The 230686-nt window shown below is 53.1% G+C and carries 195 protein-coding genes, 11 tRNA genes, 2 rRNA genes, 1 pseudogene and 1 other annotated feature (2 of these 210 cut by a window edge); of the genes and pseudogenes, 39 read left to right on the top strand and 170 right to left on the bottom strand.

Annotation, left to right across the window (positions count from 1 at the left end; all coding sequences use genetic code 11):
* The 4 genes from GYMC10_RS08790 to GYMC10_RS08775 all read right to left on the bottom strand — a co-directional run.
* Positions 1-787: the 5' portion of an exonuclease SbcCD subunit D gene (locus GYMC10_RS08790; protein WP_015734192.1), read on the bottom strand. It extends 398 nt beyond the left edge of the window; 787 of the gene's 1185 nt are visible here — the first part of the coding sequence; it begins with the start codon at positions 785-787; its stop codon lies off the left edge, out of view.
* A gap of 54 nt (positions 788-841) precedes the next feature.
* Entirely contained in the window at positions 842-4954 is a 4113-nt protein-coding gene (addA, locus tag GYMC10_RS08785; RefSeq protein WP_041622128.1) for a helicase-exonuclease AddAB subunit AddA, read from the bottom strand.
* Positions 4955-4959: 5 nt separating this feature from the next.
* Positions 4960-8490 carry a helicase-exonuclease AddAB subunit AddB gene (addB, locus tag GYMC10_RS08780; protein ID WP_015734190.1) on the bottom strand — a complete coding sequence of 1177 codons (3531 nt, stop codon included), beginning with the start codon at positions 8488-8490 and terminating at the stop codon, positions 4960-4962.
* Positions 8491-8795: 305 nt separating this feature from the next.
* A complete protein-coding gene (locus GYMC10_RS08775; protein WP_015734189.1) occupies positions 8796-10169 on the bottom strand; it encodes a class I SAM-dependent rRNA methyltransferase in 1374 nt (457 codons plus the stop codon).
* Positions 10170-10377: 208 nt separating this feature from the next.
* Here GYMC10_RS08775 and GYMC10_RS08770 point away from each other — a divergent pair, with 208 nt between their 5' ends.
* Positions 10378-11349, top strand: coding sequence for a Na/Pi cotransporter family protein (locus GYMC10_RS08770; RefSeq protein ID WP_015734188.1), 972 nt, complete (start codon positions 10378-10380; stop codon positions 11347-11349).
* Here the strand turns inward: GYMC10_RS08770 and GYMC10_RS08765 are convergent.
* From GYMC10_RS08765 to gpr, 18 genes are all read right to left on the bottom strand, one after another.
* Positions 11346-11801 carry an NUDIX hydrolase gene (locus tag GYMC10_RS08765; protein WP_015734187.1) on the bottom strand — a complete coding sequence of 152 codons (456 nt, stop codon included), beginning with the start codon at positions 11799-11801 and terminating at the stop codon, positions 11346-11348. The two genes, GYMC10_RS08770 and GYMC10_RS08765, sit on opposite strands and share 4 nt — an antisense overlap.
* An 87-nt stretch (positions 11802-11888) precedes the next feature.
* Positions 11889-13232: a tRNA (N(6)-L-threonylcarbamoyladenosine(37)-C(2))-methylthiotransferase MtaB gene (mtaB, locus tag GYMC10_RS08760; protein WP_015734186.1), complete on the bottom strand. Its 1344-nt coding sequence runs from the start codon at positions 13230-13232 to the stop codon at positions 11889-11891.
* A 2-nt stretch (positions 13233-13234) separates the two neighbouring features.
* A complete protein-coding gene (locus tag GYMC10_RS08755; RefSeq protein ID WP_015734185.1) occupies positions 13235-14005 on the bottom strand; it encodes an RsmE family RNA methyltransferase in 771 nt (256 codons plus the stop codon).
* Between the two features lie 72 nt (positions 14006-14077).
* Positions 14078-14770 carry a site-2 protease family protein gene (locus GYMC10_RS08750; RefSeq protein ID WP_015734184.1) on the bottom strand — a complete coding sequence of 231 codons (693 nt, stop codon included), beginning with the start codon at positions 14768-14770 and terminating at the stop codon, positions 14078-14080.
* Positions 14771-14772: 2 nt separating this feature from the next.
* Entirely contained in the window at positions 14773-15750 is a 978-nt protein-coding gene (prmA, locus tag GYMC10_RS08745; protein ID WP_015734183.1) for a 50S ribosomal protein L11 methyltransferase, read from the bottom strand.
* Positions 15751-15934: 184 nt separating this feature from the next.
* Complete coding sequence (locus tag GYMC10_RS08740; RefSeq protein WP_009590798.1) at positions 15935-16135, bottom strand: YfhD family protein; 201 nt, start codon at positions 16133-16135, stop codon at positions 15935-15937.
* 50 nt (positions 16136-16185) lie between these two features.
* Positions 16186-16557, bottom strand: a complete 372-nt coding sequence (locus tag GYMC10_RS08735; protein WP_036666185.1) for a hypothetical protein — start codon at positions 16555-16557, stop codon at positions 16186-16188.
* A gap of 235 nt (positions 16558-16792) precedes the next feature.
* Positions 16793-17911: a molecular chaperone DnaJ gene (gene dnaJ / locus GYMC10_RS08730; protein ID WP_009590783.1), complete on the bottom strand. Its 1119-nt coding sequence runs from the start codon at positions 17909-17911 to the stop codon at positions 16793-16795.
* Between the two features lie 92 nt (positions 17912-18003).
* Complete coding sequence (dnaK, locus tag GYMC10_RS08725; protein WP_009590812.1) at positions 18004-19842, bottom strand: molecular chaperone DnaK; 1839 nt, start codon at positions 19840-19842, stop codon at positions 18004-18006.
* Between the two features lie 84 nt (positions 19843-19926).
* Positions 19927-20541: a nucleotide exchange factor GrpE gene (grpE, locus tag GYMC10_RS08720; protein WP_015734182.1), complete on the bottom strand. Its 615-nt coding sequence runs from the start codon at positions 20539-20541 to the stop codon at positions 19927-19929.
* Between the two features lie 59 nt (positions 20542-20600).
* On the bottom strand, positions 20601-22136 hold the full coding sequence (locus GYMC10_RS08715; protein WP_015734181.1) for a TCP-1/cpn60 chaperonin family protein: 1536 nt from the start codon (positions 22134-22136) through the stop codon (positions 20601-20603).
* 13 nt (positions 22137-22149) lie between these two features.
* Entirely contained in the window at positions 22150-23184 is a 1035-nt protein-coding gene (gene hrcA / locus GYMC10_RS08710; protein WP_015734180.1) for a heat-inducible transcriptional repressor HrcA, read from the bottom strand.
* Positions 23185-23292: 108 nt separating this feature from the next.
* Positions 23293-23754 (bottom strand): N-acetyltransferase, encoded by a 462-nt coding sequence (locus tag GYMC10_RS08705; protein WP_015734179.1) that lies wholly within the window; start codon positions 23752-23754, stop codon positions 23293-23295.
* Positions 23755-23829: 75 nt separating this feature from the next.
* Entirely contained in the window at positions 23830-24996 is a 1167-nt protein-coding gene (hemW, locus tag GYMC10_RS08700; protein ID WP_015734178.1) for a radical SAM family heme chaperone HemW, read from the bottom strand.
* A 206-nt stretch (positions 24997-25202) separates the two neighbouring features.
* Positions 25203-27020: a translation elongation factor 4 gene (lepA, locus tag GYMC10_RS08695; protein WP_015734177.1), complete on the bottom strand. Its 1818-nt coding sequence runs from the start codon at positions 27018-27020 to the stop codon at positions 25203-25205.
* 89 nt (positions 27021-27109) lie between these two features.
* Positions 27110-27523, bottom strand: coding sequence for a hypothetical protein (locus GYMC10_RS08690; protein WP_015734176.1), 414 nt, complete (start codon positions 27521-27523; stop codon positions 27110-27112).
* Between the two features lie 60 nt (positions 27524-27583).
* A complete protein-coding gene (locus tag GYMC10_RS08685) occupies positions 27584-28957 on the bottom strand; it encodes a stage II sporulation protein P (RefSeq protein WP_015734175.1) in 1374 nt (457 codons plus the stop codon).
* Positions 28958-29119: 162 nt separating this feature from the next.
* Positions 29120-30121: a GPR endopeptidase gene (gpr, locus tag GYMC10_RS08680; RefSeq protein WP_015734174.1), complete on the bottom strand. Its 1002-nt coding sequence runs from the start codon at positions 30119-30121 to the stop codon at positions 29120-29122.
* Between the two features lie 162 nt (positions 30122-30283).
* Between gpr and rpsT the strand changes: the two genes are divergently transcribed.
* The gene (gene rpsT / locus GYMC10_RS08675; protein ID WP_009590780.1) at positions 30284-30556 is read left to right on the top strand and encodes a 30S ribosomal protein S20; all 273 of its coding nucleotides are present in this window, start codon (positions 30284-30286) and stop codon (positions 30554-30556) included.
* A gap of 242 nt (positions 30557-30798) precedes the next feature.
* Here rpsT and holA read toward each other — a convergent pair whose 3' ends face one another.
* The 6 genes from holA to GYMC10_RS08645 all read right to left on the bottom strand — a co-directional run bounded on the left by holA (position 30799) and on the right by GYMC10_RS08645 (position 38163).
* Positions 30799-31818: a DNA polymerase III subunit delta gene (gene holA / locus GYMC10_RS08670; protein WP_015734173.1), complete on the bottom strand. Its 1020-nt coding sequence runs from the start codon at positions 31816-31818 to the stop codon at positions 30799-30801.
* 287 nt (positions 31819-32105) lie between these two features.
* Positions 32106-33374: a zf-HC2 domain-containing protein gene (locus GYMC10_RS08665; RefSeq protein WP_015734172.1), complete on the bottom strand. Its 1269-nt coding sequence runs from the start codon at positions 33372-33374 to the stop codon at positions 32106-32108.
* On the bottom strand, positions 33371-33919 hold the full coding sequence (locus GYMC10_RS08660) for an RNA polymerase sigma factor (protein WP_009590814.1): 549 nt from the start codon (positions 33917-33919) through the stop codon (positions 33371-33373). The genes GYMC10_RS08665 and GYMC10_RS08660 overlap by 4 nt, the downstream gene beginning before the upstream one ends.
* 184 nt (positions 33920-34103) lie before the next feature.
* Positions 34104-36818 (bottom strand): ComEC/Rec2 family competence protein, encoded by a 2715-nt coding sequence (locus GYMC10_RS08655; RefSeq protein WP_049788792.1) that lies wholly within the window; start codon positions 36816-36818, stop codon positions 34104-34106.
* Positions 36819-36933: 115 nt separating this feature from the next.
* On the bottom strand, positions 36934-37452 hold the full coding sequence (locus tag GYMC10_RS08650) for a deoxycytidylate deaminase (protein WP_009590851.1): 519 nt from the start codon (positions 37450-37452) through the stop codon (positions 36934-36936).
* Positions 37453-37500: 48 nt separating this feature from the next.
* A complete protein-coding gene (locus GYMC10_RS08645) occupies positions 37501-38163 on the bottom strand; it encodes a ComEA family DNA-binding protein (protein ID WP_015734169.1) in 663 nt (220 codons plus the stop codon).
* 171 nt (positions 38164-38334) lie between these two features.
* Here GYMC10_RS08645 and comER point away from each other — a divergent pair, with 171 nt between their 5' ends.
* A complete protein-coding gene (gene comER / locus GYMC10_RS08640) occupies positions 38335-39177 on the top strand; it encodes a late competence protein ComER (RefSeq protein WP_015734168.1) in 843 nt (280 codons plus the stop codon).
* On the opposite strand, the gene leuS is transcribed toward comER, so the two are convergent.
* The 20 genes from leuS to spoVAC form a co-directional block, all read right to left on the bottom strand.
* Positions 39158-41599: a leucine--tRNA ligase gene (gene leuS, locus GYMC10_RS08635; RefSeq protein ID WP_015734167.1), complete on the bottom strand. Its 2442-nt coding sequence runs from the start codon at positions 41597-41599 to the stop codon at positions 39158-39160. The genes comER and leuS overlap by 20 nt on opposite strands.
* A gap of 89 nt (positions 41600-41688) precedes the next feature.
* Positions 41689-41949: a binding site (T-box leader), on the bottom strand.
* 40 nt (positions 41950-41989) lie between these two features.
* Positions 41990-42871: an AraC family transcriptional regulator gene (locus GYMC10_RS08630; protein WP_049788678.1), complete on the bottom strand. Its 882-nt coding sequence runs from the start codon at positions 42869-42871 to the stop codon at positions 41990-41992.
* Between the two features lie 84 nt (positions 42872-42955).
* Complete coding sequence (locus GYMC10_RS08625; protein ID WP_015734165.1) at positions 42956-44029, bottom strand: Gfo/Idh/MocA family protein; 1074 nt, start codon at positions 44027-44029, stop codon at positions 42956-42958.
* A gap of 24 nt (positions 44030-44053) precedes the next feature.
* A complete protein-coding gene (locus GYMC10_RS08620) occupies positions 44054-45223 on the bottom strand; it encodes a Gfo/Idh/MocA family protein (protein ID WP_015734164.1) in 1170 nt (389 codons plus the stop codon).
* A 25-nt stretch (positions 45224-45248) separates the two neighbouring features.
* Positions 45249-46115, bottom strand: a complete 867-nt coding sequence (locus GYMC10_RS08615) for a sugar phosphate isomerase/epimerase family protein (protein ID WP_015734163.1) — start codon at positions 46113-46115, stop codon at positions 45249-45251.
* Between the two features lie 436 nt (positions 46116-46551).
* Positions 46552-47322 carry a class I SAM-dependent DNA methyltransferase gene (locus tag GYMC10_RS08605; protein ID WP_015734162.1) on the bottom strand — a complete coding sequence of 257 codons (771 nt, stop codon included), beginning with the start codon at positions 47320-47322 and terminating at the stop codon, positions 46552-46554.
* A gap of 42 nt (positions 47323-47364) precedes the next feature.
* Positions 47365-48267, bottom strand: coding sequence for a S1 RNA-binding domain-containing protein (locus GYMC10_RS08600; protein WP_015734161.1), 903 nt, complete (start codon positions 48265-48267; stop codon positions 47365-47367).
* Positions 48264-48611, bottom strand: a complete 348-nt coding sequence (gene rsfS, locus GYMC10_RS08595) for a ribosome silencing factor (RefSeq protein WP_009592160.1) — start codon at positions 48609-48611, stop codon at positions 48264-48266. Before rsfS ends, GYMC10_RS08600 begins: the two co-directional genes overlap by 4 nt.
* Entirely contained in the window at positions 48608-49186 is a 579-nt protein-coding gene (gene yqeK / locus GYMC10_RS08590; protein ID WP_015734160.1) for a bis(5'-nucleosyl)-tetraphosphatase (symmetrical) YqeK, read from the bottom strand. Before yqeK ends, rsfS begins: the two co-directional genes overlap by 4 nt.
* A complete protein-coding gene (nadD, locus tag GYMC10_RS08585; protein ID WP_015734159.1) occupies positions 49170-49760 on the bottom strand; it encodes a nicotinate-nucleotide adenylyltransferase in 591 nt (196 codons plus the stop codon). The genes yqeK and nadD overlap by 17 nt, the downstream gene beginning before the upstream one ends.
* Before the next feature lie 64 nt (positions 49761-49824).
* Positions 49825-50115 carry a ribosome assembly RNA-binding protein YhbY gene (gene yhbY, locus GYMC10_RS08580; protein WP_009592173.1) on the bottom strand — a complete coding sequence of 97 codons (291 nt, stop codon included), beginning with the start codon at positions 50113-50115 and terminating at the stop codon, positions 49825-49827.
* A 100-nt stretch (positions 50116-50215) separates the two neighbouring features.
* On the bottom strand, positions 50216-51082 hold the full coding sequence (locus GYMC10_RS08575) for a shikimate dehydrogenase (RefSeq protein WP_015734158.1): 867 nt from the start codon (positions 51080-51082) through the stop codon (positions 50216-50218).
* 53 nt (positions 51083-51135) lie between these two features.
* A complete protein-coding gene (gene yqeH, locus GYMC10_RS08570; protein WP_015734157.1) occupies positions 51136-52263 on the bottom strand; it encodes a ribosome biogenesis GTPase YqeH in 1128 nt (375 codons plus the stop codon).
* Positions 52260-52790, bottom strand: a complete 531-nt coding sequence (locus GYMC10_RS08565) for a YqeG family HAD IIIA-type phosphatase (protein ID WP_015734156.1) — start codon at positions 52788-52790, stop codon at positions 52260-52262. The genes yqeH and GYMC10_RS08565 overlap by 4 nt, the downstream gene beginning before the upstream one ends.
* Before the next feature lie 235 nt (positions 52791-53025).
* Positions 53026-55266, bottom strand: coding sequence for a DUF4129 domain-containing transglutaminase family protein (locus GYMC10_RS08560; RefSeq protein WP_015734155.1), 2241 nt, complete (start codon positions 55264-55266; stop codon positions 53026-53028).
* Positions 55263-56510 carry a DUF58 domain-containing protein gene (locus GYMC10_RS08555; RefSeq protein WP_015734154.1) on the bottom strand — a complete coding sequence of 416 codons (1248 nt, stop codon included), beginning with the start codon at positions 56508-56510 and terminating at the stop codon, positions 55263-55265. Before GYMC10_RS08555 ends, GYMC10_RS08560 begins: the two co-directional genes overlap by 4 nt.
* 2 nt (positions 56511-56512) lie before the next feature.
* Positions 56513-57469, bottom strand: a complete 957-nt coding sequence (locus tag GYMC10_RS08550; protein ID WP_009592163.1) for an AAA family ATPase — start codon at positions 57467-57469, stop codon at positions 56513-56515.
* Between the two features lie 179 nt (positions 57470-57648).
* Positions 57649-57999 (bottom strand): stage V sporulation protein AE, encoded by a 351-nt coding sequence (spoVAE, locus tag GYMC10_RS08545; RefSeq protein ID WP_015734153.1) that lies wholly within the window; start codon positions 57997-57999, stop codon positions 57649-57651.
* 4 nt (positions 58000-58003) lie between these two features.
* Complete coding sequence (gene spoVAD, locus GYMC10_RS08540; protein ID WP_015734152.1) at positions 58004-59017, bottom strand: stage V sporulation protein AD; 1014 nt, start codon at positions 59015-59017, stop codon at positions 58004-58006.
* A 7-nt stretch (positions 59018-59024) separates the two neighbouring features.
* On the bottom strand, positions 59025-59513 hold the full coding sequence (spoVAC, locus tag GYMC10_RS08535; protein ID WP_015734151.1) for a stage V sporulation protein AC: 489 nt from the start codon (positions 59511-59513) through the stop codon (positions 59025-59027).
* A gap of 558 nt (positions 59514-60071) precedes the next feature.
* On the opposite strand from spoVAC, the gene GYMC10_RS08530 reads away from it, so the two are divergent.
* Positions 60072-61145 (top strand): M42 family metallopeptidase, encoded by a 1074-nt coding sequence (locus tag GYMC10_RS08530; protein ID WP_015734150.1) that lies wholly within the window; start codon positions 60072-60074, stop codon positions 61143-61145.
* Positions 61146-61219: 74 nt separating this feature from the next.
* On the opposite strand, the gene GYMC10_RS08525 is transcribed toward GYMC10_RS08530, so the two are convergent.
* From GYMC10_RS08525 to GYMC10_RS08495, 7 genes are all read right to left on the bottom strand, one after another.
* Complete coding sequence (locus GYMC10_RS08525) at positions 61220-62623, bottom strand: MFS transporter (RefSeq protein WP_015734149.1); 1404 nt, start codon at positions 62621-62623, stop codon at positions 61220-61222.
* Positions 62624-62724: 101 nt separating this feature from the next.
* Positions 62725-63387 (bottom strand): cysteine hydrolase family protein, encoded by a 663-nt coding sequence (locus GYMC10_RS08520; protein ID WP_015734148.1) that lies wholly within the window; start codon positions 63385-63387, stop codon positions 62725-62727.
* 48 nt (positions 63388-63435) lie between these two features.
* Positions 63436-64479: an ABC transporter substrate-binding protein gene (locus tag GYMC10_RS08515; RefSeq protein ID WP_015734147.1), complete on the bottom strand. Its 1044-nt coding sequence runs from the start codon at positions 64477-64479 to the stop codon at positions 63436-63438.
* A 52-nt stretch (positions 64480-64531) separates the two neighbouring features.
* A complete protein-coding gene (locus tag GYMC10_RS08510) occupies positions 64532-65413 on the bottom strand; it encodes an ABC transporter permease (RefSeq protein ID WP_015734146.1) in 882 nt (293 codons plus the stop codon).
* A 30-nt stretch (positions 65414-65443) separates the two neighbouring features.
* Complete coding sequence (locus tag GYMC10_RS08505; protein ID WP_009592193.1) at positions 65444-66223, bottom strand: ABC transporter ATP-binding protein; 780 nt, start codon at positions 66221-66223, stop codon at positions 65444-65446.
* A gap of 149 nt (positions 66224-66372) precedes the next feature.
* Positions 66373-66747, bottom strand: coding sequence for a DUF2294 domain-containing protein (locus GYMC10_RS08500; protein WP_009592183.1), 375 nt, complete (start codon positions 66745-66747; stop codon positions 66373-66375).
* 280 nt (positions 66748-67027) lie between these two features.
* Complete coding sequence (locus GYMC10_RS08495) at positions 67028-67993, bottom strand: acetylxylan esterase (protein ID WP_015734145.1); 966 nt, start codon at positions 67991-67993, stop codon at positions 67028-67030.
* Positions 67994-68295: 302 nt separating this feature from the next.
* Here GYMC10_RS08495 and GYMC10_RS08490 point away from each other — a divergent pair, with 302 nt between their 5' ends.
* The 3 genes from GYMC10_RS08490 to GYMC10_RS08480 all read left to right on the top strand — a co-directional run bounded on the left by GYMC10_RS08490 (position 68296) and on the right by GYMC10_RS08480 (position 69991).
* Positions 68296-69132, top strand: coding sequence for a sugar phosphate isomerase/epimerase family protein (locus tag GYMC10_RS08490; protein WP_015734144.1), 837 nt, complete (start codon positions 68296-68298; stop codon positions 69130-69132).
* A gap of 103 nt (positions 69133-69235) precedes the next feature.
* Positions 69236-69514 carry a hypothetical protein gene (locus tag GYMC10_RS08485; protein ID WP_015734143.1) on the top strand — a complete coding sequence of 93 codons (279 nt, stop codon included), beginning with the start codon at positions 69236-69238 and terminating at the stop codon, positions 69512-69514.
* Between the two features lie 204 nt (positions 69515-69718).
* Positions 69719-69991: a hypothetical protein gene (locus GYMC10_RS08480; RefSeq protein WP_015734142.1), complete on the top strand. Its 273-nt coding sequence runs from the start codon at positions 69719-69721 to the stop codon at positions 69989-69991.
* Between the two features lie 178 nt (positions 69992-70169).
* Here GYMC10_RS08480 and sigK read toward each other — a convergent pair whose 3' ends face one another.
* Positions 70170-70871, bottom strand: a complete 702-nt coding sequence (gene sigK, locus GYMC10_RS08475) for an RNA polymerase sporulation sigma factor SigK (protein WP_006208952.1) — start codon at positions 70869-70871, stop codon at positions 70170-70172.
* Between the two features lie 526 nt (positions 70872-71397).
* Here sigK and GYMC10_RS08470 point away from each other — a divergent pair.
* The 5 genes from GYMC10_RS08470 to GYMC10_RS08450 all read left to right on the top strand — a co-directional run bounded on the left by GYMC10_RS08470 (position 71398) and on the right by GYMC10_RS08450 (position 79300).
* Positions 71398-72729, top strand: coding sequence for a glycoside hydrolase family 125 protein (locus tag GYMC10_RS08470; RefSeq protein ID WP_015734141.1), 1332 nt, complete (start codon positions 71398-71400; stop codon positions 72727-72729).
* Positions 72716-73606 carry a carbohydrate ABC transporter permease gene (locus GYMC10_RS08465; protein WP_009592178.1) on the top strand — a complete coding sequence of 297 codons (891 nt, stop codon included), beginning with the start codon at positions 72716-72718 and terminating at the stop codon, positions 73604-73606. Before GYMC10_RS08470 ends, GYMC10_RS08465 begins: the two co-directional genes overlap by 14 nt.
* Positions 73607-73620: 14 nt before the next feature.
* Positions 73621-74520, top strand: coding sequence for a carbohydrate ABC transporter permease (locus tag GYMC10_RS08460; protein WP_015734140.1), 900 nt, complete (start codon positions 73621-73623; stop codon positions 74518-74520).
* A 98-nt stretch (positions 74521-74618) separates the two neighbouring features.
* A complete protein-coding gene (locus GYMC10_RS08455; protein WP_015734139.1) occupies positions 74619-75968 on the top strand; it encodes an ABC transporter substrate-binding protein in 1350 nt (449 codons plus the stop codon).
* An 80-nt stretch (positions 75969-76048) separates the two neighbouring features.
* Positions 76049-79300, top strand: coding sequence for a carbohydrate-binding protein (locus GYMC10_RS08450; RefSeq protein ID WP_015734138.1), 3252 nt, complete (start codon positions 76049-76051; stop codon positions 79298-79300).
* Between the two features lie 176 nt (positions 79301-79476).
* On the opposite strand, the gene GYMC10_RS08445 is transcribed toward GYMC10_RS08450, so the two are convergent.
* The 3 genes from GYMC10_RS08445 to GYMC10_RS08435 form a co-directional block, all read right to left on the bottom strand.
* Complete coding sequence (locus GYMC10_RS08445; protein WP_015734137.1) at positions 79477-80508, bottom strand: dienelactone hydrolase family protein; 1032 nt, start codon at positions 80506-80508, stop codon at positions 79477-79479.
* Positions 80509-80593: 85 nt separating this feature from the next.
* Complete coding sequence (locus GYMC10_RS08440; RefSeq protein ID WP_015734136.1) at positions 80594-81490, bottom strand: anti-sigma factor; 897 nt, start codon at positions 81488-81490, stop codon at positions 80594-80596.
* The gene (locus GYMC10_RS08435) at positions 81471-82070 is read right to left on the bottom strand and encodes a sigma-70 family RNA polymerase sigma factor (protein ID WP_015734135.1); all 600 of its coding nucleotides are present in this window, start codon (positions 82068-82070) and stop codon (positions 81471-81473) included. Before GYMC10_RS08435 ends, GYMC10_RS08440 begins: the two co-directional genes overlap by 20 nt.
* Before the next feature lie 234 nt (positions 82071-82304).
* On the opposite strand from GYMC10_RS08435, the gene GYMC10_RS08430 reads away from it, so the two are divergent.
* From GYMC10_RS08430 to GYMC10_RS08420, 3 genes are read left to right on the top strand one after another with little or no spacing between them, the layout of a single operon-like run.
* Positions 82305-83468, top strand: coding sequence for an NEW3 domain-containing protein (locus tag GYMC10_RS08430; protein ID WP_015734134.1), 1164 nt, complete (start codon positions 82305-82307; stop codon positions 83466-83468).
* A 5-nt stretch (positions 83469-83473) separates the two neighbouring features.
* On the top strand, positions 83474-84496 hold the full coding sequence (locus GYMC10_RS08425; RefSeq protein ID WP_015734133.1) for an ABC transporter ATP-binding protein: 1023 nt from the start codon (positions 83474-83476) through the stop codon (positions 84494-84496).
* A complete protein-coding gene (locus tag GYMC10_RS08420) occupies positions 84462-85565 on the top strand; it encodes an ABC transporter permease (RefSeq protein ID WP_085982509.1) in 1104 nt (367 codons plus the stop codon). Before GYMC10_RS08425 ends, GYMC10_RS08420 begins: the two co-directional genes overlap by 35 nt.
* 96 nt (positions 85566-85661) lie before the next feature.
* On the opposite strand, the gene GYMC10_RS08415 is transcribed toward GYMC10_RS08420, so the two are convergent.
* The 8 genes from GYMC10_RS08415 to GYMC10_RS08380 all read right to left on the bottom strand — a co-directional run bounded on the left by GYMC10_RS08415 (position 85662) and on the right by GYMC10_RS08380 (position 94860).
* A complete protein-coding gene (locus tag GYMC10_RS08415) occupies positions 85662-86471 on the bottom strand; it encodes an alpha/beta hydrolase (RefSeq protein ID WP_015734131.1) in 810 nt (269 codons plus the stop codon).
* A 56-nt stretch (positions 86472-86527) separates the two neighbouring features.
* Positions 86528-86860 carry a cupin domain-containing protein gene (locus GYMC10_RS08410; protein WP_015734130.1) on the bottom strand — a complete coding sequence of 111 codons (333 nt, stop codon included), beginning with the start codon at positions 86858-86860 and terminating at the stop codon, positions 86528-86530.
* 181 nt (positions 86861-87041) lie between these two features.
* Positions 87042-88160, bottom strand: coding sequence for a hypothetical protein (locus tag GYMC10_RS08405; RefSeq protein ID WP_015734129.1), 1119 nt, complete (start codon positions 88158-88160; stop codon positions 87042-87044).
* 14 nt (positions 88161-88174) lie between these two features.
* A complete protein-coding gene (locus tag GYMC10_RS08400; RefSeq protein ID WP_410002340.1) occupies positions 88175-89584 on the bottom strand; it encodes a family 43 glycosylhydrolase in 1410 nt (469 codons plus the stop codon).
* A gap of 46 nt (positions 89585-89630) precedes the next feature.
* On the bottom strand, positions 89631-90509 hold the full coding sequence (locus tag GYMC10_RS08395) for a carbohydrate ABC transporter permease (protein ID WP_015734127.1): 879 nt from the start codon (positions 90507-90509) through the stop codon (positions 89631-89633).
* A 21-nt stretch (positions 90510-90530) separates the two neighbouring features.
* Entirely contained in the window at positions 90531-91424 is an 894-nt protein-coding gene (locus GYMC10_RS08390) for an ABC transporter permease (RefSeq protein WP_397358998.1), read from the bottom strand.
* A 150-nt stretch (positions 91425-91574) separates the two neighbouring features.
* Positions 91575-93110: an extracellular solute-binding protein gene (locus tag GYMC10_RS08385; RefSeq protein WP_015734126.1), complete on the bottom strand. Its 1536-nt coding sequence runs from the start codon at positions 93108-93110 to the stop codon at positions 91575-91577.
* Positions 93111-93321: 211 nt separating this feature from the next.
* Complete coding sequence (locus GYMC10_RS08380; protein WP_015734125.1) at positions 93322-94860, bottom strand: extracellular solute-binding protein; 1539 nt, start codon at positions 94858-94860, stop codon at positions 93322-93324.
* A gap of 198 nt (positions 94861-95058) precedes the next feature.
* Between GYMC10_RS08380 and GYMC10_RS08375 the strand changes: the two genes are divergently transcribed.
* Both GYMC10_RS08375 and GYMC10_RS08370 read left to right on the top strand, forming a co-directional pair.
* Positions 95059-97371: an AraC family transcriptional regulator gene (locus GYMC10_RS08375; RefSeq protein WP_015734124.1), complete on the top strand. Its 2313-nt coding sequence runs from the start codon at positions 95059-95061 to the stop codon at positions 97369-97371.
* 145 nt (positions 97372-97516) lie between these two features.
* Positions 97517-99091 (top strand): FAD-dependent oxidoreductase, encoded by a 1575-nt coding sequence (locus GYMC10_RS08370; RefSeq protein WP_015734123.1) that lies wholly within the window; start codon positions 97517-97519, stop codon positions 99089-99091.
* A gap of 74 nt (positions 99092-99165) precedes the next feature.
* Here GYMC10_RS08370 and GYMC10_RS08365 read toward each other — a convergent pair whose 3' ends face one another.
* Entirely contained in the window at positions 99166-99873 is a 708-nt protein-coding gene (locus GYMC10_RS08365) for a 4'-phosphopantetheinyl transferase family protein (RefSeq protein ID WP_049788677.1), read from the bottom strand.
* A gap of 184 nt (positions 99874-100057) precedes the next feature.
* Here GYMC10_RS08365 and GYMC10_RS08360 point away from each other — a divergent pair, with 184 nt between their 5' ends.
* On the top strand, positions 100058-100819 hold the full coding sequence (locus GYMC10_RS08360; RefSeq protein WP_015734121.1) for an aminoglycoside adenylyltransferase domain-containing protein: 762 nt from the start codon (positions 100058-100060) through the stop codon (positions 100817-100819).
* Positions 100820-100842: 23 nt separating this feature from the next.
* On the opposite strand, the gene GYMC10_RS32725 is transcribed toward GYMC10_RS08360, so the two are convergent.
* From GYMC10_RS32725 to GYMC10_RS08335, 5 genes are all read right to left on the bottom strand, one after another.
* Positions 100843-100950 carry a hypothetical protein gene (locus tag GYMC10_RS32725; RefSeq protein WP_015734120.1) on the bottom strand — a complete coding sequence of 36 codons (108 nt, stop codon included), beginning with the start codon at positions 100948-100950 and terminating at the stop codon, positions 100843-100845.
* A gap of 889 nt (positions 100951-101839) precedes the next feature.
* Complete coding sequence (locus GYMC10_RS08350; protein WP_015734117.1) at positions 101840-106489, bottom strand: S-layer homology domain-containing protein; 4650 nt, start codon at positions 106487-106489, stop codon at positions 101840-101842.
* A 124-nt stretch (positions 106490-106613) separates the two neighbouring features.
* Positions 106614-108152: an extracellular solute-binding protein gene (locus tag GYMC10_RS08345; protein WP_015734116.1), complete on the bottom strand. Its 1539-nt coding sequence runs from the start codon at positions 108150-108152 to the stop codon at positions 106614-106616.
* 285 nt (positions 108153-108437) lie between these two features.
* Positions 108438-109355 carry a carbohydrate ABC transporter permease gene (locus tag GYMC10_RS08340; protein ID WP_015734115.1) on the bottom strand — a complete coding sequence of 306 codons (918 nt, stop codon included), beginning with the start codon at positions 109353-109355 and terminating at the stop codon, positions 108438-108440.
* A 16-nt stretch (positions 109356-109371) separates the two neighbouring features.
* A complete protein-coding gene (locus tag GYMC10_RS08335; protein ID WP_015734114.1) occupies positions 109372-110340 on the bottom strand; it encodes an ABC transporter permease in 969 nt (322 codons plus the stop codon).
* Between the two features lie 907 nt (positions 110341-111247).
* Between GYMC10_RS08335 and GYMC10_RS32195 the strand changes: the two genes are divergently transcribed.
* Positions 111248-111547, top strand: coding sequence for a hypothetical protein (locus GYMC10_RS32195; protein ID WP_144374213.1), 300 nt, complete (start codon positions 111248-111250; stop codon positions 111545-111547).
* 92 nt (positions 111548-111639) lie between these two features.
* Here the strand turns inward: GYMC10_RS32195 and GYMC10_RS08325 are convergent, their stop codons facing one another.
* From GYMC10_RS08325 to GYMC10_RS08305, 5 genes are all read right to left on the bottom strand, one after another.
* Positions 111640-113250 carry a response regulator gene (locus GYMC10_RS08325; RefSeq protein ID WP_015734112.1) on the bottom strand — a complete coding sequence of 537 codons (1611 nt, stop codon included), beginning with the start codon at positions 113248-113250 and terminating at the stop codon, positions 111640-111642.
* A gap of 38 nt (positions 113251-113288) precedes the next feature.
* Complete coding sequence (locus GYMC10_RS08320; protein WP_015734111.1) at positions 113289-115127, bottom strand: sensor histidine kinase; 1839 nt, start codon at positions 115125-115127, stop codon at positions 113289-113291.
* Positions 115109-116668: an extracellular solute-binding protein gene (locus GYMC10_RS08315; protein WP_015734110.1), complete on the bottom strand. Its 1560-nt coding sequence runs from the start codon at positions 116666-116668 to the stop codon at positions 115109-115111. The genes GYMC10_RS08320 and GYMC10_RS08315 overlap by 19 nt, the downstream gene beginning before the upstream one ends.
* A gap of 181 nt (positions 116669-116849) precedes the next feature.
* Positions 116850-117281 carry a hypothetical protein gene (locus GYMC10_RS08310; protein ID WP_015734109.1) on the bottom strand — a complete coding sequence of 144 codons (432 nt, stop codon included), beginning with the start codon at positions 117279-117281 and terminating at the stop codon, positions 116850-116852.
* A 47-nt stretch (positions 117282-117328) separates the two neighbouring features.
* Positions 117329-117958, bottom strand: coding sequence for a stalk domain-containing protein (locus tag GYMC10_RS08305; protein WP_015734108.1), 630 nt, complete (start codon positions 117956-117958; stop codon positions 117329-117331).
* A 217-nt stretch (positions 117959-118175) separates the two neighbouring features.
* On the opposite strand from GYMC10_RS08305, the gene GYMC10_RS08300 reads away from it, so the two are divergent.
* The 5 genes from GYMC10_RS08300 (at position 118176) to GYMC10_RS08280 (ending at position 121715) form a co-directional block, all read left to right on the top strand.
* Positions 118176-118367 (top strand): hypothetical protein, encoded by a 192-nt coding sequence (locus GYMC10_RS08300; RefSeq protein ID WP_009591956.1) that lies wholly within the window; start codon positions 118176-118178, stop codon positions 118365-118367.
* Positions 118368-118508: 141 nt separating this feature from the next.
* Positions 118509-118853: a hypothetical protein gene (locus GYMC10_RS08295; protein ID WP_015734106.1), complete on the top strand. Its 345-nt coding sequence runs from the start codon at positions 118509-118511 to the stop codon at positions 118851-118853.
* Between the two features lie 235 nt (positions 118854-119088).
* The gene (locus GYMC10_RS08290; protein ID WP_009591954.1) at positions 119089-119580 is read left to right on the top strand and encodes a cation:proton antiporter regulatory subunit; all 492 of its coding nucleotides are present in this window, start codon (positions 119089-119091) and stop codon (positions 119578-119580) included.
* Positions 119581-119583: 3 nt separating this feature from the next.
* Complete coding sequence (locus GYMC10_RS08285; RefSeq protein WP_015734105.1) at positions 119584-120828, top strand: cation:proton antiporter; 1245 nt, start codon at positions 119584-119586, stop codon at positions 120826-120828.
* A 17-nt stretch (positions 120829-120845) separates the two neighbouring features.
* Positions 120846-121715 (top strand): YitT family protein, encoded by an 870-nt coding sequence (locus GYMC10_RS08280; RefSeq protein ID WP_015734104.1) that lies wholly within the window; start codon positions 120846-120848, stop codon positions 121713-121715.
* Positions 121716-121899: 184 nt separating this feature from the next.
* Here the strand turns inward: GYMC10_RS08280 and GYMC10_RS08275 are convergent, their stop codons facing one another.
* The 5 genes from GYMC10_RS08275 to GYMC10_RS08255 form a co-directional block, all read right to left on the bottom strand.
* The gene (locus GYMC10_RS08275) at positions 121900-122115 is read right to left on the bottom strand and encodes a DUF2905 domain-containing protein (protein ID WP_009591958.1); all 216 of its coding nucleotides are present in this window, start codon (positions 122113-122115) and stop codon (positions 121900-121902) included.
* Positions 122116-122215: 100 nt separating this feature from the next.
* Positions 122216-123049, bottom strand: coding sequence for a carbohydrate ABC transporter permease (locus tag GYMC10_RS08270; protein WP_015734103.1), 834 nt, complete (start codon positions 123047-123049; stop codon positions 122216-122218).
* 2 nt (positions 123050-123051) lie between these two features.
* Entirely contained in the window at positions 123052-123945 is an 894-nt protein-coding gene (locus GYMC10_RS08265) for a carbohydrate ABC transporter permease (protein WP_015734102.1), read from the bottom strand.
* Positions 123946-124023: 78 nt separating this feature from the next.
* Positions 124024-125352, bottom strand: coding sequence for an ABC transporter substrate-binding protein (locus GYMC10_RS08260; protein WP_015734101.1), 1329 nt, complete (start codon positions 125350-125352; stop codon positions 124024-124026).
* 161 nt (positions 125353-125513) lie between these two features.
* Positions 125514-127013, bottom strand: a complete 1500-nt coding sequence (locus tag GYMC10_RS08255) for an alpha-N-arabinofuranosidase (protein WP_187293023.1) — start codon at positions 127011-127013, stop codon at positions 125514-125516.
* Positions 127014-127423: 410 nt separating this feature from the next.
* Between GYMC10_RS08255 and GYMC10_RS08250 the strand changes: the two genes are divergently transcribed.
* On the top strand, positions 127424-128341 hold the full coding sequence (locus tag GYMC10_RS08250) for an ArsR/SmtB family transcription factor (protein ID WP_009590874.1): 918 nt from the start codon (positions 127424-127426) through the stop codon (positions 128339-128341).
* A gap of 140 nt (positions 128342-128481) precedes the next feature.
* On the opposite strand, the gene GYMC10_RS08245 is transcribed toward GYMC10_RS08250, so the two are convergent.
* The 11 genes from GYMC10_RS08245 to GYMC10_RS08195 all read right to left on the bottom strand — a co-directional run bounded on the left by GYMC10_RS08245 (position 128482) and on the right by GYMC10_RS08195 (position 141274).
* Positions 128482-129687 (bottom strand): sn-glycerol-1-phosphate dehydrogenase, encoded by a 1206-nt coding sequence (locus GYMC10_RS08245; RefSeq protein WP_015734099.1) that lies wholly within the window; start codon positions 129685-129687, stop codon positions 128482-128484.
* A 133-nt stretch (positions 129688-129820) separates the two neighbouring features.
* The gene (locus tag GYMC10_RS08240; RefSeq protein WP_015734098.1) at positions 129821-131491 is read right to left on the bottom strand and encodes a ribulokinase; all 1671 of its coding nucleotides are present in this window, start codon (positions 131489-131491) and stop codon (positions 129821-129823) included.
* 45 nt (positions 131492-131536) lie between these two features.
* Positions 131537-132226 (bottom strand): L-ribulose-5-phosphate 4-epimerase, encoded by a 690-nt coding sequence (gene araD, locus GYMC10_RS08235; protein ID WP_015734097.1) that lies wholly within the window; start codon positions 132224-132226, stop codon positions 131537-131539.
* Between the two features lie 94 nt (positions 132227-132320).
* Positions 132321-133409, bottom strand: coding sequence for a GntR family transcriptional regulator (locus GYMC10_RS08230; RefSeq protein WP_041621950.1), 1089 nt, complete (start codon positions 133407-133409; stop codon positions 132321-132323).
* A gap of 101 nt (positions 133410-133510) precedes the next feature.
* Positions 133511-134998, bottom strand: coding sequence for an L-arabinose isomerase (gene araA / locus GYMC10_RS08225; RefSeq protein WP_015734095.1), 1488 nt, complete (start codon positions 134996-134998; stop codon positions 133511-133513).
* A 264-nt stretch (positions 134999-135262) separates the two neighbouring features.
* Positions 135263-135958 carry an urea ABC transporter ATP-binding subunit UrtE gene (gene urtE / locus GYMC10_RS08220; protein ID WP_015734094.1) on the bottom strand — a complete coding sequence of 232 codons (696 nt, stop codon included), beginning with the start codon at positions 135956-135958 and terminating at the stop codon, positions 135263-135265.
* Positions 135936-136775, bottom strand: coding sequence for an urea ABC transporter ATP-binding protein UrtD (gene urtD, locus GYMC10_RS08215; protein WP_041621949.1), 840 nt, complete (start codon positions 136773-136775; stop codon positions 135936-135938). Before urtD ends, urtE begins: the two co-directional genes overlap by 23 nt.
* Positions 136750-137838 (bottom strand): urea ABC transporter permease subunit UrtC, encoded by a 1089-nt coding sequence (gene urtC, locus GYMC10_RS08210; protein ID WP_015734092.1) that lies wholly within the window; start codon positions 137836-137838, stop codon positions 136750-136752. The genes urtD and urtC overlap by 26 nt, the downstream gene beginning before the upstream one ends.
* Positions 137839-137853: 15 nt before the next feature.
* Positions 137854-138759: an urea ABC transporter permease subunit UrtB gene (urtB, locus tag GYMC10_RS08205; RefSeq protein ID WP_015734091.1), complete on the bottom strand. Its 906-nt coding sequence runs from the start codon at positions 138757-138759 to the stop codon at positions 137854-137856.
* Positions 138760-138817: 58 nt separating this feature from the next.
* Positions 138818-140077, bottom strand: a complete 1260-nt coding sequence (gene urtA, locus GYMC10_RS08200; RefSeq protein WP_015734090.1) for an urea ABC transporter substrate-binding protein — start codon at positions 140075-140077, stop codon at positions 138818-138820.
* A 300-nt stretch (positions 140078-140377) separates the two neighbouring features.
* On the bottom strand, positions 140378-141274 hold the full coding sequence (locus GYMC10_RS08195) for a glycerophosphodiester phosphodiesterase (RefSeq protein WP_041621948.1): 897 nt from the start codon (positions 141272-141274) through the stop codon (positions 140378-140380).
* A 271-nt stretch (positions 141275-141545) separates the two neighbouring features.
* Between GYMC10_RS08195 and kduI the strand changes: the two genes are divergently transcribed.
* The 4 genes from kduI to GYMC10_RS08175 all read left to right on the top strand — a co-directional run bounded on the left by kduI (position 141546) and on the right by GYMC10_RS08175 (position 145159).
* Complete coding sequence (gene kduI, locus GYMC10_RS08190) at positions 141546-142379, top strand: 5-dehydro-4-deoxy-D-glucuronate isomerase (protein WP_009591835.1); 834 nt, start codon at positions 141546-141548, stop codon at positions 142377-142379.
* Positions 142380-142419: 40 nt separating this feature from the next.
* On the top strand, positions 142420-143169 hold the full coding sequence (locus GYMC10_RS08185) for a DeoR/GlpR family DNA-binding transcription regulator (protein WP_015734088.1): 750 nt from the start codon (positions 142420-142422) through the stop codon (positions 143167-143169).
* Positions 143170-143258: 89 nt separating this feature from the next.
* Entirely contained in the window at positions 143259-144011 is a 753-nt protein-coding gene (gene kduD, locus GYMC10_RS08180) for a 2-dehydro-3-deoxy-D-gluconate 5-dehydrogenase KduD (RefSeq protein WP_009591832.1), read from the top strand.
* A gap of 263 nt (positions 144012-144274) precedes the next feature.
* A complete protein-coding gene (locus tag GYMC10_RS08175; RefSeq protein WP_015734087.1) occupies positions 144275-145159 on the top strand; it encodes a transporter substrate-binding domain-containing protein in 885 nt (294 codons plus the stop codon).
* A 79-nt stretch (positions 145160-145238) separates the two neighbouring features.
* Here GYMC10_RS08175 and GYMC10_RS08170 read toward each other — a convergent pair whose 3' ends face one another.
* From GYMC10_RS08170 to GYMC10_RS08115, 12 genes are all read right to left on the bottom strand, one after another.
* On the bottom strand, positions 145239-145871 hold the full coding sequence (locus GYMC10_RS08170; RefSeq protein ID WP_015734086.1) for a 50S ribosomal protein L25: 633 nt from the start codon (positions 145869-145871) through the stop codon (positions 145239-145241).
* A gap of 186 nt (positions 145872-146057) precedes the next feature.
* Positions 146058-148418 carry a type I pullulanase gene (gene pulA, locus GYMC10_RS08165; RefSeq protein ID WP_041621947.1) on the bottom strand — a complete coding sequence of 787 codons (2361 nt, stop codon included), beginning with the start codon at positions 148416-148418 and terminating at the stop codon, positions 146058-146060.
* A gap of 332 nt (positions 148419-148750) precedes the next feature.
* Positions 148751-150472, bottom strand: a complete 1722-nt coding sequence (ptsP, locus tag GYMC10_RS08160; protein ID WP_015734084.1) for a phosphoenolpyruvate--protein phosphotransferase — start codon at positions 150470-150472, stop codon at positions 148751-148753.
* Positions 150465-150740: an HPr family phosphocarrier protein gene (locus GYMC10_RS08155; protein ID WP_009591829.1), complete on the bottom strand. Its 276-nt coding sequence runs from the start codon at positions 150738-150740 to the stop codon at positions 150465-150467. Before GYMC10_RS08155 ends, ptsP begins: the two co-directional genes overlap by 8 nt.
* Positions 150741-150798: 58 nt before the next feature.
* Entirely contained in the window at positions 150799-152880 is a 2082-nt protein-coding gene (gene ptsG, locus GYMC10_RS08150) for a glucose-specific PTS transporter subunit IIBC (protein ID WP_015734083.1), read from the bottom strand.
* Positions 152881-153163: 283 nt separating this feature from the next.
* Positions 153164-154021, bottom strand: a complete 858-nt coding sequence (glcT, locus tag GYMC10_RS08145; protein WP_015734082.1) for a glucose PTS transporter transcription antiterminator GlcT — start codon at positions 154019-154021, stop codon at positions 153164-153166.
* 149 nt (positions 154022-154170) lie between these two features.
* On the bottom strand, positions 154171-155700 hold the full coding sequence (locus GYMC10_RS08140) for a flotillin family protein (RefSeq protein WP_009591831.1): 1530 nt from the start codon (positions 155698-155700) through the stop codon (positions 154171-154173).
* Between the two features lie 4 nt (positions 155701-155704).
* A complete protein-coding gene (locus GYMC10_RS08135) occupies positions 155705-156238 on the bottom strand; it encodes a hypothetical protein (RefSeq protein ID WP_015734081.1) in 534 nt (177 codons plus the stop codon).
* A 202-nt stretch (positions 156239-156440) separates the two neighbouring features.
* Positions 156441-157604, bottom strand: a complete 1164-nt coding sequence (locus GYMC10_RS08130) for an iron-containing alcohol dehydrogenase (protein WP_015734080.1) — start codon at positions 157602-157604, stop codon at positions 156441-156443.
* 177 nt (positions 157605-157781) lie between these two features.
* A complete protein-coding gene (locus tag GYMC10_RS08125) occupies positions 157782-159371 on the bottom strand; it encodes a UDP-glucose--hexose-1-phosphate uridylyltransferase (RefSeq protein WP_015734079.1) in 1590 nt (529 codons plus the stop codon).
* A gap of 19 nt (positions 159372-159390) precedes the next feature.
* Complete coding sequence (gene galE / locus GYMC10_RS08120) at positions 159391-160380, bottom strand: UDP-glucose 4-epimerase GalE (protein ID WP_015734078.1); 990 nt, start codon at positions 160378-160380, stop codon at positions 159391-159393.
* 1 nt (position 160381) lies between these two features.
* A complete protein-coding gene (locus GYMC10_RS08115) occupies positions 160382-161560 on the bottom strand; it encodes a galactokinase (RefSeq protein WP_015734077.1) in 1179 nt (392 codons plus the stop codon).
* Positions 161561-161747: 187 nt separating this feature from the next.
* Between GYMC10_RS08115 and GYMC10_RS08110 the strand changes: the two genes are divergently transcribed.
* The gene (locus GYMC10_RS08110) at positions 161748-162611 is read left to right on the top strand and encodes an AraC family transcriptional regulator (protein WP_015734076.1); all 864 of its coding nucleotides are present in this window, start codon (positions 161748-161750) and stop codon (positions 162609-162611) included.
* Between the two features lie 115 nt (positions 162612-162726).
* On the opposite strand, the gene mgrA is transcribed toward GYMC10_RS08110, so the two are convergent.
* The 3 genes from mgrA to GYMC10_RS08095 form a co-directional block, all read right to left on the bottom strand.
* Positions 162727-163743, bottom strand: a complete 1017-nt coding sequence (gene mgrA / locus GYMC10_RS08105) for an L-glyceraldehyde 3-phosphate reductase (RefSeq protein ID WP_041622123.1) — start codon at positions 163741-163743, stop codon at positions 162727-162729.
* A 124-nt stretch (positions 163744-163867) separates the two neighbouring features.
* Positions 163868-164620, bottom strand: a complete 753-nt coding sequence (locus GYMC10_RS08100; protein ID WP_015734074.1) for an NAD-dependent protein deacylase — start codon at positions 164618-164620, stop codon at positions 163868-163870.
* Between the two features lie 37 nt (positions 164621-164657).
* Positions 164658-165425, bottom strand: coding sequence for an HAD family hydrolase (locus tag GYMC10_RS08095; protein WP_015734073.1), 768 nt, complete (start codon positions 165423-165425; stop codon positions 164658-164660).
* Positions 165426-165637: 212 nt separating this feature from the next.
* Between GYMC10_RS08095 and GYMC10_RS08090 the strand changes: the two are divergent.
* Both GYMC10_RS08090 and ilvD read left to right on the top strand, forming a co-directional pair.
* Positions 165638-165877: pseudogene (locus tag GYMC10_RS08090) on the top strand (KGG domain-containing protein); the annotation flags it as partial.
* A gap of 237 nt (positions 165878-166114) precedes the next feature.
* Positions 166115-167803, top strand: a complete 1689-nt coding sequence (gene ilvD / locus GYMC10_RS08085) for a dihydroxy-acid dehydratase (RefSeq protein ID WP_015734072.1) — start codon at positions 166115-166117, stop codon at positions 167801-167803.
* A 130-nt stretch (positions 167804-167933) separates the two neighbouring features.
* Here the strand turns inward: ilvD and GYMC10_RS08080 are convergent, their stop codons facing one another.
* Positions 167934-169316 carry a polysaccharide deacetylase family protein gene (locus tag GYMC10_RS08080; RefSeq protein WP_015734071.1) on the bottom strand — a complete coding sequence of 461 codons (1383 nt, stop codon included), beginning with the start codon at positions 169314-169316 and terminating at the stop codon, positions 167934-167936.
* A gap of 143 nt (positions 169317-169459) precedes the next feature.
* On the opposite strand from GYMC10_RS08080, the gene GYMC10_RS08075 reads away from it, so the two are divergent.
* Entirely contained in the window at positions 169460-170623 is a 1164-nt protein-coding gene (locus GYMC10_RS08075) for an AI-2E family transporter (protein WP_015734070.1), read from the top strand.
* Here GYMC10_RS08075 and GYMC10_RS08070 read toward each other — a convergent pair.
* The 19 genes from GYMC10_RS08070 to cymR all read right to left on the bottom strand — a co-directional run bounded on the left by GYMC10_RS08070 (position 170572) and on the right by cymR (position 190700).
* A complete protein-coding gene (locus tag GYMC10_RS08070; RefSeq protein ID WP_015734069.1) occupies positions 170572-172362 on the bottom strand; it encodes a peptidoglycan D,D-transpeptidase FtsI family protein in 1791 nt (596 codons plus the stop codon). The genes GYMC10_RS08075 and GYMC10_RS08070 overlap by 52 nt on opposite strands.
* Before the next feature lie 57 nt (positions 172363-172419).
* On the bottom strand, positions 172420-172605 hold the full coding sequence (locus GYMC10_RS08065) for a hypothetical protein (RefSeq protein WP_015734068.1): 186 nt from the start codon (positions 172603-172605) through the stop codon (positions 172420-172422).
* Positions 172606-172618: 13 nt separating this feature from the next.
* A complete protein-coding gene (locus GYMC10_RS08060; RefSeq protein WP_015734067.1) occupies positions 172619-173770 on the bottom strand; it encodes a Ger(x)C family spore germination protein in 1152 nt (383 codons plus the stop codon).
* Entirely contained in the window at positions 173763-174869 is a 1107-nt protein-coding gene (locus GYMC10_RS08055; RefSeq protein WP_015734066.1) for an endospore germination permease, read from the bottom strand. The genes GYMC10_RS08060 and GYMC10_RS08055 overlap by 8 nt, the downstream gene beginning before the upstream one ends.
* A 6-nt stretch (positions 174870-174875) precedes the next feature.
* Complete coding sequence (locus tag GYMC10_RS08050) at positions 174876-176384, bottom strand: spore germination protein (RefSeq protein WP_015734065.1); 1509 nt, start codon at positions 176382-176384, stop codon at positions 174876-174878.
* A 123-nt stretch (positions 176385-176507) separates the two neighbouring features.
* Positions 176508-178682, bottom strand: a complete 2175-nt coding sequence (locus tag GYMC10_RS08045; RefSeq protein ID WP_009592774.1) for a methyl-accepting chemotaxis protein — start codon at positions 178680-178682, stop codon at positions 176508-176510.
* 215 nt (positions 178683-178897) lie between these two features.
* Complete coding sequence (locus GYMC10_RS08040; RefSeq protein WP_015734064.1) at positions 178898-180241, bottom strand: peptidase U32 family protein; 1344 nt, start codon at positions 180239-180241, stop codon at positions 178898-178900.
* A 12-nt stretch (positions 180242-180253) separates the two neighbouring features.
* Entirely contained in the window at positions 180254-181186 is a 933-nt protein-coding gene (locus GYMC10_RS08035; RefSeq protein ID WP_015734063.1) for a peptidase U32 family protein, read from the bottom strand.
* A 102-nt stretch (positions 181187-181288) separates the two neighbouring features.
* Positions 181289-182332 carry an endolytic transglycosylase MltG gene (mltG, locus tag GYMC10_RS08030; protein ID WP_015734062.1) on the bottom strand — a complete coding sequence of 348 codons (1044 nt, stop codon included), beginning with the start codon at positions 182330-182332 and terminating at the stop codon, positions 181289-181291.
* Between the two features lie 94 nt (positions 182333-182426).
* Complete coding sequence (locus GYMC10_RS08025) at positions 182427-182738, bottom strand: DUF1292 domain-containing protein (protein ID WP_175320776.1); 312 nt, start codon at positions 182736-182738, stop codon at positions 182427-182429.
* Positions 182738-183040: a DUF1292 domain-containing protein gene (locus tag GYMC10_RS08020; protein ID WP_015734061.1), complete on the bottom strand. Its 303-nt coding sequence runs from the start codon at positions 183038-183040 to the stop codon at positions 182738-182740. Before GYMC10_RS08020 ends, GYMC10_RS08025 begins: the two co-directional genes overlap by 1 nt.
* A gap of 17 nt (positions 183041-183057) precedes the next feature.
* Positions 183058-183471, bottom strand: a complete 414-nt coding sequence (gene ruvX / locus GYMC10_RS08015) for a Holliday junction resolvase RuvX (protein WP_015734060.1) — start codon at positions 183469-183471, stop codon at positions 183058-183060.
* A 12-nt stretch (positions 183472-183483) separates the two neighbouring features.
* Positions 183484-183744, bottom strand: a complete 261-nt coding sequence (locus tag GYMC10_RS08010) for an IreB family regulatory phosphoprotein (RefSeq protein ID WP_006208869.1) — start codon at positions 183742-183744, stop codon at positions 183484-183486.
* 218 nt (positions 183745-183962) lie between these two features.
* Positions 183963-186590: an alanine--tRNA ligase gene (alaS, locus tag GYMC10_RS08005; protein WP_015734059.1), complete on the bottom strand. Its 2628-nt coding sequence runs from the start codon at positions 186588-186590 to the stop codon at positions 183963-183965.
* Between the two features lie 422 nt (positions 186591-187012).
* Positions 187013-188080 (bottom strand): AI-2E family transporter, encoded by a 1068-nt coding sequence (locus tag GYMC10_RS08000; protein ID WP_009592785.1) that lies wholly within the window; start codon positions 188078-188080, stop codon positions 187013-187015.
* A 159-nt stretch (positions 188081-188239) separates the two neighbouring features.
* Entirely contained in the window at positions 188240-188449 is a 210-nt protein-coding gene (locus tag GYMC10_RS07995; RefSeq protein WP_015734058.1) for a hypothetical protein, read from the bottom strand.
* Between the two features lie 11 nt (positions 188450-188460).
* The gene (locus tag GYMC10_RS07990; protein ID WP_009592754.1) at positions 188461-188982 is read right to left on the bottom strand and encodes a PRC-barrel domain-containing protein; all 522 of its coding nucleotides are present in this window, start codon (positions 188980-188982) and stop codon (positions 188461-188463) included.
* A 138-nt stretch (positions 188983-189120) separates the two neighbouring features.
* Positions 189121-190266 (bottom strand): cysteine desulfurase family protein, encoded by a 1146-nt coding sequence (locus GYMC10_RS07985; RefSeq protein WP_015734057.1) that lies wholly within the window; start codon positions 190264-190266, stop codon positions 189121-189123.
* A gap of 14 nt (positions 190267-190280) precedes the next feature.
* Positions 190281-190700, bottom strand: a complete 420-nt coding sequence (cymR, locus tag GYMC10_RS07980) for a cysteine metabolism transcriptional regulator CymR (RefSeq protein ID WP_015734056.1) — start codon at positions 190698-190700, stop codon at positions 190281-190283.
* Positions 190701-190999: 299 nt separating this feature from the next.
* On the opposite strand from cymR, the gene mnmA reads away from it, so the two are divergent.
* Complete coding sequence (gene mnmA, locus GYMC10_RS07975; RefSeq protein ID WP_186326400.1) at positions 191000-192109, top strand: tRNA 2-thiouridine(34) synthase MnmA; 1110 nt, start codon at positions 191000-191002, stop codon at positions 192107-192109.
* A 75-nt stretch (positions 192110-192184) separates the two neighbouring features.
* On the opposite strand, the gene nrdG is transcribed toward mnmA, so the two are convergent.
* From nrdG to GYMC10_RS07955, 4 genes are all read right to left on the bottom strand, one after another.
* Positions 192185-192688, bottom strand: a complete 504-nt coding sequence (gene nrdG / locus GYMC10_RS07970) for an anaerobic ribonucleoside-triphosphate reductase activating protein (RefSeq protein WP_015734054.1) — start codon at positions 192686-192688, stop codon at positions 192185-192187.
* A complete protein-coding gene (locus GYMC10_RS07965; RefSeq protein WP_015734053.1) occupies positions 192685-194919 on the bottom strand; it encodes an anaerobic ribonucleoside triphosphate reductase in 2235 nt (744 codons plus the stop codon). Before GYMC10_RS07965 ends, nrdG begins: the two co-directional genes overlap by 4 nt.
* A 234-nt stretch (positions 194920-195153) precedes the next feature.
* Positions 195154-195693 (bottom strand): PCYCGC domain-containing protein, encoded by a 540-nt coding sequence (locus GYMC10_RS07960; RefSeq protein WP_015734052.1) that lies wholly within the window; start codon positions 195691-195693, stop codon positions 195154-195156.
* Between the two features lie 57 nt (positions 195694-195750).
* Entirely contained in the window at positions 195751-197058 is a 1308-nt protein-coding gene (locus GYMC10_RS07955; RefSeq protein WP_015734051.1) for a replication-associated recombination protein A, read from the bottom strand.
* A gap of 240 nt (positions 197059-197298) precedes the next feature.
* On the opposite strand from GYMC10_RS07955, the gene GYMC10_RS07950 reads away from it, so the two are divergent.
* Both GYMC10_RS07950 and GYMC10_RS32905 read left to right on the top strand, forming a co-directional pair.
* Complete coding sequence (locus GYMC10_RS07950) at positions 197299-197580, top strand: hypothetical protein (RefSeq protein WP_015734050.1); 282 nt, start codon at positions 197299-197301, stop codon at positions 197578-197580.
* Positions 197581-197622: 42 nt separating this feature from the next.
* Entirely contained in the window at positions 197623-197751 is a 129-nt protein-coding gene (locus GYMC10_RS32905) for a hypothetical protein (protein ID WP_260871268.1), read from the top strand.
* Positions 197752-197882: 131 nt separating this feature from the next.
* Here GYMC10_RS32905 and GYMC10_RS07945 read toward each other — a convergent pair whose 3' ends face one another.
* The 9 genes from GYMC10_RS07945 to GYMC10_RS07910 all read right to left on the bottom strand — a co-directional run bounded on the left by GYMC10_RS07945 (position 197883) and on the right by GYMC10_RS07910 (position 209283).
* Complete coding sequence (locus GYMC10_RS07945; RefSeq protein WP_015734049.1) at positions 197883-200060, bottom strand: HelD family protein; 2178 nt, start codon at positions 200058-200060, stop codon at positions 197883-197885.
* A gap of 305 nt (positions 200061-200365) precedes the next feature.
* Entirely contained in the window at positions 200366-201121 is a 756-nt protein-coding gene (locus GYMC10_RS07940) for a ThiF family adenylyltransferase (RefSeq protein WP_009592791.1), read from the bottom strand.
* A 35-nt stretch (positions 201122-201156) separates the two neighbouring features.
* On the bottom strand, positions 201157-202935 hold the full coding sequence (gene aspS, locus GYMC10_RS07935) for an aspartate--tRNA ligase (protein ID WP_015734048.1): 1779 nt from the start codon (positions 202933-202935) through the stop codon (positions 201157-201159).
* A 44-nt stretch (positions 202936-202979) separates the two neighbouring features.
* Positions 202980-204233, bottom strand: coding sequence for a histidine--tRNA ligase (gene hisS, locus GYMC10_RS07930; RefSeq protein WP_015734047.1), 1254 nt, complete (start codon positions 204231-204233; stop codon positions 202980-202982).
* Between the two features lie 769 nt (positions 204234-205002).
* A complete protein-coding gene (locus GYMC10_RS07925; protein WP_009592790.1) occupies positions 205003-205452 on the bottom strand; it encodes a hypothetical protein in 450 nt (149 codons plus the stop codon).
* Between the two features lie 77 nt (positions 205453-205529).
* Positions 205530-206036: a type 1 glutamine amidotransferase domain-containing protein gene (locus tag GYMC10_RS07920; RefSeq protein WP_009592768.1), complete on the bottom strand. Its 507-nt coding sequence runs from the start codon at positions 206034-206036 to the stop codon at positions 205530-205532.
* A 233-nt stretch (positions 206037-206269) separates the two neighbouring features.
* Positions 206270-206437: a hypothetical protein gene (locus GYMC10_RS32490; RefSeq protein ID WP_009592793.1), complete on the bottom strand. Its 168-nt coding sequence runs from the start codon at positions 206435-206437 to the stop codon at positions 206270-206272.
* 100 nt (positions 206438-206537) lie between these two features.
* Positions 206538-206981: a D-aminoacyl-tRNA deacylase gene (gene dtd / locus GYMC10_RS07915; protein WP_015734045.1), complete on the bottom strand. Its 444-nt coding sequence runs from the start codon at positions 206979-206981 to the stop codon at positions 206538-206540.
* 124 nt (positions 206982-207105) lie between these two features.
* Entirely contained in the window at positions 207106-209283 is a 2178-nt protein-coding gene (locus GYMC10_RS07910; RefSeq protein ID WP_009592739.1) for a RelA/SpoT family protein, read from the bottom strand.
* 302 nt (positions 209284-209585) lie between these two features.
* Between GYMC10_RS07910 and uraA the strand changes: the two genes are divergently transcribed.
* The gene (uraA, locus tag GYMC10_RS07905; RefSeq protein WP_015734044.1) at positions 209586-210884 is read left to right on the top strand and encodes a uracil permease; all 1299 of its coding nucleotides are present in this window, start codon (positions 209586-209588) and stop codon (positions 210882-210884) included.
* A 94-nt stretch (positions 210885-210978) separates the two neighbouring features.
* Here the strand turns inward: uraA and GYMC10_RS07900 are convergent, their stop codons facing one another.
* The 6 genes from GYMC10_RS07900 to GYMC10_RS07875 all read right to left on the bottom strand — a co-directional run bounded on the left by GYMC10_RS07900 (position 210979) and on the right by GYMC10_RS07875 (position 217636).
* Positions 210979-211494, bottom strand: coding sequence for an adenine phosphoribosyltransferase (locus GYMC10_RS07900; protein WP_009592753.1), 516 nt, complete (start codon positions 211492-211494; stop codon positions 210979-210981).
* A 26-nt stretch (positions 211495-211520) separates the two neighbouring features.
* Positions 211521-213923, bottom strand: a complete 2403-nt coding sequence (gene recJ / locus GYMC10_RS07895) for a single-stranded-DNA-specific exonuclease RecJ (RefSeq protein ID WP_015734043.1) — start codon at positions 213921-213923, stop codon at positions 211521-211523.
* Positions 213924-213977: 54 nt separating this feature from the next.
* Positions 213978-214943 (bottom strand): cation diffusion facilitator family transporter, encoded by a 966-nt coding sequence (locus GYMC10_RS07890; RefSeq protein WP_015734042.1) that lies wholly within the window; start codon positions 214941-214943, stop codon positions 213978-213980.
* Positions 214944-215089: 146 nt separating this feature from the next.
* A complete protein-coding gene (gene secF, locus GYMC10_RS07885; RefSeq protein WP_049788676.1) occupies positions 215090-216007 on the bottom strand; it encodes a protein translocase subunit SecF in 918 nt (305 codons plus the stop codon).
* The gene (gene secD / locus GYMC10_RS07880) at positions 215997-217247 is read right to left on the bottom strand and encodes a protein translocase subunit SecD (RefSeq protein WP_009592810.1); all 1251 of its coding nucleotides are present in this window, start codon (positions 217245-217247) and stop codon (positions 215997-215999) included. Before secD ends, secF begins: the two co-directional genes overlap by 11 nt.
* A gap of 131 nt (positions 217248-217378) precedes the next feature.
* Positions 217379-217636 (bottom strand): post-transcriptional regulator, encoded by a 258-nt coding sequence (locus GYMC10_RS07875; RefSeq protein ID WP_015734041.1) that lies wholly within the window; start codon positions 217634-217636, stop codon positions 217379-217381.
* A gap of 188 nt (positions 217637-217824) precedes the next feature.
* Here GYMC10_RS07875 and spoVB point away from each other — a divergent pair, with 188 nt between their 5' ends.
* Positions 217825-219423: a stage V sporulation protein B gene (gene spoVB / locus GYMC10_RS07870; RefSeq protein WP_015734040.1), complete on the top strand. Its 1599-nt coding sequence runs from the start codon at positions 217825-217827 to the stop codon at positions 219421-219423.
* On the opposite strand, the gene GYMC10_RS07865 is transcribed toward spoVB, so the two are convergent.
* Positions 219420-220205 carry a DUF421 domain-containing protein gene (locus GYMC10_RS07865; RefSeq protein ID WP_015734039.1) on the bottom strand — a complete coding sequence of 262 codons (786 nt, stop codon included), beginning with the start codon at positions 220203-220205 and terminating at the stop codon, positions 219420-219422. The genes spoVB and GYMC10_RS07865 overlap by 4 nt on opposite strands.
* 193 nt (positions 220206-220398) lie before the next feature.
* Here GYMC10_RS07865 and GYMC10_RS07860 point away from each other — a divergent pair, with 193 nt between their 5' ends.
* On the top strand, positions 220399-220788 hold the full coding sequence (locus GYMC10_RS07860; RefSeq protein ID WP_015734038.1) for a TIGR04086 family membrane protein: 390 nt from the start codon (positions 220399-220401) through the stop codon (positions 220786-220788).
* 117 nt (positions 220789-220905) lie between these two features.
* Here the strand turns inward: GYMC10_RS07860 and yajC are convergent, their stop codons facing one another.
* From yajC to GYMC10_RS07755, 21 genes are all read right to left on the bottom strand, one after another.
* Positions 220906-221214, bottom strand: coding sequence for a preprotein translocase subunit YajC (gene yajC, locus GYMC10_RS07855; RefSeq protein ID WP_015734037.1), 309 nt, complete (start codon positions 221212-221214; stop codon positions 220906-220908).
* Positions 221215-221261: 47 nt separating this feature from the next.
* Complete coding sequence (gene tgt, locus GYMC10_RS07850; RefSeq protein ID WP_015734036.1) at positions 221262-222401, bottom strand: tRNA guanosine(34) transglycosylase Tgt; 1140 nt, start codon at positions 222399-222401, stop codon at positions 221262-221264.
* Positions 222402-222421: 20 nt separating this feature from the next.
* Positions 222422-223453 carry a tRNA preQ1(34) S-adenosylmethionine ribosyltransferase-isomerase QueA gene (queA, locus tag GYMC10_RS07845; protein WP_015734035.1) on the bottom strand — a complete coding sequence of 344 codons (1032 nt, stop codon included), beginning with the start codon at positions 223451-223453 and terminating at the stop codon, positions 222422-222424.
* A gap of 5 nt (positions 223454-223458) precedes the next feature.
* Positions 223459-225549 (bottom strand): SpoIID/LytB domain-containing protein, encoded by a 2091-nt coding sequence (locus tag GYMC10_RS07840; RefSeq protein WP_015734034.1) that lies wholly within the window; start codon positions 225547-225549, stop codon positions 223459-223461.
* 64 nt (positions 225550-225613) lie between these two features.
* A complete protein-coding gene (ruvB, locus tag GYMC10_RS07835; protein ID WP_009592741.1) occupies positions 225614-226621 on the bottom strand; it encodes a Holliday junction branch migration DNA helicase RuvB in 1008 nt (335 codons plus the stop codon).
* A 33-nt stretch (positions 226622-226654) separates the two neighbouring features.
* Positions 226655-227272: a Holliday junction branch migration protein RuvA gene (ruvA, locus tag GYMC10_RS07830; protein ID WP_015734033.1), complete on the bottom strand. Its 618-nt coding sequence runs from the start codon at positions 227270-227272 to the stop codon at positions 226655-226657.
* A complete protein-coding gene (gene ruvC / locus GYMC10_RS07825; RefSeq protein ID WP_009592782.1) occupies positions 227269-227772 on the bottom strand; it encodes a crossover junction endodeoxyribonuclease RuvC in 504 nt (167 codons plus the stop codon). Before ruvC ends, ruvA begins: the two co-directional genes overlap by 4 nt.
* Before the next feature lie 212 nt (positions 227773-227984).
* Positions 227985-228698, bottom strand: a complete 714-nt coding sequence (locus tag GYMC10_RS07820) for a BofC C-terminal domain-containing protein (protein ID WP_015734032.1) — start codon at positions 228696-228698, stop codon at positions 227985-227987.
* A gap of 146 nt (positions 228699-228844) precedes the next feature.
* Positions 228845-228918 (bottom strand) — tRNA-Pro (locus tag GYMC10_RS07815).
* An 8-nt stretch (positions 228919-228926) separates the two neighbouring features.
* Positions 228927-229006: transfer RNA gene (locus tag GYMC10_RS07810), tRNA-Leu, on the bottom strand.
* A gap of 39 nt (positions 229007-229045) precedes the next feature.
* Positions 229046-229122: transfer RNA gene (locus tag GYMC10_RS07805), tRNA-Arg, on the bottom strand.
* Between the two features lie 4 nt (positions 229123-229126).
* Positions 229127-229201, bottom strand: a tRNA-Gly gene (locus GYMC10_RS07800).
* Positions 229202-229242: 41 nt separating this feature from the next.
* Positions 229243-229318 (bottom strand) — tRNA-Lys (locus GYMC10_RS07795).
* A 132-nt stretch (positions 229319-229450) separates the two neighbouring features.
* Positions 229451-229527: transfer RNA gene (locus GYMC10_RS07790), tRNA-Asp, on the bottom strand.
* 30 nt (positions 229528-229557) lie between these two features.
* Positions 229558-229634, bottom strand: a tRNA-Met gene (locus GYMC10_RS07785).
* A gap of 87 nt (positions 229635-229721) precedes the next feature.
* A tRNA-Val gene (locus tag GYMC10_RS07780) sits at positions 229722-229797 on the bottom strand.
* Between the two features lie 29 nt (positions 229798-229826).
* A tRNA-Glu gene (locus GYMC10_RS07775) sits at positions 229827-229901 on the bottom strand.
* Positions 229902-229918: 17 nt separating this feature from the next.
* Positions 229919-230010 (bottom strand) — tRNA-Ser (locus tag GYMC10_RS07770).
* Positions 230011-230013: 3 nt separating this feature from the next.
* Positions 230014-230089 (bottom strand) — tRNA-Asn (locus tag GYMC10_RS07765).
* 9 nt (positions 230090-230098) lie between these two features.
* Positions 230099-230215 (bottom strand): 5S ribosomal RNA (gene rrf, locus GYMC10_RS07760).
* A gap of 209 nt (positions 230216-230424) precedes the next feature.
* Positions 230425-230686: ribosomal RNA gene (locus GYMC10_RS07755) — 23S ribosomal RNA — on the bottom strand; it runs 2665 nt beyond the window's last position.

Here is a 230686-nt window from a genome sequence, read left to right as displayed (position 1 = left end):
GACTTCCTCCCGGCGATACGTCAACCATGGTCACCGATTTCGCCTGTCCCGCTTCCGAGAAGCTGTAGGCCAGCGGGGATCCGCTGTAGCGGATCATCCCATCCCCTTTCACAGCCTGGGAACGATGCAGGTGACCCAGCGCCGTATAGGCAGCGCCGACAGCGAGTGCCGACGGATCGACCGTGTACGCTCCCCCGACTTGAATCGGACGCTCGGAATCGCTCTCGACGCCGCCAAGGACATAGATATGGCTCATCGCCAGATTGACCGTCTGCGGAGAAAATTCCCTTGCCATCATCCTCATCAGTTTTCCGACTCTCTCGCTGTAGGCGCGGCGAAGCTGATCCTCATCCCCGTCGACCGATAACAGCTCGTTGAGCCTGGCCTCTGACGGGTAGGGCAGAGCTGCGATCTTGGCCGTTTCTCCGGTACGGGCTGTGGCAACCGTTACCGCATCGGCGATAGGTGTCCCTATCAGCGTGATGCCTCTGGCTGCAACAAGCGGCGTAACGGATGCAACCCGTTCCGGCTGATCATGGTTGCCTGCAATGACCACCATGGGGCGGCCTCCCTCCGTAAGTCTGGCGGCCGCTTCGTAAAACAGCTGCTCGGCTGACGCAGGCGGATTCACGGAATCATAAACATCCCCCGCCATAAGGATCAGGTCCGCCTGCTGATCGTCCGCCAGCTTAACCAGTTCATCCAGAAAGCGCTCCTGCTCGGCAAGCCGGCTTCGGCCTTCGAGCGTGCGCCCCAGATGCCAGTCCCCGGTATGCAAAATACGCATCGATAATCTCCTCTCCCGCTTCAAACGTCTAACAAAACATAACTTACCGAAAGGTTATACCTGTACGGCATGTCCCCCATCAAAAAAGTACAGCCATTTCTCATGCACAGGTTCGCCTAAAATATCCTCCAAAGCCTTTGCATACAGGTCCAGCTGAAAACGATACTGGTCAGCCAAGGCCGTCAGGCCGCCGCGATGCTCCAGCACCCGGTCGGTCTTATAATCAAGCAGCACAAGGCGGCCGTTATGCCTGAACATGCAGTCCACAACCCCTTGAATCAGCACCGTTTCGTCCCGCAGCAGCTCCATCTCAGGCAATCCTTGGGCCGAATGTTCCGAAATCGGGTCCAGAAAAGCCAGCCCCTGATAAGCTTCTGCCGCTGGGAGCGCATAGGAAAACGGCATCTCGCGCCAGACATCCTCTGCTGACAGCACCCGCTTTCCAAGGTCGCAATCAAAAAGGCTGCTAATCTCGGCTGCTTCCACCGCGGAAGCCTGCTCACCGGTGATGATCTCCTTTTCCACCAGGTAACGGATGGTTTCTTCGATCTCCGCTGTCGGTTCTGCAGCGTCTTCCAGCCGTTGAAGCGGCAGATGCTGCATGATGGTATGATAGACGGTTCCCCGCTCGGCGGGCGTCAGCTTCGTGGACTCCATAAATTTCGGCCGCCGCAGGCTCAGCGTGAAGGAGGTGCTTGCGTCGATACTTTCCCTGCTCTGGCGTTTCACGGCCCGTTCCTCCAATAAATCCAAGGAGGGGCTGTCCTGCAGGGCAAGCAGCTTTTTCATCTCCGTTACGGACGTTTTGGCCGATATTTGACTGACCGCTTCATAACGATAACTCCACGACAACCGCTGATCGATGGAAGCCCGCTGAACATCCGTCCCCTCCTCTTCCGCTTCGGCAATCGCAGATTCCGGAACAGGCTCGAGGCTGCGCAGGGCATTCAGCTTCATCATTCGATTTTCGCTGTCCGCCTGAACGTCATCGCTCATGCCGGTCATGCCCTGTGCCAGGGATTCCGGCGTTTCAATCGAGAATATCCATTGCGATCGGTCTGCCGCTAACGCGCGCGAGCTCGTCTCTTCCGGCAATCCCGCCTGTCCGCGGAGCGGACTCGCAGACGGATGCCGTATCACGGCCGGACCGATCCAATCCAGGTAGCTCCGTCCCCGGGCAAGGACGTAATCCGGCAGAAGCAACTCCGGGTTAAAATCGGCCTGTGCCCAAGCGGACACCTTTTTCGGCAAATCCTTCACCGTGCCGACCAGGATCATCTTCTCTTTCGGCCGTGTAAGCGCAACGTAGAGCACCCGCATCTCCTCGGCCAGCAGCTCCAGCTGCGATCTGCGCCGAATCGCCAGGTTTGGCAGCGTCGGGTAGCTTACGCGCATGCCTTCATCCACGAACTTCGGTCCGAAGCCAAGCTCCTTATGCATCAGGAAGGGGGCGTTCAAATCCTGTTGGTTGAAATTTTTGGACAATCCCGCCACGAACACGACCGGAAACTCCAGGCCCTTGCTCTTGTGAATGGTCATCAGGCGCACCGCGTTGCCCTGGCTTTCCGTGCCTCCGGCCGTGCCAAGATCCCCGCCGCGCTCGCGGAGACGCGAGATAAAGGTCAGAAAACGGAAGAGCCCTCTGGAGGCTGTGTCCTGTTCATACTGCACGGCCCGGTCATATAGGGCGGTCAGATTGCCCTGACGCTGCCTGCCGCCGGGCAAGCCGCCAACCCAATCCAAATATCCGGTTTCGCTGTAAATCCCCCAGATCAGATCGCTCAGGCTTCCCTGACGCGCTTCCTGCCGCCAGCGCTGCAGCCGATCCATAAACAATCCAAGTTTGGCGCCAAGCTCCGCCGATATTTCGATAGCATGGCCCTCCGCCGTTAGCGGGGCATCCGAAAGATGGCTGCCTGCTACGAGCTCATGACCGGCGGCGGCTTCGGCCAGGCCTTCCAGTCCTGCGCCCGGCGTCCATTTTCCGTCGACGAAGCCCATAGGGCGTGCCGGATCCATGACCGGCGGCGCGACGCTTAACGAGACCGCTGCCTTCAGCGCATCGTAATAAGTCCCTTTCGCGCACAGGCGAACCTGTGCCATCTCTTCCTCGGATAATCCAAGAATGGGCGAGCGCAATACCGAAGCCAAAGGAATGTCCTGCCGCGGATTATCGATCACCTGCAGCAGCGATAAGATGATTTCCACTTCCGTAGCCTGAAAGTATCCCTTGTTCTGCTCGCCGAATGCCGGTATTCCCTCCAGCCTTAACTCCTCAATAATTAACGGTGCCCAAACCATGGCTGAGCGCAGCAAAATGACCATGTCTCCGTACCCGGCGGGCCGCATCGTTTTCAACCCTTTATCGTAAACCATGAGCGGCTTTCCGCTTTCGCCTGTCATTTCGCGGATTTTGCGGGCGATGGCGCGGGCTTCCAGCTGGGCGGTTTCCATTTCGAGCGCCTCAGCTTCAAGCTGAACCCCGTCCTCTTCGGAAGCCGATTCATCGGACTGCTCCTCCGGACCTTTTCCGGCACGGTCGATCAGCAGCATTTCGGGCATGTAGGGATTCGCGCCTCCGTTCGTTTCCTGTTCCGGAAAAGAAGCTCCGCATACAAGCTCGGCCCGTTCATCATAGGCAATCTCGGCTACCGATTCGTTCATGATCTGCCGGAACAGCAAATTGACGGCGTCCACCACTTCCATCCGGCTGCGGAAATTACGGGCCAGATCAATTCGGATGCCTGTTTGGGACGTGCCTGTCCCGGAAGAAAACGTCTTGTACTTATCGAGAAACAGTCCCGGTTCCGCCAGACGGAACCGATAAATACTCTGCTTCACGTCGCCGACCATAAACCGGTTGCCCGGCATCTCCCGAGAAATCAATCGTACGATGTCTTCCTGCACGCTGTTCGTATCTTGATATTCATCCAGCAGCACTTCATCAAACTGCTCGCGGTATTCCATCGCCGCATCGGAAGGCATCATATGTCCCGGCACGGAATCGGGATGGCGAAGTATATGGAGGCAGTAATGCTCAAGGTCATTAAAGTCGACCATGCCTTTGGCCGCCTTGGCTTCCCTGTAACGCTCGCCAAACGCGATCACCGTCTCGGCCAGCTCCATCATCAGCGGCGCTGCCGTATGAAGCTCCCGCAAAAACTCCGATGCCGGACGGCCGAACAATGCATTTTTCAGCTCATTTACGATTTTCTTCACGTTGTCGCGCAGTTCCTTGACCTGCTCCTGCAGCTCCGGCAGCACCTCATCCTTCCGAACGGATTTGAGCTTGCCGAAAGACGCCTCGCGGAAAATGCCGTACAACGATTCCCACGGCGAAGTATCGATGGCCTCCAGCAGGGAAGCCACCAGTCGCAAGTCCTCATCGAGATTGTCCGCATACGGTGTTGGCCCTCCCGGCTGCATGGCAATGGCCTTGGCTTGCTGCAGCAGCCCTGCCGCTCCGTTCAGAGCCAGGCGTGCATCAGCCAAGATGCTCTGGACCCATGGCGTGTTACCGAGGGCTTCCGTATCGGCCACCTGAAAGCCGGCGGCTGTCTCCCTAAGCCAGTGTGACGGCCATGAATGGCTGCGGGAGAAATCGTATAGACGCTGCACGAGACGGTACAGCGCATCGTCCGTTCGCTCGCCGCTGAACCAGTCCGCCAAGCGCAGAAACCGGCTTTCCGGGTCCCCCTCCACCTCACCGTATTTCTCTTCGAACAGCTCCTCCAGCATATCCTGCCGCATTAAATCCGCCTCATGTTCGTTCAGGATGCGGAATCCCGGATCCAGCGGTATTAACTGATAATATCGCCGAATGACTTCCATGCAGAAGGAGTGCAGCGTTGTAATCGACGCTCTGCCAAGCAAAGCGAGCTGACGCCGGATATGCTCATTATCCGGATCCCGGTCCAGCTCACGGTCCAGCGCTTCCCGGATCCGTCCCCGCATTTCGGCAGCGGCGGCTTTCGTAAAGGTAGCCACAAGCAGCCGATCTACGCTGAACCCGGCGGCATCGTCCAGGATTTTGCGAATGATCCGTTCAACCAGCACGGCGGTTTTCCCTGAACCTGCCGCAGCTGCAACCAGCATATCGTCGCCCGACAGCGCAATGGCTTTCCACTGGTCGTCGCTCCACATGCTTCCCTCGGGTTTTGCTATCATCTCTCTCACCGGCTCTCTCCTCCCTTCGGATGTCCAAGCATATCCCACACCTGATCTTTGCCCGGTTTGCCCAGCAGCTTGTATTCGCTGCCCTCAATCGCGTCGTCGAACTGACATACGGGCCGGAAAGAACAGAACGTGCAGGCGGTCTCCTGCTGTATCCGATACGGTTTAATCGCGACATCGCCGCCTGTGATGCGGGAGCCGATGTTCAGCATGTTCTCCCGCACGGTGGACAACAGGGTCTCCCACTGGTCAGGCGTTGCCACGGCCGCGCTGCTGTAGAAGCTGCCGTCCGTTTTGACGGCGACGGGCAGGATGGCAGAGTGCCCTTTTTCAAGGAACGAATCCATGAGGGACACCGCTTCGCGGTCTGCCAGGAGCAGACCTTTCATTTTGTAGCGCTTGAGCAGCTCCTCTGCCGCCTGCTCCGGCGTCATGCCGTTGGCGGACTGCAATACCGGATCATGCACGTGGAAGTACAAGGTTCCCGCAGGCAGGGCCTGCTCGCCCAGCCATTCCTCCGCAAACGTCAGCAGCACGTCCAGATAGGTCAGCATCTGCAGGGATAGGCCGTAATAGACCTCATGCAGTCGCAGATCCTTCTGGCTCGATTTATAATCGATGACCCGAAGCATGATGCCATGCTCGCCTCGGGCCATGTCGACCCGGTCTATGCGCCCGACAATCTCCATCTTGGTCCCGTTCGGCAATTCAAACGCCAGGGGAGGCAGCGGCTTTCCGGGACCGAAATCAAGCTCAAGGCCGATCGGCTCGAATTTGCCGCGCCTCGCCTGCTCTCCCAATATGACCGACGCTCGGCCCACGATGTTTTTAAGCTTTCGCGAAATATAGCCGTACCGCTTGGAGCTGAGCAGGATTTCACCCTGCAGCATCGGTGCGAGCCGATCCACGGTCGCTTCCGCTTCGCGCAGGCATTCCTCAGCGGTCAGGTCTCCCCAGCTTCGATGCTGCGATTGGAACTTGACGGCCATGCTGCTCAAGGCAGCATGGAACAGCTGTCCGATGTCGGGAGCCTGAAGCCTGTACAGCTGCCGCTCTCTCAACTTCAACCCATGGGAGGCAAAATGGGAGAACGGGCAGGCAACAAAGCGCTCCATCCGGGATACGCTTGTCCGCAGCTTCGTTCCGTACAACTGTCTGCTGGTTTCCAGCTTGAGAGGCCGGGCTTCATTCCGGTAAGACAAGGAGGAGAGCATGGTCGTGAGGCGGGGCCGCAAACCCGGCTGCTCCGCATACCAGTTGTAAACATGCCACCACAAATCCGGGATCTCCTCCCCATTCCTCCAGTCGCGAAGCCGGCCCGCTAAATAAGCAAGCGTCTTGTCCGGACGGACCGCATAACCCTCCTGCTCAAGGGCCGATTGCCCGGCATGCGGTCTTGGAAACAAAGGCTCCTCTTCCAGCTGGAACATCAGCTTCAGATGCCGCACCACCTCGGATGGCAGTAACGGCTTGCCTTCATCATCCGCTGCAGGGTAGCTGACCCACAGCTGTTTGCTGGCCGAAGTCAGCGCATTGTAGATCAGAAACCGTTCATCCAGCAGTCTTCGGGATATGCTCGGGGCAAGCTCCAGCCCGCGGTCTTCAAGATGAACCCGTTCCGGCTCCGTCAGGATGCCGTCATCCTGGAACTGGGCCGGGAGCACGCCGTCGTTAATGCCCAGAAGAAAAGCATATTTCACCCCGCCCGTCCGCGTCCGGTCCATGCTGCCGATGAGCACCTGGTCCAGAGACGGAGGCACAAGAGCCATTTTCATTTCCGTAAGTCCCGTACCCAGCACGCCGGTAAACAATTCGGTGCTTAGCTTCTCCGCGCCCATCATCTCGACGATTTGGTCGAGCAGGCCGAGCACGGCTCCCCATACCTGGCGATGTTCCCGGGCTTCCTCAGGACGCCCGGCATCCAGTGCAGCCCGGCTTAACAGCTCCAGCTTCTCGGGCACAGCGCACTCCTCCAGCAGCCGATAGACCGCGGTGCTCTGATCCGTCGCGCTCGCAGCCTTTTTCATCCGCTTCTCGAACGCATGCAGCGGTTCCGTTATCACCTTCCTGGCGTACTCGATCGCCGCCATGCCGTCCTGATTGCGGATCTCGCTTTCCCCCTCTTCTAAAGAAAGGCTTGGAACTCCCTTCCAGGGACGGCCGTCCGTCCAGCGCGTGCCCTGGATTCCGGAAGCCAGCACATGGTTCTCCAAACGGTCCATGTCCTCACGGGTAAGCGAACCGTCCAGCGGCAGCAGCAGATCCGTCTTCACGCAGCGGAATACGTCCTCATAACGCCACCGGCGTCCGATGACATCAAGCGCTGAGCGAATGAACTCGACCAGCGGATGGTGAAGCTCGCTCCGCTTCTGATCGAGAAAATAAGGAACGCCGTATTCCCTGAACAAAGGACCCATCAGATGCTCATAGTCCCCCATATTCCGGACAAAAACAGCCATTTCGCGGTATCTTGCCCCTTCCTCCTGTGCCAGCCGCAGCATTTCGCGCAGAGCTCCTTCGATTTCGGCCCGGCGATGGCTGGCAGCGTGTAAAAGCAGACCTTTCCTCCCGCGGTTTGGACTGCTCGCTGTGTCCGGGCCTTCATCCGGTTCCGCCCAGCGCTTCTTCCGATCATAACCGCGCTCGAGATGGGCAAGCATGGGAGATTCCTGAAACCGCGGCAGAACATCGGGATGAAGAATGCGGTGCTCCGCCTCCAGCCCGATCTCATCGATAATCCCTTTGAGCTTTATGTACGTCACCGCAGTAGGATGAAAGAGATCCAGCTCATGCGGAACCGTCCCGTTCCTGTAAGGCTTGTCCAGCGTCAGCGCGATCGTCACTCGCTTGGCATGCACGATGATCTCCTGCAGCACCCGGTACTCCTGCGGCGTAAAGCCGTGGAAGCCGTCGATCCAGATGTCGGCACGCTTGATATATTCCGATTCGGTCACACCCTCAGCCAATGAGGCCAGCGTGTCTTCCTCATCCATGTAAAACCGTGAAATTTCAACCTCGAAATCGCGAAAGACCGTTACGATGTCCTCCAGCTTCCGCCGCAGCATCGGTGAATTCCCGGAGCCGGATACCATCTGTCCCAGCTGCTCCTCCACGCATGAGGCGTCAATGCAATAGCGCTTCATTTCCGTGTACAGCTCGCTCAGCTTGCCGACAAAGCCATGCTGCTCTCCCGAGGCGCCGAACATGTGGAGCTCTTCCTTGCGCCTCCGCAGAATTTTATACAGCAGCATCCGCTTGCCTTCCTCGCTGATCGCCACTTTCGCGGCTCCGCCGGTTTCCTGCATGACGCGGTAAGCCAGACGGCGGAAGCTAAGCACCTGCGCGCGCATCATGCCGCGAATGCCTCCCGCATTGACGAGCGCGTGCTCCGCTTCATAGGAGCCTTGCTCCGGAACGATCAAGATCATCGGATCCCCCTTGGGATTATGCTCCAACCGTTCGATCATCTCTTGGCGGATCGACGTGCTCTTGCCGCTGCCCGACCTGCCGATAACAAATTGAACGCTCATGCTATGCCTCCTTTACATCTTGCCGAAAGAGACTCATTCACCTTCAAAACCAGCTGCTGACCCGGTGAAATCATGCCCTTTGAATCTAGTAGTTCAAGATCAAAAATGTATGTCAAATCTTGCGTGATGGTTCGGCTCTATCAAAAAAGATGCTGATTACTAGTATAACATAAGTCCTGATTGGTGGAACATACGTTTGGATTTCATTCCCATTCCCAACGATTTCGGACATATGAAAAAGGACCCTGCCATCGTGGTTATCCACCATTGCAAGATCCTCTATATGAACCGCCAAGCTGGGGTGTTTACAGTTTTGATTTGCCGCGCACTTCAAAGACGGCGAATTTCAAATAATGTCCCTCGTCGACCCCAAGAATTTGCGGATGGTCCTTGCCGGCCGCACGCCATTCCACCAATCTCAGAATTTTGCCGGCATCCTTCGCCGCATCCTGGATCGTCTCCAGGAACAAATCCGGCCGCATATGGTACGAGCAGCTTGCCGTAACCAGATATCCGCCCTCGTTGACCAGCTTCATGCCGTGGAGGTTGATATCCTTGTACCCGCGGCAAGCCCCCTTGACGGCCGACCTGGTTTTGGCAAACGCCGGCGGGTCCAGAATGACCACGTCCCAGGATCGCCCTCCGCCCGCGGTCAACGGTTTCGAGGTATCCACTTTCTGGTCCCCTTGGGCACGTAGCTCGCGCTCTTCCAAACCCTTTACCTGGCTGCGCAAATATTGGAAGGCGTCATCCACCACAAATTCCACGCGATCCTGGAATCCGTTCAATTCCACGTTCTCTTTGGCACTTTCGATGGCATGCTCCGATATGTCGAGGCAGGTGACTTTCTTGGCGCCGTATTTGCATGCATGCAGCGTGAAGCTGCCCGTATGCGAAAAGCATTCCAGCACCGTTGCGCCGTCCCAATACGGGAACGTAACTTCTTTTCCGCTTTTGTTTACCGGCAGGGTCTTCGTCTCACCGTCCCGCTCCACGGCCTGAAGCGTAATCCCGCTGCGGCTTCCCCAACCGGTCATTAACGGTTTGATGGATGCCCGGTTCTCCCGCTGATCAAAGAAATATCCGGTCTTCTGACCCTCTTCGATATCCACTTTGATCTTCAAGCCGTTCTCCGTCACGACGACGTGGCGGGGACACTCCCCGTAAAGAGTTCCCTTGCGCTGTTCCAGCCCTTCCAGTTCCCGGATGGAAACGTCGCTGCGCTCGTAAATTCCTTTCGGCTGTACCACTTCGACAAGCGCCTCCACGATGTCCGCACGGCATCGATCCATGCCCAGCGTCAGTAGCTGCACGACCAGCACGTCGGCAAAACGGTCCACGATCAGTCCCGGCAGAAAATCAGCCTCGCCATATACCAGCCGGTAAGCATTCTCGTCTCCGATAAACCGCTCCCGGTGTTTCAGGCATTCCTCAAATCTGGCTGCGAAAAAAGCCTTGTCCATCGCTTCGACCGGTTCATACGAAACGGTGCGCACGGTGATTTGTGATTGCGGATTGTAATACCCGGAGGCAAGAAAACGGCCTTGATGATTGAACACCGATACGATATCGCCCGGCTCGGGCTCGCCCTCGACAGAAGCAATCTCGCTTTTATACACCCAAGGGTGCCCCTGCTCCAGTCTCTTTTTTCGACTGCGCTCCAAAATAACCGATGGCACTGTATTTCACTCCTTAAAATTATCCCTGGGTTATTGCAATAGGTATGCATGTCCGCCAAGGGTCATATACGTAATTAAGAAAAACGTCGACCGACGTGCTTTCACAGTTACCCGACCGAGTGAAGAGATCGTTTTCTTGCGATGACCGATGACTTTCGGCTTTGCTGGAAACTCCGCTCCCACCTTATTTTACAAAAAGGAGAACATCATGCTATCCACGCTCTGGTTTCCCGTCTGTTATGGTCTTGTCCTGTTTCTGTTCGGCATGAAGGTCATGGAGGTCGCCCTCCAGCGCTGGGCCGGACCGCTCTTGCATAAGTGGCTCCACAAAGCGACATCCACGCCCCTGAAAGGCATGGTTGCCAGCACGGCGGTTACGGCCCTGCTGCAGAGCAGCACCGCCGTAACCGTGCTGGCGATAGGCTTTGCCAATGCCGGATTGTTAAGCCTGTCCGGTACCTTGGGCGTTATTCTCGGCACGAACATCGGCACGACGGTAACGACCGAACTCATCAGCCTGCAGATCGGACAAGCCGCCATGCCACTGCTTGTCCTCTCGCTGATGCTGTGGGTCGGGGCCGTTCTTGTCAGCGAACGCGTACCTGCGAGTCACGACAAGTTAAAAAACCAGTTGATCCGCAGCCAATTTTTATGCCTCGCTGTCGCCGGATTTTCACTGGTGCTGCTCGCGATACAAATCATGCAATCCATTGGGCCGACCCTTCAAAGCCTCGGGTTGTTCCAATGGTTCCTTGACCACGCCTCGCAAAGCGTCCTCTGGGGCATTGCAGCCGGTGCGATCCTGACGGCTTTGATGCACAGCAGCGCCGCGGTCATCGCCATGGCTATGGGGCTCGCCGCCAGCGGAGCGCTGCCTCCCGAGATCGGCGTCGCGATCGTGCTGGGCTCCAATGTCGGCACCTGCGTGACGGCGCTCATCGCAGCGATTGGCAGCAGCCGCGCCGGACGATTCGTGGCTTGGTCCCATTTGGGGCTTAATATCGGCGGAGTCCTGCTCTTTATTCCGTTCACAGCGGGATTAACCGCCGTATCCGGATGGTTAGCCGCAGATCCGGCCGGGCAAATCGCCCATGCGCAAACCCTGTTTAACATCGCATGCTCGCTGATCGCGCTTCCTCTTTGCTATCTGCCTTTCTGGAACAAGCGGTTGCCGTCCTAAAATTTCATATCTTCATCCGCCGGAATAGCAACTTCAAGCAGCATCAGCGCTTTACGCAGGATGATATCGTTGTTATTGTACCCGTTGCTCCGCTGCTTCCTCCATGCGGCAAGAGGCTCGAACCAGTCCACCCCGTTGATTTCCTCGATTTGGGGTTTTAGGATGCCTCCTTCTGCCTTAACGAGGTAGTAGTGAACTTCCTTGTCGACCTGGCCGAATTCGGGATGATGGTATTTATATGCAATAATGTCCACTGGAGAAGTGATGGATCCGACTATACCTGTCTCCTCGCGTATTTCTCGGAGAGCCGTCTGCTCGACGGTTTCACCGGCTTCCATCTTGCCTTTGGGAAGCGAGGTTTTTCCATAACGGTCCAAGATGAGTTGGATCTGAAGCGCCCCTTCATAATAACGGTATACAACGCCGCCCGCGGAAATTTGTGTATATGCCATGTCCTGTTCCTCCTTCATGTACAACAAGGACTCCACTTCCGGTAGCCAGGAAATGAAATCCTTGTCTGGTATGGCCGCTATGGAATATTACTGGGCAGCTGCCTTTAATCCATGATCCATGACGCTGAGGAGTTCGCCCTCGCATTCATTTACACCGGCTTTGGTTACTTTTACGCGGCACAGCTTGCCTTCGAGATCAGGCGATCCGTTGAATACAAGCTGCAGGTAGTTGTCGCTGTAACCCTGCATTTTACCGCCTTTGGGAGCACCCTTGTATTCGCGCTCCGGTATCACGTTCAGAATCTGGCCCACGAAACGCTCGGCATAAGCCAGCTGAAGCTGCTCCGACAAGTCGATCAGATCGTGCACACGCGCATTCTTCACTTCCTCGTCCACCTGATCCTCCATTCGTGCCGCCGGCGTGCCGGTACGCTTCGAATACGGGAATACATGCATTTCCGAGAATTGAATCGCCTTCATCAGGTCATATCCGTTCCGGAACATCTCATCCGTTTCGCCAGGGAAGCCGACGATGACGTCCGTCGTAATGCCCACATCCGGCATCGCTTGACGAATCAGGCCCATCTTGTTATAGAATTCTTCGGTTGTATATTTACGGCGCATCCGTTTTAGTACCGTATCATCCCCCGCTTGGAGCGGAATGTGAAGATGGCGGCACATTTTACTGGAGCGGTTCAGCACGTCCAGCATCTTCTCATCGATCTGGCTTGCTTCAATGGAGCTGATGCGGATCCGTTCCAAACCGTCAACCCGATCAAGGTCCCACAGCAAATCGGACAATCTGTAATCCTCGAGATCATCCCCATATCCGCCGGTGTGGATACCGGTCAGCACGATTTCCTTATAACCCGCTCCGACCAGCTGATGCGCCTGCTTGATGATGCTCTTCGGATCACGGCTTCGCGACAAACCGCGGGACCAAGGGATGATGCAGAACGTGCAGAAGTTGTTGCATCCGTCCTGAATTTTCAGAAATGCGCGAGTACGTTCCGCGAAATCCGGTACGTCCATTTCCTCGAATACCCGGGTCTTCATGATATTACGCACGGCGTTAATCGGCTGGCGCGTCTTTTCGATGTCATGAATGAAATCCATGATTTTCTCGCGATCCTGGTTCCCGATGACGAGATCCACGCCCGGGATATCCAGAATTTCGGCCGGCGAGGTTTGGGCATAACAGCCCGTTACGGCCACGATCGCCTCGGGATTTCGGCGAACCGCGCGCCGGATCATCTGGCGGCTCTTCTTATCCCCTGTGTTGGTAACGTGGCAGGTGTTAATCAAATAAACATCTGCGGTTTGTTCGAAGTCCACCTGGTCGTAGCCTTCATTCTTGAAGTATTGCCAGATGGCCTCGGTATCGTAAAAATTGACTTTGCAACCCAACGTATAAAACGCTACGGATGGCATGTTCAAACGCCCCCCATTTCTCCAGATTCGTATAGTGCGCAGGCCAGCGCCGTCATGCCGGCGGTCTCGCAGCGAAGGATCCGCCTTCCGAGTCCCACGGCTACGGCTCCCGCAGCTTCGGCCGCTCGGCATTCCTCTTCCGTAAAGCCGCCCTCGGGTCCAACGACCAGCAGCAAGCTGGCAGGCTTGGCCGATTCACGCAGCGCCTGCTCTGCAAAAGGCTTCAGCACGTCCCTCAGCTGGGAACCCTGCTCTTTTTCATAACAAAAATATACGGCATCATAACCGGAAAACGCTGCAAGCAGATTCTTCCACGTCAGAGGCTGTTCAACAGACGGTATCCGGTTGCGATGCGCCTGTTCAGCCGCCTCCTTCGCGATTTTGCGCCAGCGCTCCAGCCGCTTCCCTTCCTTTTTCGCATCGTACTGAACGATCGTTCTTTCCGACAGGAAGGGAACAAAGGACACCGCGCCGATCTCGGTGCACTTTTGGATGACGGTCTCCATCTTGTCGCCTTTCGGCAAACTCTGGGCAATGCTCACTTGCAGAAGCGGTTCCTGCGACATCTCCATGGGTTCAATCACAACGGCAAACACGCTGCCTGCATCGATGCGCTCAATCTCCATCAAGGCCTCGCGGGATACCCCGTCGCTCACGATCAATTTATCGCCAAGCCTGCCTCGCATGACCTTGGCAATATGACGGGCATCGTCGCCCGTAATCTCAACACGGTCTCCCTCGAATTGCGCGGGAGTCACAAAATATCGCTGCATCTCTATCCTCACCTAACTCAAAAATCGCCAAACCCCATCATACAACTTTTCACGCAAACTGACCAGAGTAAATCAGAGCCGGTAACCGCCGGTCATCATAATGAACATGTCCAAAATTTCGGAAGACAGTGCATACGCCGCATCATAAAGAGGTTTGATCGTATAATTCTGGAATACGGGCAACAGTATGATCAACAAGAATACAAGAATCGACCATTGCTCAAACTTCTGAATCTTCGCACTTATCCGTGGAGGGAGCGCATTCTCTAGAACTCTATAACCGTCCAGCGGAGGCAATGGTATCAGATTGAACAGGCATAAAAAGAAATTGAGCAATATAAATATATTAAAAAATAAATGCACCGCTTGATCCGTTTTAGTAATTCCCTCCGGAGGAATAACCCCTGTTTGATAGAGGATAGCGTAAACAAGTGCCCCCACTAAGCCCAGCACCAGATTGCTAAGCGGACCGACCGCCGCAACAATGATGCTCATGCGGCGGGGGTTGCTAAAATTCTCTCGATTGACCGGCACCGGCCGTGCCCAGCCGAAACCTGCAATCAGCAGGAGAAGAATCCCCAGAAAATCGAAATGCACCGCCGGATTCAGCGTGACCCTGCCCAGCAGCTTGGCCGTCGGGTCTCCGAATTTATTGGCAAAATAGGCATGCGAGAACTCATGCACGGTAAATGCGATGATCAAAGCAATCAGGTAAAAAGGAAGCTGTTCCAACGGGTAAAATAGCAGTTGGTCCAAAAAATCCATAATCAGTTCTTCCTCGCCACGAATGCAACCCAATCATCCTCGCGGCAAATATCCGCAATTTCGAAACCGGAAGCAATCAAAGCCTTCTCCACGATCTCTTCCTTGTTCTTGTAAATGCCCGAAGCGATATAAGCCCCTCCCGGTTGAAGAGCCTGGTATACGTCGTCCACGAACAGCAGAATAACCTCGGCCAAGATGTTTGCCACCACGATTTGTACCGGCAGCGTCACGCCCAGATCCGAGTCATCGGACGAATCCGTGAGTACGGAGAGCAGGTCGCTTTCCTTCACCGTAATCCGGTCTTCCAGGCCGTTCAGGCGGGTGTTCTCCGTCGCGCTGGATACCGCGACCGGATCCAGGTCGAGAGCCAGAATTCGTGAAGCGCCCAGATGCGCTGCGCCGATGGAGAGAATGCCTGAGCCTGTCCCGACATCGATGACTTCCTCTCCGCCCTTGATCACCATCTCCAATGTACGCAAGCATAACGAAGTCGTCGGATGCGTTCCTGTGCCGAAGGCCATGCCCGGGTCCAGCTCGATGATGGACTCGTGCTCTGATTCCGGGGTGTACTCTTCCCACGTCGGTTTGATGGTCAGCCTGTCGGAGACGCGGATCGGTTTGAAATACTGCTTCCAGGCCGTAGCCCAATCATTCTCGTCCACCGTCTTCATCTCATACCGCACTTCGCCCGTTTCGATACCGAATTCCTTCAGCTCGTTGACGCGCGGCGTTATTTCATCGAGGATCGCTTCCAGCGTCACCGTCTCGTCGAAGTAACCTTTGATGACGGCCTGACCTTCAGGAATATCGTTAAACGGAACGATCTCGTCAAACCACTGTCCCAGAGAGGTGTCCCGCTTTTTGTTCGTAGTACCGGACTCCTCGATCGAAACGCCTCCGGCTCCCGCTTCATGCAGGAAATTCGTAATCATCTCCACGGCTTCCTCCGTGGTATGTATCGTTAATTCACGCCATAACATGTGCAATAGTTCCTCCTCATTCATACGTAAGTATCATTGTACTATATTGAGGACCCCGGATACAAAGTTTGCACTAAAATACCATGATAACTTTTCAAAGACATTCATCAAATTCAAAAAAGCCCTGCTGCAACCTCATTAAAAGAAGGCAAGCGGGCTTTTCCACATTCCACATCGGTAGCGATTAATCTACATTTTTACTGGTTTCATCCAAAATTTTCTTCAATTGGCGTTCATCTGCTGCCTCGCTTCGACGCAGCGCTTCCACATCATCGTGATCGGCTTCCATAGCCGAAAACTCAACATCCTCCGCCTTGGCGGACTGCAGCGCAATCATCTTCTCGGTTTTGCTCGAGATCTTCCCTTTTTTTACGCGTCTCATCATGGGTGTTATTCTCCTTTCCGATATCAACACTCAGAGCGGTGCCTGGAACCTTAAATCATGCCGCCGGATTCTTCGATTAACCGCATGGCTTGCGGGAAGACGCTTTCGTCCAGTACAACCGTCAGCAAAATATCCCGGCCTTCGGTTCCATCCTCACCACCGGTGCTCATCCCGCTGGCCGATGGGTCCGCAGCTCCGAGAATTCCGGCCCCCGGCCCCGAAATATCCGCATTTAAGGTCATCGTTGTTAAGCTTGCGATGTTGCCTGTCAACGGATTCATCGGATTGTTGAGCTCCCCGCCGGGATCGGCGCTAAACCGGTCGATGGACATATCGGCAACGCGCAGCGACTGCAATTTGCGGGCCGCATGCCGGGCTTCTTCCGGACTTTTGAAATAGGCCAAAATGTTTTTCTCTGCCACTTCATTCACCTGCATTTCCTATTCAAGATTGCATCTTCCGAGATGGAACTATCCTAGGTTGCTTCATTGTCAAACCTTTTATTCTTGAGCGATACGAACCTGTAAAGCAGCGGGATACCCCTGCTGCTTCTTCTGCCACAAACCAAAAAGCAGCAGGCCAAAGGTATGGAAACCTTTAGAACCTGCTGCTTTTTGCTATTTTGCTATGCTATGAGGGAATTACCCCTATCGTGGATTAATCACCACGGAAAGCTTTTTTTACACGGTCAAAAAAAGACTGTTCCTGTTCATGGGTCTGTTCGCCATCGAGCGAAGCGAATTGACGAAGCAGCTCTTTCTGTTCATCGCTGAGCTTGCTAGGCGTAATGACCACAACCTTGACATGCTGGTCACCCTGTCCCATACCGCGCAGCCGTGGCACCCCTTTGCCTTTCAAGCGGAAGAACGTCCCCGTCTGCGTGCCGGCCGGTATCTTCAGCTTCACTTTCTCGGTGAGCGTCGGAATCTCGATCTCGTCGCCAAGCGCCGCTTGGGCAAAGGTAAGCGGCACTTCGCAATAAATGTCGTCCCCTTCGCGTTCAAAGAAGTCATGCGGCTTCACGCGGATTACGATATACAGGTCGCCGGCCGGACCGCCGCGGAATCCGCCTTCGCCTTCGCCCGTCATGCGCAGCTGAGCTCCGTCATCCACGCCTGCAGGTACACGAACATGAATCTTGCGCTGTTTCTTCACCTTGCCGTTGCCGTTACAAGTCGAACAGCGGTCTTTAATGATCTTTCCGGTTCCGTTACAGTTCGAGCAGGCGCGGCGGTTCACCATACGTCCAAACGGCGTATTTTGCACGACCTCCTGCTGCCCGCTTCCGTTACACACCGAGCAGGTATGCGGCTGCGTGCCCGGCTTCGCTCCTGAGCCGTGACATGTATCGCATGTCTCCGTTCTCGGAATGGTAATGTCCGTTTCCTTGCCGAATACGGCTTCCTTGAATTCAACCGTCATCGTGTATTGCAGATCGTTCCCCCGCTGAGGCGCGTTCGGATCACGGCGTCCATTGCCGCCAAAGAACATATCGAATATATCTCCAAAACCGCCGAAATCACCGGAGAAACCGCCTCCGCCCATGCCTTGGTTCGGATCTATATGACCGTACTGGTCATAACGCGCACGCTTCTGACCATCGCTCAATACATCGTAAGCCTCTTTCACTTCCTTGAATTTGGCTTCCGCGTCCGCCGCTTTGTTCACGTCCGGATGATACTGGCGGGCCATTTTGCGGTACGCCTTCTTGATCTCATCGTCCGATGCATCCTTGCCGACACCGAGCACCTCATAATAATCACGCTTATCAGCCACGGTTTCACCCCAATCTCTTTATTACTCTTTACATAAGGAAAGCCAAAGTGCGAAGATGCGCAGCTTTGACCTTCCCATACAATCTATTCAGATTAACCTTTGTTTTTATCTTCGTCAACAACCTCGTAATCTGCATCCACGACGTTGTCTTTCTTAGGAGCGCCGGACTCGGCACCTTCAGCACCTTGTTGTTCTTGTGCCGCTTGCTCATACAGCTTCACGGACAGCTGCTGTACGATTTGAGTAAGCTCCTCTACCGAAGCGTTAATCTCTTCCAGGTTATCGGATTCAAGCGCCTTCTTCACTTTGTCTTTCGCTTCGTTTGCTTTTTCCACTTCGGAAGCATCGACTTTGTCGCCCAGGTCCTTGAGTGTTTTCTCGGTCGTGTACACGAGTTGGTCGGCATTGTTGCGAGCCTCCACCAGCTCTTTGCGTTTACGGTCTTCTTCGGCATGAAGCTCAGCGTCTTTCATCATTTGTTCAACTTCAGCGTCGCTCAGGCCGCTGGAGGACGTGATGGTGATCTTCTGGCTCTTGCCGGTACCTTTATCCGTTGCCGACACGTTTACGATCCCGTTGGCATCGATATCGAAGGTAACTTCGATTTGCGGAACGCCGCGCGGTGCAGGAGGAATGTCTCCGAGCATGAAGCGTCCCAGCGTTTTGTTGCCGGCTGCCATTTCGCGCTCGCCTTGCAGCACGTGAATTTCCACGCTCGGCTGGTTATCCGCATAAGTGGAGAACACTTGGGATTTGCTTGTAGGAATCGTCGTGTTGCGGTCGATCATTTTGGTGAATACGCCGCCTGCGGTTTCGATACCGAGGGACAGCGGGGTCACGTCGAGCAATACGACGTCTTTAACGTCACCGGTCAATACGCCGGCTTGAACCGCTGCGCCAAGCGCAACCACTTCGTCCGGGTTTACGCCTTTATGAGGCTCTTTGCCCGTCAATTTTTTGATCGCTTCCTGCACGGCAGGAATACGAGTGGAACCGCCGACAAGGACGATTTTATGAATATCGTTCGCTGTCAAACCTGCATCGCTGAGCGCTTGACGAGTCGGTCCAAGCGTACGCTCTACAAGGGAAGCGGACAATTCTTCGAATTTGGCGCGGGTCAGGTTGATCTCAAGGTGCTGAGGAACGCCGTCTGCAACCGTGATGAACGGCAGCGAGATCGTTGTTGTCAGTACGCCGGACAATTCCTTTTTCGCTTTTTCCGCTGCGTCTTTCAGACGTTGAACGGCTGCTTTGTCTTTGCTCAGATCGATGCCTTGCTCTTTCTTGAATTCGGCTACCAGATAGTCGATGATCACTTGGTCGAAGTCGTCGCCGCCCAGTTGGTTGTCCCCGCTGGTTGCTTTTACTTCGAAGAAGCCGTCGCCCAGTTCCAGAATGGAAACGTCGAATGTACCGCCGCCAAGGTCATATACCAGGATGGTTTGGTCTTCGGATTTCTCCATGCCGTAAGCCAATGCCGCAGCCGTCGGCTCGTTGACGATACGCAGAACTTCAAGGCCCGCGATTTTGCCGGCATCCTTGGTAGCCTGACGCTGGCTGTCATTAAAATATGCGGGAACCGTAATAACCGCTTGGGTTACAGGCTGGCCCAGGTAAGCTTCCGCATCGGATTTCAGCTTCTGCAGAATGATGGCGGAGATTTCTTGCGGTGTGTAGTCTTTGCCGTCGATGGATTCTTTGTGATTCGTGCCCATATGGCGCTTAATGGAAATGATGGTGCGATCCGGGTTGGTGATCGCTTGGCGTTTGGCTGTATCCCCGACGATGCGCTCACCGTCTTTCTTAAATCCGACAACCGACGGGGTTGTGCGGGCACCCTCCGGATTCGGGATAACTACCGCTTCCCCACCCTCCATGACGGCTACGCAGGAGTTGGTTGTTCCTAAGTCGATACCAATAACTTTGCTCATGTAAAATTTTCCTCCTTATTCATTCATGCGAATCCCCGCATGACATTCATCATTTTTATATGATAAACGACTATCGAAAGTCGTTTACATGCTCACTTTAACCATGGCAGGTCTCAATACTTTATCTTTTAACATGTACCCTTTCTGCACTTCCTCAACCACGATGCCTTCCTCGTACTCATCGCTCTCCACCTGCATGATCGCTTGGTGGTACTCCGGATTGAACGGCTCGCCCACACTCTTCATTGCGCTCAAGCCTTCGGTAGCAAGAACGGATTCCAATTGACGGAAGATCATGTTGACGCCCTTGGAGAAGGATTCAAATTCCGGGTTCTCCTCGGATGCCTGGAGGGCACGCTCAAAGTTGTCGATGACGGGCAGAAGCTCCGTAATCAGTTTGGAGGAAGCATATTTGCCCAGATCCTCTTTCTCTTTCTGCGTGCGGCGGCGGAAATTATCGAAATCCGCCTGTACCCGCAGGGTACGCTGCTGCTGCTCCTGCAGCTCGGCCTGAAGCTTCTCAAGCTCGGCCGAACCTGCGGCTTCATCAGCCGATTCCGTTACGGGAATCTCCTGCTCGGGATTCACGGCCTCCCCCGGAGACACGCTCTCACCCGTGTTTGGCGTGTTTTCCAAAGTTTCTTCGATCGTTTCTTCTGTAACTGTATCTTGAACGGCATCCTTGTGCTCATTATTCAAGACGCCTTCACCTCCTTCATATTCTAAACCAGACGGTCTATAACTCATCTATCTTAGCGTTATTCGCCTATTTCCTTCATCTTGATCACATGATGAATCCGCAGCACGGCAGCCGCAACCTCGCCGGCTGCCCGCAGGCCGTGAAGTTTGACCGGGGCCGGATCCAGCACGCCCAGCTCTTCATAGTCGACAACCCGCCCACTGTCGCAGTCAATCCCCATGCAGTCGGAGTCGGCTCGGATTTGTGCGGCTCGGACCTCCTCCATCTTCTCAAGCGGATTATAACCTGCGTTCAGAAGAATCTGCGACATCGGCTTTCGCAGCGCGGCGGAAACTGCCTCCATGCCGAAGGCTTCCATGCCTTTCTGGGCTTCCCGGATCCGTTCCAGTTCATAAGACACGGCCAGTTCGCTTGTCCCGCCGCCTGGAAGCACCCCGCCGGATACGGCAGCCTGCAGTGCCGAAGCGGCATCGCCCGCAATCCTGGCGGCCTCCCCTACCACTTCCGAAGTGCTTGCCCCGACGATCACCGTCACAATGCGGTCCTTGCTGCCGCAGGACAGGCGGATTTTTTCGATGCCTTCATCATAAGCGACGCGCGGGGTATGACCCAGAAGGGCCGCAAGCTCTTTCGAGTCTTTATGTAACGCCTTGCGGCGTATCGGTGTAGCTCCCGTCATGTCGCTTACCTTGCGGAGATCCGCACGCGATACGCGCGGTACCACCATCATCCCGTGATCCAGGCAAAACTGCTCCGCATCCGGATGAATGCCCTTTTCAAGGAGGATGAGTTTTACGGATAGTTCGGACAATCTGTCCAAATCCGACGCGAACACTTTTCGCAGATCCATATACTGCGCAAATCCGGCTTCGGTTGTAAGGGCCTCTTCGTCGATGTCGTCGGGCTCCAGGGAATCATACAGCACCAGCACTCTGGCATCGTCGTAGGACTTGGACTCCCTGGCGAAGATCGGCCGCTGCCGGAGCAGAACCCCCTCGAACACTTCATTCTCGGCATTCTCCAGCGCAATTATACTGTCTGCGAGCGAGTAGGAAGGATCCTGCAGACGGTCGATTCCGGCTTTGCGCGCGGCTTGCATAACCAGCTCCACGATGTCCTTCCGTTCACGCCCGGCGACATGCACCGTCCGTTCCAACAGCGGATCATCCAATCCGCCGATCAGCCGGACACGCTTCGACAAGAGCTGCATCGACTTCTCGATTCCCTGGCGCAGGCCCTCAACCACCTTGGAAGCGGGCACCCCGCGCGTGATGCGGGATACCCCTTCCTGCACGAGGGCGCCAGCGAGCACGGTTGCCGTTGTGGTACCGTCGCCGATTTTCTCCTGCTGCGCCCGAGCCACCTGAATCAGAAGGCGCGCAGCGGGATGGGTGACATCCATTTTGTCCAGAATCGTCACTCCGTCATTGGTGATGACCACTTCGCCGCGCGGGCCAACCAGCATGACGTCGAGCCCCTTGGGGCCAAGCGTGCCTTCTACGGCGGACGTAACTGCGCGGACGGCATTGCTGTTGTTCAGCAGCGTGGAATAACGCTCGTCTCCGTCCACTTGGCTATGTTGTCCTTGGCTCATCTGTCTCACTCCTTTATTTGTACCAGTGTGACAGCAGCTTCGTCAGGTCATGGGATAACACATTCAAGATGCCGATCACCCGTGCATATTCCATTCTTGTAGGACCGAGAATGCCGATCGAACCAAGCGCTTTGCCGTCGATCGAATACGTCGCAGTGATCAAACTGCAGTTCGAAATGGCCTCATGCGTATTCTCCGTGCCGATCTTCACTTGGACACCGTGCTCCCCGGGAGCAGGTGCCATGAGCTTCATCAGAGCGGGAGTCTGCTCCAGAAGCTCGAATATTTCCCTTACTTTATCAACATCCTTGAACTCCGGCTGGTTCAGCATGTGGGTCGTGCCGCTCAGATATACCCCCCGGTGATCCGGTTCGTTGTTGAGAGCGATATCCAGCATACTCATCAGATCCTCATAATGTGAAATATGCCGCTGCATTTCCTCGGCAATTTCCGAATACAAACGAGTCTTGAGTTTATATAGAGGCACATTGACCAGCTTCTTGTTCAGAAGATTTACCACTTGCTCCAGTTCCGATACGGACACGCCCTGCGGAATCGAAACAACCTTGTTCTCGACTTGCCCTGTGCTGGTAACGATGATGGCCACCGCTTGATCCTCATGGAGAGGAAGAAGCTGGAAATGGCGCAAAGACGTATGAAAAACTTCCGGTCCCAGCAGGATGGAAGTGTAATTAGTCATTTGAGACAGAATGCCGGCTGTATGCTGTATCATCTGCTCCATCACGTTCAGCTTTTCTGCAAAAAATGATTTCATCATATGCAGTTCCGCAGGGTTCAAGGAAAACGACGACGTGAGATGATCAACATAATATCGATATCCTTTATGCGACGGTATTCGTCCAGCTGAGGTATGGGGCTGCTCCAGAAACCCGAGCTCCTCCAGATCAGCCATCTCGTTACGAATGGTTGCCGGGCTGTAGCCGACGTCCCCTCGCTTGGAAATGCTTCTTGAACCAACCGGCTCGGCAGAACGGATATAGTCATCCACAATGGCATTCAAAATCATGCGCTGACGATCTGTTAACATGTCGCTTCCCTCCTTGCTGACTGCTCATTTTCGCTTTCGTTAGCACTCATCGCCATCGAGTGCTAACCGATATAACAAAAATACCAAACCGACCTGAGGATTGTCAAGTCAGTTCAGTACTTTAAGAACAGCTATTTCGTCACAAGCATACTGCTTCTTGCAGTGGATGCAGTCGGTCCATACCTTCTCCGGAAAAATCTCCTTCTCTACGACGGCAAAGCCGTTTTTGATGAAAAAGGATACCTCATACGTCAAGGCCATTACTTTCGGAAGCTCGCGGCGTTTCGCTTCTTCCAGAAGGGTGTCCACCAGCATGGAGCCGATGCCTTGCCCTTTATATCCTTCCGAGATGCCGAGCGAACGGATCTCGACCAAATCGCTTCCCAGCTGGCACAATGAACCGCAGCCAATGACGTGCCCTTCGGATTCAGCTACAACGAACTCTCCGATTTGTTTCTCCAGCACTTTTTTGGACCGGGGGAGCATAATCCCCTTCTCGGCATAACCCTGAATCATCTGATACAGCGGCTCGACATCCTCTAACTTTGCTTTTCTGCATACCGCCGACATGTTGTCCGTCTCCCCTTTACACGCTCCGTCATGTTATGAATAAATATACAACAGAGCGCATATAAGTTCAATAGATTAATTTGTCGTCAGGCTTCCTATGAATTCGCCAAACACATCGTTGCCAAACAAAATGCCTTTGCTGCTCAGCTTATACCCTTCCTCGGTTGCATCGAGTAGGCCCGCGCCTACCATTTTATTCAGCGGACCGGCAAAAACATCCTCCATGGAGATCCCGAACTGCTCCCGGAACCGGCTGCGCGAGACGCCGTCCAGCACGCGCAGCCCGACCATCAGGAAATCCTCCATCGCTTCTTCCTTAGATATCTCAAAGCTCTCCAATCTTGGAAGGCCTTTATTGGCTGCTTCATTATAGGGATTGACCCCTTTGATGTTCACATGGCGCTGACGGCCGACATATCCGTGCGCCCCCGCGCCTAGGCCGTAATAGTCTTCGTTGCGCCAATACGTCATATTATGCCGGCTCTCGAAGCCGGGTTTCGCAAAATTGCTGATTTCGTACTGCTTATATCCGGCAGCCTTCATCCGTTCCATTAAAAGAAGGTACATATTCAGCTCGTCCTCCTCATCCGGAAGCGGAAGCTGGTTTCGCTGGTACATCGTATGGAACAGCGTATTCTCTTCGACCTTCAGGCTGTAGATTGAATAATGCGGGAGTTCGAGCTCCAACGCCTTATCCACGCTTTCCGCAAGCATGTCCAAGGTTTGATTCGGGAGACCGAACATCAGATCGATGGACATGTTGTCAAAGCCTGCTCTTCTGGCGTTATCGAGACTCCGGTATACGTCATCCGTATCGTGAATTCTGCCGATGCCGGTCAACAATGTGTTCTGGAAGGCCTGCACCCCGAAGCTGATCCGGTTCACCCCGCCTTGGCGCATGACGGACAGTTTCTCCAGATCCGTGGTGCCGGGATTCGCCTCCATTGAAAACTCGATGCTATCGGACCATTCCGGAAAATGGCGCTTCACGCTCTGCAAGAAGTATTCCATTTCGTTCGGCTTTAGTACAGTAGGAGTCCCGCCGCCTACAAAGATGCTCTTGATTCGTCCCGGCGGATTAGCCTGAACGGTCAGCTCCATTTCCTTATCCAGCGCTCGCAGATAATCCATTACCGGCTGATCCTTTAACACGTAGGAATTGAAGTCGCAGTAAAAACATTTATTGGTACAGAACGGAATATGGATGTACACCGCTTCCGTCCGTTGATCGTTTGCCGTCATTCTTTTCTTGCCCCCTCATATACCGCTCTGACATGACTTACTTTAAGTAACTTCTTGAAAGTTCCTTCTCTACTATAACGCTATGCCTCTTGGAATGAAAGAAAGGAAAGCCGAGAATCGGCTTTCCCATCATTTACATCGTGAAGGCTATACACGCAAGGAGCGGCTCTTTAACTCAAAGGCCTTCCCCTGCCATTGGCTTCCTATTACTTGTCGTCGATTTTCAGAACGGCCATGAAGGCTTCCTGCGGCACTTCGACGCTGCCCACCTGCTTCATCCGCTTCTTACCTTCCTTCTGCTTCTCCAGAAGTTTCCGTTTACGGGAGATGTCGCCGCCGTAACATTTGGCAAGCACGTTCTTGCGCATCGCTTTAACCGTTTCGCGGGCCACAACCTTGGTACCGACCGATGCCTGAATCGGCACCTCGAACATTTGGCGAGGAATCAGCTCGCGCAGCTTCTCGCAAATCGCCCGGCCGCGGTGGTAGGCGCGGTCCTTGTGCACGATAAAGGACAGGGCATCCACCTGCTCGGCATTAAGCAGAATGTCCATTTTGACCAGATTGGACCGGCGGTATCCGGACAGCTCATAATCGAATGAAGCATATCCTTTGGTGCTCGATTTCAACTGATCGAAGAAATCGTACACGATTTCCGACAGCGGAATTTCATAGGTAATGGTGACGCGCGTCGTGTCCAGGTATTCCATGTTGACGAATTCGCCGCGTTTGTTTTGGCAAAGCTCCATGATCGCTCCGACATAATCATTCGGCACGATAATGGCTGCTTTAACATAAGGCTCTTCGACATAATCGACCTTGCCGACCTCAGGATAATGGGAAGGGTTATCGATTTGAATCTGCTCTCCGTTCGTCTGCGTAATGCGGTAAATCACGCTCGGCGCGGTCGTAATCAGCGGTATGTTAAACTCGCGTTCGATCCGCTCCTGGATGACGTCCATATGAAGGAGGCCCAGGAATCCGCAGCGGAAGCCGAATCCGAGCGCGCTGGACGTCTCCGGCTCAAAGCTGAGCGATGCGTCGTTCAGCTGCAGCTTCTCGAGCGCCTCGCGCAGATCGTTGTAGTCCGATGTTTCGATTGGATACAATCCGCAGAACACCATCGGATTGATTTTGCGGTAACCCGGGAGCGGCTCGGCCGTCGGACGCTTGGCATCCGTTACCGTATCCCCGACCTGCGTATCGCCCACGCTCTTGATGCCCGCGACGATGAAACCGACATCGCCGACGTTAAGCTCGTCCACGATGGACATGCGCGGCTTAAAGGCACCCACCTCGATCACCTCGAAGGTTTTGCCGGTGGCCATCATCTTGATCTTGGAGCCGGCCTTGATGCTGCCGTCAATGACGCGAACGTATACGATGACGCCCTTGTAAGGATCATAATGGGAGTCGAAAATCAGCGCTTTCAGCGGTTCTTCGGAATTACCCGTTGGCGCAGGCACTTTCTGAACCACCTGCTCCAGGATTTCCTTGATTCCGATGCCCGCTTTCGCGGAAGCCAAAACGGCATCGCTGGCATCGAGCCCGATCACGTCCTCGACCTCCTGCTTCACCCGTTCGGGATCGGCGCTCGGCAGGTCGATTTTGTTAATGACAGGCAAAATTTCAAGATTGTTATCCAATGCCAGATATACGTTGGCCAATGTCTGCGCTTCGATTCCCTGTGCGGCATCGACAACGAGCAGCGCGCCTTCGCAAGCGGCCAGGCTTCGGGATACCTCATACGTGAAGTCGACGTGTCCGGGAGTATCGATCAGGTTCAATATATACTCCTCGCCGTCATCGGCTTTGTAGTTTAGGCGAACCGCCTGCAGCTTGATGGTAATTCCGCGCTCTCGCTCCAGATCCATCTGATCCAGTACCTGCTCCTGCATTTCACGCGAAGTTAATGCGCCCGTAAATTCCAAAATACGGTCGGCAAGCGTCGATTTCCCATGGTCTATATGTGCAATGATACAGAAATTACGAATTTTTTGTTGTCTTACTTGTACGTCTGTCATGCCTAACCCCCAACAACCACCAGATGTTTGAATCAACTTATTATACCAGTTGAGGGGATGCACAGCAATGCTGAGAATAAAGGCGAAATTTATTCCGCAATCGATCCGAACATCGACACGACCCAGCGGATGCTTTGGTCAGAGAGCTGCTGAAGCAATCCGGCCGTTTTGTCGGCAAGCACATCGGCAGGCGGTTGGGAGCGTTCGGGGAGCAGGATGTCGCTGGGCGACGGCTCGTATTCGGGCACTGCCGTCTTATGGGCGTCTGGTTCCTGGTCGACGGATTCAGGGGCGGGAGGATGCTTGCGCGTCCCTCCCCATCCATTCCCCTGGGCCGTTCCGCCTTGCGGATCCTGAACCTGGCCTTGCACCACGGTCTGCGTTCCCCCGGTACCCTCGGCCGGCACCGGCCCTTTGGCCCCTCCAAGCTGCATGCCGACCAATATGCCGATGCCTGTCCATATGATTAGCGCCACAAACCGTTTTCCCAATCTCGACATCATAAGCCCCTCCTTGATTTACCCCTTCATTCCTGCTCCGTTCATGACCCTTTCCTTCAACCTTCAACCTGCTTTGGACGCTTTATCCTCCGCGCCTATTTTGCTGCCGTCCTTGGCTGCTGAAGCCGACTGCTTCTTCGCTGGATCACTCTCTTTTTTCACGCTGGCCTTCTCGGCTTCTTGTTCCTGCCAGTACACTTCGGCGATGATGTCCGCCAGCGCTTCGGCCGTTCGCTGCAATTCTTCCTTCGTATTGTCGATGCCGCCGATTTCGATCAGGATGCTGTTCGGGGACAAGGATTGGTTGTACTCTCCGTTCCCTTGGTCCGCCGATTTGCCCCACACGCCCCGGGAAACGCCGGGATAGGACTTCTCCAGCTTGGCATTGATTTTGCTTGCAAACGCCTCGTTCTGTCTCCAGTTCTCGTTCGCATGTCCGATGATGAAGTACACCTTGGCGTAATTGACGCCGTTTACGGTGGCCGTCGTTTTGTTGTAGCGCTGCGAATCCCGGTGGATATCGATCAGATAGTTGATGCCGTCGTTCTGGGACATGGCCTCCATGGCCATCTGGCGCGAGTATTTATAAGAATAGTTATAGTTATATCCTTCCACGGTAGATTGATAATCGCTCTTGTCGTGCAGGGTGCCGATTCCGTTGGCTTCAAGCCTTTTGCTCAGGAAGCTGCCCACCAGCATGACGTTCTTGGTCGGTGATACCGCCCCCGGATTATCGGATGGATGCGAGAGCAGCGGGTTATACGCTTCCTGCGGGTGGGAATGATAGATGAGCACGGATTTCTTCCCGTTCGTTGTCTTTCCGTCCTTGGAGGTGCTTCCGGGTTCATTCTTGCTGCCGGGCTCGTCCTTCCCGCCCTGATCCGGAGCATCCTCGCCCTTTCCTTCATTGCCGCTATTCCCTTGTTCGCCCTGCGTCGGCTCTTCCCCGGTCTCGGCGGGCTCTCCCTCCGCCTGCTCTTCCGCCGGATCCGGACGGTAATCGGCCGGTGCCTCGCCATCCTCGTTACCGGAGCCGTGCGACAGCTGAACCGGTTGATTAGCCTTCATGCCGGGAAGCTCTCCCGCAAGGAGGCTCTTCGGATCCTTCGGGTTTACGCTCGTCAGGAGCTCAAAGACGAACGTGGACATTTTCTCGCCGGAGAAGCTCGAGGTCTCTTTGGAAGCCGTCATATGCGGCATCTCCATGCCGATCATATCGATGAAAAAATGGCTGGATAACGAAGCGGCCAATCCTTTCATCGACGACACGGGCGAGGAATTCATCCGCTGTTCCGCCATTCCCCCGATCCCTAGCAAAATAAAAAATATAAGAGAGCCTAGCATCAGTATAATTAACGTACGCCCCATGCTCAGACCTTCCATGACCTTCCGTTTCATTCTGGCAATATTCCAGATGCGGAACTTGCGATTGTTCATAGCGATGTCCTCCTCGGTTCGCCGGGAGATGCCGACCTCATCCAGCCGTTCCCGCGACTCTGTAATCTCTTATACTTCAAATCTATGAACCGGGGAGATTCGATAGAACTAGATCCTGGAAAAATATAAAAGCTCCGATAGATTCGGAGCTTTTACTATGGGTCAGTGGGTATACGCGCCTACATTGCCGGGATCCACGGCTTCATGGAGCGCCGCGTTCAGGCCGGTCGCCACGATGTTGGCGATATCTTCTATAAATTCATCAATCTCCTTAGGCGTTACGATAAGGTCATGGCCCAGCGGCTCCAGAACCTCCTTCACCAGGGCGAGGCGCTCGCCTTCGGGGATATCGTGCAGCATTCCCATAATCTTGCCCGTCTCCGGCGCGCCTTCCCCGAAGTGGGATTTCATCAGCTCAATCGCATTATTGACGATGGTGGAAGCGTAGCAGACGGTCGGAACGCCGATCGCAATGCAAGGGACTCCAAGAATCTCCTGAGTCAGTCCTTTCCGCTTGTTGCCAACGCCGGAGCCGGGATGGATGCCAATATCCGCAATCTGGATGGTCGTGTTCACCCGCTCCAGCGAACGCGAAGCCAGTGCATCGATGGCGATGATCAACTCGGGGCGCGTTTGTTCCACGATGCCTTGAACCGTTTCGCTCGACTCAATCCCCGTCAGGCCGAGTACACCCGGCGCAACGGCGCTTACCTGACGATAGCCCGGGGCCACCCGATCCGGCATGAGCTCGAAATACTGGCGGGTCACCATCACGTTCTCCACCACGAGCGGTCCCAGCGAATCCGGCGTCACGTTCCAGTTGCCGAGCCCGACAATGAGCACGCTTGCCTTGGGTCCAATCCCGATCCGGGACATGAACGCTTCGAACTCGCGGGCGAAGACAACGGATACCTGATCCTGAAGCCCCGTATCGCCCTTGCGAAGATCGGGAACCTCCAACGTGACGTAATGCCCCTTCACCCTTCCGATTTGCTGAGAGGCAGCATCGTTCTCCACATCCAGCCTTGTAATCTTAATTCCGTCCTCCTGCACCACGTCCTCCATAACCCCGGGAATGGGCGCGCTTCCTGTGCCTCCAGCCAGTTCTCTTGATTCCACGGCCAGATCCGTTCGGACCGAGTATTTTTGCAGATCCAGATCCATCTAAATTCACACTCCTCCTCATATTGTTAGTAGTGTGCGAGAGTATGGGAGAGATTATGCAGAAGTCCGAATGAGTATTGCTTTTTGTCCACCCCCATGCTAAAATATTTTAAGTTGTGAATCATTTCGCTCTATTGAAATGCCTTACAGGAGGTGAATGTAATGCCAAACATCAAATCCGCGATTAAACGTGTAAAGACAAATGACAAACGCCACGCGCTTAACATTTCTCAAAAATCCGCGCTTCGCACAGCTGTTAAAACTGCTGACGTAGCGTTGAACGGTACAGAAATCGAAGCTGCTAAAGTAGCTTTCCAAGCTGCTTCCAAGAAGCTTGATAAAGCCGTAACGAAGGGCCTGATCCATAAGAACGCAGCTGCCCGCAAGAAATCCCGTCTGGCGAAAAGACTAAACGCTCTTACGTCCCAAGCGTAAGAAACGTTTGTTGAATACGACATGGAAAAAGCCCTGAACAGTTCACGCTGCTCAGGGCTTTTTGTGATTAGAAAAACGTTCATCGATGCACACTCTTCCGAGGATTGACCGCTTATAGCGGATGTTTTTCTGGCCAGATCAAGTTGATTTACCTCTGCAGGTCATACTTTCTGATCTCTAGATGAAAAAGAGCGTACGGCCGCTCGCGCGTCCCCGTACGCTCTTGAGTTATTTCGGTTCGCTTACGCGCCAAGCCGCAGCAGGAACAACTCGATTCCGAGCACCTTATCCACGGCCCCGGTCTTCATCTGGTAATCCAGATTGGCGAGATGGTTCAATATGCCTTCAAGACGTGCCGTCTGAAACTTGCGGGCCTGCTCGCCAGCAATCTTCACCGCATAAGGATGCACCCCGATTTGGGAAGCAATCTGCTGCTGCGAGTAGCTCTGGGTGGATAACGTCTTCACCTGCAGAATGATTCGGAACTGTCTGGTAATCAGGGCCGCAATCTTGATGGGCTCCTCACGCTGCTTCAGCAGCTCATAATAGATCCCGAGCGCCTTGTCCAATCGGAGATTGGCGATATCCTCCACGAGCGCAAACACATTCTGTTCCGTGCTGCGCGCCACCAGCATATCCACGGTTGCAACATCGATGGCTCCGTCGGCTCCCGCATACAAACACAGCTTCTCGATTTCACCCGATAAAGCCTGAAGACTGGTTCCCGCATTCCGAACAAGCGCTTCCGCCGCGCCTGCGCGCAGCGTGCAGCCGCCTTTCTTCACCTGCTTGTCCACCCAGCGAAGAAGTTCATCCCCGCCCAAAGGCATGAAGGAAAGGGCAACCCCCGACTTCTTGACCGCCTTGACTACCTTCTTGCGCTCATCCAGCTTTTCCTGCCCCACCATAAAGACAATCACGCTATAATCTGCGGGATCGGTCAAATAATCCAGCAAAGCCTCTGGACGATGATCCACTTTCCCGTTATCTTTTGCAGCCGTAAAAAAAGCCGTATCCCGGACGAATATCAGTTTTTTCTGAACCATAAAAGGAACCGTCTCGGCTTCCTCTACCACGGTTTGTATCGGAACTTCCCCTAAATCCATGTGAACCAGCGCAAAATCCCGGTCTTCTTTCGGGATCAGCTGGGCTTCCAGAAATTCGGCGAACTCCTTCATCTGGAATTTCTCGCTGCCATACAGCAAATAGACGGAAGACACGTCTCCCTGCTTGACCGCCTTGGCCGCCGCTTTGGCATCCATCGGCGTCCCCCCTTTCTACTCTGTACACTATACCAAAAAACAGTGCCCGAATGCGATAGACGTCAAACATAAAAAACGAAATCGCCCACGCGAAAACAAAGAGACCTCGGCTGTAGGCAGCGGCAAGGTCCCTTCGTCCCAACACATCTATATAAACGCCGGCAAGCATGCTCTAGAAACACCTCGCCGCCGGTCATACGACGGTAGTTGGTATAATGCTCTCTCTAATATATTGTATTCATATCTCCCGGCATTGGTGCGCCGAATGTATTTATATCTGTATAATTCTATGGTTTAGGCTGCTTCTGCCCCGCAGACGCCGGCGGCTGAGCCTTCTCTATGGAGTAGACGGATTCAACCAACTCTTTGTTCGTCTGTACCTTGTACTTGAACGTTAAGCCGTCCTCGGACCATTGACCGGATACCCAGCTTCCGCCAAGCGGAATCCTCTCGACCGTTTCGACCGCTTCAGCTGAAGTCTGGTCTCCCGACGGCAGGCGATAGATCACCAGATATTCGGCCTCCAGGGAGGCTCTGTACAGACCATCCGGGGACGGCCATTGTTCCGGCACCATCGCCAGCCCTTGGTACGATCCGGTGGAACGGTCGGAAGATTCCGTGCTTCCAGCGCCTGCATCGCCGGCAGGGTCGCTGATCGGCGGCACCTTCTCGGTTTGGACGTCCATTGCTTCATTAGGCGAAGTCTGGATGCTCATGCTCTCCGAGTTCTGCCCAGGCTCGTCGGCCGGAGGGTTCGAAGGGCTTGCGTCATTTTTTTTGGGTACCTCATTGCTGCTTGTTGCAGGTTGGTCTGGCGCTTGAGGCTCCCCGTCATTGTTCTTCTGAACCGGAGCATCGGGGGCTGCTGCATCTTCCCTGATGTCTTTAGCCCCATCCGATGGCTCTGTCTTCTCCTTTGATTCGTCGTTCGAGCCCGGATTCGGATCGGATTCCGACGATTCCGGCGGCGAACTCCGCAAACCTGCGGAAGGATCGCTCCCCTCGTTCGCCGTACCGCCAGTCTCCGCGCCGCCATCGGCGGCAAACGGCTGAACCATATCCTGAATCTCCGTCTCGGCCGAATCCTCATTTGCTCCCGCGCTGGTCGTGCTCGCCTCTTCATACGGAATCTCCGCATCGGATAACATCTTCGGTTCATAATTAAAAATAGCGACGCCGAGAATAAGTACAGCGGCGGCAGCCCCGATCGCCGTTCTTCCGCCAACCGTGCTCCACCAGCTGCCCGCACGCCGCGGACGCCGAATGTCCGGCATCATTTCGGCAGGCTCCTGGCTTTTCACGGCCGGAGGTGCGACAAGGCTCTCGCGATCACGGTCGATGGCATCCAGTTTAGGCATGATAGCGTCTACCAGACTGACAGGCGGGGTAACGGCCGGAAGATCTTCAAGCTCTCTGTTTAATGACTTTAATATGTTAAAGGTCTCCGCACACTCGGGACACACGGCAATATGCTGATACATTTGGGCCGTCTCATCGGAAGTAAGGTCCCGGTCCAAATAGCGGTGCATGCGTTCCACCACCTCTTGGCAATTCATCCTGATACACCACCTTTCTGATGCTCTTGGAGCATATTCTGCAGCTGCTGCCTGGCCCTGAACAAATAGGATTTCACCGTATTGAGCGGAAGGTTCAGACAATCAGCGATTTCGTTGTAGGACAGGTCCTGCAAATACCTTAAGACAATGACCGTGCGATGATGATCCGGCAGTTGGTTAATGGCCTCCTGGATATCCTGGGCCAGATAGCCCGACATCACTTCCCTTTCCACGTCGAGATGATCCCGAAACACCATGTCATGCTCATCGATGGAAACCGTCGGCTTCGTTCTGCGGAATTTATCGATGCATATGTTGGTAACGATCCGCTGGACCCAAGTCTTGAACTGGGCTTTCTCCTCATAGGAGTTGATCTTCGTATATACGCGTATCAGTGCTTCCTGGGCTGCATCCATGGCATCCTGTTCATTGTTTAAAATGTAATAAGCAGTTCGGTAAACATGTTGCTCAATTTCTCGCAATAGGGTGATTAGAGCGTCGCGATCGCCCGATTGAGCGGCTCTTATGAGTCCCTGCTCCACCACAGTGGATCCCCCTCTCCCTGCATACATACAGACGGATAGAATTAAAAAATGTTGCAGTATGTAACCTATTAATTTTTTCAGGAAACTTCATCTAACTATACCAAATATAAAGATTATAGTCATCCGCTGCATTTTCCTATAAAGATCATACTACGAAACCCGGTCCCAGGAACAGCGGGCGTCTTCATGGAATCTTCGTTCGCGTCTCAATATGCCCGTTCTTGATCCTCATCTGGATTTCGCCATGAAGGTTGGTTTGATAGATGATGGACCGAAAACGTTCCAAGCGGCCGACCACGTCCGGATGAGGGTGACCGTACATATTGTTGACGCCGGCAGAAATTACCGCAGCCGTCGGCTTCCATGCATTCAGCCATGGCGCGGATGTGGATGTCTTGCTTCCATGATGGGCCACCTTCATGACGTCGATCCGGTCTTCGGCAGCAAGCCGTGAGGCTGCGTCATCTTGGGATTGCCCCTCCAGGTGCTGCAGTATTTTCCGTTCGGCTGCTTGATCCGTATCCCCGGTAAATAAGACGCGGCTGCCGTTCATCTGAAGGACAAATACTAGTGAAGCATGATTTTGCTCCTTAATCAACGGTAATGCTTTGATGACTTCTCCACTTTCTGGGAAAAGAGGGGATAAAAATCGGATCTCCGTGTGACCGTCAAGTTTCCATACGGAATCCGCTCCTGCCCGATATACGGGAATGCGCTGTTCAACCGCGGATAACATCAGCTTCCGGAAGGAAGCGGATTCGGCCAAGGTCCCATTAAACACGACGGATTTCACGGGGATTTCCTGCAAAACAGCCAGGAGTCCCCCTATGTGGTCCTGATCCCCGTGGGTCATGATGACGGCTTCAAGCTGGTGCACGCCCCGTTTTTTCAACAAAGGCACCACCACTTTCGCTCCTACCTCGTACGGAGCTTTCCTTTCCTTCCAGGCGTCCTTCTCCTTGCGAAAATTCACCGTCCCGCCACCGTCAATGAGAACATGCTTGCCCGAAGGCGTTGTGACCAATATCGAATCTCCCTGTCCCACATCCAGGAATTGCACCAGTCCCGCCCCTTGCGTAGACGGCGATTGATAGCCGCTGTACAGCAGAACAATCAAAACCCCGGACAGCAGGGCTATCGCAGCTCCCGGGGCATACCGTTCGATATGATGACTGGCACGAAGGAAGCCTCTCCATCGCAATGCACCGGCCAAACGGCCCACGATCGGCAGCGTGCCCACGCCGGACAAATCTGCTCTGCCGCCCCATGACGGGCGTCCGTCCAATGGCTCCGTATCATTCGAAGCGTTCTGCCCTCCCTCGGGATTCTTAAATCTTTTGTTCAGGATGGACAGCAATGCATACAGGACAACGAAATAACACAGTATCCAGGCTAACGACGGGGACGGCCACAATGTCATAAAAACCGAGGAACCATTCATCCATTCAACGATCCGGAACGTGATATGGTTTAACCATTCGGTCACGGCGGCCAGCCAGCCCGCCCCGCGCATCCATACCCACCCCATCAACAGAGACACCATGCCTAAAGGCAGGACGACCAGGCTAATGACCGGAACGAGGATCAGATTGGCGAAAACGGAAATAAGCGAGACCTGGTTGAAGTAATGGATGGTGAGCGGAAAGGAAATCAGCTGCGCCACGACCGTTATGCCGACGGTTCCCCCCAGCCAGCGGGGCAAGAATGCCAGCAGCGGCATCAGCTTCGGCACGAATATCATCAAGCCCGCCGTCACGATGAAGGAGAGCTGAAAGCTGACGTTCACGAGAAAATACGGATTCCACACCAGCATGGCAAGCGCGGCCACGCTGAGGATATGCAGCCCATCCTTCAAAAGCCGCCGCCGCGCAGCATACAAACCGATCATTCCCATGATGCCTGCGCGCACTATGGAAGGACTCGCCCCGGTCAGCAGGACATATACGGGAATCAGCCACATCACCGCAGTCAGCGAGGCCTCCCTCGTCATTCGAAGGGTTGTGCATACGAATAGCAGGCATCCTACAACCACGGCCACATGCATGCCCGATATCGCAAGAATATGAGTCAATCCCAAACGCGAGAACTCCATGAATGTATCGGGATCCAAGTCATCCTGATTGCCAATGACGAGTCCCTTCATATACCCCGCATGGATGCCGCCGTACAATTGATCCAGCTTGCTTCCAAGCTTGTCGCGAAGGGCATCATTCCATCTGAGAACATGGCTTAATTTCCAGCTGTCTGGCGGTTCGATCACCGCTTGGTCCGAGCCCTTCACTTTGACGATCCAATGAATCTTCTGAGTACGCAAATACTGAAGGTAATCAAACCCGCCAAAATTGCGGGCCACTCCAGGCCTTTGCATTTCCCCGCTCAGCTGTATGCGGTCCCCGCGCTGCCATTGGTTCACAATCTCCAGCTCCGTTTTATCCAGCAGTTTTACTTGGACCATAACGATATCGTCTGTATTCAGCATCATGCTGCCATTCGGATCGGCTTGTTTTTGCACCGCCGGGTGCTTGGATTGGATCAGATCAGCCCGCTGCAGGGTTACCTGGAAATCAGCCCGGTCGCCATCCACCTCGACAGGAGAAGAAATCACCCCGAACGCAGTAACAGGAATGGGTTCAGTCGACTCTTCCGATGCAAGGACCGACTCGAAATCACTTACATTCGCCTCATCATGCCATTCCCAGTACGAGCCCGATACGCACAATGAGCATAGCATGCAGATCGTAAACAGGCGCCCTGCGCCCACCCACTGGCATACAGCTAATAATAGAAGAATTAGCCCGACCGCGATCACGGCGAGCTTCCATCCGTCATACAGGCATGCAGCACCGCTGCCGATCACCCATAACACGGTAAACACAAGTAATGGCCTTCGTTTCATCATTGAATGCATCCCCTTCTTGACGAAATAAAAAAAGAACCCTTGCCTGCAAATCGCAGTCAAAGGTTCTTCCTCCATAACTTTCTATTCCTATCAATCGCAATCGTCAATGCATGATTTATTCCGCTACCGTCATCAAGGTTTCGCGCGGCGGCTCGTATGCTTCAAGCTGCCGAAACGAAATCCCCTTCTGCTCCATCATGCGGGACACCTTGCCGGAGTCCTTGGGATAAGGACGATGGAACACAACCTCGACAATGCCGCTGTTGGCAAGCATGTTCGCACAGGTCCAGCAAGGCTCGTCTGTCACGTACACCGTACTGCCCTCCCTGTCGATCCGGTCCGTGAACAGCAGCAGATTCTGCTCGGCATGAATCGTGCGGATGCAGCGCTGCTTCTTCACCATGCTTTCCTTGCCGTCCTGCACGACCAATTCATAATCCTCCGCGATCATACAACCTGCTTCCGAGCAATCCGGCACCCCCATCGGCGCGCCGTTATAAGCCGTCCCGAGCAGCTTCTTGCCCTGCACCAGCACCGCTCCCACATGACGCCGAGGGCATTGAGAACGGGTAGATACCATAAAGGCAATATCCATGAAATAAGTATCCCAATCTTTACGTTGATCTGCACTCATCATCTGTCACCTGTTCCTTGTCAATATCTCCTTTATTGTAGCACATAGCTAAAGTCCTACGTAAGGCTTCATCTTCTCCAGCATTTTGGGCCCGATGCCCTTTACGTTCATCAAGTCGGCCTGAGTTCGAAACGGGCCGAACTGATTCCGGTAATCGATAATGGCCTTGGCCTTGGCCTCGCCAATGCCGGGCAGCTCCATCAGCGTGGCTGCATCCGCCGTATTCACATTGATCAATCCGGACGGAAGCGGAATGGACGGCGGCAGCGCTGGAGGTTCATTGGCAGAGACCGGTTGACCGACAGCCTCCGGCGGGGATGAAGCCGGCGAAACGGCTGCCTGATCAGAAGCTGAAGATGGTGAGGCTTCCGCTCCTTGGCCATTCCCGGCCGCAGCAGCCGGGTCCAGACTTGGCACCGGTTCCTTCGCGTTCGTAGCGGGCTCGCCTTGTCCACCCTGAGCGGTCTTTGCAGCATCAGCAGAATCCGTTCGAGCGTCAGCAGGGGCTGCAGCCCCTCCCGCATCCTTATCCCGGGAATCGGAAGCAAGCGCCTTCGCACCGGCGCTCTCCTCCATGGTCATGACTTGCTCCAGCTGTTCGTTTAACGGCTGCCAGCCCTCGATTCCCTGTTCCGTACCGCCGGCAAACAAGATGAGTCCGCAGCCCGCAAGCGTTGCGGCAAGACTCCAACCTAAAGATATCCGTTTCATCCAAGACCTCTCCTTAACTTCAAAGTTCAATTCGTACAAACTCTGGAATAATCTTCGGCTTCCCCACCGGAATCGCATGAAAAACCGTCATGAATCGGCATCTTCCCCGCATACATTAGACGTAAGGACGGTACATTTCTGCCGTAAAGCGCGAAAGGAGGGAACATACACATGAAGGTCGGTTTTATCGGTACGGGCAGCATGGGTAGTCTGTTGATCGATGCCTTCATTCAATCGGGCGCACTCCTGCCTGAGCAGATTCGGGTCAGCAACCGAAGCCCTGAAAAGCCGCTGCAGCTGGCAAAACGTCATCCCGGTCTGACGGTATGCAGCTGTAACACGGAGACGGCTTCTCAAAGCGACCTGCTATTTTTATGTATCAAGCCGTTGGAATTCAAAGCGGTCATCGGCGAAATCAAGGATCGGCTCGAAACCCGGCAAATCGCCATATCCATCACAAGTCCGGTCCAACTGATCCATCTGGAATCATCGCTGCCCTGCAAGGTAGCGAAAATCATACCGAGCATCACTAACATCACCGGAGGCGGAGCATCGTTATGCATGTATGGTTCCCGAATAAAAGAAGAAGACAGGCAGCTTATAGAAAGCCTCCTGTCTTATATCAGCAGGCCGCTCAAGATACTGGAATCGCACACGCGAATCACTTCCGATTTCTCCAGCTGCGGGCCTGCTTTTTTAAGTTTATTCATGGAAAAATGGATCGACGCTGCCGTTGAAATGACCGGAATCGACCGCAGGTCCCTCAATGCACTAGCCGGCGAAATGCTGCTTGGCACCGGCAAGCTGCTAACGGAGGAGGGCTTCTCCCCCGAAGAGCTGCAAAAGCGGGTGGCGGTTCCCGGAGGCATCACGGCCCAGGCTCTGGCACTGCTGGAATCGAACCTGAACGGGTTGTTCTACCAATTGATCCAAACCACACACGACAAGTATGAGGAGGATTTGGCCAAACTGGATGCTGCCTTCGGTTTTACGATTAACCGGCCACGATATTGACCAGTTTACCCGGTACGGCAATGATTTTGCGAATACTCTTGCCTTCCAGCGCCTGCTTGACATTTGGAAGGGAGAGGCTATGTTGTTGCATGGCTTCTTGGTCCATGTCTTTCGCGATTTTGGCGCGTTCCACGATTTTGCCGTTGACTTGCACCACGATCTCGACTTCTGCCTCTACGGTCCAAGCCTCGTCAAACTCAGGCCATGGCACGTAAGTTACGCTCTCCGTGTAGCCTAAACGGCTCCACAGCTCTTCAGCCAGGTGAGGGGCAAGCGGGGAAAGCAGTTGGACGAAGTTCTCCATCGCCTTGCGAGGAAGCACTTCGCTCTTGTACCCCTCGTTGATGAATATCATCAACTGGCTGATCGCTGTGTTAAAGCGCAGATGCTCAAAGTCGTCGGTCACTTTCTTAATCGTTTTGTGCAGCGTGCGTTTGAATTCGTCCGTACCCTCGCCGTCCACGATTTTAGGATTCAATTGACCGTCGTCTCCGATGAACAGACGCCATACGCGGGAAAGGAAGCGGTGCGTTCCTTCAACGCCGTTGGTGTTCCATGGCTTCGTCGCTTCCAGCGGCCCCATGAACATTTCGTATACGCGCAGCGTGTCAGCGCCATACTCGTTCACGATATCGTCCGGATTGATGACATTGCCGCGGGATTTACTCATTTTCTCATTGTTGTTCCCCAAGATCATGCCCTGATTGACCAGCTTCTGGAAAGGCTCCTTCGTATCGACGACGCCCAGGTCATACAATACTTTGTGCCAGAAGCGCGCATACAGCAAGTGCAGCACAGCATGCTCCACGCCGCCGATGTACAGGTCAACCGGCAGCCATTCCTTCTGTTTCTCCTTGGAGCACAGTTCGTCATGGTTATCCGGATCGATGTAACGCAGGTAGTACCAGCAGCTGCCGGCCCATTGCGGCATCGTATTGGTTTCGCGGCGGGCTTTCATGCCCGTTTCGGGATCAACCGTCTCCACCCACTCCGTAACGTTGGCCAGCGGCGATTCGCCGGTTCCGGACGGTTTAATCTGGTCCACATCCGGCAGAAGCAATGGAAGCTGATCTTCCGGCACGGTCTTCATCGTTCCGTCTTCCAGATGCAGAATCGGAATCGGCTCGCCCCAATAGCGTTGACGGCTGAACAGCCAGTCGCGCAGACGGTAGGTTACCTTCTTCTTGCCCTTGCCCTCTTTCTCCAGCCATTCATTCATCGCCTGAATAGCCGCTTCATTATCCAGCCCGTTCAGGAAGCCGGAATTCACGTGCGCGCCGGTGCCGGTATATGCTTCCTCCTCGACGTTTCCGCCTTGAACGACTTCAATGATCGGAAGACCGAATTGCTTCGCAAACTCCCAGTCCCGGCTGTCATGTCCCGGAACCGCCATAATGGCACCGGTGCCGTAGCCGGCAAGCACGTAATCCGCGATCCAGATCGGTACCTTGGCGCCGTTTACCGGATTGACGGCATACGCGCCCGTGAATACGCCGGTTTTATCCTTGGCCAGATCCGTCCGCTCCAGGTCGCTTTTACGTGCTGCCTGATCCTGATAAGCCTTCACCGCTTCACGCTGATCGGCTGTCGCAATTTTGTCCACGAGGTCATGCTCCGGTGCCAGGACGCAGTAGCTTGCCCCGAACAGCGTATCCGGACGAGTGGTGAACACCTCCAGATGACCATCATACCCTTCGATGTCAAAACGGACCTCGGCGCCCGTGGATTTGCCGATCCAGTTGCGCTGCATATCCTTCAGGCTTTCGCTCCAGTCCAGCTCGTCCAGATCCTCCAGCAGGCGATCCGCATATTCGGTAATGCGCAGGATCCATTGGCGCATCGGCTTGCGTACGACCGGATGGCCTCCGCGTTCGCTCTTGCCGTCGATGACCTCTTCGTTCGCCAGCACGGTGCCGAGCGCTTCGCACCAGTTCACCGGAACCTCGGCCACATAGGCCAAGCCGCGTTTATAGAGCTGGATAAAGATCCACTGCGTCCATTTGTAATATTCCGGATCGGTGGTGCTGATCTCGCGGTCCCAGTCATACGAGAACCCGAGGGATTTGATCTGGCGGCGGAACGTATCGATATTCTGCACGGTGAACTCCCGCGGATGTTTGCCCGTGTCCATCGCATACTGCTCTGCCGGCAGGCCGAAGGCGTCCCATCCCATCGGGTGAAGCACGTTGTATCCGCGCATCCGCTTGTAGCGGGACACGATGTCCGTTGCCGTGTACCCCTCCGGGTGACCTACGTGCAGGCCTGCGCCCGATGGGTACGGAAACATATCCAGCGCGTAAAATTTCGGTTTGGACGAGGTTTCTTCCGTTTTAAAGGTTTTGTTCTCATCCCAGTATTGCTGCCACTTCGGTTCGATGGCCTGCGGCTGGTAGCCGTGGCCGGTTGGTTGATTGTCCGTCATACTTCATTGCTCCTCCTTCACAGTCGAGAGGCAAGGCCTGCGCCATTGCCCAAAAAAACAAAAAAACCTCATCATCCATAGCGTTGATCGCTAGGGACGAGAGGTTTGATTCCCGTGGTACCACCCTAGTTAGCCAAAGGCATGCTTTGCCTTTCGCTCCCTTTGCATCCTTATCGCGGATAAGACGACGATGCTTCATCGGCCGATTCTGCCGGAATACAGCCCTCCGACGGCCGGGTTAACACCATTGCTCCGAGGCGAGTTCATCCCTATCGTCAACCGGTTTTCACCAGACACCGGCTCTCTGCATGATCGAAATTGGAACGATTGATCCTCATCATCGCGTTCATATTACCGTTTTAATGTGGCTATTATACCCAAAAAGCGCGATCAAGTCAACGAAAGCTCTTCTCCGCTTCTGCGGTAATGTTCCGGCGTGGTCCCGACCATGGCCTTGAACATCCGGCTGAAATGGGCCAAATGCTTGAAACCGGACGCCTGGCTGATCTCCGTTATGCTCAGATGGGGGTGGAGCCTGAGCATGATTTTTGCCTGGTTGATCCGCCGGTGATACACATATTTGAACACCGTCGTTCCGGTTACTTCCTTGAATAAGGAGGATAAATAGTGTTTCGTGATATGCATGTCGCGGGCGATTCCCTCCAGCGTCAGATCCAGCATATAATTTTCCTCGACAAACGACACGACATGCTGGACATGCCGCTCCTTCTCCGAGATCGAGTCGTGATCCTGCACGGCGGCCTGGCACCAGTCGGCGATGACGTACATCATCTCCTGGATTCGAAGGGTCATCCGCTCTTGGCGAAAGCCGGCCGTGGAGGACGACAAGCGGTGTATATCGGCCAGCATCCCTTCGAATTCTTCCCGGTTCTCCCCCGTCAGCGTCATGCGATGATTCCGCAGCGTTTCGAAGGGGTCCAGCAATATCGATTTGGCCGTCTCCGAAAGCCCCCTGCAGATCCAGGCCGGATCAAAATGCAGAATGCTCCTGACATATCTGGAATCGGGTTCAACGTTCGGACAGTGCAGCGTAAGCCCGTTCATCAGGAGCAGATCCCCCGGTTTCAGGGTGAACACGGAATCGCCGATCAAATACGTGCAGCGTCCCTCATGGAAATAATAAATTTCATAAAAAGCATGCGAGTGAAACTGCCCTCCCGACAGCGGCTGTTCATTGTAATAGGTCAGATCGAACGGCGCTTGAAGCTGCATGCGGTCAAAGCCTGGCATCATATCGACAGATGAGGTCATTTAGAGAATCGCCCCTTTAGCGATTTTGGAGTCGTCTAACCCCCAACCCTCAACGTAACGGGGTTTTCTCTATTATAAATGATTTTAGGGAATGCGCACGGCTTCATTTTGGGCAATCACGCACAATTCTCCGGCCTTGAAGGCATGCTCCTGGGACATGGCATGTTCCGTGCGTTCCAGGCAGTCCAGGATAAGCTCCCCGAAAAACGGATAGCCCACTTTCCCCTGGAGTTCCATATGAAACTCTCCTTCACCGTTAACCAAGTACAGATGATCCCCCTGCGGATGCCTTGCGATATCGATGTATTTGCGAAGCTCGATGTATCCTTCCGTTCCCAGAATAAAGGTTCTGCCGTCGCCCCAAGTGCCAAGTCCTCCGGGCGTCAGCCAATCGACGCGGAAATAATTGGTGGCTCCATTGTCTCCCACCAGCGTTGCATCTCCGAAATCCTCCAGCTCGGGGTATTCCGGATTCGCATAATTGCCCACCTTGCTGCTGAGCACCTTGGCATCGCGGCATCCCGCATAAAACAAAAATTGTTCGATCTGGTGGGAGCCGATGTCACACAGGATGCCCCCGTACTGTTGATGACGGAAAAACCAGTCCGGGCGGGAGGACGCATTCAAACGGTGCGGTCCGGTTCCCATCACTTGCACCACTCGCCCGATCGCCCCGTCCTGAATCAGCTTCCCGGCATGGACGGCACTCTCCACATGCAGCCGTTCACTGTAATAGACCATGTATTTCTTGCCCGTCTCCGCGGCTTTCGCGCGTGCAGCGTTCACCTGCTCCAGCGTGGTGAACGGCGTTTTATCCGTGAAATAATCCTTGCCGTGCGACATGACCTTCAGGCCAAGCTCGCATCTCTCCGAAGGAATGGCGGCAGCCGCCACCAGATGAACTTCGGCATCTTCCAGCACCTGGGCCTCGGAGGAAGCCACGGCTGCCTCCGGGTATGCCTTGCAAAAAGCAGCAACCTTGGCGGGGTCTGGGTCATACACCCACTTCAGCGTCGCCCCGGCCTCAATCAAGCCGTTGCACATGCCGTATATATGGCCATGCTCCAGCGACATGGCTGCAAAAATAAATTCTCCGGGCTTGCACACCGGCTGGGCCTTGCCCACCGGCGCATAGAGCATTCCATTGCTGCGGTCCATACCAAGAGCCTCCCCGATTGTAATTTAATAAGCGCCAAACGTCTTGCTCATATCCACCGGCCCGATCTCCTTGACCGTTTTCCGGGTGGACGAATTCGCTATCCGTTCTTGCAGCATCTCGTAATACAGATCTTCGTCCAACGGCAGGTCGACCCAATTGTCGGTCCAGGTGGACAAATGCATGGCATTGGACAGGGTCAATCCGTGGATTCCCTCTTCGCCCGGCGCAATCAATGGCGTTCCGTGCAAAATGGCGTCCGCAAAGTTCTGGATGATGCCGTTATGCTGCGGATTGTCCCCCGAAATCGGCACCTCGCATTTCCAGCATTCCGGTTCGCCGAAGCCCCCGGTATACTGCTGATTGAACTCCGGTTCAGGCACCCGGAGACGCCAGAAGGTAAGCTTGCCGTCCTCGATGACGATTTTACCGCGGTCTCCCGTCACTTCATACCGATTCGTGCCCGGCGCTTCCCCCGTTGTCGTAATGAAGACGGCCGTGGCGCCGTTCTCGTATTCCGCATAAGCCGTCACGTCGTCTTCCACTTCAATGTTCCGGTACTTGCCGAAGGAACAAAATGCGCGGATTCTCTTTGGCATCATGCCGGTTGTCCACTGCCACAGATCCAGCTGGTGCGGAGATTGGTTAATCAGGACGCCTCCGCCTTCTCCCGCCCAAGTCGCGCGCCATCCGCCTGAATCGTAATAACTCTGTGAGCGGTACCAATTCGTGACGATCCAATTCATCCGCCGCACCTCGCCGAGCTCGCCGGCCGCGATGAGCTCTCTAAGCTTTTTATACAGCGGATTGCAGCGCTGATTGTACATGATCGAGAACACTTTGCCGCTTGCTTCGGCCGCGCGGTTCATTTCCCGCACCTGCTTCGTATACACGCCCGCCGGCTTCTCAATCAGGACGTGGAGTCCTTGGTTCAGGCACGCGATGGCCACTTGAGGATGGGCATAATGGGGCGTTGCAATAATCACCGCATCGATCTCTCCCGAAGAGATCATAGCGTCCGTGTCACTCCAAATTTTCACGTCCGAAGGGAGCGTAGCCCTCGCTTCTTCCTGCTTGGCCGGGTTGAGGTCGCATATGGCGCTAAGCCGCGCCCCCGCAATCCGCCCCGCGGCAAGCGATTTGGCATGCGAAAAACCCATCCCCAGTCCGATAACCCCTACTCTTACCTGTTCCATATCTATCGCCTCCTTCATAAGTGTCCTATACGCTTTGTTTAAGGTCTGCCCACATGTTCATCTGCTCGGCAAAACGAAGCAGCATCTCCCTGGATTCAAACGTCCCGCTAAAATCCTCGATTCCGTAGTAACCTTCATAGCCGACCGACTGCAAATCCTGAATGACCTGCTTCCATGGGACGGCCCCTTGGTCAAGCGAGACCCATTCTCCGGACCAGGATGCCGAGCTTCCATCCTCGGAAGGCGTTTTTCGATATCCCCCGTTCTTCACATGGACATGAGCCACGTAGGGACCGAGAAGCTCCAAGCCCATCCGGTAGTTCTCGTAACCTTCATGGACCATGTTGCCCGGATCATACAGCACGCCGATATGCTGCGGATTGAAGTGGGATACGAGCCGGTGCGTCAGTCCGGCGCTCGGAGTGATCGTAAGATGATGGGTTTCCACCACGGCTTTAACCCCGTAAGCGGCAGCAAGATCCTGCACCTCATGAAGGTAACGAACCGCCTGGTCGTACAGTTCGTTGTAATTGCGCGTTCGGTTATATCCCGGAATCCCCACACGAATGAAAGAGGCTCCGATCAGCTTGGCCGCTTGCATGACTTTCTCCGTCGCTTCCACGTCGCCGCAGGTCAGATAAGGAACGACCGCAAGACTGCGCCGGCCATGCTTGTCGGCTGCTTGCTTAAACCTGAGCCAATCTTCCTGCGTGCCGTTCGGATCGATGGAGCAGCGGTTATGCCCCCAGAAGGAAGGCTTCTCTTCGGCAGCCTCTGCCGGAATTTCCTTGAAGCGCCACTCGATCCCTTCGATACCGGCATCCGCCGCCGCTTGGGCCAATTCCTCCGGCAGTAAATCAGGGGTGGCGACCGTAAATACGGACAGTTTCATAATCATTCATCCTCTCTCGACCAAATTTATTAGCTTATGCATCATTTGACCAACGTTGAACTCATATGATGTCATTCAGTGCGTTCCGGATGGTTAAAAGCCTCCCGAAAGATAGCGCTCTCATATCTGCTCATCCTATCTATCCCCCATCGTAGCACAGTACCGAAAGCAAACCCATATCCCTTCCCATGAACCTTAACCACAGTCAAATAAAGCCGAAAAGAAATGTCTTTGAATATAATGAATCGCCCGTTGACGCAAGAACTGAGTCTATCGACGTGTTTCTCTTGAGAACAGACCGCGACGAGCCGTCGCATCCGCAGCGTTTTTTTGAAAAATCCCGGACTCAAAGTATAGGCACTCTTATATAACCTAAAAAGGCACCTCCTCCGTCCTGAATAGACGAAGAAGCGTGCCTTCTCCTTAGGGTATTCGTTTATTTTACGGCAACGTAGAACAGCCTGGATGCATCCTGACCCGCTTCCGTCCACTCAAAATCGGCATAGCATTTCACGTCCCGGAATCCGGCCTTAATCAGCTCAACCTTCATCCATTCCGGGTCGTATCCCCGCTGGATATGCGTTTCTTCAAAGCGGCGGTAGATCGTTCGGTCTTGGTCATCCCGCGCAAAAATGGAGAGATGGTGTTCAATCTCCATCCGGCGTTCGTCCAGGTCGCATGTCCATATATAGGACACTTCCCGTTCATCCAGAACAAATGGCTGCTCTTCGTCGTATCGCAGCAGCGTATTGGGGTGATGCACGTCAAACAGGAACGTGCCGCCTTCCTTGAGACCGTTGTAGGTCCTTGCAAAAGCGGAGCGGATGTCCTTCTCCTCCAGCAGGTAGTTCACACAATCACAAAATGAAATGACGGAATCCACCTGCTCGGGCAGCTCCCAGGAACGCATGTCCTGCTGCACCCAGCGGACGCTCCCTTCCCGGAACAAGCGATGTCCCTGGGGCATGCCCTCCAGCTTGCGCCTGGCAACCGACAGCATATCCGCTGACAGGTCAATCCCCGTTACTTCAAAACCGGAGTTGACGAGCGGTATGGTGATGCTGCCTGTCCCGCATCCGAGCTCGACGACGCTTTTTGGCATTCCGTGCTTCTCCCAGGCGGTTCTCGCAAAGCGGATCCAGTCCGGGTACGGCATGTCTTCCATGAGTTGATCATATACGTAAGCAAACTTGCGGTAAGACAACATGATGACACCACTTTCCTTAGAAGCTTCCCCTACCTTGCCGGGTTATTCGTTTGAACCGGAGTTCTCCTCTTGATTGACCATATACGTCCAGCTGTCCTTTTGCGTAACCAAACCGTCCTTCATCAACTTGCCAAGCGCGCGTTTAAAGGCGGATTTGCTGATGCCGAAACGCTGCTTGATGATGTCGGGCGGCGTTTCATCCGAATACGGCATCGCATGGCCCGGACGCTCCTTCAGAAAAGCCAGCAGCCGGTCTGCATCATCGGTCCGTCCGATCTCTTTTTGCGGAACCATGGACAGGTTGACCCTGCCATCCTCCCGGATATGGCTGACCCGAACCTTTACCTCTTCGCCAAGACGCAGCATCCGCGTCCGTTCCGAGGAATGGATCATGCCGATCGCGCCGAAGCCGACCACGCCGCCGTCGATGATGACAAACGTGCCCATCTGGAGCGGTTTATACACCAGGGCAGTAAACCATTGGCCTTTCCACGAATCCGGCGCATGGAACGCAAGCGGAGCTAGCTCTTGTTCCCCGGCGAGTTTCGCTCGCAGCCGGCCTTGCTTATCATGCTCCATGATCACAAACACGTGGTCTCCCACTTGCGGGTGAAGCTCCCGCATCTCCGGCAATTCCCGGATCGGAAGCAACAGCTGCCTGCCAAGTCCCATCTCAAGGAAACAGCCGAGGCGCGGATGGACGTCGGCCACTTCAAGCTTCGCCGTTTCGCCCAGCGTTAGGTACGGCTTCTTCATCGTTGCGGCCAGGCGGTCTTCCGTATCGAAGAATATAAAGACCTCTATCGTATCCCCCGGCTCGATTTTACCCGTAAGCTCCGAATAGTGAAGAAGCACATCCCGATCTCCGCCATCCAGAAAATAACCGTAAGGGGACACTTCCCTGGATACAACGAGTTTCGTTAATGTGCCGGCAATCAGACTCATACGTTCTCCACCACTTTGGCATCCGACCACAGACGCTCGATGTTGTAGTATTCCCGCTCATCGCGGTGAAAAATATGAACGATCACGTCGCCAAGGTCCATCAGCACCCAGCGGGCAGCATCCATTCCTTCCAGTCCGCGCAATGCCACGCCCTCGTCATGAGCCCGTTTGCGGACCTCGGTTGCGATCGCTTGAACCTGGGTATCCGAGTTACCGTGGCAAATGACAAAGTAGTCGGCGATCAGGGAAATCCCTCTGAGATCCAGGACCACGATATCCATCGCTTTTTTATCTTCAGCGGCAGCTACTGCCACATTTAACAATTCATTCGGTTTCAACGTCATGAATTCGCCTCCAATTGCTTAATTAGATCGTTGCGGGCTAGCACCGTCAACGGAAAAATGATTTGTCTGCGCGAGAGCAGATATCCAATCGTCGAATCAAATCCGGCTGCAAGCGCCTCTTCAAGGCTATGGTTGGCCAGTTCGCGAATATTATTCACGCCGGGGAAATCCCGCCCCGGTTCCATATAATCCGCCAGGCAGACCACCTTGTCAAGGAGCGTCATGCCGATGCGCCCCGACGTATGGTACCGAATGGCATCAAGCACTTCGGCATCCGTTACGCCATATTCGTGTTCCGCTACGAATGCCCCGACTTCAGCATGCCAAAGCTGTTTGTCGTAATGGAGCAGCTCGTCGGAGAGCTTATGCTCCACCATCATCTGATGAAGCTTCTGCACGGGCCAGTATTTGGCCACGTCATGAAGGATGGCGGCCAAGTCCGCCTTAACCGGGTCGGCTCCGAACCTGCCAGCAAGGATGACCGCGGTTTCCATGACGCCTTTGGTATGCTCCCAGCGCTTGGCCGGCATCTGGGAGGATACGGCTTCTATGAGTTCATCACGGCTGTAATCCATAAATACCGCTCCTAACAATATAATCGTATACTCGGTCCGGCACCATATAACGGATGGACGAGCCTGATGCCGCCCGGCTCCGAATGATGGTGGAGGAGATTTCGATCAGCGGCATCTCGGCCGTGACAACCGCCTTTTGCAGAAAATCAGGCAGATCATCCACCGATAGTTTGGTTCCGGGACGGTTAAGCCCGATAAAAGTCAGCATTTCCGCCAGTTCGCCGATCCGGTTCCACTTGGGAAGATACGCAACCATATCCGCACCGATAATGAAGTAGAAGTCATGCTCGGGGTACGCATCGCGCAGCTCTCTGACCGTATCTACCGTGTAGGAGACGCCGCCGCGTTTCACTTCCCAATCCAACGTGCGAAACGACGGATGGCCGGCTACGGCTTCAGCGGTCATCTCCAGCCTCATCAGGCCCGTTACGCCGGCATCTTCCTTGTGCGGCGGAATGTGGCTTGGCATAAACCACACCTCTTCCAGATCGTAAGCGTCCCGCGCGCATTCGGCTGCGAGCATATGCCCGATATGAATGGGATCGAAGGTTCCGCCCATTATCCCTACCTTCATCCGGGTTCACCTCCCCTAATTAGAGAGTTATTAATATCCGCTAAGCTGGAGCCGTCCGGCCCCCCTACGGCAGTTCGATGGTTTTGTGGTCTTTCGATTCTTTATAAAGCACGATCGTCTTGCCGATCACCTGCACCAGCTCGGCTCCGGCTCCTTCAGCAAGCTCCTGGGCGATTTCGCGCGGGTCTTCAAGACAGTTGTTGAGCACGGATACCTTCATGAGTTCCCGCTTCTCGATCGCCTCGGAAATATGACGGATCAGATGCTCGTTGCTGCCTCCCTTGCCTACCTGGAACAGCGGATCCAGATGATGGGCGAGCGAGCGTAAATGTCGTTTTTGCTTTCCTGTTAACATGCTTGGTCATTACTCCTTAAACATTCAATTATTAAAACCTGGCGCTTGTCGAAAGCTATATTGTAGCTTTTGCATAAGCATTAATCAATAAACAAAGATATTAAGACTCGGATTGGAAGCTGGTCAGAACGGCTTCCTTCATGGCCTGCACGGGTGCCGTCAGACCCGTCCAATATTCGAATGCATAGGCGCCTTGATTAATGAACATTCCAAGCCCGCCGTGTATGGTGCATCGCCGAAGCTCCCCTTGCCGCAGCAGCTCGGTCTTCAACGGATTGTAGATCAAATCGCTGACAACGATCCCTTCACGTATGGACTCCGGCGGAATGGGAAGCTCCGAAACCCGGGGAAACATGCCCACCGAGGTCGTGTTAATGATTACATCGGCATCCGACAACGCCTCTCCGGCCTGTTCCTCTCCGTACCCTCTCAAGTCCGCAAGCGAGCCCCACTCCTCGGCAAGCGCCAATGCTTTGGCGGACGTCCGATTTACAATGGATATCTTCTCGGGCCCTTCGCCGATGAGGGCATAGATGATGCCTCTTGCGGCACCGCCCGCACCGATGACAACGATTCGCTTTCCCTTCAGGTCGGGACAGGCTTCATCCTTTAATGAACGAACATATCCGATGCCGTCCGTATTGTAACCCGTCAATTTGCCGTTGTCATTGACGATGGTGTTCACGGCACCGATGCGCTGCGCCCCTTCATCGACGACGTCCAAATACTTCATGACTTCCACCTTGTGCGGGATCGTTACGTTCACCCCTCGAAATCCCAGTACTTTGACGGCCTGGATGGCGTCGCCCAGGCCCTGCGGACGAATATGAAGGGGGACGTACGCTCCTGACAAACCGAGGGCGTTAATCGCCGCATCATGCATGGCCGGCGATTTCGAGTGGCCGATCGGATCCCCCATTACGCCAAGGAGCAAATAATCACGCTCGTTCATTGGATTCACTTTCATTTCTCCTCTGCCTCTCCCATGATAGCCGGACGGTTACCATTGGGATATATCACTTATATCAGGGATGGACGCGACAGGACTTTGATTCCTTTAGGTACATGAACCGCTACAAGCGCTCCCTGCTCACCGTTGATCTTGATCCAGCCGAGTCCCGAGATAAACACGTCTTGGCGCGCACCTTTAGGAATACGGATTTCGTGCCTCGTCCATTCCGGAAGCTCTTCAAGCCGTTCCTTGGTCGGCGGGGACAGCAGCTCCCCGGCATGCTCCGCAAATAGCGAATCCGCCCGTTCCAGCTTGGTCCGATGAATGCCGAGCCGGCCGCTGATGAAACAAGTAAAGGATTGATGCTCCCCTTGCAGAAAATCAAAGCGGCCGAAACCTCCGAAGAAGAGGGTCTGCCCTTCGTTCAGCTGGTATACCATCGGCTTCAGCGGATTCTCCGGCATGACCGTCCCCAGATCCTCACGGCTCACGAGCTCGCTGTAGCGCCATGGGTACACAATGCCCGGCGTATCAATAATATACCGGCCGTCATCCAGCGGAATATTGACCATATCGAGCGTCGTTCCGGGATAACGGGAAACGGTCAGCTCCTGGTCCAGATCGCTGTAGTCGCGGATCAGGCGATTGATCAAGCTGGATTTCCCCACGTTCGTGGCGCCGACCACATAGACATCCCGGTCGCCCCTGTAATGCGCAACCGTCTCCAGCAGCCGCTCAAAGCCTTGGTTCTTCTTCGCGCTGCAGAGCACGATGTCTTCCGTTCTCAGGCCATGCTCCTTGCACTGCTTCTGCACCCAATTCAGAACCTTGTTCCAATTGGTCACCTTCGGCAGAAGATCGGTTTTGTTAACCGCCAGAATCACCGGATTGTTGCCGACAAACCGCTGCAGCCCTGAAATCAGGCTTCCTTCAAAATCGAAAAGATCCACGATGTGAATGACCAGCGCATTCTTGCCGCCGATCTGTCCGAGCAGCCGTAAAAATTCATCCTGGTCTACGGCGACCGAAGAAGCCTCGTTGTAATTCTTGATACGGAAACAGCGCTGGCAAATAACCGGGTCGCGGTCCCAAGCCTTCTCCGGCAAATAGCCCGGCTTGTCCTGTGCAGCGCTCTGAAGCGGTATGCCGCAGCCGCTGCACTTCTTGATGTCATCTCCGCCTGTAGGCAACGTCATGATTTCGGTTCCTCCTCCATCCATAATCCTTTTTTGCGCAAACGGGTCAAGGCGATGCGTTCCACCCGACGATTGACGAGGCGGGTAAACCATCCTTCATCGTTGATGGCGATGGGCATAACCAGAACCGTATACAAGCCGAGCCGATTCCCGCCGTATACGTCGGTCAGCATCTGGTCGCCGACAACAACCGTTTTCTCCGGAGTGAGCTCCATCATGTTCATCGCTTTGCGAAACGGAGTATTGCTTGGCTTGCGGGCTTCATGCACATACTGGATGTCCAGCGGCGTCGCGAATTTAGATACGCGCTCGAGCTGATTATTCGAGACGATGATGAGCTGGAAACCGATCTCCTTCACTCTTTTGAACCAAACGACCAATTCCGGCGTGGCAAGCGGCGCCTTGGCCCCAACAAGGGTATTGTCCAAATCGGTAATGATTCCACGATACCCCTGCTCATATAATTCCTCCAGGTTAATATCAAAAACCGTGTTGACACGGAGCTTTGGGATTAACATTTCAAACAAATTCGTCACCTCAATTTCATACGAAAAACTATACCATATTCCGGTTCCTTAGTAAAAATAATCACGGCCGGCGCCTTCCTTCTTTCCGGATTGCAATCTTTACCAGCAAAAGACCACCCGGCAGCCGTCGAAGCGGACCGGGCGGTCTTGAAATGACCGATATCAGAACGTATTCATATCAAGCTATCCTGATATCGCAAGAACAACCACTTGTGACGCGGTCTGTCTTCTTGGATTACGTTGATAGACGTTTGTCCGGCACAATGCGGACCTTCTTGATGGACTTCTTCAGCTTCTCGGCATCCTGTTGGACCGAGCGCCACTGCTCTTCCTTCACTTCCGCAGGGCTGTAACGGGCAGCCTCAAACTGCTGCAGCAGCGGTCTCAGCTCTGCTTCCAGTTCAGGATGTGCATATGCCCAGCGGCGAACCGATTCACGGAGCGTTTCATGTTCTTGCCTTACCAACCCCTTGCGCTGCACGGAACGGATCCAGCGTTCCGTCTCGGCAATCACCTTATCCGCTGCCGTCAGCGGCTTGCCTGCTCGAATCCGTGCCCCGGCGAAGCGCAGGCTGATGCGCATTCTCCACAAGATATACAGAATCCACAGCACGATGACAACCACCGCTGCCGTTACTATGATTTTAACCCATCCGGATGATGGATTATCAGAAGTTGGGGCAGGAGCTGCCTCGTCCTCGGCCTTCTCTTCCTCTTCGACTTCCTCTTCGATGACGGGCTCAGCGTCGGCGTCGGCCGTCAGAATCGGCATGCTGAATCCCGGAGTCGCTTCGATCGGAACCCAGCCGTACTCGCCGAAGTAAACTTCAACCCAGGAATGGGCGTCAGCGTTTGTAACGGTATAGTTATCAGGCTCGATCGAGGTTTGACCGTCGACCGGAACGTATTCCGAAGCCGTCATCCTGCCGGGGGCGTAACCCTTGACCCAGCGTGCAGGGATATCCAGCGACCGAGTCATCATCACCATAGACGTGGAGAAGTAATCGCAATACCCTTCCATAATTTCGAACAAAAAGGCATCTACGAAATCGTCGCTCTTTTTGAGCGAAAGGTCGGGGGTGTTGGTATAGGTATAGTTGCTCGTTAAATATTGTTGCAAAAGCATAACCTTCTCATACGGCGTGTCTCCGTCCGCCGTAATTTCTTCAGCCAGATCCGATACGCGGTCCGGGAAATTTCTCGGCATCTGGACGTAGGCTTCGTCGAACGAGCCGGAATACAGTTCATCATAAGTTCTGGCGCTCAGCTCATCGATCGGGATGACGGGAACTTCCGACGTTAAGGTATAACTCTTCGGATAGTCCGCATCGCGAACGTCGTCCAAATGCATCTCCGCGCCTTCGGTCACCCAGCTGAGCCGGCCCGGATCGATGTCCTCATCCAGGCTTTCCAGCTGACGAACGCTGTAGGCCCCGAACAAGACCGGATACACCGTGTCGCTCAGCATCGTTACCGATTGTTCCAGCTTTTTGGTAGGTACGGATGTGCCGGCTTCTCCCGGCAAGGAGTCGCCGATGTCGACTCCCGTCCCGGATCGACGGCTGCTGGCTCCGTCAGCCCAGCCCGTGCCCGAGTACACGGCTCTGGTTTCGCCGCGCCAATAGCTGCGTTCTTCCGAGGTGATCGACATCACCGGCGAATAATCAAAATTAAAACCGCCGCCAAGATCGTTATCCTCTCTTCCGTAACCGGACATGCTTTCGGACGCCGACTCGATAAGGGTTCCGGTCCCCGATGTGCCGACGCCGGATAACGGTACCCCGTTCCACTCTCTCCATGCCGTATAAGGATCGGTCAGTGTCGGCTTCACGTGGGGCATGTTCACGCCGGCCACGATAATCAATGAGAAAATGACCAGAATATTGGCGATAATCTTAAACGGATACTTCGACAGATTGACCCATCCTTGAGGAAAGCGTCTGCGGAACCGGTTGAAGTGGCTGGATACGAGCCAGCCCATTCCGGCCCCGACGACCCAAGCAATCTCATCCCACAGCACGATTTTCGTGAAGGAATCCAAAATGGCAAAACTAATGACGTGGATCCCGACTACAAGAAGGACGCGTCCCTTGGTTTTGGCCCAGCGGGCAAGAAAGAGGAACATGGCCCAAGCAGCGATAGCAAACCATAAATAAGGAAAGAGATACAGGAGTTCTTCGGTCAGGAAACTTTCCGCTCCGAAGACAGGAACCGGATTGCCGGAAGTTTTCAGCAAACTGTATACGCAATACAGGATCAATAGAAACTGGAGAACGACTCGGTAACCCTGCTTGATCTGCAGCAGCGCTTCGGTAACCGCCGTAATCGTTAAAGCCGCGATAACGATGGCGGTCGTTTCCGACAGCCATATCGTTTCCGTGAAGGATACCCACTGCATCCCCATGATCCAGATCCACAGCATCGTTAACGTGCTGAAGAAGGTCGTCGATAGTTTGTCCAGCCATAACTTCATCATGCACCACCTCCCAGCGCAGCCGGAAGCTCATCGAGGGAAGCAACCGAATAACTTGAGATCCCCCGGGATTGCAGGAGCGAAATCGATTCATCGCGTTTTGTTGTTTCTTTGGAAGGAGCGATTTGCAAGAAGCAAGGGTTCATCCCTCTGGTCTCCACCCAGCGCATGATCTCTGAAGCCTCTTTGCCGCTCATCGGGCTGATCAGCAGGAACAAGGCTCCTTTTGGGAAATGGCGATAGGATTTCTCAAGGGCAGCAATCAGCTTGCTCTTCCGGTTATAATCCACGTCAACCAGATGCTGAATCATGCGCATCCGTTCCCCGGCGTGATCGGCCGGAGCGAACATTTGGGTTTCCTGGGCAGCCGTGAACAGCCCCGTCCCCGCATGCTCCTTGGCCCCGTATTCGATCAGCGAAGCGGCTGCCGATACGGCAAGCTCGAATTGCTGGGCATTGTCGTACCCGTCGGCGGCGCAATCCAGAACGATCATCGTTCTGGGGAAGGACTCATGCTCGAATTCCTTCGATTTCCAAGAGCCGGTCTTCGCCGTTGCATTCCAGTGAATCCGGGAGATCCGGTCGCCATACACATAATCGCGGACGCCGTTGATCTGCGTGGTTTCCCGCCTTGCAGCCGACACCGTGGTTTGCGTCCCGCCCAATCTGGAGTTCCGTATGTTCCGCTGCCACTTTGGAATATAAATGGTTCTCGGAAGAACGCGGAAATCCGTTTCAACCTCGATGCGTCCCTTATGCTCCATCAATCCGAAGATATCTTCGCTTATGCATTCCGTCTTGGAAAAAACATATCGCCCGCGTTCGAGCGGAGGAGTCTGGAATACAAGCTTGCCTGCCCCCCGGAGGTTCGGAATGACGCTGTCTTCAAAGGACCAGGAGTCGCCGTTATGCCTCTGCAGCACTTCACGCACGATCATATAGGGCATCGGCAGCAACCCTGGGACATGGACCTCTAGCTTAACGCGCACCTGCTCGCCGGCATGAAGCTGTTCTCCAACGCGCTCCGTTCCCCCAAGGACGACCCGGTGCGCTTTGACGCGATTGACCCCGCCAAAACCCGCGCCGATCAGATAGACCGTCAGAAGGCTGACCATGGAGAAGAGCATGAGCGAGGTTTTCCCTCCCTGGAATAAAACATACAAAAGACATAGGCACCATACCGCCAATACCGCTGCCAGTCTGGACGGCTGCATGCCATTCAAAAATAACGAAACCGCGCGGCGCATGCCTATCTCCCCATCTGAACAGGCACTTTAACCTGACGGAGTATAAACTCAAGCACCGACTCCGGACTCGCATTGTCGAGCCTGGCTTCCGGACGCAGCATGATCCGGTGCGAAAGTACGTAGGGAGCAAGCGTCTTCACGTCATCCGGCAGAACGTAATCCCGCTCTTGCAGGAAGGCATAGGCTTTAACCGCATTCATGAAGGACAGGGTGGCCCGTGGACTTGCGCCCAGCATAACGGAAGGGTGCTCACGGGTCGAGCGGGTGATATTCAGCAGGTAATCGGCAACGGGCTCGCCGATGAATACCTCGCGAATCTCGCGCTGAATGGATGAAATCTTATCCATATGCGTCACAGGCTGAAGCTTGTCCGACAGTTGCCCGTCGCGCGAACGGTACATCAGCTGCTTCTCCGTGGCGGCATCAGGGTAACCCAGGCTCAGCTTCAGCATGAACCGGTCCAGCTGCGCTTCCGGAAGCATATAGGTGCCTTCAAAATCAATCGGGTTCTGGGTCGCGCACAGCATGAAAGGATGCGGGAGTTCGTGGGTAGCCCCGTCCACCGTTACGCTGCGCTCCTCCATCACTTCCAGCAGGGCCGACTGCGTTTTGGTTGTGGCCCGGTTGATTTCGTCCGCCAGCAAAATATTGGTCATGACCGGACCTGGTCGGAAGTAAAACATTTCGTCTCGAGGGTGGAATACGGAAACGCCTGTTATATCACTCGGGAGGATATCCGGGTTGCATTGAATGCGGCGGTAATCCCCCTGCATGGATTTCGCTAGTGCTTTGATCAGTTGGGTCTTTCCCGTGCCGGGCACATCTTCGATCAGTACATGTCCGCCAGCGAGCAGCGCCGTAAGGAGCAATTGGATCTCAAATTCTTTGCCTAGCAGGCACGACTCCAGATTGGTTCGTACCGAGGTAATGATTTTCATGGATTCTTGGCTTACGGGCATGTATGACTAACCTCCTGTAAGGGAATAAATACTTAATTTAGTACTATTGTACATGATCGAAGTCCCGGAGTACATTCGTAGAGATATTTTGGTTGTTCTCCTTCTTACAGGCCCTTTAGGCAGAAAAAAAAAGACCCCGGCATAAAGCCGAGATCTTTTGCTTCTGGATGTTCACGATGTTATCCCTTCGGACGTACGAACAGCGCTGCCAGGAAGGAGAAAATGATCGCCGAGGATATCCCCGCGCTGGTTACTTCGAATATCCCCGTTACGACCCCGATCCAGCCGTCCCTCCCCAGCTCCGTCAACGCGCCGTGCACAAGCGAGTTGCCAAAACTCGTGATCGGCACGGAGGCTCCCGCTCCCGCGAATTTCACCAGCGGCTCGTACAATCCGAAGCCGTCCGCGATGGCCCCTGCAACCACCAGCGTACTCATCGTATGCGCCGGCGTCAGTTTAATAACGTCCATCATAATTTGCCCAATGACGCAAATCAATCCGCCAATAATAAACGCCCATAAAAACTGCATCTTGTTATCCTCCCATCTCTAAGGCTACGGCGTGAGCGATACACGGAATGCTCTCACCCTGCTGGTAAGAAAGGGGCGACAGCAAGGCACCGGTAGCAACGACCAGCACCTTTTTCAATTCGCCTTTGCGCATCCGTTTCAAAATATGGCCGTAGGTGACAACCGCCGAGCAGCCGCAGCCGCTGCCCCCTGCGTTGACGTATTTCTGTTTTTCCATGTCGTAGATCATTAAGCCGCAATCGGCAAATACCGTGCCGTCCATGATGACATCGTTCTGCTGCAGGAGGTCCTTGGCAATGGGAAGCCCGACCGAGGCAAGATCGCCCGTCACGATCAGATCATAGTCCTTCGCCTGCCGGCCTGTATCCTTAAAGTGCTTCGTGATCGTGTCGGCCGCCGCCGGAGCCATCGCCGCCCCCATGTTGAATGGATCCTTGATGCCCAGATCGACCACCTTGCCGATGGTGGCATACGTCACGGCAGGTCCGTCTCCCTTGTGCGAAACGACGGAGCAGCCCGCTCCCGTGATCGTATATTGCGCATAAGGCGGTTTCTGCGATCCGTATTCCGTCGGATACCGGAATTGCTTCTCGACGGTACAGTTATGGCTGGCCGTACCAGCCATGACATACTGGGCTCCGCCCGAATCGACAAGCATGGAGGCGACCGCAAGGCTCTCCATCGATGTGGAGCAAGCACCGAACACGCCGATATACGGCACGCCCATCTGTCTGGCGGCAAACGAACTGCTGATGATCTGGTTCATCAAGTCCCCGCCCACGAAAAACTGCAGCTGGTCTTCCTTGATGCCCGCCTTTTCGACGGCTTTTCTCGACGCGTCCTCCAGCAGCTTCCGTTCCGCCTTTTCCCATGTTTTTTCGTTGATCTCAATATTGTCGTAGACAAAGTCGAAATCGTTGGCCAACGGACCTTCCCCTTCTTCAGGGCCAACGATCGTCCCCGTGCCGATGATGACGGGTTTGTTCTCGAACTGCCATGTTTGACCGATCACCTTCATGATCGCGTTACCTCCCCTCGATGCCGAAAATAGCGTAAATGATACCGATAATGAACGCAGCCACGGTACCAAATACGATCACGGAGCCCGCCAGCTTAAACATGCTGGCTCCGACCCCGAGGACCAATCCCTCTGCACGATGTTCAAGCGCAGCGGAACACATGGAGTTCGCAAACCCCGTGACCGGCACGGCGCTGCCCGCTCCGGCCCATTGCGCGATTTTGTCATATACGCCGAAGCTCGTCAGAATGACGGAGAGGATGATCAATACGGCGACCGTAGGATTGCTCGCTTCGGTGGTGCTCATATCGAATACGGACATAAAAAAACGCTGAATGCATTGGCCGATCAAACAGATGAGGCCTCCCACCAAAAAAGCGCGCAAGCAATTTTTAAGCACGGCGCGGGGAGGCTCATGCTTTTTGGCAATCGTCTGATATTCCGCCGAGCTCATTGTGGTGATATCAGACTTAGGCTTTTGGTTGGAGCCTGACATTTCAATACACCTCCGCAATTGGTTAAGTATGGAATCCCTTGAACAAACGCTGAAAAGCCGCTATGGATATCACTCACATATCATTATGCTTTGAATGATCTCCCTTTATGTTTGGAAAATCATCCTTCTCGCCCACGCATCATGGCTTGTCCGGCCATAGTGACGTCAACGCGAAAATCAGCTTCCAGGAGCATCCTGAAAGCTGATTTTCAAACTCGCTGACTTGATTCGTTTGGAGCCGGCCGTTATATAAGAATGTATTTCAATAAAATGACGAGTAGGATGAACAAGACCATAATGAGCAGAAGTTCTCGGACTTCGGCATGATAGTCGTATCCATCAATCCCATGGCGGTTCATATTCTGCCCCTTCCCGCTGACAACAAACATCCACATGTTTTTCTATATCGTATTCCCGTCCAGGATAGGGGGTGCTTGTTCCAGTTACATTTATATAACGCAGCCTGATGATGCCGGCTTTGTAGACTTTTCGGATGTATAGGGGCATACTAGAAAAGGAAAAACTCTTACATACCTTTTCTAAAGGAGCGATTTCGTCATGAATGAATCAACACTGGAATTATTCCGTACATTAACGGAATTCCCTGCTGCACCGGGCTTTGAGAGGGAACTCCGTTCTTGGGTGAAGGATGCCCTCTCTCCATATACAGATGAGTTCGTGCAGGATCGGCTGGGCAGTTTGTTCGCCGTCCTTCGCGGTAACGATGAAGGTCCGAAAGTCATGGTGGCCGGACACATGGATGAAGTCGGCTTCATGGTAACCGGCATTACCGAAGCGGGCATGGTTCGTTTCCAGCCGCTCGGCGGCTGGTGGAGCCAAGCCGTGCTTGCCCAGCGCCTGCAGATCATCACGGACAACGGCCCGGTCGTCGGGGTTGTCGGCTCCATTCCTACGCATCTGCTGGATGAAGCGCAGCGCAGCAAACCGGTCGACATCAATACGATGTATATCGATATCGGCGCCGACAACAAGGCCGAAGCGGAGTCGTTCGGCATTCGTCCCGGCCTGCAAGTCGTTCCGATCTGCGAATTCACGCCGCTGGCCAATCCGAAAAAAATCATGGCCAAGGCATGGGATAACCGCTACGGCGTAGGCCTTGCCATCGAGCTGGTCCAGGCGCTCCATGGCGAGAAGCTTCCCAACACGGTATACGCCGGTGCGACCGTGCAGGAAGAGCTGGGCCTTCGCGGAGCCCGCACTTCGGCAAACCTGATTCAGCCGGATATTTTCTTCGGTCTGGACGCCAGCGCAGCGAACGACATGATGGGCGACAAGAGCCAGTTCGGCCAATTGGGTCAAGGCGCGCTGCTTCGCATCTTCGATCCGACGATGCTGACCCATCGCGGCATGGTCGAGTACGTTCAGGATACGGCGGAGACAAACAAAATCAAATACCAATACTTTGTGTCGCCGGGCGGCACGGACGCTGGCCAAGTGCATTTAAGCGGCATCGGCGTTCCGTCCACCATCATCGGCATTTGCTCCCGGTATATCCACACCTCTTCGTCCATCATCCACACGGACGACTACGAGGCAGCCAAAGAGCTTCTGATCAAGCTCGTCAAGGGCTTGGACCGCACGACGCTCCAGACGATCCTGGACCGCGCGTAAGCCAAACGGAAATGGAAAGGGGTATCCTGCAGGTCTTGAACAGACCGCGGGATACCCTTTTTTTCTTTCTGCATTTACGAAGATAACGTCTCCTTATGCCTGGCGAAGCGAAACGATATGAGCATCGTGACATAAACGATGGCAACCAGCGCCGTATTCAGCACAAATATCATGCGAAAACCGATAAGCCCCCCTGCCGCTTGACCCGGAAGCGCCAGCATGGCACCTCCCGCCGCCGTGCCAAACATCATCCCCAGATTTCGCGACAGCGCCAAAATGCTGCTGATCAGTCCGAGGTCCGTTTTGGACGTCCTGCCCATCACCAGGGAATTGTTCGGCGGCGTGATCAAGCCCATGGAACCGCCGAGCAGGACGATAAGCAGAATCAGGAAGAAGATCGGATACGCAGGCGATACAAAGCCCAGCACGATTAGCGCCGCCGTCATGGCCAGCAAGCCGGCAGACAATAACGGGAACGTCCCCAGCTTGTCCGACAAGCTTCCGCTTAAGGGGGAGAATATGATCAACGACAACGGGTACCCCATCATGATCAGCCCTGCCGTCGCAGGTTCGATGCCCAGCTCGCTGAGCAAAAACACCGGCAGCACAAGCTGCGCGGAGAAAGCGGCCATATAGGTGATGATGGTAATGATGATTCCGACGCTAACGCCTGCATCCCGAAACAGATCCAGCTTCATAAACGGAAGATGGCCCTTCCCTTTTCGCTCCCAGCGCGAAGACAGGCACCACCCGATGAATGCGGCGGCTCCTGCCCCGAACATCATGAACAGCAGCGTAACCTGCCAGGAACCCCATCCCCACTGAGCCCCCAAATTCACGGCCGTAACCAGTCCGGTCAAGGATATCGCAAAAAAGGCAGCCCCCGGCACGTCCAGCCGGCTCACGCCTTGATCCGGCTCGTCCTTCGGAATGAAACGCTGCGCGAATATCCATGCAACCAGCGAGATCGCCGTAAGCAGCCAAAAATTGCTCCGCCACGAAAACCATTGAATCAAGATTCCGCCAAGGCTCGGACCGATCATGGAGCCCGCAGCCACGAACGTGCTGATTAATCCCAGCGCTTTACCGCGCTGTTCCTTCGGAAACACGAAGATGATGAGCGCCATATTCGTGGCTTGATACATGGCCGCTCCGATGCCTTGAAGAATCCGGGAAGATATCAGACCGTTTAAGGAAGGAGACAATGCGCAGCATAGCGCACCGGCCATAAACACGAAATAGCCGATATTGTGGATCTTCCGCCTGCCCAGCATGTCCCCCAGCTTACCCATGACCGGGAGCAGGATGGAGATGACGAGCAAATATGCGGTCACGATCCACTGTGCCGCGGGGATAGAGGAATCGAATGTTCTTGCGATATCTACAAGCGCGATGTTGAACATGCCGGCCGACAGATTGGACAGAAATGCTCCTAAACATATGGTGTATTGAACGATCATCCTTGATTTGCTGTTCATGCAGGACTCACCCGCTTTATTCATGAATTTCGGTGCCGCTCAGAGAAAAAGCTCCCCCATGCGGAGAGCTTTACTCTGCTTGAACCAGAATACCTTGCAAGCTAACCGATGGCCGGCTGCGCCGCCGATTTCGGCCGCACCGGTTCCTCGGGTTTTTTATCCATCCAAATATCGATAAGATGCGCCACCTCACTAACTTTCCCGAAATAACCCTCGATATTCTCGAGCGTCATGTCATGGGCCTTTTGCGAATACGACGCGCAGGCATCCGCAGCAAGCACGATATGATAATCCAGCATGAAGCCGTCCCGGGCCGTCGATTCCACGCACACATTGGTGCTGACTCCCGTCATGATCAAGGTCTCGATCTTCAGCGTCTTTAATACCGAATCCAGCCTAGTATTCACAAATGCGCTGTATCGATGTTTATTGACAATGATATCGTCCGCCTCGGGCGTGATCTCGTAAAATTCCGCTCCCCAGCTTCCCTTCCGGCACACATGAGCCGAGCGTCCGGAGGACCTGGTCGTCCAGGCCTCGGAATCCGTCGCTCTCTCATGCAGCGTTTGGATGAAGATAATCGGCACATTCAGCTCCCTGGCGGAATGAAGCAGCTTATGCAGCTGCGGCATCATCTCTGCCACCCCGCTAACATCGCAGCCCGCTCTAGGCAATGCCCCGTCCGGATGGCAATAATCGTTTTGCACATCCACCACGATCACCGCCGCTTTGCTTCCCAGCATCAGTTGATTCAAAGATTTCATCGTAACTCTCCCCTTCAGGCCCGTATATTTGGAATCATGTTCTAATGCTTACTTCTTGGATTGGTTCACAAACTGCATATCCACCAGGGCATCATAGGTATAATCCCCCTTAAAAATTCCAGTCTCTATCATGACATCCATATCATGCTTCAACGCTTCTTCCGAAATCATCCCGTCCAAGCTCCACAGATTGTCTGCATAGGCACGGTCCAGCGCAGCTTGTATCGCATCCTCGGATAATGTGGGGAATTCGGCTTTCAGATTCTTCTTGGCCAGCTCCTTATCCGACTGGACGACTTCAAGCGCTTCGATGATGGCATCGGTAAAGCTTTGAACGGCTTCCGGATCTTTCTCGATGGTAGACTTCTTCACACTGAGCACCGAATACGAGAAATCCCCGAGATCATGAAATTTGTAAAACGGCTCCTCCCACACGTTCTTCGAAATTCCGTCGCTGATTTGCGGCTCGGCTCCATTGGCGATATCGGCTGCGCCCTGTTGAACCATCGTCACCACCGTGGAGCCGTCGGCCGGCTCCAGCAGCTGCACATCCTTCTCCGGATCGAGCCCCAGCTGAATCAGCAGATAGCGGGTTAAGAGATTCGGCGTACCGCCATGGCGGCCGGCGTTAATCTTTTTTCCTTGCAAAAATGCCTTCAGGTCCTCGGGGGAATCGCTCGCAGGCGCGGTGCCTTTCTTAGCCATTAAATACACGTTCGCCCGATTGACGACATTGACGACCGAGATGATCGGGTCGGAATTGTTGTTGTTGGCCAAGGCATTGGACTCCGTCCCGCCGATAACGCCCCAGGCATCACCGCTGACCACGGCGGTTACGTGCGCTCCCCCTGCCGCTTGGATAACCTCGACGTCCAGCCCTCTTTTCTCGAAGTAGCCTTCGCGCTGTGCGACGTACAGGGGAAGATAGCCCGTGGAGTGGAGCGGCTCGGCGATCACGATTTTCTTGAGCTTCCCGTCGCCGGAAGCGGAGACGGTGCTGCCGTCGCTTTTCTCGTTGTCGCAGGCGCCAAGCAGGGCGGTGACCATGACCAGTGCGAACAACAGTGAACGTTTCCTCATTTTTTTGTTCATATGAATTCCCCTTTTAATAGAAATAGTTCGTTTTTGGTGGATGTGTCTAGGGCTATTGCTTGGTCAAGCCCTTGGATAACCACTTCTCCAGTACGACGACGCCCCAGTACATCACCATGGACAGCATCGACAGGACGACGACGCCCACCCACACGAGGTTGATATCCAATATCGTTCCTGCATACATAATCATCCGGCCGACGCCCTGGCTTGAGGCGATGAACTCGCCCACGATGGCACCTGCCAGCGCAAGGGCGATATTGATCCGTAAACTGCTGATGATCCAGGGCATGGACCACGGTACAACGACCTTGGTAAAGACCTGATGCCGCTTGGCGCCCAGGGAGTACATCAGCTTTTCCATGTCCGGGTCCACGCTCTTCACGCCGCTGTATGCCGACAGGGCCGACACGACAACCGTCATGGAGAACGCCAGAGCCACCTTCGAGAAGAATCCGATTCCGAGCAGAATGACGAGTACGGGCGCTAAGGCGAGTTTGGGCAATGCATTCAGTATGATTAGGTACGGCTCGCTGATCCCTGCATACGATTTCGACCACCAGAATGATAGCCCGAGCAGTGCACCGAGGAAGGTGCCGAACACAAAACCGAGTATGGTTGAGCCGGACGTGTACGTAATGTCCCTTAACAAGGTCCCCTCGGTGATTTGGGTCCAGGTTGTGCGAAGGATCGCGCTGGGGCTGCTCCAATAATAGGAGTCCAGCAGGCCGATTCGGGTGAACACTTCCCATACCAGAAAAACAAGCACGGCTACAGCGGACCTTCCCCAAACGATCCGCCGGCTCCTGCGGCGCTCCAGTCCCTCTTCATCCAATATGTACGGCACGACCTCCGGCCGCTTGGACGAACCCGCGGCAGACTCCGCGGGTGTCACGGCATGTACGATAAAAGCCTCTTTGCGTGCAGTTTCCATCAGGCTCCCTCTCCTTTCGTTCTTCTCGCTTTACGATATTTGCTCTTCCTCATGCCCAGCCGACAGCAGGTCCATGAGATGATGCTTCAACTCCATGAATGCCGGCGACGTCATGTCTTCCGTTTTGCGTGGACGCTCCATCGTCACGGTGATTTTGGACTTGATCCGGCCGGGCCTGGATGAGAATACGTAGATGTCATCCGACAGGTAAATCGCTTCATCGATGTCGTGGGTGACAAACAGCACCGTTTTGCCAAAGTCCTCCCAGATCTGCAGCAGCCAGTTCTGCATGGTCAACCGGGTCTGTGCATCAAGCGCACCGAACGGCTCGTCCAGCAAAATGATGTCCCTGTCGTAGAGCAGCGTCCGCAGCAGCGCGGCACGCTGTTTCATCCCCCCAGAGAGTTCCTTCGGATAATGCTTGTCAAAGCCCTTCAGACCGTATTTCTCCATCAAGGGCAGCGCCCTCTCCACGGCTTCCTTGTAGGGAACGCCCCGAACCTCCATGCCCAGAATGATGTTATCGAGAATGGTGCGCCATGGCAGAAGCATGTCCTTTTGCAGCATATAGCCCACATAACCGGTCGTACCGACGATATCCTTTCCGTCGGCCATCACTTTGCCCGTGGATGGAGGCATCAGGCCGGCGATAATGTTGAACAGGGTGGATTTGCCGCAACCGCTGGGACCGATTATGCTGACAAAACGCCCCTCCTCGATCGCCAGACTCGTCTCCCGCATGGCCGGAATCTCTTCCCCGTTTCTGCGAAACCATTTGCTGACGCCCGAAATTTCGATTTTGTGAGTCATGGCCCTTCCTCCTCTTCTTTGTTTTTCATGTTTTTTCAGTAACAACACACATTTATTTTCAAAAGCGGATGTAACAAAAAATCGCCAGTCCAGCCCCAAGCCGCACACCAACGTGTACCTTGGTACCAAACTGACGATCGGCCCGCTCTCTACCCGAGTTCCGGCATGTCGTTCAGATATGTTTCTATCTCCTTCTCCAAGAATACGATGGTACCGGAAAACTCGGTCTCTGCATCATAGTCTTTAAGAATGGAGATGATTTTAAACGGAAACTTCTCTTCCAGGCTGGTTTTAATCTCCTGCTTGAACACCTGGAATAAAAGGTGGTCCAACTGCCGGGTAGAGAGGGGGTAATTCTCATCCAGCAGTTTTAGGACGGGGACTCTACTATTCCTCGACACAATGATGATTTTGTTGCCAACGAAATCGACTTTTTGCTGCTTTACACCCACGTTAAATATTTTCTTATTTATCGCGTTGTAAACCCTCAAAAGATCCTGTTTGAGTTCGCCTGCTGTCATCATGGTTCAACATCCCTTTGTGTAAATTATTATTACATTGACCGGGGTAGGTATAGGGTGTTTATCGAGTTCGTTGTGTCCTTGGGTTTAATTATAGGCAAACACTGAGGATTGTCAATACATTAACGTCAAAAAAGTTAACAAGATTTAATTTTATGTTAATTTATATGACATATATATCACACAATGACTTGCGATATACCGTTCGTGCGTGATCTCTTTTCACATTTTTACACATCCTTAGAACGGGACAAAGCCCTAATTTCCCGTTCCGTTCATTTGTCTATCTCCGATTAAATACCCGTTCCAGGAACAAAACGCCTTCCCGCTTCTGATACTCACTGACTTCATGGCCGGAGAACGGATAATCCCTGATTTCTTTTGCCGCCTCGATCCGGTTGTAAGCCGCATAGATGGTCTCGGGCATGCAAACCGTATCCTTCCATCCGACGGACACCATGATCGGCGCCTGGATTCGCGGCGCGAGATTCAGCATGTCAAAATGCGCGAGATGTGCCAAAATCTGATCCAGCTGCTCCGGGTACCGCTTTATGTATTGGGCGATCTCGTTCAACGAGCTGACCGAATACAAAATGCCGTAATCCATCCTGCACATGTTGGGAATGTCGGCTACAATGGCCGCAACCTTGGGGTTCAGCGCCCCTGCCAGCATCGACAGGCCGCCGCCCTGGCTCCCGCCCACCACGGCGATTTTTGCAGGGTCTACTCCCGGCTGCCGTGATGCCGCATCCACGGCTCTCACGGCATCCATGGCAATGGCCATGTAATAGGAGCGATGGATATCCGTAATCCCCTGCGACACCCAGCCTTTAACCACGCCGCTGTCCAGCGGCAACAAATTCCCCGTCTCCCCGCCCTGACCTCTGACGTCAACGGCAAATACCGTATACCCCAGCATCAGCCAGTGAGCATACCGTTCAGGAAATCCGCGGTCTCCGGTATAACCCGGGAAGGTTACGATGCATGGCCGGGCCCCTGCTTTCGAAGAAGGATTAGCCGGAGCTATATACCAAGCGTTGATAGGAGTATCATCATATCCATGATAGGTTACCCGAAATACCTCCATATGGGGATAAGGCGTAGCTTCCGGTCTACTAACCATGCGAAGCGGTCTGTCCCCATGCGACTTTAGCACTCCCTCCCAAAAAATATTCAATACCTGCTCGTCGATCGTTGGTTCCGGACGCAAGTTGCCAAGCTCTTTCTTACGCTGCTCAATGGTATTCATTCTGTGTCAAAACTCCTTTTCGCGTGTTAGATGGAAGTTCACATGACATGGTTATTTCGGCATCACGTCCTGTATCCCCTTCGAAACGGTAAGAAATCATGCCGATTTATTACAAAACCTCCCAAAATAACGAACCGACTGCGGCCACCATCGTTATCTTTCTTCAAAAAAATTAAAAAGCGATCATAGATTTATAGAGTTGAACATATCATAATAGAAACTATGAAATGCCAACCGGGTTGGTATAAACAAGCACCCGGCTCTAGCAATACGACATCATATAGCGAATGGAGACGATGAATATGCTGCAAGGTTTAACAAGCGCAGGGCTCGGAAAACTTGAAAGCGATTTACAGTTTATCGAGCTTGCGGCCAAATATGAATTCCAAAGCGTCGATATCGATGCCAAAGGTCTTGTGGACCGGCTTGGCGCGGAAGCGGCTGCCGAAATGCTGCAATCCCGCCAACTGGAAATCGGGGCGATCGGTCTCCCGGTGGAATGGAGAGGGTCGAACGAGCAGTTCCTAAGCGGACTCGAGAAGCTGCCGGCCGCCGCGGCCGCCGCCAAGGCGCTTGGCAGCACCCGCTGCTGTACATACATTCTTCCTTCCACGGACGCGCCTGCAGCCCATTTCATGGCGCTGGCCACTTCCAGGCTGCGGGCCTGCGCCAGCATTCTGGGAGCATACGGAATCCGATTGGGCCTGGAGTTCGTCGGTCCGCACCATCTGCGCACCCAATGGAAGAACCCGTTCATATGGACGGTACAAGAGACGTTGGATTGGATCGATGCCATCGGGGAGCCGAATGTCGGGCTGCTGTATGATGCCTATCACTGGTACACCAACGAGATGACAACCGACGATATCCGGCAGCTGCGCGCAGACCAGATTGTTCATGTCCACATCAACGATGCCAAGGACATTCCAATCCGGGACGTACTCGATAATGACCGTCTTTATCCGGGTGAGGGCGTGATTGATTTGCCAGGCTTCCTTCAAGCGCTGAACGATATCGGCTATAAGGGCCCGGTAACGCAAGAAATTTTGACGCCTTCCACACCGGAGGGTACTCCAGAGGAGCTGGCTGCCAAATCGCGCCAAGCCTTCAACAGCGTATTCGGCGCTGCAGGTCTGTAATATTTAGTTTGCACAGTCGGTGCCGCGCACATATCGGAATGATTCCTCTAATACAGGGCACACTGAAAGGGTACGTTAAGTACCTTTTCGGGAGGTCTTTAGCATGAACGGATTTGAGAAGGAAAAACGAGCGGAGTCCACGGATTTGTCTACCGTTGAATCCCAACGGAACGATCTGGTGGCAGAGGAATTTCCCGAGGGACCCTACGGTTCCGATCTTCGCAGCGATTCCCTCGGCAAGAGCACGCCATGGCGCAAGGATCAGCGGCCTCCGAATCGGTTCGATTACGAGGATCGCAATCTGCACATGGGCATCGAGCGGGAGTATCCCGGCGAAGACGAGAGCATGCAAGCAGATCCGGGACAAAAGAAACCTGAGTAGGAGTTTATATCCAACCGTCGTTCTTTGGACAAGACGGTTGGTTTTTGTCGTAACAGGGCTTGTATTCACCCGACACCGAATGCATAATGGCCTATAAAAATACATAAAATGGCATGTGAAAAACGCGCATCTAACACACGATCCCCAGGAAGAAACACCGTTGGCTGCAGTGTTAAAAGACATGAGGGAGCGGGGGAATATACCATGCCCATTAAGAAAGAGAAGGATGAATTCGTGATTTATGTCGTCACGTTATCGAGCGTCAAGCGCTACATGTCCATCGAATTTATCGGCGGTTCTTGCGGTTACATCATCGCTCAAAGAGCGCTTCAATCCGATCTGCTCGGCATGATCGGCAGCATCATCGCCCCGATGGCGATCCGCCGCGTGCTGCAATGGCAGCAGCTCAAATCCGGGCGTCATGCGCACCTGGATCTGCGCTCACTCTTCAAGCAGAGCGCGCCGAACCCTACATAACACCGTGCATCATGATGGTTTTGACTGAGCACTCCTAATTTCCGAAGCCTCTTGCCGAGCATCGTTTTTTCTAACTGAAACAACTAAGATAAAGCCACTTCCATCATGTGGAAGTGGCTTTATCTTTCTTTATATAGACAATCCTCTTCGATCCTTTTGATGTGAGAACAGCCGCTTCTTATCGTTTCTGCTTATAAAACTCATGATACAGCTTCATTAGCGCCCGCTTCTCAATGCGCGACACATAGCTGCGTGAAATTCCCAGTTCCTTGGCGATTTCCCGCTGCGTCCGTTCTTCTCCTCCGGCTTCCAGTCCAAACCGCCCTATGACAACTTCCTTCTCCCGGTCGTCCAATATGTCCAGATTTCGATAAATTTTGCTCTTTTCGATTTTCAGCTGCACTGCATCCACAATGTCATCCGCTTCCGTCCCGAGGATATCGATTAGAGTAATTTCATTCCCCTCTTTGTCCGTTCCGATCGGATCATGCAGGGATACGTCCTTGCGCGTTTTCTTAAGCGAACGCAAGTGCATCAATATTTCGTTTTCTATACAACGGGCAGCAAACGTCGCCAGCTTCGTCCCCTTGTTGGGCCGAAAGCTTTCAATGGCTTTGATCAGACCGATGGTGCCGATGGATATGAGATCTTCCAGATCCTCGCCGGTGTTATCGAACTTTTTGACGATGTGCGCGACCAGCCGAAGATTATGCTCAATCAGTTTATTCCGCGACTGAGGATCGCCTTCGGCCATTCGCTGCAGATGTTTAGCTTCCTCCTCCTCGGTCAGAGGCTGGGGAAACGCGTTGTTTTTCACATACGAAACGAGCAGGGTCAACTCTTTAATGAACAAAGCAATTGCGGTAAACAATCCAGGCACTTTAGGACACCTCCTGCGAAGTTACAATGCAACCGGCCCTTATCGCGCTCGGTTTCTCGGTCTTCTCATTGTATGTAGGCAGCGGCCCAGAAGTGCCTGTACGGGGGAAACTGATGCGCAAAATCGTTAAATGCGCTATCGCTTTCCCGTAAATTTCAAACGCCAGTCGCAGTCTTGGGCCAATGGAGTTTCTGCGGATCTAATGGATCCGGCTGCCAAACATAAACGATCCGAAACACCGAAAATCCAGTGGCATGACCCATATCAATATAACATGATATAAATATAAGAATATGCAGAATTCAAATCTTGAAACCAAAGAGATCTCACTTCAAACCAAAGTAAACGATCCAAAGAACCACCATTAACTCGCGCAAAACAACAAAATAATATAACAGCATAAAATTTATTAAATATAATATATTGACATTAAATTGGTATGTAATTATATTGAATGTAAGCGTTTTATATATGGGCATGACAGCAACGATCGACACCCGGAACTATGGAAGGGAGAAGAGCTAACATGTTTACGTTGGACTATTTTGCTGTTTTGCACGATTTGCACCGCACGGTATCCGAAGGCACCCCGGATGATCCGAAACTTGGACATATGTTCAGGAGCATGCTGGACAACACGCTGGGATCGACCATCCGAAGACAGCCAGACGGCACCACCTTTGTCATTACCGGCGATATTCCGGCCATGTGGCTGAGGGATTCGGCGGCGCAAATCCGGCCGTTCCTCGTTCCGGCAGGCCAAGACCCCAGACTGGCCGATCTGATCGAAGGGCTCGTACGGAGGCAGTCGGCATTCATCCTGCTGGATCCGTACGCCAACGCGTTTAATGATTCGCCTTCCGGTCAAGGCCATCAGAACGATCGCACCGCCATGAACCCCTGGCTTTGGGAGCGAAAATATGAGGTCGATTCATTGTGTTACCCTCTCCAACTTGCTTACCTGTTGTGGAAAGAAACCGGCAGAACCTCTCACCTCGATCACACATTCCATTCAGCTGCCAAGGCGATTCTAGCCCTTTGGCGAACCGAACAGCATCATGAATCGAAATCGCCGTATTATTTCGAACGCTTTGATTGTCCTCCAAGCGACACGCTGCCCCGCGGCGGCAAAGGCACGGAAGTGGCTTATACGGGAATGACCTGGTCCGGCTTCCGTCCGAGCGACGACGCCTGCGCCTATGGATACCTGATTCCGTCGAATATGTTCGCCGTCGTCGTGCTCGGTTATCTGGCGGAAATTTGCCGAGACGTCCTGCGAGATCCCGAGATGGAGGCGGAAGCGGCGAAACTGGCGGATGAAATCCGGGATGGCATCGAGATGTACGGCGTGCTCGACCATCCCGAATACGGAAGAATTTACGCCTATGAGACGGACGGAATGGGAAACCACCTGCTTATGGATGACGCCAACGTCCCCAGCCTGCTGTCCATCCCCTATTTGGGTTATGCAAGCGCCGATAACCCGGTCTATCAAAATACCCGCAGGTTCGTGCTGAGCCAGGCCAATCCGTATTATTACCAAGGCACTGCCGCCTCCGGCATCGGTAGCCCCCATACGCCGGCTCGTTATATATGGCCGATTGGGCTGGCCATTCAGGGCTTGACGACCACCGATCAAGAGGAGAAGCTTCGGCTGCTTCGGTTAATGGCGGATACCGATGCTGGCACCGGCATGATGCATGAAGGATTTCTGGTCGACGACCCTGCCCGTTATACCCGCCCATGGTTTTCTTGGGCAAATATGATGTTCTGCGAGCTGATCATGGACTATAACGGCATTCGGGTCAAAGCGAATGAACGCCTAGGAGGTCATCGGGATCATCATGGGAACCAATAGAAAGCTACGCGGCTGGGTCATCGGCTATCTGTTCATTTTGCCGTCCATTATCGGTTTCAGTGTTTTTGTCGGATATCCCCTGCTTTCGTCCATGTATTATGCCTTGACGGAATGGAGCGGGTACGACACCCCCCGTTTTATCGGCTTCGAGAACTTTAGATACCTGTTCACGGAGGATCCGGCTTTCTGGCCATCGATCCGCGCGACGTTTTATTTCGTAATCCTAAGTGTTCCGTTATCGCTGATCCTAGGTTTGTTGTTGGCGATGATGCTGAACAAAAACCTGACCGGCATCAAATGGTTCCGCACCATCTTTTATCTTCCGGTCGTCGTTCCCTCCATCGCTACGCTCACGTTGTGGCAATTCATATATGAGCCGCAATACGGGCTGGCGAATTCCCTGCTAAGGGAGTTCGGGCTGGCGCCGGGCACATGGCTGACGAGCGAAACGACAGCGCTTCCATCCATCGTGTTGATCGGTTTATGGCAGGTCGGTTCCAGCGTCATCATCTTTCTGAGCGGGCTGCAGTCCGTTCCGCAGGACATGTATGAAGCCGCCGAAGTCGACGGCGCCTCCCGATGGCGAATGTCGATCAATATTACGCTTCCGATGATCACGCCCATCCTGTTTCTGCAGCTTATACTCGGCATCATCGGCGCATTCCAGGCGTTTAACCAGGTTCAGGTGCTGACCGGAGGCGGACCGAATTTCTCCACTTCCTTGCTGAATTACAAAATCTATACCGATGCCTTCAACGGAAGAATGTTTGGTTATGCCATCGCGGAGGTATGGGTTCTCTTCGTTATCATCATGATTTTTACCGTTATCTCTTACCGGTACTCCAACCGGTTCGTTTATTACGAAAGCGACAAATAAGGGGGTAAGAAGCGATGCAAGCGGAAGTACGGCCGGAACTAAGAGGAAACCTGAATCCAGCGGACATTCGCGTGAAGCGGAGAGCAAGGTTCAATTGGATTGACGCCTTTCGATTTATGATCTTGGCCATCGGCGCCATAGCAATGCTGTTCCCTCTCTTCTGGATGGTCACCATTGCGCTGAAGAGCAACAATGACGTGTTCAAAATTCCGCCCGAATGGTTTCCGCGGGAATTTCATTGGTCCAATTTCGTGACCGGAACGAAGGAAATCAACTTTTGGCAAACATTCGGGAACTCCCTGTTCATTGCCATCACCTGCACGATCGGGCAGATTATCAGCTCGGTGCTGGTCGGGTACGGGCTCGCACGGCTGAAGTTCCCGGGCCGGAAGCTGTGGTTCTCGCTATTTATAGGAAGCCTCATGCTTCCCGGATTCGTAGGCATGATTCCCATGTTTAATCTGTACACCAGCATCGGATGGTACGATTCGTGGCTGCCCATCATCGTGCCCGCTTTTTTTGGAAACGCCACGTTCTCGTTCCTGTTCGTCCAGTATTTAAGAACGATTTCCGTTTCGTTTGACGAGGCGGCCAAAATCGACGGGGCTTCGGACCTGTATGTGCTGCTTAAAGTATTGGTGCCCATGTCGATGCCGGTGATCATGACCATGGTGATCTTTGCGTTCCAAGGCGCATGGAATCAATATTTGGAACCCCTGCTCTATATTATCGACCCTAGCAAATGGACGCTGTCTCTGGCAATGGCTACCTATACGGGCACCTATGCGACAGCCTGGAATTTGTTCATGGCCGCGGATCTGATTTATATACTGCCGATGCTGCTGCTCTTCTTCTTTGGCCAGAAATTTTTTATGCAGGGGCTCGGCTCCATGAATTCCGCAGGCTTGAAGTAAGTCGTCCTCACGGATGGGAGGTGATGCAGACCGGGTTGGCTGAAGCGAAAACAAGGTGATGTTCAGATCATTAAATTTACCTTTGGGGAGGTCTTTCAATGAGACAGGGTGCAAAAGGGTGGGCCAGCGCTATCATCGCTTTATTGTTCTTCTCAAGTCTGCTGGCCGCTTGCGGCGGGAACGGCGGCGGAGGCTCCGGTTCGGCAGACACCGGGAACGCGCCGTCCGGACAAGATAACGCGGGATCCGGCAAACCCGTCGAAGTCACGATGATTACTTGGGAGTCGGCGGCCATGAACGAAAAAATCATGGCATCCATGAAAAAATTCGAAGAGGAAAACCCCGACATCAAAGTAAAACTCATCCCTACGCCATTGGACAATTACGGTGTCAAGATCAACGGGATGATCACGGCCAAGAAAGCGCCGGACATCTTCATGACCGGCAACGACATGCTGCTCGATAATGCCGGCAAGGGACTTCTCTACGACTGGACGGAGCTTGCCACCCAGGACAAAGCGTTCATGGAGGGCTTTTACGAAGGCGTGGTGGACAGCTGGTACTATGAGGGCAAGCTCGTTGGCTTACCGGGTCTCTTGAACACGTACGGCATTTTTTACAATAAAAAGTCCTTCCAGGAGGCAGGCCTTCCTGAACCGAAAATCGGCTGGACCTATGACGAATTCTTTGCGGCGATGGAGAAGCTTTCGAGCAATCAAGGCGGCGTGCAGCAATTCGGTTATTATGCCCCCCTTGATCCCTTCCACGTCTCACTCTATTCGGTTTCCGCGGGCGGTGCTCCCTTTGCCGACGCCATTATCAACCCGACGAAGGTGGAAATCAGCGACCAATTCCGGGAAGGCGTCGAAAAGTACAAGTCCGCGATTGCAAACGGCTACATGAATCCCCCTACCTTTGATTTAACGAATGCCATGAGCTCGTTCAAACAAGGCAAAGTTCCGATGACCCTGCAAGGACAGTGGGTAGCGGACGATCTGATCCGCACGGCTCCCAAGGAATTGGAATGGGGCTACGCGCCGATGCCGGTGGTGAACAGCCAGACCGAGATTTATGACGCCGTAGGCTGGTCCAGCCCGGCAACGCTCAAAAATCCCGAGGCGGTATGGAAAGTGCTCAAGTACCTGGATTCCAAAATGTATGAAGAGGTCCTCCCATCGACCCCGGTCGCTCCTGCAGCCTACCAGGCTTCTTCCGCAGCTTATTACGATGCGCTGAAAGCGGCGGGCCATCCCGAAGTAGGAGAAGGCCTCGATCATATTCTGAAATCCCCGAATACGCAGCCGGTTCGTTTCCTGTCGACGTGGGCGGGCAAAGCGTACCCGTTCATCGAAGCATCATGGAAAAACATACTGATGGGCAAAGCCCCGATCACCGAACTGGATGTGATGGCTGAAAAAATCAATAACGTGATCACTACCGGCAAATAACCGGAAGCATCAAGCGCTCATGAAGCCGATCGCGAATCTGCCCGGATCGGCTTCCAATTGAAAATGAAGGAGGAATATTCATGTCACGAAGATCAGGCAAATGGTTCAGGTTTTTGGCGGTGCCTTTGGCCCTCTCTTTCTTGCTTGGCTCCATGCCGGGGATCGGATCTTCCCAAGCCTATGCCTATACCGCATCGGATGGGGATACGGCGATGAAAGCTTATAACGAAACATTCTGGGATCCGAACGCCAAGATGTTCTGGAAGGATACCAAACGCGACAAGCATCAGGACTTCTGGGTGGAGGCCGAGCTGTGGGAATTGGTCATGGATGCGTATCAGCACACCTCCGATCCTGCTTTGAAGGCTGAGCTCAGAACACAGATCGACGATGTTTATGACGGCACCGTAGCCAAGTATGGCGAAGATTGGACGAATAATCCGTTCAATGACGATATCATGTGGTGGGCGATGGGCAGCGCCAGAGCCTATCAAATCACCGGGAACCCAAGATACTTGGAGGCAGCGAGGCATCATTTCGATTTCGTGTACGACACGCAGTGGGACGAAGAATTCGCGAGCGGCGGCATTTGGTGGCTGAACAGCGACCACAACACCAAGAATGCGTGCATCAATTTCCCTGCGGCTCAAGCGGCATTGTATCTTTACGATATTACGAAGGATGAGCATTATCTAAACGCGGCAACCCAAATATTCAGATGGGGCAAAACGATGCTGACCGACGGAAACGGAAAAGTATTCGACCGGATCGAGCTCGAACGCGGCGCGGTTCCGGACGCCACTCACTACAACCAGGGTACATACATCGGAGCGGCCGTCGGATTGTATAAAGCGACCGGAAATCCGGTTTACCTCGACGATGCGGTCAAAGCCGCAGAGTTTACCAAGAGCCGTCTGGTGGATGCAAACGGCGTGTTGAACTATGAAGGTCCCAACGGGGATCTGAAGGGCGGCAAAACGATCCTGATGCGCAATTTGGCCCACCTGCAAAAAACACTCGATGAGACCGGGCAGCACCCGGAGTTCAGCGCTGAATTCGACGAATGGCTTGCATTCAATGTCGAAATGGCCTGGAGCCACCGCAATCCGGAACAAATCGTGGATGGAAACTGGGCGGGACAGCTGCTGTCCGGAACCTATGAGTCCTGGTCCTCGGCTGCTGCCGTTCAAGCTCTGAACGTCATCAAGCCGATGGAAGCCGACCTTCATTATGGCGTTAAGAATCCCTTCGATAAAATCGAGGCGGAACGCTATAATATCGGTTCCGGATTCGTGCTCGAGGGTGCGTTTGAAGGCTCGCTCCAACTGGGCGGAATTCAGCACGGCTCTTATGCCGCATATAAAAATGTGGATTTCGGATCAGAAGGGGCGATCGGCTTCATCGCCAGGGCGTCCAGCGGAACGGGCGGAGGCCATATCGAAATCCGGCTCGACTCCAAAGACGGCCCCAAGGTCGGGACCTTAAACGTAGAGGGAACGGGCGGCTGGAATAATTATATCGATGCCGTCACCCTACTTAAGGACGACCAGGGATCGCCAAGCTCCATTACCGGCGTCCATGATGTGTATCTTGTCTTCACCAAAACGAATGACGATTATTTGTTCAATTTGAACTGGATTAAATTCACGACGACCGATCCGACCGAAACCGATGCCTATGCCAAGCTTAAAGCGGGAAATTACGACAGCAGCGAAGGTCTCAGCAAACATGCCGAGCTTGGGTACTTAGACGGTATCCATCACAATGCTTATGCGGCTTATGAAGGAATCGACTTTGGATCGGGCGCGGCAGGCGTGACCGTCCATGTGGCGAGCGGCAATCAGGGCGGCACGATCGAAGTCAGGTTGGACGGCCTGGATGGACCTACCGCAGGCGTAATCCCAATTCCGGCGCTTGGAAGCTGGGATCGTTGGGTCGATATTATGGCGAATATCGATGACACCCTGGCCGTAGGGGTGCACGATGTTTACCTGGTTTTCAAGGGAGCGAACGGCAGTGACTATCCCCTTAATCTGGAGTGGTTCACCTTTACAACCATGAAAGGAAAAGACAGGGATGCTTACGGCAAGCTGGAGGCCGAAAACTATACGAACGGAGTAGGCTTCGGCAATGAAACCGGGGGCGGGGAAACCTACCTGGCCGGCATGTTTGGACCGAATAATCCTTATGCCATGTACAATTACATCGATTTCGGCAGCGAAAGCCCAACCCAATTCCATGTCAATGCGGCCAGCGACACTAGCGGCGGGACAATTGAAGTCCGACTGGATAGCCTTAACGGGCCGGTTATTGCTGCCGGAACCGTCTCAGGAACCGGGGGCTGGCAAAATTTCAAGGTTTTCTCGGCGGACGTAACGACTCCCGTAACGGGAAAACACATTGTATTCATATCTTTTAAAGGTGGGGACTGGTTATACAACTTCGATAAATTCACCTTTGGCGATCCGGCCGTATTCACGGAGCCTGCCCCTCCTACCATACCCGAAGAAGACGACGTTGCTCCGGGCGAAGTAGAGAACGTGCAGGTGAAGCGCGGAGAGGGCAGTATGACGCTGTATTGGGACGGTCCTTACGATATCGATGCTCAAAAAGTGCAAATTACGCTGCGGAGCGATGGGCAGCAGGTCGGAGACGTCATCGAGGTCAATCGCGGAATTCAAACAGCAGTAATACAAGGAATCGAAGCGGGCAAGGATTATTCGCTTTTCATCCGGTCCAAGGATCTATCCGGCAATGTTTCGCAGGGGATCACCCTCGAGGTAACCGACTCGCCTGCCTTCTCTCTGACTGTGAATGGCAAGAGCTTGCAAGACGGCGATTCCATGGAGGATTATACGCCCCTCCGTTTTAAAATCCTGGACTCTTCCATTCGTTTTGCCGAAATCACCATCGACGGAAAGGCATACACCCTCGATCCGATGACCATGGATCCTATCGACATTGATTTGGCCGGCAACTTGGGCGATAAAACCGCCACGATTACGACCGAGGACCGCTCAGGAAACAAGCTTCAGAAAAACCTCCGGTTCCGGGTCATCACCAGCGTGAATTCCATGAAACAATTAGTCGAGCGATTCGCGGATTCAGGCGATGTACGCGGTCCACTCATTCCCCAGCTGAGCAATGCCCTTAATCAAGCCCAGCATCATCTGGATAAGGGAAGACGGGATCAGGCCGCGAAACATATGCAGAATTTTGCCAAGCACCTGAATAAAGAGGTTATGGGACGCCATGTCAGCGACCAAGCCAAGGCGGTGTTGAATACGGATGCCGACTTTCTGATCCAGGATTGGCAGGATGACTTGGAGTAAACCGGAAGCGCCTTGCCTTCCTGGATGACATGTAAAAAAGATGACTCCCGCTCACTCGGGAGTCATCTTTTTCGGCTTTTATTTCCTGCGCGTGCGCCACGCTTCCAAGTTCAGACCTTAATAAATGCTAGATCGGGCTCTATTTCTGTCTGATCAGCGGCCAGCAGGGAAAATCTTCAGTTCTCCGGGCTGCTTAACCGCTCGAACAGCCAATCATATGAATACCGGCCGCAAATTTCGTGCGCTCCAGGAAACAGGTCGGCTTGAAGCCTATCCTCCGCGCCGGCACGCCGATAGGTGTCCCTGAGCTGTTCAACCGCCGAGTTAAAACCCGCAGCCGGAAATATCCGATCATCGGCTCCCGACTCCAGATACAAGGGTCTGGGGGCGATCAGCCCTATCCATTCCGGCAGCTCGGCATGGTTCAGCATACCCGGAATGTAGTTGCATATGCAGTGCTGCACCGCCATAATGCTGTCCTTGAAGGTGTTGGGATAACCTGCAAGCACCGCAGCCCGTATCCGTTCATCCAGCGCCGCGCACAGGAACGAAATCAGGCCGCCTCCCGAAAAACCCATGATACCGATTCTGTCCGGCTGGACTTCGGGACGTTCAGCCAGATAGTCCAATGCCCTTAGCGTCTCGGCCACGCGGAGACCGGCGAGCGTCTTGCCATGCATCAGCAGCTGGGTGGACAGCCGGTGGCAGGAATTCGCGGCTTCCGCGTTTCGTGCAAGATCCGCGGCTAGGCGACGTTCTCCGAAACCGGCCACATCCGGAGCGATCACCACCATGCCCCGCTGTACCAACTGAACCGCGAAATGCCGATGAATCCCTGGCGGATTCGGATCGCTGGATCCGTCCGGCCTCAGCCCTACGATCTCCCGGCTTCCATATCCATGGCCATGAACGGCGACGGCTGCGGGCATCGACTTCCCCTGATCTTCCGGGATCAGGATATACGCCGCAAAGGATACGCCTGGTACGGCTGATAATTCTACCCTTTCGCGAACATAACCGTCGCATGATTCCCGTTCGAGCAGGACAGGCTTGTGGTTTTCGTTGGTTTCGAACTCGCCGATCAATCGCCGAAGCGTTTGCTTCAAATACCGTTTGCGCTCTTCGGCGCTCATGGCAGCCTGACTGTCTTTCGTTTTTTTCACAGCCTCGTTATACATGGATTCCAGAAAAGCATCTGCACGCCACATCCGAAAACTCACCGCCTTCGATAAACTCACTAATTCAGACTAGGTGTTCCCTGGGATCATCTCATTTCTCCTGCATATCAGGGCATCAAGGCCCCATATTCACCAGGACGGCTTCGGGCCCGGTCGGACTCCGGCTCCCCCCTTTGGGTTCCATGCTGACCACGATCCGCTTCGCGTTCTCCGCGCCGAACCCGTAATAATAGCTCTTTCCCTGCGGACCCTGAACCAGCATAAAGCCGGCGCTCGACAGCCGCTCCTCATCCTGCAGCCATACCTGATAGTCTTTTTCCTCCAAGGAATGCAGGCCGTTCACAACGATCAGCATTTCTCCCGAACCGCGTTTGAGCCATACCGAGCCGCTGCCGTAAAACGGCTCTACGGGCTGTATGACGTACCGCTCGGTATCTTCGCTCTGCATATCGGCAATCCGCTGGCTCACGGTATGTTCGAAGGCCGCCTGGGTCTGGACGTCGTTCCCTTTCAAGGTGAATAAACCGGCTATCAACAGGATGAGCAGCGCTCCGGATATCGCCTGCATGGCAGCATGCTTCCTGATTCGGAGCTTGCTTCGGAAGGACCGGATATAAGCCGCTCGCATGAGCCTGTGGCGCAGCCGATCGGGAGGCATGGGTCCATCATTCAGAGCCTGATCCTGCACGGCCCCCCGTATGGCCGGCTCCGTACCTGCCGGCTGAGTCGATCCGAGCTGTTCGCCGTCCATATCACGGCTTCGAAACAGCTCCTGCCCGAAGACATCGGATTCATGGAATGGCATTGCGAGATCTTCTGCTCCCATAAGGTCGGCCCATTCCGCCGCCTTGCCGGAGCACGCCTCGCATTCCTTGAGATGGAGCTCCAGATTCCTGCTCTCCGCGTACGGCAAACGCTTCATGACGTAATCGACAAGCTTCTCCTCGGGATAGGCCGTGCAGCCGATGTCACCTTGAACAAGATGTTCAAGGTTATGCTTTGAAAGTTTCATGCTGCGCGCTTCCCCCTTCCTTCCCGTTCATCGCATCGAGCCGCCGCCTGACATTGAGGATGCCGTACCGGATTAAGGATTTGACGGTGCCGACCGGCCGGTTTAACAATTCCGCCATTTCCCGGTGGGACCGCTGCTCGACGTAGCTTCCGTAAACCGCCATCCGCTGAAGGGGCGGAATGCCTTGCAGCGCCTCCTTTACCTGCTCCAGCTCCACCCGTCGCAAGGCGGCCAGCTCAACCGACTCCTGCTCTTCGCTCCATACCGTCTCCGGCAGCGCCTCCCCGTTCCATTCGGCCGCAGCGATGCGCTGCCGCTTGCGCAGGCGATCCATCGCCCTGCACCTTGTTCTCACCGCCAGCCAAGCCTCGACGCTTCCGCGGGCGGGATCGTACTGATCCGCCTTATGCAGCACCTCCATGAAGATATCCTGGCATACATCCTCCGCCTCGGCCGGGTCCTTCGTCATCTGTAAAGCCAACCGGTACACCAGACGGGCATAGGCATCATAGAAGCGTCTGAATGCTGCGGCGGAGCCCTCGGCAATCTCCTCCAACCATAACGCGGAATGATCGTTCATTCCCACAACTCCCCCCTAACCTGATCTCCTCTCCAAAAATGAAGGATGGCTCGCCTGCATACGGCCGTTTTCGATTCAATATTTTAGCAAACCGTCCTTGGCTTTTGAATAAACCGGGACGCTTTTCAGGTTCCTTTAATGAATTTTTTAGGTAATTTTAATCTTTCCGATAAATCCAATCCCGGCCGTTCCAACGTACTCTTTGTGACAAAAAAATTTAGGAGGGGTAGTGTCATGAAATCATGTAAACAACGAGCCAAGCAACTGAGCCTGATGCTCTTGTTCATCCTGGGTGCTTGCTTGTACGGCGGGGGGAACACCGCGTTAGCGGCCGGAGAAATCACGTTATACACGCCATATACGTCGATTTCCGTTCCGCCTGGAGAAGTCATCAATTACCCGCTAGAGGTCAAAAACAATACGAATAGCGTCATTACGGTTCCGCTGCAAATCAACAGCCTCCCGAGCGGCTGGAGCACCAAGCTAAACGGTGGAGGCTGGCAGCTGAAGGAGGTATCGGTGAAGCCCGGCGAATCCGAATCGGTGACCCTGGAGGTAACCGTGCCGCTTAAGGTAGATAAAGGCTCCTACCGGTTTCAATTATCCGCGGGTTCGATGGCCAGTCTGCAGTTAACCGTGGATATCACGGAAAAAGGGACCTATCAAACCGAGCTCACAACCGATCAGGCCAATCTGGAGGGCCACGCCGATTCCACGTTCACCTACACGGTGAATCTGCAAAACCGAACGGCCAATAAGCAAAACTATGCCCTGAGCGCCGATGCCCAGGCGGGTTGGGACGTTACGTTCACGTCAGGCGGCAAGCAGGTATCCTCCGTCGAAATCGAGGCAGGCGCAAGCCAATCCATTACCGTCGATGTCAAGCCGCCTGCGGAGGTGACGGAAGGCACCTTCTCCATTCCGATCCGCGCCTCCAATTCATCGACGTCCTCCGATCTTGCGCTGGAAGCCGTCATTACAGGGTCTTACGGACTGGAGCTTACAACGCCAAGCGGCTTGCTCAGCACGAATGTCAATGCAGGCGGAAGCAAAACCATTGAGCTGCTGGTGAAGAATACGGGCACCGCACCACTCTCGGACATTAATCTCAGCGCCGATACGCCGGTGGACTGGGAGGTCAGCTTTAATCCGAAAACGATCGAGAATCTGCCTGCAGGCAAATCCACAACGGTAGAAGCCAAGCTGACTTCAAGCGACAAAGCCATCGCCGGCGATTATGTCACAAGCCTGAAAGCCGCTGCGGCCGAAGCAAGCTCCGACGCCCAATTCCGCGTAGCCGTCAAAGGTTCCATGCTATGGGGCTGGATCGGCGTGCTTGTCATATTAGCCATTCTGGGAGGCATCTATGTCCTCATTCGCAAATACGGAAGGAGATGACCCTGATGGATACGGTCATTGACATTCAGGAACTGACGAAGAGTTACCACGACACGAGAGCGGTGGACCGTTTATCCCTTCAAATTAGGCGGGGTGAGATCTTCGGCCTGCTCGGTCCGAACGGTGCGGGCAAATCCACCACGATCCTGATGCTATTGGGGCTGAGCGAACCGGATTCGGGATCGATAAGCGTGCTTGGCATCAATCCGACAAGAGAGCCGATTCCGGTGAAGCGGCGGGTTGGGTACCTTCCGGATGACGTCGGCTTTTACGAGGACCGTACCGGCATGGAAAACCTGATGTTAACCGCGCGGTTGAATCGAATTCCGGATAACCAAGCCCGCGAAAGGGCATTGGAGCTGCTGGAGCAGGTAGGGCTCACGCATGCTGCCCACAAGAAGACGGGGGCTTATTCCCGCGGGATGCGGCAGCGGCTCGGACTTGCCGACGTCTTAATGAAATCCCCGGAAATCATCATTCTTGACGAACCGACCCTGGGCATCGATCCGACGGGTATGGAAGAGTTGCTGCGGTTGATACGGAAGCTCAGCCGCGAGCAAGGATTGACCGTGCTGTTATCGTCCCATCAGCTCCACCAGGTTCAGCAGATTTGCGACCGCGTCGGCTTGTTCGTGCGGGGACGGCTCCTCGCCGAAGGCGATGTCGGGAGTCTGTCCCGAACTCTGTTTGCGGACGATCCCATTATGATCACGGCGGAGCTGGATGAGCTTGTGCCCGAACTGCGGGATGCCATCGGCAGCATCCCAGGGGTTCACCAGATCGAAGTTCCGCCTGCCGAGAGCGGTCCGGCTGAATCAAACGACACGCTGACCAGAGACCTGCCAATTAAGGTTCTGATTCGGGCCGATAGGGATTGCAGCCCGGAGATTGCCCGAACGGTCGTAAATGCAGGTGTTCGGCTGTTCTCGCTGAATCGCCAGCAGCACGGCCTGGACGAAATCTACCACCGTTATTTTGCAGGAGGTGAGGAGCATGGCAGAACGAACGACGCCAAGCATACCGGCTAAGCTGACCGGCATGGGCCGCCGGCTGCAAGCCTTATTCGAAAACAGGAAAAAGGGATCTGCCAAGCCCGCCCGGGCCCCCGGAGAAACGGCAGCCGAAAAATCCGCCCACCCCTCCATGCCCTCGGCATTCGGCGTGCTTGTCCGCAAAGAAATAGCGGACCATATCCGCAGCTGGCGCTTCATCCTGCTGCTAGGCATCATTGCCTTAACCTGCGTAGCCTCGCTGTATACCGCCATGAACAGCATACGGGAAGCCCTCGGATCGGAGAACGGGGTCCATGATTTTGTCATTCTGAAGCTGTTCACCATCTCGGACGGCACCCTTCCGACCTTCATCGGGTTTGTCGGTTTCCTGGGTCCGTTGCTCGGAATCGGCATGGGTTTTGATGCCATCAACAGTGAACGGAACAAAGGCACGCTCAGCCGAATCATGGCCCAGCCGATTCATCGCGACGATCTGCTCAATGCGAAATTCGCGGCTTCCCTGATCGTCATCAGCATCATGTTTATCACGCTCGGGCTGTTGACCATGGCACTGGGCACCCTGATTATCGGCATTCCGCCTACCTTTGAGGAATTTTTACGGATCATCAGTTTTCTGGTTGTGACGATCTGTTACGTCGGCTTCTGGCTGAATCTGTCCATTACGTTCTCCGTAAGGTTCCGACAGCCGGCCACCTCCGCCTTGTCGAGCATCGCCGTCTGGCTGTTCTTCAGCTTTTTCTTTGACATGATCCTGCAGCTGCTGTCGCGGGGACTGGCTCCCAGTACTGCCTCGGCGACGGTCCAAGATGTCATGAGCTATCAGAATCTGATGCTGTGGCTAGGCCGGCTTTCGCCGTATACCCTGTTCAATGAAGCGACGACCACCCTGCTGATGCCATCCATCCGCAATCTCGGTCCGCTCACGCAGGAGCAGGTGTATGGAGCCATTGCCAGTCCGCTGCCGTTCGGCCAAAGCCTGCTGCTCGTCTGGCCGCAAATTATCGGGCTGGCCGCAGCCACGCTAATCTGCTTTGCCATCTCCTACGTCCTGTTCCTCCGCCAGGAGATTCGAGGCCGGTCCTGATCTTCAGGCTATACGAACAAGCTCATCTGAAGGATTCTTCAGATGAGCTTGTTTTTTTATCGAGCGTTCAAGCGTTCTCAAGTTATATGATTTGTTCTACCTTCCTTGCACGACGGCTTGCGACAGGAACCCAATCTTCTGCAGCCAACCCTCGCACAGGCGCGTCCATTGCGAAACACTGGCATCTTCTTCCGCAAGGCCAAGGCCATGCCGGCCTTCCGGGAAAACATGCAGTTCGAACGGAATTTGCTGCTTGCTCAGCGATCCGGCATACATCAGGCTGTTCTCGACCGGGACCGCGCCGTCATCCGCGGTATGCCACAGAAAGGAAGGCGGGGTATCCGGTTTTACCGCCCATTCGAGGGACATCCCATTCCTTAAGTCTTCCGCCGGATTCTCCCCCAACAAATTGATCATGGAGCCCTCATGGTAGTAGTCCTTAAATGAAATGACCGGGTAACAGAGAATGGATGCGTTCGGACGGCAGCCCTGCCTCTCAACGCGATCTTCGGCCTCCGGATTTCCTTCATCGAAATAGGTGCTTGCACTGGCCGCGAGATGTCCGCCGGCAGAGAATCCGAGAATTCCGATGCGTTCCGGATCGATGTTCCATTCCTTGGCATGATGCCTTACGAGCCGAATCGCCCGCTGGGCGTCATACAGCGGATAAGGATGCCGGTACGGGGCAACCCGATAATGAACGACGAATGCCGATAAGCCGATCGAATTCAGCCACAGGGCAACCGGATCGCCCTCATGATCTGCCCGCCGTCCATATCCGCCGCCCGGCAGAACGAGCACGGCTCCGTGTGGTGTTTCTTTTTGTAGAAGATAAGGTGTCATATAAGGCGTGAACGACTCTTCCACCGACGCATATCCTGGTGTATCCTGTTCCCAAAGCTTCATTCTATCCATTCCTTTCCGACTTCATAAGGTGTCGTTGTCCTTTGAATCGATTTCTTTCAGCTGCAACTCTCTTCGGGTCCAAGCAAATCAAGCCTCAACGGTGTAAACGCATCCAAAAGAGCGGATGGCTCAAGTGCTTTCACGCCATGCTCCGCCCCGCCGGGAATGACGATGGTGTCTCCCTGACGTACAAGGGTCGTCTCGCCGTTGATATAGAATTCAATGGCTCCCTTCAGGCAATAACTCATCTGCTCATGGGGATGACTGTGGAGCGCCCCTTCCGCTCCTGCTTCAAAGTGAACCTCCATCATCATCAGACCGGCCCCAGGTTTAAATACCTTCCTCGTCACACCGGGCTCCGCCTGCTCCCAAACCCCGATCTCCGCCATCCTCTTTCTCCTCTCCTGTGCCAAGCGCCTTATTTTCGCACCATCGATTCTTCCGTAAACGAGCTTTCTACTTCTTCGGCGAAGGGCATGGATTTTCCTATGGCCATCACCAAAAAAATCGAAATGTCCGCACGAAGATGGATCTTTCTTAATGAGAAGGTCCTTGCCTTCAAACCCGCAACTATATATCTGCAGCTGCCCGAAGATTGGAGAATGCAGAATCGGCGGCATCCAGCTTTCGCTCCTGCAGCCCGCCCAGCTCCCGCAGCGAATAGCGGATCAGAATCGCCTGGGTTCCCGCATTCATATCCCCCTCTATCTCTCCATTGCCCAGCGGAACCGCCTCCGGCATGTCAGGATAATACTCTCCCGGCTTTACCTGGGCCACATTCGGCGCCGGCGGGGAATGATCGATTTCCCGTGAAAATCCGCCGTCCGCGCGTTTGAGACGCGCCATATTCTGCAAGGTGATTTCAGTGATGATCCGAACATCCTGCTCCGGGATGCGCAGCTCCATCGATGTGAGGAGACTGATCGGGTTCCGGATATAACACATATCAACGGCCTTCTCGCTTTGCAGCGCACGCATCAACGAATGGTATATTTCCGATATCCGCGGCAAGGGAGCTTGAAACCGATTATAGAACGTCAGCAGCTTGAAGGTTCCCGATATTCGGACATAAGGCGTGCCTTCGCCCCACAGCCCCGTCGCCGGATCTTGTATGCTCGCAAAATACGACAGCGCCTCACGCAAAAACGGCTCCCTCTCTTCCTGCGGCATTTGGGATAAATAAGGGGCCGAATTACACAGACGATCGCAGCCGCGCCAGCTGTTCACCAGACTGATCGAGCGCAGCCACTCCGCGTATTCCTCGGGAGAGCGGCAGTATGCCGGAGCCATATGCCGATGGCCCGGCAGCGGGTGCAAGGGGGCTGCCCCCAACTTGCGGAGTGCTCCCACGCTGTACCCAAGCGCTCGTCCCACCATCACATCGTCTGTTCTCATATTGGGATCGGCATCATAAAAGTAGCCCGTCGCCGGGTCTTGTTTAGATTGAAAAAAACGCACGAGCCCCGCCTTGATGCCGTCGGACAGTCTTTCCAGAAGCCCGCATCGCTCGATAATGCCCAAAGCCTGCGCGGTCGACTCGATGTCCGGAACGAACGCCCCGGAATCCCGTGAACTGCGGGCATAATAGAAACCGCCGGAAGCCGCGTCGTATTGCCCCTCGAGCCATTCGAAGAAGCCTTCAAACAGCCTGTCGCCGCCTGCCAGAATATCCTCTAATTCCTGTGCCATTTCTACCCCTTCTTTCAGCTGCTTATGACGTTATATGAAAAATTCCGGAAAATCACCCTGCCTTTACCGATGGCATCCAATCCGACGCGGAGACTCTGAAATCCGCCAAACGTGTTATGATGGAACCCTGAAACATCCGCGACCTTGTCGTACCGGATCCACTGCGTCCCCTCGAAGCTGTAATAGAACGAAACGATATGCGCATCGTTAACCAACCGCAGAAATGCCCTGCGAGTATGGTTCGGCATCGTACCGTATCCCTTGAATGACCGGAAATGCCGGACTCCGCGCTCGTTGACTCCCATGCCGAGATATGCCGCATCGTTGTAATAGAGCAGCAGTCGGCCCTCCGCCGGACCCTCCACGATAATCTCGACCTCTGCTGAATAACGCTTATGGCCAGCCATGTAGAGCAGCGGAGAAGCTTTGGCTTCCTCGGGTGCTGCTTCGGCTGCCAACTCATGATTCCCCGGACGGAACCGGGTGGAAGGCTCCACGCCTTCGCACTGCCAATGAAGGCCCAGTTCAGATCCGGCAAAGGTATCCCTGAATGAAACGCTTTGATTCACCGCATCGATTTCTTTTTTGTCATCCGGCCCATCATGCTGGTCAAGCCTCTCATGGTCTTCCGCAGCATGAAACCACCCGTCCGAGGTCCATTCGATCGGTTCGAGCAACGTCTGCCGACCGAGTGAATGGAATCCGCCCGCATATGCATGGTAGACCATCCACCACTGGCCGTCAGGACTGTCGATCAGCGAGGCATGTCCCTTGGACCACCAGGGCTCCTCCTTGGATTCCGTATGAACGACCGGGTTATAAGGCGAATGCTCCCACGGCCCCCATGGCGTTCGGGATCTTGACGATACGGCCATATGGCTTGTAGGCGGTCCTGCCGTCCCTCCGACAGCTACCGTTAGATAATAATATCCGTCGCGAACGGTCATCTTCGGCCCTTCCAAGCTGTATGCCTCTACGGCCCAATCCTCCGGATACCGCCAGCCGTTATATACATGCCTCACTTCGCCCGCGACCGCGAGCCCGTCTGCCGTAAGCTCTACAAAATCACCGCCCGACATATGCAAATAACGCTTTCCGTCCGGTCCTGCCGTATGCCCCGGATCAATTCCCTTGATCCCCAGATTGATCGGCTTGCTCCACGGTCCCGCCGGACTGGCTGCCGTAACGACCCAATTCGTCCGCCCTGCCGGATAATAGATGTAATACCTCCCGTTATGCGCGACGAAATCCGGCGCCCACACATCTCCCTCGTAATGGGGCAGTGCGGCCCCGATCCGGCTCCAATTCAGCAAATCACGCGAATGCCAGATGACGAGCCCGGGCGTCAGCTTGTAGGATGAATGCGTCATGTAATAATCTTCGCCGACCCGGATGATCGACGGGTCCGCATAATTGCCGGCCATGATCGGTACACACCGTTTCTTTTCCAACACGCTCCTTCGCTCCTCTCTATCCCTTGATGGATCCCAGCAGCGCGCCCTTCGCAAAATGCTTCTGCAGGAACGGATATACGCACAGTATCGGCAGCGTGGCAATGACGATGACCGCCATTTTCACCGTCTGCTCCGGCGGGCGGACGAATTCGTCCATGCCGGAGGTATCGGCCGCCAAGCCGCTGGCAAGAATGACGATCTGCCGCAGAATGACCTGCACTGGCCATTTGGCAGCGTCATTCAGGTACAGAATCGCCGACATATACGTATTCCAGTAGGTAACCGCATAAAAGAGCGATATGGTTGCAATGGCAGGCATCGACAGCGGGATCACGATTCGGAACAGGATGCCCCAATCGCCGGCTCCGTCGATTTTTGCGGATTCCTCCAGCCCTTCGGGCAGGTTCTGAAAAAAGTTTCGCATGATGATGAGGTTGAAGGCATTGATCGCCGTCGGGACAATCAAGGCCGCATAAGTATCGATGAGCCCCATCTCCTTCACCACGAGAAAGGTCGGTATCATCCCCCCGCTGAACAGCATCGTGAACAAGACCATGAACATGATGAAATTGCGGCCATCCAAATCCCTGCGCGACAGCCCGTAGGCCATCAGGCAGGTTAACAGCATGCTGAACAATGTGCCCAGGAAGGTGACGCCTATGGAAACGCCAAGCGAACGAAAAACCGTATTGGTCGAAAACACGTACTTGTAAGCGTCAAGGGACCATACGGTCGGAAACAGGACAAACTGCTTCTGCGCCAGCTCCGTCACCGTCGTGAACGATCCGGCGATGACGTGAAGGAAAGGCAGAATGGTAACGAGGCCGATGATCGACAGCAGCGTATAGTTCACGATATCGAAGATTCGGCTTGATATCGTTTTATCTTGTACCATAGCGGTCCACCTTTCTCATAATTAATAGATGCCTTCTTCTCCGGCCTTTTTGGCCAGCCAATTGGCCAGCATCACCAGAATGAGACCGATCAGCGATTTAAAGAACCCGACCGCCGTGCTGAAGCTGAACTGTCCTTGCTTCAGACCCGCGGTGTACACATACGTATCGAAAATCTCCGCAACATCCCGGTTCATCGAGTTTAAGAGGAGATAGATATGTTCGAACCCAAGTTCCAGCACGTCGCCGATTTTCAAAATCAATAAAACGACGATCACGCTTCGAATCGAAGGGAGCGTGATATGCCACATTTGCCGAAAGCGGCTGGCCCCGTCAATTCGGGACGCTTCGTATAAACCCGGATCAATCGCGGCCATGGCGGCCAAATAAATAATGGTCCCCCAGCCGGCCTCACGCCAGATGATCTGCAGGACATACATCGGCCTGAACCAATCGCTGCTCATCAGGAAATTGATTTTTTCGAAACCGGCCATAACCAGCAGCTCATTGATAATGCCGCGATCCATCGAGAGCATGACAAACGAAATGGATACGATGATGACCCACGACATGAAGTGGGGAATGTACACCAGCGTCTGGATAAAACGTTTAAAGACTTCGCGCCGGACCTCGTTGAGCATTAAGGCAAGAATGATCGGCACGGGGAAATAAAATGCCAGGTTCAAGAAAAACAGCAGCAGCGTGTTGCCTAATATCGTGAAGAACATCGGCTCGGTAAACAGCCGCTCAAAGTGCTTGAGCCCCACCCAGGGGCTGCCCGTTACGCCCAGATAAGCCTGATAATCCTGGAAGGCTATGATCAGTCCCGACATCGGGATGTATTTAAAGATCAGGAAGTATAAAAATCCCGGAAGTATCATGAGATAGATCGCCCGGTTTTTAACGATTCTTCTCATTCGACCGGACTCCGGTATTGTGGGGGCGTCCTTGCGCATCCCGGTCTTCACTGCGGTTTCGCTCATGATCTCAGACTTCCTTTCTGCCCCGAAGCCTGCCGGAGACTGCAGCAGTGCAGTCTCCGGCCGTTCGGGATGCTGGCATGTTCGTTATTTGGAAGATTCGTAGGAAACGTTGAACTCATCGATGATTTGCTGACCGCCGCTCTTTAGCCAGTTGTCCACGACGGCCTGGAATCCTGCCTCGTCCAGATCTCCGAGCATGAACCGATACGTGCCGTCCTTGATCATCTCCTGCAGCTGCACGCCCTTTTCGTTAAACGTCTTGGAGTCCAGGGAAGCCGAAGGATCCTCTATGAGGTATTCATTGTTCTCCACGATCATTTCCTCGGCCTTCGCTTTAACAGGCAGCATGTGCTTCGGCTCATAGAATCCTTCGATCGTTAGCGGCCCGCCCACCTGCATCGCTTGATAAGGCTTCACTTCACGATCGGTCAGCTTGGTGTCCTCCGAAGGAACGACCTTGCCTTCCTCCAGCTGGTGGTGCTGTCCTTCCACTCCCCAATAGATCAGGTTGCCGAGCTCAGGGCTCATCAGCTGATCCATGAAGGCAAGCACTCCTTTCAGTTCTTCCTCCGATTTGATGGCTGTTTTCGGAAAGAGTATCACCGAGCCGTAGCCGGGAACCGACCAGATTCCGAAGCCGTTCGGTCCTCCCTCGATTTTATTCTGAACATCGAGCTCCGCATCCGGATTCACTTCGACGACCTTGGGATGCAGGCTGGATACGTCCCCCATCGCTCCGATATAAACGCCCGATTTGCCGGTAATGAACAAATTTTGCTGATCGGTTTTGCTGGTAACCGGGAAATCCTGATTGATCAACCCTTCCTGATGAAGTTTCTTGAAGAATTTCATCGTCTCCATATATTCGGGGAACATGAACTCGGGAGCCAGCTTGCCGTCCTTCTCGCCCCAGTTATTCGGTGTCCCGAGCCATGAGCTTATCGTTTTGAATGCCCCATAGATCAGATCGTTCCGGTCCGTCAACGGAATCGTGTCGTCTTGGCCGTTGCCGTCAGGATCCTTTTCCTTGAACTGCTTCAGCATATTATAGAACTCGTCAATATTGGTCGGAGCGCTGAGCCCAAGCTTGTCGGCCCAATCCTTGCGATAAATGATGCCTTGGCGCGACAAAGGCACTTCACGGTATAACGCATAGATTTTGCCGTCCACCGCCGTGTTTTTTAACACATCGGGTTTCAGCTTGCTGAGGTTCGGGTATTGATCCAGCAGCGGCCCGATTTCCCAGAATTGCCCGTTGCGGATCGCGTCCCGCATATTCACTAGCGAAGCGGCATTCTTCAGATACGTCACCTGCGGCAGCGTTCCGGTTGCGAAGGATGCATTGACCTTTTCGTCGTAAGTGCCGTCCGGCACCCACTGAATGTCAAGCTTGGTGCCCGTTTTCTCTTCGAGCAGCTTCTCAATCATGTCGGAAGGAACTTCAGGGGTGTGGAGGTTGGCCATGATCGAGATGGCAACCGGTTCGCTTGGTTTCTCTCCTTGCGCCGGACCTCCATTTGTGCTGCCGGTTGCTGCAGGGGCGGAGCCGCCTCCACAGCCCGCCAACACGGATAAAGCGGTTACAATTGCCAGGATGGTACTGGCTTTTTTCTTCTTCATCATCTGACCTCCGTTATAATTGGGTTAGGGACTGACAAGAAACAGCTTAGATGACGGAAGCTCGGTGCGTATATAATCCTTCGATTGGATATGGGGAGTTCGGCCGCGCCCGGCATAAGGAGCCGGGGGAATCAAATCTAATGATTACATAGGCAATGGGATCACCAGGCAAGGCACGGCAACAAAAAAAACCGCCGGGGAAATCAATCCCCTAGCGGTATTTCTCATGCAGATACGGTCCCACCGTGCTTCGATACGAAGTTTCATATTCCTCGATAATCTGGCTGCCCCCTTCTTCAAGCCAACGGTCGATCTCCGCCTCGAACCCCTTCTCATCGATCATTCCCAGCATGAATTGATAGGTGGCGTCCCGCATGCGTTCATTCAATCGGACGCCGATCTCGTTATACAGCGGAGATTCCAACGGTGCGGTAGGATCATAGATGAGGAAGCTTTCATTATCATAAATCAGCCGCTCGGCTTTATCCTTGACCTTATTCGTGTTAACCGGCTCCAGCATGCCCGGGATGGTGCTGAAGCTTCCGGCCATCAAAGCCTGGTAAGGCTTCACGTCCTTCTCCCTCAGCTCAAAAGCATCCACCGCCACCGCTTTGCCATCCTGTACGGTATAGTGGGTGCCCTCGATTCCCCAATACATCAGGTTCGCAAGCTCGGGACTCATTAGCGCATCATAGAAGGAGAGCACATTCTTCAATTCCTCTTCCGTGGCGATCGCGGACTTCGGAAACAAGATGACCGTTCCGTATCCCTGGGATGCCCATATCCCGAACCCTTCCGGCCCGCGAACCCGATTCTGAACATCGAGTACGGCCTCAGGGTCATTCGCCAGCAGCCTCGACTGCAGGGACAGGACGTCCCCCATCGCGCCGATATAGACCCCGGCTTTCCCCGTAATGAACAGCTCCTGCTGGTCCGTCTTGCTGGTAATCGGAAAATCTTCATTCACCAGTCCTTCGCTATGCAGCTTCTTAAAGAATTTCATCGTTTCCATATACTGCGGAAAGACGAATTCCGGCTGCAACGAATCGTTGTACCATCCCCAACGATTCGGCGTTCCGTAGTAGGAGCTGATCGTCTTGAAAGCCCCGTAAATCAAGTCGTTGCGGTCCGTCAAGCCGATGGTATCATCGATGCCGTTGTTGTCCGGATCGTTATATGTAAACCCTTTCAGCATTTCGTACAAATCGTCGAGCGTTTCCGGCGCCGGAAGCCCCAGCCGATCCGCCCAATCCTTTCGGTAAATGATGCCCGATCGGGCCAAGGCACGCTCCTGATACAGGCTGTACAGCTTCCCGTCAATAGCGGTATTCCTTAAAACCTCGGGCTTCAATCGCTTTAAATTCGGATAGCCGTCAAGGTACGGGCCGATTTCCCAGAACAGCCCGCTTCGTATTTCATCCCTGAAGTAGGACAAGGATGCGGCATTCTTGAGATAGAGGACTTGCGGCAAGTTCCCTGTCGCAAGCGCTGCAAACACTTTTTCATCATAACTGCCGTCCGGCACCCACTGGATGTCCAGCTGAACGCCCGTTTTTTCCTCGATCTCTTTCTCGATCCGATCGGATGGAATCTCGGTGGTGTGCAGGTTGGCCATCATCGAAATGCGGGTACTGCGTTCAAAAGACGCATTTCCGCCATCCGCCCCCGATGAGCGGGCCATGGTGATGCAAGCAGCCGATACCAATAGGATAGCGAGCGTAAGCACAACATAGTTTGACAGACGGGTCATCAATCCGTTCTACCTCCGTTCCCCCATGTTTCTTGCGGATCCCAAGTGACTGAGACGATCATATCATATGTACATCTTTTTTCATGACAAACCAGGATGATCAAATCCAGTGATTATTCATTTTGAAATGATTATTGAATGTAACGGGGGTTGCCCATACAATGATTATACACTTTGTTAAACAGGAAGGTGTACCTATTGCATCCAAAAAGTAGCTTTTATTCTAAAATGGTCCTGTTCGGCTGCTTCATCAGCATCATTCCTCTTGTGGCCCTCGGCTTCTTCTCGTTCATGAAATCATCCACCTCCGTACAAAACCATGTCAACAGCAGCAACATCCAGATCATGAATCAAACGAACAGCAATCTTGAACAGGTGCTGAGGACCGTAGACTATACACTGAATTACGTCATCAATTCCAACATGCTGCAAAGCGCCTTATATCGTCCCCTGTCCTATTATGACTTCCAGCTGTATAACAAACTGAGAGAAGAGATGAGTCTGCTGCAGTCTCCCGAAACCAAAGTAACGGACGTCATTCTTGCGAATGCGACAAGCAACTGGCTGATCAATAACCGGGGCATGTACGAATTTAATGAATACGCTTCCAAAGAGACGCTCCTGAAGCTTCTCGAGCTGCAAGGAAACTCCAATTGGATGATGCTGGAGACCGAATCCCTCGGCTCCAGCGATACGCTCAGTTATGCCTGCCCTTATACGATCGCCCTTGTGAAGAAAATGCCGCTCTCCTCCTCCAGCGCCCGGGGCGTCGCGCTTGCCACCATTCCCAGCTGCAGTCTTGCCGCCATGATGGACAGCCCTTCCGAATCCCGGGAGGTCATGGTGCTGGACCACAATTACCGGATCGTTGTGCATCCGGAGCAAAGGAAACTAGGACTATATCTGACCGATACCGGGTATGCGGAGGCGGAGCTGGACCATTTTGACAGCAAATCGGGGCAGTTCGAGACGAAGATCGACAACAGGCAAGTGTCGGTTACGTACGTCCGTTCCGATTTTAACGGCTGGCTGTATGCCTCCTTCACCGAAATGTCCGCCATCACGAAGGAGTCCCGTTCCATCGGCTGGTTCACGCTGTATATCTGCCTGCTGATGATCGGTTTCAGCGTCCTGATTGTATGGCTTGGAACGCGGAAGATGTATACGCCGATCCGTCACATTTTCGAAAATATCGTGGAGCGTCTCCCGGAAATCCAAGCGAACAAAAAGAGCGAGCTGCAAGTCATCGACGAACATATCCGGGATATGTTCAATTCGAATACCAAGCTCCGCAGCGAGCTTCGGCAGACGAGCCAGCAGGTGCGCACCTTTTTCCTCCATAAACTGTTCCTGGGCAAGATCAATCCGCCCGAAGCGATGGAACAAATCGAGATGTTCGGCTTCAAGGAGCAAGTATCCACATGGGAACAGCTGGCGGTCTTCACCCTCCAGATCGACATGCTGGACGAAACCCGCTATGAACGCAAAGACCGGGATTTGCTGCTGTTTGCCGTGAACAATATCATCGAGGAGATGATCCCCTCCTCCCACCGGCTCCCCTCCGTCATTATCGACCTTACGCAGGTTACGCTCATCGGACGAGGCGACATCACGCCTGAGGCATTCAACGATTATGTGTATACCCTATCGGAGGAGATCCAGAAGACGACGCGAAGTTTCCTGGACCTGGAGGTCAGCATCGGCATCAGCCTGCCTTACGACAACCTGTCCAAAACGTCGCGCGCCTACCAGGAAGGGCTTGAAGCCCTGAAACACCGCATCAAGCTGGGAACCGGCGTCATCGTCCCTTATTTCAGCCTGAACTCCGGCAAGCATACCCGGGTCTACTTCTACCCGATGCAGGTGGAGAACGAGCTGATCGATGCCATCAAGCTGGCTGACGAGGAAAGGGCCGTGGAGCTTCTGAGGCAGTGGCTGGACGAGGTGTTTCGCAAGGACCGGACGCCGCATGAGTATCAAATCTCGCTCATCCGGCTGTTGAATGACCTGATGATCGTGATGCAGGAGAACGGGATCATGCTGGAGCAGCTCGACATCCGGGACAGCTCCCTCGTGGAGGAGCTTCTTCGGCTCTATACCAATCCCGATATCGAGAGCTGGTTCAAATCGCGGATCATCCGGCCGATGGTGAGTGTTTTCCGGGATCGCCAGGACTCTCAATACCAGAATCTCTCCGAGCAGATGATCGAGATGATCCGCAAGGAATTCGACCGCAACATTACGCTTGAGGAATGTGCTTCGCGCCTCCATTACAACAATTTTTATCTAAGCAGCGTGTTCAAGAAAGAAACCAACATGTCCTTCAGCGAATACCTGTCCCAATACCGCTTCAAGATGTCCAAGAAATGGCTTGTCGAAACCGATATGCCCATTAAGGATATTGCGGAGAAGCTGAGTTACAACAATTCGCAGAACTTTATCCGGTCCTTCCGCAAGCTGGAGGGGATGACGCCCGGGCAATATCGCAGCAAATACAAAACCGGACCATAAGCCTTGTAAAACGGCATCAGATTACCAAAAAAGGTCACCTGTGTCCCGTACTTTTCCTATGGATGAGCATCTACAATTAGAATAGTCACGTTTTGTGCTGATTGTTGATCATTTACGAAACCATCCCAAAAGGAGAATCTGTGCCATGATACGAGAAATGCAGGCCGATATCGTCATTCTCGGCGGCGGAACAGGGGGAACAGCCGCTGCGCTTGCCGCCGCCAAATCCGGAAAGACCGTCATCATGACCGAGGAAACGACTTGGATCGGGGGACAGCTGACCAGCCAGGCGGTTCCGCCCGACGAGCATCCGTGGATTGAATCCTTTGGCTGCACGCGCAGCTACCGGCAGTTCCGCGAAGGCGTCCGCCAGTACTATCGCGATTATTTTCCCATGACGCCCAAGGCCAGATCCAATGTGCAGCTGAATCCCGGCAGCGGCATCGTCAGCCGGCTATGCCATGAGCCCCGCACGGCGCTCGCCGTGCTGCACCAAATGCTGGCCCCGTACATTCACAGCGGACGGCTGACGATCCTGTATCAATATGCGGCGGAGTCTGCCGACGTTTCAGGGGATCGTGTGGACAGCGTAACCGTGCGTCATCTTGAAACCGAGGATCAAATCGTCCTCCGCGCCCCGTTCTTCGTGGATGCCACCGAGCTCGGGGATCTGCTTCCGCTGGCAGGCATTGAATATGTCACCGGTGCGGAGTCCAAAGCCCAGACAGGGGAGCCACACGCTGTCGACGGCGATCCGCTGCCGCAGGACATGCAGGGCTTTACGTATTGTTTTGCCGTTGACTATCTGGAGGGTGAAGACCATACGATTGAGAAGCCCGCGCTTTATGATTTTTGGCGGGAGTATAAACCCGATTTCTGGCCGGATAAGCTGTTAAGCCTGACCGCCGTCAAGCCGTCGACGAATGAGCCGATCGAGTATGAGATTTTCCCGGGACACGGCAAGTTCCCGCTTTATCAATACCGTCAAATCCTGGACCCGAAGCATTTTGCCGAAGGTACGTTCGACAGTTCGGTGTCGCTAGTGAACTGGCCGCAGAACGACTACTGGCTGGGCTCCATTATCGATGTGCCGAAGGAAGAGGCCGACCATCATATTGATCAGGCCAAACAGCTCAGCCTGTCCCTGCTGTACTGGCTTCAAACCGAGGTGCCCCGGCCGGATGGCGGGCAGGGTTATCCCGGACTGCGTCTGCGTCCCGATGTGGTTGGAACGGAAGACGGAATGGCCATGTACCCATACATCCGTGAGTCCAGAAGAATTCAGGCCGAGTTCACGGTCCTGGAACAGCACGTGGCAACCGAATCGCGCCCTGACGGCGTTGCCGAAACGTTCCACGATTCCGTCGGCATCGGCTGTTACCGGATCGATCTGCACCCGAGCACGGGTGAGCGTCCTTACATTGATATCTCTTCCCTGCCATTCCAAATTCCGCTGGGCAGCTTAATACCGAAGCGGATAAAGAATGTGCTGGCAGCCAGCAAAAACATCGGGGTCACCCACATTACGAACGGCTGCTACCGGCTGCATCCTGTAGAATGGAACATCGGCGAGGCCGCCGGATACTGCATCAGCCATTGCCTGGATCATGACATTCTGCCGACGGATGTTCGGAACGACGAAGATAGACTCGCCAGCTTCCAGCAGAAGCTCGTAAGCGAAGGCATCGAGCTGGCATGGCCGGCACTCCGGCCCGTCTGATCCGCCGCCGCTATAGAACCGCTGCAAAAACCAGCTCAAGGGCAACGCCCTGAGCTGGTTTTGGTTTTTCCATTTTATAACTCATCAGCCGTTACGTATTGAATCTGATCGGGGAAATGGCGGTCCATGCTGCACACCGACAGCTTGTACCCTTCTTCCAGCGCATATTGCTTAAAATAGTAGGTTCCTCCGTTCTCGCCAACCACGGGTGCCCACTCCCATTCACCGCCTTGCCGCTCCATTACAAAAGAATCCAGCGGCAAATGCAAGCCTTTGCCAACGGCCTTGATGTAGCTTTCTTTTAGCGTCCATAAATCAAAGAAGCGGGAAAGCCGTTCGGATGGAGGGAAGTTAAGCAGCGCGTTAAACTCGGTTTTATGGAAATAACGTTTGGCGATATCCATATCGATGTTCTCCATTTTCTCTACGTCGATCCCGACCGGCTCATAGCCGACGGCGCACACGACCCACTGCCCGGAATGGGAGACGTTAAAATGCAGGTTATCATGATCCTTCAAGAATGGTTTGCCGTAAGCGTTTCTGATGATTTCCATATTCGTTCGTTCCCGTCCCAGCTTATCCCGAAGCATGCGATGGGCCAAGGCATCGCCAAGCACCGAACGCTGGTAATCGCTAGCCCTTCTGAACTTGGACACATACTCCTGTCGATCAGGGGACAGCGTCTGGAACAAGGCCCGAAACGTTTCGTCGCGCATATGATCCGAATTCCGGATCGCGTAGATCTCCACAGCGCTAGGCTGATTCTCATTAAAAGTGCCCATAACTCCGCCCTTTCTCTAAACATAGTCCCGTGTTCACTTCGATATGTACGTTCCGTTCCCCTGCTTCTTTCCGCCCTCCTGCTGCCTTTTCCTCATATACGGGGGAAGGAATGATCATTGACAACGGAAAGACCACCCTACCATAATGGAGAAAATTATCGTTTAAATGAAGGTGGGGGTTCGATTGGACACGCAATCGGTTTTGGATCAAGCGGTGGACTTGTTTACGGAGGAGCTGGGCAGCCATTTGGTCGGCGTTTACTTGCATGGTTCCTTGGCTATGGGCTGTTTCAACCCGGAAGCAAGCGACGTGGATCTGCTGGTCGTGGCAGCAAGGCAGCCGTCCCGGGATCAATTGAGGCGGCTTGCCAACAAACTCATAGCCCTCCACGATGGAATGGCCAATCAGCAGGGATTGGAACTGAGCCTGGTCCTGGAGTCCAGTCTTCGGGAGCTCGTCTATCCGCCACCATTCGAATTCCACTACTCCGCCTTCCATCGCGAGAGGTATCTGGCCGATGACGATTACCTATGCGGGGGATTCCAAGATGCGGACCTGGCCGCCCATTATACCGTGATCTATCATCGGGGCATTGCACTGTACGGCAAACCCGTTCGCGAGGTCTTCCCGCCCGTGGACCGATCCTATTACGTTCAAGCCATCCTCGAGGATGTAGAGAGTGCGGTACAGGATATTACCGCCTCTCCTGTGTATTACACGCTGAACCTTTGCCGGGTGCTGTACTATCTGAGGGAAGGCGTGGTGTCCTCCAAAAAAGAAGGAGGCGAATGGGGGCTTCGCGCACTTCCCTCGCAGTATCATCCGATGATCGAGCATGCCCTGCATCAATATACCGGCGGAGCCGGGAAACCCGCGGAATCCGCATCGGATGGACTCATCGCGTTTGCCGGCGACATGCTGGAGCGAATCCGGAAGGCTTTATGATTGACGGGGATGCTCACCATGACTTAAATCCAAAAGGTGCTTAATACAATCACCAACAGAATAAACAATACCAGAACAATGCCTACCGAAGTTCCGTATCCACCGCCGTAGCAGCATTTATCGTAGCTCATCGATATAAACCTCCTTGTGTGATGGTATGGTACAGTTTATGTAAACAGATGCCCTTAGACAGGGCATTTCGGCAATGATGATCAGAATGTGCATTAGTCCAATATCCATGGCATGCCATGTCAAGCCCCCTGCATGCACGAAGCAGGGTTCGGTACATCCGCTTACCTCCTATTTATTGGAACCTTGTACAGATTCCTGCGTAATATTTACTTTAAGAAGCTGATCTCATTCTGAAGCTGAGGTGCTTAATATGAAAAAATTCAAGTTTGGAAGAACCCGTATAGAAAACTGGGCAAACATCGTTACCCTCATATCTGATACCGTGTTATATATCCCGCGACTGATGATGAAGCTATTCAACTGAAGGCTGGGTCGATAGCCGCCGCGATGCACTTATACCCCACTTAGATTTAGAAAGTCTATTAAATCTCACGATCAAACAGGGGGGAATCGGTTGAAGCTTATACTCAAACTGTATTCGGAATATTTAATTATCCCGCGTCCTTTTCGTTTATTGATTCTGTGGGGTTGGATCATATTATTTATGGCTGTTGGAATTAGATTGAATTGGTTCTTCTAGGAGAGTTTCTTATGGATAAATTAACGATCATAATGGTTAAGTCTCTGGCCGTTGTTATATTCATCCTTCTATTTATCGGTGTTTTCTTGCTCGGCAGATTCGTTGGTAACGCAACTCCTTGGTACGTAACAACCTCCTTACTGATTCTGTTGATAGTTAGATGGGTTTACTTAAGAATAAAGAATAAAAAATAATCACTATTATACGGATCGATAATAATCTATCCGTATTAAATAGGTCGTTACTTATGTGCGACTCCCTGGTACATAACTAAGACCCGTTCGATAGGATCGAACGGGTCTTTGGCTTTAACGGTTAATAAATTCTGCCAATTGCAGCATTCTGGTTAATACGACCGCTCCTTCAGCACGGGTAGAATGTGCCTTTGGAACGAACTTGTCAGAAGAACGTCCCTCCATCAGACCTGAATGGACGATGGCCGACACGGCCTCTTCAGACCAGGATGCGATGCGGTCACGATCCTTGAACCCTTCCAATATGGAGCCGGAGTCTCCTGTCTCCAGATCCTTGCCGGCAAGCTTCAGCGCCCGGAGCAGCAAGACACTCATCTGCTCACGGGTAATCTCCTCGTCCGGACGGAATGTGCCATTGCTGAAGCCTTCGATCAGCCCATTCTCCACAGCCGTAGCGACAGCGGACGCAAACCAATCGTTTGCCTTCACGTCCTGGAAGCCCGTGTCGGCTCCCTGATCCTTCAACCCGAGCGCACGGACGAGCATCGCCGTGAACTGCGCTCTCGTGATCGGCTCGTTCGGACCAAAACGCGTATCGCTCAGTCCTTCAATCAATTTTTTCGAGGCCAGCAGCGATACGTCCTCGCGGGCCCAATGACTGCTTAAATCCTCAAATGTCTTCGCATGGGAGACAACGGAATAAACCCCGCTCTCCCTCCATTTGAACTCCGCTTGGGAGGTACCGTTCGATGTGCGAATGAACGCCGGTACGAAGACCAGCTTGCCGGATGCCGGATCCATCCGCAGCACCGTCGTTTGGGATGGACTGGCGACACGGGATAGAACCTTCGTAAACTTTGCGTAAGGTCCTTTCAGTGCCGGAAGAGTCGACAACTTGTCACCTTGTTTCCACGCCAAGGTTATGGCAAGCGGTGCATCCAGCATGGAGGCTCCATCCTCCAGTGCTGCCTTCATCCGGTCCTCTTCTTCTTTCGAAGCAAACCCGACGCGGATCTGCAAGCTTTCCGCCGTCCCTCGCTGCTGCATAGCTTCCGTCAGCGACTGGAGCGGAATTTCCAATCGGCCTTGGGAGGATTCCAACACGATGGAGCCCCCCGGCAGGTCTTTCACGGCAGCGCTCAGCCCTTGAACCGGCAAGTGAAGAACGACGGAATCCGAAGCGTCGGTTACCGTATACGTAAGCAAGCGTGAAGCCGCCGGCAGCTTGCTAAGCCGTGCCACATCATCGAGCAAAGACTTCTCGTTTGCATCCGCTATGATGACCGTCCTGCCGTCCGGTGCCGTCTCTTTCTTGATGTTCAAGCGCTCGGGTTCGGTCGGTTTTGGAGGTGGCGGCGTCGTTCCTCCACCCGGTGAACCGGATCCTCCGCCCGGAGTTCCCGGATCGGATCCGCCGTCTCCCGTAGAAGTCCGGATGACCTCAAACGTCTTGCTGTTTGTTTTGAAGTCGTCAACGAATACGTCCACGGTGATCGAATTGGCCCCCGTTTGCAGCGGCACGTTCGCTGTAAATTCACCTTTCGCCGACAGGGTCGCATCGGCACCGTTCACCTTCACGGCCGCTTGGCCGGGTCCGAGAACTTCGACCAGCCCTGTCAACGCAAGCTGGCTGGCGCGCGTTTCCTTGCCTTCGTCGTCCATCAGCCCGCTTAATACGGCCGAACGAACCTGGTCGCCCGTATTGTAAGCATTGGCCACGAGCTGGCGGAGCGTTCTTGTGCCTGACGGATCCAGAGCAGAAATGACAAAACCTCCCGCAGGTATGACGCTGTTATTCTCTTCCGGGGCTCCCCAGCTCCAGTTGATCGCTTGGTTCCGGTTGACTACGCGCGTCACGTGACCCGAGTTATCCACAACCACTTCAACCCCGAAGCGGTTCGTGCCCGTGGAGTATCCAAAGGCTTCCGTCATCACGTTAACGTTGCCCTCGATCCGGTTGATATTATAGAAATTGCCTTCAAGGAACGAATTCGGGCTTCCCGGCAAGCTCATGCCGAGCTGGTAGTCCTTCACCCACTCCTTATCTTGGAGAGCGGCAGCCGCGATCGGCCAGTTGACCTGGGATGCGTCAAACAGCATCAGGCCGTTCGTGGACTTCAGCCCCGCCTGGAATACTTCGCGTTGGACGGCCGGCGCCTGCACGTTGTTCATGGCAATGCCTGCATACAGCGGAATTTCCCCGTTCGTTACGATATTGCCAAGCGTAATGTATTTCTGGATTTCCTGACTGGTCGTTTGATAAGCCCCGATCATCAGAAAATCCAAATACTCGATGTATCCGGTTTGGTAATATTCCTCCGTATACACCGACTCGTCCGGCATGCCGAGTGCGGGATTGAACCGGAAGTTCTTGCTGCCCCAGTTGACGCCGTTTAGATAATACGTCTCATACCAGGATCCTACATAAGAGGATACCTCGATCTTTCTGCCTTCTGAGACTTCATAGGAATCCACCAGCGCCTTCACTTCGCCGAAGAAGCTCTGAATCGTGCCCGAGCGGAATTCCCACCAGTCCTGAATCAGCGGGCCGTATACCCTTACATTGTTTTCATAGGAGAAGATATCGTTTGGCCAATTGACAAGCTGCTTGCCCCGGGCCTGCAAAAACTGCTCGAATTTCACGCGGGTTTCGTCGCTGAAATCGGCCCCTTCGTTGTCATACCGGCTGCGGTCATGTACAACCCCGTCCACGTCGTAATTCTTGATGATTTCCTCGAACGTTCTAAGCTGGTAATCGCGGACCTCGTCATTGGACGGGTTGACGAAAGCTACCAGGCCCTGCTTTTTGCTTTCGCGCAGACGCTTGATCTCGCCGTTGTTTTCAGGGAAATACACGCGTTCTTCCCAGTCGAGGTGGTCGTTCAGAACCGCATACTCGTTATGGGCGATCGATCCTTCGGCAAACACGTTGATCGCCGCATGGATCTCTAATCCCAGGGCATGACCATGGTCAATGAACTCCTGCAGCAGGTCCAGATCCGGACTTGCCCCCGCCTTTTCGGGTGCCTTGATCTCGCTGACGTAAGGTCTGCCCGTCAAATCGTTCTTTTTGTACGAAACATAGCCTTCAACGCCCTTCACGTCAAACGCGACCGAAGTCACGCCCGTTTCCTTAGCTTTTTGCAGAAATGCCAAAACATCCTCGCTGGTTTTGAACTTTCTTGCATTGGATGCCTGGTCCACCCAGAGAATGACTTCTTTTTCCGGAGAAAAACCAGGTCTGGCAAACACGGCCAAATGACGCACATCCTGCTCGATGTCATTCTTCATCACTTTCACTTCGATATAGTTGGTACCGTTCGTCAACGTATAATTATGAGTGAAGGTGCCATCCGCTTCAAACGGAATCTCGTTCCCGTTCACCAGCAGCTTGATCGCCGCAACATCGTCTATGTTGTCAATGCGCCCCGTGATGGCGGTACTGCCTTCCGTTACGGTGTACATCGTCTGATTATCGAGCGTGAGCCGTGCAATAAGGCCGTTGCCGCTCATGATGTCGCGCACCTGAACCACTTCCCCGTTCTTGCGCAGCTTGATCATGTCGCCGACCTTGAAGTTCTCGGCCAAATACCGCTTGATGTTGTTGCCTGCATAGCTGTTGTCCTGTGCCATCAGCACATAACCGCCTTCGGGTATTTCAAGATCGGTCGGACCGGTCCACACCGGAGGCTTGCCGTTGATCGAAGGATTGACCACCAGCAATACGCGGTTGTTGGCATCCACCTGCACGGCCACATTGGTCTTTGGAATCGTGATGGAGCTGCCGTAATCTCTCGTAAATACCGCCACGATGTTCGGCACGCCCGTGACATCCTTATCGACGTAATCCAGCTTCTTGCGCGGACCTTCGATGTCGATCGTAATATCCTTCGGCGCCGCCTCGACTTCAATATAATCCTGGTTCTCGATCGGTTCGTACACGATGTTCAGCGTTTGGGCGGCCAATTCGCCGTCTCCCTTAATCAGCTTTACCTCAGCCGCGTTCGGACCCGGCTCCAAATACACATTCGTGCGGAACACGCCATCCGCCGTAAGCGCTGTTTCATCGCCATTGACGGTCACGCTTAAATCCAGGTCCTCGGCATAGTTCGCCACAAAACCCGCAATCTCAATGACCGGGATATCCACGGTCGCATCGTTTGGCGTAAGCAGATGCAGCTCCGGCGGCAGCGGATCCGGCCCTGGCCCCGGCTGATCCGGCAGGAAATCGGCTGCTTTCACTTCGACGCCCGCGCGCATCAGCTTCACCGAATCTCCTGTTTTGTTTTGATTAAAGAGAGGCTTTTGAAAAGCGGATTGCTCCCACGGAAGCGTCCCGCCTGCCACGACGACATAACCGCCGGCCGGAATCGGCAGCAGCGTGCCCGGATCCCAGGCCGTCGGAGGATCGACGTCCGGTCCGAGAATGTCCAGCACTTGACCGCCGGCATCCACCGATACCGCGACATGAAGCATGGGAACCCATACCTCATCGGTGTACACGGAGCCCGTAACCGAAGCACCGCTCGTGTACAGCGCCAAGTAGTCATTTTTGCTCTCCAGCGCGTCGCCTGCCACGTTGATATCCGTGAATTCCAGACTGGTTCCGCCTTGGGAGACCAGCGTAACCGGTTCGGGAACCGCGCTTTGAGCCGGGGGAATTTCGTTATCCGCGAACGCGGAGGAACCAATCGGCACGATGAGCGATACGATCAGCGACAAACTGAGGAGCAGCGCGATCCGCCTGCGAAATAAACGATACATCAAGGAATACCACCCTTCTTTTATTCAGAATGAACGATCACGTGAATATAAATTCAACAGTCACCCCCTTTACGAATTTTGAAAAAGCAGCTGCTTGCGCAGACTGCTTTTTCGTTTAGGTCATTTACTTCGTGGATTGAAACCATTCATTTGCTGCGGTCACCATATCGGCTCCACCTTCGGCTCTCCATTGAGCCAGGAATTGATCGTAAGCATCAATCGGCTTCGCTCCGGAAATGAATTGCAGCACATTGTCATCGAGCATAGTCGACAATTTCAGCTGGTTTTTGGATACGGCATCAATAGGCGGAGCTGTCGACATAGGATCTACAACCATAATTCCTTCGGCATTTTTCTGATACTCTTCGAAATGCGCCTGAAGAACAGGATCTTTACGTACACGTGCTTGCCAGTAGATCGGATACTTTTCTTCATCTACCCCAGTTAGGAAGTTGCTTGCATTATTCAGTTCATCGTTAAATATCGGCAGAATCGGATAGTATTTCTCATCCTTAACTTCATGGTGTACGCCTTCCTTACCAAGCGCTATGCCTTTAAATGTCTCAGGCTCCAACTTCGCATTGAGGAAATCCATGGCAGCTTCCTTGTTCTTCGAAGATTTCAGGATAGCCACATACCAAGTTGTATTCGTTTTAACTCCAATAGCAGCCTTACCATCTTTGCCCTTCAGGTACGGGATAATGGATGTTTTTGCTTCCGGGGAATTTTTCGTCAGTGCCTCAATCGTTGTCCCGGCGCTCCACCAAGGCAGTTCATACATCGCAGCTTTACCACCCGAAAATTTTTCAATGGATTTCTGTGCGGTATTAATTGGGGTCTCGGTATCAAGCAATCCTTCTTTGTACAGTTTGTTCATAAAAGTAAGATATTCTTTCATTTCAGGCAGTTCAGCCCGATGCACCAATTTGCCATCGACTTCCTTCCAATCGGTGAAAACGCCAAATGTTGCGGCAATGTTGCCATAGATAGCTGGAGCCTTATTGCTCACTGTGAGTGGAATAACATTCTTCTTCTCTTTAATTGTTTTAAGCACATTGTAAAGCTCATCGGTGTTTGTAGGTGTAGCTAGGCCTAATTCATCCATCCAATCCTGTCTGACCACCAGTGCCTCGCCGATGCTTACGCCTGCCCCAGTCTCTGGGATACCAAAGATTTTCCCGTCGATCGTTGCACTGCCAAAGGACTCTTGTTTTATGGATTGTTTGATATAATTCCCATGAGATTCAAGAAGCTCATCGATTGGCTCCAGGGCTCCTGCAGATGCGAGATTATAAAACTGCATTGCATTTAATTTCACGATATCATAATTATTTTTACCGGTTACAAGCAGGTTCAGCTTCTCATCCGCGTTCTCGGCCGGTAGCAGTTCATATTCCACATTAAATCCAGTTCTCTCCTGGATGTATTTGGCTACATATTCGGTCTTCGGATCAAACAATCCATACTGCATGATCATGCGCAGCCCTGGTTTTTCAGCCGTTGTGTCTTTGTTCCCGTCGTCTTTCGGGGTGCTTGCCGGTGTGTCCGATGGTTGAGCCGCCGGCGTGTTCGTTGTGCCGCCTCCCCCGCCGCCGCATCCGGACAGCGCCAGCGTGAATCCGAGAATCCCGGCCAGTACCGCGGATTTTTTAATCTTGATCATGGATAACCCTCCTTGTGATTGAGAAATTCAATGAATTCTGCCATCTGAGCAATACGAAGCGCATCACCACCTTTATAAGATAACCCCACAAAGCGGGGCCTTGCTCCGAAGTCCATTCAGGTACTTTGCGGGGACCCCGGAAATTATAATCATGTTAAGAAAAACGTCTATCGACGTACTCTCAAAGAAGATAGACCGCGTTTAGCGGTAGTTTTTCTTGCGATATTCAAGCGGCAGATCCTCCAAAGTTTATACTTTCTGATATCTTCAGAAAACCTGATGAATCTAACCTTTAACCGAACCCACCAGCACGCCTTTGACAAAATACTTTTGCAGGAACGGATACACCAGCAAAATCGGGATCGTTGCCAGCAGGATCGACGAAGCTTGTATGGACTGCGGCGTTGCGTTGATCGCGGCGTCGACATTGTCCTTCAGGAAATCCCCGCTGGACGAAACCAGCAGTTCCTTCAGGTACAGCTGCATCGGTTTGATCGCCGGATCGGTAATGTAGATCATCGCTGCAAAATAGTCGTTCCAGAAAGCAACCGCAAAGAACAAACCGATCGTTGCCATGACGGGGAGCGAGAGCGGCACGATGACCGAAACCAAAATGCGGATGTTCCCCGCGCCGTCCAGCTTGGCGGATTCCTCCAGCTCATCCGGAAGACCTTCAAAATAGTTTTTGATGATCAGCATGTTGTACACGTTCACCATCGCCGGCAGGAATAACACCGGGAAGGAGTTCACCAGATTCAAATTCTGCATGAGCAGGTAAGTCGGAATCAGTCCGCCGCTGAAGAGCATCGTGAATACGAAGATCAACAGAAGGCCTTTCCGTCCGCGCAGCCGGTATTTGGACAACGGATAAGCCGTCAGCGTGGTCAAAAACAAGCTGCAAGCCGTTCCGATGATCGTCAGAAAGATGGACACCTTGAGCGAATTCAAGAACATGGAATCCTGCAGCACATACTTGTACGTTTCGAATTGAACCCCGACCGGAAGCAGCCCCACCTTGCCCGATATGACGGCCCCCTCGCTGCTCAAGGATTTGGCGATCAGGTTCAGGAAAGGCAGCAGGGTCGTTAAACCCATCACGATAAAGAACGTATAATTGAATACCGAGAAGCATTTTTCCGAGAACGACGTTTTGATGACACCTCGGGTGGTGTTAGTTCCTTCCAAAGCTTTTTTGTGATCCATTTGTGCCACCCTTTCTTTACCAGATCCCGCGCTGTAAGTATTTTCTGCTCATGGCATTGCCGATGATGACTAACGTGAACGATATCACCGCTTCGAACAAGCCGACCGCGGTCGAGAAGCTGTAATCCTGGTTGCCTAGGCCTTGCCGGTAAACATAGGTACCAATGACATCCGACACCTGGTACACCACAGGATTGTACATGACCAGAATCTGCTCGGTTCCCGCTTCCAGCACATTCCCCAGCCGCAGGATAAACATCAGGACAATGATTGGAGCAATCCCCGGCAGTGTGATATGCCACAGCTGCTTCCATCGTCCGGCCCCGTCGATCTTCGCCGCTTCATACAGCATCGGATCGATCATTGTAAACGCTGCCAAGTATACGATGGTGCTCCAGCCCGTTTCCTTCCAGCCGGCCGACGTGATCAGCACACTGCGGAACACGCTGTTATCCAGGAAGAACGCAATCTGCTCCATGCCCAGCGACACCAGCAATTTGTTGACGATTCCTCCATTCGTTGAGAGCAAATCGATAAACAATCCGCCAACGATGACCCAGGACAGGAAATGCGGAAGATAGATGACGGTTTGCACCGTGCGTTTAAATACCATATGCCTCAGCTCATTGAGCATCAGTGCGATAATGATAGGGAGCGGAAACAAGATCACGATTTTCAGGAAGCTGATGATGACCGTATTTTTGAATACCTGAGCAAAATCCGGCGACGTGAACAGCTTCTCGAAATGCTTCCATCCTACCCACGGGCTGTCGGCAAATCCGGTGAAAATGTTGAAATCCTTAAATGCGATCGTGATCCCGTACATCGGCGTGTACTTGAACAATAAAATGAACAGAATGCCCGGCACGAGCAGCAGATAAAGATCCCACTCTTTCCATATATCGGACCCTAAACGCCCCCAATACCCTCGTTTTGGCTTCATCTCTCTATGCGGTGCGGGCGATGGTTCTAACGTGGGTTTCATCGACTCGTCTCCCCCTTTCTATTGATTCAATCTCCTTGGTTACTACAAATTGTAATTCCCTGCGCCGGGACTGAGTAGGCGAGGATCATTACTATTTATGGTAATCTGATGTTGTGTTGGGGCACGGACGTCAGTAATTATGCCATGGGGCTGCGGTGGGTGTTTCATGGGATGTTAACTTGTGATGATCGGCGAACCGTTGGCAACGAAATTCATAACTGGATTTCAAAGCATACGCTGCTAAAAAAGAGGGTTGTACATCACTCCGCATGCGGATTGTTCTTCCGATCCCTGTTACCCCCGGATTTCATCCGAATGGATAGACAATGTGGAAATCCGGGGATAAAGGGGACCGCTGCCGCTTCTCCAGAACAATTCCGCCTGCTCCGTTGAAGCTGATTCAATCATGGCGTTGGCATTCGAAACACGGCAATGCCGTGCTTCGTCGTCAAGCGAGGCCTCCTCTGCTCCGCGAGCGTGGCCTCCATAGCCTCAACCATTCGCGCGGGTGATTACTTCCGCCCTGCCGATGGTTGGGGCTGGGGGTAAACGCAAACGAGCCGCTCGGGATGTTGGCCCCGAACGGCTCGTTTGCATGGTTTATGTAACTGCGCACGCTCTGCTGCGCTGCGTTTTGCCCCCTCCCCCATCCTAATAGGGGGAGGATGGGGGACCCACGCGGATCAGCGGAGCGGACGAATCGATTCCGGAAAAGCGTTAGCGCTCGCCCGAAAGTTTTCCAACGGAAAACTCCCATCGAAAGCATTGACTGGAGCCGAATTTCTTCCGCTGTAACATTCATTCCAGGAAATTCGGCGACAACAGCGATTGGAGGAACGATACGGCCGCGCAGCGGGCTTCCACATCTCTCCCTTCCCCGACCAATTGGGAGAGGATATGGAGGGGGGTGCCCCACGCGGACCAGCGGAGAGGGCGAATCGATTCCGGAAAAGCGTTAGCGGTCGCCTTTGGAGCCGAATTTCTTCCGCTGTCATCATCATTCCAGGAAATTCGGCGACAACAGCGATTGGAGGAACGATACAGCCCCGCAGCGGGCTTCCACCTCTCTCCCTTCCCCGACCAATTGGGAGAGGATATGGAGGGGGTTGGACCCCACGCGGACCAGCGGAGAGGGCGAATCGATTCCGGAAAAGCGAAGCGGTTGCCTTTGGAGCCGAATTTCTTCCGCTGTCATCATCATTCCTGAAATTCGGCGACAACAGCGATTGGAGGAACGATACGGCCCCGCAGCGGGCTTTCAGATGTGTGCAGCAGTGCCGTACGGCCTCTCCCATATCCTTATCCCTTGAATTCCCCCGGGTTCACGCCCCAATACTTCCGAAACACCTTGGTGAAATAACTGACATCGCGGTACCCGACCAGCCGGGCGGCGTCGTACACCTTGAGACCGTCCTGCAGCAGCGACTTGGCCCGCTCCATTTTGCGTTCCAGCACGTAAGCGGAGAAGACGACCCCCATTTCCTGCTTGAACAGCCGGCTGAGGTAGGAAGAATTCACGTAAAGCCGGTCCGCTACCGTGTGCAGCGTAATTTCCTGGTCCATCTCCTCCTCGAGCAGGTTCAGAATGTCCTTTACCACCTGATTGCTTGTCGTTTTCCGCTGTTCGCCCATAAACGTGATGATATGCTTCACCGTTCGCTCCAGGAGCGACCAGGTTTGCATTTTGGTGCTCAGCAGCTTGACGTTGTGGAAATATTCGATATCGTCGCCGACGACTCTTTTTACCGTCCAGCCCTGCTTCTGGATCATGCGGGTAAAGAAGCTGTTCATGTAAAGCACCGCCTCCTGGAATTCGTCCGAGGATTCGGACCTCGAGAAGGCTTCCTCCCATAATCCCTTCAACGCCTCCAGCGCCTTCGTTTCATCCGCCGTTTCCAGCGCGATCTCCAGCGTCTTCTCCAGGTTCTGCTGCACGATCACGCCCTGAATATCCCGCTGGAGCTGCTCCCGGTAAGGAATCGCGAGGTCGTGTCCATACACGACGCGCTCCTGAAGCGCCCGGCAAGCCTGCGCATACAAGAGGCTCATCTCCTCGATCGTCCCGGTGGATGCACAGATGCCGGCGCTGGCCGTTATCTTCAGCACCTCCCTCGTTTGGGAGAGGAGCTTGGATACGTCCGCATTCAGCCGCAGCATGGCTTCCTTGGCATCCTGGCTTTCCTCCAGGATCAGGACCATCAGGAGCATATTGCCTGAATCCGACGTGATCCAGAGCGATGGATGGGACAGCAGCTCCTTGGCCAGGCACTGCATCGTAAACTGCAGCAGCTCGACATCCCCCCGCTGAAAGCGGGTCTCGCTCTCCGGCAAGGGGTCCAGATCCACCACGGCGACGGCGATGCGGTCATTCTCCTTCAATGAAATATATAATTCCCTGCCCTTGGTAAGGACGTCCTGTTTTGTATATTTGCCGCTGACCCATTGGATAAAAAAGAGATTTTGCAAATGCGGCAGATTGTCCTTCCATTTCTGCTCCAAAGCCGCCTTGCGCTGCCACTGCTCCAAGTCCTCCCGCAGCTGCTGCCTCGCTTCAAGCACCGCTTCGAGAATGTCTTCCTCGCCGGCGGGCTTCAATAAATATTTGGACACCCCGTATTCCAGCGCCAGCTGCGCAAATTCGAAGTTGTCATGTCCGCTCAGGATGATCATTTTCGTCAATCGGCTGATGTCCTGCCGGCTTCGCAGCTCGCCGAGGAGCGTCAGCCCGTCCATTTCAGGCATCTGCACATCGATCAGCATCATATCGGGTTTTTTTCGGCCAACCAGCTCAAGGGCTTCGATGCCGTTGGATGCCATGCCCACAACTTCAATCCCATGCTTGTCCCATGGGATATTGTAAGCCAGTGCGTTGCGCAGCCGGGGTTCATCTTCCACGATCATGAGATTCATTCGGTTTGTTCCCCTTTCGAGCATCTCTATATAAGTGTCTATTTCAGGTTAAATTCCTTGCAGCGATCCAGCGGGATGGAAATCGTGACGGTGGTGCCTTCCCCTGCCACGCTGTGTACCGTCAGATCCGCTTCTCTGCCATAATACAGCTTCATTCGGCCAAGCACGTTCCGTAGACCGAACAGATCCTTCACATGCTCTTCATCCTGGGAAGACGCGGGCACGCTGCGCGAGCCCATCATCTCCAGCTCATGCTGGATGTAGCGCAGCCGCTCTTCGCTGATCCCCGGCCCGTTATCCTGTACGCTGATAACCACCGTATGCCCTTTTTCAATCCGGCTGGAGATGACCAGGCTCCCTCCCGAGGATTTGCCCTCCATGCCGTGAATGATGGCATTTTCCACCAAAGGCTGAAGCAGGAGCTTGAGAATCGGAACCCCCTTGCTCTCTTCCGAAATTTGATAATCCACGATGAAATTGTCCATGAAACGAAGCTGCTGGATTCGTAGATAGTAGTGCAGGTGGGTAATGCTCTCCTCAATCGTAAACACCTGCCTGCCCTTGTTCAGGCTCAACCGGAAAAACTTCGACAGGTTCATCACCATCTCGCTGATCTCATCCGCATCGTAGTTTTTGGCCGTCCAATAAATCGAATCGAGGGTGTTATACAGAAAATGCGGATTGATCTGGGATTGCAGGAACTTCAGCTCCGTTGTCGTCAATCGCAGCTGCTGCTCGTAATGATCCTCGATCAGATGCTTCTGCACGACAGCCATTTTATTAAACGACTGGATGAGAAAACCGAATTCGTCCTTCCGCTTGGTGTCGACATGAATGTTCAGCTCTCCGCTGCTGAGCCGCTTCATCCCGCGCGACAATTTCAACACAGGTGAGGCAATCCCGCTGTACACCACCCATGAAATGATAATGGCCAGCAGGATGCTCAGCCCGATGATCGCAACCGTGAACAGGCGCAGCTGATCGGTCTCTTTGTACAGCTCGCTTTTCGGCTGAACCAGCTCAAGACGCCATGTGGAGTAATCCGAATCAATCGTGACGGTCATATCCTTCTCGGTAATGTCCTCCTCATACACTCTTCCGGTCTCCACCACCACTTCTCCCCTTTCGTTCAGCAGGGCGATGCGGCTGTTCTCGGACGGAAGCAGCGTCTTGATGATATTCAGCAGCTTGCTTTTATTAAAAGACACCACCAGCAGGTTCGACTGCCGTTCGCTGTTGTACAGGTCCATGGCCCGAATCAGGGAGATGCTGTCCGTATTGGTCATCTGGCCAAACGTAATGCCCTCCGCCACTGGGGCTTCCGACATGACGTAGGAAATCCCCGTTCCGTTCCGTCGCGCTGCTTCCACCAGCCATTCCTGCTGCGTCTCGCCCGTCAGCTTTTTGCCGCCGTAATGGGTAGAAATGAACATGTTGGAAGCCCGATGATACACCGTGATTTGGGATACGAACCGGTTTACCGATACGGAATTCGACAGCTGCTCCAAAATGTGCGAGAAATCCACGATCGATTGAGGGGAGAAGTTGGTGCTGTTTTTGTTAAGAAGCTCGTTCATTCCTGGATCCCCTGCAATCAGGGTCGATATCTCCTCCACGTTTTGCAGCGCCAGATCAAAATGATTCATCGCCGACGACAGCGCCATCTCCGTCCTCCCCACCGCCTGCTCGTAGAGAATATCCCGGGACCGCTCTACGGCGAAGAGGCTGATAATGACCAGCGGCAGCAGGATCAGCAGAAAATAACCGGTCAAGCGGGTTTGAATGTTCTGGGAAAACCGATCCCGGATCCAGCGAAACAAGTCGATCACTCTGTCCCCCGCGCTCTTGGCCGCCAGCATTATTGTTTGGAGTACCATTCATTCACTTCCTTCGTGATTTCATCTCCCCCTTCTTCCTTCCAGGTCTTCACATAGTCGTCGAATGCGTCCAGCGGCTCTAGCCCCATGATGATTTTCGTGAACACATCCTCCAGATTTTTAAGCTTCGTGTTGTATTTCGTCATCCCGGGGGTAGGAACTCCGTAGAATGCATTCGGAATAATATGCTGATTGATCAGCTGCAGATTGTTGTAAAGATTGAAGTCTCCGAGCGAGTCAAGCCGTTCCTTGAACAGCAATTGATCCGGCACGTCGACAAGGGACTGGTAAATGCCGCGGTATAAATGCTTGTCGTGCAGCGCGAAATCCGTAACGATCGCCCCGTCCTCCCAGCGCCAGATTTCGTTCTCGAAGCCGAGCTTCAACGTCTTGTAGTCGCTGGCAATGAAGTCCAGAAACCGGATCACTTCGGCAGCCTTCTCCGATTCGGCCGGTATGACGTTATAACCTCGTATGATGTCCTTCCCTTCAACGCCTTTAAATCCGTCCGGTCCCGTCGGATACGGAAGCGGCATCCATTCGGCCTCGGGGTCCTTGCTCATATTGGCCGCAATCGGTCCGCGCGTATCGTACCAAGCCGCGGAGAACAGGCCGACCGTGCCGTTTTCTATTTTTTCGAACAGATTGTTTTGCAGGTTTAAAGGAAATTCCCGATCGAGCAGGTTCTCCTGATACAGCTTGGCAAAAAAGGCGAGGGCTTCCTTCGTTTCCGGCAAAATGCTTCCGTTCACCAGCTGCCCGTCCCGTTCAAACCACGTATTTCGCTGCGTGCCGAAAGCGCCGAAAAACGGCGAGGACCTTCCCAGGCTCGAGGTCAAGGTTAAACCGATCGTATCCTGGACGCCATTGCCGTCAGGATCATCCAGGGTGAAGGCACGAATGACTTCGTAATATTCCTCCAGCGTTTCGGGCGGCTGTAAGCCGAGCCGATCGAGCCAGTCCTTCCGGACATACATCAATTCGGCTCCCGTCACCTCATTCAAGCTCGGAACCGCATAGATTTTACCGCCGTATCGGACCCGATCCCAGACCTCCGGCGGAATTTTTTCTTTCAGGTGGGGGCCGTACTCGTCGATTAATTCATCCAGCGGCATAAATGCCTTCTGCTTAACGTAATTGTCGAACCACACCGGCTCGTACGTATGGAGCATATCCGGCAAATTGCCTGAGGACATAATGACGTCGAGCTTCTCGTTGTATACCTCGGGCGGAGGAAGATTGACTCCGATCTCGAGCCCCGTACGCTCTTCAATGTAATTCAGGTACGGATTGTCATTCTCGTCCAATCCTGCAGGGAACGTCATCCCCAGACTGGAAATGACGATGTTGATGGATGCGCCCTTGGGGAGGTTCTCCGGCGGATTCTCCTCCTCCGAAGACCCCGGGCCGTTGCACCCGGCAGCAAGGAGCATCAAAATTACGCATACGGGAAGCAATAGAACGTTACCTTTAAGCAGCCTTGACACCCCTCGATCCCCATGTTGACTAAATTCATCATTACAGGCCTTGTTCTTCGGCATATGTCCTCACTCCCTCCAGCTAGTAAGCTAATATTACTATATAAAGATGATGTCGTGAGTAAGATCACCTTAATAATCATTCTCCTAATAAAGCGCTGCTTCCTTCACCCCGGACAAAAAGAAAAAGCCGACCCTGGTCATTCGCGAACCAGGGTACGGCTATTCATGAAGCAAACAGCTTCTATTTCGGCTCCTCTTGGTCGCCGCCATCCTCCAGCAGCGGAACCTCTTTGCGCTGCTCTTCCGTTTGAACTTGAATCACTTCGAACGTACGGCCGCAGTGGGCGCAAAATTTGGCATTCACGGCTGAACTGTTCCCGCACCCTCGGCATATTTTCTCATCCGTAAGGTTGGCAATCTGGAGCAGATTTTGTTCGATTTCGAAATTCAATTGGTGAATCTTGGCCACGTAGTCTTGGATGCTCTCCTGATCAGGCGGCCACTTCCCTGCTTCGGTTGAAGCGAATACAACCTTGCCGATTTCCAGGAGCTGTTCGTCGATATCGCTTTTTTTGCCGTTGTTCTGCAGCTTTAAGCGATTGATCTCCACCAGCGTTTTAGCTTTGTTTCCGGCGTCCGATACACCGGCTTTAAATTTATCAAAAAAACTCAAAGCAAACTCTTCCCCTCTCTGTTCGCAAAATGGAACCCGTGTTTATTTTATTCCTTAAACGATATTCTCAGAATTTTATCATGCTCGGTATAGTTCACGCCAGCGCCCAGCCCCCGTGCAAACACCTGAACGGGAACATACGTCACGCCGTCCATCACTTTGGGAGCGACCGCAACGGTTTCCGATTTGCCATTATAATAAACGGTTTTGCTTCCGATCGTGAGCGTGACTTTATGATTGCCTCTCTGCACGCCGATGCTGGCCGCATCGCGATTCCAGTTGACCTTAGCCCCCATGCCCTCCGCAATTTCCCGCAGCGGCACCAGGTTGATGTTGTTATACACCAATGGCTCGCTATCAAATTTCACCACGCTGCCGTTGACGTAAACCTTAAGGCCGGACTTAGCATAAGCCGGAGCCGCGGGCTTCGGCGCTGCAGGCTTAACCGTGCTCTTTTGCGATGATTTCGACTTAGGCGCGGATGGGGACGACTTGCTTCCGGAAGAGCTCCCACCGCCGTTATGATAATGATACTCGCCATATGACAGACCCCAGCGTTCGCAATTGGTTCGGCAGGTATGCCCTCCGTTGGCATCCGTTCGTCCCGGATGCGCAGATACGACAGAGCCGGATACAAGCAATAAAGCAAGGGTGCAGCCTATCCATTTTTTCTTCATGCCTAAATAACCCCCTGGTATAATATTCCTCTACTATTCTAGCATATTCTTATATAGCTGATTGATATATAGAGTTACATTATATAGAAGGTGAATTGTTATGAATTGTTACCAGGCCGACGTTCCTGCATTGTTTCACTTCCATCTCCCGCGTTTATTCGTTACATATAACAGATCCTTTTGTGCCACAATATTGCCAGAAAGGAATGAGAGCCTAATGAGCAAAAAGAAACCTGAATTTGACGGTCAATTCCCCGGCGTGGACCCGATTCCCGAGCCCGACCGTCCGGATCAGGCCGCAACCGATAAACTCGACGATCTTGTACTCGGCGTTTTGGAAGACAAGGATCAAGCGAAAGCCGATATCGGGCCCGATACGGAAAACTATGATAAGCTTCGCAAAAAATAGAAGAAGCATCGCTTCTATATAATGTAAAAAATTGAATCGATCTGTAAAAGTGTTCAAAAATAATTTATCGTTCTCATTTTGAGAACGATTATTTTTATGTTATGATTAACATAGAAGCTTGGGACGAAGGGGGGAGTAACCGTGAACTGTTTCTTAAAAACGGCAAGAATTGCATGGATGCTGGTGCTTGTTCTGGTTACGGCATTTGCCCTGTACATTCCCGTCCAGGAGTATTACAGCAACGAAACCCAAGATGAGCGGTATGTTTACAAGCATGACCATCATCTGAAAGCGGCTGTTCTGAAACACTCTCAAATTCTCTCCAAACTTAAGGCAGCCGGCAATACCATAGCGCTGTTCTTATTGATGTCGGCCATTGTGATGCAGCAGGCTCCCAAAACACGTCTGCCCTATCGGCCGATTATTCCGCTTCGACTCCGGCTTTTAGTATTATTCCCCATTAAATACACATCGAAGTTCGTCTAGTCCTCCACACTTTTTCGCATTCCAACTGACTGCGGTTTCTTAAATTTGCCAATTTTTCTTTTCCCATGCAACAACATAAAGCCTGTGCGGATTGACCTGTGCATCAGGGTTTATTAAAGACTGTGCAATTTCATCGTGAATGGATTGTTTTATTTGGCTGCGTGTATTTTTGATATCCGTGTGATCGGTGTGCAAAACAACTAAAAAGTGTATTTTCTTAGGAGGACTCTAATCTATGCATGTTCGCGAAACAGATTTGCCTGGAATCGGTAAGAAATTCGTAATTGATACCCGCGGTGGCGATAAACTGGTCATCATCATTCATGACGACGGCCGCCGTGAAATGTACCATTATGAATATGACGATCCGGACGAAAGCATCTCCATGATTTCCCTGGACGATGACGAGGCCCGTCAAATTGCGGCCATCGTCGGCGGTCTCACGTATAAACCGAAGGCGCTCGAAACGATCGACATGGCGCTGGATGAATTGATCATCGAGTGGTACCGCATCGAGCCCCACTATTACGGGGCAGGTAAATCGATTGGCGATCTGGGCGTACGCCAAGCCTCAGGCGCAACCATCATTGCAAGAGTTGACAAAAACAGCAAACAAATCAATCCCGGGCCTGACGTTATCATTACACCGGATTCGACGCTCGTCGTCGTGGGTGAACGTCAACAACAGCGGCTATTTAAACAAATCTTGATGAACGGACGTGGTTGATGAATGGATCATTTGGTTTTAGAAGTAGGATTGGCGATTGCCTTGATCGCCCTGGCGGGGTTGCTATCAGCTAAACTCCGGTTTTCCGTCGTCCCTTTCTATATTCTGGTGGGGATGGCGGTTGGGCCTCATGCTTTTCATTTTGGATCTTTCGATTTTCGTTTTATAGAAAGTGCTCCGCTCATCGACTTTATGGGGCGGATCGGCGTACTCTTCCTTCTGTTCTATCTCGGACTCGAGTTCTCGGTCGGCCGATTGATCAAATCGGGTAGATCCATCGTGGTGGGTGGCAGCATCTACATTGCCATTAACTTTACGCTTGGACTGATGATCGGGATCTTTGCCGGATTTCCCTTGGCGGAGACGCTCATTGTCGCAGGCATAACGACCATCTCCTCGAGCGCTATCGTAGCCAAGGTGCTGGTCGACTTGAGAAGAACGGCGAATCCGGAGACCGAGATGATCCTCGGGATCATCATGTTTGAGGATGTATTCCTCGCTGTATATATCTCGATTCTTTCCGGGCTCGTATTGAGCGGCTCCTCGTCGCTGGGCGGCGTCCTGATATCTGCCGTGATCGCTCTTGGATTTATGCTGCTAGTCATTATTGTCGGGCGTAAAGCCGTACCGCTTCTGAATAAAGCATTGAATATACGGTCTAACGAATTGTTTGCCTTGGTCGTATTCGGCGCGTTGTTCCTTCTCGCAGGATTCGCTGAAACGATTCATGTTGCCGAGGCCATCGGCGCGCTGCTCGTCGGGCTTGTTCTGGCCGAGACCGAGCATCGTGAACGCATTGAGCATTTGATATTACCATTCCGCGATTTCTTTGGAGCCATATTCTTCTTTAGCTTCGGTTTAACGATAGTACCGTCCGAGCTTGGCGGAGCTGTGTGGTTATCGCTGATCGCCGTGATCATCACGCTACTTGGCAACTTCATTGCAGGCATGCTTGCCGGCCGCAGCGCCGGATTGTCTTCGAAAGCATCCTCCAATATCGGTCTGACGATTGTATCCCGCGGGGAGTTTTCCATCATTCTCGCCAATATGGGGAAAGCCGGCGGGCTTGCAACCTTCATTCAACCGTTCGCGGCCCTGTATGTACTGATACTCGCCATACTCGGACCGCTGCTGACCAAGGAGTCCAAGCACGTCTATAACTTCTTGAACAAAATATTTAAATTTAAAGATCATAAGGAGAAGAAACCGGTTAAACCGAAGCTAAAGGATGAAAGTGCCAGCGGATAAAGGAGGGTACATTGCCTATGGTTCAAGCCCCGGTTCGGACAACGAACGGTGCACAAGAGGCCGCAAGCAAGGCAAGTACACGAAGAAGACTGAGCATGGCTGCCATCGGAGGCCTGATCGCAGCGTTCGGTTTGGATTTATTTCTTGTTCCTAGCGGAATCATCGCGGGCGGCGTAACAGGAATCTCTGCGCTCGCTTCGCATCTGACGGGACTTCATACGGGCATGTTTTTGTTTGCATTAAATCTGCCCTTGCTTCTGCTGGCCTATCGCCGGTCGAACCGGGAAAAAGCCGTCATCGCAACCGTCGGACTGCTTACGTTTTCCGTATGCTCGATCCTGTTCTTTCCGATCCCCGCTCTCATCGACAGCAAGATCGGGAGCGCAGGCATCGGCGGCATTTTCCTCGGTCTCGGCATCGGCATCGGCCTTCGTTACGGCGTCGTCCTGGATACGCTCCAGATGCCGAAGATCCCCCAGCAGCTATCGCAGCTGCTGACCCGGCTGAAGCTGCCCTACGTCCATATCATGATCAATCTGTTGGTACTGACTTTGGCGGGGCTCCTCCTCGGCTGGGAACGGGCGATGTATTCCGCCATCGCGTGCCTGATGGCACTGGAGACGGGGCGCGTTACGACTTCAAGCCTTCCCCTTAAACGGGAGGTACGGATTCGAAGCATCAGCGAAGCGGAAATCCGGCACACCATGAAAGCCATCATGGGGTATGATCCCCAATCGGCACATGCCGAGGGTGAAGGCGCGAACCACGGTGACGCCGCCCATTCGCAGCAGCTGGTCTACCGGGTTCACATTCTGGAAATGCCCAGGTTCAAATCCATCGTGTTTAGCCTGGATCCGAATGCCGAAATCACCATCATCCAAAAATAAAACGGCTGTTCCACGTAAACAGGCCGGTTAAGGGTTTCCCCTAACCGGCCTGTTTTTTTAGATATCAGAAAGTATAAACTCCGAAGCTTAGGCCTTCCTGATATCGCAAGAAAAACATCCCCTAACCGCGGTCTGTGTCTTCTGAGAAAGTACGTCGATAGACGTTTTTCTTATGAAATCCCGACTACTTGCGAAACTGCTGGATCAGAAACAGAATCAACGAGCCCACCACGCTGATGACGAGGCAGGTTACGATCGGAAAATAAATTTTGACATTGGGTTTATCCACGACGATGTCGCCCGGCAGCCGGCCGACGAATCGGCCGATGACAGGCCACAGCAGCCCGATCACGATCAGAGCGCCGCCAATCCATAGTAGAGCCTTTGTCACAGGATGCACGATATGTCACCTCATTCATCAAAATACGCAGGTTTCCTTGTATCATAATGGATTTGAGGTGCCGACAGCAAGGGCAGGACCGGTCATACCGACCGAACGATCAGCCTTTCACCGCCCCCGCTGTCATCCCGTCAATGAAATATTTCTGGAAGGCCATGAACAAGATGAAAATCGGGATGATCGAGAAAAAGGAGCCGACGATCAATAAATCATAGTTGTTCCCGTAAGGAGTCAACAGCGTTTTCAACCCGATCGGAAGCGTGTACTTGCGATCATCGCTGAGCACCATGAACGGCCACAGGAAATTGTTCCAGCTGTTCATGCCGTTCAGAATCGCCATGGCTGCAAAGGACGGCTTCATCACGGGCAGGATCAACCGTACATAGATCCCGTATTCGCTGGCCCCGTCGACCCGACCTGCCGCAATCATTTCTTTTGGAACCCCTCTTAAATACTGCCTGAAGAAGAAAATCGTGGCCGCGCTTGCGATCCCCGGCAGCACAATCGCCGAGTACGTATTCATGAGGCCCAGATTGTACGTCAGGGAGTATAACGGAAGAAGAAGAATTTCAAAAGGAACCATCATAATCAAAAGCACGCAGATAAACAAGAAGTTCTTGCCGATGAAATCATAGGCTGCAAACCCATAGGCAACGGTTGCGCTGACTAACAGGGTTAACGTAACCTGCACCACCGTGAGGAGCAAGGAGTTAAAAAACCACATGAAGTAGGAGTGATCGCCCGTAAACAGGTAGGCGAAATTGTCCAAGCTCATCACCGACAGATCAAATTTCAAATTCAGGCCATACCGGATCAAATCCTCGCCGGGTTTGAAGGAAGCGATGGTGACGGCATAAAATGGCACCAGGATCAGAAAGCACAGTATGGAGAACAAAATCAAGAGGATTATTTTGACCAGCGTTTCTCTTCTCATCCTCAATCCTCCTTCTTGAACATGCCGGAGAGCTTCAGCTGCGTCAGGTTAATGATCATGGTGATTGCCAGCAGCACGATCCCTACAGCGGCGGCATAACCCAAATTGTTCTTCTCGATGCCTTGACGGTACAGGTAACCGACGATCGTGAGGCCGATATTCTTCGGAGAGTTGTTGCCGTTCCAGAGCATCATGCTTTCGATAAACATGGCAAGCCCCGCATAAATGCTGATCGTTAACACATAAATCGTGGTCGGCTTCAACAAAGGCATCGTGATTTTGGTAAACTTCTGGAAGGCCGAGGCACCGTCGATGGATGCCGCCTCGTAATATTCACCCGGAATGTTCTTGAGTCCCGATAAAAAATATAGCATATTGACCCCCGTCCACCGCCAAGTGGCGAGAGCCACCAGCGCGATAAAGCCGGTGACCTGTCCCTTCAGAAACTTCACCGGATCGATCCCGAACCACCCCAGGATGCTGTTGATCAGGGATCCTTCCATCTCGCCGAACATGAGCCGGAAGATGGTGCCTGCCACAACGACCGACGTCAGTGCAGGGAAGAAAAAAGATGACTTGAAAAACTCCCTTCCCCACATGAACTTGTTGTTGATCAGCACCGCGAACAGCATCGGAAACGGAATCAGGATCAGGAGCGTCAACACCATGTAAATCGCGCTGTTCGTGACTGCCTTCAAAAAGACGCCGTCCCCCATCAGCTTCCCGTAATTAGTTAAGCCGACCCAATCCGCTTCCTGCCCCAGCTGCGTTTTCTGAAAGCTCATGCTGAATGAGCTGCCGAGCGGAAACACCCAGAATACGAGGAATACCAGAATAAACGGCAGGACAAACACGTAAGGAGCAACCTTTTGAGAGTACAGAAATTTTTTAATCATGATTCGACTCCTTTGAATGAGAGCCGCTCACCGACGATCCATGAGCAGCTCTTCGTTTTTGTACCGTATAAGCGAACGTTATTTCAATTCCTGTTCGATTTGCTTCTGGGCGTCATTCAAGGCTTCGGTAATGTCCTTGCCGTCCTCAAAAATCTCGTTGAAGGTGGTTGTGCACAGGACGTTGTTGATGGTGGGCGATGCGGAGGTCGATTTGATTAACCGGATTTCATCCCGGATCTCATTCAGGACATCGAACGGGTTATTGACGAAATATTTCACGAACTGATTCTCGGCATTGTGCGTAACATCCTTCATATCCCAGACATCCATATTGACCGGATCGAATCCAAGCGTGTTCCAAATTTCTTTATTGGCATCCAGGGACAGTTTGGCGAAGGCCAGAAAATCTTTTGCCAGCTGCACGTCTTTTGCCGTCTTGGTCACGACCGTGCCGGTTCCGCCGCCGCCAACCGACCGGGGCATTCCTTCTTCGATGACCGGAATCGGCGCGATGGCTATTTTCCCCGACAAATCGGACATGTAATTGGTATATCTGGACATTTGCCATAACGGCATGAAAGCCGTGGCATAATTTCCTGCATTAAACTCGCCGTAGGCCTCTTCGGTGTCAGGCTGACCGCCGGCGATGGTCGCGATGACATTGCTGTCCTGCAGATCCTTGAGCAGCGTCATGGCCTTCACCATCGGCTCCGAATTCACGATCGGATTGCCGGAATCGTCCGTCAGATCCGCGCCTTGCTGCGCGAGCAGCATGGAAGCTTGCCAAGCTGCGCTTGTATCGGCCGTCCCCATATACTTGCCGGTTTTTTCATACACCTGGATACCGGCCTGCTTAAAATCCTCCCAAGTCACGATATCCTGATAATTGACCCCGGCCTCCTCCAAAATCTCGGTATTGTAGAAGGCGACGGAAGCTCCGACATGGGTCGGGATGCCGTAATTCACATCCTCCTTGCTGTAAAGGTCGATACGGGATTTCACGATGGTATCCCGGTATGGATCAATGACGTCGTTGAGCGGCTCAAGCTGCGGCGTGCCGGCAAGGAAATCCGGAAATTTCCCAAGCTCGATATCCGCAATGTCGGGGGCACCCGTCCCCGATTGAACCGCGATGGATAATTTGTTATGCATGTCGTCATAAGGCATGACCGTTACGTTCAGCTTGATCTGGCGATCGGGATTCTCCGTGTTCCATTTGCCCAGCATTTTCTCGAAGTGCTGGCCGTGCAGCTCAACAAACGTCCAATACGACAGCTCTGTAGCACTTTCTCCCGCCCCCCCGTCCAGGACCGAGGTTTCGCCGCCGGCATTGTTCGATTTGCCGCATCCCCACAGGAAGAGCGTCATACATAACACCATGAATACAATCATCCATCTTTTCATCATCTTACTGGACCTCCCTTAATTTTCGTTCATACAAACCTACACTTCGAACATCGGTACTTCTGCTGCTCCTCAGAAATAAAGCGCTTTCATATTATGTGTAATTTGATATGAGTGTTTGGGAGACGGGGCAGCCCAAATCGAGAACCGCCCCCTTGCTGTTATTAGGCTTTTTTCAAGCGGATGACGTTCCATGATGCCTTGGCAAGCCTAGCGTTAACCATACCGTTATCGAGTTTCGCTCCCCCTTGATGATGAGGCTTTACTTTTTCCTCGGATGCGGTGTTCACCGCTTTCAGATCCTCATGCTCCAGCACGATATGCTCCAACAGCCGGTAACCTTCAAAACTGCGAACATCGCATTCGAGCTCCAAGGCTTCCTCCAGATGGCGGTTCACGGCAAAAATCGTAATTTCTTCATCTTCTTCGTTATGAACGACCGCGCTGTCCAGATAAGGAACGTCGGTAAAGTCCTTGGAATCGTATTTCGGCGAGTCGACGATCGGCAGCAGGGATACGCCCCGGCCAAATTTTGAAGCATGAAGATACGGATAAAAGATCGTCTGTTTCCAAGAACGTCCCCCGTTCTCGGTCATGATCGGAGCGATCACGTTCACGAGCTGCGCCAGGCAAGCCATCTTGACCCGGTCCGCATGGCGCAGGAACGTGATCAACATGCTGCCCACAAGAATCGCATCCTCGAAGTTGTATACATCCTCCAGCTGAGAGGGAGCGATGCTCCATGGATCAATCTGCCTGTCGGCGTCATTAGAATGATACCAAACATTCCACTCATCAAAGCTCAGATACATCGTCTTTTTGCTGCGTTTCTTGGCCTTGATGTAATCGCAGGTGGATTTCACCGTATGAATAAAGTGGTCCATATCGAGCGTAAGTGCCAAGTAATTGGCGGTATCGTTATTACGGTTGCCGTAATATTGATGCAGGGATATGTAATCGACCGCCTCATACGTATGATCCAGCGTTACGGCTTCCCATTCAGGGAATGTCGGCATGCCCGTGCTCGAGCTTCCGCAGGAAACCAGCTCGATGGTCGGGTCGACGAGCCGCATGGCTTTTGCCGTCTCTAGCGCAAGCCGGCCGTACTCTTCGGACGTCTTGTGTCCGATCTGCCAAGGTCCGTCCATCTCGTTGCCGAGGCACCAGGTCTTGATCTTGTGCGGCTGTTCATAACCATGGCGGCGACGCAGGTCGCTCCAATACGTGCCTCCCGGATGGTTGGTGTATTCCAGCAAGTTTCTGGCGGCATCGATCCCCCGCGTCCCCAGATTCACGGCCATCATGACATCCGAGCCTACTTCCTTGGCCCAGGATATAAACTCATTCGTGCCGACATCGTTCGGCTCCAGCGTTCTCCAAGCCAGCTCCAGCCGTTTTGGCCGTTCGGCAACAGGCCCCACGCCATCTTCCCAGTTATACCCCGAAACGAAATTCCCGCCGGGATACCTGATAATCGGGACGTCCAGCTCCTTGATCAATTCCTTTACGTCATTCCGAAAACCGTCCGCATCCGCGGTTTCATGGCCTGGCTCGTAAATCCCGCCATATACTGCGCGGCCTAGGTGTTCAATGAATGAACCATAAATGCGGTTATCAACTTGCGCGATCCGAAACGACTTATCCACGATCATTCGTGCTTTCATGTTCTCAGCTGCCAAGTTCTTCACCTTCCGTTTGATATAATTGTAAAACAATTCAAATATAATTAAATGAATTCGTTTTCAGATTTAAAATATCATATGAGGGGGTCTCTGTAAATATACAAATGTAAAATGATTTATATAAATAAAAAATAAATTTTTATGATCAAAAAAAAACAGTGCATTTTCTGTCGGAAATAGCCGAAATTACTTGTTTTTCGCAATCCTAATTTAATATAATCCTCAAATAAAAGCGTTTTCAGCATCGATTTTATTGTTACAAGCACAAGTTTTCTGAAGATTTTGAACGCATCTTTATTTCACGCTCATATTGATTTATAATTATTTGAAATAAACGTTTGCAAACATCCCATCCTTATAAATCCCTTAATCGGAAGAAGGTTTGAAATAAGATGATCTACATTAAAGATTTAATGAGCGGACTTGATATCTTTAAAGCGCTCAGCTCCGAGATCCGCATTCAAATTTTGGAGCTGCTGGCCAAGAATCAAAGCCTGAACCTGAATGATCTCGCAAACAGGCTGAACCTCAGCAATGGCGCCATTACCATGCATATCAAGAAGCTGGAGGAAAGCGGCCTGATCGAAATCCATACCACGGGCGGGAAGCATGGCATCCAGAAGATCTGCTATCTGAATAAAGACACCTTGATGGTCGATTTGCGAAGCAAGGATATTAATAATCTGTACGAGGTGGAAATTCGGGTCGGCCATTACAGCGACTACCAAGCCATCCCGACCTGCGGACTTGCGACCAAGGACAGCATCATCGGGGATTTCGACGATCCGCGCTATTTCGCCGATCCGGAGCGCATCAATTCGGAGATTATTTGGCTGACCGAAGGTTTCCTGGAATATCGGATCCCGAATTATTTGAAATCCAACCAATCGTTCCGCGAGATCCAATTCTCCTTGGAGCTGGGGTCAGAAGCACCGGGACATTGCGATAATTACCCGTCGGATATTTTCTTTTACGTCAACGGGATCGAAATCGGCAGCTGGACAAGTCCGGGGGATTTCGGGGACAAACGCGGTACCTTCAACCCTGAATGGTGGCCACCCCACTTGAACCAATACGGCATGCTGAAGCTCATCCGAATTAATAAAGAAGGCAGCTTTATCGACGGGTGCCGCATTTCGGATGTCGGTTTGGACCAAATACAGCTCGATTACAAGAGCGAGCTTACCTTCAGGATTGCCGTTAACGAGCAGTCGGTGAATAAACGAGGCTTAACCATTTACGGCAAGCATTTCGGAAACTACAGTCAAGATCTGTTGGCCCGCGTGCTGTATGATGTGAAGGAAGGATAAGGGAACGAACGCAAAAAAGGACTCTCTATGATCATTCGATCATGTAGAGGCCTTTTTTAGCTAAACAGAATACCTTCTATAACCTATCAGCAAGCCCATTCTTTAGGGCGGCGGACGGACATGGCCCGCTCTCTGCTTTGCTATCTGTATGAAGTCACAGGTTGTCCTGCCCCGTCAGCCTCGTTCAGTGCCCTCAGGATGGTATGACGGTTTCGCAGCTTATGCGCCTCCCGCAGGCTCTCCCCGAACAGCTCCTCATCAATGCCAAGCTCCTCCAGGCTGGAAGGACCTCCCGCTTGCCGCAGCAGCCCGGCGATCTCCTCCTTCGAAGGAACCTTCCGAAGCCACTCCCGAACCTGCTCTCTATACGTCTCCCAAAGCTTGGGCTCGGCATAAGGATACACTCCCTGATCAGCCGCAGCATGGTAGAGGCTCGATATCTCGCTGCAGGCAACCCCTACCTTGGCGCCATGAAGCAGCGCCCGGTTGCCGCGGCGCAAGTACTCCATCTCCCAGTAATGCGACAAATGATGCTCTGCCCCGGAGGCAGGATGGGACTGCCCGAACAGCAGCATCGCGATCCCGGATTCAATCAAAGCCGTCATCAGAATGCGGATGCCTTCCTCCGTGCGCTGGCCGATGGCCTCCACGTGCTGGATGCAAGATTCCAGTGCCCGCTCCGTGATTTCTGCCACTTGGTCATCATAGGGCTCGCCGGCCGTGGTCGAGGAGAATTTCCAATCCAGCAGCGACGTATATTTGCCGAGCATATCGCCAAACCCCGCCGCTATAAGCGGCTGCGGCGCTTTCGCAAGGATATCCGGGTCGGCGAATATAGCGATGGGAGCCGTTGCCGCATAGGTCTGCTTGACCCCCCGAACCACGATCGGCGCGCCGGCCGAAGTAAAGCCGTCTACCGAAGGTGCCGTAGGTACAGAGACGAAAGGCTTCCCGCACCGATGAGCGACAAAGCGGGTAATGTCATGAAGGGTACCGGATCCCGCAGCGATGAGGCATCCTGTCCGCTCTGGCTCCACCTCGATAAAAAGCTGCGTCAGCGAGCGTTCATCCGCCACCACGTCGCCTAACTCATCAGGCTTGATCAAGCACAGCCGGGGCTGCAGACCTTCCGCTTCCAGCCGCTCCATCAGCGTTTGACCCGCAGCTTCATACGTATTCGCATCGGCCACCACGATCGGTGAATTGAGGCCCTGCCGTTTAAGGTACGCGGGCACAGCTGAAATAGCGCCGGACTCCAGCTCCATCGTTTCAAGTCCACGGAACGCCGGCCGGACTTCCCTCATTCGGCTCATTAAACCTTTTGCTTCGTTCAAATAATCCGTCATGCAGCTCCTCCCCTTTCATCCTATCCCATGTTGACGATCCAAGCATCTAGTCTATATTTGTCTCGAAGGACGTCCCGCCCTCTATATGCAGGGCGGTCCGGTCCTCTTCTGGTCTTGCGCTTGCCCCGCCAGCCTATTCTGCCGTCTGCTTAACCCGCTTCAGCCGTTTCATGACGTCGTTTTCCCCGCGGCCGAAATAATCATGCAGCTTGCTGTATTCCTGATACAGCTGCTCATACACTTCCACATGCTCCGGTATCGGCTTGAAGGTCTCTTCCTTCACCCGTGCCATCTTCTCGGCCGCATCGATAATGGAATCATATCCGCCTTTCGCCTGGCCCGCCGCCACTGCTGCGAACATCGCGGCACCAAGCGCCGGCGTCTGTTTGGAATCAGCCACATAGATTTCGCGATTGGTAACGTCCGCATAAATCTGCATCAGGAGACGATTCTTTTGCGGCAGTCCGCCGCATGCATAGAGAACGTCCACAGCCACGCCGTTCTCGTGAAAGGCGTCCACGATTTTGCGTGTGCCGAAAGCCGTCGCCTCCAGCAAGGCGCGATAGATTTCCTGCGGCTTCGTCAACAGCGTCATCCCTAACATCAACCCGGTCAGATCCGTATCCACCAGCACCGAGCGGTTGCCGTTCCACCAATCCAGCGCTAGCAGACCCGTCTGGCCCGGCTTGTATGCAGCCGCTTCCCGTTCCAGCCATTGATGCACGCCGATTCCTTCCTCGGTCGCAGCCTCCTTAACGTACGCGGGAAGCGCTTCCTCAACGTACCATTCAAAAATATCACCCACCGCCGATTGCCCGGCTTCATAACCGTATAATCCGGGAATGATGCCGTCCTCGACGACGCCACACATCCCTTCGACCTGCTTCTCTTCCGTGCCGAGCAGCATATGGCAGATCGAGGTCCCCATGGCCATGACCAGCTTGCCCGGTGTTACGACGCCGACCGCCGGTACCGCGGCATGCGCGTCAACGTTGCCGACGGCCACGGCAATGCCAGGCGTTAAGCCCATCATTTCCGCCATTTTCTCGGTCAAGCCGCCGGCGCTGCTCCCGAGGGGACGGACCTCTCCGCGCAGCTTCGTATCGGCCAGATCCTCCAATCTGGGATCCAGCGCTTTAAAGTAATCCTTGCTTGGATATCCGTCCTGCTTATGCCATATCGCCTTGTAACCAGCCGTACAGCTGTTGCGGACAATATGGCCGGTCATTTGGGAGATGACCCAATCCGTGGCCTCCAGGAACCGATCCGCGCGTTCATAGATGGCCGGTGCCTCGTCAAGAATCTGCCAGACTTTGGCTATCATCCATTCGGATGAGATCTTCCCGCCATAACGGGGCAAAAAAGCTTCTCCGCGCTCAGCGGCGATCGCGTTGATCTTGTCTGCTTCCGGCTGGGCCGCGTGATGCTTCCACAGCTTAACCCAGCTGTGCGGCTGATCGGCCAGCTCCGGGTGGAAGCAGAGCGGCTCGCCAAGCTCGTCAACCGGGAGCATGGTGCAAGCCGTAAAATCGATGCCGATGCCGATCACATCCGCCGGATCAATGCCGGATTGTTGGATGACGGCAGGCACCGATACCTGCAGAACCTCCAGATAATCCCCCGGATGCTGAAGCGCCCAGTCATGCTCCAGCCGCTTTCCGGAACCCGGCAGAAACTCATCAATAACATGGTGCCGATAAGGCGTTACATGATCCGCCACTTCCTGCCCGTTCGCCAGATTAACCAATACCGCACGTCCGGACTGCGTTCCGTAATCGACACCAATGGTGTATTTATTCCCCATCTCATTTCCTCCTACCGATGAAATCATGAATGATGAATATATGCGTTACTTTTGACCGTAATAAGCATTAACTCCATGCTTCCGCAAAAAATGGCGATCCAACAGCGTCTGATCCATCGGTTCGGTTTCGGGATTGATCTGCTGCATCCGGGCTGCAATCTTGGCGCACTCCTCCAGCACCACCGCATTATGCACGGCGTTATGCGCATCCTTGCCCCACACGAACGGCGCATGGGAATGCACAAGCACCCCGGGCACCATGTTCGGATCCAGATCCGTGAATCGTTCAACGATGACATTGCCCGTCTCCAGCTCGTAGGCCCCTTCGATTTCTTCCCGGGTCATGGGCCGCGTAACCGGAATCTCCCCGTAAAAATAGTCGGCATGCGTCGTTCCGTAAGCAGGCAGCGCGCGACCCGCCTGAGCCCAGCTCGTTCCCCATGGCGAGTGGGTGTGCACAATCCCGCCGATCTCCTTAAAGTTCTGATACAGCACCAGATGAGTCGGGGTGTCGGAGGAAGGGCGCAAATCCCCTTCAACGACATTTCCCTTCAAATCCAGCACGACCATGTCGTCCGCTTTTAAATCCTCGTACGGCACGCCGCTCGGCTTAATGACAAACAGTCCGCGTTCACGGTCGATGCCGCTGACGTTTCCCCATGTAAAGGTGACGAGCCCGTACTTCGGAAGCTCCAGATTCGCCTCAAGCACCTGCTGCTTCAAATCCTCCAACATGAACAACCGCTCCTCTCCAGCCTTTGAAAATATAGTTGTACGTACAAGTTGGCAAGCAAGGGTCCGAAATATCGGACCTTAAACTCCCTATTCTCTATCGTTTGTCCACCGATTCTCTCTCCACAAGCTCCGGTTGATAAACCGTATCCTCAAATACGGTATGATGCTCGATCATGCTGATCAACTGCCTGGCCGCCATGATCCCCATCTCCGTCTTCGGGTGGGTCATCGTCGTCAGCTTCACGCCGGAAGCAACGGCTAGGGTGGAATCATCGAAACCGACCATGGACACGTCCTGCGGAATTTGCAGCCCGCATTCCCCGGCCGCCTCCGCCAAAGACACGGCCAACTCGTCGTTATAACATACGAATCCCGTCGGCCGCTGCCCGATCGGCTGCTTCAACAATTGGACGGCCTGTTCATAAGGGAAACGGCCCTTCTGTTCCGTTGTATACGTAACCACCCGTTCCGTCGAAACGGGGATGCCCGCCTCCCGATGCGCCCGCAAGAAGCCCTTCAGCCGGTTTACGCCCTGAAGGTCGTCCCGCTTGAAGAATCCGGCAATCGCCGAATGGCCGTTCTCGATCAAATGCCGCGTGGCCTTGTAACCGCCAAGCTCATCGTCCAGCTTAAGGCAAGGGCATTCCAGTTCCCGATACTTCTCGTTGATCATCAGAAACGGAATCCCCTTCTCCTGCAGGGACAGGAAATATGTCAGATTCGGATTGCCCTCCGCGCTCTTGGTCGGCTCGATAATCAGCCCGCTCAGCGGCTGGCTGGTCATGAGCTGAAGGCTCTCCATCTCCTTCTCCTTGTTGTTGTCGGTGCTGGAGAGCAGCAGGCGGTATCCCTTGCTGCGCAGCTCCGCCTCCGCTCCCCTGACGATATGCGGGAAAATATAATCCGAGATGTACGTCGTCATGATGCCGATCGTCTTGACCTGCTCGCTTTCCCGCCGCTCCGGATTGCGGGCAAAGGTTCCTTTGCCTTGAATCCGTTCGAGCCAGCCTTCCTTCTCCAGCTCGCCGAAGGTTTGGCGGACCGTCTGGCGGCTTACGCCGAACTGGTCCGCGATTTCATGCTCCGAAGGAACCTGTTTGCCTGCTTGAAGCCGGCCGGATTCAAACCACGAGAGCAGTTCGTTTTTTAATACAATATATTTGGGTATCCGTCTATTATTCATCATTCACCTCTAGCCTCACGCACTCATTATATTAGGATCCCCTGCAATCCTAAGCTATCTCGCTATTGTAACACAGGCCAGGCGAATGCCGACAGAACCAGTTACCGCAGACGGTATGCGGCTTCGCTCCAGCGGAGCTCGTTCTTGAAGCGCGGTATCGTTGTATCCTTGTCGATAATGACCGCTTCAATGCCGGCCATCTCCGCCCAATCGCTTAAGTGTTCGGCCGTCATGGCATAAGAGAGAACGGTATGGTGCGCGCCGCCGGCCAAAATCCACGCTTCCGCAGATTCGCGAAGGGATGGCTGCGGCTTCCACAGCACGCGGGCCACCGGCAGCTTCGGCATCGGCTGCTCCACCTTGACGCCGTCCACCACATTCACCAGCAGTCTGAAGCGGTGCCCGAGATCAATCAGGGAAGCATTGACGGCAGGGCCGTCTTGGCCGTTAAACACGAGTCGCGCCGGATCCCCCTTGCCTCCAATCCCGAGCGGATGAACCTCAAGCGTGGGTTTATTCAGCGCGATGGTCGGGCATACCTCCAGCATGTGCGATCCGAGAATCATATGATTTCCCGGCTCGAAATGATAGGTGTAGTCCTCCATGAAGGATGTGCTTTTATTGTCTGCAAGCACCTTCAACACGCGTGTCAGGGCCGCTGTTTTCCAATCGCCTTCCCCGCCGAAACCGTAACCGGACTCCATCAAGCGCTGCACGGCGAGTCCCGGGAGCTGTTTCATTCCGTGCAGATCCTCGAAGGTCGTCGTGAATGCGCCGAAGCCGCCTTCCTCGAGGAAACGGCGAAGCGCAATCTCGATCCGGGCTTGGTACGCAATCGAATCGCGCACGGGACCGTCGCTAAGCCCTTCTTTGGTAATCGAATACGACTCCGCGTATTCGTTCAGGAGCGCCTTGACCTCTTCATCGCCGACTTCGTTCATGGACTGCACAAGGTCGCCGATGCCGTAACCGTTCACGGACCAGCCAAGCTTGATTTGCGCCTCCACTTTGTCCCCTTCGGTTACCGCTACCTGACGCATATTGTCGCCGAAGCGGGCCACCTTCAGCCTGCGGCTTTCGGCATAGGCCGCGGCAGTCCGCATCCAGCCGGCAATGCTGCCGCGAACCTCCCCGTCTTCCCAGTGGCCCACGACGACCTTGCGTGCGATGCCCAGACGAGCACCGATATGGCCATACTCGCGGTCGCCGTGAGCGGACTGGTTCAGGTTCATAAAGTCCATATCAATCGTTTCCCAAGGAATGTCCCGGTTGAACTGGGTATGGAAATGAAGAAGCGGCTTCTGCAACTGGGATAGGCCCGCGATCCACATTTTTGCCGGGGAGAACGTGTGCATCCACGTCATGATGCCTGCGCAGGACTCATCGTTGTTAGCCTCAAGAATCAGGTTGTATATTTCATCGGGTGTCGTTACGATCGGCTTGAATACAATGGGGTACGTAAATACAGGATCTTTGTCAAACTCCGTTGCCACGATGCGGGAGTGCTCGGCGACCTGCTCCAGCGTTTCGGGACCATACAAGTGCTGGCTTCCGGTGACAAGCCAAAAAGAATGCGGTTTCAAATTCATGATTATAACGCCTCCTGTACGAATGATTGCTCACTAACTTGTACATACCTTTACATATAAATGAATGTGAATCAAATACATGTACGTACAAGTTGAATCACTCACATTCTACCCCCGCATCTCCAAAATAGCAAGATCAAAATAAAATAAAATAAAAAAAGAGCTGCCCCTATAGGTAACAACGAACCCATAGAGACAACCTCTATCATTCAAATCTCATTGACGGTCTACCTCCAAATGCGAACCAGCTTTCATGAAAACTCTTTAGACCGTCAAATAATGCTCGAACTGCTCTATATTGATGGCATCCTGCACCCCTTCGGCTACGATCGTCCCTTTATCCATGACATAGATATAATCGGCCACGCTTCGGACGAATTCGATGCTCTGCTCCACCAGAATGACCGACGTTTCTCCTTTGGCTTTGATCCCGCGGATGACGTCTTGAATTTCCTCCACGATGGAAGGCTGGATTCCTTCGGTCGGCTCGTCGAGCAGCAGCACCTTGGGCCGGGAGGCAAGCGCCCTCGCGAAAGCAAGCTGCTGCTGCTGTCCTCCGCTTAGATCACCGCCTTGGCGGTGATACATTTGCGGCAGTACAGGAAACAAGGCTAACACATCCTCCGGGAATGTCTTCGTACGAGGCACGCATGGCTCAAGGCCGAGCAGCAGATTCTCTTTTACAGTGAGTTGGGGGAAAATCTCGCGCCCTTGCGGGACATACCCGATCCCGCCTCTTGCTCTCTTTACGGAATCCCAGCCGGTAACCTCCTGCTCGCCAAGGCTCATCCGCCCCTGCCGGATTTTCAATTGCCCGGTTATCGTTCGCATCAGCGTGGTTTTCCCGACTCCGTTACGCCCAACCAGGCATACGATCTTTGCGGGGTCCACGACCATGGACACGCCGCGCAGGACGGTACTCTCCCCATAACCCGATTCAATGCCCTGCAGCTTGAGCATTCGCCTCCCTCCTTTTTCCAAGGTAAACCTCGGCCACCAGCGGATCGCGCTGAATCTCCTGCATGGACCCTTCCTTCAGCAGTTTCCCTTCATGCATGACGGTAACCTTGGCGGCAAAAGAGCGTACAAACTCCATGTCGTGCTCGACAACAACGACTGAGCATTCCTTAGCGATGCCTTGAAGGAGCTCGCCGGTCTTCATCGTTTCCTCGTCCGTCATTCCCGCTACCGGTTCATCCAGCAGCAGCAGCCGCGGCTTCTGAAGCAGCAGCATGCCGATCTCCAGCCACTGCTTCTCTCCATGCGACAGGGACCCTGCCCGAACATGAAGCCGATCGGGAAGTCCGATCAATTCCAGCACCTTCTTCATCTCAAACGTAGTGCATCGATTTCTCCTGACCTTCAGCGCCCGGAGCACGCTTCGGTCCGAATCGACGGTCAGCTCCAGGTTTTCCTTGACGCTCAGGTTGGGGAATATCGACGGTGCCTGGAATTTCCGGCCCACGCCGAGACCCGCGATTTCATAGTCCCGCTTCCTCGTAATCTCAAGACCGTCGCCGAGCAGCACCCGCCCCGCCCCAGGCTTAGTCTTTCCGCAGATCACATCCAGCATCGTCGTCTTCCCTGCCCCGTTCGGGCCGATCAGAAAATGCAGCTCATGCTGGCGAAGCGCCAGATTCATGCCGTTTACCGCTACAAACCCGCCAAAGGCCACCGTTATATTTTCCGCGGACAGCACGGTGGGCGACATGCCGATGCCCCTGACCTCCCCATGTGCGGCTAGCGAAACATCAGCTCTCTTTGCGTACGGCTGCATGGACAGTCCCTCCTCTTTTGGATAATGACGAAGCCGCCTTGCTCCACAACCCGGTCAACCCTTTCGGCATCAAGACCACAACAATGACAAACAAAGCGCCCAATACCAGCAGCCACCCTTCGGGATAAGCTTCGCTGATCCCGGTCTTGGCCGCGTTCAGCAGCACGGCGCCGATTATGGCGCCGATCAGCGTTCCCCTGCCGCCAAGCGCGACCCAGAGCACCATTTCAATAGACGGGACGATGCCCATCATGGACGGCGAAATAATGCCGACCTGAAGGACAAACAGCATGCCTGCTAGCCCGGCCAGGCCCCCCGATACGGCAAACGCAAAGGTTTTGTAGCGGGAAGGATCAAATCCCAGAAACCGTACCCGGTTCTCCCCATCCCTCGACGCTTCCAGCACCTGGCCCACGCGGCTGTTCACAATTCTTCTGCATAGAATATAGGCTCCTGCCAAAGCGGCCAGCGTAATAAAATACAATCCTATTTTCGTGGAGGGCGCATTCAGGTTAAATCCCAAAATGGAGCTGTAGCCCGTAAGCCCGTTCGTGCCCCCCGTCCACTCCTGCTTGCCGACAAACAGCGTAACCACGATCATGACCAGGGCCTGCGTCAGAATCGTAAAATACACGCCGACGATCCGGTTGCGGAACGTAAAGAATCCGAGTATCAACGCTAAGAGGGCAGGCAGCAGCATCCCGAGTATCAAGGCCGCCGGGAACGATCGGAACGGCTCCCAGAACCAGGGCAGGGACGCCACCCCGCTCCATCCCATAAAATCAGGCAGGGCCGAGCCGCTGGCGTCCAGCTTCAGGTACATGGCCATGGCATAAGCGCCCAGCCCGAAGAACACGCCATGTCCAAGGCTCAGAATGCCGCCGTATCCCCAGATCAGGTCAAGCCCGACCGCCAGGATCGCCAAAGCCAAAAATTTCGTTAGCAATCCGAGGCGAAAAGGCGTCGTGAACAAGGGGGCCAAACACATCAGGAGCAGCACCGCGCTCCATAGAATCCGTTTCGATCGGCCGCCGGGGTTTCCTGTCAACCATTTCAGCACCATGCATTCCCCTCCTCTCTAATCCAAACTGCGCGTTCGCAGCGCGACGAGCCCGCGAGGCTTCCACTGCAGGAAAGCCACGATGCAGGCGAACACCAGCACTTTGCCGATGGATGCCGAAGTATAGGTCTCAAACAGCGTGTTGAACACGCCGATGCCCAGCGCTCCGGCAACCGTGCCGACCAGCTTTCCGACGCCGCCCAGCACCACCACCATGAAAGCATCGACGATATAGTAGGTTCCGATCGAGGGTCCGATCGGGCCGAGCAGCGTCAATGCGCAGCCGGCAATACCGGCGATGCCGGAGCCGATCGCAAACGTCAGTCCGTCCACGCGCCGGGTCGAAATGCCGAGACAACCGGCCATGCTTCGGTTCTGCATCACCGCCCGCATTCTTCGGCCTTGAACCGTTCTGTAAATATAGAGATACATCGCCGTCAGGACGACGGCCACGAGCAATACAATGAACAGCCGCTTGTAAGGAAGGATGATGCTTGAGGTGATCGCAAGCCCGCCGTTCAGCCAGGAAGGGCTGGTTACGGCCACGTTCGGTGCGCCGAAGATGAACCTTGCGATCTGCTGCAGCATCATCCCGACGCCCCATGTGGCGAGCAGACTATCCAGCGGTCTGCCGTACAAATGGCGGATAAGCACCGTTTCAAGCAGCCAGCCGACCGCGGCGGCAACCATGAAGGATACTAACAATGCGGCGATGAAATAGGTATCGAACCACGATTTCGGCATATAAGCGGAGAACAAGCCTTGGGTAACGTACGTGGAATAAGCGCCGATCATAATCAGCTCGCCATGGGCCATATTAATGACATTCATTAAGCCGAACGTTACCGCCAAGCCGAGCGCGATCAATAATAATATCGAGCTGACGCTCAGTCCGTTAAACACCTGCAGGATCGTCATATCCATCCGGGGTGAACCTCCTTTCACGAAAGGCCCGCAGGCCTTTCATGCATGAGATGAAGTTTTATTCGCCGCTCAAACCTTTTGCCCAATCGTATGTTTTCAGATAGGGGTCCGGTTTGACGGGTTCTCCCGAGTTCCAGAGCTCCTTGAACTGTCCGTCAGCCTGCACCTCGCCGATGCGCACCGTTTTATGAATATGCTGATTGTCGCCATCGATGGTCACTTTGCCTTCGGGGGCGGCGAACTCAATGCCTTTGGCCGCTTCCTTCACCTTATCCACGTCCGTGGTTCCCGCCTTCTCTACCGCAGCCTTCCACAAATACACCGCGGTATAACCAGCCTCGATCGGGTCGGCCGTGACCCGGTCAGCGCCGTATTTCGCTTTGTATTTATCAACAAAAGCTTTGTTTTCCGGAGTATCCGTGGACTGATAGTAGTTCCAGGCTGCCAGATGGCCCTCCAGGATATCGGCTCCGATGCCGCGGATTTCCTCCTCCGCTACGCTTACGGACAGCGTGGTCATATCCTTGGAGGTAGTGCCCGCATCCTTCAGCTGCTTGAAGAAGGCCACATTACTATCGCCGTTCAGCGTGTTATAGACGATATCGGGTTTCGCCTCTTTGATCTTGGCTATAATCGTGCTGAAATCGGTGTGGCCCAGCGGCGTGTATTCCTCTCCCGCCAGCTCGCCGCCCTCGGCCGTCAGCTGGGCCTTAATGATCTTGTTGGCCGTTCTTGGGAACACATAATCGGAGCCGAGCAGAAACATTTTTTTGCCGCGGTTCTCGAGCAGCCAGGACACCGAAGGCACGATTTGCTGATTGGTTGTTGCGCCCGTATAGAAAATGTTAGGTGAGGATTCCAACCCTTCATATTGAACCGGATAAAACAAAAGACCGTGGTTTTGTTCGAAAACAGGGAGCATGGCTTTCCGGCTGGCGGAGGTCCAGCCTCCGAACACGGCGGCAACCTTATCCTGCTGCAGCAATTTGCCCGCCTTCTCCGCGAAGGTCGGCCAATCCGAGGCACCGTCCTCGATCACCGGTTCGATTTGCTTGCCGAGCACGCCGCCGGCCGCATTGATCTCTTCGATCGCAAGCATCTCGGCATCCTTAACGGATACCTCGCTGATCGCCATCGTTCCGCTGAGCGAGTGAAGAATGCCGACCTTGATCGAATCGCCTGCGGCTTCTACCGGCGGGCTCCCGTTACCCGCTCCGGCGGTTGGAGCGGTTTCCTTTTCCGTCACGCAGCCTGACATTAAAATGGCGCATAATACAAACGAGGCCCATCCTTTAACGATTACGCTTTGTTTTTTCATTGGTTCCCCACTCCCTTTTTCCGTTTCCGAACAATCCGTCTATAACCTCTCTACTCTGTTCGTTATTCCACATTATAGTTGCCTTATATTTCCTGTGTCAATAATTCTTACATAATTTTATTTCATTTTTTCATTTTTAGTAAAATCGACGTGTGAATCCCCTATTTTGTGTTATATAAAATAACATTAAGTTTGTGATTATATCATGATAGAATGAATTTTCTTTGTGATGTGTTATTTTTATTGACGTAAAATAAAAAACAGCCCTTGATTTCTCAAGAGACTGCCGTCGTTCATTATTCATCTGGTCATGTTCCTGTTCGAAATCGTAATCGGCACCCGGTCCGGATAATCCGTAATGATACCGTCCACGTTAATTTGAAGCACGTAAGGTATTTGCAGCATATCCCGAATGGTCCACACCATCGTTTTCATCCCCGATTGATGGATCTTTTGGACCAGACCCTTGGAGACGAGCCTCATCGATATACTCACGTAGTCCGCGTACGCCTTCATATTATCCAGCCGCTGCTTGGATAAGTCGCCCGCACTGGTGATAACCACGCCAAGCGGGATATCGGGCATCAGTTGGCGGAACCGAACCAGCGAGTCCGTATCGGCAGACTGAACGATAATCAGGTCCTTGTACCTTAATCCATCAGTCTGGGCGGCATATCTTCTCAAATCGCCAGCAACCTTTTGCTCAATGCCCGGGTACCGGGAGGGCGATTTCAATTCGATCAGCAATCCGATCCGTCCCCCGAAATGCTCAAGCACTTCCGCCAATGTCGGAATGACTTCTCCTTTGAACGACGAATCGTACCACGAACCCGCATCCAGCCGCCGCAGCTCCTCCAAGGTTAGGCCGCCCACTTCACCTTGCCCGTCGGTGGTTCGCTCAACCGTGGAATCATGGATCACCACGACCTCTCCATCCTTGCTCAGCTGAACATCCAGCTCCAGCATATCCGCTCCCATGTCAAACGCTTTGACAAACGAAGCCATCGTATTCTCAGGCGCATAACCCGACGCCCCCCGATGGGCGATATTGACCCAGGACTCGTCGCGTTCATCCCCGGACCTGATCCAGGCCTCTCGTTCCCTGGCATGATGAAATGGATAATGAGGCACGTCGGCTGCCGTTTGGGAACCGGTTACTGCCAGCAGAGCAGCAAAGATAACCATCATTCTTTTCATAGGGCTTCCCATCTCCTAGTCCTGCTTTGTTCGCTTTATAACTTCCTAACTAGCGTTCGTCCGCTCATCCTTTGTCATGTCTTCTCAAGCTAATTCTTCCCTTTCCTCCCCCTTTTCAGTCGGTAAAAATGGAGGAAAACGGCTTTTCAAGACTCAACAATTCGTTCATTTTGAATTTTGGCTATTGTAATATGAACGTGAATGGAGTATTTTGTACTTATATGAACATTATGAATGGATTATAAAATGACTCTTAAGGAGATGACATGCAATGGAAAGACGTTATGCCTCACATCCGAATGAAGTGAAACAATTTGACACGGAACGGCTTCGCAAGGAATTCCATATTCCCGTCCTGTTTACGCCCGACAAGCTGGAGCTGGTCCTGACGCATGAAGACCGTTTGATTATCGGGGGTGCCGCACCCGTACGGGAGCAGGTCAAGCTGGATACCGACCTTAAAGAGCTGGGCGTTTCCTCTTTCCTTGAGCGCCGTGAGCTTGGCATCATCAATATCGGCGGACACGGTACCGTCCTGGTTGACGGGACGGAGCATGAGCTGAACAACAAAGAATGCCTGTACGTTGGCATGGGGACCGAAGAGGTCATTTTCCAAAGCACCGATCCGGCCAATCCTGCCAAATTCTATTTGAATTCGGCCCCGGCCCACCAATCGTTCCCGACGGCCAAAGCCACCCTTGAAGAAGCCGATTCCAGCGCTTTGGGCGACATCAAAAATTCCAATGATCGCGTGATCTATCGCTTCATTCATCAAAAAGGCATTCAAAGTGCCCAGCTTGTCATGGGCATGACCCTGCTGAAGGAAGGGAACATGTGGAACACGATGCCTGCCCATACGCATCCAAGACGCATGGAGGCGTATCTGTATTTTGACTTGCCGGAGGATGCGGTCGCCATCCATCTGATGGGTGAACCAAGCGAAACGCGCCACATCGTCATGCGCAACGAACAGGCCGTGATTTCGCCGAGCTGGTCGATCCACAGCGGAGTGGGCACAAGCAACTATACCTTTATCTGGGGCATGGCCGGGGACAACAAACGTTATGATGATATGGACCCCGTGTCCATGAAGGATTTAAAATAGAGGGGAATATCCATTAACCCACGGAAGAGTTGAGAACCATATGAACCCGTTACGACGTTATGAAAAAATAATGGAGTACCTTCTAACCCATAAAGAAGTGACCGTCGCCGATTTGAGCCAGCAGCTTCAGGTAACCGGAAAAACCATACGCGAGGATTTGACCAAGCTCGAGGAGCAGGGTCTGATCGTCCGCGTGCACGGCGGAGCCGTGCTGGCACACAGCGACCAATTCGGCATCCTGCCCTCAAAAGAACCGCTGGCCAAGCACCCGGATGAGAAGACCGAAATCGCGCAGAAGGCACTGAAGCATATCAACACGGACGACATCATTGCCCTTGACGGCGGCAGCACCACGCTGGAGATCGCCCGCAGGCTGGAGGATATGCCGTTAACGGTCATTACGAACGATGTCTATATCATCAGCGAGCTGGCAACCAAGAATCATATCCGGCTGGTCGTTCCGGGGGGCTACCGGGTGCGGAACATGCTCGCAGGCCCGGAAGGCGTAGCGTACGTAACGCAGCTGAACATTCAAAAAGCCTTCATATCCGCCACGGGCGTCCATCTTGACCATGGGTTGTCCATCTATACCGGGGATTTGATTCCGTTCAAACGGGCCTTAATCGAAACCTCGGCGGAGGTTTATGCCGTCGTCGATCATCATAAATTCGGTCAGACGGCCTTACGGACTTTTTCATCCTTGCAGGAGATCAGCGGCATCATGACCGATGCGGGACTGTCTCCCGAGACGGTAAAGCAATACGAGGGAGCCGGCGTTACCCTACTGTAACCGCCCGCTTGAGACTCTTACCTCTATAACGAACGGCCTAGTTTCGTACTGCATCCATTTAGCGAACATATGAGAGGGGATAACGGAGCATGAACAGGTTTGATTTATCAGGCAAAACGGCGATCGTCACCGGCTCGGCCCGCGGACTGGGGCAAGGCATCGCCATAGCGCTGGCCGAGGCCGGCGCGGATATCGTTGCCGTGTCCATGAATACAAGCGCCGAAACGATTGAAGCCATCAAGGGATTCGGCAGAAAAGCCTCCGAGATTCGGGTCGATTTAAGCGACCAAAGCAAACTTCAGCAGACCTTTGATCAAGCGCTGGAGCTGACCGGGCATGTGGACATTCTGGTAAACAATGCCGGCATTATCCGCCGGACCCCGGCCAAGGATCACGGCGTGCAGGATTGGCTTGACGTGATCGACTTGAATTTGAACACCGTCTTTTTGCTGTCCCAACTGGCCGGAAGACATATGATTGAACGCGGCAGCGGCAAGATCATTAACATTTGCTCCATGCTGTCCTACCAAGGCGGAATCAATGTGCCTGGTTACACGGCGAGCAAGCATGGCGTTGCCGGCTTAACCAAGGCTTTGGCCAACGAATGGGCAGCCAGCGGCATCCAGGTGAACGGCATTGCTCCCGGTTACATCGAAACCGATAACACGGCAGCCATCCGTCAGGACGAGGATCGCCGTACATCCATTACGGACCGCATTCCGGCCGGACGCTGGGGCAAGCCCGAGGATATCGGAGGCCCTGCCGTGTTCCTCGCTTCCGCCGCTTCGGATTACATGAACGGGCATGTGTTATGCGTGGACGGCGGATGGATGGCCCGTTAACCAAGAAACGGCGTTAGCTTTAAGTCTTGCCGGAGTGAGCTCCAACCGATTCTAGCGATAAGAGGCCTTGCGCTTTCTGCTGCTGCTGCAGCCGGAGGAGGCATGGCCTCTTTTTGTTCGTTTACTCTTACGTTGAATTAGTACACTTTATTATGGCCGGGCACTGACATTTCGCGAATATACGAACCATCCTTTGGGACATGCTAACTTTACGAAATGGGCCTCGAAGGACCGTGAATAAAGAAAGGATGGTTTTTGGAGTCATGCGCGGAACAAAATCGATACGTTATGTCAGTCTTGCCTGCTTGCTTTCTCTCTTCGGTTCCATTGTGCTTAGCGGCTGTACGGTGAACAGCAACGACCGGGTCCCGTCCCCGAACATGGGCGTTAATCCATACCGGGTGAACACCGGCTTCCTGCTTCGGAATGCCGTGGAACGCGGAACCCTGCGAATCGCCACGGAACGGGATTATCCCCCTTTCAGTTACCATGGTACAGGCGGAATACTTACGGGATTCGATGTGGAAATCGCTGAAGAGGTTGCCCGTCATATGGAGCTAAAGGCCGAATTCGTTGAGACCGGGTGGGAGAATCTGCTGCCTGGGCTGACGGAAGGCAAATACGACGCCGTCTTCAACCAGATCGAAGACCGGCCGGACCGGCGGGCGCTCTATGATTTTTCCGTCGCTTACTTATCCTCTACCCCCGTCCTCCTGGTTCATTCCTCGGGCAAAGCTCAGATCCGTACCTTTTCGGATATCAAGGGCAAGCGCGTCGGCCTGAACCCAACCGGAATCTATAAGGATATGGCCAAGCGGTACGGAGCGGAAGTTGTCCCGATTAAATATATATCCGACGCCGCTAACAAGCTCGCAAATGGAGACCTGGATGCCGTCATTTCGGACCAGCTATCCGTCACCAACCTAAAGCAGCAATTCCCGGATATACCGGTCGCTGCCGCCGAATCCGCCGATCAAGTATCCGAGATTTCCGCAGCCTTCGTCAAAGGGAATCCGGATCTCGTGGCGGCCGTGGATAATGCCCTGGCTACCATGCAGCAGGACGGAACGTATTTGACCATATGGAACAAATACTTCGGGGACGCTCCGATCAGTTACAAAGGCATTCATGACCGCAAGGTTAAATAAAGCCATTCCTGCCTTGCGCCAAAAAAAGGCGCTTGCTCTGCTGGATACCAGCAAAGCAAGCGCCTTTTTATCATGCTTATTATGATTCTTCGGTTGTGGCCTCTTCCGCATTCGCTTCCTCAGCGTCCGCTTCACTCTCGGTCTCCGCCGCCTCCACCGCGCGAGGCACGATGACCGTGGCGAGAATTTCCTCTTCCGAAGCGTGTAATGTGATACCCTCCGGCACCTTAAGATCAGCTACCGTGAGCTTGTCCCCAATCTCCAGCGCGGATACATCCGCTTCCAGGGTAGTAGGCAGATCGCCCGGCAAACCCTCCACTTCGATTTCGGTGACCTGGGTTTGCAGGATGCCCCCGGACTTCGTTCCGGCAGCAGTGCCCTGATAATCCACCGGGATGCTGACACGAACCGGCTTGTTCATGGAGATGCGCAGGAAGTCCACATGGGATACGTTGCCGCGTCTCTTCTGAATATCCTTAATCAACACCGGCACTTTGCCAGAGCCCGGAATATCTAGCTGAAACACCTCGGAACGCCCGGTGTGGAACAGCTTCGCCGTATCCTTGAAATCAACAGCTACGGGGATGCTTTCCTCGCCCGCACCGTATACAACACCGGGAAGTCCGCCGCTTTCGCGAAGCTCTCGGCGAGAAGCCCGGGTAAATTCATCACGCACATTGGCTTTCAGTTGAACTGTGTTTCCTTTTGACATGAGTGACATCCTCCTTTATCGAAAACAAAGTCTATCTCATTATTACCCTATTTACCTGCTAACTAATCATGGAATTTCGATGTTTTAAATGACAATGCAGCGGGTAATAAAGAGTACCCCTTTTGAAAATATGTAAATAGGAGCCCTTTCCACCATGGAAAGGGCTCCTTGTTGTTTCATCCTATTCTAACTGGCGATATCCCGCTGCTCTTTAGTGTCGCTGTCTTCGTTTTGGCCGCTTCGCAGCGTTATCCGAACCTCTGCTTCATCCGTCGGAATATCGATAAACCAATCGTTCTCGCCTTCCCGGTCCTCCCATTCATTCAGCCTGACGATACAGCCGATCCGATCGGTTCCGGAAGCCGCGTAGAAGACCGCCCGTGCCCTGCCGCTGTCCGTGCGGGAGAATGGAATGCTGCCATCCTGCACGCCCGTTCCCCATACCCATACGTTCCATCCCTCGTATGCTTGGTCGCGTCTCTCATATTCGATCTCAACGGCCGTCAGCCCCTGTTTCATATGGGCCAGATCCTCATATAACACCATCAGCGACAGACCTGGAATGACTGCCTTCCCTTGATCCAGCGTCTGGATCGTATCCGTCCCCGCCTGACGATCATTCACCACGATGTTCCAGCGGTAAGGGGTAGGCGGCAGATCCACCGGCATTTCATGTTCATTGCCGTTAACGATGACGACGATTTGGCCCCAGCTGCCTTGTTCGGCTGGCTTCGTAAGGCGGTAAGCAATGATCCGATCGCTGCTTCGCAGCACTTCCATATGGCCTTCGATCTCTTCTCTTGATGCCATCCGGAACGCCGGATGGGCTTTTCGCAGGGCGATAAGACCTCTGTAATAATCAAACACCGGTTTGAAGCGTCGCTTATTGGACCAGCGAATGGCATTGATGGCGTCCCCGCTGCGGTAGCTGTTATGATCGCCGTATTTCGTGCGTAGCAGCTCATCGCCCGCATGCAGCAGCGGAATCCCCTGGGAGAGCAGCACGATGCCGTTAGCCAGCAAGCTCCGGCGCACGGCCGCAGCCGACATCACATCTTCATCGGGTATGCCGGCATAGGGTGTGGACGCAGCGGTTGCCTGCCATACATCTCCTTCGTTAACCAACTTCCCATCCGTCAAACGGAGAAGCCCTGCCTGCTCTTCCATGCCTTGTGCCACTAAAATTTTGTCCCACAGATTCAAATTGTCGTGCACGGTGACATAATTCACCGTTTCCTCCGGGTGGAGCGCAAAATTATGGATCGAGCCCATCATTCCTTCAACGACGGCCCCTTCGTACCATGGCTCGCCCGTAGCAAACCCTCGGCCGCGCCCGTCATTGTCCCCCTTAATGGCATGCCGGAAATGATCATTAAATACGGCGAAGCCTTGGCCCTTCTGGCTTCCCTTGACGGTTTGTTCCGTTAACGGGCTCATTCCTCCCGTCCATGGCTCACCATAGAACAAGAGAGAACGGTCGACCTCTCGGCGCAGCTCGCTTACGATCTCTTTCATCGTCGTTGTATCGATCAGTGCCATCAGATCGAACCGAAATCCGTCGATATGATATTCCTCGGCCCAGTATTTTAACGAATCCTTGATGTATTTGCGCACCATCGGCTTCTCCGTGGCCAGCTCATTCCCTACGCCCGAACCGTTCGATAGATTCCCGTATCCGTCCTTGCGATAGAAGTACCCCGGCGCCAATCGTTCGAACGGGCCGTCGTCCACCGTATACGTATGGTTATAAACCACATCCATGACGACGCGGATTCCCCTTGCATGGAGGGCCAAAACCATCTCCTTCAGCTCCCGGATGCGCACGATCGGATCCATGGGATCTGTTGCATACGAACCTTCAGGCACATTGTAATTCTGCGGATCGTAGCCCCAATTATACTCGCGGCTTAAGCGCCCGCTTGCATATCCGTCCAGCTCATTGACCGTCCGGAAATCAAATACCGGCAGCAGATGCACATGGGTCACACCCAATTCTTCAAGATGATCCAGACCAAGGGCGTTTCCTTCGGAGTCTCGCAGACCGCCCTCCGTAAATGCCTTGTATTTTCCTCTATATTTCATTCCCGAATCCGTGTGGATCGAGAAATCGCGTACATGCAGCTCATAGAGCACCGAATCCGTAGGCTTTAGCAGGTTCGGTCTAACATCCTGCTCCCACCCCGGCGGATTGCTCTTCGCCAGGTCGACCACCGCGCCGCGGCAGCCATTCGCGGACACAGCGGTTGCATAAGGGTCAACGGCATAACAGACGCCCCCCTCTGCAGACTCGATTCGGTACATATAATAAGTTCCATGGAGATCACGGTTTACCTGAGCCGACCATACGCCGTCCTCATTCCGGACCATCGCATACAGCGTACCGCCCTCGTGATCCGTCACAAGACCCTGCTCGTTATACTCTCCCGGACCCTCATATAAAGCCAGCTTTACATTTACCGCATCCGGAGCCCATACCTGAAAGGCCGTTCCCTCTCTTCGGTAGGTCGCTCCCAGCTTAACGCTTGTGCAGCTCTTGATCATGTCCATACTCATCGTCACCGTCACTTATAGTAGATTTACTTCCTAGTATGGGCGCCTGAATCATAAGACAGACCTCTAGCACATGAATTTAGAACGCTTTCATATATCATGGTATGCCAAAAGCCCTGAATTGGTTTGGGTTCCAAGCCAATTCACTATATATTTAGGCTATTATACTAGCAAATATGCCCGGTGTCTTTCTTTTGACAAAAAAACATCTGTCCGCTATGGACAGATGTTGTCAATGTGATGCTATCGTGGAAAAAGATTGGTAGAGTCCCCAGAAACAAACGTAATACGACTGCAGGGATCGATCAAGTTGTACGTTGTCTTCCTTCTTACTCGGCTGCAACCTCAATGGATTCCACCAGAGCCACTACTTCCTCTGCGGTACCCATTTCAAGCGCTTTGGCTGCAAGTGCCTGCATATCGCTGCGGGACAGCTTCCCGATCTGGCTGCGAGCCGGCAGAATGGAGGTGGCGCTCATGCTGAACTCATCCAGCCCCAGACCGAGCAGAATCGGAATAGCAGTCGCGTCGCCGGCCATTTCGCCGCACATGCCTACCCAGCGGCCTTCGCGATGGGCGGCATCGATGACCATTTTAACCAGTCGCAGAATCGCCGGATTGTATGGCTGGTACAGATACGCCACCCGTTCATTCATGCGGTCGGCGGCCATCGTGTATTGAATCAGGTCATTGGTTCCGATGCTGAAGAAATCCACCTCTTTGGCAAATTGATCGGCAAGCACGGCGGTAGATGGAATCTCCACCATGATGCCCAGCTGGATTTCTTCGGAAACCGAAATGCCTTCGCTTATAAGCTTAGCCTTTTCTTCCTCCAGAAGCGCTTTGGCTTCGCGGAACTCGCCCAGTGTCGCTATCATGGGAAACATGATACGCAGGTTGCCGTGGACGCTTGCACGCAGCAGCGCCCGAAGCTGTGTTCTGAAAATATCCTGGCGGTCCAGGCACAACCTGACGGCACGGAATCCGAGGAACGGATTCATTTCCTTGGGAAGATCCAGATACGGCAGCTCCTTATCCCCGCCGATATCAAGCGTGCGAACAACAACCGGCTTGCCTTCCATTTTCTCCAGAACCGATTTGTAAGCAACATACTGGATCTCTTCGGAAGGAAGTTTGTCTCTCCCCATGTACAGGAATTCCGTACGGTACAATCCTACGGCTTCTCCGCCGTTCTCCAGCACGCCGGCCACATCATTCGGCGTCCCGATGTTGGCAGCCAGCTCCACATGGATTCCGTCCTTGGAAACCGTCGGTTCGGAGCGCAGCTTCTTCCACTCCTCCACCTGCTTGGCATAGGCGTCTTGCTTCGCACGGTATTGTTCTACGATGGCTTCCGTAGGATTAACGATGACATCCCCTTCCAATCCGTCAACGATGATCATATCCCCGTTTTTGACCGCAGAGAGCACGTTCTTCGTCCCGACGACAGCCGGAATTTCAAGTGAACGGGCCATGATGGCGGAGTGCGAGGTACGTCCGCCGATATTCGTCGTGAAGCCCTTAACGTAGTTCCGGTTCAACTGCGCCGTATCCGACGGAGTCAAATCCTCTGCAACCACGATCACTTCTTCGCTGATCTCCGAAGGGCTGACATAATTCAAGCCGAGCAGATGCTTCAGGATGCGTTTGGTGACGTCGCGCATATCCGCTGCTCGCTCCTGCAAGTAGGCGCTCTTCATGTTCTCGAACATTTGAATGAACTGGGTTGCCGTTTCGTTCAGCGCATATTCCGCGTTAACCGATTCGGAAGCGATTTTCGCCTTGACCGGTTCAATCAATTCGGGATCATTCAGGATGAGAAGGTGAGATTCGAAAATCTCAGCCTTCTTCTCCCCGAGTTCCTGAAGCGTGCGGGCTTTGATCGCTTCCAGCTCAGCCTGGGACTGGGCCAGCGCCGCATCCAGCTTCGCGAGCTCCGCATCCGTGTCCGTCACTTGCTTCTCCGTGACGGAATAATCGGGATGCTCCAGCGTAAAAGCACGTGCTATCGCAATACCTGCGGAAGCCGCGATACCTTTCAAATTATTCATGAAGCTCGCCTAGCCCTTCGTTCACCATCACTTCTTGCAATGCTGTCAGCGCCTCGCTTTCATTGCCGCCTTCCGTGATCAGTGTCAATGTGTCGCCTTGCTCCAATCCGAGGGACAGAACGCCGAGAATCGACTTCAGCGTTACTTTTTTGCCGTTAGCTTCGGCAAAAGAGTTGGTATCCTGGAATTTGTTAGCCGTATTCACCAATGCGGTTGCCGGGCGTGCGTGAATTCCATCTTCGTCAATAATTCTGAATGTTTGTTGCATGTTCATCATCCTACTTTCGTATATTTTAATTTTTAGAATCCTGGAAACCATCGCGAGGTTAAGGTTTCAATAGGGTAATGATCCCTTCCTCGCCGCTTTTTACTTCACCGGTCTTGTTCAGCTTCACGGAAGCTCCCTCCGGCAGATTCGAGAAGATAATAGGAGAAATGATCGATTTGGCATTCTCCTTCACATAATCCAGATCCACTTGCATGATCGGTTGACCGGTGGAGACCAGGTCCCCCTCTTGTACAAGGACTTCAAATCCTTGCCCTTTCAGCTTAACGGTATTGACGCCGATATGGACAAGCACTTCCTTGCCGCCATCCGACATAATGCCGACGGCATGCTTGCTGGGGAACACATTGAACACGGTGCCGTTAACGGGAGACACAATCGTTCCGTTATGAGGCACGATCGCAAATCCGTCCCCTGTCATCCGTTCGGCAAACACGGGGTCAGGCACATGGGAAATATCCATAAGCTCTCCATCGGCCGGGGATACGATTTCCTCCTTAACGAGCGTTTCCCCGTCCTGTCCGGCCTGCTGTTCCTCTTGAGCCGTCGGCATCGTCTCCAAAGCCGCTGCTTGAGGTGCAGTGGTCGGCGTGATTCCCGACATGATGTCTTGAATCTGCGATTTGATCGTATCGGAACGGGTTCCGAATATCGCCTGGATATTATTCCCCACCTCCAGCACGCCTGACGCACCCAGCTGCTTCAGCCTTGCCTTATCGACATGGCCCTTGTCTTTTACCTCTACGCGAAGACGAGTGATGCATGCATCCAGATGCGCGATGTTAGGCTGGCCGCCCAGTGCAGTCAGGATATTAGACGGCAGATCATTTTTACTGCCGCCGCCCGCTGCCCCGGTGTCTGATTCCGGCTCGGTCGTCGAAGCTTCCTCGCGCCCCGGCGTCCTCAGATTGAATTTCCGAATGACAAACCGGAAGCCGAAGTAATAGATTACAGCCATAATAGCACCCACGATGAGAACATTCCACCATGGCGTCCGGTTCGGAATGACACCGAAGATCATGTAGTCGATCAGGCCGCCGGAGAAGGTCATGCCGATTTTGGTGCCCAAAATATGCATGGTCATGAAGGACAGGCCGGCAAACAGCGCATGCACGGCGAACAGGATCGGTGCTACGAACAGGAACGAGAACTCAAGCGGTTCCGTGATCCCGGTCAAGAAGGAAGTCAGCGCCGCAGACCCCATGATGCCGGCCACGAACTTTTTGTTCTCCGGTCTTGCCTCATGATAGATGGCAAGCGCTGCCGCAGGAAGACCGAACATCATGAATGGATACTTACCCGTCATGAAGGTGCCTGCCGTAAACTCGACGCCGTCCCGAAGCTGGGCCATGAATATGTTCTGGTCCCCTCGAACCAATTGTCCTGCCTGGTTCAGATATTCCCCGAATTCAAACCAGAACGGGGAATAGAAAATGTGGTGCAGGCCGAACGGAATCAATCCGCGTTCCACGACGCCGAACACAAAAGCGGACAGCGTCAGGTTTTGTTCCAGCATGAAATGCGACGCCGTGTTAAGCGCCGACTGGATCGGCGGCCATATAAACACCATCAACAGACCAAGCAAAACGGACGTTGCGGCCGTCATAATCGGAACAAAACGTTTTCCTGCAAAAAAGCCCAGATAGGACGGAAGCTCGATTTTGAAAAACCGTCGGTACATGCTGGCTGCCAATATACCGACGATAATTCCGCCGAATACCCCGGTAGCCAACGTCGGAATGCCAAGCACGCTGGCATATTCGTAATTCGTGCCGACCATGGCTGGCGTCACGCCGATCACGCTGCCCATGGTGACGTTCATGACAAGGTAACCGATGATCGCGGCCAGTCCCGCAACGCCCTCACCTCCGGCCAAACCGACCGCAACCCCCACTGCAAACAGCAAGGATAGGTTCGTGAATACGATTTGTCCCGCATTCATCATGACCGTGGCAGCCGCTTGAACCCAGGCCGCATCCAGCCAAGGTGCATATTGCAGGAAATCGGGGTTGACCAGCATATTTCCAAGACCGAGCAATAGTCCGGCCGCCGGCAATATGGCCACTGGCAGCATCAGAGCTTTACCGACCCTTTGCAGTACGCCAAAAAGCCGCTTAAACATGAAAATTCTCACCCTCTGTCTCTAGTTGTTATCACAAGCTGTAGGTAGCATCATCATAAAACCATCAAATCAAAAAAGGCATGAGCAACCACAGGTAAATGGATGGCTAATCTCATGGATTAGATTACCCAAAAATGGGTAATAACAACCAAATTCCTGCAATACTCATGCCTGATCGAATCAGTTACACGTTGGATTTGAAGTTTTATGGTTCATAACTGTTCGTATTGTAACACCGTTCATTTATCGTTGCAACCACATGGTAATGGACTTAATAAAATCTTCACATTTGCTCGCCCTGCTCTTTACGCTGGACCAACCGTTCCAAATGAATGGTCAAATAACCGGCCTCAGCGGGATAGACGGGTTTCTTCAGCCGCTGCTCCATCATCTTGGTCAACTTCCATGCCAAGGAATAGGTCTCGGGATATTCACGCTTCAGAAGGCCGTCAAGCGAACTCGTCTCGTTCACCGCTTCTCCCCGCCGTATCCGCTCCAAGGCAAACCGGAGGTGCGTCAGCAATCGGGAATAATCCAGCGTATCCCTCGGGATGGCGTACTCCAGCTGCTGCTCGACGGTATAAACCAGGTCCGCGATCAGTTCCGAGTGCTTGCGGACCTCGGAGATATGCTGGTTCGTAAGGGCACCGTGAAAATGCAGGGCAATGAATCCGATTTCTTCTTGGCCCAAGTCAACCCCGAGCTTCTCCCGAATGGTACGGACGGCATATTCGGCCATCTCGTACTCTTCAGGGTACATCTCTTTGGTTTCGTATAAAAAAGGATTGTGGATATAGAGACCTTGGGCATGGCGTTTAATGGCAAATGCGATATGGTCCGTCAAGGCAATATGGATATGCTCATTCAGAGGAGCGTCGCTGGACTTGGCGGCATTCATAATAATATCATTCATCGCCTCAATCAGCTTCTCATCGATGTGAGGCACCAGCTGCTTATACTGCTCCTGCTCCTCCGGTTTGGTCAAAATGAACATCTTCTCGGCAGCGGCGGCAGGGATACGGTCTTTATTCTTCCGGTTAAAGCCAATGCCCTTGCCGATAACAACAACCTCGCCATGTTGAGGATGCTTCGCTATGATTACATTATTGTTCAACACTTTAGCCACTTGTAAGCTGCTCACGTTCGCACCTCTTTTTGATTCATACGCGTATACTCGGATATCTTATCAGAAATATAAGAGCGCGGCAAAATCATTTGTGGTTGCCAAAGTCTTCAAGGTGCCGTTCCGCTGCCTGCCACCATGTATTCCGGCCCTGCCTAGGGCTTGATCTACTCTTCCTTAGCGGCACTTGTCTCTACAGGGACTGGTACAAGTTCCTGCTCGATTGACACCGGCTTTTGAGCCGTGGCGGATTTCTTCGTTGTTAATCCCTTAATGAGATCCTCCACGTCAATCCCGGACACACTCTTCAGCATCTCAGGCGCCGTGGACATCAGCTCGGTCACATAATTGCTCACGCGAGCCGCTCCTTCGCCCTTGCCCGTATCGACAACCGTCAGCTTGTCGATGGACGAGATCGGCTGAGCAATCTTGCCGGCAAGCTCAGGCAGCATTTTCACGATGATATCGAGCACAGCAGCCTCGCCGAACTTCTGGAACGCTTCGGCCAGCTTCTCTTTGGCATCGGCTTCGGCAATACCGCGCAGGCGGATGACTTCGGCTTCGGCCGTACCTTTCGCGCGCTCGGCATCCGCAACCGCCATACCATCTAGGCGCTTCTGCTCGGCAGACGCTTTGGCCTGCGTTTCGATGGAGTATTGCACAGCATCCGCTTCGCGCATCTTCCGGGCTTTATCCGCTTCGGCGGCCTGCTCAACCGCATAGCGATCCGCTTCGGCTTTTTTCTTCACGTCCGCGTCATACTGCTTCTCGCGAACCATGATTTCTTTCTCCTGCAGGTCGATTTCGCGTTCCTTACGAACGAGCTCAACCTTCATCTGCTCCTCAACCACCGTTTGTCTGGCTCGGGCTTCCTGAATATGATAAGCTTGGTCCGCTTCGGCCTTCGCCGTATCCTGCTCCTTCTTAAAGGACGCGACCTTCAGCTCCCGTTCCTTCTCGGCTTCCGCGATATTGGTATCGCGTACGACCTCGGCCTTCTGTCCTTCTTCTTCGGCGCGCGCCTTCTGAATCCGCGCATCCCGCATCGCTTCGGCTTCGGCAATCTCCGCATCCCGCTTGACCGTAGCGATCCGCGGTTTACCAAGCGCTTCCAGATATCCGTGCTTATCGCGAACGTCCTTAATGGTAAAGGAGACGATCTGCAGACCCATCTTCTTCAGGTCTCTTGCTGCAACCCCCTGAACTTCCTGCGCGAACTTGTCGCGGTTACGATATACTTCCTCTACGGTCATGGAACCGAGAATGGCACGAAGATGGCCTTCCAGCACCTCCTGGGCTTCACCCTTCAGTGCTTCAATGGGCTTGCCCATGAATTGCTCGGCTGCGGTCGCCACATCTTCGATCGAGCTTCCCACTTTAATGATGGCCACCCCGTCCGCCATAACCGGCACGCCTTGCTCCGTGTACACTTCCGGCGTCATGACATCCAGTTTATGAGATAAGAGCGATACGAATTCGGAGCGCTGAAACACGGGGAGTATAAAAGCGCCGCCGCCGCGAACGATTTTGATTTTGCGGCCGGATTCGTCCTCCGACAAATTTTTGCTTCCCAAAAAAGAACCGGTGACAATCATCGCTTCATCCGGGCTTACCGTTTTGTAGCGGGCCCAGAACGCAAGTCCTAACACGACAATGACGCCTACAACAATCGACGGAATTACTAAGTACTCTGGCATTGAATCAATCCTCTCCTTTTCGTTCTTCCAGTTCGGACACCCTCAGGACGCCATCAACAATGTCGACAACCACCACGCGGACACCTGCCGGAAGCGTTTGGCGATCAAAGCTTGAGGCAATGTGCATCGTGTTGCCTGCGCCGACCTTGACCATCACTTCCCCGAATCCTTCTGCAGGAAGCGGCACCGTGACTACGCCGATCCTGCCCGCAAGCTCCTTGATGGAAAAGCCCGTCGAGTTCTCGCTGTTCTCCATCGGTTTCACGTACCCGAAGTAGACGAGAATCGAAATGACGATGGCCGCCAAGACAGATAGCGTTACATGGGCACCTGCCGCCAATTCCGTGTATTTCGTCAGCATGATTCCGGTTCCGCCGAATACGGTGATTCCCCCAGCGATCACAACCGGATTGAAAAAATCCACTGACAAAAAGTCCAACAATCCGTCAAGCGCCGAGCTAAGTATGTCGCCTAGCACCACGGTTACGATGGCGAAGATCACGCCTCCGATCAGACAGCCCCAATATAACGCTTCCATGTTGATTGCCCCCTCTGGAATTCCTTACTGTGTATAACAAGTAATACGGCAAAATGTTTGCTAAAGTTTCAATTATTTGCCTCAAACGTATGAAAATCTCTTCATATCTATATTCGACGCCCCAGCAAAAAAGCCTGCACGGCTTGAACCGGCAGGCTTTAAAACCATTTTTATTCCTTGTCAGCTAACGACAGGACAACCCCTATAACGACATCCGATAGATTTCAACGACGTCCTCGCGCTGCAGCTTGCGGAAGTTGCCAAAAGGACCGAAGCGCATCGCTTTATCGGCCATGGACCCGATCTCGCGGTCGTCGATATCGTAATCTCCCAGCGTGCTCGGCGCACCGATGGAAGTCCAGAAGCGGCGGAGCGCCTCGATTCCTTCCAGTCCGGCCGCTTCATCGCTTTTCCCGGCCGAATCAACACCGAATACATTCACGGCAAGCGACTTGAAGCGCTGAGGATCCGCGTTCAGATTATATTTCATCCAGTTCGGGAACAGGATCGCCAGGCCGCCGCCGTGCGGAATGTCGTATACGGCAGATACCGCGTGCTCGATGTTATGGGTTCCCCAGTCGCCGGCCATTCCCATGTTGATCATGCCGTTCAGCGCCATCGTACCGCAGTACATGATCGTCTCGCGGTGTTCATAGTTCTCCAGGTCCTCAACCAGCTTCGGCGCCGTATCGATAACGGTTCGAAGAATCGTTTCGCAGAAGCCGTCCTGCACCGGCGTATTGGTATCTTGGTGGAAGTAGTGCTCCAGTACGTGGGACATGATATCCACGATACCGTACACCGTTTGATCCCGGGGAAGGGAGAAGGTATGCACAGGGTCCAGAATCGAAAATGCGGGATAAGCATGCGGGCTGCCCCAGCCCATCTTCTCTTGGGTCACTTCATTGGTGATGACGGAGCCGCCGTTCATCTCCGATCCCGTTGCGGCCATCGTAAGCACCGTTCCAAGCGGCAGACCCGCTTGCGGTACGGCTTTGCGCTCTACGAAATCCCACATATCTCCGTCATACTTGGCCCCTACGGCAATCGCTTTGGAGCAGTCGAGGACGCTTCCGCCGCCAACGGCCAAAATAAGGTCGATGTGATGCTCCCGGCACAACTCCACTCCTTTATGTACCGTTGACAGGCGCGGGTTCGGTTCCACCCCGGCAAGCTCCGTCACCACCGCATTCGCTTCTTTCAGCAAGGCGATGACCTGATCGTAAAGGCCGCTGCGCTTGATGCTGCCGCCGCCGTACACCAGCAAAACGTTCCGGCCGTATTTGGCCACTTCACCGCTTAAAGCACTCAGCTTGCCCTTGCCAAAAATCAACTGAGTCGGATTATGAAAGACAAAAGGTCTCATGTCACATTACCTCCATCGCATCTGGTTTGCATCTATATTCATTCGTGCGTGCTTTTTCATTCTATACCATTCCCATTATGCAAAACAAACAGCCGTCCTTCTTCAGAAAGATCGGCTGTTTGAATGACGGTCCTAGTTATCGTTAACTTCAAAAAATCATATATCCACCATGAATATCTAAATGCTGTCAGGGACGTATCCCATATGGCTCAGGAATCGCTGAAATGCCTGCTGCCCTTCCGCGGTCTGTTTGTATACCCCGGCATGCTCCAAAATCGTCGTGAATTTGCTGCCGACCTCCCGGCGTACCAGCTGGGTGGCCCCGGCTTTATCGGATGCGGCTATGCCCCGGCCCCGCAGCTCCTCGATCCAGTCGCCGTGGACGGCGAGCGGATGGTCAGCGGCCTGGCTGTCCGCATACAGTGCCTCGTTCCCCGCCAGAATCTCGGCGATCTGATCCAGCTCTTCCTTGAGCCTGCCCGGCAGGATCGCCAGCCCCATCACTTCGATCAAGCCGATGTTTTCCTTCTTGATGTGGAACATCTCCCGATGAGGATGAAAGATCCCTTCCGGATGCTGCTCGTTGGTGCGATTGTTCCGCAGAACCAGATCCATCTCATAGATGCCCTCGTCATTACGGCGGGCAATCGGAGTCACCGTATTATGGCGGACCCGTTCGCCGTCCGCTTCGCTGAAGGCCTCAATGTCTGCCGAAGGGTCGCTGTAGGTTTTCCAGCCCTCGTAAATGCCGTTCGCGCATTCAAGCAGCGAATCCCGATCGCTTGAGGATAGCCGGATCACCGACATCGGCCATTTCACGATGGCAACGGATACCCCCGGATAATCCCCGTGCGTAAACCCGGCCACCTTCGGCGCTTTCTGGATCGGGAAGGTATGCCGCCCCCCCTGGAAATGATCATGTGTGAGAATGGAGCCCCCGACAATCGGAAGATCCGCGTTCGATCCGAGAAAATAATGCGGATAAGCATCAACAAAACTCAAGAGGCGGGCAAGCGTCGCCTTGGTCAGCTTCATCGGCACGTGATCGTGGTGGAACACGATGCAGTGCTCGTTATAGTAAACATACGGCGAGTATTGGAAGAACCATGGCTCACCGTTCAACTCCAGCGGGATAATGCGCAGGTTTTGCCGCGCCGGGTGATTGACCCTGCCTGCATAACCCACGTTCTCCCGGCAGAGCTGGCATTTCGGATAAATCGGCGGAGGCAGCAGTTTGGCCATGGCGATTTCCTTCGGACTCTTCTCCGGCTTGGATAGATTGATCGTAATCTCAATATCGCCGTACGCGCTGGCATGCCGCCAGTATTCGTTTTTGGCTACGCGATCCATCCGAATGTAGTTGGAGTCGATGCACAGGTTGTAAAATTGCCGGGTAGCCTCGATGATCCCCTGCTCCTGCTCTACCGTCCGAAACCGAGCGGTTACTTCCGAAGGTCTTGCCATGAGGCGGCCCATGATTTTGGCGTCCAGCAAATCCCGGTACGTATCGGTATTCTCCGGGATCATGCCATGCGCCGCACCGTAATCGATCAGGATGTCGAGCATAGCCTGGGGCCCATCCGGCATCAGGTCGTTCACTTCGTCGCCGTACGGCTCGCTGAACCCGAAATCCTCCAGCAGCAGGTTGCGACTGTAATCCGCATCCGCTGCCTGGATCAGGCCTTTATGAAGCGCGAATCGCACCAGCATTTCAATGGCATGCAGAACCTGCTTGGATTCGGGAGTACTTGATGTTGCAGCATTCATGTTCATCGTCCCCCTTGGATTAATTGTCGCCGTAACCGTCCGGACGGCTGCTGTGCCACTTCCATGCGCTCTCGATAATCTCCTCCAGCGTCGTTCTGGACGGCGTCCATCCGAGAACCGTGCGCGCTTTGTCCGAAGACGCCACCAATACCGCAGGGTCACCCGCACGGCGGGCTTCCATGACAACCGGAATGTCGGCACCCGTTACCCGCTTCGATGTCTCGATCACTTCCTTGACCGAGAACCCGAGTCCGTTGCCGAGATTGAACACATTGCTGGACTCGCCGCGACGAAGGTATTCAACCGCGCGCAGATGCGCATTCGCCAGATCGCTGACGTGAATGTAATCGCGGACGCACGTGCCATCGGGAGTTGCGTAATCGTCGCCAAACACCGAGATGCTGGCGCGCTGCTTCAAAGCGGTTTGCAGAACGAGCGGAATCAAGTGGCTCTCCGGCCGGTGATCCTCGCCGATCTTGCCGCTGGCATGCGAGCCGGCCGCGTTGAAGTAACGAAGGGAGACATATTTCACCCCGAGCACGGTATCGAACCAGGACATCATCCGTTCCATCATCAGCTTGGTTTCCCCGTACACGTTCGTCGGCTGGGTCCGGTCCGTTTCCTCGATCGGCACCTTCTCGGGCTCACCGTAGGTCGCGGCCGTTGAAGAGAAGACGATCTTTCGAACGCCCGCCTCATTCATGGCTTCCAGCAGGCACAGCGTGCCGTACACGTTGTTATCGTAATATTTCACCGGATCCTTCATGCTCTCGCCGACCAGAGAATTCGCGGCAAAATGGATAACGGCATCAATATCGTTGTCCGAGAACAGCTGCTTCAGCAGCGCCTTGTCGCGCAGATCGCCGACATACAGCTTTCCGCCCAGCAGCGCTTCGCGATGACCCGTCTCCAGGCTGTCGATGACTACAACGTCTTCCCCTTGCTCCAGCAGCTCCGCCACGGTATGTGAACCGATATAACCCGCTCCGCCAGTCACTAAAATAGCCATATTATTCGCCCTCCTTCACTTCATGCACGCCTTGACCTACGCCGCATACGTAGAAGTCCGCCTTCAGTCCCGTTCTGGCCTCATACTGCTGTCCCACTTCCGCGATGAAACGTTCCACCGCGTCCTCGTGCACGAGGGATACCGTGCAGCCGCCAAAGCCGGCTCCCGTCATTCTGGAACCGAGCGTACCCGGAATCCGCTGGGCTTCTTCCACCAGAGCATCCAACTCGTCGCCCGTGACTTCGTACAGATAACGCAAAGAGTCATGGGACTGATTCATGTACTGTCCGAAAACTTCCAGATTTCCCTCTTTCAAAGCCTTCACGGAATCAAGCACGCGCTGGTTCTCCTCAACGACATGCTGGGCGCGTCTTCTGACGGTCTCATCCTGGATGCTATCCCGCAAGGTTGCGAATTGATCCGGATTCAGCTGGGCGAGATACGATAACGCCGGGAGCTCCTTTTGCAAAATTTCCAAAGCGCGGTCACATTCGCTGCGGCGTTCATTATATTTGGAATCGACGAGTCCGCGCCGTTTGTTGGTATTCGAAATCACGATTTTGTATGCTCCGGTCCGGAAAGGCACCAGCTCATACTCCAGCGTATCGCACATTAACAGAATGGCATGATCCTGCTTGCCGTTGGCTACGGCGAATTGATCCATGATGCCGGAGTTGACGCCGACGAACAGGTTTTCCACCCGCTGCGAAAGCTTTGCGATCTCCACCGTATCCGTCTCCTTGCCCTCCATCTTCAAGAAGGCGTAAGCCGTGACCACTTCGATGGACGCCGAGGACGAGAGGCCTGCCCCGTTCGGGATATCCCCGTGGTACAGCAGGTCATAGCCGCTGCTGAGCCCGCAGCCGATTTTATTCAGCTCGGTAATGACGCCGACCGGGTAATCCGTCCATTGATCGATTTTGTAGCCATAATCCTCGTCCAGACTGATCGTTAATTCATAGGGGATATTGGTGGATGAAAAGCTCACCTTGTTATCGTCACGCGGTCGGATAATTAAGGTTGTGCCAAACTCCAGGGCTGCCGGAAGCACATAGCCCCCGTTGTAATCCAGATGCTCCCCGATCAGGTTCACGCGCCCTGGCGCATTAAATATGCGAACCTTATGCTGGCTCTCACCGTGCTTGTCCATAAATCTTTCCATAAGCTGTTGCGTCGTCACTGCCTATCACTCCATCCTGTACATATGGTAGTTTTACTGTCTTCAGTATAATGGAAATCTCGTTAACCGATAATGAAATCTTGTGTGTTACATATGGATTTATGTGACTTATGGAGGTACAATAAATTCATGATCACGAAATCCCTATAGTTCCTCTTTTTCCCAAACTCATTGTAAAGGAAAATGAATGATGAAACCAACCTATTCTGTTGCTTCCAACCCAGCACAGCAAGGCGGCGGCTGGCTCCACGTGCGATTCGCCGGCGAGAGCCAGACCCTTCCGGAGCATGCGTTGGGGCCCAAAATATTCGATCATTACCTCTTGCACATCATCGAATCGGGCCATGGCGTATTTCGGACCGAAACCGACAGATACCAGCTCGGGCCCGGCGATTGCTTCCTGATTCATCCCGGCCAGATTGTCAGCTATGTATCCGATGCGAGCCAGCCGTGGCGTTACCGCTGGGTCGCCTTTGACGGAGAACACGCCGATGAAGAGATATCCCGTTTGGGACTCACGCCCGAAAAGCCTGTTCTCCACCTCGTGGAGAACAACCCCATTCCCGGCTATGTATCCCTCATCCAGGGCCATTTTCAATCCAGGGAAGAAAGCTCTCACATGGCCGCCATCGGTTACCTGCATTTAATCTGGGCCGAGATCATGAATCAGAGCGACCGGCCGTCCCGATTGACGCTGTCAGAACCCCAGGTTCAGCGCACGGTGAAGCAGATGATCAGTTACATGGCTTCCCAATACGCCCATCCCGTCTCGATCGAACAGATGTGTACGAGCCTAGGCTACAACCGCGCATACCTGTCACGGATCTTCAAGCAGGAAACGGGCATGACTCCGATCACGTATCTGCTTAAATTAAGAATCGACCAATCCAAACGGCTGCTGCGCGAACGTCCCGATTTGTCCATCGAGCAGGTTTCCGCATCGGTCGGACTGACCGATCCGCTCTATTTCTCGCGCCAATTCAAGCGGCTCGTCGGCCGATCCCCGTCGCGGTACCGCAAGGACATCATCTCTTCATCCGCGCTTACCTAAAGATTGCGCCCAAGCCATCCCTTGGCAAAAAAAGGAGCGTCCTTCAGGCCGGTTATCATCCTAAAGGCGCTCCTTTTCATGTATCTATTTCAATGCCACCATGTTTTCGCAGTATCTATCCTTCCGAAGAAGATGCATTCTCCGTTTTGAGAATCGCTTCTATGCGATCCAGCTCTTCCTTCGAGAACTCCAGATTGTTCAAGGCAGCCACGTTGTCTTCAATCTGGCTTACTTTGCTAGCTCCGATCAGGGCAGACGTCACCCGGCCGCCGCGCAGAACCCAGGCGAGCGCGAATTGAGCCAGACTCTGGTTCCGGGCTTGGGCGATTTGGTTCAAGGCTCTGATCTTGCGCAGCACCTCAGGCGTGATATTGCTTTCGTTCAGGAACACGGATGCGCTTGCGGCACGGGAATCGACAGGCACGCCGTTCAAATATTTGTTCGTCAAGAGCCCTTGGGCAAGCGGCGTGAATGCGATGCTTCCGACCCCGTTCTCTTCCAGGACGTCAAGCAATCCGTTCTCCACCCAACGGTCCAGCATGGAGTAGCTCGGTTGATGGATGAGCAGCGGGGTACCCAGGCTTTTCAGGATCGATATCGCTTCCCGGGTCTTCTCCGGCGAATAGTTGGAGACTCCGACATACAACGCCTTGCCGGAACGAACGAGATGATCCAGCGCTGCCATGGTTTCCTCGAGCGGCGTTTCCGGATCCATCCGATGATGATAGAAAATATCCACATAGTCCAGGCCCATTCGCTTCAAGCTCTGGTCGAGGCTTGATACCAGATATTTACGCGATCCGAAATCGCCGTAAGGACCGGGCCACATATAATAGCCGGCTTTGGACGAAACGATGATTTCGTCACGATATGCCTTAAGGTCTCTGGAAAGCACTTTACCGAAAGTCTCCTCGGCAGAGCCTGCAGGAGGTCCGTAATTGTTCGCCAGATCGAAGTGGGTGATGCCCAGATCGAAGGAGCGCGTAATCATGTTCCGCCCGTTCTCGTACGTGTCGACGCCACCGAAATTATGCCATAATCCAAGGGAGATCGCGGGAAGTTTCAGCCCGGACCGCCCCACGCGGTTATACTTCATTCCTTCATAGCGGTCTTCGCTAGCCACATAGGTCACTTGCAATCCCTGCCTCTCTAAGTGAATAGGTCCATTGCTAAATTCCATCTTATCGCGTTTGGTCTTCCTTTGACAAGAAAACGATTACAGGGACAGGTACGGCAATACGCCGCCTTTTGTCCCCTCACGTGCTGATCAGTTTATCCACCTGCGTCATGACTTGACCGATCCGATCCGCAATCAGGAGGCCTGCCCGGTGATCGTATGGGGTTGGATCTGCATTCAGCAAAGCTACCTTGCTTCCATGAAAATAGGAGATCAAACTAGCGGCGGGGTGTACCGTCAGGGAAGTCCCCCCAATAATCAACAAGTCGGCCGTCGATATTTCCTGGATCGAGCGCATGATGACGTTCTGGTCCAATTCCTCTTCATACAGCACGACGTCCGGCCGAACCAGCCCTCCGCAATCCTTGCAGCGCGGGACGGTTTCCTTGATGTCCAGAATCTCCTGAAGGCTGTAGAATCGGGAGCAATCCATGCAATAATTGCGGTGCACGGAACCGTGAAGCTCCAGCACCTCGGAACATCCCGCCGACTGATGCAGGCCATCGATATTCTGCGTGATGACCGCCTTTAGCTTCCCGTCATGCTCGAGTCTCGACAATAGGCGGTGACAGCCGTTCGGCTGCGCAAGCGGGTGCAGCATCTTGCTCCGGTAAAAGTCGTAAAACACTTCCGGATGCTGCATAAAAAAAGTATGGCTGAGCATGACCTCCGGCGGATACGGAGACTGGTGCTCGCTCTGGTACAGTCCGGCTGCCGAACGGAAGTCTGGTATTCCGCTCTCGGTGGAGGTACCCGCTCCCCCGAAAAAAACAATGTAGTCGCTCGCTTCGATCCATGTTGCCAACTGCTCGATCTTTTCCCTGTTCTCCACTCTTATACACCTCCGTACAGCCCTTAAAATAACACGTCTACCTGTGCACGTCTAATTCATTATAATCGGATATGACAACATCGGCATCTGTCAGATGCGCCGGCTCCCCTTCATCCGTCATTAAACCTACGGCCAGCGCAGCGCCTGCTTGCTTCGCCATCTGCATATCCGCGTTGCTGTCGCCGATGACGACCGCTTCCTCCGGTTTGATCCCGAGCCGGCGGCAGGCCGCCTCGGTCATTTCGGGGTGCGGCTTGCCATTTCGAACCTGATCTCTTCCCATAATGACCGTAAAGTACGAGCGAAGCCCCATCCATTCCAACTGCTCCACGGCACCTGAGGTTTGATCCGAAGTCACCACTGCCATCTTCACGGAGGCCAAGCTGCATTTTTCCAGGAAATGTTCCAGTCCGGGCATTGGGAATGCCGGCTTTCGCTGACGGACTTCGTACATGGCATTTTTCGTAATCTGATGGACCTGCACAATCGCCTCGTTCCATGGCATCCCGGCTGCGTACAATTGCCAGGCCAGAAGCCCGTTCGTCTCCTCCACGGTGCCCATGGCGAGCGGACCCCGCAGATCATACCCCGATACGCGTCCGCCGGCATCGTGCTTGGTCCCCAGCACCTTCTCTTTCGGCAGCGTAAAGCCGGATCCCATCAGCTCCAGCCGTTCCTCCATGAACTCGAGCACATAATCGGCCCATCCTCCCCACAGCGCCATGAAATGAAGCAGCGTACCGTCTTTATCAAACAAGATCCCTTGGCAGGGAACGGTTCGTCCTTTCAGTTGAACAAACGGCAACGGTTCAAAACCTCCCTATCCTATTCTTGATCATACTCTTATTAAACCATGAAATAAACTCTGATTTAAGCGTTATTGGCGCATGGGATCAAGAAATCGCTCCGACTTGAAAATTTACCAATCTTTAGTCGAATGTTTTGATTCATGACAAATGGACCGTGGTAAGTAACATATACGCATAGCAAATACGACGGTAAAGGAGTGATTTGTTCATGGCCACCAACAGCAATCGAAAGATGACCCGCGAAGAAGCCGGACGTCTTGGCGGCGAAGCCACCGCCAAAAAACACAGCCGCGAATTCTATCAGGAAATCGGCAAAAAAGGCGGCAAAGCGACGTCCAAAAACCATAGCCGCGAGTTTTACCAGGAAATCGGTCAAAAGGGCGGCGAAGCCACCTCGCGGAATCATAATCGCGAATTCTATCAGGAAATTGGCCGCAAAGGCGGCAAGAAATAGCATACCTTTTCAGTAGGAAGCCTGTTCCCGACGAAGGGGGACAGGCTTTTTCTTGGCCGTCACGACAGCCTTCCTTCCATCGCTTCCTATTAATATCATGTAGAAAAACCTACCTTTTTGTGATAGACTCATTTAAAACCTATTCGCTGTTTACAGGTACCCGGCTGCTTTGCCGGAAGACCGCGCTAAAGCGTAACAATTTTATAATAGATCTGGGGGGAAATCGACATCATGACAACCAAAAAAATGCGTTCAGACATGATCAAGAAAGGTTTTGACCGGGCGCCGCACCGCAGCTTGCTGCGTGCAGCAGGCGTTAAGGAAGAGGATTTCGGCAAACCGTTCATCGCCGTGTGCAACTCTTACATCGATATCGTTCCGGGTCACGTGCATCTTCAGGAATTCGGCAAGATCGTGAAGGATGCGATCCGTGAAGCCGGCGGCGTTCCGTTCGAGTTCAACACCATCGGCGTGGATGACGGAATTGCCATGGGACATATCGGCATGCGCTACTCGCTGCCAAGCCGCGAGATCATTGCGGATTCCCTGGAAACCGTTGTATCCGCCCACTGGTTCGACGGCATGGTGTGCATCCCGAACTGCGACAAAATTACGCCAGGCATGCTGATGGGCGCCCTTCGCGTTAACATCCCGACGGTGTTTGTCAGCGGCGGACCGATGAAGGCCGGCGTGGACAGCAAAGGCCGCAAATTGTCCCTGACTTCCGTATTCGAAGGCGTCGGCGCTCACCAGGTCGGCAAAATCAATGACGATGAGCTCCTGGAATTGGAACAATACGGATGTCCAACCTGCGGATCCTGCTCCGGCATGTTCACCGCCAACTCCATGAACTGCCTCGCCGAAGCGCTGGGTCTGGCTCTGCCGGGCAACGGCACCATTCTTGCCATCGCCGAAGAGCGCAGAGAGTTTGTTAAACAATCGGCCAAACAATTGATGGAACTTGTCAAAATGGACCTGAAGCCGCGTGACATCGTAACCCTGGAAGCTATCGACAATGCGTTTGCGCTCGATATGGCGATGGGCGGCTCCACCAACACGGTGCTTCATACATTGGCGCTTGCCCAAGAAGCCGGCCTTGATTACCCGCTGGAGCGGATCAACGAAGTCGCTGACCGCGTTCCTCACATTTCCAAGCTGGCTCCGGCTTCGGATTACTTCATCGAGGATGTGCATTTGGCAGGCGGAGTAAGCGCGGTTCTGCACGAGCTTCTGAAGAAGCCGGGCGCATTGCACGGGGATTGCATTACCGTAACCGGCAAAACGCTGGCCGAGAACGTAGAGGGCTGCGAAATCCAGGATGAGAACGTCATCCATCCGATCGATTCCCCGTATTCCGAGCGCGGCGGACTCGCGGTACTGTACGGCAATCTGGCTCCTGAAGGCTCCATCATCAAAGTCGGTGCGGTCGATCCGTCGGTTGGCGGATACCATAAAGGACCTGCCATCTGCTTTGACTCCCAGGACGAGGCGCTTAGCGGCATTGCCAACGGCAAGGTCAAGGAAGGCCATGTGGTTGTCATTCGATATGAAGGGCCGAAGGGCGGACCGGGCATGCCGGAAATGCTGGCGCCGACCTCGCAGATTGCAGGCATGGGGCTTGGAGCCAAAGTCGGTCTGATCACGGACGGACGCTTCTCCGGCGCTTCCCGCGGCATCAGCATCGGACACATCTCGCCGGAAGCGGCTGAAGGCGGACCTATCGCTTTCGTTGAAGACGGGGATATCATCGAGCTGGACCTGAATAAACGGACGATTCAATTGCTGGACGTTTCCGAAGAGGAAATGGCTGTACGCCGCAGCAAATGGGTTGAGTTCGAACCGAAAGTGAAAACCGGTTACCTTGCCCGCTACTCGAAGCTTGTGACCAACGCCAGCTCTGGCGGCGTATTGAAAATCTAATCCTTAATAAAGCAAAGGGGTTATCCCGCGCAGGCATTTGCAGCAGCCTGCGGGGATAACCCCTTTTTTATAACCAAAACCATCTAAGAGATAATCCATGCATAATGGCGGAAACCATCGATTCGATGAACTACATGCCTTGCGAGACACTGGCAACCGCCAGATCACCCGCATGCTCCTGTTGAACTTCCTGCTGTTCCTCCGATGGAGGCAAAACCTGCGTTTTCTTCTCCGCATAACGTCCGATCAGAACATCCACCGGCATGACGAGCATTTTCGGCTCCATCATCTGGGTGCCCTCCTTCAGGCGGGCCTGCCCTTTCGGGTGAATGACGCTGAGCAGCAGTTTCAGATACAGTCTGGACGAGCTTGCGAACAGCCCCCGAGGCAAATCCATCACATGGAATCCGAATTGCTCGGGGCCACGCGAAATCATGGTTACAGCATACAACCCTTTGATATCCTTAAACTCGGGCCGGTCCAGCACCATGTTCGCTAGAGAAGGCAAATCCTTCTGCACGGCACGAATCATTTTGATGGCAAGCTGCACTTCCGAGCGGGAGCGGCTGCCGATCTCGAACAATTTTTTGTTGTCAAAGTGGAGCTCGAGCACCTGGTCTCCCTTCTCAAGCCGGCTGCCGTCTTCCATCACGACCGTTTTGCCGGTGAAAGCACGCTTTCGGAAATGCAGCATCGGATCCTCCGGATTAACCGTTTCAAGCGCGAACACCGCATGAAATGCTTTTTCCCACAAGAGCCACAACGAGACGATCAACCGCTTGAGAGGAGACAGCTTCTTCGCTTTCGCTTTGCTTTCCTTAGCCATCATGTCGTCGATTCGGATGCTTCTAATTCCCTTCTGCTCTGCGACTTTCAGTACGCGTTCCAAGGCAATCAGCATTTGCTCCGGCGCATCGGGGTTCGCTCCCATCGTCGTACCGCAGTCATGGAGGAGCATAACCTCGCCGCCGTTCAGCTTGGCCAGCATACGCTGAGTCAGCTTGTCAGCGCCGATCTTGCTTCGCCAATCATTAAACATCGAGGACCATAAGATGATGCGGCAGCCGGTATTCTTGGCAAAATCGAATAGATTCACGATTCCCCAAGGCGGTCTGTAATATCTCGAGCGCTCGCCGGTTATGGCGTAGATGATATCGTCCGTGCGTTTGACTTGCTTGCGGACGGTCACGGGTCGCATTAACCAATTGCTCTTGTGAACATAGTTGTGAATCCCGATCAGATGACCCTCGCTATGAATGCGTTTGACGACCTCCGGATGCTTCTCGGCATGGGAACCGACCAGAAAAAAAGTCGCTTTCATATTATACCGCTTCAATAGATCCAGCAGTCTTGGTGTATAGAACGGATCAGGACCATCATCAAAGGTTAAGGCGAAGTCTTCCAAGCCTGTTCCCCTGCGAAATACTCGAAATCCGAATATCCGGGTCAGGATGCCGGGAATGAATGCATAAAAAGATGAAAGGTAAAACAACCATAGCAGTAACGTTTGCATGCTAACTCCCCGCTTTTTATTTCTTTTTCTAATGAAAGACACTATTATTATTTTATCATAGCACTTAAAGAAATAGGCTTTTTTTTCGCAAATCGTGTACAATGATATCTATCAATAAAGTATAAAGGAGCCGATATCCCACTATGCTTCCCTTGTATAAAAAATATTGGAGAACCGCCTTCGATATAGGTTTAATCGTGCTTACGGTTTACTTGATCATGCTCATATTCAGCAAGCTTTACCAGATTGCGGCTCCGGTGTTTTTATCTTTCCTCGTTTTCCTGATAATTGAGCCTTTCTCCAAATTCCTGCACCGCAGGGGGCTTCCGAAGCCCTTCGCCGCCGCGATATCCGTTCTGCTCTTCCTGCTCGTCATCCTTGGCATCCTGTTTGGAGCCGGAGCGCTCATCGTATCGCAATTCATGAACCTGCAGGACAATTTGCCGGCTTACACCCAAACGATCCAGAAACATTTCTCGGAAACCCTGATGTTCCTGCAGACGAAGCTCGACGCGCTGCCGCCGGATCTGACGGACCGCCTGAACGGTTACTTCCAAGACATTACCACCTTTGCCCAGGGCGCTGCCGAGTCGTTCTTCCGTTACATCGTTGGATTCATGGGGTCGTTCTCCTCGTTCATCGCGAATTTCGGGGTTGCGATTATCCTCGCTTTCTTCCTGAGCACGGAAATCGGCAGCTGGCGGAGAATCGCCAAGGACAAGACGCCGAAGACGCTTAAGACGGCTTTCGTTTTCCTGAAGGACAATGTATTCAAGGCAATCGGCTCTTATATTAAAGCCCAGATGAAGCTGGTCAGCATCACCTTTGTCATTGTATACATAGGACTCTTGATATTAGGTACGGGCAATTCCCTGTCCGTCGCGCTTATCTGCGCCGTATTCGATGTATTGCCACTGCTTGGGGTTCCCGTTATTCTTATTCCGTGGATCACCTATTTGTTCATTGTAGGCAACACCGGGCTTGCAATCGGCTTGATCGTTCTGCTTGCCGTTGTGGTCATTTCCAGACAGCTGCTTGAGCCTAAAATTACGGGAAACTCGATCGGCGTATCCTCCGCCTTTCTGATGCTGTCCTTTATGATGATCTCCCTGTCGATATTTGGGGTTGCCGGTTTGATTCTGGCTCCCATCCTGCTGATTCTCATCAAGGAATTGCTTGCGCAGGGATATCTGAAGCAGTGGATCCATCTGCCGAGCGAAGAATTCGATGTGTCCCCTTGGGATATGTCCCGCTCTTACGCGGAGCCGGAGCCCGCTTCAACCGAGGCCAAGAAATCGGAGACCTGACCGAAAATTTCGGTTGCCTGATTGCTGCTGTTCGTGCTCCGATTCTCCACCAATACTGCCACCGCATAACGTGGCTTCTCCACCGGGCCGTACCCGACAAACCACTGATTGTTTCGGGCGCGGCCCTTTACTTTGACCTGAGCGGTTCCCGATTTGCCTGCAAGGGTCCATTTGCGATGATTCAAAGCGCTTCCTGTTCCCTCTTGAACGACATCCTCCATCCATTCGAGCAGGATCGAAGAGGTTTCCCGGGAAATACCGTTTCCTGCTGGGCCTTCGTACAGCGGATTCGTATCCTGAAGCAACTGGCCGTTCGCGTACCGAATCTGCTTCACAATACGCGGCTTGGTCTTCACCCCGCCATGAAGCAGCGTCACCATCGCATTAGCGGCTTGGAGCGGAGATACGGCAGCGTCTCTTTGGCCTATGCCTGTCTGCACTCTTACGCCTGCATCGGAGGCATCTGCGGAGCCGGAAAAGACCGTCCCCTTCTCTTCATGATCCAACGGTGCAAATGAGCGAAGCCCTAAAAACTGCTGTGATTGCCAGCCTACGCTTTGACCAAAGCCCAGCGCGGATGCCGCTGAGGTCATTTGCTGTGGGGTTAATCTTTCCGCAAGCGTGGCAAATACGACGTTGCAGGATTCCGCAAAGCCCTCGCGCAGATCAATCGTTCCATGCCCGCCCTTTTTCCAGCAGGACAATCCGAACTTGCCGAATTCCCCATCGCAATGAAAATGTTCGTTTGGCGAGCTGAGACCATTCTCCAAAATGGCCGCTGCCGTGACAAGTTTGAACACGGAGCCTGGCGTGGCCGCTTTCAATCCGCGATTCTCCCACTGACCGTCTTTCGGATGTATCTGCTCCGGATTGTAAAACGGTCTGGATACCATCGCCACGATATCGGCATTGCGTGCATCCAGCACGACAACCGCCCCTTCTTTCATGCCCGCTTTTTCCGTGATGGTCTCGATCCCCCGCTGAATATCGATATCGATCGTTGTGGATACCCGTAACGGATAGTACCGATTGTCCGGCGCCTTCACCATCGGCTTCATATCCTGAATCACTTCATTCGTGCTGTTTACCGGAAAATAGACGACCGTAGGTCCTTCACCCCGGATCAGCGAATCCATCGTCTTCTCCAGGCCGCTGGTTCCCGAAATTTCCGGATAATCCTGAAAGAACAGGCTTTCCTTACGCTGGCCGGATACAAAACCAAGCCACTGCATGCCCGATTGGCGATTACCGTACCGCTGCTCATAAGGAAGAACCTTGAGTTTGGGGAGCTCAAGCTCGCGAATCTGCTTGATCTGCTCCTTGGACAAGGAACGCGGAATGCGGGAATCCGCTCCATGCCATAGCTGCGGCTCCTTTAGCTTGCCCCAGATTTGCAGCAACTGATTCGTGTCCGTTCCCAAGATGCGGGCCAGCTTGGCAACCTGATGATGGGCGCTCCTCAGCTCCTTCTCGCCGGCCGGAAACAATACGGCTGTCCAGATCAAATTGCCTGTGAGCGGTTTTCCGTTGCGATCCGTAAAATGTCCGCGGCCCGAATCCAGCACGATGCCCCGTTCCCGCTGGATAAGCGATGCCTCAACCATTGTATGCCGGCTTCCGGGGACCCGTTGATGCTTCATCACGAGCTGCACCCAGGCAAGGCGCATCGTCAAAATAGCAATCAATATCGTCAAAATCAGCCATCCGTATGTAATTCGTTTATTGCGGATTAGCCTCATGGTTCCGCTCCTCCAATTGAGTCTTTGTTTCCTCATTATTTCCATATGGAACCTGACTCAATCATGTTCGCTTCTCTCTGCACCATCATCCGGTTTCTCCGGCTGCTTCCAGGGCGGATCCCCGTATTTGTGCAGATACCGGTTCGTTTGGAATAAGGTCAACGGTACGAGGATGAGCAGCAGTATACCAATCACGACAAGCGGATTTAACAAAATATCGTAGCGAAGATCCATGAATTCCATCAACCTTCCTTCCTTATTCCGTCCCGGTAATGGTTCCAATGGTTCGGACTCTCGCGTCTGCGTGCACATGGATCTTGCATTGCGAAAAAATGTTTTGACCTCGGTCCCAGTCGTCCTTGTAACGGTTCCAAGTTTCGTACTCCTGCTCTTGGCATTTCTTCCAGAAGCCCAAAAAGTCCGATTTATAATCGTTCTGGGCCTTTTGAATAACATCCATTGCGATTTCCTTGATCCGTTCCTCCGCCTTGCGTTTGATCTCCCCGTTTAGTTCGCGAACGATTTCGCTCTCTTCCAGCTCAGCTTCCCCAATATTGCCTCTGACCGAAATTTCAACGTCAAACTCGGGACGTCCGCGATCGTCCAGATGGACTCGAATGATCCGGTTGAATTCCCTGACTTCAAAAACGAGCTGTTTGCCGTGAACGACCAGTTCCAGGGATGCGGTTTTTACCGTTCCCTGCATCATGTTCCGGCCCGTGGTTTCATCGTTGTCCAGGAATCCTATGAACCTGTAGTTCTCGCCGTTAAACACAGCCGCGCCGCTGGTGGATACTCTGTCGTCTTGCGTGATCGATACCCGGGGCAGCGCATAACTCGACTTGGACAACAGGAAATGATGCAGTTCCCCCATATTCGTTGGAGGCGTGATGGATTCGCTTTTGTCCTTATTTTCTTGCGTCGAACGAATGTACTGCACAGGCAAGGTTTCAATCTTTGAATGGATCTCCAGGATCTTGCTTGCCTCTCCCTCAGCGACCATAATATTGGAAGCTCGCCGGTTCTCCGGATCCCGGACAAACAAATCCAGTACATCGCCTATGTGCTCCGTTCCGGCCAGCGCTTCAGAGATAATGATCACTTGATTATGGGCCAGGTAAGGAGAGCGGCTGATCTCATTCGACATCTTCCGCGCGGCTTTAAATACGCTGCTCGCGGTCGAGGACAGATTGATAAAAGGGCTCCCTCCCTCACTCTTTTGGCCGCTGGAGCCTTTCATCTGCGTAGGCACGACAATTTGAAACGTAAGCTTAATTTGTCCTTCCTCTGCCGCGTCAAGAGCCGTGCCGACTACAAATCCGCGCTCCTCGATTTCGATGCGGTCCCAGCAGCCGGCTGTCGGCCATAACAGCATGAGCGCCAATAACATCCTGAGTTTTCTAGCCATCCCCCTTCACCCCCCGAACTTTAGCGATCAAGAGCAGCAGTGCCGGAAGCACCCATGCGAATCCGACCCCCATATAACTGATCCATTCGGCAAATACGTTGAGTTCTCGGAGCGAGCTCGGCAATAAACCGAGGATGAACAGGATCGGGGCCAGAACAAGGATCATCGTAAATCTTTGATGTTTAGGGAATACGGATTCCAGCGCCAATAATGCCACGTCAAACGCCATCGCATTCGTGCTGAACAACGTCATCAGCCAGATGACAAAAAAGAAAAATTCAAACCGTTCGAATATCCCTCCCGGGACTTCAACCTCTTTGGCCAATTCGGCTAACGGATACAGCGTATTGGAGACCACCACCGGTCCAAAAACGCCAATGACAAACACAAAAACAACAAAGTATATGCAGATCGGTATCATCAACCCGCGTAAAATAGATCCTGGAAGCTTACTTTTCCTAGCGACATAGATGTTGTAGAACAGCATGATCTCAAGTCCTAGATAGGAGAATACCGTATCCTTCGAAGAGGCAACGATTCTTCTCCAATCGGTTTTAAACACAGGCAGCAGAAAGTGCATGTTTAAGCTTCCAAGATTCAAGAGGACGATCAGCAGCAAAATCGTGACAACGATGGGAAAGAAAATCAGGTTCAAACGCACCAAAGCGATGCTTGGCCCGGCAACGGCATAGATTAATACCAGCAAGTAAACCAGCCCGATGATTTCCTCCGGCGTGTTATCGAATAAATACAGCCTCGTTATCGTGGAAACACCGCGCACTTGGTAACTAACAAATAACAGAAAGTAAAGACTCATTAACAGCGTCAGCACATGGGCTGCTTTTCGGCTCAAAATCATCGAGGCCATTGCATGATAGTTTTTACCGGGAAACCTCGAAGCCAATACGCCGATGGCCCAAGCAAATACAAATGCGATCATGCCGCCGAGAACGATCGGCATCCAGCCATCCGAGAACTGGGTCTTCTTCGCAATCGTATGGGGGAGCGTGAGGATTCCGAGTCCAATCATCATATTGCTGACAGAGTAGACAATCTCTTTTCTTCCGATCGTTTGACTGCTTCGTTGGTTAATGTTCATTACGAATCACCGCTTTTTTGCCCGATGGATATCCTGGGGCTTCATAAATAAAGGTCTGAGCGTAAGCCAAGTCACCGGCACGCGGATAAACATATCCTTCCAATCGTGCTGAACAGAGGGGGCAATGGGACTCAGATAAGGGATTCCGAAACTATGCAGCCTCATCAAGTGGATACAGATCATGATAAAGGTCAGCACGATCCCATACAGTCCCAGAAAGCTTGCAGCAATCATGATCGCAAAGCGGAGCATTCGAAAAGAAATGCCTGCGCTGTAAGACGGAATGGCAAAGGAGGATATTGCTGTCAGTGCCACGATGATGACCATAATCGGGCTCACGATCCCCGCCTGAACCGCAGCCTCCCCGATCACAAGTCCTCCGACAATACCGATCGTTTGACCTATCGGTTTCGGCAGGCGAATTCCCGCTTCGCGCAGCAATTCCAGTGTAACTTCCATCAGTAAGGCTTCGATCACTGCAGGAAAGGGCACCCCTTCCCGTGAAGCAGCAATCGAAAATACGAGCTTAAACGGGATCATGCCGGGATGGAAAGACAGGATGGCAATATACAGCGCGGGAAGAAACAAGGTAATTCCGATGGCCACAAGACGCAGCAAACGTATCAGCGAGCCAATGCTCCATCGTTCGTAATAATCCTCCGGGGAATGTAACAGGGAAATGAAAGTAAACGGAAGCAGAAGCACAAAAGGGGTACCGTCCAGCAAAATCGCTACTTTTCCCTGCAGCAGGGCGGAAGTGACCTTATCCGGTCGCTCGGTATTGAGGATCTGGGGAAACGGCGATAAAAAGCTGTCCTCGATCCATTGCTCCACCATTCCGGATTCAGGGGCATAGTCGAGATCCAGCGACTTCAGCCGGCGGTTGACTTCTTCGATCAGCTCCGGATTCGTCAATCCTTTAATATAGACGACCACAAGCGACTGGTTCGATCGCCTGCCGATGGTATGGGGGTCGATCGTCAAATTGGGCTCGCGAATATGTCTTCGCAGCAGGGAGATGTTGGTGTAGATGCTTTCCGTAAATCCTACTCTCGGGCCGCGGACCAGCGCTTCGGTTTGAGGTTCCTCAATGCTCCGTCCCGGCCATTTGCGGGTTTTGATCAGCAGGACCTCATCCGTACCCTCCAGCATAAGAATCGTATCGCCCGAAAGAATGACCGGAATGACTTCATCCCAGCGCCTCGTTCGGTTGGTGATCTGCAGGGATATCATCCGATTCTCGATTTCATGGAGAACATGCCGCACATCCTTCATGGATGACGCGTATTGCTCCGGGTTATGCTGAATCGGCTGGATAATCTGCTCCTTAATCAACAACTGATCGGATAATCCTTCCAAGCTGACAATGGCTGAGGTATATGAAACGCCCCCAACCTGAAGCACTTTGGTGGTGAGGTCGCTGGGGTCATTGAGCAACAGACTCAATGTTTCCAGGTTTTCCTTTAGGTGCGTTGACAGGAATTCAGGCGTTTGGCCAGGCTGCTTCGTCTTCATGTGACCTCGACTCCTTCAACCATATTCTCCGTTATGATACCCTCTGAAATCCATTTTTATCCGTAACAGAAAAAAGGCTGCTCCTACCCGCTTAACGGATGGAACAGCCTATGAAACAACTTTCTATAATCTAAAACGAGACAAGGTCTCTTTCAGCTCATTCGATACATTCTCAAGCTGTGTTGACAGATTAACCAGCTGACTGCTGACGCTTTGCTGCTCTGTGGAGAGAGAAGCCACCTCTTCCGAAGTTGCGGAGGATTCTTCGGCTACCGCGCTCACATTGCTCATCGCTTCCGAAAGTACATTTTGAGATTCATTCAGCTCATCAATCGAATGCGTGACGGAATCCAAGCGATCGATAAATTCTACCATCTGCTGTTGAACGGATACGAAGATATCGTTCGTTTCCTTAACGGCATCCATCTGACCCTTGAAGAGCGGGTTCGCATCGAGCAGTACCTGCACGGTTTCGTTCATCTCGGCCATGATGCGGTCCGTAATTTGGCTGACCATATCGATGGATTGCCTGGATTGGTCTGCCAGCTGGCGGATTTCATCGGCCACGACCATGAAGCCTTTACCGGCTGCTCCGGCACGGGCCGCTTCGATCGTTGCATTCAAGGAGAGGATGTTCGTTTGCTTGGTGATGTTCTGAAGCACATCAAGCACTTTGGCAACCGAAGATGTCGTTTCCTTCAAGCCATCAACCTTATGCATCATCGAGCGGGTCATATCCTCGGTCTGATGGGTCTTATCCAGCAAGTCGCTCAAATGCTTTGTTCCCAGCTCACTGGAGCTTTCTACGTGACGGGCCGATTTGCCCATCTCTTCGTTAGCCGTAACAACGATTTGCATCTGCTTCGAGATGTTGTTGGTCAGATCGCTGCCGCGCTCTGCTTCAACTGCCAGACTGCTGGCTCCGTTCGCAATTTCCTCGGTAGCCACGGCAATTTCTTTGGCCGAAATCGCAGTCTTCTTCGAGGCATCGCTTAATTCGGCAGCCGTTCGAAGCACTTCCTGGGCGGTATTGCTCGTTTGCTGCACGAGTCCGGTAATCTGCTCCATCATATCGTTGAAGCTGGCCGAGAGCTGACCGATTTCGTCCTGGCTCTTATGGTCTGTACGAACATTCAAATTCCCTTTAGCGCCTTCCTTCATCAGCAGGTTCAGCTTGCCTATCGGACGGGCAATCATCCTTACCATCCAAATCCCGATCAGAATGGCAAAAATAACGTCGATCGCAGCCACGATCAGCGTGATGACCAGTATGCTGGAGGCATCCTTCGTGAGCTCGCTGGTTTGGACAGAACCTACGAGCTTCCAATCGTTCGTGCTCAGCGTATTGTAAACCGCCAGTACATTTCTTCCTTCCTCATCCTTCGTTCTTACGTCATCCGTTTTGGTGTCGGCCGGAAACTCTTTCGCAAACGTCCAAGCAGTTTCCGAACCCACGATGGAGGAATCGCTGGAGGAAACAACGATGCCTTCCGGACTGATCAATTGCAGTTGACCGTTCTCGCCAAGGTTAATTCCCTTCAGCTGGGCATCCAGCACCGAGGCGTTCAGTTCAAACATGACGACATACGTAGACGTCAGGTCGTTCATGGAACCCAAGGAGCGGGCAATCGTAAAATACGGAGCACCGCTGTTCTGCATCGTTGGCAGCCACATAATCTTCTTGTCGCCTTCCTTCAGTTCGGCATACCAGCTTTGCTCAAGGACGGTTTTGGAGGATTCCGAGGATTGTCCTGCGGATATGATCTTCTCTCCCTTGGAAGGGATCAAATAAATGGCTCTGATGGCCGAGTCCGACGTAATCTGATTGGATAGTTTATCGCGGATGGTCCGCTCCACCGTAAACGCATCGTACTCGCTTAACTTCTTATCCGTGTACTCGGACAACAACTTCTGCAATTCAATGTCATAGAAGATTTGTCTGCCGGCATTCTCGTACTTATCCAGAATGATGTCGATTTTCTCGGAGGTTTGGATAATCGTCTGCTGATTGCCGTTTGCAGCATTCTTCTCAATCGTGTCCTTTGCCTTGTTGTAAGACAGATACCCCAGGACGATCACAAAAAATACAATGGCTGACAAAAAGATCAGGAACAACCGGATGCCGACGGATTTTGCCGGGTTCATCGGCATGCGGCTTATGGCCGTTCCCATGTTGGAAACGAACGACTTGGCAGTATGTATCCCTGATGATGCCGAAGGCGTTTTCTTTTTCTCTTTGTTTCCCCCGGGCTTCTTGTCCTTTTTCGGTTTCTTATCATGCTGCTCAACTTCTGACATTAGCTGTTCACCTACCACAATCATATTATTAATACGTCGGTCCAATCCCCTGAAACGTATTCGTTACTCTTTATTTCGACAATTGGGGGTGTTTTCCTTTGGGTTTTCGCAAAAAAATAATTCTTAAATCCTAATTTTTTTGTAAACTAAAAGAATCCAAGGTCCATCCACAGACCCGGATTCTCAATTGTGTAGTTCTTAAGAACCATATTTTATTATCCTTTGCGTTTTCGCATCATATCAAAATGACGCACCGGCTGATCCACCTTCATGCGAATGAGCTGAAGGGGATGGCGAGCTGCATCCAGTTCGCTTCCATTCTCATCCTGGATAGGCCCTACCGTCTGCTTAAAGAAGGTCCCTTCCGGCCCGAAAAATTCGATTTGATCCCCCGGCTTAAAGTGGTTCCGCTGCTGGATGACGGCCGTTCCCGAATGTTCGTCATATTCCATCACCAATCCGGCGAAATCATAAGGCACCGCCTTCTCTTCCGGTTCATAAATATGATCCTCATGGTCCGGCGTATCATAGAAAAATCCAGTATTCAGCGGTCGGTTGGCCGCTTTATTAATTTCCTCGATCCATTCCGGCTTCAATACATAATGGTCAGGGTCGGCCATGTAAGAATCAATCGCCTGTCTATACACATTGACCACGGTCGCAACGTAATGGATCGATTTCATCCGTCCCTCAATCTTGAAGCTGTCGATTCCGACCTCGATCAGATCCGGAATATGCTCCAACATGCAGAGATCCTTCGACCCCATCGTAAACTGATTATCTTCCGGCTGGAACAGCGGGATCTGGGTAACGCCCGGTTTGAACGGGGATGGAGCAGGGGCAGGCTGTTCCATCAGCTGCTGCTCTTCCGACACCCAATGTCCCTGCTCTTCTCGTCCATCCTCGAACAAATCATATTTCCAACGGCAGGATTGGCAGCATCCGCCCCGGTTGGAATCACGGTCCGTAAAATGGTTGGACAATACGCAGCGACCGGAGAACGAGGAGCACATTGCTCCATGGATAAAGGCTTCGATCTCAATGTCAACATGCTCTTTAATCGCTGCGATTTCCTCCAGGCTTGCCTCCCGTCCCAGTACGACCCGCGGCAATCCTTCGTCCTTCCAGAATTTCACGGCCTGCCAATTGAGCGTGGACTGCTGTGTGCTCAGATGTACTTCAAGTTTAGGCGCAGCGCGCTTGGCAACCTCGATAATCGCCGGATCGGCAGCGATGATCGCTGCAATGCCTGCTTCTTCCAGGCTTCGCAGGTAGGATTCGATGCCTTCGATGTCCTCGTTATGCGCATAAATGTTGGTGGCCACAAACACCTTCGCGCCGTATTTCTTGGCGAATTCCACGCCTTCTTTCATTTCTTCGAAGCTGAAGTTGTCCGCATTCGAACGAAGGCCGTATTTCTGCCCTCCGATATATACCGCATCGGCACCATAATGCACCGCAAATTTCAGTTTTTCCAAATTACCGGCCGGGGCGAGCAATTCCGGCTTGTCCAGGCGATAGCGTTTGCCTTTGTATTTTGGCTGTGCCATTGCTTCCATGCTGTCCACTCCTTAATAAACTTGTTCCTTGTAGAAAAATCCAAACGACAATTCGCGTTCCGGATCCTGAATCGCGCGGATTCCGTCCATCCACTCTTCCTGAAATGCATAAGCTGAAGCGTCTGCAGCATAGAGATCGATCGCTTTACGATACGTTCGAATTACAACCTCATTGTAATGGCGCGGCTTCAGCAGTGTTTCCACCTTAAAGCTGTCCACGCCTGCTGCCATCAGCAGATGCAGATCCTCCAGAATGCAGATATCCTCCGAACTCATGATATGGGTGCCATTGATATCCTCATAGATCGGATACTTCTCGTCCTGGCGTTCGGCCTCGATGAGAAACAGGCCTCGCTCTTTGCCCAGGCTGCCGTCATTGACCGGTCTGCCCTGCTGCTGCATGTAACTGTTCACCAGGCGCCGCTTGGAGTGATAGATGTTGGTCATGCCGTGGACCTGGACCTGCGCTTCCAGCTGAAGCTGCGGCTTCATGTCCGTGACTTCGTCCATATTCAATTCACGCGCCAGAATAACCCGGGAGGCGCCTTTGCTTCCCCAGTAATTGGCCGTTGAATAGTTGGTGGCGGTCATTTCCGCATTCCAGTGGAGCTTTACCTGCGGAGCCAAGTCTTTTACGGTGGTTAGCACCGAGGGATCGTTAAATTCCACCGCATCCACTCCGATGTCTCCGACCGCTTTAACATAAGCGGGAAGCTCCGGCAGCAAATCATTGGTCATTAAGTTGTTCAAGCTTACGTACACTTTGCTCCCTTGCCCGTGAGCAAGCTGCACGACTTGCGCAATTTCGTCCAGGGTCAAACTGCCGGGCAATCTCATGCCGAAGCGGTCTTCGCCGACAAGCAGCGCATCGGCTCCGGCTTCCAAGTAAGCAGCAGCATCGGCCACGGAGCCGGCTGCCGCCAATAATTCAGGTTTGATACTCATGATGATTTCCTCCCTATTAGAGGTTGTTCAACAAGCCTCTTTCATGCCGTAGTATTGAGGCGTGGCCTGCCTGCCGCAATCGGACTTACTGAACACGTCATATTATTGTTGTGCCATCTTTTTGCTGGCCTCGATGTTTTTTAAATGCTCTTTGTACGTTTTGGCAAAGAGATGCTCCTGCGTACCGTCCTTCTTCGTCACATAGAACAAATAATCGGATTTCTCCGGGTTCAGGGCTGCCTGAATGGATTCCAGGCTCGGGCTCGAGATAGGCCCCGGCGGAAGTCCCTTTTGACGATAAGTGTTATACGGGCTCTCGACCTCCAGGTCGGCGTAAAGCAGCCGCTCCTTCGGCTTATCTAACAGATATTGAACGGTCGCATCGATTTCAAGCCTCATATCCTCGTCCAGCCGGTTATAAATCACGCCGGCTACCAGGGCTCGCTCCTGGTCCGCAACCACTTCCCGCTCCACCAGCGAAGCGATGGTCATGAGCTCATGGAACGTCACGCCTCGCGCCTCCAGCTGGCTCTCCCAATCCGGAATTTCAGCCAAACGCTTCTCGGTTTCCTTCAGCATGGTCTCTGCGATCCCTTTTGCCGTTAGATCCTTCTTCGGCAGTTCATAGGTCGCCGGGAATAAGTAGCCCTCCAGATGATGCCTCAGATTTGCTTCTGCGGGAATCTCTTCCGCTATGGGCACATTCCAGCCGGATGGCTGGTCCACAACCTCCAGGAACTCCTTCTCGTCGATGCCGCTCTCGCGAGCGATGGTTTCCGCCATCTGAAGGATCGTATATCCCTCGGGGATCGTGAAACGGACCATTTCCTCAGGCTTCACTTCGCCGTTGTTCATCTTGGATAACAGCTCCTGGAAGGGAGTGCCCGGCGTTGCTTCATAGGTGCCCGCCATGAGACGGCTGCCTTCGCCGCTAAGCTTCAGATAACCTTTAAGTATGAGAGCATTTTTGATCAGTCCCTTTTCCTCAAGCAGATCGGCGATAGAGGATGTGCTCATGCCGGACTCCACGGTGAATTCGACGGGAGTTTCCGAGCTCTGAACGGGTTGCAAACCATTCCATACGTAGAATACGGCCCCGCCTGCAATGAGGATCAGAACCAATGCTGCTATTGCCAGTTTCTTCAATCTACTCATCCCTTCACACCAAAAGGGGCGGACAGCTCCGCCCCTTCCTGAACTTTCATTTGAAAATTAAGCATGTGCTCCTGCAGGAGAGAGCTTAGTCCTCGTCTCCCTCGGGAAACGTCAGCTCATCGTAGAGCTCGGACACATTCTCCCATTCCTCGTCGTCATCAATGGTGGCCAGCTCCAATCCGCCATCCGCATTCTTCACGATCCGGAGAACCTCGTACTCCTCATCGGTGCGGTCCGGCTGAACCAGAATGGCATACCCTTGACCATCCACTTCAAATTCGGCGGCAATATCATAAACCTCGAGATGGCCTTTATCGTCCTCAAGCTCAACACTCTCACCGAATGCTTCCTTAAGGGCTTGGGTCCATACGATATTCTCAACCGAAAAATCAGACATCATTCGTCTCTCCCGTCCAGCTCTTCCACGAGCGTATTGAAGGTTTCTTCAACAATGGCCCATTCTTCATCGTCTTCGATCATAAACAGTTTCAGGTCTTCTCCGTCTTCCTCATAACGGAAGGCGTAAACCTCGTCGGTCTCTTCTTCTGCAGACTCCCTTGGTACGACCATCATATATTTGGCATCCGAGCCATCCACTTCGAATTTCATGATGACTTCGAATTCTTCCTCGTTGCCTTCATCGTCGGGAATATAAATAATTTCCGGTTCTTCTTCCATACCAATATGCTCATTAGCCATTGTAATCACCCTCACCTTTACCTTTTAGAATCCAAGTAGTTTTGCAAAATCAAGCTTGCCGCCATTTTATCTACAACCTGTTTTCGCTTCTTTCGGCTGACATCGGCTTCAAGCAATGTCCTTTCAGCGGATACTGTTGATAGCCGTTCATCCCAAAGGTGAACGGGTAAGGATAGGGACTCTCGCAACGTGTTTGCGAATTCCATGCAGATTTCGCCCCGCGGACCAATCGTGCCGTTCATATTCTTAGGCAGGCCGACCACAATCTCGCCGACCTCGTTGTCTTTGACGAGTGCGGCAATTCTGTCCAGCTCGCCTTCGTCGCGGCGGCGTTCGATAACTTCAACCCCTTGGGCCGTCCATCCGAACGCGTCGCTGATGGCAACACCGATTCTGCGGTCCCCGTAATCTAATCCCATGATCTTCTTCATCCCTGTGTGCTCCTAACGGTGACTGGCTAAGTAGAACCGGACCAGTTCTTCAATCAATTCATCTCGCTCTTTTTTCCGGATCAAACTTCTGGCATTATTGTGCCGAGGTATATAAGCGGGATCCCCGGACAAAAGATACCCTACGATTTGGTTAATCGGATTGTACTCCTTCTCTACCAGCGAATCGTATACCGAAAGTAGAATGTCCTGGGCGGAAGCCTCCTTTTCATCACCTTTTACATTGAACTTGACTGTCTTATCCATGGAGTCCATGTGTGACACACCTCGCTTCTTCAAAGAACATGTTTACCATGCTTCGTCGAATAAATATTTACCAGCTTGATCTAGTTATATCATAACATAATCCTAAGTCTCTACGGAAATCCAAAGCGAAATATTTAGAGAGTGTTCCAAAAAATTCGGGATTGTGTACAGCAAATGCCGCTTCCCGCTTACGGTCGCCTGCCGTACACAATCCGGACAAATCATGTTTACACGCCCCGGGCTACGAGGTCCTCCGCATGCTGCAGCGCCTGGGCAAGCTTGGAAGCATCCTTGCCCCCGGCTTGGGCCATATCCGGACGGCCTCCGCCGCCCCCGCCGCATACCGATGCGACTTCCTTAACCAGCTTGCCGGCATGATAGCCCTGCTTCACGAGCTCCTGCGGAACCGCTACGACGAAATTCACCTTGTCGCCTGCTTTGGAGCCGAGCACAAGAATGGTCTCGGGCAGCTTGCCCTTCAATTCGTCAGCGATGCCGCGGAGTCCGTCCATGCTGCCGGCCTGTACTTCGGCTGCCAGCAGCGACGTGTTTCCGACCTGCTTCACTTTGTCGGTCAGCTGGCTGGCTTCAATGGCTCCCAGCTTCCCTTGCAGGGACTCGTTCTCCCGGGCCAGATCCTTCACCTGTTGGTTCAGGCCTTCGATCCGCTTCGGCACGTCCGCAAGATTGCTCTTCAGCAAGCCGGCAGCCTGCTTGAGCAGGTCCATTTGGCCCTCCAGATGCTCATAAGCGTAACGTCCCGTTACGGCTTCAATGCGGCGAACGCCGGAGCCGATGCCGCTCTCGCCAAGCAGCTTGAAGATTCCGATCTGGGACGTGTTGTCCACATGGCATCCGCCGCACAGCTCGATGCTGTAATCCCCGACCTGAACGACACGGACGATATCGCCGTATTTCTCGCCGAACAAGGCCATGGCGCCCATCGCCTTCGCTTCATCAATGGCCTTGCGCTCGATAACGACCGGAACGCTCTTCCATACCTGTTCATTCACGCGGCGCTCAATATCGGCCAGTTCCTCCTGCGTAATGCTGCCGAAGTGGGAGAAGTCGAAGCGCAGACGCTGCGGTTCAACAAGGGAACCTGCCTGATTGACATGTTCGCCAAGCACTTCCTTCAACGCTTTATGCAAAAGATGAGTCGCTGTATGGTTCTTGACGATGTCATTGCGCATGGCTGAGTCGACCTGCGCCTTGACCGTATCGCCCACTTTGAGCTCGCCGAGCTCGACGGTTACGAAATGCACATGCTGTCCATGCGGAGCCTTGAAGAGGCCTTCCACTCGGGCACGCACGGATCCGCCTTCCAACATCCCCTGATCGCTGACCTGGCCGCCGCTTTCCGCATAGAACGGGGTAACGTCCAGAATGACCTGACAGGTCTCGCCTTCACTGACGCTGTCCGCAAAGCTGTCACCGGACACAATGGCGAGCACTTTCGCCTCGCTGACGGTGTCATTATATCCAACAAATTCACTTTTAACCGTATAATCGGAAAGAACGCCGCCTTGGACCTTCATGCTTTCCGTTTCATGACGGGCTGCGCGCGCACGGTCACGCTGTTCCTTCATCGCGGCATCAAAGCCCTCGCGGTCCACGGTCAATCCGTGTTCGGACGCATAATCCTCCGTTAAATCAAACGGGAAGCCGTACGTATCATACAATTTGAACGCGTCGTTGCCGCTGATGACGGATTTGCCCTGCTTCTTCGCTTCGGCGCTGACGTCAGCCAGGATGTTCAAGCCGTCCGAGAGCGTTTTATGGAACTGTTCCTCTTCCGTCGCAATGACCTTCTCGATAAAGGCGCGCTTCTCAACGACCTCTGGGTAGTATACTCCCATAATATCGCCTACGGTTCCGGTCAAAGTATACATGAACGGTTTGTCCAGTCCGAGCACCTTTCCGTAACGAACCGCGCGGCGGAGCAAACGACGGATGACATAGCCGCGGCCTTCGTTGGAAGGCAGCACGCCATCGCCTACCGCGAATGCAACCGTTCGGATGTGGTCTGCAATGACTTTCAAAGCGATATCGTATTCCGTCTTCTCGTTGTATTTTACGCCGGCAAGTTCTGCCGTCTTCTGAATGATCGGCTGGAACAGGTCGGTATCGAAATTGGAAGCCACGTTTTGCAGAATGGAAGCAAAGCGCTCCAGACCTGCGCCCGTATCGATGTTCTTGTTCGGAAGCGGTGTATAACTGCCGTCCTTGTTGTGGTTGAACTGGGAGAACACGAGGTTCCAAACTTCAAGCCAGCGTTCATTCTCGCCGCCGGGGAACATTTCGGATTCGGGTGCCTCCGTGTCGTATCCTTCGCCGCGGTCATAGAAAATCTCGGTGCAAGGTCCGCATGGTCCTTCGCCGATATCCCAGAAGTTATCCTGCAGCTTGATGATGCGCTCCTTCGGGAGACCGATTTTCTCGTTCCACAGTTTATAGGCCTCCTCGTCCTCCGGATACACGGTTACGGACAGCTTCTCCGGATCGAAGCCGATCCACTTTTTGTCCGTCAGGAATTCCCAGGCCCAGGTGATCACTTCTTCTTTAAAATAGTCGCCGATGGAGAAGTTGCCCAGCATTTCGAAGAATGTATGGTGCCGGCGGGTCTTGCCGACATTCTCGATATCGTTGGTACGAATGCATTTCTGCGAGTTGGCAATTCTCGGATTTTCCGGCTTCACGCGCCCGTCGAAGTAAGGCTTGAGCGGAGCCATGCCTGCATTAATCCAGAGCAGGGACGGGTCATTATGCGGTACAAGCGATGCACTCGGCTCAATATTGTGGCCTTTCTCTGCAAAAAACTCTAGCCATTTGGAACGGATCTCACTAGCTTTCATCTCTACACTTCCTTCAGTCGTAATATAGGGATACAATCATTTGTATCCGAACACAAAAAACGCCCCTGAATATAATTCAGGGACGAATGTTCTCGCGGTACCACCCTGGTTATCGTCCATTCATCCTCCAGCATGTCTTCCTTGGATAACGAATACGACGATCGCCTCGTAACAGCTTGATAACGGGAGCCGCCCGGTGAATTTTGAATCACACTCGAAAATTAGCATTCGGCTAGGGACGCTTCCAGGTTCTCGCAGCCAGCCGGAAATTCTCCGGGCAGGAACCTGTTCTCTGGGCAAGGTGCACAAAGCCTACTCGATTTTGTCATCGATTTTAACGGTTATAGGTTTATCATTTCAAGTATATATAGGGGGAATCCATCTGTCAATGCATGAACATGCCTGGTTATCGGCCGAAGGGGTCAACCGGATTTCTTCCTGACATAATAAGCGAAAACATGCTGCAGCAGCACTTTGATGACGGCAAAGACCGGTACGGCCAGAATCAGACCCACGGTTCCTGCCACCTGTCCGCCGACAAGGAGCGCAAATATGATCAGAAGCGGATGCATATGCAGCTTCTTGCCGACCACTTGCGGCGAGATGACATTGCTCTCCAGCGTTTGGCAGACCATATTGACCACCGCCACCAGCAGCACCATCCTCCAAGAAATCGTGGATGCCATCACAAGCGCAGGAGCCGCCCCGAGAAAGGGGCCTAGATACGGGATGATGTTAAACACCGCCACGATGCTGGCCAGCAGCAGCGCGTACGGCATGCCCACGATCATGTACCCCACGTAAGCGAGAACGCCGATGATCAAGCATACCAGAAATTGTCCGCGGACATAATTCCCGAGGGCCGTGTCGATCTCTTTCAGCAGCGTGACAATCGACTTCCGGCGGCTCCGCGGCAGATAGGATACGGCGGTTCGCTGGAACACCTCAAAATCTTTTAATATGTAGAAGATCAGGAACGGAACAATTAACACATTAAACAGGATGTTGATGGTGTTGCCGATATTGTCCATGAAATCCGAAATTCCACCGGCCAGCCTCGACTCCATCTGCAGGAACCAGCTGTTGACGCCTGTCCTTACTCCCGGGGGCAGCAGCCTGCTGTCCAGATTGGTCATCAGGCTTTGGGCGTTCATCGATAATTCAGGCAAGTGCTCGTTGAGCTCCTCCAGCTGCCGGATCAGCATCGGAATCATATTGATCAGAATGACGGCCAGCGAAGTCAGGAAGACGGCATAAATGAGCAGCACCGCAATGCTCCGCGGAACTTTGCGGTCAGAGAGCGTGCATACAATCGGATTCAACACATACGATATGATCATGGCAACCAAAAATGGCGCCAGGACGGCCTTAAGAAAGCGATAGACATCCAGAAACAGCGGGCGCAGCAGCCAGACAAAATAAAGGGAGATGAGTCCAAGCATCAACCAAACCAACAACCGAAACCATTTGTTCTCGGTCAGCTGTTCCAAACAGGCACCCTCCTTTTTTCGAAAGCTACCCTGTAGTATATGTACAAGCTTCCAGAAATAAACTAACATTTCCGCCGGCCAAAATGAAAAAGACTCCTGCTATTCAGCCGCACAGGCCTTAAGCAAGGAGTCGTTGATCTTACGCTATGTACGCGTTCTTCAGGAAGACGCGTGCATCTGAGGAAAATCCGGCTGCATGTCATCGCCGAAGAACAAATCATCCAGCGAGCTGAGCGTGCCGTCCTCTTCTACCTGGTATACGGACATTTTCTCTCCGTTAACCGTCAATTCGATAAAGCAACCCCAGCAATAAAACTGGTGGGAGCCGATTTTTCCGATATCTTTGGAACTACAGTTTGGACATTTCATCCTACCTCACCCTATCCGTTCACAGAATTAATGGCTTTTTCCAGACGCTGTTCGCTCATCGGGGGTACCATGACGGCACTCTCGCCGATAGCCATTTCCGCTGTGCAAGGCAGCCATTTGCGACCTTCGATCAAATCCGAGACAAATCCATCGGATATTTCCAACCCTAGTATTGTATTGCCCTGTTCCTGCTCAAAATAAACATCCGATATACGACCGAGCAGGACACCATCCTCTGTCAGGACCTGCATCTCTTTCAATTTGCGCTTGCCCAATAGGTACGTAAGCGGTATATCGTTGGCGCCCAATTTGCGGACAGCCTCTTGGCTCCGGATCATGACGGCATCTTCCCCGTAGGCTACGATATCTTCCCATGAGACGCTTTTCACATGAGAGGAAAACAAAGCCTTGCCTTCCAGCTCCAATCCGGTAATCAACCAGTTCTCATCTAGTATAAAATCGTGGATTTTGCCGATTTCCTTACCGTTCTCCACGTCGAATACAGCCAGTCCGATCATTTCTTGAAGTTTCATAACCGTGGACACCTCCTCATCCTTCATGGTTTGAAATCAACCGCGGTTCCCAAAAAACGCTGACCGACGGGCAATTTCCAAGGATGAAATGGACGAACGCATACCCCCTATTCCGTAGAAGGAGAAATCCCTTAACATCTATTTACGTAACCGATTAAGGATGGTTCCAATTTTTTGGGCAGTGTACTCCATTTCTTGAGTAGTATTACCCAAACCGAAACTAAAACGAATCGCGGAGCGCAAAACAGGGTCAGAAAGTTTCATTGCTAGGAGTACATGGGATATTTCCAGGGATCCCGACGTACAAGCCGAGCCGCTTGCCGCCGCAATTCCTTCCATATCGAGGTTCATCAGCATCGTCTCCGTATTGGCACCGGGAAAGCTGAGATTCAGGATGTGAGGTAGGTGATGTTCCGGGTTTCCATTGATCACAAAAGAATTCTCGCCAATCTCCTGACGAAGCCCGTCAAGGAGGGTCGATCTCAGTTCGCGATAATGCTGGATTCGCGTCTCCATATTCTGCACGGTCCATTCCACTGCCGCCGCAAAACCGGCGATTCCGGCCATATTCTCTGTTCCGGCCCGGCGCTTTTTCTCCTGCAGCCCTCCGAACAGACGGGGAGAGACGCTGAGTCCCCTGCGGACGACCAAAGCGCCTACGCCCTGCGGCCCGTTGATTTTGTGGGCGGAGAAGCTCCACATATCCACCGGCAGCTCGCGGCAGTTGATCGCCTCCGAGCCCAATGCCTGAACGGCATCGGTATGGAATACGATTCCGCGGCTCCGGCATAACTCGCCGATTTCGGCGATCGGCTGAACGGTGCCTACTTCATTGTTGCCGTACATGATGGTCACCAGCGCCGTGTTGTCCTGAATCGCGCCCGCAATGTCCTCTACAGAAACACGCCCTGTAGGGTCCACCGGGACATAGGTAACCTGGCAGCCCCGCCGTTCCAGCTCATGGCAAGTGTGGAGCACCGCATGGTGCTCCACCGCTGACGTAATCACATGTCTGCCTTCCGCGCCCAAGGACTCCAGCAGTCCCAGAACAGCCAGGTTATCGCTCTCGGTCCCGCCTGCGGTAAACACCAGCTCGTCCGAATGGCATCCTAACAAAGACGCTATTCGATCACGCGCCCCGTTCACGATCTTCTTCGCTTCCCGTCCAAAAGCATGGACGCTCGAAGCATTGCCGTATTGGCTCGTCATGACATTCATCATCCGCTCCGCAACCTCCGGATGAACCGGGGTTGATGCGGCATGATCCAAGTATACTGATTTCATCTCCGTCGTCACCCTTAAATGTAAAACATATAGTTGTCTGCAGCAGACTGTTCATGGTAATTGATCAGATAGTCCAGCGTCGTGGAATCCAGCACTTCAGCGATGCTGTCGCGGATCCGGAGCCAGAGGTCACGCTTCGCCGGATCGTCCTCTTCCGTAAAATCGACGGGCGAGATCGGCCCTTCCAGCACGCGGATGACGTCCCCTGCCGTGATGGATGCCGGGTCCCGGGAAAGGATGTATCCGCCGTATGCACCGCGGATGCTCTTAACCAAGCCCGCATTCCGCAGCGGCGCGATCAACTGCTCAAGATAATGTTCCGACAGCTGGTTCTTCTCGGCTATGCTCTTCAGCGAAGTCGGCCCTTCGCCGAACTTGGCGGCCAGCTCCATCATAATCGTTAATCCGTATCTTCCTTTTGTTGATATCTTCAAAGGTGACACCTCTTTCGGTAATTTGTATATTATGTCCATCCTGTACATGAGTTGTAGGTGGCGGGCGAGCGATAAATACGTCGTAATCCATGAGTAAAGCAGCTTATCCTGTATTTTTCTCCGTATTCCGATCATTACCCTCAGCTTATCGTAACATATCCTGGACCCCAATGGGTAATATTCCAGTTGGAAACTCGAAAAATGTTCACCCTGAGTGGACAAAATGAAACGTGTGAACCTTGTTCCAATATGTTAAAATACCTCCATGGGCACAATTCAATATGAAAATGGTGATAACGATGTCAAAAGAAAAACATAACACTCGTATCGTTGTCGGCATGTCGGGAGGAGTCGACTCCTCCGTAACAGCGCTCCTGCTCAAACAGCAGGGCTATGAAGTGATCGGCATCTTTATGAAAAACTGGGATGATACCGATGAGCTTGGCTACTGCACAGCCGAAGCGGACGCTGAAGACGTGCGCCGCGTGTGCGAGCAGCTCGACATTCCCTACTATACCGTCAATTTCGAGAAGGAATACTTCGATAAAGTATTTTCCTATTTCCTCGATGAATATAAAGCCGGGAGAACGCCGAACCCCGATGTCATGTGCAACCGCGAGATCAAATTCGGCGAATTTCTGAACAAGGCCATGGACTTGGGAGCCGACTACGTCGCTACCGGCCATTACGCCCGCGTCATCGAGGAGGACGGACAGTACCGGCTGCTGCGGGGTGTGGACAGCAACAAAGACCAAACCTACTTCCTCAATGCACTGAGCCAAGAGCAGCTTGCCAAGGCGATGTTCCCGATCGGGCATCTGCCGAAACCGGAAGTCCGCCGACTAGCTGAGGAGGCCGGGCTGTATACTGCCAAGAAAAAAGACAGCACCGGCGTTTGCTTCATCGGCGAGCGGAATTTCAAGGAGTTCCTTGGACAATACCTTCCCGCCCAATCCGGCGATATGGTGGACATTGTCACCGGTGAAGTGAAAGGCCGCCATGACGGCTTGATGTACTACACGCTGGGGCAACGCCAAGGTCTCGGGATCGGCGGATCGGGCTCCGGGGAGCCTTGGTTCGTAGCCGACAAAGATTTGACCAACAATATTTTGTACGTTGTTCAAGGCGATCATCCGAGCTTGTATTCGACCGGACTCGTTGCCTCGGGAATTAACTGGATTGCAGGACAAGACGCTATGCCCAAAGACGCCTACACCTGCACCGCCAAATTCCGCTACCGGCAGCCGGACCAGGAAGTAACGATAACCCCGCGCGAAGACGGAACCGTTCATGTCGCGTTTGCGAAGCCGCAAAAAGCGATCACGCCGGGACAAGCCGTCGTCTTCTATCAAGGGGACGAATGCCTTGGCGGGGGAACGATCGAAACGGCGGATAAAGTTCCTTATTAATCCGCTGAATGACACGCGAAGAGCACACACTTGATACGGAATGATCCGTAAAGCGTGTGCTCTTTTTTTTGCGTGCTAGCGAAGAATATACTCCACGGTCACTCCCTGCTCCATGCTGGCGGCTACATCGATGAAACGCTGATTCGAGCTGCCCCGGAAAGGAAGCGAGACATCCCTGCGCTCCAACTCGAATTTGCCGTCAACGATGACATCGCACAGCAAGGCCAACTCGCGCAGCTTCGGCTGCCTTATCAGTGCTTCGAAGGTGAACCCCGTGTAGGCCCATACGTTTTTCGCGGGACAGAGGGTCCTGAGCCTGCGTACGAATGCCGTACATTCTTCCGGGGAGAAGAAGGGGTCTCCACCGCATAAGGTCACGCCATCCAGCAAAGGGTTGTCTAGGATATCCTGCAGTATCGCCGCTGACATTTCTTCGGTAAAGGGCTCCCCCGCTTCAAAGTCCCAGGAATCCGTATTAAAACATCCGGCGCAGGCATGGCGGCAGCCGCTCACGAATAGAACCGCACGAAGTCCGGGGCCTTCGTTGATGCTTTCGGGGATGTATCCGCACACATTCACAGGTGTTTCACCCGATCCCGAACCTCGGCCTGCTTGGCCGAATTGAAGCGCTCCGTATAATTGCCCGTTAAATATCCCGTTACCCTCCGCAGCCGCTGGAAGTTTCCATCCGCCTCCAAGGCGCCGCATCCAGGGCACGCACTTCCGATAATGCCTTCGTAGTTGCATGCCGGGCACCGGTCGACGGGATGGTTAACGGAGAAATATCCGATGTTCTGCTGCAGGGCAAACTGCACGATGTCCCGGAAAGCAGCCGTATTCTGCCTTGCGTTGCCGTCCAGCTCCACATACGAAATCGCTCCGGCGTTGCACAACTCATGAAAAGGAGCTTCGGAACGGATTTTGCGGTAGGCGGCCATCGGATAGTACACGGGTATATGAAAAGAGTTCGTGTAATATTCGCGGTCAGTCACTCCCTCGATCACCCCGAAGGTCTGCCGGTCGAGCTTCGTGAATTTCCCGGATAACCCTTCTGCCGGCGTGGCAAACAGCGTGATGTTCAGGTTATACCTTTCACCGGCTGCATCGCAAAACCGGCGCATATGCCGGATGATCTCGATCCCCAGCCCGCGGCTGTTCTCATCCTCGCCGTGATGCCGTCCTGTCAACGCCTTCAGGCATTCGGCCAGCCCGATAAATCCAAGCGCCAGGGTGCCGTGCTTGATCAGCTCGCGCACCTTATCCTCAGGCGCCAGCGCCTCGCCGCCTTCCCAAACGCCCTCCCGCATCATGAAATCGGACGCTTTGGCCGGTTGGTCGGCCTGCAGCTCGTAACGGTGAATCAAGCCCTCCACCGCAATGCTCATATAATGATCCAGCTGTTGATAGAAACGGTTCAGGTCCGGCACTTCCCGCTTCCCTTGGACGATGCCATGTTCAATCCCGAGCCGGACCAAATTGATCGTATTAAAGGACAGGTTGCCCTTGCCGCTCAGGCGGTTTCGCCCAAAGCGATCCGAAATCGTGCGGGTCCTGCAGCCCATGGTGGCAATAATCGTGTCCGGTTCGCCCGGGTTATAATAGACGAGATTAAACGACGCGTCCACGTTGACGAAATTCGGGTAGAGCCTGCGGCTGGAGCACTCGACGGCTTTCAGGAACAGGTCGTAATTCGGCTCGCCTTCCGCCTGGTTGACCCCCTGCTTGCACTGGAAAATATGCTGCGGAAATATCGGCGTCTCTCCCCCGCCGAGCCCCTTCATTGTGGCATCCAGCAGGGCGTGGGAAACCAGCCTTCCTTCGGTTGACGTGCACATGCCGTAATTCAACGAAGTGAAAGGAATTTGTCCGCCGGCCCGGCTGCTCATCGTATTCAAATTATGGATCAAGGATTCCGCGGCCTGCTTTGCTTCATTCACCGTTTCATTATAGGCATAATGGTATATTCGCGGATATGTGTCCTTCAGCTGCTCATTGTCTATGTATATTTCGTGATCCTCAAGAGCTCGTTCATACGGCCGATCCTCTCCCAGCCCCGCTTCTCCGAAGTAGGCCAGCCCTTTGCGAAAATGCCGACGAAACGATTTGCCGACATACGGCGCGAGATCCCAATCGATTTTGCTGCCGGACACGCCGCCGAATTGGCTGTTCTGCTGGGATTGAAAGATGATGGCTACCAGCGCCATGGCGGTCATGATGCTCTGCGGCGGCCTGACCGATCCGTTACCGGTATTGAAGCCCTTGGCCAGCAACCGGTCGAACGGAATGAAGATGCAGTTCGTCGTTCCCAGCGCATACTGGTCCAGGTCATGAACGTATACATACCCATCCCTCACCGCTCTCGTGAGCTCTGTCGGCAGGATGAATTTGCTTGCCATCCATTTGGCGTATTCGGAGCCGATCCGGCTCATTTTTCCGCTGAAGGATTCCCCGTTCAGATTCGCGTTCTCCCGCAGCAGGTCCAAATCGGTTACCCCGATCACATCCCTGCTGATCTTATAAAGCTCTCCCCGCCGCATCCGCTCCAGATCGCGGGCCTCCCTGTAATGTTGATAGGCAGATGCTACTTCGGGATAACCCGTGCTTTGCAAATGCTCCACAACGATATCTTGAATCTCCTCCACGCTAACCTGTTCCATCCCCGCAGTGGCATGGGCAACCTCATCTCCAATCCGCAAGGAAGCATCCTTGCGGGAAACACCCTCCACCGCCATAAACGCTCTATCCACCGCCTCCACGATTCGGATCGTCTCAAATTTTACCAGGCATCCGTCTCTCTTCATGACCTTCATGAATAGGAACAACTCCTCTTCTTCATATCGTTAACACACTATATATAGTTTTGTTTCATTAATTTACATCCATATATAGTTTCGTGCTGTGATATAGGTCACGATGGTCGGTCTTTAAAATCGAATAGGGCTGCACTTACGCTTAACCCCGAAGGGGATAGTGCCCAACAGAAAAAAGGCACTCGAGTGATCCATTGATCACATCGGGTACCTTCTTGTTTAGCCTCAGCAGGATTAACTTTCTGCAGGCGGCATCGGGGTTGGTGTCGGCTTAGCATAACCTGTGCTGTATTTCTCATCGATTGCGGTCCGAATCTCCGTCAGGCTCTTGCCCTCGCTGCTCATTTTGGCAGATTCCACGGCAATGTCCAGGCACACCCCGCAACGGGTGCCATGATCGTCCCATACCACGGTGCCGTCCTCCTGAATCTCATCGATAAAACAGTTCAGGTTGCTCTCATGACCGGCACTTTCCCCGCAGCCGCAGTAACAAGGAATGTATTTCAGGACATCACTCACCTGCGCGGACAAAGCATAAATCGTTTGGAGCTCGCTGGTCTGGCTCTTCAAAAAGGTCGGCAGCTCATCGATCGAAGACGTCGCCTCCTGGATATCCCCGTTGGACAACTGCGTCTGATGTCCGTGCTCATGCGCCGCCTCGGCTGCCTGTCCACCTGCGACCTGCTCCTGGGCGCTTTTTCCCGAACAGCCGCTCAGCATAAGGCCGGCGGACAGCAGCAGGATGACAAACCGTTGTTTCCCTGTTCTCATCATTCATTTCCTCCATTTAATTAAGCTAGCGGCCGTAAATCCCGTTATCGCCGTACGACCCTATTCTTCGCGTCGTAATCGCTGGTTGTGGGCGATCTTGGCTTCGTTCCCCTGCTCCGTGGCCTGATAGAACACCCGGCGGGAGAGCTCCTTCGGCAAATACTCCTGCTTCACGTAATGGCCCGGATAATCGTGCGGGTACTTGTAGCCGACATGTCCCAGCTTAACCGCCCCCGAGTAATGCGCATCGCGCAGATGCAGCGGAACCTCCGCCGATTTCACTTCATCCATGGCGGACATCGCGCGGGATATGGCGGATACAACGCCATCGGATTTCGGGCTCTCCACGGCGAACAGGATCGCCTGAGCGATGTTCAGCTTGGCTTCCGGCCAGCCGTTGTTCCGGTAGGCATCCAATGCGCTTACCGCCTGCACCATGGCTTGGGGATTGGCAAGCCCGATATCCTCGCTGCTGGCAGCAATCAGGCGGCGGATGAACACCATCGGGTCCATGCCGAGCTTTTCGACCGCATACAAAAACCAGAACAGCGCCGCATCGCTGGAGCCCCGAATGCTCTTGTGAAAGGCGGACAGCACATCGTACTGCGTGGACTCGTCCGCACGCACGGTAGGTCGGCGAATCGATTCCTCGGCCACCTCGAGCGTAATATGAACCGTACCGGTGGAATCCGGAGGCGTCGTCATCGCTGCCAGCTCCAGCGCATTGAGTGCACGCCGGATATCCCCGTTCGCCATGGCTGCAATGTGCTCCAGCGCTTCCTCATCTGCCTTGAGATCCATGAATCCAAGACCCTTGTCTTGATCGATCAGCGCGCGCCGCATCGCAATCATGGAATGGTCCTTGGTCAGCGGCTGAAGCTGAAACAAGGTGGAGCGGCTCATTAAAGCTCCGTTGACGTAATGAAAGGGGTTCTCGGTCGTCGCGCCGATAAATATGATCGTGCCGTTCTCCACGGCAGGCAGCAGCGCATCCTGTCTGGAGCTGTTGAACCGGTGCACCTCATCCAAAAACAGGATTGTTTTGGTGCCGTACAGGCTGCGGTTGCTCTGGGCTTGTTCAATGACTTCCCTAACGTCCTTGACCGTGGCTTCCACCGCGTTCAGCCGAACGAAATGCCCTTTCGTTTGCTGGGAAATGATATGCGCAAGCGTTGTTTTGCCGCAACCAGGCGGGCCGTACAATAAAATCGACGAAACCTGGTCCGCCTCTATGGCCCGCCGGAGCAGTTTGCCCGGTCCGATTATATGCTCTTGTCCTATATATTCATCCAGCGACGAAGGGCGCATCCGATCGGCCAGCAGCCGGGAATTCCGGTCCCCTTCACGCCCGATACTGAATAAATCCATGACAACACTTCCTTGTCTGATATCGGTGCAAAAATAAGTCGTTTCAATCCAATCCATCACGCTCTATCATATCATATTCGCATTCGCCGTGCCTGCGCTACGGTAAGTTCCTGTCCTACGCTTCAGTCGTCCCATGGTTCGGATATTGCAGCTTATTTTGATCATATCCAACTTTTATCGGACCGGGAGCGTTTCATATAATAGGGAAACATTAGAAAAACCTGATCTGGGGAGAATGTGATGACGACTCGCAAAAAATCCGTTCGCAAATTGTATAACGCGGTTATCCATATGACGTTCAGTATTTTGGGGCTCTATCTACATGTCAGTACCCATCATCTTTTACAAGAAACATTCGGCCCCGGATACCTCGACGATGAGAGACTCGCGATAAACCTGCTGTATGCCGTTCTTATCCTGCAGTTCCTGCTCGGCTTGTACGTCTTCATACGTTCAGCCATCATGCTTTACGAGTACAGGCAGGGAATCCGGAGTGAGGACGACGACGAGGTCTTGTTATGAAGCGTGTCGCTTAACCACTATGCACGAAGGGAGACTATGGAATTGAAACGAAAGCCTATGCGAAAAATGGCCCTCTTCATCCTTCTGGCCGCTGCCTGTTCCATCCTTGCTGTCTGGACTTTGATCCGGTTTATCGAAAATCTGGGCTCCTCCTACCAAATGCTTGGTTAAACCCCTAGCAAGCCCCTGCACAACAAAAAGTCCCGCAGAGGCTAACACATGCTGCCATGTGAATCCCTGCGGGACTTCCGATTCTCTCTATTGACATTCCGGGAACCGACAGCCGTTGCGCAATCGAACGATTACTCCGCTGGCCAACCGCTCGCCATGATCTCTGAAGTCTCTGCCATGATATACGAAGGCAGCGGCTCCCCATGCAGCAGCCACAGCTCATGCAGTGCACGCGTACAGCCTACATACATCAACTTGGCATCCCAAGCTTTCTCCGCGTAATGCGCCCGGTCCGCATCCGCCACCACAACGGCATCGAACTCAAGCCCTTTGGACAAGTACACGGGGAGCACGGAATACCCGCCCTGATACGTTCCTTTGCTGCCATCGATCAGATTCAGCATCGGCCAGGACGGGCTTAACTCCTCATGCAGCTCTTTCGCTTCCCGCAAGGTGCGGGTGAGAATGGCTACCGTCCGGTATTCCTTGGCAATGAGTGCACCCATGGCCCGCTCCAAATCCTTCCTTCTGGCGTTCGCGGCATCATAAGGAATGAGGCGAACGGCATCGCCGCTACGGAATACAGGCACGGCCAGCAGGTCGCTTTCGACCCCCTTCTCCAGTATCCCATTGGCAAATTCAATGATCTCCATCGTGGAACGGTAGCTGCGCGTCAGCGCAAAATAAGCCGTTTCCTCTTCCTTGAACAGGGAGCTCATTTCTTCCCACGCATGCACGCCGCGATACGCATGAATGCCCTGCGACAGATCGCCTAGTATGGTAAAGGAATGTCCTCTTACGAACAGATCCAGCACAGCCACCTGAAACGGAGAGAAATCCTGGGCTTCATCGATGACGATGTGGTCAAACCGCTGCTCTGAGGAAATATCGTTCAGCAAGCAGTGGAAATACAGCAGGGCAGGCAAATCCTCTTCCCGGACCACATTCTTCTTCAGATCTTTGCGCGTTGCGGCCAGTACCTCCGGCGGAATAAGAGCGGAGAGCTCTTCGACCCAGGAGCCAGCCGCCTTGACCGCTCCAAACAATTGCTTATATAGGGAAATCGGTTCAAATTTCGGCCAGCGATTGGCATAAGCCTTTTCTCGTTGTGCCGCTTTTTTCTTCCGTTCTTTCAGCACGGCCGCCGATGGCGATTTCTTCAGCTCCATTAAGGCCCAGCGATGCAATCTGGCGAGCAGCCGTTCCTTCCGTTTCGCCAGCGGATAGGGCTTATATTCCTGGTAAAACCATTCCGCCATCGTCTCCTGTTTCAGCACGGCTCCATCCCATGGAGAGAAATCCCCGTCCGGTAGGGCTGCGGCTTCGATGGACTCCACGCACCGCCGCACGATATCCATCAGCCTTAAGGAGCCTTTATAGCGCCCGCTCACATTATCGTCGATATCCGGCGTCCCTTGGCCCGGTTCCGTCTCGAACCACTGATGAAGCGTCTGCGCATGATCCTCCGAGGACAGCTGAATATCAAGCAGCTTCGCCGCCCAATCGCCAAAGGTCCGCTGCTGAATATCACCAACTCCGAGCTCGGGCAGCACATCGGATATGTAATCCAGGAACATGAGGTTTGGCGCGAATATGATCATTTTCTCGGCCGTTACCTGCTCCTTGTACTGGTAGAGCAAATAAGCCAGCCGATGCAGCGCCACCGTCGTTTTTCCGCTTCCCGCCACCCCTTGGATGATGAGGGCGGTGTTCTTGGCCGCCCGGATGATTTTATCCTGCTCCGCTTGGATCGTGGACACGATATCCCGCAGCCGGTTATCCTTGTTCTCACCGAGACGGTAGACCAAAAACTCATCGGATACGGCAGGTCCGCCGCTTTCCCGATTGTACGTGTCCGATACCCGCTCCAAAATTTGCTTGCGGATCACGACGTTTCGTTTTAAATACACAAGCCCCTCGATAATACCTTCGGGCGCTTCGAATGAAGCCGGATCGGTACCGCCCGTAAAGGAGTAGAATAGACTCGCGACCGGAGCCCGCCAATCAATCACCATCGGGTGATCACCAGCGTCCGCCTTGTCGAAGCCTATCTTCCCGATGTAGAGCGGTTTCTTCGCCCCCGTTCCGTTCTCTTGAAAATCCAGCCTTCCGAAATAAGGCTCCGGCAAGCTTTTGGCGAGGGCCTGCCGTTTCTCTTCCCGGCCTGCCTCGAGCACCTGCTCGGTAAAATCATGGCCCGTGTATACCGGAATACCGCGCAGCCGTTCAAGCTGACGGTCAATTTCAACGATAACCTCGTTTAGCCTTGACTCTTCTTCTTGATAGGCACTTTGAAAAGATTCTGACACTTTCAGTTACCTCCTAAGAACATATTTTTTCGTATCGAAGTCTGGCTTTAGGGCCGTGACACAAAAAGGAGTTCCATTGTAGCACAACTCGCCGGGATATACTAGCAAAGCGCTGTCACAGGAATTTTATTGTTTGGGTTTGCTGTTCGAATCGCTTGTCCACCGCAGCAAAAAACGCAGCGTCCATTGCTGGACACTGCGTTTGGTTAACCACGCTCAATTTTGCCGAAAGGCTGTTCTTTCTTTCTGCCTTCCTTTTGTCTATCGTTTTCTCGATCCGAGTTTAAATGTGTCCGGACACCCCGTTACAACGAGACGCCGCCTTTTTCGAGCAGCTCTTTCACCGTCACGCTGACCATGATCAGTCCCGCCACAGGCGGCACGAATGCATTGCTTGCCGGCGGCTGCTTCGCCTTCCGGATTTCCGGAGCATTCTCGGGCACGATTTTCTCCGTCACGTCCTGGCGGGGCTTCATCGGCTCTTCCAGAGAGAACACGACCTTGACCCCTTTCTTAATGCCGTCCTTGCGCAGCTTGGTGCGCACGATTCGGGCAATCGGATCCATGGAGGTTTTGGAGATGTCGGCCACCTGGAACTTCGTCGGGTCCATTTTGTTGGCCGCGCCCATGCTGGAGATGATCGGAATGCCCCGACGCAGGCACTCCTTGATTAAATGCACTTTATAAATAATCGTATCCGAGGCATCGATCACATAATCCAGCTCGTACTTAAACAGCTCTTCATACGTTTCTTCGGTGTAGAACATGTTCAGGGCGATCGCTTCACATTCCGGATTGATCAGTTTGACCCGATCGACCATCAAATCCGCTTTCTTCTGACCCACCGTTGTCGTTAACGCGTGGATCTGCCGATTGATGTTCGTGATGTCCACCACGTCTTTGTCGATCAGAATGATGCGGCCGACTCCGGTTCGGGCGAGGGCCTCCACCGCAATGGAACCCACGCCGCCGATACCCAGCACCGCCACGGTGCTGTTCTTCATCACTTCAAGGCCTTCGGGACCGATGGCTAATTCCGTTCGGGAAAATTGGTGCAGCATAATTCAAGCAACCTCCTTTATCAAGAACAACAGGCTTATTTTTTCTCGTCGCCCGGCTTCTTGGCGAGTTTGATATGCAGCTGCTCCAGCTGTCCTCCGTCCACCTGGGAAGGAGCGTCCATCAACAGATCCGTTGCGCTTGCCGTTTTCGGGAACGCAATCGTTTCACGCAGATTGGTGCGTCCGGCAAGCAGCATGACCAAACGGTCCAACCCGAAGGCGATTCCGCCGTGCGGAGGCGTGCCGTACTCAAAGGCGTCCATAAGATAGCCGAATTTGTCGTGCGCCACTTCCGGCGACATGCCTAGAGCCGCAAACATTTTCTCTTGGATCTCGCGTTTGTAAATCCGCATGGAACCGCCGCCTACTTCGTATCCATTCAGAACGATGTCGTAAGCCTCGGCGCGTACGGCAAGCGGATCCGTATCCATCAAACCCAGATCCTCGTCTTTTGGACGGGTGAACGGATGATGCTCGGCCACATAGCGCTTCGCCTCTTCGTCATAGCTGAACAGCGGGAAGTCCAGCACCCAAGCAAACTTGTATTCGTTGTCGTTGATCAGGCCAAGCTGGCGTCCGATTTTCAAACGGAGCGCGCCAAGCACGTCGGCAACCACTTTTTTGTTGTCGGCGGAGAACAGCAGCAGGTCTCCGTCTTCGGCTCCCGTGCGTTCTCTTACCGCTTCAATTTCCTGCTCGCTGAAGAATTTCACGATTGGCCCTTTGAATTCGCCCTCTTTCACTTGAATCCAGGCAAGACCCTTCGCTCCGTAACGGGCTGCATACGGTCCCAGATCGTCAATTTCCTTACGGGTCCAGGTGCCGCAGCCTTTAGCGTTCAAACACTTCACTTCGCCGCCTTTTTCAATGACGGAAGAGAATACTTTGACGCCGCTGCTTGCAACGATGTCGTTCATTTCGATCAGTTCCATGCCGAAGCGGAGATCCGGCTTATCGGAGCCGTATTTGCCCATGGCGTCGGCATAACTGATACGCTGGAACGGCGTCGCCAGCTCAACGCCGATGGTTTCCTTGAACAGCTTCACCATCAGCTGCTCCATCATGTTCAGCAGGTCTTCCCGATCCATGAAGGATGTCTCGATGTCGACCTGGGTAAACTCCGGCTGACGGTCGGCCCGCAAGTCTTCGTCACGGAAGCAGCGCGCAATTTGGTAGTAACGCTCAAGCCCGCTCACCATAAGGAGCTGCTTGTAGATTTGCGGGGATTGCGGAAGCGCAAAGAATTCGCCTGCGTGTACGCGGCTCGGCACGAGATAGTCGCGCGCGCCTTCCGGTGAGCTTTTGGTCAGAATTGGCGTCTCCACATCCACGAAGCCCTCATCATCGAGGAAGTCGCGGAATACTTTCGATGCTTTGGAGCGCAGCATCAGCGTTTTTTGCATCTCCGGACGGCGAAGGTCCAGATAACGATACTTCAGGCGGAGCTGCTCATCCACTTCCACGCCGTCTTCGATAAAGAACGGAGGCGTTTTGGCTGCGTTCAGCACTTCGATGCTGGTTACTTGTACTTCGATTTCGCCTGTCGGCAGGTTCGGGTTGAACGTTTCCGGATCACGCTTTACGACTTTCCCGGATACGGCCACCACGAATTCGCTGCGGACTTTATCGGCAACGGCCAATGCCTCGCCGGAGAAATCCGGGTTAAATACGATTTGCATGATGCCGCTGCGATCGCGCAGATCGATGAACAGCACGCCGCCCAAGTCGCGGCGGGTTTGTACCCATCCGTTCAGTGTTACAGTTTCTCCAATGTTCGCGGTTGTCAGGTGACCGCAATGATGCGTCCTTTTCATCGGTTATCATTCCCCTTTAGTATAATTAAGCCGCTTTACGGCGATTAAACAAATTCCTGTACCAGGCTATCCAGCCTCACGGTTCGCTGCTCGCCGGTCTCCATCGACTTCAATGCGATTTCGCCGCGTGCCAGCTCGTCGTCGCCCAGAATGGCGGTATAACGGGCTTGCAGACGATCGGCCGATTTCATCTGGGCTTTCATTTTCCGGCCGAGATAATCGCGTTCCGCGGACACGCCATTCCTGCGGAGTTCGTAGATCAATTTCGCCAATTCCCGCTCGGCGGCTTCACCCAGCGCCACCAGATAGACATCCAAAGGCTTCGAGGCCGACAGATTGACGCCTTGATGCTCCAGAATCAATTGGATACGCTCAAGGCCGATGCCGAACCCGATGCCCGGCTGATCCGGTCCGCCGATCTGGCCGACGAGACCGTTGAATCGTCCGCCGCCGCCTACCGTATCAATCGCGCCGATGCCCTGGGCCTTGAATTCGAAGGCGGTATGCGTGTAATAGTCCAATCCCCGAACCAGTCTTGGATTGATTTCATACTCGATGCCCATGGCGTCCAGGTACCCTTGGACTTTCTCGAAATGCGTGCTGCACTCCTCGTCCAGGCTCTCCAGGATCGAAGGCGCATCACCGAACTTCCCTTGGTCCTTCTTGCAATCCAGCACGCGAAGCGGGTTGCGTTCCATGCGCGACTGGCAGTCCGAGCAAAGGCTGTCTTTCATCGGTTCCAGGAAAGCAAGCAGCGCGCTGCGGTAAGCTGCCCTTACCTCGGGCGTTCCCACGGAGTTAATCTCTGCTTTTACCCCGTTCAGTCCAAGTTCCTTGTAGAAGCTGTACCCCAGCGCAATGACCTCGGCATCGATAGCCGGATCCGCGGTGCCGAACACCTCTACGCCGAACTGGTGGAACTGGCGGTATCGGCCCGCCTGCGGCCGCTCATAGCGGAACATGGGCCCCAAATAGTACAGCTTCGTGACATCGGGCTCTCCATACAGCTTGTTTTGCACGTAAGCCCGAACGACGCCTGCCGTCCCTTCCGGACGAAGAGTCATGCTGCGATCCCCTTTGTCCTTGAACGTGTACATTTCCTTCTCTACGATATCCGTCGTTTCGCCGACCCCGCGTTCGAACAATTCGGTCTGTTCGAAGATCGGTGTGCGAATTTCGCGGTAGTTGTACCTCCGGCATAGATCCCGTGCCTTCTCCTCGATAAACTGCCATTTCTCGACGGCTCCTGGCAGGATGTCCTGCGTGCCTGTCGGTTTCTCGAATTTCTCGTTTGCCATCTTCATCCCTCCGCGTCCTATGACATACTCACCTTTTGAACATGTCCCTTGCCTAGATCTGTTTAACTATGGAAAAACTCCTAGGGAGTCATTTCTCAACAAGCCGTGAAACCAAAAAATCTCCCGTCCCGCTGTCCTAAGACAACAGGGACGAGAGATGTTTAATTTATCACCCGTGGTACCACCCACATTCCGGCGGCGACACATCCTAACATGTGTTCAACCATCCGCTTCATCCGTATAACGCTCGGCCGCGCAGTTCGGCTACTGTCTATCCCACCGGTTAACCGGTGCTTGCTTCGCCGTCTGTTCTCGGGGAGGTCATTCGTCCACTCATCAAGCGAATCCTTACAGCCAAGGGATTCTTCTCTGGTCTTGTGGGGATGGAGTACTTGTTCCCGTCATGAAATCCGTTATTTATAAATATAGTATACCCAAAACATTATATTTTTAGATTCTAATGAACCGCCGCACTAAAGTCAAGAAACTTTGTAGAAATTTCCCGAAAAAAGAAAAAGACCTACAAACCACTGTTGTAGGTCCAAAACATATATTATATAAAAAAGGGGGTCATGCTGTTATTATAAACAGGGAATATTAAAGAAACATTGAACAAACATTACAGTTATATTACAAGCAAGAAAGCGCTTTTATGTCATAGAGTTGAAAAGGGCCGCTCCACCAAAGGAACAGCCCTTTTTTGCGTTTCGGGCGGATAAGCCCTTCTTAGTAACTCATCGCCTGCCGCGTCTCTTTCGCTAATCATACATTAATCAAATCGCTCCACATAAGCGTTATTGGCCCGCAAATCATGCACGATCTGATCATAGTCCTCGTCCCTTACCTTAACGGACAAGGTGTACCTGAGATCGTCATAGTCCCCGTCGGTTACGTCCGCTTCCCGCCATCCGTCGCCGGGCAGATCATCGCTGTCCGGCCGATCCTGGGCGATGTCGCGGCTGGTATCCCTTGCCCCCACAATCACCCCGGGAGCCCCGACTACGCCGCCGGGAGCCCCCATCGTTGTAGCCCCTGCGGTAGCACCACCCGTGCCGGCATTGCCCCATGGCACCAGCGGCACGAGGATATTCCCTCCGCTTCGGACCGAATCCTGAAGCTGTCCGACCTCCAGCTGTTCCGTGTTGTACGTCAGCAGCCTCGTCCTTGCGCCTTCAGCGTCGTCTTCCGTCCTGAAATAAGCTTGAATTTGTCTAGACATGTCCATTCCTCCTTTTTTTCAACCCGCGTGTTTGAAAGATCGGTATTACATGGACAACCATACAGCTAATTTAGCGCCTACAGCGCTTTTAACAGCTCGCGCACGAAGGCCGGCTCATCTTTCGGAGTCCGGGACGTAATGAAATTCCGATCCACGACGACTTCCTCATCCTTAAAGTTGGCGCCGGCGTTTACCATATCATCCTGAAGCGGAGGATAGGAAGTGATCGTGCGTCCCTTCAGCAGGTCGGCGCTTGCTAAAATTTGCGGCCCGTGGCATATCGAGGCAATCGGTTTGCCCGCCTTGTCCGCTGCTGCAACAAACTGCAATATATGGGAATCCAGTCGCAAGTTTTCCGGAGAAGAACCGCCTGGAATAACCACCGCATCATAATCGTTTATGTTGACGTCCGCAATGGCTTTATCGGTTGTGTAGGAAGCCTTGCCCTGTTTGCCCTTTACCTCTTGTCCTTGTTTCAATCCAATGATATCAGCCTGATGCCCCGCTTCCTTCACGGCATCGTAAGGAGTTTTCATCTCGGAATCTTCGAATTGGTCGGCTAGTAGAAATGCTACTTTACTCATCTGGCATGTCTCCTTCCTGAAATGTCCTCGATTTGTTATTACCCTGGAATCTCTTTTTTATAACAGCGGAATTCACGAAAAAGGCCTATCAACGGCGCTTGCCTGCAACAGATGTCTGTCCCGAAGGAAGCTTGAGTATGGCGATGATCCGCGAACGCCAAAAAGAGCCTGAGATCATCTCAGGCTCCGCTTATAAAAATCCGCATTTATGGCACGCGACGCTGTGCTGAAATCTACGATCGGGGCAGCTGCTTCCGCATATTTCCCTTGATGCTGATGAGCTGTGCAGATTCTTCCGGCGCCGAAACCATGCGTTCCGTGCTGGCTGCTTCCCTGACGCCTCCGGTCCCGACCGTCGCAGGCAAACTGCTCCATATCGAAAATTTGGGGGATTGACGCATATCGTACGGCTCCTTTGCTTGCGAATAACAACCTTCGATTATTCACTCAGGATGCCCCATCTCTACGATATGATGCATGCTGCCGTCCTTTTCAGGCAGGTTAGGATCGGCTGTCAATAATTAAGGTCACCGGTCCCCAGTTGGTCAACGACACGTCCATCATTGCTCCGAAAACCCCGGTCTCCACCTGCAATCCCTTCGCCGAAAGCTCGCGGTTAAACGACTCGTACAATGCATTCGCTTGATCCGGTTTTGCGGCAGCCATAAAGTTCGGCCGCTTTCCTTTGCGGGTGTCTCCATAGAGGGTAAATTGGGACACCGACAGAATCGCTCCGCCCACGTCCTGGACGCTGAAATTCATTTTTCCGTCCTCATCCTCAAAAATCCGCAGCCCCGCTACCTTTTCCGCAAGGTATTTGGCATCCTTCTCTTCATCCTCATGCGTCACGCCGACCAGCACCATCAATCCCGCTTCAATCTTGCCGACGATTTCATTATCCACTGCGACTTGCGCATTCTTGCATCGTTGAATGACCACTCTCATCGGATTAGCTCCTTCATCTTCAAAAAATAAAACGGCCTGTCTCCCTCAGGATAACAGACCGCATTCGTATCATCCTCCGGGATCGTCATGAACCCCGGGACCATTCCCTTAGCGCATCGTGCCGTCACTGCATGATCCGATGAACGGTATACACATCCTTCACCCGCTTGATTCGTTCCACTACGGATTGGAGATGATCCGTATTGCGGATCAGGATGGTCATGTGGATCATGGCCATTTTGTTCTTGTCGGATCGCCCCGTGACGGCGGAAATGTTCGTCTTGCTCTCGGAGACGGCCTGAAGGACTTCGTTCAACAGTCCGTTGCGATCGTGTCCCGTCACTTCAATATCGACGCTGTAATTCGCCTCGACGGCCGTTTCCCATTCCACCTCAATCACGCGTGCCGCATCCTCGCCTTCATCCGTTGTCGGCAGATTCGCGCAATCCGAACGATGGACCGATACGCCGCGGCCGCGGGTTACATAGCCTACAATATCATCGCCGGGTACGGGATTGCAGCATCTTGCGAAACGCACGAGCAGGTTATCAATCCCTTTGACGCGGACGCCGTTGGTCGGGCGGCTGCGCTTCTCGGCCGGCTTGATTTCCTTCATCTCGGAGGTTAATTCAAGCTGGTTGGCTTCTTCCTGCTCCTTGCGCAGCTTCTCGGTCACCTTCGTACAGATCTGCGCGGCAGTGATCCCGCCGAAGCCGACCGCCGATAGCATATCCTCGATATCATTAAAAGCGAATTTCTTGGCCGCTTCCATTAATTTATCGTCCGTCGTCCACTCGGACACGTCAAGACCGAGGCGCTTGATTTCGCGCTCCAGCATCTCGCGGCCCTTCTCGACGTTCTCTTCGCGCTTCTCTTTCTTGAACCACTGCTTGATTTTACTTCGGGCATGCGAGGATTGGGCAATCTTCAGCCAGTCCTGGCTCGGGCCGTAGGAATGCTTCGACGTCAAAATTTCCACGATATCGCCGGTTTTGAGCTGATGATCCAGCGGAACGATTCTTCCGTTGACCTTGGCACCAATGGTGCGGTTTCCTACTTCGGTATGAATTCGGTAGGCAAAATCGAGGGGAACGGAGCCGGAAGGCAGCTCGATCACCTCGCCTTTTGGCGTAAACACAAATACCAAATCCGAGAAAAAGTCCATTTTCAAAGATTCTACAAATTCCGACGCATCCTTCGTTTCATGCTGCAGCTCCAATATCTCGCGGAAAAACGTCATCTTGTTGTCGAAGCTGCCCCCGTTGCCTGCTGAGCCTTCTTTATACGCCCAGTGTGCCGCGATACCGAACTCCGCCGTTCGATGCATCTCCCAGGTGCGGATCTGAACCTCCGTCGGCTCCCCGTTAGGCCCTACCACCGTCGTGTGGAGGGACTGGTACATATTCGTTTTTGGCATGGCGATATAATCTTTGAAGCGGCCGGGCATCGGCTTCCACAGGGTGTGGATGATGCCGAGCGTGGCATAACAATCCTTGATATTGTCCACAATAATGCGGATTGCAAGGAGATCGTAAATTTCGTTGAACTGCTTGTTCTTCACCGTCATTTTTTTGAACACGCTGTAGATATGCTTGGGCCGGCCCGACAAATCGGCTTGAATGCCCATTTCGTCAAGCTTCTCGCGGATGCAGACGATGACGTTGTCGATGTACTGCTCCCGCTCCGCACGCTTCTTGTGCATCAAATTCGCAATGCGGTAATACTGCTGCGGATTCAAGTAACGAAGCGCAATGTCCTCCATCTCCCATTTGATCGCGGAAATACCGAGACGATGGGCTATCGGACAAAAGATTTCCAAGGTTTCATAGGAAATGCGGCGCTGGCTCTCCTCGGACTGGTACTTAAGAGTGCGCATATTATGAAGCCGGTCCGCCAGCTTGATGACGATTACGCGGATATCACGTGCCATGGCGATAAACATCTTGCGATAATTTTCGTTTTGCTGCTCTTCTTTGGATCGGAATTGGATGCGTTCCAACTTCGTTAAACCATCCACCAGCATTGCGCAGGTATCCCCGAAACGCTCGCGGATCTGCTCGAGCGATACGGTTGTATCCTCAACGACATCGTGAAGCAATGCAGCAATAATGGACAATGTGTCCATCTGCATGTTCACCACGATGTCTGCAACCGCAAGCGGATGAAGAATATAAGGTTCTCCCGATTTCCGCACTTGTCCGTGGTGGGCTTGCTCCGCAAATTCATAAGCTTCCTGGATGCGGAGAAGATCGGGTTCTTTTATATAGGCGCTGGCCTTTTCGAGTAATCGCTCTATGCCCATTTTGGAGTCCTTCTCTTCCCTTTCTATATAAAATGGAACCCGCCCTTGTCAAAACGTGCAGGTTCCCTCGTGATTGTTTTCCTATCATTATGACGCTTGCGGCGTTATACGTCAACATGTGGAGCGTTCGGTCACTTATAGTATGCCCTTTTCCTGCACGGGGACATCAAAACATGACATGAATTGAATATTTTGACGAACTGTAAAAATTATTGTTGATAAAACGAACGATTGTATTTAATCTATTAAAGATCGTACGCGAACGGTCCTATATTTAAAGTCCTATAGAGGAGTGAAATGGTTTGCAACGTGAAATTCAAGTAGATGAGAAGCTTCCGTTTGGTCCCGGGTTCCTTCTGAGCCTGCAGCATTTGTTCGCCATGTTCGGAAGCACGGTGCTTGTACCGAATATATTCGGCGTGGATCCCGGCATGATCCTGCTGATGAACGGTATCGGCACGCTGCTCTACATTTTTTTATGTAAAGGAAAGATTCCGGCCTACCTCGGCTCCAGCTTCGCCTTTATCTCACCGGTGCTGATCGTACTGGCAGGCGATCCGGAAGCCAATTACGGCAAAGCCTTGGGCGCCTTTATCGTGACGGGTATTATCTTCTGTATTGTGGCGTTCATTGTCAAATATGCGGGAACCAAATGGATCGACTTCGTCTTCCCGCCTGCGGTTATGGGTGCTATCATTGCGATGATCGGGCTTGAGCTTGTTCCGGTTGCCGCAGGCATGGCTGGATTTTTGCCGGAAGAAGGGCAATCCATCGATCCTAAAATCATAACCATCTCGCTCGTTACCCTCGGAGTTACGGTGTTGGGTTCCATCTTGTTCCGCGGCTTCGCCAAAATTATCCACATCCTGATCGGGATCGTTGTCGGATATGCGCTTTCCTTCGCGCTTGGGGTCGTGGACACGGAGAAAATTGCAAACGCGAAGTTCCTGTCGGCTCCGGAGCTGACAACCCCGGTTTTCGATAGCGGGGCGATCTGGACCATCATTCTGGTTTCGCTCGTAGTTATCGTGGAGCACATCGGCCACCTGCTGGTAACCAGCAATATCGTGGGCAAAGACCTTTCCAAGGATCCTGGCCTTCACCGCTCCCTGCTTGGCAACGGTATTTCCACCATCTTGTCCGGATTCGTTGGTTCCACGCCGAATACAACGTACGGTGAAAATATCGGGGTCATGGCTTTGACGAAGGTGTATTCCGTGTTTGTCATCGGAGGCGCCGCCATTATTGCCATTATTCTTTCCTTCTCAGGAACATTTTCCGCCGTTGTAGCGAACATTCCAACACCGGTTATGGGCGGCGTGTCTCTCTTGCTGTTCGGGGTAATCGCAGCTTCCGGCCTACGGATCTTCGTGGAGCAGAAGGTGGATTTCTCCAAAGCAAGCAACATGATCTTGGCTACAATCGTACTGGTAACAGGAATCAGCGGCGTAACCTTGAAGATTAACACGGTCGAGCTGAAGGGTATGGCATTGGCGACCATCGTAGGTGTCATAATGGCTGTCCTCTTCAAACTCTTCGAAATTACCGGGCTCTCCAATGAAAAGAATGATGAGCCGCTCGTGGAAAAAACGCCGGATTGAACCGACAACTTTATTGCAAAACAGAAAAATGCCCTGAGCTGATTGCTCAGGGCATTTTATTATTTCCCGGGAAAATCAGGAAGAATAGTGTCGTTTACTCGTACTGCATCAACGTAAATACATCGATGTCATCCAGCTTCGAACGGCCGTTCAAATCCGTCAGCTCGATCATGAAAGCAGCGCCAACAACGTTCCCGCCCAATTGACGGATGAGGTTAACCGAAGTCGCAATCGTACCGCCTGTTGCAAGAAGATCATCCGCAATCAATACATTTTGCCCTTTCTCGATTGCATCGGTATGCATCGCCAAGCGATCTTTACCGTATTCGAGGTCATATCCCACTTCAATCGTTTCGTAAGGCAGCTTGCCGCTTTTGCGAATGGGCGCGAATCCCACGCCAAGCGCGTAAGCCAGCGGAGCACCCACGACAAATCCACGGGCTTCGGGACCAGCTATCACATCAATTTTGAGATCGGAAACCAAGACCTTCAGTTCCTCTATGGCTTTGCGATATACCTCACCATTCTTCAGCAGTGTGGTAATATCCTTGAAGCTGATCCCCGCTTGCGGAAAATCGGGAATGACACGAATATAATCTTTAAAATCCAAAATAATCTCCTCCTGTATAGTTGCGGTTAAGATACGCCTTTTGTACGGGACGTCATCCACTGGGTTAACTGTTCGGTGCCGGCATGCAGCAGATGCTGCTCCATATCCGCCAAGTCGCTTAATTCCCGGAAGTGACGGGATGCGTCGAGCGGTTTTTTCTCCGGCTTCGGTACAAAGGTAATTTGTCCCTGGTCACGCTGAATGAATGCCAATTCTTCAAAGACATCCAGTACTTTGACCAGCATGCGCGATGACAACGAAGTCTGCTTCTGTAGACGTGCTACGACCTCTTTTTCCGGCATGGGAGCGGACGTCAGTCCAGCGAGTGATACGTACAGCTTCTTAAACTGTTCCCGGTCCGGAATTTGCAGCCGTTCGCGCAGGTTCCGGGTCGGATGTAACATAAATATATTGGGAACGGAATGGAAGGCTGACATGAATGCAGCGAGCTGCTCAGCCGTCTCCGGTACATCCAGTACGAACAAAACGGAAATGTCTTCTTGACTGCCGCTCGCGGCGATTTCATTATCCGGCACGATGCCAGCATTCCTATCATATACCCAAAGGCACATATCATACAATTGACTTTTTATTTCCGGATGTGAATCTTTTGCGTACACCACCGCGGAACGGACAGCCGGGCACCGCAGATGCGGCTCCAGTTCAGCTCTCCACCTCTGGATCTCCCGGATCGGTTCTTTGATCCCGCGGTAATCAAACACCTGCTGATAAGGGGCGCAGATATCCTGAATCATGAGCTGCACTTTACGGCTCCCGTTCCATTCATTGACGGAAAGCTCGCCAAGCACATCCACAACCGAACCCACCGGCAGAATATCGGCAAGATGGCCCCAGCCGAATGAGATCGCATCGATAACCTCCCGCTTTTGCTGCAAACGAAGCTTCAGATGTTTCCCTTCTTTGCCGATCTTGCGGACGTCCTTGATGACAACGTCCCGAAAAACGATCTTCGGTACGGCATTCGCCATGCCGAACGGGCCTAACTGTTCCATCTGTTCCAGAATGGGTACGGATACCTCCGACAAACTGGCTTCCAGGTCCGCTTCGCAAACGGCAATCAGATGCTCTGCTTCGAGCGCATCCTCCGCATATCGATGAAGTCCCTGTTCGAATGCCGCCAAGCGGTCTCGATGGAGGCTCATGCCGGCTGCGGAAGGATGGCCGCCAAAGTGGTCCATGACGTCTTTGCAAGAAAGCAAAGCCGCATAGATATCGAATCCCGGAATCGAACGGGCAGAGCCTTTACAGTTTCCCGTTTCGGGATCAATCCCGAGAATTACAACGGGGCGGTAAAAGCGCTCCAGGATTTTGGAAGCCACGATGCCGACCACGCCGACATTCCAGCCCTCGCCCGCCAGTACGATAACAGGCGGGATCTCCTGCCCTCTCCAGCGGTTTTGAACCATCCCCAGCGCTTCCTGGACGATGTTTTCGACCACTTGCTGCCGATCCTTGTTCAGCCCGTCCAGCTCCCAAGCAAGGCGCTCTGCCTCTTCCCTGTGCTCCGTTGTAAGCAGCGTAACGGCACGGCCTGCATGGTCCAAGCGGCCGCTGGCGTTAATCCGTGGTGCCATGGAGAAGGCCACGTTAACGGCCGTCACCTGCTCTACATGAATTCCCGATACTTCAAGCAAGCTGCGGATGCCTTCATACCGCGTTCTTCGCATCGATTCGATACCGTGCTTCACAAGCACCCGATTCTCCCCCGTGAGCGGCATCAAGTCAGCGATCGTTCCGATCGAAACGATCTGGAGCCATTCCTCCGGCGGGTCACCCACGAGAGCCTGTGCCAATTTGTAAGCCACGCCTACGCCGGCCAGCCCCTTAAAGGGATACGGGCATGTCGGGATCTTCGGATTGATCAATGCATATGCCTCAGGCAGCACCTCAGGCGGCTCATGATGGTCGGTGACGATGACGTCGATGCCAAGGCTGTTGGCATACGCGATTTGCTCGACCGCACTAATCCCGGTATCTACAGTGATCACCAGACTGACCCCTTGCTGATGGGCCCAATCCAGCGCATGATTATGTAAGCCATAACCTTCATTGGATCGGTGAGGGATATAAATATCATAAGATGCTCCCAAATAACGCATCAGATGAATCATCAATGATGTGCTGGAAACCCCGTCCGCGTCATAATCGCCGTAGATAAGAATATGCTCCCGATCCTCCAGCGCTTTGCGGATGCGCGGCACGGCCTCCCGCATTCCCTGCATGAGATAAGGGTCGTGCGTCAGCTCAAACGTTCCATATAAAAATTCCCGGCCATCCTCGGCTGATTGTATCCCCCGGGACGCCATGAGTGAAGCCACGATGGGTGGCAGCGACAAATCATGGGCCAGCCGTTCGGTGATCGTTGACGCTGCCTCTCGTATTCTCCATTCATATTTGGAATACAGCACAGGGATTCACCTTCCTTTTCCTGCCTATTTCCTGCTGTCTTAAAAGCTCCGCCCTTATTGCGGCAGTGTCGGCATATCGTTGTCCATCAAGTCATAGTTCGATTTATACGGGTAACCGGGTTCATAAGGCACAACGTGAACCTTGGCATCCGTAACCTGAATAAATCGATGGGTCAACAGCTTCCGGATTCGCTCGGCAATTTCCTGAGCTTCCAATACGGACGTTCTCGGATTCACGGTGATTTTCACTTCGATGTTCACGTGGCGAATCTGTCCGTATTCCTGAACCTTCAGCTCCTCGATCGTGATCACGCCGTGCACCCGCTGAATCGTATCCATGAACTCGGCTTCGTGTTCATGGCGTTTCTCCTCCGCAAGCGTGCCGTAAACGGAATGAACGATGAGTATATATCCTTTCCGGACCACGAGACAAGCCACGATAAGAGCCGCTATGGAATCCATGTAGAATAGAGGCGACCATTCAAAATAGGAGCCTGCCATGGATAGCGACACGCCGATCAATACCGTTAGCGATGAATATAAGGCAAACCGATGATCAGCCGATAACATTTCGTACCGGGGATCATGCAGTCTTTTCATCTGCCAACTTTGATATTGGAATACCGCTTCGTTCACCGCCATCGATATGAAAATTGCAAGGAGCGCCGATGTGGCCGGCGGCTCGAGGTTATCCGAAGCCATGGTCTGGATCGCGGATACCGCAATTTGAATGCCGCCCATGATCAATAACACGGCAAATAAGATCGATATGACGGGCTCCGTCGTACTCGAAACGTTCCGTTTGTCCCGCATCGGACTTTTCGTGCCGAATATGCCAAGGCTTGGCAACCGGTCCACCAATAAAGTTACGGCATTCGCCGCAGAATGCAGGGCATCTCCGATGAGAGCCTTGCTGCCGGATAAGTAACCGGCTATCCCTTTGCACAAGGCTAATGCCAAATCCGTTACAATGCCTGTCCATAGGACAGTCTCCGTATGATTCAAGCGTTCATTGCTCACTTGAGGCCCCCCTCAATGTCACTGTCGATCCTGTACTCGTCATGCTGCCTGCTGCTAACTTTAGAAAGCCGCGTCGCCTGCGACGCGGCTTTCACTTGTATAGGATCTTCTGATATCTGGACTGCAAACGCCCTTCAGCGGTTTAATTAAATTTCGATTTTATCTTTGCTTGGCTTCGGCGAATTCGGTTTATTGCTCACATTGCGGCCTTTAAGAAGGAGCCACAACGGACTTGCGATAAAGATCGAAGAGTACGCGCCGAATGCCAAACCGATACAAATGGCCAGCGAGAACATCTGGATCGACTCGCCGCCCAAGAGGAGCATGAAGAATGCAGCGATGAATACGGACAAGGCCGTATAGATCGAGCGCCCGATCGTCTGCGACAAACTTTTGTTAACCAGATCCTTGAGATCCGAGACCCTCTTAATCTTCGCAAACCGCAGGTTTTCCCGGATACGGTCAAAGATAACGATGGTATCGTTGATCGAATAACCAATGATGGTCAGGACGGCGATGATGAATGTCAGGTCCACCTCTAATCCAAGGATGGAGAAGATACTGATGACAACGAAGGCATCATGCAGGAGCGCTACGATCGCTGCAATCGCAAACCGCCATTCAAAGCGAATGCTGACATAGATGATAATCCCGATACAGGAAATCAATACGGCATAAATTGCGTTTCGTCCCAGCTCTTTGGCCATCTCGGGGTCAACCGTATTAATTTCGAAGGTTGCCTTCTCGTCCAGCTTCTCGATGCCGGAACGAAGCTTCTGATCCTGATCCTCGGTCAGCACCTCGCTGAATCGGATGTTGACGCGGTCATTACCCGGAGTAACGCTCGCATCCTCCCCGATTCCGGCATCCTCTAATACGGTATTGATTTGCTCCGTAGTCAACGGTTTGGAGAGTGAAATGTCCACGTTCGAGCCGGATTGGAAATCAACTCCATAGTTAAGACCGCGAGTCAGGAGAAAAACTAAGCCCAAAATCGTAATTACAATGGATAGTACGTAGAAAATTCTGCTTTTGCCTACGAAATCGAAGTTCTTAAAGCTCACGAATGTCACGCTCCTTTACGCCATAATGGCTCGGTTTGCGGGCCCAACCGATATTCACAAGCAGATTGAGCAGGAAACGGGAGAAATAAACGTTCGTGGCAATACTAACGATGATCTCCAAAATCAATACAAGGGCAAAACCTTTTACCGCACCGGTACCGAATCCGAACATGACAGCGGCAACGAGAATCGTCGTCAAGTTGGAGTCCATAATGGCGCGCAGGGAGGATTTACCGCCTGATTTCACTGCAGATGGCACGCTTTTGCCTGTCTTGATCTCTTCCCGAATGCGTTCATAGGTGATAATGTTGGCATCCACCGCCATACCAATACCTAATATAAATGCCGCAATGCCTGGAAGCGTCAACGTAAAGTCAGCCCATACGAAAATAAGGATCAGCAGCCATGTGTGCAAAATAAGTGCGAAACTTGCCAGCAAGCCCGGTACGCGATATCGGATAATCATGAACAGCAAAATCGCGACGGAAGCGATCAGACCGGCTTCTAAAGTTTTTGTAAGAGATTGCATGCCAAGCGTAGCCCCTACGCTCTGCGAATATTTCTCGACCAGCTTCAGCGGCAGGGCGCCGAGATTGATCGTATCCCGGATCTGTTTCGCTTCATCCAGCGAGTAGTTCCCTGTAATTTGCGCGGTACCGTCCGTTAATACGGCTCGTACCGTCGGAGCTGACAGCAATTGGTCGTCCATGAAGATAGCCAGCTCTTGACCGAGAAGACGTTCTGTAATTTCAGCAAACTTCCCTTTGTCCTTCACTTTAATATCTATCATAGGCTGATTAAGCTGGTCATAGGCTACCGATGCGCCGTTCTCGACGAAATCGTCGCCGCGGAGCTCTATTTTACAGAACTCCTCGCCTTCTTTACAGCCGTCATTGCTTCGGAATGTGAGGTTCGCAGGTTCTTTCATTGTTTTTCGAACTTCGGCCTCATCCGTTACGCCCGCCACCTTCAAGCGAATCCGATTCGCCCCTTCCGGCGTAACCTCAGGCTCCGATGTTCCCATCGCATCCGCACGCTTTTGCAAGCTCTTTGCGGTTTCCTGCAGCGCTTCTTTGGTAACCTGCTGCCCTTCCATCAACGGTTCTGCTTCATAAAGGATTTCGAATCCACCCTTTAGATCCAAACCTAGACGGACGTCTTTCAGCAAGCCTGGAGTTGTAACGGCCATTAAAATAGTGATCACGAGCACGGTTCCGACGAAACTGATAATTCTCTTCATGCCGTCCCTTGTTCCCCCTTTTTACTCAATATTCCTATTATAGCGATGTCATAAAACCCAGTCAATTTATCAAAATTTGTCGGGCTTATGGATGAACCCTTATATCCGCAAGGCAAAAGGGACCTCTTCGATTAATCGAAAGAAGATCCCTTATATGCTGATATTGTCATATAGTTCATCAAAGCTGTTGCTTTCAAGGACAGAATGTCATTGACCAATTGGTGGAGGGACGGAACGCCTTCCTTTTCGTACTTGCTGCTGACACAGTTCCAAATATCGTTGCTCGTCACGTACTCGTACCCAATCAAATGCATTTCCTCAACCTTGCTCAAGCATACCATCTCAATGGTGCTCATCAATTCTTCCTCGCTCATTTGCTCGAGTTCCATGCATATGGCCTCCTCACTGACTCCCTGTTGTCCCTAAGTTACATTCGACATGACATATGGCTTTCCTTCTATTCCTACCATGTCCAGAAAAAAAAGTAAAGTCATCAGATGGGACAGGTAGGGCATATCCATAAGAATAGCCATGTCGTGTCAACGTATTCAGCCTTAACCAGGGAGTGGGATGGACAGTGAACAAGCAATCGTTTATTAAAGGAACGCTGATTTTACTTGCAGCCGGCATATTAAACCGCCTACTCGGTTTTATTCCCCGGATCGCCCTTCCCCGGATCATCGGACCTGAGGGTGTCGGAATTTACCAATTGGGGTACCCCTTCTTTATCGTGCTCGTGACCATCATCACGGGCGGTATTCCGCTAGCTATTGCCAAAATGGTCGCCGAAGCGGAAGGTGCCGGGAAGCCTGATGCTTCCAAGCAAATTCTGCATGTCAGCCTGATGCTGACGATTACGGCAGGAGCCCTCTTCACTGGACTCAGCCTGCTGCTTGCTCCTTGGGTAACCGGCGTGCTTTTGCCGGACGAGCGTGTATATCAAACCTTCATCAGCATGACGCCCATGATGATCATCATTGCCGTTTCGTCGGTCTACCGGGGATATTTCCAGGGCAAACAAAATATGATCCCCTCTGCAAGTTCCTCCGTTATCGAGACGATAGTCCGAATTATATGCATGTTGTGGTTTGCGCATCTCCTGATGCCCAAAGGCATCGCTTACGGGGCAGCCGGGGCCATGCTTGGAACAGCCGTGGGCGAGCTGATTGGCATGATTGCGCTGCTGCTGCAATATTCCGGCGAGGGCCGAAGAACGAACAAACTTTTACCTAAGCCGCAAGAAGCCGTATCTGAAAAAAAAGCGCCGGACTCTTCTTCGAATAAAGGCATCCTGAAGCGGTTATTCGGCATTGCATTGCCTGTAACGGGCGGAAAGATGGTAGGGTCCTTCTCCTACCTGCTGGAAACGATACTGACCAATCGCAGCCTCGCCATGGCAGGTATCGCGACATCCGTGGCCACCGCCCAATACGGCGCTCTGCAAGGCATGATCATCCCGCTCCTGCTATTGCCCGGTGCGTTGACCGTTTCCCTGGCCATCTCCCTGGTGCCTTCCCTATCGGAGGCAGCGGCCCGCAACGACCGGCCTACCATCCATAAGCGAATGAATCAATCCCTTCGGCTGGCTCTTGTCTCGGGAGCTCCGTTTGCCATCATTATGTTTGTCCTGGCTGAGCCGCTGTGCCTGCTGCTCTACGACAACGCCGAGATTAGCGATATGCTCAAAATCATGGCGCCCTTTGCCTTGTTTCTGTATGTGCAGTCCCCGCTTCAAGCTGCCTTGCAAGCATTGGACCGCCCGGGACGGGCATTGTTGAATACCTTATTCGGTGCGATCATCAAGATGAGCCTTATCGTATATTTGGCATCCAACCCCGCCTTCGGCATCAAGGGGGCCGTCATTGCCATCATCGTAAACAGCATCGCGGTTACATTGCTTCACGGTTTTAGTCTCTCCAAGCTGATCGGCTTTCGCTTCCGCCTGCTCGATTATGTCAAAATCGCTGCCGTCATGATCATTATGGGTGCCTGCGTTCTTTACGGGTATAGACATCTTCCGTTCTCGACGACCCCCTGGCTGCAGTTTTGGACCTCGATCGTTGTTGGCATTCTGGTCTATTTCATCATGATTTTCATGACCAAGCTGGTAACGCCCCGGGATCTGGAACGCGTCCCTGTCGTCGGTACCTGGTTCAACAAGTTTAGCCGCCGCTAGTCCCTGTCTTTGCGGTCGATGTAAATACGTCCTTTATGGTCGATGGAGCATAGGAAGATATCTTTAAAATCCTTGGCTCCGTGGTTTTGAATCTCGTTTTTCAGCCAGAACCTTGTTTTTTCAATTAGTTCAAGGTTTTCGTCCTGCACCTTTCCATCCAATATAAGCGGAATGGGCAGTCCTTCGTACGTAATTTTATCGTATGGAATATCAACAACGGTAGGGTTTCCTGTTTCGGATTTGGCCTTGGATAAAGCACCTGAAGAATGAGTGGAGCTTGAGGCGTTTGAAGAACTTGATGAACTATTCGAGCGGTTCGAACCGTTATCCGCATCTTTTGGAATAACGGTGAGCTGGCCGGAAGTTTCGAGAATCGCAAATTCCACGTCTGCCAAACTGTCGATGTCCTTTCCCCTTAATTGCTGCATCAGATCATCCAGATTGTAGCGAAGCTTTGACATCTCTTTGCGGTGAAGCTTGCCTCGGGATACCAGTATGCTGGGTTTTCCGTCCGCAAACAGCCGGATGCTTCGATTTTTCAGGCCGATGTAGGCAAGTCCTACCTGAATGGCAACCAACACGGCGATAGGAGCTAGTCCGTCCCAAATCGGTTTATGGACATCTTCGAGGACAAAAACGGCAATCTCTGCGATCATGACGGATATGACCAAATCGAAGATAGACAGCTTTCCGATTTCCCGTTTGCCCATGATTCTCATGGTAACAAAGATGACCACATACATCAGAACGGTCCGCAGAATCAGAATAGTCATATGAGACATAAACAATCCCTCCCTAGCTTGTCGAACATTCTCATGTACAGCTATTCTGGCCTGCCGCAGGTCTTCCCATTCGATTACAATTGATTAATTAATGGTAATCCTGCAAAACCCGATGCAAAATGTTCAGTTTGTACTATATGTACAGGCTTGGCCATACAATGGAATTATCAAGATTTGTTAAGGGGGATGATTCATGGAACCGATCCGGCGAGTATTCACTTTCAGGATCACTAATCCGATTCTTTCAGGACTCTTGTATTCTTATTTCTGGATGTTTCTTGGCGCATTGGCGCTATCCCTGCTGCTGTGGGGCAGCGGACTGGCCGAGGATGATTTATCGTTCTACACGTTTCTGGTACATGCCGTCGCGGCCTTTATTGGGGGCTGTGTGAGCGGCAAACGCGCAGGTAACAAAGGCTGGTATTATGGCTGCCTGACCGGGCTGGTATATGGGATTACGCTGCTCGTCATCGGCTTTCTAGCCTTGGATAGTTCCTTGTCACTCGGAGATTTGACGCTGATTGCCACGGTTTTTGCTGCCGGCGCCATCGGGGGAATGTTTGGGGTTAACTTAAAAAAATAAAACCTTGCAACGACTTTGGTGCACTTCACGCTCAGTGATAAAAAAACAAAGGCCGATTCCTAAAAGGAGTCGGCCTTTGTTTATAGCGATGACTTTCCATATGTAGGTGAAACGAGATTATGCATCCGTATTCACGCTATGGCTTACCGAGTTGCGGTCGAACGTCAACTTCGTTACGTCGTTCACTTTCAAAACCACGATGTCGTCGGTAATCTCCACGATCGTCCCGTGAAGGCCTCCGATCGTTACCACTTTATCGCCTTTGGACAAGGCGCTAAGCATTGCGTTTCTTGTTTTCTGTTTCTTCTGCTGTGGACGGATAAGCAGAAAATAAAAGATGACGAACATCAGAACGAAAGGCAAAATCAATCCCAAAATGCCTCCGCCCTGACCTTGCGCTGCTGCGAGTTCAAATGAACCAAACATTTCTTTCCCCCCTTTCACAAACTTATCATGATGGCCATGATCTTGCTTTAGAACCCTTTTTCATTATCGTGTAGGCCGTACTTATCAAAAAACTCATCGCGGAAATCAAGCAGACGGTCTTCCATAATACTCTGACGCACGCCCCGCATCAAATTGATCAGGAAATGCAGATTATGATACGTCGTCAATCGCAGTCCGAACGTTTCGTCGCTCTTGATCAGATGGCGCAGATAAGCACGCGAGTAGTTACGGCAGGTATAGCAGTCGCATTCCGGATCCAGCGGTCCGTAATCCCTGGCATATTGAGCATTTCGAACGACAAGACGGCCTTGACTTGTCATCGTTGTCCCGTTGCGGGCGATCCGCGTCGGAAGCACGCAATCGAACATGTCCACACCACGAATCGAGCCCTCGATCAACGCATCCGGTGATCCGACTCCCATCAAATAGCGAGGCTTATTGTTCGGCAGCAGGGGTACCGTGTAATCCAGCACTTCATACATTAGCTGCTTCGATTCTCCCACACTAAGTCCACCAATAGCATAACCCGGGAAATCCATGGAAGTCAAATCACGGGCGCTCTGACGGCGAAGATCCTCATGCATGCCTCCCTGCACGATGGCGAACAGGGCTTGGTCTTCCGGTCTGGCATGACTCTTCAGGCAGCGTTCAGCCCAGCGGGAAGTCCGCTCGGTGGATTGTTTGACGTATTCATACTCCGCAGGATAAGGCGGGCATTCATCAAAGGCCATCATAATATCAGATCCCAGCGCGTTCTGAATCTCCATTGCGACCTCCGGAGAGATGAACAGTTTATCTCCGTTCAGATGCGAACGGAAATGTACGCCTTCTTCCGATATTTTTCTCATTTCCGCCAGGCTGAATACCTGGAAACCGCCGCTATCGGTCAAAATCGGCCGGTCCCAGTTCATGAATTTGTGCAGTCCGCCTGCTTCCTTCACAATATCATGTCCCGGTCGCAGGAAGAGGTGATAGGTGTTGCTCAAAATAATGTGGGCATCCATCGCTTTAAGCTCTTCCGGGCTCATCGTTTTTACGGTTGCCAACGTTCCTACAGGCATGAATGTCGGCGTATCGATCACGCCGTGGGGGGTGTGCACTCTGCCGAGCCTGGCGCCCGATTGTTTGCACGTTTTAATATGTTCATAAGTAACAGCTGCTGCCATGGTGATAACCAACCTCCGAATTAATAGATAAACATCGCGTCGCCAAAGCTGAAGAAACGGTATTCTTTGTCTACGGCTTCCTTGTACGCATGCATGATGTGTTCGCGTCCGGCCAGTGCGCTGACCAGCATGACCAGCGTGGATTTCGGCAGATGAAAATTCGTAATCAGCGCATCCACCACTGTAAAAGAGTATCCCGGATAAATGAAAATGCTTGTCCAGCCGCTGCTCTCGTGCAGAGGCTCGCCCTTTAACTGTGAGCCTACCGTCTCCAGCGTTCTGCAGGAGGTAGTCCCTACGGCGATAACCCGGCCGCCGCGCCGCTTCGTTTCGTTTAGCAGGTCTGCCGTTTCCTGGGATAGGGAATAGTACTCTTCATGCATGACATGGTCCTCGACCTGGTCCACGGACATCGGGCGGAAAGTTCCCAGTCCCACATGTAATGTAATAAAAGCGATGTCGACTCCCTTGGCACGTATTTGTTCCAGGAGAGCCTCCGTGAAATGAAGGCCGGCCGTCGGCGCGGCTGCGGATCCTTCATGCTTCGCGTATACGGTCTGATAACGATCGCGATCATCCAGCTTTTCCTTAATATAAGGCGGGAGTGGCATTTGGCCCAGTTCATCCAGGATTTCTTGGAAAATTCCCTTATACGAGAAGGACAAGGTGCGAGCACCCATCTCTCCTTCCTCCTCAATGACCGCCTTTAGTTTCCCGTCGCCAAAGGAAATCACGTTTCCCTTTTTCAGCTTCTTGCCGGGTTTTACGAGTGCTTCCCAGCGATCTTCTCCCATATTCTTCAGCAGAAGGACCTCGGCTTTCGCGCCTGTATCCTCCTTTTCGCCGAACAATCGGGCCGGGATTACCTTCGTATCGTTTAATACGAGCGTATCGCCCGGATTCAGGCTGTCTATGATATCCGCAAACGTCTGGTGGCTGATCTGTCCGCTCTTTTTGTTAAGCGTGAGAAGCCTGGAAGAACTTCGATCCAGAAGCGGCGTCTGCGCAATTAAGTGTTCGGGTAATTCAAAATCATACAAATCCACATTCATGTCGGTCAGTCCTTCGTTATAGTCGTGTTGCGGTAATAGTGTTGGAGTATCTGCTTATAATCATACCCTTCGTCAGCCATTCCTTTGGCACCCCATTGCGACATGCCCAGTCCGTGGCCGAAGCCTTTACCGGTAAATTTAAAGCCCGGAGAGCTTTCGATTACGCGTGCTGTCCCCGTTCCATTCATCACCACGGTACCGGAGCCTTTGACGTTTCCGTTTCCGCTTCCGGAAATGACGGATACCGTTTGACCGCTCGAAACCGTTGATACCGCACCATTCGCGCTCAATACAGTATAACTTCCGGTCGATTCAATATCAAACAAAGTGCTTGGCAGACCGTTAAAAGCCGACCGGAACATATCCGGATATTTTACGTCCAGAACTTGACCGTTGGCTTTCACCGTAAGAGCCCGCCCCGATGGGCCTCGTTCCGTTACATCCAGCGAAGTGATGGAGGCCGGTAGGCTATTGGCGGTTTTTCCTTTTAAAGTGGCCAGCAATTGATCCGAAGTATAAGGCCCACGAACCCATTCGAAGCTGTTGGATTCCGCGACTTTGTCCAGGACGACGGCCGTTTCTCCCGGATTCATCTTGCTTACGGGCTCAACGTTCGATTGGATCAGCGGCAGCGGACGCACGTTGGTATCCTTCGCGGTAACGGTCATATAAGGAAGCCCTGCCGATGTTGCATTGCCGGTTTCCTTTACATTATCCTCACGCACGTAACCCGTAACGCCACTCGGAAGAAGCACATGATACCAAGCTTTAAGCGCGGCCTGGGATGAGGAGTCGCCAGGGCTTTCCACCGCAGCAAACAGATCGTTACGGTTGCCCCAGACCTCGGTGGAGTCCGCCGTCATCCCGCCGCTGTTGGAGGAAAACACGGTTTCCACGATTTTGCCGTCTTTCATGACGACTTCGCCGTCGGTTGCATCCACTGCCTGAATAATGCTTGGATACTCATAAGCCGTCCCATAGTAGGCCTGGCTCAGCGTGGTGTCCACGACATGCGCTACTTCGAACTTATTTCCTTGGAAGAGCGCATAGCTGCGCGCTGCCACGGCCTGTGCCTTCAGAGCCTCGGTTCCCCAAGAAGACGGCACCTCCGCCCCCACGACGGAATAAAGGTACTGCTGGAACGGCAATTCGTTGACGAGGTATAATTGACCGCTCTTTTGCCCGATCTCCAAAGCGCCCCGATAGGAGCGATCGGATCGCTCCTTCACATTCGTTCCCGCTCCTGATTTCCCGTCAACCCGCAGAACGGATTGATTACCTGACAGCATGTAATGCGTCACCTCTTGGGGAGCCGCCAGATTCAGGCTTACGTCACTTCTTATGATAAGACCCGGCGTGTTGGCGTTCTGTTCAACCAGGCCGCCGGATACTTTGGCAGCTTCTTTCTTGACGGCAGCGAGATCGGCTGTGTTCGCCGCTTCGCCTACCCACACCTCATAAGCCGAAGTTTCCCCGGACGGCACCATAACATTGAATGCATCCAGACCGGCATCGGCGTACGCCTTACGCACGGTCTCGGCCTCTGTCTCCGATCCGTACGATCCGGCAGACAGATGCAGCGCGCCTTTAACGGCTGGCGTTTGCCCATTCAAATATGCAGCCGCTGTCTTCGCTGTACGCGCAGCCGCATCCGCGGCCGCTTTTTCTGTACCGTACATGCCGGCGTACAGCTTGTACACCTTGCCATCCGCAAACAGCATCGGTTTGTCACTTGTCGCCTGCAGCTTTTTCGCTGCTTCCGAAGCGGCTTTCCAATCCGTTGTCTCAAGCACCTTAACGCGGTATGTATCCACGCTCATCCGGACCTGCTGGTTCGCAGGGATACTCATCAGAGTCTGATGAATACTGGAGGCAAGCAGCGATGCGGTCAGAGCCTCGGCGGATTTCAGCGTCACGGCATTCGTCGTCGATTTATACTGGCTTCCCAGATCCAGGAACATCGCAACCCGAATCGTATCTAACGAAGGGGCGGCTGCTTGCACGGCGGGCGCGCTCCATAAGCTTCCGGCAACAGCCAGCGACAAGAGTCCTTTGGTGGTCCAACCGAATAATGATTTCGTCCAGTTCCTATCCATGTATGTCTTTCCTCCTGTAACTAATAGGATATGGTATATGGCATAAATGTCATGATTCCTTCAGCTAGCGGCGATCCTCCGGAAAGGGAATGCCTAAATGCTGATAAGCTGTAGGCGTAACGACGCGTCCCCGCGGCGTACGCTGCAAATAACCGATCTGTAGAAGATACGGTTCATAAACATCCTCTATGGTTTGGCTTTCTTCCCCGATGGTTGCGGCAATGGTATCCAGTCCCACAGGTCCCCCGCGGAAGCTCTTGATCATGGCGTTCAGCATTTTGTGATCGATAAAATCCAGGCCCATCGGATCGATTTGGAGCATCTTCAGCGCTTCCTGCGCGATGCTTGGCGTGATCATGCCGTCGCCCCGAACCTGCGCATAATCGCGTACCCGCTTCAACAGGCGGTTCGCAATGCGCGGTGTCCCCCGAGATCTTAGGGCAATCTCTTCTGCAGCCTCTCCCAATATCTCGATCCCCAAAAGATCGGCATTGCGTGACACAATGTAGCTCAGCTCATCTACCGTATAGAATTCCAGACGGCTTACCACACCAAAACGGTCCCTCAGCGGCGCTGAGAGCAGGCCAGCCCGGGTTGTCGCGCCAATTAGGGTGAACGGCGGGAGATCCAGGCGAACGGAGCGTGCGCTTGGCCCTTTCCCGATCATAATATCCAGCGCAAAATCCTCCATGGCCGGATACATCACTTCCTCCACCGTCCGGTGCAGCCGGTGGATCTCGTCAATAAACAGGACGTCTCCTTCCTGCAGATTGGTCAAAAGCGCCGCCAGATCGCCAGGCCGTTCGATGGCCGGGCCGGACGTCGTCCGCAGATTAACGCCAAGCTCATTGGCGATAATATTGGCCAGCGTCGTTTTGCCTAGTCCCGGAGGACCGTACAGCAGCACGTGGTCAAGCGCCTCGTTGCGCATTTTTGCAGCCTCGATATATACCTTCAAATTTTCCTTTACTTGATTCTGTCCTATATATTCAGCCAAATAACGAGGACGCAGACTAAGTTCGACAGCCTGTTCGTCCATCATCAGATTGGCAGAAATAATTCGATCATCCATCTATATAACTCCTCTCTTGCAGCGATGCTCTATCTATCCAGCGAATAGCTGCTGCAGTGCCCGTTTCATGAGCACATCGACGGATTCGCCGCTTGCGCCGGAATCCTTGATCTTCAGCCAGACTTTATCCAGCTCGCTATCCGTATAACCAAGCGCCTTCAGGCCCTCGCGAGCCTCGGACCATGCCGAGCCGCCATCATCCGCTTCCGGCTCCTGGATGGCAAAAAGACCGGTCATCATGCTCGCATTCCCGAAGCCCTCAAGCTTATCCTTAAGATCCAAAATCATGCGCTGCGCTGTTTTCTTGCCGATTCCCGGAAGTTTGATCAAGAAGGATATATTCTCTTGATAGATCGCGGAAACCACATGATCCGGAGATCCTCCGCCGAGTATGCCGAGCGCCACGCGCGGGCCGATTCCCGAGACCTCGATCAGCTTACGGAACAGCTTCTGCTCCTCACGCGTCGGAAACCCAAACAGCAGAATGGCATCCTCACGAACGTGATGATGGGTGAAGACCGTCACGGTTCCTTCCGTTTTGGCAAAAGCATACGGATTCGGACAAAACACCCGGTATCCTACGCCTTGAACATCCAGCACAATATATTCACTCTCTAAGTGGACAACCTGTCCCCGTAAAAAATCGATCATTTTCGCAATACCTCATTTAATTTGGAATTAAGTGTGTAGGAATGGGCGTGGCAGATTGCCACGGCTAGAGCATCCGCCACATCGTCGGGCTTTGGGATGCTCTGAAGCTTCAGGAACATCCTGACCATTTCCTGTACCTGCTTCTTCTCCGCCTTGCCATAGCCGACGATGGCCTGCTTAACCTGCATAGGCGTATATTCTGCAATCGGGAGTCCGCGCTGGACCGCCGCCAGTATGAGAACTCCTCTCGCCTGGGATACGGACATCGCGGTGGTGACGTTGCGGTTAAAAAACAATTTCTCGAACGCAACGGCCTCCGGCTCATATTTATCGATAAGCTGCAGCATGCCTTCATACACGTGATGCAGCCTCTCTTCATCCGGTGTATGGGCTTCCGTCTGGATGCAGCCATACTGGACCGGCGTGACTTTGCTTCCAACCTTATCGACAAACCCGAAGCCCACAATCGCAATCCCCGGGTCGATTCCTAATATGCGCAAACCAATCTCTCCTCTGATGAAGCGAACATATGTATCGTTCTCCCATTATAACAAAAGTTCGGCCTCAATTGAGGAAAAACTTTGATCCCATAAGCCACAGTTCTATATCTTCCCTGACGGCACCGCCGATGGAACGGCTAAACACCAAAAAACCGCCCGGAAAAATTCCGGGCAGCTGCGGCTTTGGTGATGAAGCGACAAGCATGGATGTTTCAAGGGCTAGGGCTCATGACATTTTCGGCCATATCCCGTGCATAGTCGCTAAAGGTTGACAGTACACTGTTGTACTCTTCCATATCTTGAATTCGAATACCTTCTTCAAGCTGCTGAATCACGTCTTTAGGCAAAGAGGATTCCATCGAGCCGACATCCAGTTGGAAGAAGGTGCGCATGACCTTCTCTTCTTCCGGCGGGCCGTCAAACAACGTTAAGTTCCCGTTGGCATCGATGCTCATATAGGCTTGCCGCTTGCAGGCGGGTGAAAGGTCGGATACGGTTTGCTCGAGCCAGACATTCCCTTTATTATCCAACCGTCCCTGCCATAAAGGATTTTTATTCATCAGTTCATAAATGCCGTCCGCCGTAAGCTTTCCCATATCCTGCTCTTCAATGCCGCAGACATACGTGATGCGGACATGAACATGCTTCTTTCCCTTCGAGGTATTCAGCTTCTGCATGAATTCCCTCTGATCCTGCCTGCGTTCCTCCTGCTTATCATCCTCGATTTGCAGGTATTGCATCGTTTCAACAGCCAGCGGCGTTTCATCGAAAGTAGCGGTGAGCAGCCTCTTCATCTGATCGGTTATATTCTGGCCGGACCATACCATGACACCTACGAGCACTACGATCGAACAAGACCAAATCGCGCGTCTCCAACGTCTCCACCGTTTTCTGAACAGTTTCTTGAAGAAATGAAAAACACTCAAGGTTATCCCCTTCTATTCAATGTTTTTCATATTGTGACCGGGATGCTGTCAAAATATTCAGTTCCGCTCTTGCCGTTGGCATCATTTCTATCCATAACAAAGAAAGACCGCCTTCAGATATACTGAAAGCGATCTTTCGGTTTGAATCGGGATGACACGATTTGAACATGCGACCCCCTGGTCCCAAACCAGGTGCTCTACCAAGCTGAGCTACATCCCGTTAATTAATGCCGGTGAAGGGACTCGAACCCCCACGGTTTCCCTCACGATTTTGAGTCGCGCGCGTCTGCCAATTCCGCCACACCGGCACAAAGAAATTTCATAAGTTAAGCATCTGATTGTAAAAATGGCACGCCCTGAGAGATTCGAACTCCCGACCTTTTGATTCGTAGTCAAACGCTCTATCCAGCTGAGCTAAGGGCGCAAAATGGAGCGGACGACGGGAATCGAACCCGCGACCCTCGCCTTGGCAAGGCGATGCTCTACCGCTGAGCCACGTCCGCAAATATGATATGTATTCCGTTTCCAGCTCTCTTGGTAAAGATGGTGAGCCATGAAGGACTCGAACCTTCGACACCCTGATTAAAAGTCAGGTGCTCTACCAACTGAGCTAATGGCTCTTATTACTAAGAGTTAAAGAATGGCGGAACTGACGGGATACTCTCACTACGTTCGAGACTGCGAAGTCTATGCTAACGAAGCTAAGCTCCGACGAACCCAATATGGATTCTCATCCCTGAAGCTAATAAGAATGGCGGAACTGACGGGATTCGAACCCGCGATCTCCTGCGTGACAGGCAGGCATGTTAGGCCTCTACACCACAGTTCCAAGAGGCATTATCGCAATTGCGATATAAATTGGTTGCGGGGGCAGGATTTGAACCTACGACCTTCGGGTTATGAGCCCGACGAGCTACCGAACTGCTCCACCCCGCGTCATTAAAAGGGTTGCTTATATGGGGTCCCCGAAAAGTAATCGGAATTACCTGCGAAGCGTGAGCTTCACTTTATGGGGATGAAATATGGTGGAGGCTGAGGGGATCGAACCCCCGACCCTCTGCTTGTAAGGCAGATGCTCTCCCAGCTGAGCTAAGCCTCCATCTGGATTGTTACATGCGTTAAAGAAAGTGGTGACCCGTAGGGGATTCGAACCCCTGTTACCTCCGTGAAAGGGAGGTGTCTTAACCCCTTGACCAACGGGCCGTATATAAAGTCCTTGCTGGCGGAGAGAGAGGGATTCGAACCCTCGAGACGCTTTTGGCGCCTACACGATTTCCAATCGTGCTCCTTCGGCCAACTCGGACACCTCTCCGTATGGCTCCCCGAACAGGACTCGAACCTGTGACAACTCGATTAACAGTCGAGTGCTCTACCAACTGAGCTATCAGGGAATATGTACCGCTTGGCGACGTCCTACTCTCCCGGGACCCTTCGGTCCAAGTACCATCGGCGCTGGAAGGCTTAACGGTCGTGTTCGGTATGGGAACGCGTGGAACCCTTCCGCCATCGCCACCAAACGTATATTCAGGATACGGCATCGCCAAATGCCGTGACCATCCTCCTTGCAAGCATAGCTTGTACACTTACAATTCAGTTTTGATCACCTGAAAACTAGATACGAAACGATATTTGCGTTGATTAGAATCCGTAGCATTTACCCGATGTGGTATCGGGGTCCCCGAAAAGTATTCAGCGTTGCTTCAAAGCTTCGCTTTTTGGGGTGTTTTTGGATAAGCCCTCGACCGATTAGTATTGGTCAGCTCCATGCATTGCTGCACTTCCACCTCCAACCTATCTACCTCGTCGTCTTCAAGGGGTCTTACGAATTGGGAAATCTCATCTTGAGGGGGGCTTCACGCTTAGATGCTTTCAGCGCTTATCCCGTCCGTACGTAGCTACCCAGCCATGCTCCTGGCGGAACAACTGGTGCACCAGCGGTACGTCCATCCCGGTCCTCTCGTACTAAGGACAGCTCCTCTCAAATTTCC

Source organism: Paenibacillus sp. Y412MC10 (genome assembly GCF_000024685.1).
GTDB classification, from domain to species: domain Bacteria; phylum Bacillota; class Bacilli; order Paenibacillales; family Paenibacillaceae; genus Paenibacillus_AQ; species Paenibacillus_AQ lautus_A.
The sequence above is the reverse complement of the archived record's forward strand: the minus strand, read 5'-3'. Positions and strand labels throughout refer to the sequence as shown.

What these genes read in the sequence shown, in the direction of transcription:
- addA (WP_041622128.1), bottom strand. Translation starts at nt 4,954, where the DNA reads ATGATAGCAAAACCCGAGGGAAGCATGTGGAGCGACGACCAGTGGAAA.
- addB (WP_015734190.1), bottom strand. Translation starts at nt 8,490, where the DNA reads ATGAGCGTTCAATTTGTTATCGGCAGGTCGGGCAGCGGCAAGAGCACG.
- GYMC10_RS08770 (WP_015734188.1), top strand. Translation starts at nt 10,378, where the DNA reads ATGCTATCCACGCTCTGGTTTCCCGTCTGTTATGGTCTTGTCCTGTTT.
- GYMC10_RS08765 (WP_015734187.1), bottom strand. Translation starts at nt 11,801, where the DNA reads ATGGCATATACACAAATTTCCGCGGGCGGCGTTGTATACCGTTATTAT.
- mtaB (WP_015734186.1), bottom strand. Translation starts at nt 13,232, where the DNA reads ATGCCATCCGTAGCGTTTTATACGTTGGGTTGCAAAGTCAATTTTTAC.
- GYMC10_RS08755 (WP_015734185.1), bottom strand. Translation starts at nt 14,005, where the DNA reads ATGCAGCGATATTTTGTGACTCCCGCGCAATTCGAGGGAGACCGTGTT.
- GYMC10_RS08750 (WP_015734184.1), bottom strand. Translation starts at nt 14,770, where the DNA reads ATGGATTTTTTGGACCAACTGCTATTTTACCCGTTGGAACAGCTTCCT.
- prmA (WP_015734183.1), bottom strand. Translation starts at nt 15,750, where the DNA reads ATGTTATGGCGTGAATTAACGATACATACCACGGAGGAAGCCGTGGAG.
- GYMC10_RS08740 (WP_009590798.1), bottom strand. Translation starts at nt 16,135, where the DNA reads ATGATGAGACGCGTAAAAAAAGGGAAGATCTCGAGCAAAACCGAGAAG.
- dnaK (WP_009590812.1), bottom strand. Translation starts at nt 19,842, where the DNA reads ATGAGCAAAGTTATTGGTATCGACTTAGGAACAACCAACTCCTGCGTA.
- GYMC10_RS08715 (WP_015734181.1), bottom strand. Translation starts at nt 22,136, where the DNA reads ATGAGCCAAGGACAACATAGCCAAGTGGACGGAGACGAGCGTTATTCC.
- hrcA (WP_015734180.1), bottom strand. Translation starts at nt 23,184, where the DNA reads ATGTTAACAGATCGTCAGCGCATGATTTTGAATGCCATTGTGGATGAC.
- GYMC10_RS08705 (WP_015734179.1), bottom strand. Translation starts at nt 23,754, where the DNA reads ATGTCGGCGGTATGCAGAAAAGCAAAGTTAGAGGATGTCGAGCCGCTG.
- hemW (WP_015734178.1), bottom strand. Translation starts at nt 24,996, where the DNA reads ATGACGGCAAACGATCAACGGACGGAAGCGGTGTACATCCATATTCCG.
- lepA (WP_015734177.1), bottom strand. Translation starts at nt 27,020, where the DNA reads ATGACAGACGTACAAGTAAGACAACAAAAAATTCGTAATTTCTGTATC.
- GYMC10_RS08690 (WP_015734176.1), bottom strand. Translation starts at nt 27,523, where the DNA reads ATGATGTCGAGATTGGGAAAACGGTTTGTGGCGCTAATCATATGGACA.
- GYMC10_RS08685 (WP_015734175.1), bottom strand. Translation starts at nt 28,957, where the DNA reads ATGAACAATCGCAAGTTCCGCATCTGGAATATTGCCAGAATGAAACGG.
- gpr (WP_015734174.1), bottom strand. Translation starts at nt 30,121, where the DNA reads ATGGATCTGGATCTGCAAAAATACTCGGTCCGAACGGATCTGGCCGTG.
- rpsT (WP_009590780.1), top strand. Translation starts at nt 30,284, where the DNA reads ATGCCAAACATCAAATCCGCGATTAAACGTGTAAAGACAAATGACAAA.
- holA (WP_015734173.1), bottom strand. Translation starts at nt 31,818, where the DNA reads ATGGATGCCAAAGCGGCGGCCAAGGCGGTCAAGCAGGGAGACGTGTCT.
- GYMC10_RS08665 (WP_015734172.1), bottom strand. Translation starts at nt 33,374, where the DNA reads ATGAATTGCCAAGAGGTGGTGGAACGCATGCACCGCTATTTGGACCGG.
- GYMC10_RS08655 (WP_049788792.1), bottom strand. Translation starts at nt 36,818, where the DNA reads ATGATGAAACGAAGGCCATTACTTGTGTTTACCGTGTTATGGGTGATC.
- GYMC10_RS08650 (WP_009590851.1), bottom strand. Translation starts at nt 37,452, where the DNA reads ATGAGTGCAGATCAACGTAAAGATTGGGATACTTATTTCATGGATATT.
- GYMC10_RS08645 (WP_015734169.1), bottom strand. Translation starts at nt 38,163, where the DNA reads ATGAAACGGATATCTTTAGGTTGGAGTCTTGCCGCAACGCTTGCGGGC.
- comER (WP_015734168.1), top strand. Translation starts at nt 38,335, where the DNA reads ATGAAGGTCGGTTTTATCGGTACGGGCAGCATGGGTAGTCTGTTGATC.
- leuS (WP_015734167.1), bottom strand. Translation starts at nt 41,599, where the DNA reads ATGACGGACAATCAACCAACCGGCCACGGCTACCAGCCGCAGGCCATC.
- GYMC10_RS08630 (WP_049788678.1), bottom strand. Translation starts at nt 42,871, where the DNA reads ATGACCTCATCTGTCGATATGATGCCAGGCTTTGACCGCATGCAGCTT.
- GYMC10_RS08625 (WP_015734165.1), bottom strand. Translation starts at nt 44,029, where the DNA reads ATGGACCGCAGCAATGGAATGCTCTATGCGCCGGTGGGCAAGGCCCAG.
- GYMC10_RS08620 (WP_015734164.1), bottom strand. Translation starts at nt 45,223, where the DNA reads ATGGAACAGGTAAGAGTAGGGGTTATCGGACTGGGGATGGGTTTTTCG.
- GYMC10_RS08615 (WP_015734163.1), bottom strand. Translation starts at nt 46,115, where the DNA reads ATGAAACTGTCCGTATTTACGGTCGCCACCCCTGATTTACTGCCGGAG.
- GYMC10_RS08605 (WP_015734162.1), bottom strand. Translation starts at nt 47,322, where the DNA reads ATGTTGTCTTACCGCAAGTTTGCTTACGTATATGATCAACTCATGGAA.
- GYMC10_RS08600 (WP_015734161.1), bottom strand. Translation starts at nt 48,267, where the DNA reads ATGAGTCTGATTGCCGGCACATTAACGAAACTCGTTGTATCCAGGGAA.
- rsfS (WP_009592160.1), bottom strand. Translation starts at nt 48,611, where the DNA reads ATGACGTTGAAACCGAATGAATTGTTAAATGTGGCAGTAGCTGCCGCT.
- yqeK (WP_015734160.1), bottom strand. Translation starts at nt 49,186, where the DNA reads ATGGATTACAGCCGTGATGAACTCATAGAAGCCGTATCCTCCCAGATG.
- nadD (WP_015734159.1), bottom strand. Translation starts at nt 49,760, where the DNA reads ATGAAGGTAGGGATAATGGGCGGAACCTTCGATCCCATTCATATCGGG.
- yhbY (WP_009592173.1), bottom strand. Translation starts at nt 50,115, where the DNA reads ATGTTAACAGGAAAGCAAAAACGACATTTACGCTCGCTCGCCCATCAT.
- GYMC10_RS08575 (WP_015734158.1), bottom strand. Translation starts at nt 51,082, where the DNA reads ATGAAAGTGAATCCAATGAACGAGCGTGATTATTTGCTCCTTGGCGTA.
- yqeH (WP_015734157.1), bottom strand. Translation starts at nt 52,263, where the DNA reads ATGACGTTGCCTACAGGCGGAGATGACATCAAGAAGTGCAGCGGCTGC.
- GYMC10_RS08560 (WP_015734155.1), bottom strand. Translation starts at nt 55,266, where the DNA reads ATGATGAAGTTATGGCTGGACAAACTATCGACGACCTTCTTCAGCACG.
- GYMC10_RS08555 (WP_015734154.1), bottom strand. Translation starts at nt 56,510, where the DNA reads ATGCGCCGCGCGGTTTCGTTATTTTTGAATGGCATGCAGCCGTCCAGA.
- GYMC10_RS08550 (WP_009592163.1), bottom strand. Translation starts at nt 57,469, where the DNA reads ATGCCCGTAAGCCAAGAATCCATGAAAATCATTACCTCGGTACGAACC.
- spoVAE (WP_015734153.1), bottom strand. Translation starts at nt 57,999, where the DNA reads ATGCAGTTTTTATGGGCGTTTATTATTGGCGGATTGATTTGCGTCATT.
- spoVAD (WP_015734152.1), bottom strand. Translation starts at nt 59,017, where the DNA reads ATGAAGGTGATCGGTCAAACATGGCAGTTCGAGAACAAACCCGTCATC.
- spoVAC (WP_015734151.1), bottom strand. Translation starts at nt 59,513, where the DNA reads ATGTCAGGCTCCAACCAAAAGCCTAAGTCTGATATCACCACAATGAGC.
- GYMC10_RS08530 (WP_015734150.1), top strand. Translation starts at nt 60,072, where the DNA reads ATGAATGAATCAACACTGGAATTATTCCGTACATTAACGGAATTCCCT.
- GYMC10_RS08525 (WP_015734149.1), bottom strand. Translation starts at nt 62,623, where the DNA reads ATGAACAGCAAATCAAGGATGATCGTTCAATACACCATATGTTTAGGA.
- GYMC10_RS08520 (WP_015734148.1), bottom strand. Translation starts at nt 63,387, where the DNA reads ATGAAATCTTTGAATCAACTGATGCTGGGAAGCAAAGCGGCGGTGATC.
- GYMC10_RS08515 (WP_015734147.1), bottom strand. Translation starts at nt 64,479, where the DNA reads ATGAACAAAAAAATGAGGAAACGTTCACTGTTGTTCGCACTGGTCATG.
- GYMC10_RS08510 (WP_015734146.1), bottom strand. Translation starts at nt 65,413, where the DNA reads ATGGAAACTGCACGCAAAGAGGCTTTTATCGTACATGCCGTGACACCC.
- GYMC10_RS08505 (WP_009592193.1), bottom strand. Translation starts at nt 66,223, where the DNA reads ATGACTCACAAAATCGAAATTTCGGGCGTCAGCAAATGGTTTCGCAGA.
- GYMC10_RS08500 (WP_009592183.1), bottom strand. Translation starts at nt 66,747, where the DNA reads ATGATGACAGCAGGCGAACTCAAACAGGATCTTTTGAGGGTTTACAAC.
- GYMC10_RS08495 (WP_015734145.1), bottom strand. Translation starts at nt 67,993, where the DNA reads ATGAATACCATTGAGCAGCGTAAGAAAGAGCTTGGCAACTTGCGTCCG.
- GYMC10_RS08490 (WP_015734144.1), top strand. Translation starts at nt 68,296, where the DNA reads ATGCTGCAAGGTTTAACAAGCGCAGGGCTCGGAAAACTTGAAAGCGAT.
- GYMC10_RS08485 (WP_015734143.1), top strand. Translation starts at nt 69,236, where the DNA reads ATGAACGGATTTGAGAAGGAAAAACGAGCGGAGTCCACGGATTTGTCT.
- GYMC10_RS08480 (WP_015734142.1), top strand. Translation starts at nt 69,719, where the DNA reads ATGCCCATTAAGAAAGAGAAGGATGAATTCGTGATTTATGTCGTCACG.
- GYMC10_RS08470 (WP_015734141.1), top strand. Translation starts at nt 71,398, where the DNA reads ATGTTTACGTTGGACTATTTTGCTGTTTTGCACGATTTGCACCGCACG.
- GYMC10_RS08465 (WP_009592178.1), top strand. Translation starts at nt 72,716, where the DNA reads ATGGGAACCAATAGAAAGCTACGCGGCTGGGTCATCGGCTATCTGTTC.
- GYMC10_RS08460 (WP_015734140.1), top strand. Translation starts at nt 73,621, where the DNA reads ATGCAAGCGGAAGTACGGCCGGAACTAAGAGGAAACCTGAATCCAGCG.
- GYMC10_RS08455 (WP_015734139.1), top strand. Translation starts at nt 74,619, where the DNA reads ATGAGACAGGGTGCAAAAGGGTGGGCCAGCGCTATCATCGCTTTATTG.
- GYMC10_RS08450 (WP_015734138.1), top strand. Translation starts at nt 76,049, where the DNA reads ATGTCACGAAGATCAGGCAAATGGTTCAGGTTTTTGGCGGTGCCTTTG.
- GYMC10_RS08445 (WP_015734137.1), bottom strand. Translation starts at nt 80,508, where the DNA reads ATGTGGCGTGCAGATGCTTTTCTGGAATCCATGTATAACGAGGCTGTG.
- GYMC10_RS08440 (WP_015734136.1), bottom strand. Translation starts at nt 81,490, where the DNA reads ATGAAACTTTCAAAGCATAACCTTGAACATCTTGTTCAAGGTGACATC.
- GYMC10_RS08435 (WP_015734135.1), bottom strand. Translation starts at nt 82,070, where the DNA reads ATGAACGATCATTCCGCGTTATGGTTGGAGGAGATTGCCGAGGGCTCC.
- GYMC10_RS08430 (WP_015734134.1), top strand. Translation starts at nt 82,305, where the DNA reads ATGAAATCATGTAAACAACGAGCCAAGCAACTGAGCCTGATGCTCTTG.
- GYMC10_RS08425 (WP_015734133.1), top strand. Translation starts at nt 83,474, where the DNA reads ATGGATACGGTCATTGACATTCAGGAACTGACGAAGAGTTACCACGAC.
- GYMC10_RS08420 (WP_085982509.1), top strand. Translation starts at nt 84,462, where the DNA reads ATGGCAGAACGAACGACGCCAAGCATACCGGCTAAGCTGACCGGCATG.
- GYMC10_RS08415 (WP_015734131.1), bottom strand. Translation starts at nt 86,471, where the DNA reads ATGAAGCTTTGGGAACAGGATACACCAGGATATGCGTCGGTGGAAGAG.
- GYMC10_RS08410 (WP_015734130.1), bottom strand. Translation starts at nt 86,860, where the DNA reads ATGGCGGAGATCGGGGTTTGGGAGCAGGCGGAGCCCGGTGTGACGAGG.
- GYMC10_RS08405 (WP_015734129.1), bottom strand. Translation starts at nt 88,160, where the DNA reads ATGGCACAGGAATTAGAGGATATTCTGGCAGGCGGCGACAGGCTGTTT.
- GYMC10_RS08400 (WP_410002340.1), bottom strand. Translation starts at nt 89,584, where the DNA reads ATGGCCGGCAATTATGCGGACCCGTCGATCATCCGGGTCGGCGAAGAT.
- GYMC10_RS08395 (WP_015734127.1), bottom strand. Translation starts at nt 90,509, where the DNA reads ATGGTACAAGATAAAACGATATCAAGCCGAATCTTCGATATCGTGAAC.
- GYMC10_RS08390 (WP_397358998.1), bottom strand. Translation starts at nt 91,424, where the DNA reads ATGAGAAGAATCGTTAAAAACCGGGCGATCTATCTCATGATACTTCCG.
- GYMC10_RS08385 (WP_015734126.1), bottom strand. Translation starts at nt 93,110, where the DNA reads ATGAAGAAGAAAAAAGCCAGTACCATCCTGGCAATTGTAACCGCTTTA.
- GYMC10_RS08380 (WP_015734125.1), bottom strand. Translation starts at nt 94,860, where the DNA reads ATGACCCGTCTGTCAAACTATGTTGTGCTTACGCTCGCTATCCTATTG.
- GYMC10_RS08370 (WP_015734123.1), top strand. Translation starts at nt 97,517, where the DNA reads ATGATACGAGAAATGCAGGCCGATATCGTCATTCTCGGCGGCGGAACA.
- GYMC10_RS08365 (WP_049788677.1), bottom strand. Translation starts at nt 99,873, where the DNA reads ATGGGCACTTTTAATGAGAATCAGCCTAGCGCTGTGGAGATCTACGCG.
- GYMC10_RS32725 (WP_015734120.1), bottom strand. Translation starts at nt 100,950, where the DNA reads ATGAGCTACGATAAATGCTGCTACGGCGGTGGATACGGAACTTCGGTA.
- GYMC10_RS08350 (WP_015734117.1), bottom strand. Translation starts at nt 106,489, where the DNA reads ATGTATCGTTTATTTCGCAGGCGGATCGCGCTGCTCCTCAGTTTGTCG.
- GYMC10_RS08345 (WP_015734116.1), bottom strand. Translation starts at nt 108,152, where the DNA reads ATGATCAAGATTAAAAAATCCGCGGTACTGGCCGGGATTCTCGGATTC.
- GYMC10_RS08340 (WP_015734115.1), bottom strand. Translation starts at nt 109,355, where the DNA reads ATGGATCACAAAAAAGCTTTGGAAGGAACTAACACCACCCGAGGTGTC.
- GYMC10_RS08335 (WP_015734114.1), bottom strand. Translation starts at nt 110,340, where the DNA reads ATGAAACCCACGTTAGAACCATCGCCCGCACCGCATAGAGAGATGAAG.
- GYMC10_RS08325 (WP_015734112.1), bottom strand. Translation starts at nt 113,250, where the DNA reads ATGAATCTCATGATCGTGGAAGATGAACCCCGGCTGCGCAACGCACTG.
- GYMC10_RS08320 (WP_015734111.1), bottom strand. Translation starts at nt 115,127, where the DNA reads ATGGTACTCCAAACAATAATGCTGGCGGCCAAGAGCGCGGGGGACAGA.
- GYMC10_RS08315 (WP_015734110.1), bottom strand. Translation starts at nt 116,668, where the DNA reads ATGCCGAAGAACAAGGCCTGTAATGATGAATTTAGTCAACATGGGGAT.
- GYMC10_RS08305 (WP_015734108.1), bottom strand. Translation starts at nt 117,958, where the DNA reads ATGAAGAAAAAATGGATAGGCTGCACCCTTGCTTTATTGCTTGTATCC.
- GYMC10_RS08300 (WP_009591956.1), top strand. Translation starts at nt 118,176, where the DNA reads ATGAGCAAAAAGAAACCTGAATTTGACGGTCAATTCCCCGGCGTGGAC.
- GYMC10_RS08290 (WP_009591954.1), top strand. Translation starts at nt 119,089, where the DNA reads ATGCATGTTCGCGAAACAGATTTGCCTGGAATCGGTAAGAAATTCGTA.
- GYMC10_RS08285 (WP_015734105.1), top strand. Translation starts at nt 119,584, where the DNA reads ATGGATCATTTGGTTTTAGAAGTAGGATTGGCGATTGCCTTGATCGCC.
- GYMC10_RS08280 (WP_015734104.1), top strand. Translation starts at nt 120,846, where the DNA reads ATGGTTCAAGCCCCGGTTCGGACAACGAACGGTGCACAAGAGGCCGCA.
- GYMC10_RS08270 (WP_015734103.1), bottom strand. Translation starts at nt 123,049, where the DNA reads ATGAGAAGAGAAACGCTGGTCAAAATAATCCTCTTGATTTTGTTCTCC.
- GYMC10_RS08265 (WP_015734102.1), bottom strand. Translation starts at nt 123,945, where the DNA reads ATGATTAAAAAATTTCTGTACTCTCAAAAGGTTGCTCCTTACGTGTTT.
- GYMC10_RS08260 (WP_015734101.1), bottom strand. Translation starts at nt 125,352, where the DNA reads ATGATGAAAAGATGGATGATTGTATTCATGGTGTTATGTATGACGCTC.
- GYMC10_RS08255 (WP_187293023.1), bottom strand. Translation starts at nt 127,013, where the DNA reads ATGAAAGCACGAATGATCGTGGATAAGTCGTTTCGGATCGCGCAAGTT.
- GYMC10_RS08250 (WP_009590874.1), top strand. Translation starts at nt 127,424, where the DNA reads ATGATCTACATTAAAGATTTAATGAGCGGACTTGATATCTTTAAAGCG.
- GYMC10_RS08245 (WP_015734099.1), bottom strand. Translation starts at nt 129,687, where the DNA reads ATGACGGATTATTTGAACGAAGCAAAAGGTTTAATGAGCCGAATGAGG.
- GYMC10_RS08240 (WP_015734098.1), bottom strand. Translation starts at nt 131,491, where the DNA reads ATGGGGAATAAATACACCATTGGTGTCGATTACGGAACGCAGTCCGGA.
- araD (WP_015734097.1), bottom strand. Translation starts at nt 132,226, where the DNA reads ATGTTGGAGGATTTGAAGCAGCAGGTGCTTGAGGCGAATCTGGAGCTT.
- GYMC10_RS08230 (WP_041621950.1), bottom strand. Translation starts at nt 133,409, where the DNA reads ATGAATAATAGACGGATACCCAAATATATTGTATTAAAAAACGAACTG.
- araA (WP_015734095.1), bottom strand. Translation starts at nt 134,998, where the DNA reads ATGAATTTGAAACCGCATTCTTTTTGGCTTGTCACCGGAAGCCAGCAC.
- urtE (WP_015734094.1), bottom strand. Translation starts at nt 135,958, where the DNA reads ATGCTCAAGCTGCAGGGCATTGAATCGGGTTATGGGGAGAGTACCGTC.
- urtD (WP_041621949.1), bottom strand. Translation starts at nt 136,775, where the DNA reads ATGCAGCCGTACGCAAAGAGAGCTGATGTTTCGCTAGCCGCACATGGG.
- urtC (WP_015734092.1), bottom strand. Translation starts at nt 137,838, where the DNA reads ATGGTGCTGAAATGGTTGACAGGAAACCCCGGCGGCCGATCGAAACGG.
- urtB (WP_015734091.1), bottom strand. Translation starts at nt 138,759, where the DNA reads ATGGATATGACGATCCTGCAGGTGTTTAACGGACTGAGCGTCAGCTCG.
- urtA (WP_015734090.1), bottom strand. Translation starts at nt 140,077, where the DNA reads ATGAAAAAACAAAGCGTAATCGTTAAAGGATGGGCCTCGTTTGTATTA.
- GYMC10_RS08195 (WP_041621948.1), bottom strand. Translation starts at nt 141,274, where the DNA reads ATGAAAAGAATGATGGTTATCTTTGCTGCTCTGCTGGCAGTAACCGGT.
- kduI (WP_009591835.1), top strand. Translation starts at nt 141,546, where the DNA reads ATGGAAAGACGTTATGCCTCACATCCGAATGAAGTGAAACAATTTGAC.
- GYMC10_RS08185 (WP_015734088.1), top strand. Translation starts at nt 142,420, where the DNA reads ATGAACCCGTTACGACGTTATGAAAAAATAATGGAGTACCTTCTAACC.
- kduD (WP_009591832.1), top strand. Translation starts at nt 143,259, where the DNA reads ATGAACAGGTTTGATTTATCAGGCAAAACGGCGATCGTCACCGGCTCG.
- GYMC10_RS08175 (WP_015734087.1), top strand. Translation starts at nt 144,275, where the DNA reads ATGCGCGGAACAAAATCGATACGTTATGTCAGTCTTGCCTGCTTGCTT.
- GYMC10_RS08170 (WP_015734086.1), bottom strand. Translation starts at nt 145,871, where the DNA reads ATGTCAAAAGGAAACACAGTTCAACTGAAAGCCAATGTGCGTGATGAA.
- pulA (WP_041621947.1), bottom strand. Translation starts at nt 148,418, where the DNA reads ATGGACATGATCAAGAGCTGCACAAGCGTTAAGCTGGGAGCGACCTAC.
- ptsP (WP_015734084.1), bottom strand. Translation starts at nt 150,472, where the DNA reads ATGAATAATTTGAAAGGTATCGCGGCTTCCGCAGGTATTGCGATAGCA.
- GYMC10_RS08155 (WP_009591829.1), bottom strand. Translation starts at nt 150,740, where the DNA reads ATGCAACAAACATTCAGAATTATTGACGAAGATGGAATTCACGCACGC.
- ptsG (WP_015734083.1), bottom strand. Translation starts at nt 152,880, where the DNA reads ATGTTTAAGCGGCTTTTTGGCGTACTGCAAAGGGTCGGTAAAGCTCTG.
- GYMC10_RS08140 (WP_009591831.1), bottom strand. Translation starts at nt 155,700, where the DNA reads ATGCCAGAGTACTTAGTAATTCCGTCGATTGTTGTAGGCGTCATTGTC.
- GYMC10_RS08135 (WP_015734081.1), bottom strand. Translation starts at nt 156,238, where the DNA reads ATGGAAGCGTTATATTGGGGCTGTCTGATCGGAGGCGTGATCTTCGCC.
- GYMC10_RS08130 (WP_015734080.1), bottom strand. Translation starts at nt 157,604, where the DNA reads ATGAGACCTTTTGTCTTTCATAATCCGACTCAGTTGATTTTTGGCAAG.
- GYMC10_RS08125 (WP_015734079.1), bottom strand. Translation starts at nt 159,371, where the DNA reads ATGAATGCTGCAACATCAAGTACTCCCGAATCCAAGCAGGTTCTGCAT.
- galE (WP_015734078.1), bottom strand. Translation starts at nt 160,380, where the DNA reads ATGGCTATTTTAGTGACTGGCGGAGCGGGTTATATCGGTTCACATACC.
- GYMC10_RS08110 (WP_015734076.1), top strand. Translation starts at nt 161,748, where the DNA reads ATGATGAAACCAACCTATTCTGTTGCTTCCAACCCAGCACAGCAAGGC.
- ilvD (WP_015734072.1), top strand. Translation starts at nt 166,115, where the DNA reads ATGACAACCAAAAAAATGCGTTCAGACATGATCAAGAAAGGTTTTGAC.
- GYMC10_RS08080 (WP_015734071.1), bottom strand. Translation starts at nt 169,316, where the DNA reads ATGCAAACGTTACTGCTATGGTTGTTTTACCTTTCATCTTTTTATGCA.
- GYMC10_RS08075 (WP_015734070.1), top strand. Translation starts at nt 169,460, where the DNA reads ATGCTTCCCTTGTATAAAAAATATTGGAGAACCGCCTTCGATATAGGT.
- GYMC10_RS08070 (WP_015734069.1), bottom strand. Translation starts at nt 172,362, where the DNA reads ATGAGGCTAATCCGCAATAAACGAATTACATACGGATGGCTGATTTTG.
- GYMC10_RS08065 (WP_015734068.1), bottom strand. Translation starts at nt 172,605, where the DNA reads ATGGAATTCATGGATCTTCGCTACGATATTTTGTTAAATCCGCTTGTC.
- GYMC10_RS08060 (WP_015734067.1), bottom strand. Translation starts at nt 173,770, where the DNA reads ATGGCTAGAAAACTCAGGATGTTATTGGCGCTCATGCTGTTATGGCCG.
- GYMC10_RS08055 (WP_015734066.1), bottom strand. Translation starts at nt 174,869, where the DNA reads ATGAACATTAACCAACGAAGCAGTCAAACGATCGGAAGAAAAGAGATT.
- GYMC10_RS08050 (WP_015734065.1), bottom strand. Translation starts at nt 176,384, where the DNA reads ATGAAGACGAAGCAGCCTGGCCAAACGCCTGAATTCCTGTCAACGCAC.
- GYMC10_RS08045 (WP_009592774.1), bottom strand. Translation starts at nt 178,682, where the DNA reads ATGTCAGAAGTTGAGCAGCATGATAAGAAACCGAAAAAGGACAAGAAG.
- GYMC10_RS08040 (WP_015734064.1), bottom strand. Translation starts at nt 180,241, where the DNA reads ATGGAAGCAATGGCACAGCCAAAATACAAAGGCAAACGCTATCGCCTG.
- GYMC10_RS08035 (WP_015734063.1), bottom strand. Translation starts at nt 181,186, where the DNA reads ATGAGTATCAAACCTGAATTATTGGCGGCAGCCGGCTCCGTGGCCGAT.
- GYMC10_RS08025 (WP_175320776.1), bottom strand. Translation starts at nt 182,738, where the DNA reads ATGTCTGATTTTTCGGTTGAGAATATCGTATGGACCCAAGCCCTTAAG.
- GYMC10_RS08020 (WP_015734061.1), bottom strand. Translation starts at nt 183,040, where the DNA reads ATGGCTAATGAGCATATTGGTATGGAAGAAGAACCGGAAATTATTTAT.
- ruvX (WP_015734060.1), bottom strand. Translation starts at nt 183,471, where the DNA reads ATGAAGAAGATCATGGGATTAGATTACGGGGACCGCAGAATCGGTGTT.
- GYMC10_RS08010 (WP_006208869.1), bottom strand. Translation starts at nt 183,744, where the DNA reads ATGGACTCCATGGATAAGACAGTCAAGTTCAATGTAAAAGGTGATGAA.
- alaS (WP_015734059.1), bottom strand. Translation starts at nt 186,590, where the DNA reads ATGAAAGCTAGTGAGATCCGTTCCAAATGGCTAGAGTTTTTTGCAGAG.
- GYMC10_RS07995 (WP_015734058.1), bottom strand. Translation starts at nt 188,449, where the DNA reads ATGAAATGTCCAAACTGTAGTTCCAAAGATATCGGAAAAATCGGCTCC.
- GYMC10_RS07990 (WP_009592754.1), bottom strand. Translation starts at nt 188,982, where the DNA reads ATGAAACTTCAAGAAATGATCGGACTGGCTGTATTCGACGTGGAGAAC.
- GYMC10_RS07985 (WP_015734057.1), bottom strand. Translation starts at nt 190,266, where the DNA reads ATGAAATCAGTATACTTGGATCATGCCGCATCAACCCCGGTTCATCCG.
- mnmA (WP_186326400.1), top strand. Translation starts at nt 191,000, where the DNA reads ATGTCAAAAGAAAAACATAACACTCGTATCGTTGTCGGCATGTCGGGA.
- GYMC10_RS07965 (WP_015734053.1), bottom strand. Translation starts at nt 194,919, where the DNA reads ATGAAGGTCATGAAGAGAGACGGATGCCTGGTAAAATTTGAGACGATC.
- GYMC10_RS07960 (WP_015734052.1), bottom strand. Translation starts at nt 195,693, where the DNA reads ATGATGAGAACAGGGAAACAACGGTTTGTCATCCTGCTGCTGTCCGCC.
- GYMC10_RS07955 (WP_015734051.1), bottom strand. Translation starts at nt 197,058, where the DNA reads ATGGATTTATTCAGTATCGGGCGTGAAGGGGACCGGAATTCCCGGCTG.
- GYMC10_RS07950 (WP_015734050.1), top strand. Translation starts at nt 197,299, where the DNA reads ATGACGACTCGCAAAAAATCCGTTCGCAAATTGTATAACGCGGTTATC.
- GYMC10_RS07940 (WP_009592791.1), bottom strand. Translation starts at nt 201,121, where the DNA reads ATGCTGCACCAATTTTCCCGAACGGAATTAGCCATCGGTCCCGAAGGC.
- aspS (WP_015734048.1), bottom strand. Translation starts at nt 202,935, where the DNA reads ATGAAAAGGACGCATCATTGCGGTCACCTGACAACCGCGAACATTGGA.
- hisS (WP_015734047.1), bottom strand. Translation starts at nt 204,233, where the DNA reads ATGGCAAACGAGAAATTCGAGAAACCGACAGGCACGCAGGACATCCTG.
- GYMC10_RS07925 (WP_009592790.1), bottom strand. Translation starts at nt 205,452, where the DNA reads ATGTCTAGACAAATTCAAGCTTATTTCAGGACGGAAGACGACGCTGAA.
- GYMC10_RS07920 (WP_009592768.1), bottom strand. Translation starts at nt 206,036, where the DNA reads ATGAGTAAAGTAGCATTTCTACTAGCCGACCAATTCGAAGATTCCGAG.
- GYMC10_RS32490 (WP_009592793.1), bottom strand. Translation starts at nt 206,437, where the DNA reads ATGCGTCAATCCCCCAAATTTTCGATATGGAGCAGTTTGCCTGCGACG.
- dtd (WP_015734045.1), bottom strand. Translation starts at nt 206,981, where the DNA reads ATGAGAGTGGTCATTCAACGATGCAAGAATGCGCAAGTCGCAGTGGAT.
- GYMC10_RS07910 (WP_009592739.1), bottom strand. Translation starts at nt 209,283, where the DNA reads ATGGGCATAGAGCGATTACTCGAAAAGGCCAGCGCCTATATAAAAGAA.
- secD (WP_009592810.1), bottom strand. Translation starts at nt 217,247, where the DNA reads ATGAAGAGAATTATCAGTTTCGTCGGAACCGTGCTCGTGATCACTATT.
- GYMC10_RS07875 (WP_015734041.1), bottom strand. Translation starts at nt 217,636, where the DNA reads ATGGAACTCGAGCAAATGAGCGAGGAAGAATTGATGAGCACCATTGAG.
- GYMC10_RS07865 (WP_015734039.1), bottom strand. Translation starts at nt 220,205, where the DNA reads ATGTCTCATATGACTATTCTGATTCTGCGGACCGTTCTGATGTATGTG.
- GYMC10_RS07860 (WP_015734038.1), top strand. Translation starts at nt 220,399, where the DNA reads ATGGAACCGATCCGGCGAGTATTCACTTTCAGGATCACTAATCCGATT.
- yajC (WP_015734037.1), bottom strand. Translation starts at nt 221,214, where the DNA reads ATGTTTGGTTCATTTGAACTCGCAGCAGCGCAAGGTCAGGGCGGAGGC.
- tgt (WP_015734036.1), bottom strand. Translation starts at nt 222,401, where the DNA reads ATGGCAGCAGCTGTTACTTATGAACATATTAAAACGTGCAAACAATCG.
- queA (WP_015734035.1), bottom strand. Translation starts at nt 223,453, where the DNA reads ATGAATGTGGATTTGTATGATTTTGAATTACCCGAACACTTAATTGCG.
- GYMC10_RS07840 (WP_015734034.1), bottom strand. Translation starts at nt 225,549, where the DNA reads ATGGATAGGAACTGGACGAAATCATTATTCGGTTGGACCACCAAAGGA.
- ruvB (WP_009592741.1), bottom strand. Translation starts at nt 226,621, where the DNA reads ATGGATGATCGAATTATTTCTGCCAATCTGATGATGGACGAACAGGCT.
- ruvA (WP_015734033.1), bottom strand. Translation starts at nt 227,272, where the DNA reads ATGATCGATTTTTTACGGGGACAGGTTGTCCACTTAGAGAGTGAATAT.